Source organism: Paenibacillus sp. SEL1 (genome assembly GCF_054602535.1).
This window is the reverse complement of sequence record NZ_CM137723.1, coordinates 57,672-288,357: the sequence shown is the minus strand read 5'-3', so window position 1 is coordinate 288,357 and position 230,686 is coordinate 57,672. Positions and strand designations below refer to the sequence as shown.

Annotated in this window: 210 protein-coding genes, 1 other RNA gene, 3 pseudogenes and 1 other annotated feature (2 of these 215 only partly in view); of the genes and pseudogenes, 184 read left to right on the top strand and 30 right to left on the bottom strand. The window is 44.7% G+C overall.

Annotation, left to right across the window (positions count from 1 at the left end):
- Nucleotides 1-1,672, top strand: the 3' portion of a protein-coding gene (locus ACYCSE_RS01330; RefSeq protein ID WP_459700966.1) for a methyl-accepting chemotaxis protein. The gene continues 74 nt to the left of window position 1, outside the view; 1,672 of the gene's 1,746 nt are visible here — the last part of the coding sequence; its start codon lies off the left edge, out of view; it ends in the stop codon at nucleotides 1,670-1,672.
- Between the two features lie 114 nt (nucleotides 1,673-1,786).
- Here ACYCSE_RS01330 and ACYCSE_RS01325 read toward each other — a convergent pair whose 3' ends face one another.
- Entirely contained in the window at nucleotides 1,787-2,356 is a 570-nt protein-coding gene (locus ACYCSE_RS01325) for a DUF1697 domain-containing protein (RefSeq protein ID WP_459700964.1), read from the bottom strand.
- Between the two features lie 34 nt (nucleotides 2,357-2,390).
- On the bottom strand, nucleotides 2,391-3,041 hold the full coding sequence (locus ACYCSE_RS01320; RefSeq protein ID WP_459700962.1) for a hypothetical protein: 651 nt from the start codon (nucleotides 3,039-3,041) through the stop codon (nucleotides 2,391-2,393).
- A 212-nt stretch (nucleotides 3,042-3,253) separates the two neighbouring features.
- Between ACYCSE_RS01320 and ACYCSE_RS01315 the strand changes: the two genes are divergently transcribed.
- The 10 genes from ACYCSE_RS01315 to ACYCSE_RS01270 all read left to right on the top strand — a co-directional run bounded on the left by ACYCSE_RS01315 (nucleotide 3,254) and on the right by ACYCSE_RS01270 (nucleotide 14,404).
- Nucleotides 3,254-4,246 (top strand): hypothetical protein, encoded by a 993-nt coding sequence (locus ACYCSE_RS01315; RefSeq protein ID WP_459700960.1) that lies wholly within the window; start codon nucleotides 3,254-3,256, stop codon nucleotides 4,244-4,246.
- Complete coding sequence (locus ACYCSE_RS01310) at nucleotides 4,246-5,334, top strand: hypothetical protein (RefSeq protein WP_459700958.1); 1,089 nt, start codon at nucleotides 4,246-4,248, stop codon at nucleotides 5,332-5,334. Before ACYCSE_RS01315 ends, ACYCSE_RS01310 begins: the two co-directional genes overlap by 1 nt.
- Nucleotides 5,335-5,415: 81 nt before the next feature.
- Nucleotides 5,416-6,354: an ADP-ribosylglycohydrolase family protein gene (locus ACYCSE_RS01305; RefSeq protein ID WP_061829733.1), complete on the top strand. Its 939-nt coding sequence runs from the start codon at nucleotides 5,416-5,418 to the stop codon at nucleotides 6,352-6,354.
- A 234-nt stretch (nucleotides 6,355-6,588) separates the two neighbouring features.
- Nucleotides 6,589-8,976, top strand: a complete 2,388-nt coding sequence (locus tag ACYCSE_RS01300) for a polyprenyl synthetase family protein (RefSeq protein WP_459700955.1) — start codon at nucleotides 6,589-6,591, stop codon at nucleotides 8,974-8,976.
- 142 nt (nucleotides 8,977-9,118) lie between these two features.
- The gene (locus ACYCSE_RS01295) at nucleotides 9,119-9,658 is read left to right on the top strand and encodes a CueP family metal-binding protein (RefSeq protein WP_459700953.1); all 540 of its coding nucleotides are present in this window, start codon (nucleotides 9,119-9,121) and stop codon (nucleotides 9,656-9,658) included.
- 285 nt (nucleotides 9,659-9,943) lie between these two features.
- The gene (locus ACYCSE_RS01290) at nucleotides 9,944-12,007 is read left to right on the top strand and encodes a methyl-accepting chemotaxis protein (protein WP_459700951.1); all 2,064 of its coding nucleotides are present in this window, start codon (nucleotides 9,944-9,946) and stop codon (nucleotides 12,005-12,007) included.
- Between the two features lie 156 nt (nucleotides 12,008-12,163).
- On the top strand, nucleotides 12,164-12,544 hold the full coding sequence (locus ACYCSE_RS01285; protein ID WP_322174580.1) for an immunity 22 family protein: 381 nt from the start codon (nucleotides 12,164-12,166) through the stop codon (nucleotides 12,542-12,544).
- 191 nt (nucleotides 12,545-12,735) lie between these two features.
- A complete protein-coding gene (locus tag ACYCSE_RS01280; protein WP_322174582.1) occupies nucleotides 12,736-12,972 on the top strand; it encodes a hypothetical protein in 237 nt (78 codons plus the stop codon).
- A gap of 18 nt (nucleotides 12,973-12,990) precedes the next feature.
- A complete protein-coding gene (locus ACYCSE_RS01275; RefSeq protein WP_459700948.1) occupies nucleotides 12,991-13,791 on the top strand; it encodes a tyrosine-type recombinase/integrase in 801 nt (266 codons plus the stop codon).
- 145 nt (nucleotides 13,792-13,936) lie between these two features.
- Entirely contained in the window at nucleotides 13,937-14,404 is a 468-nt protein-coding gene (locus ACYCSE_RS01270) for a GNAT family N-acetyltransferase (protein ID WP_061829661.1), read from the top strand.
- A gap of 292 nt (nucleotides 14,405-14,696) precedes the next feature.
- On the opposite strand, the gene ACYCSE_RS01265 is transcribed toward ACYCSE_RS01270, so the two are convergent.
- Nucleotides 14,697-14,984, bottom strand: coding sequence for a hypothetical protein (locus ACYCSE_RS01265; RefSeq protein ID WP_322174586.1), 288 nt, complete (start codon nucleotides 14,982-14,984; stop codon nucleotides 14,697-14,699).
- Between the two features lie 171 nt (nucleotides 14,985-15,155).
- Here ACYCSE_RS01265 and ACYCSE_RS01260 point away from each other — a divergent pair, with 171 nt between their 5' ends.
- The 11 genes from ACYCSE_RS01260 (at nucleotide 15,156) to ACYCSE_RS01210 (ending at nucleotide 24,591) form a co-directional block, all read left to right on the top strand.
- On the top strand, nucleotides 15,156-15,359 hold the full coding sequence (locus tag ACYCSE_RS01260) for a helix-turn-helix domain-containing protein (protein WP_235309176.1): 204 nt from the start codon (nucleotides 15,156-15,158) through the stop codon (nucleotides 15,357-15,359).
- A 202-nt stretch (nucleotides 15,360-15,561) separates the two neighbouring features.
- Entirely contained in the window at nucleotides 15,562-16,059 is a 498-nt protein-coding gene (locus tag ACYCSE_RS01255) for a hypothetical protein (RefSeq protein ID WP_061829663.1), read from the top strand.
- Nucleotides 16,060-16,282: 223 nt separating this feature from the next.
- On the top strand, nucleotides 16,283-17,284 hold the full coding sequence (locus ACYCSE_RS01250; protein ID WP_061829664.1) for a hypothetical protein: 1,002 nt from the start codon (nucleotides 16,283-16,285) through the stop codon (nucleotides 17,282-17,284).
- Between the two features lie 369 nt (nucleotides 17,285-17,653).
- Nucleotides 17,654-18,589 carry a hypothetical protein gene (locus ACYCSE_RS01245; protein ID WP_061829665.1) on the top strand — a complete coding sequence of 312 codons (936 nt, stop codon included), beginning with the start codon at nucleotides 17,654-17,656 and terminating at the stop codon, nucleotides 18,587-18,589.
- 247 nt (nucleotides 18,590-18,836) lie between these two features.
- Nucleotides 18,837-19,496, top strand: coding sequence for a hypothetical protein (locus tag ACYCSE_RS01240; RefSeq protein WP_061829666.1), 660 nt, complete (start codon nucleotides 18,837-18,839; stop codon nucleotides 19,494-19,496).
- A 312-nt stretch (nucleotides 19,497-19,808) separates the two neighbouring features.
- On the top strand, nucleotides 19,809-20,285 hold the full coding sequence (locus ACYCSE_RS01235) for a GNAT family N-acetyltransferase (RefSeq protein ID WP_061829667.1): 477 nt from the start codon (nucleotides 19,809-19,811) through the stop codon (nucleotides 20,283-20,285).
- A gap of 337 nt (nucleotides 20,286-20,622) precedes the next feature.
- Nucleotides 20,623-21,054: an NUDIX domain-containing protein gene (locus tag ACYCSE_RS01230; RefSeq protein WP_061829668.1), complete on the top strand. Its 432-nt coding sequence runs from the start codon at nucleotides 20,623-20,625 to the stop codon at nucleotides 21,052-21,054.
- A 266-nt stretch (nucleotides 21,055-21,320) separates the two neighbouring features.
- Entirely contained in the window at nucleotides 21,321-21,854 is a 534-nt protein-coding gene (locus ACYCSE_RS01225; protein WP_061829669.1) for a YfiT family bacillithiol transferase, read from the top strand.
- Between the two features lie 203 nt (nucleotides 21,855-22,057).
- A complete protein-coding gene (locus ACYCSE_RS01220; RefSeq protein WP_459700942.1) occupies nucleotides 22,058-22,846 on the top strand; it encodes an aminoglycoside adenylyltransferase domain-containing protein in 789 nt (262 codons plus the stop codon).
- Nucleotides 22,847-23,044: 198 nt separating this feature from the next.
- Nucleotides 23,045-23,533, top strand: a complete 489-nt coding sequence (locus tag ACYCSE_RS01215; protein WP_322174593.1) for a hypothetical protein — start codon at nucleotides 23,045-23,047, stop codon at nucleotides 23,531-23,533.
- Between the two features lie 311 nt (nucleotides 23,534-23,844).
- Nucleotides 23,845-24,591 (top strand): class I SAM-dependent methyltransferase, encoded by a 747-nt coding sequence (locus ACYCSE_RS01210; protein WP_459700940.1) that lies wholly within the window; start codon nucleotides 23,845-23,847, stop codon nucleotides 24,589-24,591.
- A 219-nt stretch (nucleotides 24,592-24,810) separates the two neighbouring features.
- On the opposite strand, the gene ACYCSE_RS01205 is transcribed toward ACYCSE_RS01210, so the two are convergent.
- Nucleotides 24,811-25,098 carry a DUF6809 family protein gene (locus ACYCSE_RS01205; protein WP_023989605.1) on the bottom strand — a complete coding sequence of 96 codons (288 nt, stop codon included), beginning with the start codon at nucleotides 25,096-25,098 and terminating at the stop codon, nucleotides 24,811-24,813.
- A gap of 153 nt (nucleotides 25,099-25,251) precedes the next feature.
- On the opposite strand from ACYCSE_RS01205, the gene ACYCSE_RS01200 reads away from it, so the two are divergent.
- Both ACYCSE_RS01200 and ACYCSE_RS01195 read left to right on the top strand, forming a co-directional pair.
- Nucleotides 25,252-25,476: a helix-turn-helix domain-containing protein gene (locus ACYCSE_RS01200; RefSeq protein ID WP_010345196.1), complete on the top strand. Its 225-nt coding sequence runs from the start codon at nucleotides 25,252-25,254 to the stop codon at nucleotides 25,474-25,476.
- A 105-nt stretch (nucleotides 25,477-25,581) separates the two neighbouring features.
- Nucleotides 25,582-26,037 (top strand): NUDIX hydrolase, encoded by a 456-nt coding sequence (locus tag ACYCSE_RS01195; protein WP_069292004.1) that lies wholly within the window; start codon nucleotides 25,582-25,584, stop codon nucleotides 26,035-26,037.
- A gap of 241 nt (nucleotides 26,038-26,278) precedes the next feature.
- On the opposite strand, the gene ACYCSE_RS01190 is transcribed toward ACYCSE_RS01195, so the two are convergent.
- Nucleotides 26,279-27,028 (bottom strand): SDR family oxidoreductase, encoded by a 750-nt coding sequence (locus tag ACYCSE_RS01190; protein WP_459700937.1) that lies wholly within the window; start codon nucleotides 27,026-27,028, stop codon nucleotides 26,279-26,281.
- 239 nt (nucleotides 27,029-27,267) lie between these two features.
- Here ACYCSE_RS01190 and ACYCSE_RS01185 point away from each other — a divergent pair, with 239 nt between their 5' ends.
- The 18 genes and pseudogenes from ACYCSE_RS01185 (at nucleotide 27,268) to ACYCSE_RS01100 (ending at nucleotide 37,148) form a co-directional block, all read left to right on the top strand.
- Complete coding sequence (locus ACYCSE_RS01185; RefSeq protein ID WP_459700935.1) at nucleotides 27,268-27,837, top strand: TetR/AcrR family transcriptional regulator; 570 nt, start codon at nucleotides 27,268-27,270, stop codon at nucleotides 27,835-27,837.
- Between the two features lie 128 nt (nucleotides 27,838-27,965).
- Nucleotides 27,966-28,178, top strand: coding sequence for a hypothetical protein (locus ACYCSE_RS01180; protein ID WP_104497136.1), 213 nt, complete (start codon nucleotides 27,966-27,968; stop codon nucleotides 28,176-28,178).
- Nucleotides 28,179-28,351: 173 nt separating this feature from the next.
- Nucleotides 28,352-28,802, top strand: a pseudogene (locus ACYCSE_RS01175) (GNAT family N-acetyltransferase).
- Between the two features lie 89 nt (nucleotides 28,803-28,891).
- Complete coding sequence (locus tag ACYCSE_RS01170; protein WP_459700932.1) at nucleotides 28,892-29,305, top strand: GNAT family N-acetyltransferase; 414 nt, start codon at nucleotides 28,892-28,894, stop codon at nucleotides 29,303-29,305.
- A gap of 169 nt (nucleotides 29,306-29,474) precedes the next feature.
- The gene (locus ACYCSE_RS01165; RefSeq protein WP_254350358.1) at nucleotides 29,475-30,059 is read left to right on the top strand and encodes a hypothetical protein; all 585 of its coding nucleotides are present in this window, start codon (nucleotides 29,475-29,477) and stop codon (nucleotides 30,057-30,059) included.
- 261 nt (nucleotides 30,060-30,320) lie between these two features.
- Nucleotides 30,321-30,551 (top strand): hypothetical protein, encoded by a 231-nt coding sequence (locus tag ACYCSE_RS01160; RefSeq protein WP_254350357.1) that lies wholly within the window; start codon nucleotides 30,321-30,323, stop codon nucleotides 30,549-30,551.
- Nucleotides 30,552-30,573: 22 nt separating this feature from the next.
- Nucleotides 30,574-31,023, top strand: coding sequence for a hypothetical protein (locus ACYCSE_RS01155; protein ID WP_459700929.1), 450 nt, complete (start codon nucleotides 30,574-30,576; stop codon nucleotides 31,021-31,023).
- 110 nt (nucleotides 31,024-31,133) lie between these two features.
- Nucleotides 31,134-31,631, top strand: coding sequence for a GNAT family N-acetyltransferase (locus ACYCSE_RS01150; RefSeq protein ID WP_235309193.1), 498 nt, complete (start codon nucleotides 31,134-31,136; stop codon nucleotides 31,629-31,631).
- 203 nt (nucleotides 31,632-31,834) lie between these two features.
- The gene (locus ACYCSE_RS01145; RefSeq protein WP_459700927.1) at nucleotides 31,835-32,458 is read left to right on the top strand and encodes a hypothetical protein; all 624 of its coding nucleotides are present in this window, start codon (nucleotides 31,835-31,837) and stop codon (nucleotides 32,456-32,458) included.
- A 70-nt stretch (nucleotides 32,459-32,528) separates the two neighbouring features.
- Nucleotides 32,529-32,954 (top strand): protein export chaperone secb, encoded by a 426-nt coding sequence (locus ACYCSE_RS01140; RefSeq protein ID WP_336077613.1) that lies wholly within the window; start codon nucleotides 32,529-32,531, stop codon nucleotides 32,952-32,954.
- Between the two features lie 164 nt (nucleotides 32,955-33,118).
- Entirely contained in the window at nucleotides 33,119-33,268 is a 150-nt protein-coding gene (locus ACYCSE_RS01135) for a hypothetical protein (RefSeq protein WP_348620187.1), read from the top strand.
- Between the two features lie 181 nt (nucleotides 33,269-33,449).
- Complete coding sequence (locus ACYCSE_RS01130; RefSeq protein WP_459700924.1) at nucleotides 33,450-33,590, top strand: hypothetical protein; 141 nt, start codon at nucleotides 33,450-33,452, stop codon at nucleotides 33,588-33,590.
- 272 nt (nucleotides 33,591-33,862) lie between these two features.
- A complete protein-coding gene (locus tag ACYCSE_RS01125; protein WP_459700922.1) occupies nucleotides 33,863-34,345 on the top strand; it encodes a hypothetical protein in 483 nt (160 codons plus the stop codon).
- Nucleotides 34,346-34,427: 82 nt separating this feature from the next.
- A complete protein-coding gene (locus ACYCSE_RS01120) occupies nucleotides 34,428-35,144 on the top strand; it encodes a hypothetical protein (protein ID WP_459700920.1) in 717 nt (238 codons plus the stop codon).
- Nucleotides 35,145-35,353: 209 nt separating this feature from the next.
- The gene (locus ACYCSE_RS01115) at nucleotides 35,354-35,599 is read left to right on the top strand and encodes a hypothetical protein (RefSeq protein WP_459700918.1); all 246 of its coding nucleotides are present in this window, start codon (nucleotides 35,354-35,356) and stop codon (nucleotides 35,597-35,599) included.
- A gap of 134 nt (nucleotides 35,600-35,733) precedes the next feature.
- Complete coding sequence (locus ACYCSE_RS01110) at nucleotides 35,734-36,015, top strand: GNAT family N-acetyltransferase (RefSeq protein WP_459700916.1); 282 nt, start codon at nucleotides 35,734-35,736, stop codon at nucleotides 36,013-36,015.
- A 29-nt stretch (nucleotides 36,016-36,044) separates the two neighbouring features.
- Nucleotides 36,045-36,500, top strand: a complete 456-nt coding sequence (locus ACYCSE_RS01105; protein ID WP_459700914.1) for a DinB family protein — start codon at nucleotides 36,045-36,047, stop codon at nucleotides 36,498-36,500.
- Between the two features lie 21 nt (nucleotides 36,501-36,521).
- A complete protein-coding gene (locus ACYCSE_RS01100) occupies nucleotides 36,522-37,148 on the top strand; it encodes a class I SAM-dependent methyltransferase (RefSeq protein ID WP_459700912.1) in 627 nt (208 codons plus the stop codon).
- A 152-nt stretch (nucleotides 37,149-37,300) separates the two neighbouring features.
- Here the strand turns inward: ACYCSE_RS01100 and ACYCSE_RS01095 are convergent, their stop codons facing one another.
- Nucleotides 37,301-38,149, bottom strand: coding sequence for a sulfurtransferase (locus tag ACYCSE_RS01095; protein WP_459700910.1), 849 nt, complete (start codon nucleotides 38,147-38,149; stop codon nucleotides 37,301-37,303).
- A 75-nt stretch (nucleotides 38,150-38,224) separates the two neighbouring features.
- Nucleotides 38,225-39,169: a DMT family transporter gene (locus ACYCSE_RS01090; RefSeq protein ID WP_459700908.1), complete on the bottom strand. Its 945-nt coding sequence runs from the start codon at nucleotides 39,167-39,169 to the stop codon at nucleotides 38,225-38,227.
- Nucleotides 39,170-39,402: 233 nt separating this feature from the next.
- On the opposite strand from ACYCSE_RS01090, the gene ACYCSE_RS01085 reads away from it, so the two are divergent.
- From ACYCSE_RS01085 to ACYCSE_RS01055, 7 genes are all read left to right on the top strand, one after another.
- Nucleotides 39,403-40,311: a hypothetical protein gene (locus ACYCSE_RS01085; RefSeq protein ID WP_459700906.1), complete on the top strand. Its 909-nt coding sequence runs from the start codon at nucleotides 39,403-39,405 to the stop codon at nucleotides 40,309-40,311.
- 212 nt (nucleotides 40,312-40,523) lie between these two features.
- On the top strand, nucleotides 40,524-41,237 hold the full coding sequence (dapD, locus tag ACYCSE_RS01080; RefSeq protein WP_061829691.1) for a 2,3,4,5-tetrahydropyridine-2,6-dicarboxylate N-acetyltransferase: 714 nt from the start codon (nucleotides 40,524-40,526) through the stop codon (nucleotides 41,235-41,237).
- Nucleotides 41,238-41,420: 183 nt separating this feature from the next.
- Nucleotides 41,421-42,557: an N-acetyldiaminopimelate deacetylase gene (locus ACYCSE_RS01075; protein ID WP_459700902.1), complete on the top strand. Its 1,137-nt coding sequence runs from the start codon at nucleotides 41,421-41,423 to the stop codon at nucleotides 42,555-42,557.
- 76 nt (nucleotides 42,558-42,633) lie between these two features.
- Nucleotides 42,634-43,743, top strand: a complete 1,110-nt coding sequence (locus ACYCSE_RS01070; protein WP_025720927.1) for an ABC transporter ATP-binding protein — start codon at nucleotides 42,634-42,636, stop codon at nucleotides 43,741-43,743.
- Complete coding sequence (locus tag ACYCSE_RS01065) at nucleotides 43,733-44,545, top strand: ABC transporter permease (RefSeq protein ID WP_023989586.1); 813 nt, start codon at nucleotides 43,733-43,735, stop codon at nucleotides 44,543-44,545. The genes ACYCSE_RS01070 and ACYCSE_RS01065 overlap by 11 nt, the downstream gene beginning before the upstream one ends.
- Nucleotides 44,535-45,356 carry an ABC transporter permease gene (locus ACYCSE_RS01060; protein WP_250260837.1) on the top strand — a complete coding sequence of 274 codons (822 nt, stop codon included), beginning with the start codon at nucleotides 44,535-44,537 and terminating at the stop codon, nucleotides 45,354-45,356. Before ACYCSE_RS01065 ends, ACYCSE_RS01060 begins: the two co-directional genes overlap by 11 nt.
- Nucleotides 45,353-46,426, top strand: a complete 1,074-nt coding sequence (locus ACYCSE_RS01055) for an ABC transporter substrate-binding protein (RefSeq protein WP_028542540.1) — start codon at nucleotides 45,353-45,355, stop codon at nucleotides 46,424-46,426. Before ACYCSE_RS01060 ends, ACYCSE_RS01055 begins: the two co-directional genes overlap by 4 nt.
- Nucleotides 46,427-46,941: 515 nt before the next feature.
- On the opposite strand, the gene ACYCSE_RS01050 is transcribed toward ACYCSE_RS01055, so the two are convergent.
- Nucleotides 46,942-48,105 carry an aminotransferase A gene (locus ACYCSE_RS01050; protein ID WP_322160699.1) on the bottom strand — a complete coding sequence of 388 codons (1,164 nt, stop codon included), beginning with the start codon at nucleotides 48,103-48,105 and terminating at the stop codon, nucleotides 46,942-46,944.
- A gap of 183 nt (nucleotides 48,106-48,288) precedes the next feature.
- On the opposite strand from ACYCSE_RS01050, the gene ACYCSE_RS01045 reads away from it, so the two are divergent.
- The 15 genes from ACYCSE_RS01045 (at nucleotide 48,289) to ACYCSE_RS00975 (ending at nucleotide 70,765) form a co-directional block, all read left to right on the top strand.
- The gene (locus ACYCSE_RS01045; RefSeq protein WP_459702453.1) at nucleotides 48,289-51,669 is read left to right on the top strand and encodes an S-layer homology domain-containing protein; all 3,381 of its coding nucleotides are present in this window, start codon (nucleotides 48,289-48,291) and stop codon (nucleotides 51,667-51,669) included.
- A gap of 115 nt (nucleotides 51,670-51,784) precedes the next feature.
- Entirely contained in the window at nucleotides 51,785-52,186 is a 402-nt protein-coding gene (locus tag ACYCSE_RS01040) for a VOC family protein (RefSeq protein ID WP_442434908.1), read from the top strand.
- 109 nt (nucleotides 52,187-52,295) lie between these two features.
- The gene (locus ACYCSE_RS01035) at nucleotides 52,296-52,826 is read left to right on the top strand and encodes an N-acetyltransferase family protein (RefSeq protein WP_459700896.1); all 531 of its coding nucleotides are present in this window, start codon (nucleotides 52,296-52,298) and stop codon (nucleotides 52,824-52,826) included.
- 200 nt (nucleotides 52,827-53,026) lie between these two features.
- Nucleotides 53,027-54,436 (top strand): aspartate ammonia-lyase, encoded by a 1,410-nt coding sequence (gene aspA, locus ACYCSE_RS01030; RefSeq protein WP_254350347.1) that lies wholly within the window; start codon nucleotides 53,027-53,029, stop codon nucleotides 54,434-54,436.
- 174 nt (nucleotides 54,437-54,610) lie between these two features.
- Entirely contained in the window at nucleotides 54,611-55,201 is a 591-nt protein-coding gene (locus ACYCSE_RS01025) for a restriction endonuclease (protein ID WP_459700893.1), read from the top strand.
- A 537-nt stretch (nucleotides 55,202-55,738) separates the two neighbouring features.
- Nucleotides 55,739-55,915 carry an FDLD family class I lanthipeptide gene (locus tag ACYCSE_RS01020; protein WP_254350345.1) on the top strand — a complete coding sequence of 59 codons (177 nt, stop codon included), beginning with the start codon at nucleotides 55,739-55,741 and terminating at the stop codon, nucleotides 55,913-55,915.
- Nucleotides 55,916-56,078: 163 nt separating this feature from the next.
- Nucleotides 56,079-59,273 carry a lantibiotic dehydratase gene (locus ACYCSE_RS01015; protein ID WP_459700890.1) on the top strand — a complete coding sequence of 1,065 codons (3,195 nt, stop codon included), beginning with the start codon at nucleotides 56,079-56,081 and terminating at the stop codon, nucleotides 59,271-59,273.
- Entirely contained in the window at nucleotides 59,270-61,147 is a 1,878-nt protein-coding gene (locus tag ACYCSE_RS01010) for an ABC transporter ATP-binding protein (protein ID WP_254350344.1), read from the top strand. The genes ACYCSE_RS01015 and ACYCSE_RS01010 overlap by 4 nt, the downstream gene beginning before the upstream one ends.
- The gene (locus ACYCSE_RS01005) at nucleotides 61,144-62,526 is read left to right on the top strand and encodes a lanthionine synthetase C family protein (protein WP_254350343.1); all 1,383 of its coding nucleotides are present in this window, start codon (nucleotides 61,144-61,146) and stop codon (nucleotides 62,524-62,526) included. Before ACYCSE_RS01010 ends, ACYCSE_RS01005 begins: the two co-directional genes overlap by 4 nt.
- A gap of 215 nt (nucleotides 62,527-62,741) precedes the next feature.
- Nucleotides 62,742-63,746 carry a BMP family lipoprotein gene (locus ACYCSE_RS01000; protein ID WP_452567229.1) on the top strand — a complete coding sequence of 335 codons (1,005 nt, stop codon included), beginning with the start codon at nucleotides 62,742-62,744 and terminating at the stop codon, nucleotides 63,744-63,746.
- A gap of 27 nt (nucleotides 63,747-63,773) precedes the next feature.
- Nucleotides 63,774-65,429 carry a methyl-accepting chemotaxis protein gene (locus ACYCSE_RS00995; protein ID WP_061829704.1) on the top strand — a complete coding sequence of 552 codons (1,656 nt, stop codon included), beginning with the start codon at nucleotides 63,774-63,776 and terminating at the stop codon, nucleotides 65,427-65,429.
- 214 nt (nucleotides 65,430-65,643) lie between these two features.
- A complete protein-coding gene (locus tag ACYCSE_RS00990; RefSeq protein WP_459700886.1) occupies nucleotides 65,644-68,085 on the top strand; it encodes an AraC family transcriptional regulator in 2,442 nt (813 codons plus the stop codon).
- A 129-nt stretch (nucleotides 68,086-68,214) separates the two neighbouring features.
- Entirely contained in the window at nucleotides 68,215-69,222 is a 1,008-nt protein-coding gene (locus ACYCSE_RS00985; protein ID WP_459700884.1) for a tripartite tricarboxylate transporter substrate binding protein, read from the top strand.
- A 48-nt stretch (nucleotides 69,223-69,270) separates the two neighbouring features.
- Nucleotides 69,271-70,272, top strand: a complete 1,002-nt coding sequence (gene kdgT, locus ACYCSE_RS00980) for a 2-keto-3-deoxygluconate transporter (protein ID WP_250260847.1) — start codon at nucleotides 69,271-69,273, stop codon at nucleotides 70,270-70,272.
- A gap of 139 nt (nucleotides 70,273-70,411) precedes the next feature.
- The gene (locus tag ACYCSE_RS00975) at nucleotides 70,412-70,765 is read left to right on the top strand and encodes a hypothetical protein (protein WP_459700882.1); all 354 of its coding nucleotides are present in this window, start codon (nucleotides 70,412-70,414) and stop codon (nucleotides 70,763-70,765) included.
- Between the two features lie 75 nt (nucleotides 70,766-70,840).
- Here the strand turns inward: ACYCSE_RS00975 and ACYCSE_RS00970 are convergent, their stop codons facing one another.
- Together ACYCSE_RS00970 and fdhF are read right to left on the bottom strand one after the other, a co-directional pair.
- Nucleotides 70,841-71,329 carry a helical membrane plugin domain-containing protein gene (locus ACYCSE_RS00970; RefSeq protein WP_459700880.1) on the bottom strand — a complete coding sequence of 163 codons (489 nt, stop codon included), beginning with the start codon at nucleotides 71,327-71,329 and terminating at the stop codon, nucleotides 70,841-70,843.
- A 12-nt stretch (nucleotides 71,330-71,341) separates the two neighbouring features.
- Nucleotides 71,342-74,284: a formate dehydrogenase subunit alpha gene (fdhF, locus tag ACYCSE_RS00965; protein ID WP_250266343.1), complete on the bottom strand. Its 2,943-nt coding sequence runs from the start codon at nucleotides 74,282-74,284 to the stop codon at nucleotides 71,342-71,344.
- 640 nt (nucleotides 74,285-74,924) lie between these two features.
- On the opposite strand from fdhF, the gene moaA reads away from it, so the two are divergent.
- The 8 genes and pseudogenes from moaA to ACYCSE_RS00925 all read left to right on the top strand — a co-directional run bounded on the left by moaA (nucleotide 74,925) and on the right by ACYCSE_RS00925 (nucleotide 82,504).
- Complete coding sequence (gene moaA / locus ACYCSE_RS00960) at nucleotides 74,925-75,938, top strand: GTP 3',8-cyclase MoaA (protein ID WP_069290051.1); 1,014 nt, start codon at nucleotides 74,925-74,927, stop codon at nucleotides 75,936-75,938.
- Nucleotides 75,939-75,978: 40 nt separating this feature from the next.
- On the top strand, nucleotides 75,979-76,791 hold the full coding sequence (gene fdhD, locus ACYCSE_RS00955; RefSeq protein ID WP_459700877.1) for a formate dehydrogenase accessory sulfurtransferase FdhD: 813 nt from the start codon (nucleotides 75,979-75,981) through the stop codon (nucleotides 76,789-76,791).
- A gap of 133 nt (nucleotides 76,792-76,924) precedes the next feature.
- A complete protein-coding gene (locus tag ACYCSE_RS00950; protein ID WP_459700875.1) occupies nucleotides 76,925-77,173 on the top strand; it encodes a MoaD/ThiS family protein in 249 nt (82 codons plus the stop codon).
- 55 nt (nucleotides 77,174-77,228) lie between these two features.
- On the top strand, nucleotides 77,229-77,960 hold the full coding sequence (locus tag ACYCSE_RS00945) for a molybdenum cofactor biosynthesis protein (RefSeq protein WP_459700873.1): 732 nt from the start codon (nucleotides 77,229-77,231) through the stop codon (nucleotides 77,958-77,960).
- A gap of 63 nt (nucleotides 77,961-78,023) precedes the next feature.
- Nucleotides 78,024-79,103 carry a thiazole biosynthesis adenylyltransferase ThiF gene (locus tag ACYCSE_RS00940; protein WP_172828263.1) on the top strand — a complete coding sequence of 360 codons (1,080 nt, stop codon included), beginning with the start codon at nucleotides 78,024-78,026 and terminating at the stop codon, nucleotides 79,101-79,103.
- A 102-nt stretch (nucleotides 79,104-79,205) separates the two neighbouring features.
- Nucleotides 79,206-80,027 carry a molybdate ABC transporter substrate-binding protein gene (gene modA / locus ACYCSE_RS00935; RefSeq protein ID WP_459700871.1) on the top strand — a complete coding sequence of 274 codons (822 nt, stop codon included), beginning with the start codon at nucleotides 79,206-79,208 and terminating at the stop codon, nucleotides 80,025-80,027.
- 27 nt (nucleotides 80,028-80,054) lie between these two features.
- A complete protein-coding gene (gene modB / locus ACYCSE_RS00930) occupies nucleotides 80,055-80,720 on the top strand; it encodes a molybdate ABC transporter permease subunit (protein WP_250268882.1) in 666 nt (221 codons plus the stop codon).
- A 248-nt stretch (nucleotides 80,721-80,968) separates the two neighbouring features.
- Nucleotides 80,969-82,504 (top strand): annotated as a pseudogene (locus tag ACYCSE_RS00925) (choice-of-anchor Q domain-containing protein).
- A 226-nt stretch (nucleotides 82,505-82,730) separates the two neighbouring features.
- Here ACYCSE_RS00925 and ACYCSE_RS00920 read toward each other — a convergent pair.
- Nucleotides 82,731-84,041, bottom strand: a complete 1,311-nt coding sequence (locus ACYCSE_RS00920) for an amidohydrolase family protein (protein ID WP_459700868.1) — start codon at nucleotides 84,039-84,041, stop codon at nucleotides 82,731-82,733.
- A gap of 150 nt (nucleotides 84,042-84,191) precedes the next feature.
- On the opposite strand from ACYCSE_RS00920, the gene ACYCSE_RS00915 reads away from it, so the two are divergent.
- Together ACYCSE_RS00915 and ACYCSE_RS00910 are read left to right on the top strand one after the other, a co-directional pair.
- Nucleotides 84,192-84,626, top strand: a complete 435-nt coding sequence (locus ACYCSE_RS00915; protein WP_419538109.1) for a MarR family winged helix-turn-helix transcriptional regulator — start codon at nucleotides 84,192-84,194, stop codon at nucleotides 84,624-84,626.
- Between the two features lie 119 nt (nucleotides 84,627-84,745).
- Nucleotides 84,746-85,093 (top strand): Na-translocating system protein MpsC family protein, encoded by a 348-nt coding sequence (locus tag ACYCSE_RS00910; protein ID WP_134903409.1) that lies wholly within the window; start codon nucleotides 84,746-84,748, stop codon nucleotides 85,091-85,093.
- A gap of 110 nt (nucleotides 85,094-85,203) precedes the next feature.
- Here ACYCSE_RS00910 and ACYCSE_RS00905 read toward each other — a convergent pair whose 3' ends face one another.
- Complete coding sequence (locus ACYCSE_RS00905; RefSeq protein ID WP_155729733.1) at nucleotides 85,204-85,638, bottom strand: DUF4395 domain-containing protein; 435 nt, start codon at nucleotides 85,636-85,638, stop codon at nucleotides 85,204-85,206.
- 292 nt (nucleotides 85,639-85,930) lie between these two features.
- Between ACYCSE_RS00905 and ACYCSE_RS00900 the strand changes: the two genes are divergently transcribed.
- Together ACYCSE_RS00900 and ACYCSE_RS00895 are read left to right on the top strand one after the other, a co-directional pair.
- The gene (locus ACYCSE_RS00900) at nucleotides 85,931-86,383 is read left to right on the top strand and encodes an AAA family ATPase (protein WP_459700864.1); all 453 of its coding nucleotides are present in this window, start codon (nucleotides 85,931-85,933) and stop codon (nucleotides 86,381-86,383) included.
- 10 nt (nucleotides 86,384-86,393) lie between these two features.
- Nucleotides 86,394-87,224 carry a siderophore biosynthesis protein gene (locus ACYCSE_RS00895; RefSeq protein WP_459700862.1) on the top strand — a complete coding sequence of 277 codons (831 nt, stop codon included), beginning with the start codon at nucleotides 86,394-86,396 and terminating at the stop codon, nucleotides 87,222-87,224.
- 37 nt (nucleotides 87,225-87,261) lie between these two features.
- Here the strand turns inward: ACYCSE_RS00895 and ACYCSE_RS00890 are convergent, their stop codons facing one another.
- A complete protein-coding gene (locus tag ACYCSE_RS00890; RefSeq protein ID WP_061830400.1) occupies nucleotides 87,262-87,750 on the bottom strand; it encodes a hypothetical protein in 489 nt (162 codons plus the stop codon).
- Nucleotides 87,751-88,055: 305 nt separating this feature from the next.
- Here ACYCSE_RS00890 and ACYCSE_RS00885 point away from each other — a divergent pair, with 305 nt between their 5' ends.
- The 3 genes from ACYCSE_RS00885 to ACYCSE_RS00875 all read left to right on the top strand — a co-directional run bounded on the left by ACYCSE_RS00885 (nucleotide 88,056) and on the right by ACYCSE_RS00875 (nucleotide 95,390).
- Complete coding sequence (locus ACYCSE_RS00885; protein WP_459700860.1) at nucleotides 88,056-89,528, top strand: Ig-like domain-containing protein; 1,473 nt, start codon at nucleotides 88,056-88,058, stop codon at nucleotides 89,526-89,528.
- A 203-nt stretch (nucleotides 89,529-89,731) separates the two neighbouring features.
- Nucleotides 89,732-90,610, top strand: a complete 879-nt coding sequence (locus ACYCSE_RS00880) for a hypothetical protein (protein WP_459700858.1) — start codon at nucleotides 89,732-89,734, stop codon at nucleotides 90,608-90,610.
- A 193-nt stretch (nucleotides 90,611-90,803) separates the two neighbouring features.
- Complete coding sequence (locus ACYCSE_RS00875) at nucleotides 90,804-95,390, top strand: fibronectin type III domain-containing protein (RefSeq protein WP_459700856.1); 4,587 nt, start codon at nucleotides 90,804-90,806, stop codon at nucleotides 95,388-95,390.
- A gap of 48 nt (nucleotides 95,391-95,438) precedes the next feature.
- Here ACYCSE_RS00875 and ACYCSE_RS00870 read toward each other — a convergent pair whose 3' ends face one another.
- The gene (locus ACYCSE_RS00870; protein ID WP_459700854.1) at nucleotides 95,439-95,948 is read right to left on the bottom strand and encodes a discoidin domain-containing protein; all 510 of its coding nucleotides are present in this window, start codon (nucleotides 95,946-95,948) and stop codon (nucleotides 95,439-95,441) included.
- A gap of 460 nt (nucleotides 95,949-96,408) precedes the next feature.
- Between ACYCSE_RS00870 and sigK the strand changes: the two genes are divergently transcribed.
- Nucleotides 96,409-97,110 carry an RNA polymerase sporulation sigma factor SigK gene (sigK, locus tag ACYCSE_RS00865; RefSeq protein WP_013311218.1) on the top strand — a complete coding sequence of 234 codons (702 nt, stop codon included), beginning with the start codon at nucleotides 96,409-96,411 and terminating at the stop codon, nucleotides 97,108-97,110.
- A gap of 328 nt (nucleotides 97,111-97,438) precedes the next feature.
- Here sigK and ACYCSE_RS00860 read toward each other — a convergent pair whose 3' ends face one another.
- Together ACYCSE_RS00860 and ACYCSE_RS00855 are read right to left on the bottom strand one after the other, a co-directional pair.
- Nucleotides 97,439-98,413, bottom strand: coding sequence for an alpha/beta hydrolase (locus ACYCSE_RS00860; protein ID WP_446675769.1), 975 nt, complete (start codon nucleotides 98,411-98,413; stop codon nucleotides 97,439-97,441).
- Nucleotides 98,410-99,039, bottom strand: a complete 630-nt coding sequence (locus ACYCSE_RS00855) for a TetR/AcrR family transcriptional regulator (RefSeq protein ID WP_061830394.1) — start codon at nucleotides 99,037-99,039, stop codon at nucleotides 98,410-98,412. Before ACYCSE_RS00855 ends, ACYCSE_RS00860 begins: the two co-directional genes overlap by 4 nt.
- Nucleotides 99,040-99,228: 189 nt before the next feature.
- Between ACYCSE_RS00855 and ACYCSE_RS00850 the strand changes: the two are divergent.
- Both ACYCSE_RS00850 and ACYCSE_RS00845 read left to right on the top strand, forming a co-directional pair.
- Nucleotides 99,229-99,375: pseudogene (locus ACYCSE_RS00850) on the top strand (sigma factor); the annotation flags it as partial.
- A gap of 173 nt (nucleotides 99,376-99,548) precedes the next feature.
- A complete protein-coding gene (locus tag ACYCSE_RS00845; RefSeq protein ID WP_061830393.1) occupies nucleotides 99,549-100,010 on the top strand; it encodes a 2-thiouracil desulfurase family protein in 462 nt (153 codons plus the stop codon).
- A gap of 103 nt (nucleotides 100,011-100,113) precedes the next feature.
- Here the strand turns inward: ACYCSE_RS00845 and ACYCSE_RS00840 are convergent, their stop codons facing one another.
- On the bottom strand, nucleotides 100,114-100,863 hold the full coding sequence (locus tag ACYCSE_RS00840; protein ID WP_459700850.1) for a YdcF family protein: 750 nt from the start codon (nucleotides 100,861-100,863) through the stop codon (nucleotides 100,114-100,116).
- 215 nt (nucleotides 100,864-101,078) lie between these two features.
- On the opposite strand from ACYCSE_RS00840, the gene ACYCSE_RS00835 reads away from it, so the two are divergent.
- From ACYCSE_RS00835 to ACYCSE_RS00815, 5 genes are all read left to right on the top strand, one after another.
- Nucleotides 101,079-101,966, top strand: a complete 888-nt coding sequence (locus ACYCSE_RS00835; RefSeq protein ID WP_104497103.1) for a DMT family transporter — start codon at nucleotides 101,079-101,081, stop codon at nucleotides 101,964-101,966.
- Nucleotides 101,967-102,208: 242 nt separating this feature from the next.
- Complete coding sequence (locus ACYCSE_RS00830) at nucleotides 102,209-102,985, top strand: NAD-dependent epimerase/dehydratase family protein (RefSeq protein WP_322174680.1); 777 nt, start codon at nucleotides 102,209-102,211, stop codon at nucleotides 102,983-102,985.
- A gap of 234 nt (nucleotides 102,986-103,219) precedes the next feature.
- Entirely contained in the window at nucleotides 103,220-104,215 is a 996-nt protein-coding gene (locus ACYCSE_RS00825) for an ABC transporter permease (protein WP_061830390.1), read from the top strand.
- A gap of 18 nt (nucleotides 104,216-104,233) precedes the next feature.
- Nucleotides 104,234-105,127, top strand: a complete 894-nt coding sequence (locus ACYCSE_RS00820) for a carbohydrate ABC transporter permease (protein WP_322174682.1) — start codon at nucleotides 104,234-104,236, stop codon at nucleotides 105,125-105,127.
- A gap of 109 nt (nucleotides 105,128-105,236) precedes the next feature.
- Entirely contained in the window at nucleotides 105,237-106,778 is a 1,542-nt protein-coding gene (locus ACYCSE_RS00815; RefSeq protein WP_459700846.1) for an extracellular solute-binding protein, read from the top strand.
- A gap of 126 nt (nucleotides 106,779-106,904) precedes the next feature.
- Here ACYCSE_RS00815 and ACYCSE_RS00810 read toward each other — a convergent pair whose 3' ends face one another.
- A complete protein-coding gene (locus ACYCSE_RS00810; RefSeq protein WP_459700844.1) occupies nucleotides 106,905-109,166 on the bottom strand; it encodes a helix-turn-helix domain-containing protein in 2,262 nt (753 codons plus the stop codon).
- A 225-nt stretch (nucleotides 109,167-109,391) separates the two neighbouring features.
- Nucleotides 109,392-110,105 (bottom strand): expansin ExlX, encoded by a 714-nt coding sequence (exlX, locus tag ACYCSE_RS00805; RefSeq protein ID WP_061830386.1) that lies wholly within the window; start codon nucleotides 110,103-110,105, stop codon nucleotides 109,392-109,394.
- A gap of 351 nt (nucleotides 110,106-110,456) precedes the next feature.
- On the opposite strand from exlX, the gene ACYCSE_RS00800 reads away from it, so the two are divergent.
- Nucleotides 110,457-111,173 (top strand): metal-dependent hydrolase, encoded by a 717-nt coding sequence (locus tag ACYCSE_RS00800; RefSeq protein WP_061830385.1) that lies wholly within the window; start codon nucleotides 110,457-110,459, stop codon nucleotides 111,171-111,173.
- Between the two features lie 99 nt (nucleotides 111,174-111,272).
- Here the strand turns inward: ACYCSE_RS00800 and ACYCSE_RS00795 are convergent, their stop codons facing one another.
- The gene (locus ACYCSE_RS00795; RefSeq protein ID WP_459700841.1) at nucleotides 111,273-112,352 is read right to left on the bottom strand and encodes a M42 family metallopeptidase; all 1,080 of its coding nucleotides are present in this window, start codon (nucleotides 112,350-112,352) and stop codon (nucleotides 111,273-111,275) included.
- Between the two features lie 185 nt (nucleotides 112,353-112,537).
- Between ACYCSE_RS00795 and spoVAC the strand changes: the two genes are divergently transcribed.
- From spoVAC to ACYCSE_RS00720, 15 genes are all read left to right on the top strand, one after another.
- Nucleotides 112,538-113,044 (top strand): stage V sporulation protein AC, encoded by a 507-nt coding sequence (gene spoVAC, locus ACYCSE_RS00790; protein WP_103049575.1) that lies wholly within the window; start codon nucleotides 112,538-112,540, stop codon nucleotides 113,042-113,044.
- Nucleotides 113,041-114,063 (top strand): stage V sporulation protein AD, encoded by a 1,023-nt coding sequence (gene spoVAD, locus ACYCSE_RS00785; RefSeq protein ID WP_023989537.1) that lies wholly within the window; start codon nucleotides 113,041-113,043, stop codon nucleotides 114,061-114,063. Before spoVAC ends, spoVAD begins: the two co-directional genes overlap by 4 nt.
- Nucleotides 114,060-114,416: a stage V sporulation protein AE gene (gene spoVAE, locus ACYCSE_RS00780; protein WP_013311204.1), complete on the top strand. Its 357-nt coding sequence runs from the start codon at nucleotides 114,060-114,062 to the stop codon at nucleotides 114,414-114,416. Before spoVAD ends, spoVAE begins: the two co-directional genes overlap by 4 nt.
- A gap of 212 nt (nucleotides 114,417-114,628) precedes the next feature.
- A complete protein-coding gene (locus ACYCSE_RS00775; RefSeq protein WP_459700837.1) occupies nucleotides 114,629-115,588 on the top strand; it encodes an AAA family ATPase in 960 nt (319 codons plus the stop codon).
- A gap of 3 nt (nucleotides 115,589-115,591) precedes the next feature.
- Nucleotides 115,592-116,839 (top strand): DUF58 domain-containing protein, encoded by a 1,248-nt coding sequence (locus ACYCSE_RS00770; protein WP_459700835.1) that lies wholly within the window; start codon nucleotides 115,592-115,594, stop codon nucleotides 116,837-116,839.
- Nucleotides 116,836-119,082, top strand: a complete 2,247-nt coding sequence (locus ACYCSE_RS00765; RefSeq protein WP_459700833.1) for a transglutaminase TgpA family protein — start codon at nucleotides 116,836-116,838, stop codon at nucleotides 119,080-119,082. Before ACYCSE_RS00770 ends, ACYCSE_RS00765 begins: the two co-directional genes overlap by 4 nt.
- Nucleotides 119,083-119,227: 145 nt before the next feature.
- The gene (locus ACYCSE_RS00760; protein WP_013311200.1) at nucleotides 119,228-119,758 is read left to right on the top strand and encodes a YqeG family HAD IIIA-type phosphatase; all 531 of its coding nucleotides are present in this window, start codon (nucleotides 119,228-119,230) and stop codon (nucleotides 119,756-119,758) included.
- Nucleotides 119,751-120,878, top strand: a complete 1,128-nt coding sequence (gene yqeH, locus ACYCSE_RS00755; protein WP_039272319.1) for a ribosome biogenesis GTPase YqeH — start codon at nucleotides 119,751-119,753, stop codon at nucleotides 120,876-120,878. The genes ACYCSE_RS00760 and yqeH overlap by 8 nt, the downstream gene beginning before the upstream one ends.
- Before the next feature lie 105 nt (nucleotides 120,879-120,983).
- The gene (gene aroE, locus ACYCSE_RS00750) at nucleotides 120,984-121,853 is read left to right on the top strand and encodes a shikimate dehydrogenase (RefSeq protein WP_322160757.1); all 870 of its coding nucleotides are present in this window, start codon (nucleotides 120,984-120,986) and stop codon (nucleotides 121,851-121,853) included.
- A 68-nt stretch (nucleotides 121,854-121,921) separates the two neighbouring features.
- Nucleotides 121,922-122,218 (top strand): ribosome assembly RNA-binding protein YhbY, encoded by a 297-nt coding sequence (yhbY, locus tag ACYCSE_RS00745; protein ID WP_013311197.1) that lies wholly within the window; start codon nucleotides 121,922-121,924, stop codon nucleotides 122,216-122,218.
- A 17-nt stretch (nucleotides 122,219-122,235) separates the two neighbouring features.
- Nucleotides 122,236-122,826: a nicotinate-nucleotide adenylyltransferase gene (gene nadD, locus ACYCSE_RS00740; protein WP_336077634.1), complete on the top strand. Its 591-nt coding sequence runs from the start codon at nucleotides 122,236-122,238 to the stop codon at nucleotides 122,824-122,826.
- Nucleotides 122,810-123,406, top strand: a complete 597-nt coding sequence (gene yqeK / locus ACYCSE_RS00735) for a bis(5'-nucleosyl)-tetraphosphatase (symmetrical) YqeK (RefSeq protein ID WP_444955214.1) — start codon at nucleotides 122,810-122,812, stop codon at nucleotides 123,404-123,406. The genes nadD and yqeK overlap by 17 nt, the downstream gene beginning before the upstream one ends.
- Complete coding sequence (gene rsfS / locus ACYCSE_RS00730) at nucleotides 123,403-123,750, top strand: ribosome silencing factor (protein ID WP_459700828.1); 348 nt, start codon at nucleotides 123,403-123,405, stop codon at nucleotides 123,748-123,750. The genes yqeK and rsfS overlap by 4 nt, the downstream gene beginning before the upstream one ends.
- On the top strand, nucleotides 123,747-124,655 hold the full coding sequence (locus ACYCSE_RS00725) for a CvfB family protein (protein WP_459700826.1): 909 nt from the start codon (nucleotides 123,747-123,749) through the stop codon (nucleotides 124,653-124,655). The genes rsfS and ACYCSE_RS00725 overlap by 4 nt, the downstream gene beginning before the upstream one ends.
- A 3-nt stretch (nucleotides 124,656-124,658) precedes the next feature.
- A complete protein-coding gene (locus ACYCSE_RS00720; protein WP_250268861.1) occupies nucleotides 124,659-125,432 on the top strand; it encodes a class I SAM-dependent DNA methyltransferase in 774 nt (257 codons plus the stop codon).
- Between the two features lie 72 nt (nucleotides 125,433-125,504).
- Here the strand turns inward: ACYCSE_RS00720 and ACYCSE_RS00715 are convergent, their stop codons facing one another.
- A complete protein-coding gene (locus ACYCSE_RS00715; RefSeq protein WP_039272313.1) occupies nucleotides 125,505-125,894 on the bottom strand; it encodes a tautomerase family protein in 390 nt (129 codons plus the stop codon).
- A 184-nt stretch (nucleotides 125,895-126,078) separates the two neighbouring features.
- Nucleotides 126,079-126,335: a binding site (T-box leader), on the top strand.
- Nucleotides 126,336-126,396: 61 nt separating this feature from the next.
- Here ACYCSE_RS00715 and leuS point away from each other — a divergent pair.
- A complete protein-coding gene (leuS, locus tag ACYCSE_RS00710; RefSeq protein ID WP_250260885.1) occupies nucleotides 126,397-128,835 on the top strand; it encodes a leucine--tRNA ligase in 2,439 nt (812 codons plus the stop codon).
- Here leuS and comER read toward each other — a convergent pair.
- Entirely contained in the window at nucleotides 128,816-129,661 is an 846-nt protein-coding gene (comER, locus tag ACYCSE_RS00705) for a late competence protein ComER (RefSeq protein ID WP_459700822.1), read from the bottom strand. The genes leuS and comER overlap by 20 nt on opposite strands.
- 297 nt (nucleotides 129,662-129,958) lie before the next feature.
- On the opposite strand from comER, the gene ACYCSE_RS00700 reads away from it, so the two are divergent.
- The 8 genes from ACYCSE_RS00700 (at nucleotide 129,959) to holA (ending at nucleotide 138,648) form a co-directional block, all read left to right on the top strand.
- On the top strand, nucleotides 129,959-130,606 hold the full coding sequence (locus ACYCSE_RS00700; RefSeq protein WP_459700820.1) for a ComEA family DNA-binding protein: 648 nt from the start codon (nucleotides 129,959-129,961) through the stop codon (nucleotides 130,604-130,606).
- A gap of 88 nt (nucleotides 130,607-130,694) precedes the next feature.
- Nucleotides 130,695-131,213 carry a deoxycytidylate deaminase gene (locus ACYCSE_RS00695; RefSeq protein WP_025723414.1) on the top strand — a complete coding sequence of 173 codons (519 nt, stop codon included), beginning with the start codon at nucleotides 130,695-130,697 and terminating at the stop codon, nucleotides 131,211-131,213.
- A 180-nt stretch (nucleotides 131,214-131,393) separates the two neighbouring features.
- The gene (locus ACYCSE_RS00690) at nucleotides 131,394-131,546 is read left to right on the top strand and encodes a hypothetical protein (RefSeq protein WP_459702575.1); all 153 of its coding nucleotides are present in this window, start codon (nucleotides 131,394-131,396) and stop codon (nucleotides 131,544-131,546) included.
- On the top strand, nucleotides 131,476-134,049 hold the full coding sequence (locus ACYCSE_RS00685) for a ComEC/Rec2 family competence protein (protein WP_459700818.1): 2,574 nt from the start codon (nucleotides 131,476-131,478) through the stop codon (nucleotides 134,047-134,049). Before ACYCSE_RS00690 ends, ACYCSE_RS00685 begins: the two co-directional genes overlap by 71 nt.
- Nucleotides 134,050-134,175: 126 nt before the next feature.
- Entirely contained in the window at nucleotides 134,176-135,165 is a 990-nt protein-coding gene (locus ACYCSE_RS00680; protein WP_061830380.1) for an iron-hydroxamate ABC transporter substrate-binding protein, read from the top strand.
- 227 nt (nucleotides 135,166-135,392) lie between these two features.
- Entirely contained in the window at nucleotides 135,393-135,941 is a 549-nt protein-coding gene (locus ACYCSE_RS00675; RefSeq protein WP_013311184.1) for an RNA polymerase sigma factor, read from the top strand.
- Nucleotides 135,938-137,401, top strand: coding sequence for an anti-sigma factor family protein (locus ACYCSE_RS00670; protein ID WP_459700815.1), 1,464 nt, complete (start codon nucleotides 135,938-135,940; stop codon nucleotides 137,399-137,401). Before ACYCSE_RS00675 ends, ACYCSE_RS00670 begins: the two co-directional genes overlap by 4 nt.
- Before the next feature lie 215 nt (nucleotides 137,402-137,616).
- Nucleotides 137,617-138,648 (top strand): DNA polymerase III subunit delta, encoded by a 1,032-nt coding sequence (holA, locus tag ACYCSE_RS00665; protein ID WP_029515366.1) that lies wholly within the window; start codon nucleotides 137,617-137,619, stop codon nucleotides 138,646-138,648.
- Between the two features lie 142 nt (nucleotides 138,649-138,790).
- On the opposite strand, the gene rpsT is transcribed toward holA, so the two are convergent.
- Nucleotides 138,791-139,063: a 30S ribosomal protein S20 gene (gene rpsT / locus ACYCSE_RS00660; protein ID WP_013311181.1), complete on the bottom strand. Its 273-nt coding sequence runs from the start codon at nucleotides 139,061-139,063 to the stop codon at nucleotides 138,791-138,793.
- A gap of 198 nt (nucleotides 139,064-139,261) precedes the next feature.
- Here rpsT and gpr point away from each other — a divergent pair, with 198 nt between their 5' ends.
- From gpr to ACYCSE_RS00630, 6 genes are all read left to right on the top strand, one after another.
- Nucleotides 139,262-140,263, top strand: a complete 1,002-nt coding sequence (gene gpr / locus ACYCSE_RS00655) for a GPR endopeptidase (protein ID WP_039272306.1) — start codon at nucleotides 139,262-139,264, stop codon at nucleotides 140,261-140,263.
- 222 nt (nucleotides 140,264-140,485) lie between these two features.
- A complete protein-coding gene (locus ACYCSE_RS00650; RefSeq protein ID WP_459700811.1) occupies nucleotides 140,486-141,745 on the top strand; it encodes a stage II sporulation protein P in 1,260 nt (419 codons plus the stop codon).
- Between the two features lie 27 nt (nucleotides 141,746-141,772).
- Entirely contained in the window at nucleotides 141,773-142,288 is a 516-nt protein-coding gene (locus tag ACYCSE_RS00645; RefSeq protein ID WP_459700809.1) for a hypothetical protein, read from the top strand.
- A 71-nt stretch (nucleotides 142,289-142,359) separates the two neighbouring features.
- Nucleotides 142,360-144,174: a translation elongation factor 4 gene (lepA, locus tag ACYCSE_RS00640; protein WP_029515362.1), complete on the top strand. Its 1,815-nt coding sequence runs from the start codon at nucleotides 142,360-142,362 to the stop codon at nucleotides 144,172-144,174.
- A 408-nt stretch (nucleotides 144,175-144,582) separates the two neighbouring features.
- Nucleotides 144,583-145,770: a radical SAM family heme chaperone HemW gene (gene hemW, locus ACYCSE_RS00635; protein WP_039272303.1), complete on the top strand. Its 1,188-nt coding sequence runs from the start codon at nucleotides 144,583-144,585 to the stop codon at nucleotides 145,768-145,770.
- A 157-nt stretch (nucleotides 145,771-145,927) separates the two neighbouring features.
- Complete coding sequence (locus tag ACYCSE_RS00630) at nucleotides 145,928-146,404, top strand: N-acetyltransferase (protein WP_013311174.1); 477 nt, start codon at nucleotides 145,928-145,930, stop codon at nucleotides 146,402-146,404.
- A gap of 82 nt (nucleotides 146,405-146,486) precedes the next feature.
- On the opposite strand, the gene ACYCSE_RS00625 is transcribed toward ACYCSE_RS00630, so the two are convergent.
- Nucleotides 146,487-147,053, bottom strand: coding sequence for a hypothetical protein (locus ACYCSE_RS00625; protein WP_459700805.1), 567 nt, complete (start codon nucleotides 147,051-147,053; stop codon nucleotides 146,487-146,489).
- A 327-nt stretch (nucleotides 147,054-147,380) separates the two neighbouring features.
- On the opposite strand from ACYCSE_RS00625, the gene hrcA reads away from it, so the two are divergent.
- The 10 genes from hrcA (at nucleotide 147,381) to ACYCSE_RS00575 (ending at nucleotide 158,421) form a co-directional block, all read left to right on the top strand.
- On the top strand, nucleotides 147,381-148,412 hold the full coding sequence (gene hrcA / locus ACYCSE_RS00620; RefSeq protein WP_013372178.1) for a heat-inducible transcriptional repressor HrcA: 1,032 nt from the start codon (nucleotides 147,381-147,383) through the stop codon (nucleotides 148,410-148,412).
- Between the two features lie 121 nt (nucleotides 148,413-148,533).
- The gene (grpE, locus tag ACYCSE_RS00615) at nucleotides 148,534-149,106 is read left to right on the top strand and encodes a nucleotide exchange factor GrpE (RefSeq protein WP_013311172.1); all 573 of its coding nucleotides are present in this window, start codon (nucleotides 148,534-148,536) and stop codon (nucleotides 149,104-149,106) included.
- Between the two features lie 87 nt (nucleotides 149,107-149,193).
- Nucleotides 149,194-151,038, top strand: coding sequence for a molecular chaperone DnaK (gene dnaK / locus ACYCSE_RS00610; protein WP_013311171.1), 1,845 nt, complete (start codon nucleotides 149,194-149,196; stop codon nucleotides 151,036-151,038).
- A gap of 247 nt (nucleotides 151,039-151,285) precedes the next feature.
- Nucleotides 151,286-152,416, top strand: coding sequence for a molecular chaperone DnaJ (dnaJ, locus tag ACYCSE_RS00605; RefSeq protein WP_023989511.1), 1,131 nt, complete (start codon nucleotides 151,286-151,288; stop codon nucleotides 152,414-152,416).
- A 156-nt stretch (nucleotides 152,417-152,572) separates the two neighbouring features.
- Nucleotides 152,573-154,228 carry a DcuS/MalK family sensor histidine kinase gene (gene dcuS / locus ACYCSE_RS00600; RefSeq protein WP_459700801.1) on the top strand — a complete coding sequence of 552 codons (1,656 nt, stop codon included), beginning with the start codon at nucleotides 152,573-152,575 and terminating at the stop codon, nucleotides 154,226-154,228.
- Entirely contained in the window at nucleotides 154,221-154,928 is a 708-nt protein-coding gene (gene dcuR / locus ACYCSE_RS00595) for a two-component system response regulator DcuR (protein WP_069290023.1), read from the top strand. Before dcuS ends, dcuR begins: the two co-directional genes overlap by 8 nt.
- A gap of 121 nt (nucleotides 154,929-155,049) precedes the next feature.
- Entirely contained in the window at nucleotides 155,050-156,396 is a 1,347-nt protein-coding gene (locus ACYCSE_RS00590; RefSeq protein WP_459700799.1) for a 2-hydroxycarboxylate transporter family protein, read from the top strand.
- Nucleotides 156,397-156,459: 63 nt separating this feature from the next.
- Complete coding sequence (locus tag ACYCSE_RS00585) at nucleotides 156,460-157,656, top strand: NAD(P)-dependent malic enzyme (protein WP_254330594.1); 1,197 nt, start codon at nucleotides 156,460-156,462, stop codon at nucleotides 157,654-157,656.
- Between the two features lie 180 nt (nucleotides 157,657-157,836).
- Complete coding sequence (locus tag ACYCSE_RS00580; protein WP_013311164.1) at nucleotides 157,837-158,211, top strand: hypothetical protein; 375 nt, start codon at nucleotides 157,837-157,839, stop codon at nucleotides 158,209-158,211.
- Nucleotides 158,212-158,235: 24 nt separating this feature from the next.
- Entirely contained in the window at nucleotides 158,236-158,421 is a 186-nt protein-coding gene (locus ACYCSE_RS00575) for a YfhD family protein (protein WP_069290020.1), read from the top strand.
- An 84-nt stretch (nucleotides 158,422-158,505) separates the two neighbouring features.
- On the opposite strand, the gene ACYCSE_RS00570 is transcribed toward ACYCSE_RS00575, so the two are convergent.
- Entirely contained in the window at nucleotides 158,506-158,925 is a 420-nt protein-coding gene (locus ACYCSE_RS00570; protein ID WP_039272296.1) for a hypothetical protein, read from the bottom strand.
- Between the two features lie 195 nt (nucleotides 158,926-159,120).
- On the opposite strand from ACYCSE_RS00570, the gene prmA reads away from it, so the two are divergent.
- The 5 genes from prmA (at nucleotide 159,121) to ACYCSE_RS00545 (ending at nucleotide 163,618) form a co-directional block, all read left to right on the top strand.
- Nucleotides 159,121-160,086, top strand: a complete 966-nt coding sequence (prmA, locus tag ACYCSE_RS00565; RefSeq protein WP_069290019.1) for a 50S ribosomal protein L11 methyltransferase — start codon at nucleotides 159,121-159,123, stop codon at nucleotides 160,084-160,086.
- A gap of 2 nt (nucleotides 160,087-160,088) precedes the next feature.
- Nucleotides 160,089-160,781 (top strand): site-2 protease family protein, encoded by a 693-nt coding sequence (locus tag ACYCSE_RS00560; RefSeq protein ID WP_023989504.1) that lies wholly within the window; start codon nucleotides 160,089-160,091, stop codon nucleotides 160,779-160,781.
- Between the two features lie 188 nt (nucleotides 160,782-160,969).
- Complete coding sequence (locus ACYCSE_RS00555) at nucleotides 160,970-161,734, top strand: 16S rRNA (uracil(1498)-N(3))-methyltransferase (protein ID WP_254325242.1); 765 nt, start codon at nucleotides 160,970-160,972, stop codon at nucleotides 161,732-161,734.
- Nucleotide 161,735: 1 nt separating this feature from the next.
- Nucleotides 161,736-163,079 (top strand): tRNA (N(6)-L-threonylcarbamoyladenosine(37)-C(2))-methylthiotransferase MtaB, encoded by a 1,344-nt coding sequence (gene mtaB / locus ACYCSE_RS00550; RefSeq protein WP_103049601.1) that lies wholly within the window; start codon nucleotides 161,736-161,738, stop codon nucleotides 163,077-163,079.
- Nucleotides 163,080-163,183: 104 nt separating this feature from the next.
- Entirely contained in the window at nucleotides 163,184-163,618 is a 435-nt protein-coding gene (locus ACYCSE_RS00545) for an NUDIX hydrolase (RefSeq protein ID WP_023989501.1), read from the top strand.
- On the opposite strand, the gene ACYCSE_RS00540 is transcribed toward ACYCSE_RS00545, so the two are convergent.
- On the bottom strand, nucleotides 163,608-164,630 hold the full coding sequence (locus ACYCSE_RS00540; protein ID WP_459702450.1) for a Na/Pi cotransporter family protein: 1,023 nt from the start codon (nucleotides 164,628-164,630) through the stop codon (nucleotides 163,608-163,610). The genes ACYCSE_RS00545 and ACYCSE_RS00540 overlap by 11 nt on opposite strands.
- A 357-nt stretch (nucleotides 164,631-164,987) precedes the next feature.
- On the opposite strand from ACYCSE_RS00540, the gene ACYCSE_RS00535 reads away from it, so the two are divergent.
- The 32 genes from ACYCSE_RS00535 to rnpB all read left to right on the top strand — a co-directional run bounded on the left by ACYCSE_RS00535 (nucleotide 164,988) and on the right by rnpB (nucleotide 206,203).
- The gene (locus tag ACYCSE_RS00535) at nucleotides 164,988-166,367 is read left to right on the top strand and encodes a class I SAM-dependent rRNA methyltransferase (protein WP_459700793.1); all 1,380 of its coding nucleotides are present in this window, start codon (nucleotides 164,988-164,990) and stop codon (nucleotides 166,365-166,367) included.
- A 236-nt stretch (nucleotides 166,368-166,603) separates the two neighbouring features.
- The gene (addB, locus tag ACYCSE_RS00530) at nucleotides 166,604-170,170 is read left to right on the top strand and encodes a helicase-exonuclease AddAB subunit AddB (RefSeq protein ID WP_459700791.1); all 3,567 of its coding nucleotides are present in this window, start codon (nucleotides 166,604-166,606) and stop codon (nucleotides 170,168-170,170) included.
- Nucleotides 170,167-174,186, top strand: a complete 4,020-nt coding sequence (addA, locus tag ACYCSE_RS00525; protein WP_459700790.1) for a helicase-exonuclease AddAB subunit AddA — start codon at nucleotides 170,167-170,169, stop codon at nucleotides 174,184-174,186. Before addB ends, addA begins: the two co-directional genes overlap by 4 nt.
- A gap of 28 nt (nucleotides 174,187-174,214) precedes the next feature.
- Nucleotides 174,215-175,399 (top strand): exonuclease SbcCD subunit D, encoded by a 1,185-nt coding sequence (locus ACYCSE_RS00520; protein ID WP_446675792.1) that lies wholly within the window; start codon nucleotides 174,215-174,217, stop codon nucleotides 175,397-175,399.
- On the top strand, nucleotides 175,396-178,791 hold the full coding sequence (locus ACYCSE_RS00515; protein WP_459700787.1) for an AAA family ATPase: 3,396 nt from the start codon (nucleotides 175,396-175,398) through the stop codon (nucleotides 178,789-178,791). The genes ACYCSE_RS00520 and ACYCSE_RS00515 overlap by 4 nt, the downstream gene beginning before the upstream one ends.
- A 261-nt stretch (nucleotides 178,792-179,052) precedes the next feature.
- On the top strand, nucleotides 179,053-179,457 hold the full coding sequence (locus tag ACYCSE_RS00510) for a hypothetical protein (RefSeq protein ID WP_254330583.1): 405 nt from the start codon (nucleotides 179,053-179,055) through the stop codon (nucleotides 179,455-179,457).
- A 329-nt stretch (nucleotides 179,458-179,786) separates the two neighbouring features.
- Nucleotides 179,787-181,130 carry an aminotransferase-like domain-containing protein gene (locus ACYCSE_RS00505; RefSeq protein WP_459700785.1) on the top strand — a complete coding sequence of 448 codons (1,344 nt, stop codon included), beginning with the start codon at nucleotides 179,787-179,789 and terminating at the stop codon, nucleotides 181,128-181,130.
- Between the two features lie 162 nt (nucleotides 181,131-181,292).
- Nucleotides 181,293-181,652 (top strand): histidine triad nucleotide-binding protein, encoded by a 360-nt coding sequence (locus tag ACYCSE_RS00500; RefSeq protein WP_025722131.1) that lies wholly within the window; start codon nucleotides 181,293-181,295, stop codon nucleotides 181,650-181,652.
- A 171-nt stretch (nucleotides 181,653-181,823) separates the two neighbouring features.
- Nucleotides 181,824-181,997, top strand: coding sequence for a 30S ribosomal protein S21 (rpsU, locus tag ACYCSE_RS00495; RefSeq protein WP_005547957.1), 174 nt, complete (start codon nucleotides 181,824-181,826; stop codon nucleotides 181,995-181,997).
- A gap of 16 nt (nucleotides 181,998-182,013) precedes the next feature.
- Entirely contained in the window at nucleotides 182,014-182,457 is a 444-nt protein-coding gene (locus ACYCSE_RS00490) for a GatB/YqeY domain-containing protein (RefSeq protein WP_013311146.1), read from the top strand.
- Nucleotides 182,458-182,736: 279 nt separating this feature from the next.
- On the top strand, nucleotides 182,737-184,104 hold the full coding sequence (locus tag ACYCSE_RS00485) for an NfeD family protein (RefSeq protein WP_061828547.1): 1,368 nt from the start codon (nucleotides 182,737-182,739) through the stop codon (nucleotides 184,102-184,104).
- A gap of 43 nt (nucleotides 184,105-184,147) precedes the next feature.
- Entirely contained in the window at nucleotides 184,148-185,149 is a 1,002-nt protein-coding gene (floA, locus tag ACYCSE_RS00480) for a flotillin-like protein FloA (protein ID WP_039272282.1), read from the top strand.
- A 44-nt stretch (nucleotides 185,150-185,193) separates the two neighbouring features.
- The gene (locus ACYCSE_RS00475; protein WP_250268853.1) at nucleotides 185,194-185,772 is read left to right on the top strand and encodes a hypothetical protein; all 579 of its coding nucleotides are present in this window, start codon (nucleotides 185,194-185,196) and stop codon (nucleotides 185,770-185,772) included.
- Between the two features lie 421 nt (nucleotides 185,773-186,193).
- Entirely contained in the window at nucleotides 186,194-187,603 is a 1,410-nt protein-coding gene (locus tag ACYCSE_RS00470; RefSeq protein ID WP_459700777.1) for an amino acid permease, read from the top strand.
- Nucleotides 187,604-187,982: 379 nt separating this feature from the next.
- Complete coding sequence (gene yqfC / locus ACYCSE_RS00465; protein WP_029517796.1) at nucleotides 187,983-188,276, top strand: sporulation protein YqfC; 294 nt, start codon at nucleotides 187,983-187,985, stop codon at nucleotides 188,274-188,276.
- A complete protein-coding gene (gene yqfD, locus ACYCSE_RS00460; protein ID WP_459700775.1) occupies nucleotides 188,273-189,466 on the top strand; it encodes a sporulation protein YqfD in 1,194 nt (397 codons plus the stop codon). Before yqfC ends, yqfD begins: the two co-directional genes overlap by 4 nt.
- 6 nt (nucleotides 189,467-189,472) lie before the next feature.
- Nucleotides 189,473-190,444, top strand: a complete 972-nt coding sequence (locus ACYCSE_RS00455; RefSeq protein WP_029517794.1) for a PhoH family protein — start codon at nucleotides 189,473-189,475, stop codon at nucleotides 190,442-190,444.
- Nucleotides 190,445-190,540: 96 nt separating this feature from the next.
- Nucleotides 190,541-192,787 (top strand): HD family phosphohydrolase, encoded by a 2,247-nt coding sequence (locus ACYCSE_RS00450; protein WP_459700772.1) that lies wholly within the window; start codon nucleotides 190,541-190,543, stop codon nucleotides 192,785-192,787.
- 55 nt (nucleotides 192,788-192,842) lie between these two features.
- Entirely contained in the window at nucleotides 192,843-193,340 is a 498-nt protein-coding gene (gene ybeY, locus ACYCSE_RS00445) for an rRNA maturation RNase YbeY (RefSeq protein ID WP_025722123.1), read from the top strand.
- The gene (locus tag ACYCSE_RS00440; protein ID WP_039272277.1) at nucleotides 193,340-193,714 is read left to right on the top strand and encodes a diacylglycerol kinase family protein; all 375 of its coding nucleotides are present in this window, start codon (nucleotides 193,340-193,342) and stop codon (nucleotides 193,712-193,714) included. Before ybeY ends, ACYCSE_RS00440 begins: the two co-directional genes overlap by 1 nt.
- Nucleotides 193,715-193,763: 49 nt before the next feature.
- The gene (gene era, locus ACYCSE_RS00435; RefSeq protein ID WP_029517791.1) at nucleotides 193,764-194,666 is read left to right on the top strand and encodes a GTPase Era; all 903 of its coding nucleotides are present in this window, start codon (nucleotides 193,764-193,766) and stop codon (nucleotides 194,664-194,666) included.
- A 325-nt stretch (nucleotides 194,667-194,991) separates the two neighbouring features.
- Nucleotides 194,992-195,129: a YqzL family protein gene (locus ACYCSE_RS00430; RefSeq protein WP_013372137.1), complete on the top strand. Its 138-nt coding sequence runs from the start codon at nucleotides 194,992-194,994 to the stop codon at nucleotides 195,127-195,129.
- A gap of 42 nt (nucleotides 195,130-195,171) precedes the next feature.
- Nucleotides 195,172-195,924, top strand: coding sequence for a DNA repair protein RecO (gene recO / locus ACYCSE_RS00425; RefSeq protein WP_013311133.1), 753 nt, complete (start codon nucleotides 195,172-195,174; stop codon nucleotides 195,922-195,924).
- Nucleotides 195,925-196,327: 403 nt separating this feature from the next.
- Nucleotides 196,328-197,215, top strand: a complete 888-nt coding sequence (glyQ, locus tag ACYCSE_RS00420; protein ID WP_023989480.1) for a glycine--tRNA ligase subunit alpha — start codon at nucleotides 196,328-196,330, stop codon at nucleotides 197,213-197,215.
- Complete coding sequence (gene glyS, locus ACYCSE_RS00415; protein WP_459700767.1) at nucleotides 197,208-199,283, top strand: glycine--tRNA ligase subunit beta; 2,076 nt, start codon at nucleotides 197,208-197,210, stop codon at nucleotides 199,281-199,283. Before glyQ ends, glyS begins: the two co-directional genes overlap by 8 nt.
- A gap of 121 nt (nucleotides 199,284-199,404) precedes the next feature.
- Nucleotides 199,405-199,881, top strand: a complete 477-nt coding sequence (locus ACYCSE_RS00410) for a YaiI/YqxD family protein (RefSeq protein ID WP_322171351.1) — start codon at nucleotides 199,405-199,407, stop codon at nucleotides 199,879-199,881.
- On the top strand, nucleotides 199,874-201,748 hold the full coding sequence (gene dnaG / locus ACYCSE_RS00405) for a DNA primase (RefSeq protein WP_459700764.1): 1,875 nt from the start codon (nucleotides 199,874-199,876) through the stop codon (nucleotides 201,746-201,748). Before ACYCSE_RS00410 ends, dnaG begins: the two co-directional genes overlap by 8 nt.
- A 43-nt stretch (nucleotides 201,749-201,791) precedes the next feature.
- On the top strand, nucleotides 201,792-202,925 hold the full coding sequence (gene rpoD, locus ACYCSE_RS00400; RefSeq protein ID WP_007431230.1) for an RNA polymerase sigma factor RpoD: 1,134 nt from the start codon (nucleotides 201,792-201,794) through the stop codon (nucleotides 202,923-202,925).
- 87 nt (nucleotides 202,926-203,012) lie between these two features.
- The gene (locus ACYCSE_RS00395) at nucleotides 203,013-203,852 is read left to right on the top strand and encodes a hypothetical protein (RefSeq protein ID WP_250260914.1); all 840 of its coding nucleotides are present in this window, start codon (nucleotides 203,013-203,015) and stop codon (nucleotides 203,850-203,852) included.
- A complete protein-coding gene (locus ACYCSE_RS00390; RefSeq protein ID WP_459700761.1) occupies nucleotides 203,849-204,610 on the top strand; it encodes a tRNA (adenine(22)-N(1))-methyltransferase in 762 nt (253 codons plus the stop codon). The genes ACYCSE_RS00395 and ACYCSE_RS00390 overlap by 4 nt, the downstream gene beginning before the upstream one ends.
- On the top strand, nucleotides 204,586-205,701 hold the full coding sequence (locus tag ACYCSE_RS00385) for a Nif3-like dinuclear metal center hexameric protein (protein ID WP_250260917.1): 1,116 nt from the start codon (nucleotides 204,586-204,588) through the stop codon (nucleotides 205,699-205,701). Before ACYCSE_RS00390 ends, ACYCSE_RS00385 begins: the two co-directional genes overlap by 25 nt.
- A 103-nt stretch (nucleotides 205,702-205,804) precedes the next feature.
- Nucleotides 205,805-206,203, top strand: an RNA gene (gene rnpB / locus ACYCSE_RS00380) — RNase P RNA component class A.
- Between the two features lie 410 nt (nucleotides 206,204-206,613).
- Here rnpB and ACYCSE_RS00375 read toward each other — a convergent pair.
- On the bottom strand, nucleotides 206,614-207,834 hold the full coding sequence (locus ACYCSE_RS00375; RefSeq protein ID WP_459700758.1) for an aminotransferase-like domain-containing protein: 1,221 nt from the start codon (nucleotides 207,832-207,834) through the stop codon (nucleotides 206,614-206,616).
- 116 nt (nucleotides 207,835-207,950) lie between these two features.
- Between ACYCSE_RS00375 and pdxR the strand changes: the two genes are divergently transcribed.
- Together pdxR and ACYCSE_RS00365 are read left to right on the top strand one after the other, a co-directional pair.
- Complete coding sequence (gene pdxR / locus ACYCSE_RS00370) at nucleotides 207,951-209,426, top strand: MocR-like pyridoxine biosynthesis transcription factor PdxR (RefSeq protein ID WP_459700756.1); 1,476 nt, start codon at nucleotides 207,951-207,953, stop codon at nucleotides 209,424-209,426.
- An 88-nt stretch (nucleotides 209,427-209,514) separates the two neighbouring features.
- Complete coding sequence (locus ACYCSE_RS00365; protein WP_081112406.1) at nucleotides 209,515-209,745, top strand: hypothetical protein; 231 nt, start codon at nucleotides 209,515-209,517, stop codon at nucleotides 209,743-209,745.
- Nucleotides 209,746-209,802: 57 nt separating this feature from the next.
- Here the strand turns inward: ACYCSE_RS00365 and ACYCSE_RS00360 are convergent, their stop codons facing one another.
- Nucleotides 209,803-211,683 carry a S8 family peptidase gene (locus tag ACYCSE_RS00360; protein ID WP_459700754.1) on the bottom strand — a complete coding sequence of 627 codons (1,881 nt, stop codon included), beginning with the start codon at nucleotides 211,681-211,683 and terminating at the stop codon, nucleotides 209,803-209,805.
- Between the two features lie 185 nt (nucleotides 211,684-211,868).
- Here ACYCSE_RS00360 and ACYCSE_RS00355 point away from each other — a divergent pair, with 185 nt between their 5' ends.
- From ACYCSE_RS00355 to thiI, 6 genes are all read left to right on the top strand, one after another.
- A complete protein-coding gene (locus ACYCSE_RS00355; RefSeq protein ID WP_061828537.1) occupies nucleotides 211,869-212,375 on the top strand; it encodes a YpuI family protein in 507 nt (168 codons plus the stop codon).
- Between the two features lie 187 nt (nucleotides 212,376-212,562).
- Nucleotides 212,563-212,790: a DUF1540 domain-containing protein gene (locus tag ACYCSE_RS00350; RefSeq protein ID WP_061828536.1), complete on the top strand. Its 228-nt coding sequence runs from the start codon at nucleotides 212,563-212,565 to the stop codon at nucleotides 212,788-212,790.
- Nucleotides 212,791-212,834: 44 nt separating this feature from the next.
- A complete protein-coding gene (locus tag ACYCSE_RS00345) occupies nucleotides 212,835-213,227 on the top strand; it encodes a hypothetical protein (protein WP_061828535.1) in 393 nt (130 codons plus the stop codon).
- Between the two features lie 221 nt (nucleotides 213,228-213,448).
- Nucleotides 213,449-214,141: a lytic transglycosylase domain-containing protein gene (locus tag ACYCSE_RS00340; RefSeq protein ID WP_250260921.1), complete on the top strand. Its 693-nt coding sequence runs from the start codon at nucleotides 213,449-213,451 to the stop codon at nucleotides 214,139-214,141.
- 156 nt (nucleotides 214,142-214,297) lie between these two features.
- Nucleotides 214,298-215,446 (top strand): cysteine desulfurase family protein, encoded by a 1,149-nt coding sequence (locus tag ACYCSE_RS00335; protein ID WP_459700750.1) that lies wholly within the window; start codon nucleotides 214,298-214,300, stop codon nucleotides 215,444-215,446.
- Between the two features lies 1 nt (nucleotide 215,447).
- Complete coding sequence (gene thiI, locus ACYCSE_RS00330; RefSeq protein ID WP_069289993.1) at nucleotides 215,448-216,674, top strand: tRNA uracil 4-sulfurtransferase ThiI; 1,227 nt, start codon at nucleotides 215,448-215,450, stop codon at nucleotides 216,672-216,674.
- Nucleotides 216,675-216,745: 71 nt separating this feature from the next.
- On the opposite strand, the gene ACYCSE_RS00325 is transcribed toward thiI, so the two are convergent.
- On the bottom strand, nucleotides 216,746-217,441 hold the full coding sequence (locus tag ACYCSE_RS00325; RefSeq protein ID WP_459700747.1) for a TerC family protein: 696 nt from the start codon (nucleotides 217,439-217,441) through the stop codon (nucleotides 216,746-216,748).
- 217 nt (nucleotides 217,442-217,658) lie between these two features.
- Here ACYCSE_RS00325 and ACYCSE_RS00320 point away from each other — a divergent pair, with 217 nt between their 5' ends.
- From ACYCSE_RS00320 to ACYCSE_RS00300, 5 genes are all read left to right on the top strand, one after another.
- Nucleotides 217,659-218,318: a TerC family protein gene (locus ACYCSE_RS00320; RefSeq protein WP_013311114.1), complete on the top strand. Its 660-nt coding sequence runs from the start codon at nucleotides 217,659-217,661 to the stop codon at nucleotides 218,316-218,318.
- Nucleotides 218,319-218,478: 160 nt separating this feature from the next.
- Nucleotides 218,479-218,970 (top strand): LiaF transmembrane domain-containing protein, encoded by a 492-nt coding sequence (locus ACYCSE_RS00315; RefSeq protein WP_459700744.1) that lies wholly within the window; start codon nucleotides 218,479-218,481, stop codon nucleotides 218,968-218,970.
- Nucleotides 218,971-219,262: 292 nt separating this feature from the next.
- Complete coding sequence (gene typA, locus ACYCSE_RS00310; protein WP_061828529.1) at nucleotides 219,263-221,104, top strand: translational GTPase TypA; 1,842 nt, start codon at nucleotides 219,263-219,265, stop codon at nucleotides 221,102-221,104.
- Between the two features lie 126 nt (nucleotides 221,105-221,230).
- On the top strand, nucleotides 221,231-222,292 hold the full coding sequence (locus ACYCSE_RS00305; RefSeq protein ID WP_459700741.1) for an LCP family protein: 1,062 nt from the start codon (nucleotides 221,231-221,233) through the stop codon (nucleotides 222,290-222,292).
- Nucleotides 222,293-222,594: 302 nt separating this feature from the next.
- Nucleotides 222,595-223,926 carry a PhoH family protein gene (locus ACYCSE_RS00300; protein ID WP_023989462.1) on the top strand — a complete coding sequence of 444 codons (1,332 nt, stop codon included), beginning with the start codon at nucleotides 222,595-222,597 and terminating at the stop codon, nucleotides 223,924-223,926.
- Nucleotides 223,927-224,025: 99 nt separating this feature from the next.
- Here the strand turns inward: ACYCSE_RS00300 and ACYCSE_RS00295 are convergent, their stop codons facing one another.
- Nucleotides 224,026-225,111 carry a hypothetical protein gene (locus tag ACYCSE_RS00295; protein ID WP_254325271.1) on the bottom strand — a complete coding sequence of 362 codons (1,086 nt, stop codon included), beginning with the start codon at nucleotides 225,109-225,111 and terminating at the stop codon, nucleotides 224,026-224,028.
- Between the two features lie 297 nt (nucleotides 225,112-225,408).
- Here ACYCSE_RS00295 and ACYCSE_RS00290 point away from each other — a divergent pair, with 297 nt between their 5' ends.
- The 6 genes from ACYCSE_RS00290 to ACYCSE_RS00265 all read left to right on the top strand — a co-directional run.
- On the top strand, nucleotides 225,409-226,059 hold the full coding sequence (locus tag ACYCSE_RS00290; protein WP_254325272.1) for an RsfA family transcriptional regulator: 651 nt from the start codon (nucleotides 225,409-225,411) through the stop codon (nucleotides 226,057-226,059).
- A gap of 126 nt (nucleotides 226,060-226,185) precedes the next feature.
- Complete coding sequence (locus ACYCSE_RS00285) at nucleotides 226,186-227,145, top strand: ketopantoate reductase family protein (RefSeq protein ID WP_459700738.1); 960 nt, start codon at nucleotides 226,186-226,188, stop codon at nucleotides 227,143-227,145.
- Nucleotides 227,146-227,149: 4 nt separating this feature from the next.
- The gene (locus ACYCSE_RS00280) at nucleotides 227,150-227,539 is read left to right on the top strand and encodes a DUF3397 domain-containing protein (RefSeq protein ID WP_165178389.1); all 390 of its coding nucleotides are present in this window, start codon (nucleotides 227,150-227,152) and stop codon (nucleotides 227,537-227,539) included.
- 153 nt (nucleotides 227,540-227,692) lie between these two features.
- Nucleotides 227,693-229,393 (top strand): peptide ABC transporter substrate-binding protein, encoded by a 1,701-nt coding sequence (locus ACYCSE_RS00275; RefSeq protein WP_322161228.1) that lies wholly within the window; start codon nucleotides 227,693-227,695, stop codon nucleotides 229,391-229,393.
- Nucleotides 229,394-229,594: 201 nt separating this feature from the next.
- Complete coding sequence (locus tag ACYCSE_RS00270; protein WP_254350279.1) at nucleotides 229,595-230,527, top strand: ABC transporter permease; 933 nt, start codon at nucleotides 229,595-229,597, stop codon at nucleotides 230,525-230,527.
- Between the two features lie 4 nt (nucleotides 230,528-230,531).
- Nucleotides 230,532-230,686 carry the 5' end (the start) of an ABC transporter permease gene (locus ACYCSE_RS00265; protein WP_029517762.1) on the top strand. 796 nt of this gene lie beyond the right edge of the window, so only the first 155 of its 951 coding nucleotides appear in the window; it begins with the start codon at nucleotides 230,532-230,534; the stop codon falls past the right edge of the window.

The following is a 230,686-nucleotide window of genomic DNA, read 5'->3' as shown; positions in this document are numbered from 1 at the left end:
CTCCATGATTGTAATCAGCTTAGTGGGTTTACTCATTGTATCGTTGGTAGGGGTTATCGGTATGTATCAAGCTAAAGAGGGTCAAGGTATTTTGTATGTGGATCGCTTTCAACACCAAACGAATATTCTTGAAGTCAAAAGTGATTTCTATAATATGCGGGCTAATTATACAAAAATACTTGACAATAAGGAGTACACAGATAAACAGTATAAGCAAGTGCAGAAAGGAAAAGATAGCGTTACAACCGGACTAAATGAATTCTCACAAAGGAATTTGGATGCTAAGGAACAGAAATTGTACGAGGAACTACGGGGGGGTATAGACACATATTATCAGGATATTGAGCAAATCATGGCAGTCAAAAAAAATAGCGGAACGTATGACACGGAAGAGAGAGGCCGGATTAATAAATCCAGTACGGCAATTGTTACGATGTTGACTACGATTTCAGATTATAACAATGAGCAATCCGCCAACTTATATCAAAATACGCAAAATGAGATTAAAATGCGTACAATTGTTTTGATCACGGTTCTGGCACTCGTGCTGGCTATTCTTATCACCATCTCCTTTGCGGCCATTCGAAATATCCGTTTTCGGATGAGTACAATTACGAAATACTGTGAGGAGATTACCCAAGGGAATTTAACGGCAGCACTTGATCCTGCCTTGCTCAAAGGAAATAATGAGATCGCTGTCATTGCTCGTGCCATTCAACAAATGACAGATTCAACCTCAATGGTCATAACGGGGGTTATCAATGAGTCACGCCAAATTAACCAACTGAGTGACCAGACGAATCATAATATGACAGATCTCAATGAGCGGATTAGAGATGTATCTGCCACGGCCGAACAGCTGTCAGCAGCTATGGAAGAGACTTCGGCATACACCGAAAATATGAACCATTCTGCGGAAGAAATGCAGCGGGCAGCAGAGTACATTTCGGTCAAAACTCAAGAAAGAGCTCAGTCTGCCAATGATACAAGTGTAAAAGCCGAAACATTGAAGCATGCGGCTAGTGAATCCAATAAAGCGGCCAAGGAAATTTACCGGAAGGCCAATGAAAAGATGAAGGAAGCGCTAGAACGAGCCAAGGGCGTAGACCAAATTCGTTTACTTTCTCAGTCCATCTTAGAAATTACGGCACAAACCAATTTGCTGGCTCTAAATGCATCCATTGAAGCGGCTCGTGCGGGTGAGTCAGGTCGAGGGTTTGCGGTTGTGGCTAACGAGATTCGCAAGTTGGCAGACGGCTCCAAACACGCAGTAGACCAAATTCAGAGTGTTACTCAAGAAGTTGTGCAATCTGTTGAGAATTTAACTACTAATGCGGAAGAATTACTGCACTTCCTGCAAGCCCAGGTAGGCAAGGATTATCAGCTGCTTGAGGATACAGCAGGACAATATTACAATGATGCCGTGGAGCATACGAACACGGTCAATGATTTGAACGCCACCTCTAAGCAGGTGAATGAAACGATCCAAACCATGGTGAGAGCAATCCATGAGATTGCAACAGCCAGCGAACAGTCTGCTATATCCACTCAGCACATTGCAGAGAATATGGTTTCATCGACGGAGAAATCTCTTGAAGTGGCACACCAGTCTGATCAGGTGAAGGAAAGTGCTGCGCGACTGAATGAACTGGTCGAAGGCTTTAAAATTTAACGAGGCCTATCGTAAAGACTAGGGAGAACATTCCATCGAAGAAAAACAGTTGGGGAGCCGAACAATAGGCTCCCTTTTTGAGTTTACTCTTCTAAGGTTGCTTTTGGACTACAGTCAAGAGCTCGTATCTCGTAGCTCTTCCTGTTCAGCCGTTTGCATCAGCTTGTAAATCTGTCGTGTTGTGTTCACATTCCGCACCGTCATTTGCTGATACAGCTTGGTGCCGACTAATTTCGTTAACCCGCTTTTTGTGACTTGTTCTTTGCTGACAGAAAACAGAACGGCCCCGTTCGTATATATTACATGGCCTATTCCCGGTTTCAAAGGTAGCTTGTCCAGAACGGAAATATCGTTAATTTCATCCCACAGGAACAATACATCACTTTTCATCTGTGTATCATTAGACCATTCATTCGGCAGTGCCTCTATAATGGTCTGAATCTCCTTCATGTTACGAACGATGACACGAATGGGTAAGCTAAAATCCTCCAGAATCGCCTGTTCCAATATGAGCGATAATTCCTCGTTGGACTGACCTTGACTAGAAAAAATAATGTTTCCAGAATTAATGTAAGTCGTCACATGCCCCATACCTGCATGTTTAAACGTTTGCTTGAGCTTCTTCATCTCGATCTTGTTATTGCCGCCAACATTGATGCCCCGCAGTAATGCGATATAGATCATAAAAAGTCCCACCTCTCTTTAACAAAAAGGATTTTTAGGAAAGGGATAGGTATTCCAATAAAAACGTAGTTTGATTTTCGCTCAACAGCGGATGCAGCAATGGTTTTACGTGCTCGATATATTCTGTTTTGGTTTCGTATGTGTCCTCATCTTTCACTTCTCCCTTAAAGGTACAGGCACCTTCAATCAGGATGGAAAGAGCCGTAAAGAAGTTAGCTAAAGAGTCAGCCACCTGCTGCGGCGCACCGCCTTCGAATGCAGCATATACAGGGGAATCGGGTCCGCTAGTATCGACAATGACTGTATCGTCATTAAAAGTGGCAATCACGACATGATGGGGCGGCCACGAAGAAGATTCTTGGACAAGCTCACCAGATGTAATCCAGCGATAGCCTAGTTGTTGGCGATACAGATGTTCTGGTGCAGCAAAAAAGAGGACAGCAGCATCCCCAATTTCAACTGCCGCATTTTTTAATTTGTGTGTTCCCGCTGCCTTAGCATCGATCATTTCATAGTGGCTATACAGGTACTCAAGCTCAGGGGATACGGGAATCCGTCTGTCCCAGCAATCTGTTAGGTTCTCCGTCCGGGGCTGGATGTCGTGGTTTTGGAACAGCCCGTAGGCTTCATTATACAAGTTTTGTTGTTGTACAAAACGGGACAAAGCTTCACTTAGTTGTTTCAAGGATTTCCATTCCTTTCTAATTGTAGGCTATGACCTCCGACAATAACGTTTCATTTCTAGCATAAAGATATCATAATACAGACATGGAGAACATATGTTTCTGTAAATGTGCCACCTTGCCAGTCTATCCAGATTAATTTTACAATATAGGAGTTCGAACATGTTTTGTGCTTAGTTTAATATGCTCAGGCTTACTTGTAAGGAGGATAAGCATGTCATTTTCTAAAATATACGATTACAAATTAAGAGCTTATTTTAATGAGCGTATTTCTGATTTAAGTCATGAATATCTATTTTATTCTTATCCCGATCAAGAGCAAAATTTAAGAATATTAACCCTGAATATAAACGAGCAGGATTATGTTTCTCTAGTGCGATGGCATGATCTGTTTGACAGGTCGCTATTTACAAAAATGGATCATGTCATTCGAAGCGAACTGGATGCTGAACGCCTGATTCGATTGCTTTCACTCATTTTTAATGTTTTTGATATACATAAAGATGTTGCTTATAGGAGGAAAAACTTATGTTGTTTTTATTATCAATATCAAGTTTCACATCTAGCAGAGAGAGGCAATGAATTCACGTTTGCTCAGGACAGACTATTTTTCCTTCAACATCTCTTATTTGAATTGGGTTTAGGTGACGACATTTATGATCGTCTAACGATTGAAAATAATAGGATCATGTACAGAATGGAAGACGCACAACATTATGATCTGCACATTCTTATTAACATTTTGCATGAGCATATTCACAAAAGTAAGATGGATATGGATACACAAGCAGCGCTGGAAAAAATAAAATTTTTACAAGGCCAATGGGTTAACTTCATACTGGGTAGCCATGATGTATATGATTTTCCATTCGATGATTTCAACAAGCCGTTTGTAGAAGCAACGATGTTTATACAAGCCTATAACTCTAATAAAAATAGGGTATTAGAGGTGCTGATCGACTGTACCAATGAGCATCAATCTCCAACAGAGCAGTTCATCTCCAACTTGATCTTGATGAATTACTCCTATTTTGTTCTCAAAAGTAATCCTAGCGAAATTACATATCTTAAGTTATTTTGCAAGAAAAAACCGGGAGTTTTTATGAAAATATTAACTGCATTGCTTGATATCAGATTTTTTGTTGATAAATCCAGCTTCACAAATGCGGGTATAAATTATTATTTATCCAGAATAAAAGGGGTTTAATGATGCCATTCCATCACGTTTCTTTACCTGATTTACCACCGTCTATCGGACGCCTTACAGCCATTCATCCACTACAGGGCGACTCTCAGGAAAGCATAACCCTGCTGGCACTAAACACACAAGCAGAACTGTGGAGACTAGAACTTCGCTCTGGCAGCGCAGAATTGTGCACACGTATTTGTATTCCTGATTTTAATCCCATGCAACCTGTCCAAATGGTTACCAGTTCTGATGGCAGCTATGTAGCTATCTCCAATCGTTTTGGACGGCATGCGGCAGTGTATGATTTAGTCCATGCTCAAGAAAAAATGCAATTATCTCGGGACGAATATCACTACGATAAAAGTATGTTTCCACTGGCATTTGTACACCAAGATGGTGCATGCATTCTTGTTCATGGGACGGAATGGAACCGGCTTGATCTGACGGATGTAGAAACAGGCATGCTTTTGACAGCAAGACCTACCCCTATTTATAACAGCGAAAGCAAAAATGAGCACTATCTAGATTATTTTCATGGGAGGTTGCTGATTTCACCAGGGGGAAAGTGGATTGCGGATACGGGATGGGTATGGGCTCCATTAGGAGTGGTCCGAACTTGGTCGTTATCGGATTGGCTGCTGAATCCATGGGAATCGGAGAATGGTCCGTCAATTCGCCATCTTTGGCAAACCATAGATTGGGACGGGCCAGTATGCTGGACAGGACCCGATACATTGGCGGTTTGGGGACAGATGGATGCTGATTTAGTGGAGGAGGAAGATTGGGGAGAGGAAGGAGTTGAACCGGCTGTTGTCCTATTCGATATGACCCAGCCCGGGTACCGACGTGTGCTTCCAGCGATCCCCTCCCTAAATTGTAAGCCTGTTGAAGACGGGGCTTTTCCTTTCCCCCAAGCGGATATGGCCATTTGCGGTGACCGATTATTCTTATGGGGAAAAGGAGTCCCGCTTCAGGTATGGCGGCTATCAAGCGGTGTTCGGGAATATGTAGATACGGAGCGGTTTCCACTCGTTTACCATCAAGAGGCAGGAATTTTCATTGAATTGAAACCGGATAGCCGTTGTAAAGCCTTAAGCTACGAATAAATGGCAGTGTCGGGCTTCCTTCCTGGCGAGATGGGAAAATATGCGTTAGTTATTACATTTGAAAAGGGGCGTAAAACCAAAATGGCACTTATCAAGGATCGTTTTTTGGGATGTCTGGTTGGGCTGGCTGTGGGCGATGCTTTGGGAACCACTGTGGAATTCAGCAGTCCAGGTACATTTGAACCTGTAACGGATATCGTGGGCGGCGGTGTATTTGGGTTAAAGCCGGGCCAGTGGACAGACGATACGTCGATGGCGCTCTGCTTGGCCGAGAGTATGGTACGTAAAGATGGCTTTGATCCGGCAGATCAAATGCGCCGATACACCAATTGGTACCACTTGGGATATATGAGTAGTACGGGAACGTGCTTTGATATCGGTGGTGCAACGAGAGCAGCACTGCATCGCTTCGAAGCTACCGGAGATCCGTACAGTGGGTCCGTTGACCCCATGACTGCCGGCAATGGCTCTATTATGAGGCTTGCACCTGTGGCTATGGCCTATGCGAACCGTCCGGAAGAGGCGGTGAAGTACGCTGAGATGAGCTCGCGAACCACCCATGGAGCAGTCGAAAGTGTGGAGGCTTGTGCTGTGCTTGCTTCAATCCTTGTGGCAGGTCTGCGAGGAGCGGACAAAGAATCCATGTTATCGGCGGACGTCTGTTATAAGTGGCGGCAGGACGAGCCCGCTTATTCGGCAGCCATTGAAGAAATAATTCGGGGATCTTACCGGCATAAGGAGCCGCCCGAAATACAAGGAACCGGGTATGTCATTCGTTCCCTTGAGGCTGCGTTGTGGGCATTCCACCATTCAAATTCATTTGAAGAGGGGGCACTGCTGGCAGTGAATCTGGGGGATGATGCCGATACGACCGGGGCGGTGTACGGGCAAATTGCAGGAGCTTATTACGGAATAAGTGGTATCCCGAGTCGTTGGCGCGAGAAGCTGGCGATGAAGGAGACGATAAATGAACTGACTGAGGCTTTATGGCAGAAGGTTGAGAAGGAACAAACACTCTAAGGGGAACATCTATAAAGATCAAGCTGGGCTGCTTTTCTTATGGAGCAGAGCCAGCTTTTTTTTTCACTATATTTCATGACGATTCACCTCTTGAGATTACTTTTTATATCGCCTCGACCCCATTAAATTTCGTAACCTCACAGATTATTTTCCGTATAAAGATAAAAACATGATCCGAATTCGTTCCCTCAGGGAGAAATGCAACCATGTTTAACAAAATGAGAAGTAGAGGTAATGCATCATATGAATGAAAAATTACAAGCCAATACAGGATATCAGCTGGCTGAGCGGAAGGCGATTCAGTATTTTGCATTACTGTATGATCAGGTCATAGACAAATCTTATGTGACTACCCTGACAGAAGATATTCAAAAGTGGAAAAAAAATCATCTTCAACATTCCTCATGGTTATCCTTTTTTTCGCGGAGAAAAAGAAAACCTGATACTCGGGACTATAATAGATACATTCAATGGCTGAATTATACAGGCAAATTGGATGATTATCTGGACCGAAGTGTCTCCTATATTTATATGAGGGACCTAGGCAAAGCTCTGGATTCTCCTGACACACATACCCGGATTCAGCGTGTCATTGCAGACGTAAAAAAACACTTGATCCAATCCACCCGCGCAAACAGGGGAGACCAACCGGAATTTATGAATTTGGCCGGGGTGTATCGGTGGGCCCAGAGGGAAGGTATAGAGACCGCGATAATTTGGATGATCAACAAACTTAGGTCCGTATCCTCCCATATTCCCAAGGAGATGGATGCCGAGCAAGCCCAGCGCAAACTGATTAAGATCATTGTCGGGGTTATTCTGCATGTGATGGAAGAAATGGACGATACAGTGTCGCCTATGGAGCGTGCTCGCAGACTTGATGAAGCCATCAGGCTTGGGTACTCCTATGGTCTAACCTATCCTTTCATCGATGATCTTCTCGATTCCCAGGTTCTGAACGTTCAAGAGAAAGAACAATATTCCCGTATGATACGTGCCGCGCTTCTCAGTAGATCTGTGCCTGAGTTGGGCAATTGGACTGGAAATCATATGAAGTTGATTCAATACATACATTCGGAGCTCTCGGATGCATTTGAGTATATTAAGGAACATCAGCGACCGGACACACAGCAAACATTTTTCGAGCAGGCCTATGTCTTTTTTCATTCTCAAGATATTGACCGTGTTAAGGATCTAACGCGAGCTACTTATACCAATGAAGAGCTTTATATACCCGTTATTTTGAAGTCCTCTTCGTCCCGCTTGATTGTCCGTTCCGTGATTAGTGCTCCTGCGGATGAGGGCTTTGAGCAACGAACATTCTTTTATGGTATCTATAACCAGCTTGCTGATGATTTTGCGGATATGGTTGACGATATGAGAGACGGTGCGGTAACACCTTATACCTACTATTTAAAATATCATCATCAGAGACCGGATTTGATCAATCCCTTTGAATTATACTGGGCGGTTATTTCCTATTTGATCCATAACGTATATGACTCCGATGCCATGGCTCGTGAGGTGATACTGGATCGTGCAATGAATGGACTCAAACGTTATAAAGAACGTGTAGGTATAGAAAAGTATAATGAAATGATGGAGATCTTTGCATCCGGAAATCCAGAATTTAATAATCTCATTCAGAAAATGGTGCAAAAAGCGGATGATGTAGATTTCTTAGATAAGCTGCTTCGGGACCAAATGATTACCCATCTGAAAAACGATGCAAGGGAAAAAGAAGACTTTTTTAATACGGTCAAAATGGTTCGTGAGCAGATTAACAACCAATTGAAAATTACCAAGCCTCAAGGGATTCCGGCCATGAAAGAACAGCTTATTGAGGCTGCAAATTATAGTCTTGAAGGGGACGGGAAGCGGATACGGCCTATATTGACTTGGGTCATGGGCGTGAACGAATATGGATTAGATGCATCGGCAATCGTACCGCTTCTGAGATCACTGGAGTATATGCATACCGCATCCCTGATCTTTGATGATCTTCCTTCCCAGGATAATGCGTCTACCCGTAGAGGGCGTCAGACCTTGCATCAGGTGCACAATAGCGCTACCGCGGAACTAACCGGTCTGTATCTGATCCAGAAGGCGATTGGGGAACAATCGTCACTTGACCAGTTCAATGCTGAAACGGTGCTTGCCTTGATACAATACTCGGCCCAGAAAGCAGAAGATATGTGTATGGGGCAGGCGATGGATCTGGATTCCAAAGGAAAGCCACTGACCTTGGAGCAGCTGAATATGGTGTGCTTTTACAAAACCGGAGTGGCGTTTGAGGCTTGTCTGGTTATGCCAGCCATGCTTGCACAGGTCAAGGAGTCGGAAATTGCTGCTTTGAAGAAATTTGCCTATCATATGGGGATTGCTTTTCAGATTAAAGATGATTTGCTTGATGTGGAAGGAGATATGCTCTTACTCGGAAAACCTGTTGGCCAAGATTCTGATAATAACAATTCGAATTTCGTGTCCATCCTCGGTCTTGAAGGTGCCAGTAAAGAGATGTGGGAACACTATTGCCTCGCGATGGAAGCATTGGAAGAGATCCCACGTAATATTGCTTTTCTGAAGCACTTAATACATTATGTCGTGAACCGGGACCGTTAAAAAACGAGTGTGCCCCATTATAAATATGTCTGAGCACACAACACAGATATGTGAATATCTGGTGACTTCAGCACCCCATTTTGCCCATTATGGTGCATTCTCCCTTATAATAATACAAAACAGACGAGGAGATGAACTCTAGATGAAAAAAGGAATCTTAGTCGCTTCAGGGTTGGTTGTTGCCGCATTGGGGACGTACCTAATTGCAGGGAATATTCAGAGAGAAGGGACGGACAATCCGGGGAAGACAAATATCAAGCAATTGGTGCATGATATCAGTGCAGGCAAGGCAACAGCCCAGTCCGCTTCCATTAATTCCAGTCAGTTGATTGTCACAGGGGACGATACTCAGACCGTGAATTATGATTTGCCTGACAACGAGTTTTTTGTTTCGATAGCACCATATGTGGAGCAGACCCACCCTTGTGCAACTCATAGTCTAACCGGCTGCCAAGGCGAAATAAAAAATGGAAAGTTTAATGTGACCGTTCACGACTCCGAGGGGAATGTCATTATGGAGAATGCTGCCATGAAATCACAACCCAATGGTTTTATTGATTTATGGCTACCAAGGGATAAAACATACCGCATTAGCGTGAATCATGAAGGTAAAACGGCTGAAACGGAATTCTCTACATATGAAAAAGACGATACATGTATTACAACAATGCAGTTGGGTTAACGACAGAGAATAAAGGATTACGCTTACTGATCGCTGGAACGCTCTAAGTCCGCATAACCCTGCGTTCTTATATATAGCTTTTAGTAAAGAGCCTACGTCTGACGGAGGCTCTTTGTGCTGCCCTAATCTTTTGCTGGAGTTAACGAACAGGTTAGGAGGGAATCTATGAGGAATCAGATAGCAAAACTTTAAATTGTGTATACTAAAAACCTATTAAAATAGCTGCAAACTTCCGACATATTATCTAAGAGCTTTTCGCTCAATATTCCTCGGGGAGATGGCAGCATGTCACAAAATATTAAGAAGCGCGTATTCAGATCATCCAGCATCGCCAACACATTGGCCATGGTCTTGTTAGTCATTATCGTTGTCGTCTTTGCAACCTTGGGGACGTTCATGTTTGCAAGCACGCAAAGCATACTGGTCAAGCAGCAAGAGGCCATGCTCCAGACCAAGACGCAGGCCGTTGTCACTCAATTCGATGCGTTGTTTAAGGAAAAGGGATCACTTGTCAAACAAATGTCAACGAACAATCTTTTTAAACAATATTTAGAAACCACCCCATCGGCAGAAATGGTGAAAACTTCTCCTTATGCTGCGGAAACAGTAGCGACTCTGGCAGCCATAGTAAAGGCAGAGCCATCTTTTGCCGACGCCTGGATTGCAGGAATATCTGGTAAAGGCTTCTTTCTTCAGAATGATGGTGTTGCTTCTAAACCGGATTTTGATATCCATACACGCCCATACTTCAAGCCAGCTGTTGAAGCAGACGGTTTATACTACTCAGAACCCTATAAGGACGTCAATTCGGGTAATGTGCTCATGGGCATTTTCTATCCGATTAAAGATAGCAGTAACCAATTAATCGGATTTGCTGCTGTCGATATTGCTTTCAAAGACATCCCTGCCGTTATGCAAAGCTATTCGCTTGGAAGCACAGGTTATTCGATTCTTGCATCCAAAACAGGTGATATTTTGTATCACCCCGATCAAAATAAAGTGCTGAAAGAAAAGATTAACGAAAGCACAGGTGATCTTGGGGAGATCGGAAAGAAAATGATTGCCGGCGAGTCTGGAGTACAGCTAATTAATGATAATGGGGAACTTCGTTATATCGGGTATGCAACCAGTAAAGATACGGGGTGGTCTGTAGGCTTAACCATTTCTGAAGATGAGGTGCTCTCAGAATTAAAAGCGTTTACCTGGATTACCATTGGCGGTTTTGCGGCAGCCACCATTCTGCTCGTTGTGATTTGTTATATAACGCTCCGTTATCTGTTGAGATCAATCCCGAAATTGCTTGCAAAAATCAAGCTAATTGAAAATGGAGATTTGACCGTTCAGTTTGATACGCAATCCAACAATGAAATCGGGCAAATTTCTCAAGGGATTTACAATATGGTTCAAAAAATTCAAGGCATGCTCCAAATGGTGGGTGGCTCAGCTCAAGTCTTGAATCAGTCTTCAAATGATTTGCAATCCATTTCTTCCAGAACCGCGATCACGATGAACGATACGGCGACAGCGATTAATGAGATTGCCAATGCAACGAACTACCAATCCATCGAAACGGATAACATTTTACAAAAAACCGGAGCATTATCCGGCCAAATTGACGAAATTGCCAATGATGCCAAAGCCATCGAAACGATGGTGCAGATCTCTGCTGAGCAAAGTGGACAGGGGCTTGCTGTAGTAGATCAGTTATCCAGATGGGCAGAAGAAAATCACAATTCCACACAAGCGATGTCGTCGATTATTCAGGATATTGATCTGAGCCGTCATGAGATTTCCAGCATCGTGGATACGGTCAACCAAATTGCAACGCAGACCAACCTGCTGGCGCTCAATGCTTCCATTGAAGCTGCACGTGCAGGAGAACAGGGCAAAGGGTTTGCTGTGGTTGCCGGGGAGGTTCGCAAGCTGGCTGAGCAGACGGCGCTGGCGACACAGGAAATCTACAAGAAGGTACGTGTAATTGAAGAAAAAACCAGCGTATCAGTTGAGCATACGGTTCACGGTCTGAAAATTGCAGAAGAAAATGCCAGATCGGTAGAGGACACGAAGCAAGTATTCTTTAGCATTAACAAGGATTTGGAAGATTTGAAATTGCGAATGATCCAGATCAGCACCAACACCTCCAAAGTCCACAAGCACAAAGATGAGATTTTGCAGGCGTTGGAGATCATCTCTTCCACCACCGAAGAGAATTCCGCTTCAACCGAAGAGGTCAGCGCCAGCACGCAGGAACAATTGGAGAGCTTCGAACAAGTTGCTGAACTATCCAAACAATTAAATCAATTGTCCAATAAGCTTCAAGACGAATTAAAACAGTTTAAGGTTGAGTAACAAACCTAGGCATGCTTTTGACTAAATATACAGCAAAGCCCGCGATCAGCGCGGGCTTTTTAGCTTCAACAGTTGTTGAGGGGTAGAGGGCATGGTAGTTAGTGCGGGATAGAGATAGACCATACGTATAAATTGAAATATTAGCGGGAGGAAGATATGAATTGCTTTGAAAAAAATATGGTGTCCGTCTGGTACGGTCACTTTGCCTCTGAAGATGAGTTGTTTGAATATGTTGAAATCAAATACCCGGAAGATGAGAATGAGAATATTTTTAGCGGTTTTTTAAATGATCATAAAATAGATGATTTTGACGAAGATTTTGCTGAAGGAGTCTTTCTGGTTGATGGGTCAGATGATGGTATAAAAGATGTTTCCTATATTGATTCTTTTTTATCTCCACTATTACATGATTTGAGTAAAATAGATGGTAAATATAATTCGTTGTTCTTTATATATGATTGTAATACAAGCGGTTTATCTGAAAAAAATGGCGATAAAATGCGCTTTTTAACGGCTTATCCTTATACAAGAGATTAGCGTTACACTATTCCACTGTTTTCGGAGCCTTATTTTAAGTAATTATGATAATGAAAATTGAACTTAAAGGATCAATAATTTGATCCGAAAGAATCAGGGGCTTAAGGTAAATTTCCATCTTAAGTCCCTTTTTTTGTACAAAATAGATTTCCAATTTTTAGAATGGATGGTATACTAAGGAGACAAGTGAGATGAAGATACACCTACTTTATCGGGATAAAAAAACGATCAGCATACGGTTGGAGCGATACAGAGTAAAGGAGCGAGAAGGGATTCGACATACGGGGCAGGAAATGGGTTCCAGACGAAAAAATCTGGGCGATTCCGTATATATCTCGGCTGTAGAAAGCCTGTTGGATGTGTATCGGAGTTGTAAGTTCGAGTACGACGAGCTCTTGAATAAAGAACTGCCGTACATCCGGGAATAGCTAGGTCGGTGGCAAGAATTGCGCGATGCATTGGTAGCAAGGAGGTACAGCAGCAAGACGATAAAAGCATACATATCGCAAACGGAACGCTTTTTTGCCGGATTACAAGGGACCGAAGCAAGCATAAATGATGCGGTGGTGCTGCTCGAAAAAGGTCTTTCGCACGCTTATGTTAACCAAGCGATCAGCGCGCTGAAATTTTACTTTCGCCATGTGCTAAAGCAGCCTAAATCCGCCGCCTATGTTCGTCCGAAAAAGGAGAGTAAAATACCGGATGTGCTGTCCCTGAATGAGGTCATGCGTCTGTTGAAAGCAGTGAAAAATCCAAAGCATCGGGCTATTCTGTACCTGACGTATACATCCGGGCTACGGGTAAGCAAAGTGGTGAGGTTGCGTCCTGAAGACTGCGACCGTGAACGGAAAGTGCTGAAAGTTCGTCAGGGAAAGGGCAGGAAGGATCGGCAAACGCTGCTCTCCGAGGCGGCTTTTGCGGTGGTCGAGCAGTATATAGGGGTGGAGCAGCCAGCAGACTGGCTGTTTCCAGGGCAGAGGGAAGGCCGCCACCTGACGGAACGTTCAGCGCAGAAAGTGTTTGAAAAAGCGCTGGCTGAAGCGGGCATTCGCAAACAGGTGAGTATCCATTCGTTAAGGCATTCCCTTACGACCCACTTGCTGGAGAATGGGATTGATCTTCGCTATATTCAGGAACTGCTAGGGCATCAGAGTGTGCGAACGACGGAGCGGTATACACATGTGAGCAGACGGGACATTGGGCGGATTCAAAGTCTGTTGGATCGGATGAGCGGGCTGGAGGATTGAAACGCAGAAAGTGCCGGAATAAGGAGAAAAGTGCAGGATTCACGAAGTTCGTGAATATGACGAAGAGAGCATTCTTTCGGAAGTTCGTAAATAATACGTTATCCGAAACCACCCAAACATTTAATTCTAATAAGAGGTGAGATTATTGAATACTAATTTATTGATTCGGGATTTTATTGACGATGATTCCGGAATGGTATCAAGCATTATCAGAGAAAATTTAATAAACGTAAACATCAAAGATTATCCAGAAAAGATAATAAAGAATATGAGTAGAATCTTCACCTCAGAATATATATCTTCGATATCAAAAATCAGAAAAGTATATGTTGTAGTTGAAGGTAATAAGATAATCGGTACTGCAAGCCTTGATCAAGATACCATTTACACAGTCTTTATTGATATTCACCACCACAATAAGGGAATTGGTAGAGTTCTGATTGATTTTATTGAACGAATAGCTCTTGATTCTGGGACTACATCACTTAAGCTTCCTAGTAGCATTACGGCACAAGGATTTTATGAGAAGCTTGGATACCATGCATTAGAAATAATAGAGTCTGAAGATTTTGGTAGAGATATAATAATGACAAAGAATTTAATCAAGGAATAAGGTCTCAAAGAACGATTTTAAGAGATATCAAATAAGGATAGTGTTTTGATTTTAGAATTTTGAAAGTAAATTCGGTGAATTAAGTGACTTTGTATAACAACGTATTCCCGCTGTGAATGACTACGCCGAACCTTGGTCTGCCCGAGGTTTTCCAGTGAAGTGGAGTCAGGTAGACAACTCTGCGAGGCTAAGTGGCGGAGCCACCCGGTCCTGACGGACCTTAAGCCTCTCGGGTTCAGGAATACAACAACGTTATACGACAGAATCCAAATGAAAAAGAGCCAGAAGGCTCTCAATTTAAAGATATATGTAATTCGTTATGCAGGTGAAGAGCGTCCTTAAAACCTTGCAAATAAATTTCACGTTCTAAAATAGCTTGAACAGAAAGCTCAGCATCATCGTAAAGAAATAGGGTCTTCTGTATATTCTCCGGTGCTCCTTCATGTAACTGCTTGAAGTAGAGATTCCGTTCGGATGAGAACTGGTTATAGCTGGGATTGTTTTTGATAAGCTTGCCATATAAAGATTCAATTCGAGTCTGAATCAGTGAATCAAGTAAGACTTCTAAAGAATTATGCATTTTGAACACCATCCAATGTATTTGATTTTATGAATAAAAATTCAACTTATTAAATATAATTTTATCATGTCAAATAATTAATTCAATACATGTTGAAGATGTTTTTGATATAAAAAATATACTTTCATATAATTAAAGAAAAATTCACTTGATGTGTGAAAGGAATCTCAGATGATTAGTTATAAACCTTTTCAAAAATTATTGATCGACAGGGAGATTAAGAAGCAGGATTTATTGAAAATGACGGGTATTTCGTCTGCTACAATGGCGAAACTCAATACAAACGAATATGTATCGTTAGAAGTGATTGATAAATTATGTGCGGCTTTAGGTTGTCAGCCAGGAGATTTATTGGAACATATAGCAGGACAATGACGGATTAGAATCAAGAATGTATGTTGGTTAATCGTAGAAGTGATTCCATCGTATAACATAATATTCAAGCAGCGGCTCCTTTGGAGCCTTGGTCTGCGGGAAGGATTTCGGAGAGGCATTTCAGCAGACAACCCCTACGGGGTTCATGAATACAGAAACGTTATGTGAAATCAGCTTAAATAAGAGAGAAAGAGTGAGATAGATGATTCAAAGCAGATATTTATTTGTATCTCGTGCAGGCAAAGTTATAAAGATCGCCCGACCTAAAGATCATAAGCATAAATCTGTTCCTCAATTAGCAGGTGAGGAAGTACTTGAAGTGATCTTATATTACAGGAATAAAGACAGGAAGCCGCATAAACTACTTATGGTGGAATTTGATAGATTCCATTTAGATTCGGACGGAAATTATAAACAGACAGAAGAAGATAGAAAAAGAGCTATTCATAATTTTCTTTCTTTTGGGATGGCTGATTTGCATGAAGGAATAGAAGTAGAAGATAAGCCACTACCTATACCTGTTGCGCCGATAATTCCGACGACTGCTGAGAAAAAATCATTATACGATTACATAAATGAGAAACTACCCAGTTTTTCAGATGATGCTCCTTATGTAGTGGAAAGTAAAATTAAAGCTGCTAAAGAGAAATATGAAGAGTTTAAAAGCATGGCAAAGAAATCAAACAAGCTGTCTAAGTAGTTCGAAGAAGAAGCAGACATCACATAACATAATATTCACGCTGCGGACATTCGTCCTTGGCCCGGCATGCGCCGGACACCCAGCATATGCTGGGTCGTGAATACAGGAACGTTAGGCGAAACTCTTGAAAAACTATAAAAATGAGAAGATGGCTGGTATAAAAGCTGTGAGATTTGTTAGATAGATTTTAGAAGACCAAAACGTTATATAAGGAGACAGGTAAATGAAAGAAGAACTTACATATATACAAAGTGGGAAATTCAATTATTTGGATAGAACTAATATCACCAATATGGTTTATTTGTGCTCATGTTCTGCACTTTCATTTCATAAAAGTCTTATTGGTTTATCAGAATTAAGGGCACTTGAATCAGTTAAAGATGTAGAGAGTGCTGGGGGATTAAGAATTAGTAGGGCAGTTTTGACTTACTACTCGGTGTATCATTTATTTATTTCGTTAATGTTATTAGATGAGCGTTTTAACTTAAAAGTTCCCAAAAGGTTATGCTCGAACGGTATTGTAAATCTTGGAGTCAATTTTAATGATTTATCAGATCCCTCCGAATTACCAAATGTATGGAATGAGTTTAAATTACTTGAACAAGACCTTTCAACACTGATAACACATACTGACGTTAAAGAATATTGTGATTGTTTAAGAGAAGAAAGTGAAAAATTGGATGAGGTATTTAGAATACTTTATAACAACTTTATATTTGCTGATGAAAATAAACCAAATGAAAGTATTAAAGGGCTTTATGAAAAGCTTTGTTATGTAAGAGACAGAGCTATATACCGACCTTCTAATGTAATTGATGTAGAGGGTGGATATATTCAAACTTCGAAGTATGTCAGAAAAGAAATAGATGAGTTACCTGATTCGGCATATATATTCGACGCAATCAGGAAAATTTACAGAGAAATATTAATAAAATCCAATATCAAAGGGAGGAGTATGTATAAATCGTTCTATTCCCTGCTTTGGGTTAGTCATGTTTTCGAAACGGTAGAAGAAGTCAAAAAACTCGGTATTACTGATAGCGAAATAGATAAATTGAGATTTATGAAGTCCTTCAATGCAGATGAACTGAGCTTTAGTAGTTATATTTCACAATTGATTGAATTAGTAAACACAAACCGTCTATTTAGTGATTTGGAAGATTTTTGGAATGAATTAATTAGAATGTCCATGGAACATTATGGGACGTCAGAATGGCATTATTAGAACCGCACTCGCTCGAGTCCGTGTTGTTAAAGAGCGTTAGGAGAAATTGTTGAAGGTTTTTATAGAAACGATCAAAAAACAAATAAAAGGCTATTCTCCGCAAGCTAACTGAAATTATCATCGGATTTGAATCAAGGTACTTGTGAATTTTGTCAAAGAAAGAATAAAAAGACTTACGAAGAACTGGTAAATTTATTCGAAGATGCCGTTAGCATCGCCTAACATAGTATTCAAGCAGCGGCTCCTTTGGAGCCTTGGTTTGCGAGAAAGGATTTCAGGGAAGCATTTCAGCAGACAACCCTTCGGGGTTCATGAATACAGGAATGTTAGGCGAAACTCTCAAAAATATTAACTGAAAGAGTGAATTACATGGAAGTTATTGATAACTATCTACAGAATGTATTGTTCCCACGATTTGAACAATATGAAATGAATAAAGACATCATTGAAAGAGTAGGACTTGATATAAAGACCCGGCTCTTGTCTTTATTTAATAACTGGAATAATTGTGATAATAGAAGAGCGTTGTTAGTTACGAGTGTTGAGGAAGCACATTATTATCAGCCTCCTGAAGACATAGAAATTCGATGTCTTGTTGTATTGACTATTAGAAATAGTCTAATAGAGGATCTTGCGAGCACTAATGAAGCCGCAAAGTTAATGGGGCTGCAGAAGACAATTATTCCTGAACGAGATATCAGAAAGTTTACCTCTGATGCAATAAAGTATTTCTGTTGTATTGATATTAGTACAGTCTCAAAAAGTGTTATTACTGATAATGATGTTTACGGTAAGCTAATGTCTTCATATCCACTAGCATGGGGCATTATAAAAGAATTAGGAAAAATCGTTTTTCAAAATAAGAAATATTCGATTATTGATGACAAGACTAACAAAAGCATAGTTAAGAATTCGAAACAGAAATCTGATAATTTATTAAGAATTGACCAATATTTTAAGGAGAATACAGTAGTCTTGAGTGGTATGGATCCTAATATTGACCCTTATTTGTCAAATGTGCTTAAAGCAATAAGCGAAGGTTATCCAATCTTCTTTACTGATTCTTTTAAAACAATAACAAGGAATCCTGAAAAATTGTTAAAGATAATTGATTATGTTCTAGCGAATAATGCAAGTATTGTAACATGTAATTTTTATATTAGTAGAGACTATGTGAGCGCTAGAAGTGAGCTTCAAAGACCGATGCATAGTGAGAGTGAGACAATTGAAAAACTAAAGAACAAAAACGGTTTATCAAAAACACATTTGAAGGCACTGAATTATATAATTAACAATATAAATTGAAGGTATTTTGAAGAAGTCGAGAGCATCGCCTAACATCGCATTCATCGCTGCGGGCCGAGACAAGCTCGACCCATGGTCCGGAAGGGGCATTTCAGGGAGGTCAATTCACCGGACACATTCAACCAGCTAAGTGGCAGAGCCACCCGGACCTACGGTCCTTAAGCTGCTTGAACGTCGTGAATGCGGGAACGTTAATTGAAATTCCGGCAAGTTCATGATTGAAGGAAATATCAAAGGAGGAATTAATTTGCCTTGGCCTATGGTACACTTTGCAATCTCAGAAAACCTTTCTATTAATGACCCCTCACCCAATTTTTTATTAGGCAGTATTGCTCCGGATGCGATTCATATGAGAGGGAAGGTATCCAGGGAAGAAAAAGGTGTGACTCATCTCGTACATAACGATAAATTACCAGCCAAGGAATTGATCATGGAGAAGTGCAAGGAATATTTACTGAAGCAAGCGGGGCCAGAATGGAAGGACTTTGTTATAGGTTACTTTTCACATATTTATACAGATTTAAGGTGGACAGATACCGTCTATTTCGATTTTGAGAAAAACTACAAAGGCGAAAAGAATGATATTAGAAAGACATATAACCTTGAAGTTAGCCAAGTAGAATTTGATCTCTTAAGATCAATGGAAAGTACTGAAAAACTGTTTACAAAACTCTTAAAAGCCAAGGGCTATACAATAAATCCTTACATTACGCAGCTTGAAGTCAATCAGTATAGGGATAGTAAGGTGAGATGGCTGCAAGATCTAAAGAATGAACCTCATATAGCACCTATCTATTTTAAAGCAGAAATTATTAAGATCTTTATTAGTGAAACATCAAGGGAATTGAAAGAACTATTTAAAGACCAGAGTATTGATTATTTCGAAGGAGGCCGCAACATCAGTTAACATCGTATATACGCTGCGGCCTGACGGCCTTGGTCTGCAAGAGGGATTTCGAGGAAGCCTATTCACCAGACAACCCTGCACCACCTAACCGCATCGCGGCCGGACCTACGGTCCTTAAGGTGGTGAGGGTTCGTAGATACACAAACGTTATCTGAAAGATCGGCCCCAAAAACTTTGAAAGTAATTCGTTTGCAACGTCCTGTTGCCTGATGTACAAAATTATTTAGAGGATTTCCTTTTTGTACAACTCAAACATGTTTTGTAGAAAAATAGGAACAAGGAATTCAAATTTAAATGAATAGGGGTTAATAAATGATAAAGATTCGAAATATGTCAGAAAAGGAATTTGAACAATTTAAAGAGTGGTCTGTTAATGACTATGCAAAAGATTTAATCAAATCTAAAATGAGTAGCGATAAAGATGCTTATAAATGTGCTGAAAAAGAATTCAATGAACTACTTCCGATGGGTTTATCAACAAAAAATAATTTCTTATATGTAATGATAAATCATAGTTTAGAAAAAATTGGTTTTATTTGGTATGAAAAAGAGAATACATCAGGATTCATTTGTGATTTTTTGGTTATGCAAAATTACAGAAATAAGGGATATGGATTTAAAACTATGAAATTGATTGAGAAGAATGCCAAAGATAAAGGAATTAGAAAACTCAGACTTAGTGTATTTAAATTCAATGAACCAGCCTACAATCTATATAATAAACTAAAATATAAAGTAGTTGAGGACAATGATGGAAATGTGATAATGGAAAAAATACTTGAGAACTAATATATGGGAAAATTCAAACGACCCTTGTGTACTGAATCAGTAAATGATCGGTGGGTAAATCGGAAATTAGATAAATATCATGTGGGCCGAGGTCCTGTCTCTATTTGAAGAAGTGGGACCGGTCAATCAGATAACAAAGTATTCACGCTGTGGGTCGGCTGCGCCGCCCCTTGGTTGCCCGAAGTCATTGAAGCAATTTCACTATGTAGATAATTCAGTGGCAAAGAAGTGAATCTATGCGACAACCCAGCACTACCTTAAGGCAGTGCTGGGTTCGTGAATACAGAAACGTTATACGCAACCCTTGCTAGAGTAAATAAAAGGAAAGAGGTACAAAATGAAGCGATCCCATGATGCCTCAGGAATTATCATTATTGATGAGCATAATAGAGTGCTATTGGTTCATCAAACATATGGAAAGAAACAATGGTCTGTACCAGGCGGAGTAGTAGAAGAAGGGGAATCAGTATGGGATGGTGCAAGAAGAGAACTGAAGGAAGAAGTCAATATTGAAGTCAATGAAATGGATTTATCAGGTATCTATTTTATGTCTCATCGGAATGGATACATTTATACTTTTAAGTCAGATGGATATGTTGGTCGCATAGAAGTTGATAATAAAGAAATAGATGAATATGGATTTTTTGATATTGATAATTTACCAAGACCGATTTCAAATTTTACAGTAGAAAGATTGATAGATGCAGTAACGAACAATAAAACCGTATTTAAAGATCAACACATTGATAATTACCTCGTAATAGAATGAATAAAGAACAATATGATAGTCACTTAAGAGGGCAAGGGCAGCGTATAACACCATATTCAAGCTTCGGTCCATCCGGCCCTCGGTCCGGCAGAAGTACGATGTTATTCGCAGAGGCATCTCAGTAGCGGGGAAGCATATTCGGCCCGACACATCCGGACCACCTAACCGCATCGCGGCCGCCCTTCGGGGTTAAGGTGGTGGGACGTCGTGAATACAAGAACGTTACGCGTAATTACTACAATTCTAAAGAAGAAAGGAGAAATACAATGGATCAAATCAAATATCCGATTGGTCAATTTCAACCCAAAAACAATCTTTCAAATGATGAAATAATAAATCTTATTAAACAAATTCCTGAACTAATTAAGCGATTAAATACATTGCTGAGTGGTCTCGAACAATACCAATTGGAGACTCCGTATCGGCCGAATGGTTGGACAGTAAGGCAGGTCATACATCACTTAGCTGATAATGATATGAATGCGTACCTAAGATTTAAAAGAGGATTAACTGAAAATAATCCATTAGCAAATACATATAGAGAAGATCTGTGGGGAGAATTAATTGATTACAAGAAGTTGCCCGTAGAGAATTCGCTATCACTTATTGAAGTATTGCATCATCGCTTTTTGGTGTTGCTGAATGAACTTAGTATAGAAGACTATAAACGGACTATACAGACTGAAGTATTAGGAATAATTACATTAGAGACAGCTATACAAAGATTTATTTGGCACAACAAACACCATGCATCCCAAATCGAAAACCTAATAAGAAGAGAGAAATGGAAAGACATATAAGAAAGAGGGTAATTGTAAGGAGTTCAAAGATGGCAGTAACAACGCATAACATAATATTCAAGCTGCGGCTCCTTTGGAGCCTGGGTCTGTGAGAAGGGTTTCGGAGAGGAATTTCAGCAGACAACCCCTTTAGGGTTCATGAATACAGAAACGTTATAAGAAAATGGCGCAAAACGTTAAAAAACCAAAGGAGAGATGACACATTGAAGAAACACTTTAAAGATGAAAAACTTCAAGAAACTCTTCGTATTTTCATTCAGGATATACGAGCTATATTCGGGGATAAATTAACTAGTGTTTACATATATGGTTCATCGTTACATAACGATTTGAGTCCTGGTTATGGAGATTTGGATTTTTTAGTTTTGCTTTCTGAGAATATTACTATGGAAGAGATCACGAGATTGAATGAACAGAGGGCCATATATAGAAATGTATTGGTAGATCTATATACCGATATGTTGGAAGGTGCATTTTTACCATATAAGTTGATTTTCGGCGAACAGGGACGAGCATTGTGGTGGGGAACGAGAGGAGAACGGATGTGGGAGAAGAATCAACTCGATACATTCACAATGTATTCAATTAAGAAACAAGGACTTTTAATATACGGGGATTTACAGGAACATATTTTTCCTGAGATCACAAAGGAAGAAATAAAAGGATTTCTTATAGAATTTTCTCTATGTATGAAGGAACATGGCAAGGGTGGAAGTTTACATTCAATAGATTGGTTGCTATTAGCTGCAAAATTCATAGGTTGGTTACGTGAGGAAATAATATTTTCAAAAAGCCAAGCTGCTGATTGGGGACTAAGACATATTACCTCTGATTGGAAGGAACATTTATTGAAATGTAAGGAATTGAGAAAGGAACCTATGGAAGCAGACTCTCAAGAATACACCGAGTGGTTGAATAAATTAGACTCAGTAATAATTGAAGCATCAAAGGATCTAGATAGAGAAATCGAAGAAGGCGCCAACATCTTATAACATTGCATTCAACGCAGTGGGTCGAGACAAGCTCGACCCTTGGTCCGGGAGAGGGATTTCGGAGGAGCTGATTCACCGGACACATTTACCGGCTAAGTGGCAGAGCCACCCGGCACTACGTGCCTTAAGCCGCTTGAACGTCGTGAATGCGAGAACGTTATCTGCAATTTCTCAAATACATTTAGGGAGGGAGAAGTAATGAAAAATCATGATGATGAAAAATCTGCCTTAGAAGAAGCTGCCATTAGCAACTTTGTAGATTTATATAATTTAAATCGCGAAGATCACTTAGAAGTAATAGAGAGACGTGAGCGTCCAGATTATATCTTAAAGAGCATAAAAGATGGATTAGTAGGTCTAGAAGTAACTCACCTATTCTACGATGCCGCCGAAGCTAAAATGTTATTTGGAAGATCGGCTGAGGAAATGCATGGATTAGAAAATTCAGCAAGCTATATACAGGTTCTTAATGAACTACTGAAACAGAAGGAAAAAAAGATAGAGAAGTATGATGCTGCATATCCAATAGCGCTTTTAATTAGGAACGCTTCTCCTATATTCGGAATGAGTGATTTTCTTAGAAATAAAAATGCAATATACAAGCCAGAAAAATACACTCATATTTGGTTTGTTTCAAAAGACGGAAATGATAATGAATGGTCGTTAAAAGACTTGCTTACTGTTTAGTCAAAGAAGAGAGAAACAGCAGATAACATAATATTCATGCATCGGACATTCGTCCTCGGTCCGGCAGTCGCCGGACATCCAGCATGCGCTGGGTCATGAATACAAGAACGTTATCTGAAATCAGCTAAATCATAGACACTTAAGTAATGAGGTGAACACCTTTGGATGGACACCAGATAATGTTACAACTAATTTTATTCTTTCATTTATTGCTGCTTACTTTATTTCAGATAAATTAACTAAACCTAATAAATGACTAATAGGTAAACACCTGAGCAGCGAACAAAATTTATATTAGAGGAGGTCACAGGATGAACAAGCATAGTGTTTATGAAACAAACAGCTTCTATTGGGATACAAAAGGAAATGACTTTTTAGGAGCAATCGTACTTCCTTTTTATGGAGCATTTGTCTCAGAAGAAAAATGCCAACTTTTTGGCGATGTCTCAGGAAAAAAGATGTTAGAGATAGGCTGTGGAAATGGTCAATCCTTACAATATCAGGGGGATCGAAAAGCATCTGAACTATGGGGGATGGATATATCAGAAAAACAAATTGAGAAGGCAAAACAACATTTGACGACGTGTGGTCTTTCGGCAAAATTGATCTGTTCTCCCATGGAAGAAGAATGTGACATACCTGTAGATTATTTTGACTTTGTTTATTCGATTTACACCATAGGCTGGACAACCGACCTAGAAGGCACTTTTTGTCGAATTGCTTCTTATTTAAAAAAAGACTGCGTTTTTATTTTCAGTTGGTCTCATCCTATACACAAATGTGTTGTTGAAGAAAATAATAGATTTGCTTTTAACAAGTGTTATTTCGATGAATCTTGGTATTCGGTATCTCCTGATTTTTGTCAAGGCGCGCTAACCTTATCTGACCGTAAACTATCAACCTATATAAATGCGTTGGCGAAAGCAGGGTTTGTTATTGAACAAATGATTGAAGAAACCGAGAATGAAATCATACAATTGCACGATAAAAATAATGATTTCGTAAAAAGAGCGAAGATGTTTCCTGTAACCTTTGTTATCAAAGCAAGAAAACTTTAAAATTACTGAAGAAGCCCAAAATAAGTGAGTTAGTGGCTCTAAGGAGGGCTGACATCAGATAACATTATATTCACGCATCGGGCATACGCCCTCGGTCCGGCAGGAGGATTTCGGGGAAGCGGGGACAGCCGGACACACCCAGCATTCGCTGGGCGTCGTGAATACGGGAACGTTAAACGACAGAATCAAAAACAATAGGAAAGAGGATCATATGATCCTCTAAATGTTAGAATTTTTCAATTCACTAAAGAGTTGTAGAGCGTCTTTGAAACCTTGTATGTAGATGCTTCTTTCTAAGATGGATTGGAGAGATATTTGAGCATCTTCGTACAGAAAAACCGTATGTTGAAGTTGATCGGGTAGCGCTTCACGAAGTGTTCTAAAGTATCGATCTGTCTCCGAAGAAAGCTGATTGTACTCCGTATGATACTCCAGAAGCTCAGCAAAGAGTAATTCTAAACGTATTCTTATAAGTGGCTCTGTCAATGATTCTAATGTATTAATCATATGTTCTTCCTCCTTTAATTAACTTCATAGAGTTATTATATAACCTTATAGAGTTAATTACAAGGTGAATATTTGACTTTGTAGAGTTAAATCTTTGCTTTTCGTTGATGATTACTGATATGGGAGATAAGATAGAATTATGGAGGGGAAAAGATGACCGTAATCAAGTGTAATATAAGGGAACTCATGGCAGAACATCGAATAGATGATATAACAGAATTGATGGCGAAATCGGGATTGAGTCGGAATTCAATCAATAAGCTATATAGGGAAACAAATATAGAAACAACAAAGCTGGAAACTTTATTCAAGCTTTGCGATACATTTAACTGTAAATTATCTGATTTGATTGAATATCTACCTGGAGACCATCAATAGTGAGGGCAGACTCAAAAAGTGAATCCGTCGTATAACGTCAAATTCAAGCAGTGGCTCCTAACGGAGCCTTGGTCTGTTGGAGGATCTCAAAGGGGCGTGAAGATATTGAATTACATAAGAGAATTAAGAGAGTTAGTAGGTACCCGACCTATAATTATGGCAGGAGCATGTGTGATTCTCATAGATGATGAGGGACGATTATTATTGCAACAGAGAACTGACAATGGTCTATGGGGATTACCAGGAGGTTCAATGGAGCCTGGTGAGAATATGAAGGAGGTTGCAAGCCGGGAACTTTTTGAAGAGGTAGGCTTAGAAGCTGAAGAGTTAGAATTACTTGATATATTTTCAGGCCCGGAACTTTACTATCGATATCCTCATGGAGATGAAGTATATAACGTAGTTGCAGCTTATATATGTAAAGAATACAGTGGAATAATGAAAGGTGATGAAGCTGAAGTACAAGATATACGATTTTTTGATTTAAACAAGATACCTAATCAAATAAGTCCTCCCGACCTACCGATAATAACAAGATTTTTAAATGAAGTAAGATCATGAAAACATTTTTTTAGTAAATCGAGGATGTCCCTGACATCACCTAACAAAGGGCTGTTTGAACTTCGGGAATTCCCTACATTATGTGAAATCAACGTAATTATTTAAGAGGTAAACATGGTGTGACTGCTCGGCGCTTTTTCTTACTCCACGTGCAAGTTGCAATAAAATGAACATGAAGTAGACGGAGCTGAGTGTATACTTCATGTTCGCTTAAATTTTTAAAAACTGAATTACAGATGGATCAATGGATCTTTGGAGGTTCAGAATTCATCATATCGTTAAGCTGGGTCACAAAAACACCTTCGTTCGGGCCAGGGTTATTTCGAAACATTTTCGCTTCTTCCACCAGAACTTCGTCTGTATCCGTGCCAAGTATCTTTATTGTTGCATCAATGAATGAAGTAAGTGGCATCGCACGTGGTTCATCGTTGTTGCTTTGAACCCATGGGGGCACAATTTCTATTACTTTTACCGATGTGTCTTTAAGCATGTACCTTTGGGACAGCGTATAGGTATGAAGTGCTGCCTTCGTCGCGGAGTATACAGCAGTTGTCGCTAACGGTACAAATCCAAGTATTGAAGTCGTGTTGATGACAACCGCTTCCTCTTTGGATTTCAAATGCTCGATGAATGCAGAAGTCAACCGAATGGGACCTAGCAAGTTTGTAGTGACAGTCGAAATCAAAACATCCTCATCGATCATGCCCGCCGCGTCATCGGACTGTATGATGCCGGCGTTGTTAATCAAGACATTAACATCCGGGTATTCTTCGATTAACTGCTTGGCGGTCGCCTCTATGCTGGCAGGATCTTGTACATTCAATTCCACTGCGGACATGCCAGGATTCGCTTTAATCGTCTCCTCTAGACGCTCTTTACGTCGACCGGCGATAATAACTTTGTTTCCAAGATTGTGGAGAGCTTCTGCTAACGCACGTCCAATTCCCGAACCGCCGCCTGTAATAAAAATCGTGTTTCCTGTAAGTTTCAATTTTTAAACCCTCCTAATTCAATGTGATTTAAATCATTCCAAAGATTGTAAAATAATAGATTTCATGATTACAGCTCCTCTAAAATTGAACATATGTTGAATCATCAACATAAATTTTATAAAGTGAATGTATCAGAGCGGTATATGGGGTTCAATGGTTAAAACAAGCGTGGTTGTTGATTTTTCAACAGAGGACTTCGAAATGTTCATTTTTCGGATGGTGCAAAGGGGAGAAGGATATGGACAGGCGTATTCAAAAATCGAGGCAAGCCATTATTGATGCTTTTATGAGGCTGATGTCAGAAAAGGAATTCGAGAGAATTACGATCAATCAAATTGCGGAGGAAGCGAATGTCAATCGCGGAACGGTTTATTTGCATTTCGCTGACAAGTACGATCTGCGTGATCAATGCATGGAAGCTCAAATTAACGAGTTACTACGCAATTGTATGTCTGAAGATAACTTCTTTCATCTCCCTTCCAAAACCGCACTACTGCGCACGTTTGAATATTTGGAGCAGCATGCTTCATTCTACTCTAGAATGCTGACGAACAAGGGAAGTACGGTTTTTCGGAACCAAATGGAGACCATGTTTCGGCAAAGTCTGAGTGAGCATCTGGATTCGATCAACCTCGATCAGGAAATGAACAGGGACATTACGGTGCAATTTTTAATTTCAGCAGCGGTGGGGGTAGTGGAATGGTGGATTACCCGTTCGATGCCATATCCGGCATCGGTCATGGTTGAACAATTTTGGAATTTGCTGAACTGTGGTGTCGAGGGACATGAACGAACATCGTCCATATGAGCCTCTAATTTAGAGGATTTATACACAAACGTTATCAGAAATTCTTGAATTACTAAAACATAATAATAAGATCTCAAAAGTACTAAAAACTATAGTATAAAGAACGCGAAAGATCTGGAGGTCATTTTATGGATATACTCTTTGCCAAGTATGGGATTAATATAATCCGAAGAGATGGGGGAATATTCATTAGTTTTGATGCTGGTGGAATAGTGGTTCAAATGATAGAAATAGAAATAACAGAAGAAGAGTCACTAAAAGCTCAGAAAAGTGAAAGAGATGCATATGAACTAATAATCAAACTACAAAATGAAAAAAGACCATATAAGAAAATTCGCTGATAAAAAAATTTGCAGATTCATTTTGAATGCATAGTGAAGAAGTTCGGTAACTTCTGATAACATAATATTCAAGCATCGAATCCTCACGGAGCTTTGGCCTGTTGGGATGGAGTTCGAAGAGGGATTTCAGCAGACAACCCCAGAAAAAATAAAAAGACAATGGAGTATGTTGGGTGCTGACACTAGAAAAAGCTAGAGAAAATGATGCACAAAAACTTGCTGAAATACAAAAGGCCAGTTTTGAGGATGAATCATAGCATTTTAATAATAACGAAATCGTTGGGCCAATAGGTATATGACTCCATAAGTTGGCAAGAAGAGATGATGCAAAATTGCGAATATTTCAAGGTACTCTTTAATGGAAAAATAATCGGGGGAGCAATGATATTCGTAGAATGTAATCAAGTGCATAATCTAGGAAGAATCTTTATTGATCCAAATTTTAAAAATCAAGGAATCGGAACGAAGGTGATGGAGAAAATTGAAAGTAAATTTCCAGACAGCACTGAATGGTGGCTGGATACTCCTAGCTGGAGTGTGAAGAATCATCACTTCTATTCAAAGTGTGGGTTTACTAAAGTTAGAGAAGAAGGTGACTTATACATTTTTAAAAAGACTTTATAAACTTATGTAATGTACAAACGTTATGAGACATCAGTGCTAAGTGTTACCAAGAAGATATTCAATGAGAAGAGTGAAAGGGAGGATTTACAATGAAGATTGATTTTGCGATTGAATCAGATTATGAGTATATCTCGTTAAGAGACAAGCACATACATAAGACACTGATAAGACCAAAAATAAAAGAAAATGAAATTCTAATATTTAGAGAATCCAATCAAGAAATAGGTTGGATGAGATATGGATTTTTTTGGGACAACACACCATTTATGAATATGATATGGATAGATGAGGAGTATAGAGGAACAGGTATTGGTAAAAAAGTTGTCCAGTATTGGGAAGAATTAATGAAACAAAAAGGATTTGAAATGGTCATGACCTCAACACTTTCAAATGAAGGAGCCCAACATTTTTATAGAAAGCTTGGATATAGAGATGCTGGATGTTTAATGCTTGAGAATGAACCTCTGGAAATAATACTGACAAAGGAGTTGAACAAAAATTAACGTTGAGGAAATCAAGGCAGGTACTGACATCTGACAACATAATATTCAAGCTGCGTCTCCAATGGAGCCTAGGTCTGGTTGGATTTCGAAGAGGGTTTTTGCAGACAACCCCTGACGGAGCTCATGAATACAAGCGTTATAGAAAAGGGACGCAAACCATAAAAAGAAGGTGTTTAAGTTGTTTGGTTTATTTAAGAAGAAGAAAATAATATTTGAAGATCAACTAAACAAACTTTCTGAATTGGGCATCTTCATGAGTGCAGAATTAAAGAAAGAATTACTTTTGGAAGAATTTTCGAGAAATGAATATGAAGAAGATCCCTACAACTTGCTACTACTTACTTTAGGTGGAGAAGTTGAAGTGAATGGTGAATTTATAAATGTATCTGAGGAAATTTGGTATTTAGATACTGAATGTATTGAGGACCATGGAGACTATGCAAGAATAATAATACGATTAGAGAATATGACAAAACTTAATTTAAATAATATAACGGATTACGTAGATATTCAGAATGGTACTGCATGGGTCTCTTTTGAATATATGAATGAACTTATCAGATGGGAAATGAAAGTAGATGATGATTGGTTGGATATGGAGATATTCAAGAAATTTAACGAACTAATAAAGACTGAACAATCCATGAAATTGTATATTTCAATTTTAGATCAAGGGTGCCTAATGGGCTATTTTAATAAAGAACAAGTAATTGAAATAAATAAATTAACAAAATATAAATTTGAAGAATATTAGTAAGTATATCAGTAGGCGTCCCTATCCTATAACAACATATTCAACGTTGTGTGGCTATGACTTCTTGGTCCAGACCGAAGTTTAAAGTAGCGGTTTCGAAGAAGTAGATTCATTAGCAGGAGAGTATATTCAGCCGGATAACCTTTTACTGCCTAACTGCGTCGCAGCCGCTCCTTTCGGTTGGTTGAGGCAGTGAAGGCTCGTGAATACATGACGTTATATGACAGTATGATGAATAACTCTCAAGGAGATGCTTCATAGATGATAAACAATGATTATAAAATTCAAGTCGAAAAAGAACATGGGAAAATACTTAAAGAAATAATGTATTTTGAAAGTAGTCCAAAGTACCGTCATATAACATCATATTCAAACAGCGGCTCCGCTACAGCCTTGGTCTACGAGAAGGATTTTGGAGAGGTGTTTTCAGCAGACAACCCCTTTGGGGTTCATGAATGCGGAAACGTTATGAGAAATTGCGAAGGACATTAAATACGGTATGGAAGTGAATTGTATGGAGGGACCAATCATAACTTGTATAAGTATAGGCGTTTATGCTTATGCACTTACAAGGGGCAATAAATACATCGTAAAAAAAGAAGATGGGGACAAGTATAGAATTATTGGAAACCATGGAAAAGCAGTTTGGATATCAAAAGCTCATTTTATTGAAGGAAATATAGAAGTGCCTTTTTTAGAAAGATGGAAGTTTGATGATGATCCAAAGGAGTTTGATTTGGTGGAGGTGACCCTTACTTTTTCGGATGGAAGTGAACGATGGAGTTTGGTGACAACCCCTCAAAAATTAGTAAATCACTTTAAAAAAGAAATGGAACCACCAGGATTTAATATTAAACATCTTATTATAACGAAAACAATGGACCACGACGATATTGAAAAAACATTAAAATATTTAGAGGCAAATGATGAATTAACAGAAGCAAGCCAAGCTTTGGAATGTTGATTTGGAGAGGATGGAGGAATTGCATAACATAATATTCAAGCTACGGCTCTTATGGAAAATATAGAAACGTTATGTGAAACCTTTGAGAATCTAGAAATGAGGTAACTTCAATGATGCAATACAGAATCCGACCAATAATAAAAGATGATGTGTTTTTTTTATGGGAGATGTTATATGAATCATTATTTGTCCCAGAAGGTCAAGAGCCATTCGATAAAGCGATAATAAAAGACCCTTATATATCAAAGTATATTGAAGGTTGGGGAAGAGATGGGGATTTTGGATTTATAGCAATGAACCATGAGGGTGAACCCGTCGGATCAATAACAGTTCGATATTTTAACGAGGATAATAAGGGATTTGGATTTATTGATAATGATGTACCCGAACTAGGAATGGCTTTGTTAAAAGAATACAGGGGAAGAAAAATCGGAATGGCCTTAATGGATGAATTATTTAAAGAAGCTAGGAAGAGGAATATAAAAAAATTATCCCTCAGTGTTGATCCGAGCAATGCAGCGGCAATGAAACTCTACGAGAGATTCGGATTTAAAGAAGTTGGGAAAGTTGATTCATCAATCACGATGGTTGTCGATTTGAGAAGTTAAAATACAGTAGTAATAGGGATTATTTTAAGGAACTCAAAAGAGATCAAGGGTATCGTCTAACATCATATTCAAGCAGCGGCTCCTTACGGAGTATGGGTCTGCGAGGTGGATTTCGGAGAGGAATTTCAGCAGACAACCCCTTAGGGGTTCATGAATACAAGAACGTTAGGTGAAATATGAATAAAAACAAAGGAGCCAAAACAATGAGTGAATTGACTTCAGGAAGCTTATCACTATTGAAATATAAAGAAGCAATTCTTGAGCATGATCCTATGTACGCGGAAGATTTAAATGACAAATGGTTTGTTTTCGTAACCAAAGATACAGAAGAAAGTGAAGAAATTCCAGAAAGTCTATTTCAAATTTCAGAAAAAATCCCGGTGTTATATTTTTATAATTTTGAAGATCACTGTTGGGGATACCGTGTAGTTTATAATTCACAAGAGATAGCAAGTCTTCATATATCATATGTGTTATTAGATACTTCAATTATTAAGCTTGCAGAAGAAAGATATCCAGAGGAAGATCACATTGAATTTTTATATGTCGACCCTAGAGGGGACAAAATCAGAACTGAATTAATTGAAGAAGTTCTGAGATCTAATGAATACAATGAGAAAATAGCAAAACAGTTTACAAATTGCAATCTAAAAACATTTAGATTTTTTGAACTAGATAATGAGCGAATAAAACAATTAGACGATATTTTGAATAATAATTACTATACACAACTGGAATCTGAGCATCAGTTAGTAGAAGAGTTTAAAGAATTATTAAACATTGAGGAAATGAGCTGGATACGAGCAGATAGAATGAATGAAGATTAGAAGCTAATAGATAGTGAGGGCTTGTAGATATAAGAACGTTAGGTGAAATACGGAGTGTTAGGAGGTTTGCATGAATTATTATGAACTAATGAATGAAGTATTCTTTAAAGATGGAAGTCTAAGGGACATTTATATATTGGATACAGACATCCAAGTATGGGCTCTAATTTTTGATCATTTGGAAAGTAATAGAATAAATTATCGAGTGACTATAGATGGGCTAATAACTAGAATTAGGGATATTGCTGAATTGTTAAGAATAAAAAAAGAAGCAAGTATTGGGATAACTATTGAATATAGTGAAATTGATATTTGTGGGCATTTTTATGAAGGAAGCGTTATTGAATTTGATATTTCACCAATACAGATAGATTCAGAGAAAAAAATAGATGTACTTATGAACTTCCTAAAAGATTTAAGTCGGAACCTAAACAAAACGATAATTATAACTCCAGAAATGACTATGGAAGAGGTATTAGTTCGAGTAGAGCCCTAAAGGGAAAATTGAATTAATTATGTGAGTATTTCAGTGCATTCCACCTAACATCGTATTCACACTGTGGTCCCTTTCGCTTCCTTGGTTCACGAAGGCGACGGACTTCGTGGACACAGAAACATTATCTGAATTACGGCAAAATACTTTATGGAGTGATTGATCTTATGGATGCAAAAAAACTAAGAGATTGGGTAGACAAACAAAATATAAGAAATCGGGCATTAGAGGCTTTTTGGCTTAATTTAAATACCTATAGGGTTGAAGAGCCTGAGCAATTTGATGATTATTTTGGGATTACAATAAAGATGATTTAAGGATTTTAATAGAGGATGTTTCCTTACATATCAAAAGTTTGGAATATTTAGAACCGAGTAATAAAGATATTGAGTATGTTGAAGTGAAGATTAAAATCGAATATCGAACAAATCATATAGGTTATTACAGGATGATTTTCAATCTAGATGGTACGGTAGAGGATGGCTTTTTTCTTTCTGAATGGACTGGACTGAGGTATATCAGACAAGAGCCTTATTAGATGATATTAAAGAAGAAGTAGAAGCTGAAAGAATAAATGGAGGAATAACAGAAAAAGAGGCTATTAAGTTAAAGGAAATAATAGATGAAAGAAGAACATGATTAGAAAGGAGTTTAGTCATTAGGAGTAAGTTATTCGGAGAAGCGACGTAATTAAGTAACAGAATTCATGCTGCGGTCTATAGTCTTTGGATTGCTTAGAGGTATGAGCTTGGAAGAGGGACCCAGGGATCAACCTTGCAAGTCTTCAATCAGGTGCAGAAGCCCCTTAAACCTTTCGGGTTCGAGAATGTGAAAACGTTATAGGAAATCAGCAAAGCATATATGAAATTCAATAAAATTGGAATATATATTTAGTATTAGGAAGTGATTAAATGAACAAAGATATATTACTTGATTGGGATAGTCAATATAATGCAATGAAGAGAACCATGAGTGGTTTTTGGACAACCTATAGGAAATGGCGGGATGAAAACAAAGATGATTATCATAGAATGTTTATGGGGAAATTGTATGATGAATTTATTAGTTTGGAGGAACGGGCAATATACCTCAAGTACCGTTTTAACGCTGGGGAAGCAGTTGTGATTTGCTCTATTAATATATTTTATTTAGAAGAAGAAATCGGTACTTACGACATAGAATTCTTTTTAGATGGCGAAGTAGCTGATGACTATCTAGACTTTGAAGATACTCTACTCAAAAATAGGATTACTAAAGTAAAACATAATTTGAGAATTGCTATAAAAGCCTTAAAGGTAGGAATCGAAGTGTTAGATATTTCAAAAATTACTGATATTCCTCCTAAATATATTGAGACTTTGAAGAAAAAATATAGTTACATGAAGGAAAGATAAAAAGACAAAAATTTGCATTTTGCAGAGGTTCCAACATCCTATAATATTAGCTGCAAAAAAATTAATAATGGAGATGATAGTTATGCTCATCGATTTAATGACATCAACGGGAAGACTGGAGTATGAAGTACTTCCTTCTGTCACTTGCGAAACTTATTGTGAATTTAATGATTTTCCTGAATTTCACTACAATTCCGATATAGATCCAATCATCCATACAATAAAACTTGTTGTTTCTTTGGAAGTAATAAATGATGAATATGAAATAACAGGTGAGATAGAAGAACTATTGAAAAAGAAATATTGGGTTGATGAAGATAGGAATCAGTTAATAATTGCAAAAATGACAATTACGGAATTCCCAAATACTTGGAGAGAACATATGGATGTTACTTGGTCTTACTGGCTTGATGCAATTGATGGAGATCATTTGGTAATAGGCTCGAGAGCAGATGAAATATCAGAGAGAGAACTATATGACAATCCCTTTGATAATGGGAGTTTATATTACATAAAAGGTGTAGCTGTTCATGGCTCTTTTGACAATGATGATATTGAGACAGATTTAATACGTTATACTTTTAGGAATTACATTCGAAACGATGTAGGGGTGGTTTTTTATATAGCCCAAACCATTGATCATAATATAGAAAAAAATCTAGCTACGAGAAATACAAGGGTAGTAAAAGATAAAGATATGATAGATAAACTTGAGGGATGCGGATTCTCACGTATTTTTAACTCTACTGTTAAGGATATGATTATGGAGATAGAGGTATATAAACTTCAAAATTTATGATGATTCAGGGAGAGAGGTAATCCGCCTAACAAGACATTCATACTGCTGACGTGCCGCTCTTTGGTTGACAAAAGTAAATTACTTAACCTGTAAAGATCGTAGATTATGGATGCGGTTTTGGATATTTGGGACTAAAGCTTCTTCCATTGCACCAAATGGATCAACATATACTGGCATTGACAAAGGCAGGGAATTAACAAATCAAGCCAATGAAATATTTACAAAACTCTCTTTTTTATAGTTCTTTGAAAGAAGAAGGCTTAGGACAAGAACCTAATGATGCTTCAGAAGTGATCAACAATTTATTGTCTAGAGGATTAAACGAAACAGAAGTTAAAAAACAATATGAAGTAGAAGCAACATTTTCTAAAGAATTCAGTGATGAATCTTGGTTAGTATATGCACCAAATATGAAGATTTCTTTTGGTACAGTTATAGTAAATAAGTGCAAATAATTGTAGAATCAATACAATTAAAGGAGAATCAACATGCACTCTAAAGAGAATTCTACGTATAGCTTGTCTATAGAATGTAAAGACATTATCCTTCGGGAAAAAAAGATGAGCTTCCAGTACCCAATAGAGAAATTATGTATGGTATCTCAAAAGACCATAGAAGTAAGGGATATACGACTCAAGCAGTTCAGGGATTAATTCAGTATTTATTTGAAAATACGGAGATTAAAGAATTAAATGCAATTGCATTACTTGAGAATGGACCGTCGAATAGAGTTATTCAAAAAAGTAGTTTTAAGTTTGTAGGAGAGATAGAAATAGATGCTGAAAGATATAATCATTATAGTATTCATAAAACAGATTTTCAGCAGACAACCCCTTTGGGGTCCATGAGTCAGAAACGTTGTCCTAGATAAATGAAATTTGAAAAAAGGAGCGTGATACCATGAATGAGAAGTCGCGGTTACTAGAGGAGTTCAAAGAATGGATCCGTTTTGTTTCTGAGATTCGTGAAATGGATTGGCAAATAACGATTGCTGAAGGTAAATGGTCAGTTCAGGATGTCGTAAGTCATATACTGCTGTGGGATAAATACTTTTTTGATGCAGCAATAAGTCCCATATTAAACAATACACCTTTGACATTAACACGTATTGATTTTGAACAATTTAATCAGAATGCTATTGAATATGGAAAAACAAAAACGAAAGAAGAATTAATTAAAATGACTATTCAGTACCGTAACATGATATTGGAGAGTATAGAGAGTTTTGAAGACGACAAGTTTACTAAAGAATATGCTGACGGGAAGTTTACTGTAATATCATATTTAAGAGATTTTATCTGGCATGATCAACATCATATCAGACAGATTAATGAACTTAAAAGAAGAGCTATGTGAGTATATAGGCGGGTGAATCATATGGGGGATTATTGGAACAAAAGATTTACTGAAGAAGGGATGATTTGGGGCTGTGAACCAAGTCAAACTGTAACCCAAGCTATAGATTTGTTCAAAAAGAATAGTGTATATGATATTTTAGTTCCTGGTGCTGGATATGGAAGAAATACGAAGGCGTTCTCTTCTTATTTTCAGGTTGATGGAATTGAGATATCTAGTTCAGCTATAAATCTAGCAAAAGAATGGGATTTAAAAACGAATTTTATTCAAGAATCGGTATTAGAGTTTACTACAAGCCAAAGGTATGATGGAATATATTGTTATGATTTATTACATTTATTTTTGTTAGAAGACCGAAAAAGACTGATACAGAATTGCGTGAAGCATTTGAAGGAATTAGGAGTAATGTATTTCACATGTTTTTCTAATTGTGATTTTAATAATGGTGTGGGTAGGGAAATTGAAGAAGGAACATATGAATACAAGGAAGGGAAATATGCTCACTTCTTTACTGAAGAAGATTTAAAAGAACATTTTAATGATTTGAATATATTAGAAACGGGTTCCATAAGAGAAACTCTGATATATGCAGAAAAACAACAGAAAAAATATGAATTAAGATATATATTTGTTCAAAAGATTGGATAGCAATTCAAAAAAGCAAGTAGCTTCAACTATATCGTTTTATTGCTTCACTCAGCTCAAGTTGTTTTTTTAAACAAAGACAAATACACTGCCGTAAGCCTAATCGCCAGGACAGTGTATTTGTATTTAGAACCTGTATATCCGTTGAAAACTTTTTATTCCTCTCCGGTCGCCACCGGATTCTCCTCATAACTGATCCAGTCGCTCCAGCTTCCCGGATATAAACGGACCTTGCTAAATCCAGCTTCATTCAAGGCGAGTACATTGGGACAGGCGGATACGCCGGAACCGCAGTACACGATAATTTCTGCGTTTGGATCAAGGTCGGCAAAGTGCTGTTGCAATTGTTCCGCATTTTTAAAGCTGCCTTGTTCGTCCAATACTTCTTTCCAAAAGAAATTCACCGCACCTGGGATATGCCCCGCTGCTTGATCTATGGGCTCCTCCAGCCCCAGGTAGCGAGGCCGCTCTCTCGAATCAATCAATATGGAAGAGCCACCAGGAAGCGAATCTTTGGATACACGGTGCACCTCTTGCATACTTGTGAGCATTTGCGGCTGTACATTCGGTGTGAATGTACTTGGAATGCGAATCGGCTGGTCTGCCGTAACGGGGAACTTCGCTTCTTTCCAAGCGCTGTAGCCCTCTTCCAGCACATATACCTGCTCATGCCCGAGATAGCGCAGGAGCCACCAGAAGCGGGAAGCCATCATACCGCCTTGGTCATCATAAGCGACGATGCGTGAAGATGCGTTGATCCCGGCACGACTCAGACGTGCGGCAAGTGTATCCGCATCAGGTAAGGGATGGCGACCACCATGCTCACCAAGAGGAGCGGTAAGGTCTTCTTCCAAATCGAAGTGAACCGCCCCTGGAATATGGTCTTCATTAAATTGAGTCCGTCCAGCCCCGGCTTGTCCGAGCAGGGAACGGCAGTCGGCAATGATCATGTCCGGCTCATACAATCGGGCCAGCAGCCAGCGTTTGGATACGATGGATTTCATAGAGGATTCCGCCTTCCTTTATTTAACAGTAAATTTAATCCATTGAGTATGGTTTATGAAAATGGGGTAAATAAGTTAAGAGCTGGCCTTCAGGGGGTGCTCAGTGTTGGGCAACTCACTTTGGTGGATGGCTTTCTTTTTAAAATCCGCTCCGTATCGGATAAAAATCCATACCCCGAACAGGATGAAAAAGCCTGCACCAAATTGTAAAGTAGACAGCCTTTCCCCGAGCAGCACCCAAGCTAGCAGGGAAGAAATAACGGGTTCGCCGAGTACCGCCATTGACACCGCGGTGGCGTTAATGTATTTGAGCAGCCAGTTAAATAGGTAATGTCCGAACAGCGTAGGCACAATGGCAAGCAGCAGGAACAGTCCCCATTCCCGTGGAGCGTATCCGGTAAAAGGAATGGCATTGACCATATTATACAGCGCAAGTGATGTGGCTGCGATGGCGAAAACCCAAAAATTATACACAAACGCGCTCAAATGCTCGCGTAGATGCTTACCCATCAGCATATGGATGGACACGGCTACCATACCCAAGAAGGACAGTGCGTCCCCGAGCAGGGCTTGTCCCGAGACATGAAAGTCTCCAGCTCCGATGGCCAGTGAGCCGATAAAAGCCATACCCATTCCGATGAGCATAGCGCGATTCGTGCCCGTCCGGAAAAACAAAAAAGAACCGAGCATGACAAGGATCGGCTCCAATGTCATAATAACGGTAGAGCTTGCAACGGTGGTCAGTCGCAGTGAGCCCATCCAGAGCAAGAAATGCAGCCCCAGCGCTATACCGGACCAGAGGATCAGCATCCACTGCTTGCGGGTCAGGCTAAACAGCTCGGTGCGGTATTTCCAGACCAAAGGCAGCATGATCAGATTGGTTAGGTACAAACGGTACATAGCGATGACGGACACCTCGGCTTCAGACCATCTTACGAAGATCGAGGAGAACGAAATAGCGATAATACCTATGATGTACAATAATTCAAAGGAAAACGACGGTTTATGTGCTTGATTCATGTGGCAGCTCCATCCGTATGGAGGAAAATAAATACGTTTATGTTCCTTCCAAGCGGTATCTCGAAAATTGGGTTTAATACAGCCCATTATACCGTACCTGACATTCCCGTGGTATTAGGAATTTGCAAAATCCTGAGAATATAATAAACGGGAGCAGGAGGTAGGGTTTTAAGTGAGATGCTGCGTAGAACTTTTGCTGCACAAGCTCGTCTATCATAGTGGAGGTGGATTTTATGAAAAAACAAAACACATTTTCAATCATACTACTGACTGTAGTGGCAGTGCTGGCTCTGTCAGCCTGTGGAACGAAACCGCAAACCAATAACACCGCACCTCAAGGGTCAGACCAACCGCAAACGCAACAGCAGCCGCAAGTTAAACCGGAGCCAATCGCTGAGCCGGAAGTTAAAAAAGGCACGGGTGTATACAATGGAGCTGCTGACCCACATACGGTAGAGATTGAAACCAATGGCGAAGCCCAATCCTTCCAATTGGGGGAGGGACTGGACACGGTAATAGCTGGACTTAAAGAAGGCGATACAGTAGCGTTTGAATACAACGAAAAAGCAGTAGAGGGCGACGCTACGGCGAAGCAACTGACTTTAACGAAAATACAAAAAACAGAAGCTGCAACAGATGGCAATCAAAACGGAAGCTCTGGTCAAGCGGTAGGCGGAGAACGCTCGAAGACTCAAACTTTTGAGCTTACCCTTGAAGGGAAAAAGGAAAAGCAGACAGCAACATTGGCAAAAGGAGAGGGATATTCACTGTATGTGTTTGATCCGATGTCCCTGTTTCCCGATCAAAACCGTGTTGCCTTGGCTGTAGATGATAACTATTATGCTGAAATTACGAAGCTGTCCTCCGACTTTAATCTGGATGAGCTTCAAAAAGAAGGAGAAAAGGATCTAGCTTCCATCGGCAAGGTTCAAAAGCTGGACAAAGCAGCCGTACCTCAAGCGCTGTCCAGTAGCCGTCTGTTCCTACAAGCGAGCGGTTCGAAGATGACACAGCAATATATTGTTGTAGAAAATAAAACAGGTGGTTTTATCGTGAAAGTGAACATTCCACAAGGTGAACCTGCTGAAGGATTCGAATCCTTCATTTATACATCGCTGGAGAGCCTGCAAGCTAATAAATAACCCTACTTTGATGTGGGATGGTCGGCGGCTTACAATTATGAATTTAAGGCAGTCATGCCGCTGGAAATTGTTATTTTAAGGGTTAGATTAGAGCTATAAGGGTCTAATCTATAATTGCGAGACCTGCACTTTTGTGCTATAAAGGATGAGAGAATAAGATCATTCCGGCTTGCGAAGTCGTATGAAGCGATGAAGGAGTTGTTAGATTTACTATGTCCATCGAAATGAATACACAAGAAGTCATCAACGTGATTAAAAACAGCAAGAAAAAGACGCCTGTTAAAGTATATGTAAAAGGAGCTTTGGCTTCCGCATCTTTTGGCGAGAATGTTCAAGCTTTTATTTCTGGAGACAGTGGTGTTGTATTTGGGGATTGGGCTGATATCAAGCCTGTACTGGATAGCGCAAACGCGAAAGAAGAAGACTATGTGGTGGAAAATGACCGCCGTAACTCTGCTGTTCCTATGCTCGATCTGAAAGGCATCAATGCCCGCATTGAGCCAGGCGCATATATTCGTGATATGGTTGGCATCGGTAACAACGCAGTCATCATGATGGGTGCAGTGATTAACATCGGTGTCACCATTGGTGAAGGCACGATGATTGATATGAATGCTGTGCTGGGCGGTCGTGTTAAAGTAGGTAACATGTGTCACATCGGTGCAGGCGTTGTCCTGGCGGGTGTCATTGAACCACCATCTGCACAACCAGTTGTAGTAGAAGACGATGTATTGATCGGTGCAAACTCAGTCGTATTGGAAGGCGTACGAATTGGTAAAGGTGCAGTTGTTGCAGCCGGATCTGTCGTAACTGAAGATGTGCCTGAATACTCCGTAGTGGCGGGTACACCTGCACGTGTGATCAAACAGGTCGACGATAAGACCAAATCTAAAACTGAGATTTTGAAAGAACTGCGCATTCTGTAAGAAGGCAAAATTTTTTTTAATGTACCAAAGGTGAACGATTCCTTGTCAGAAGCATGATGCACTGACAGCATAACTTAGGGACGAAGCACAACGGACAAGGCTCGGCGGCTGCGCCGGGCTTTTGTCCTTTTGTTCTTTTGCCAGATAAGAGCTGATGAGCTATAAAGAGGAGGCGTAGCAGCAATGAGTACGGTCGACTATCGTTCTTTTGTCCAAATACGAAGGGATTTACACCAAATTCCCGAACCGGGTTTTGAGGAATACAAAACACAACAATATTTGCTGGATTATTTGGAAACGCTCCCTCAGGAGCGGTTGGAAATTCGTACATGGCGTACGGGCGTGTTAGTGTTCATTCATGGAACGGCTCCTGAACGCCGCTATGGATATCGTTGTGATATGGACGGTTTGCCTATTGAAGAAGAGACAGGGTACGATTTTCGTTCGACCCATCCCGGCTATATGCATGCTTGTGGACACGATTTACATATGACGATTGGATTGGGAATTGTTACTCACTTTGCAAGCCATCCGATTAAGGATGACCTGGTTGTGTTGTTTCAACCGGCTGAAGAAGGGCCGGGCGGAGCCTTGCCTATGCGGGACAGCACGGAGCTGGCAGATTGGATACCCGATGAAATTGTCGCGCTACATGTTGCACCTGAATATCCTGTTGGCACAATTGCGACTCGCCCGGGCATCCTATTTGCCAATACGTCGGAGCTTTTCATCGACCTGAAGGGTATGGGTGGGCATGCTGCGTATCCACACAAGGCGAATGATATGGTAGTGGCTGCTTGTCAGCTGGTGGGACAATTACAGACGGTTGTAGCCCGTAATGTGAATCCACTCGATGCAGCGGTCATTACCGTGGGTAAGGTTAGCGGAGGCACGAAGCAAAATATTATCGCGGAAACCGCCCGTTTGGAGGGTACGATCCGAACGTTGTCAGCCGATACGATGAAGCTGGTTAAATCACGGATTGAAGCACTAGTGCGCGGTGTGGAGGCTGGATTTGAATGTCATGCCGAGATTCATTATGGCTCCAATTATTTGCAAGTGTACAATGAAGCTCAGGTAACCCAGGAATTCATGAACTGGGTCCGTAATCGGCAAGATGTGCAGCTTATTGAATGCGGAGAAGCGATGACCGGAGAAGACTTCGGGTATTTTCTGGAGCGAATTCCCGGTCTGATGTTCTGGCTTGGTGTTGATACGCCTTATGGTTTGCATCATGCCAAGCTGGAGCCTGCGGAGGAAGCGATTGGTGTAGCCATTCGTGTGCTGACAGACTATTTTACATGGAAGTCTCAAGGGTAAATGATGCGCCCTGAATAAATAGGTTTAATGAAAAGAATGAAATGGAATGAAGTCGAATTTTTTGAAGGAGGGTGTTATGGGAGAGCAAACCATCATCCGATTTGAACGGGTGACCAAGCAATATGACAACGATCCCCCAGTGCTGGCGGACGTCAGCTTTGAGATTGAGCGTGGTAAATTTTATACACTGCTGGGGCCTTCCGGCTGTGGTAAAACGACGATTCTGCGTATGATTGCAGGTTTTGCGGAGCCGACAGAAGGCTCTATTTATTTAAATGGAAAACTCATTAATCGTGTTCCAGCCAATGAGCGGCAGGTCAATACGGTTTTTCAAGATTATGCGCTATTTCCGCATCTGAATGTGTTTGAAAATGTAGCCTTCGGTCTGCGAATTAAAAAGATGAACAAAAAGGACATTCAGGAGAAGGTGACACAGGCGTTGTCCTTTGTCAATCTGGAAGGCTACGGCGAGCGGGAAATTTCTGAGATGTCCGGGGGACAGCGTCAGCGTGTGGCCATCGCACGGGCTATCGTCAATGAACCTGATGTTCTCTTGTTGGATGAACCATTGTCTGCACTGGATTTAAAGCTGCGTACTGAAATGCAGTACATTTTGCGCGAAATGCAGCAGCGCCTTGGAATTACCTTTATTTTCGTTACGCATGATCAGGAGGAAGCACTGGCCATGTCGGACGAAATTTTTGTTATGAACAAAGGTAAGATTGAGCAGAGTGGTACGCCTAATGATATTTATGATGAGCCGATCAATCGGTTTGTTGCTGATTTCATCGGCGAATCTAATATTGTCCCAGGACGGATGATTGCAGATTATCAAGTGGAATTTAACGGTCGACAGTTTGAATGTGTCGACGGAGGATTACGTCCGAACGAACCCATTGAAATTGTGATCCGGCCAGAGGACTTGGAGATTACGAATGTTGCTGAAGGCAAGCTGCGTGTGAAGGTAGATACCCAATTGTTCCGTGGTGTTCACTATGAAATAAGCTGCTATGATGATTCGGGTCAGGAGTGGCTCGTGCATTCTACCAAAAAGGCGGAGCTGGGCAGTGAAATCGGTCTGCGATTTGACCCGGAAGCGATCCATGTGATGCGGTTTGGGGAAACAGAAGAAGAATTTGATCGGCGTCTGGAAGCCTATGAAGAGGTGGATCAGCATGTCCGGTAATACAAGAGCAGCGTATCTGCTGCCTTACTATTTATGGATTGTGCTGTTCGTGGCGGCTCCAGTTGTTCTTGTGTTTTACTATTCGTTATTTGATGTGGATGGTCATCTCACATTCAACAACTATGCTCAGTTTCTGACACCTGTTTATTTGAGCATGACGCTCAGCTCGTTTTGGTATGCATTTCTGATCACTGTATTTTCACTATTAGTTGCTTACCCGGCAGCATATTTGCTTACACGTACCAAGCATAAGCAGCTGTGGCTGTTGCTCATTATTTTGCCGACCTGGATTAACTTGCTGCTCAAAACGTATGCTTTTATCGGGATATTTGGTACCTATGGGCCGGTGAATGCGGTGTTAGGTATGGTTGGGTTGGGAGGTCAGCAATTATTGTTTACCAGCTCCAGCTTTGTGTTTGTATCGGTTTATATTTTTGTGCCTTTTATGATTTTGCCCATCTATAACGCGCTGGAAGGGTTAAACCCTTCATTGCTGGACGCTGCCCGAGATTTGGGAGCCTCCAAGTGGACCGCGTTTCGTAGGGTTATTTTCCCGTTAACGCTTGCGGGTGTGCGATCCGGTTGCATGGCTGTGTTTATTCCAGCGTTGTCGCTGTTTATGATTACCCGCCTGATTGCAGGTAACCGTGTGATTACACTGGGGACGGCGATAGAGCAGCATTTTCTGGTTACTCAGGATTGGGGGATGGGCTCTACGGTTGCCGTGTTCCTGATTTTGGCGATGGGGATCATTATGCTGCTCACCTCGGGAACGAAACGGAGGGTGCGGCATGGTAAATAAAAACCGGTTCGGAAATATTTATTTGGTGATTGTTTTTCTCGTGTTGTACGCACCTATTTTATATTTGATGTACTATTCCTTCAACAGCGGCGGGACGATGCATGAGTTTGAAGGTTTTACACTCCAATATTACAAAGAGGTGTTTGCAGACACTCGCTTGATCATTATTGTCATTAATACCTTGGTGGTTGCTTTGCTGTCGTCTGCGTTGGCTACGATTATTGGCATCATGGGTGCGCTGGCTATTCATCAGATGCAAAACCGTCGAGTCAAAAATACGCTGCTATCGCTCAATAATGTATTGATCGTGAACCCGGACGTCATTATTGGCGCTTCCTTCCTCATTTTGTTCACGATGGTCGGGATTAAGCTGGGTTTCTACTCCGTTTTATTATCCCATATTGCATTTAGTGTGCCGATTGCGGTCATTATGATTTTGCCGCGGTTGCAGGAAATGAGTCCATCTCTGGTCGATGCCGCGCGTGATTTGGGTGCCAGTCGAATGGATGTGCTGACCAAGGTGATTCTACCCTTTATCAAGCCAGGGATTTATGCGGGCTTCTTTATGGCGTTAACGTACTCGCTGGATGATTTTGCGGTGACCTTTTTTGTGACAGGCAGTGGCTATTCGACCTTATCGGTTGAAATATACTCACGTGCCCGTCAAGGGGTTTCCTTGTCCATCAATGCGCTATCCACGCTCATTTTCCTGTTTACAGTGCTGCTGGTGGTGGGTTACTACTTTATTATGCGCAAGGCGAATCGTAATGGTAAAAAAGAGCCTGCGGCAGAAATGGGGGTGCCTAGATGAAGTCACTTGTGCGCGTGTTTCTGTCGATTTTCATCATCTCGTTTGGGCTGATGGGGGTGGCCGCATGGTTGAATTCCAGTCAAGGCTACTCTGGTGGTAACACACTGACGGTGTACAACTGGGGAGACTACATTGATCCTGAGCTGCTGGAACGGTTTCAAAAGGAGACGGGGATTACCGTCATTTATCAGACCTTTGACTCCAATGAGGCGATGCTGACGAAAATCGAGCAGGGAGGAACTTCGTTTGATGTAGCGGTTCCCTCGGAATATGCTTTGGCTAAAATGAAGCAGGAGCACTTGTTGCTCCCGTTGGACCACAGCAAGCTACCGAATTTGAAGCATGTGGATTCTCATTTTCTAAACCTTTCGTTCGACCCGAATAATGAATACTCAGTGCCGTATTTTTGGGGTACAGTCGGGATTGTGTTTAACCCAGAGCTGACGAAAGGCATTGATTTTCATAGCTGGAACGGTCTGTGGAATCCAAAGCTGCGTAATAACCTACTGTTGGTTGATGGTGCGAGGGAAGTCGTAGGGATGTCACTGAACAGCCTTCACTATTCCTTGAACGATACGAATGAGGCACATTTGCAGCAGGCTTTGACGAAGTTGGAGAAATTAGCGCCCAATGTCAAAGCGGTTGTTGGTGACGAGATTAAAATGCTGCTGGCAAACGAGGAAGCTGCTGCCGGGGTTGTATGGTCCGGTGATGCGTCTGAAATCATGGATGAGAACGAGAAGCTCGATTACATCGTGCCAGATGAAGGCTCCAACTTGTGGTTTGATAATATGGTTATTCCAAAAACCGCTACCCATGTGGATGCGGCCCATAAGTTCATCAATTTCATGATGCAGCCCGATGTAGCCGCTCAAAATGCCGAATTTGTAGGATACTCCACACCCAACGAGGATGGAAAGAAGTTGTTGCCTGAAGATATCTCTGGTGACGAGCGTTTTTACCCTCCGTCCGAAATTACAGACAAGCTGGAAGTATACAACAATCTAGGCAAGCGCATGCTCGCTCATTACAATGAATTGTTCCTGCAATTCAAAATGCATTTAAAGTAGGGGAGTGGCGTGAGGATTAGGGGGTGGTGCTTTAAAGGTCGCTGCGGTGGCGGATGGTGCTTACCATCGCTGTTAAATTCCGATTTTTATGATTGAATATTTAAAGGTTAAAATCGGAATTTAAAGGCGACCGCTTCGCTTGTCCAGCACCATTCCGCCCCCTCCGCTGCACCGTGCTTAAAGCTAGTCACCCATGAATCCCACACCCAGGTGAGGGAGTAGAAGAAGAACGAACAGGCCCTTGAACCACCCGTGTAGGTGGTTCAAGGGCCTGTTTTGTTTATTCACCGTGTAAAGCAGTGAGTATTGTACTTCTTTTCCCCATACTTCACACACGTTAGAGAATTGTGGGACTTTGAGGCGTGCAGTGAGCGAAGCGGGCCATTTGAATCTGGAGAAGCGGTAGCGTTCGCCTTTGCTGTGGGATTCTTACCTATAAATGTTTTATCCAATCCAAGAATCCCCCAGCAACAGCGATCGGAAGATCAAATGGACTGTGTAGCGCCTCTCCCACCTTAACTCCTCACAATTCCCCTAACAAACCTCTCTATTTTATCCAACCCTTGCTCCAGCACATCCTGTCCGTAAGCATAGGACAAGCGAATGTATCCTTCGCCATAGGAAGAAAAAGCATCTCCAGGTACGACAGCCACTCCATGCTCTTCCAGCAGCTTCAAGGTAAAATCCATCGAGCTTAATCCAAAATGGGCGATAGAAGGGAAAAGGTAAAAGGCTCCTTCGGGTTTCTCCAGCGGGATACCCATGTCTGTCAGCCTACCATGTACATAATCACGACGCTTGCGGTATTCCTCACGCATCGGGAGTGCATCATCGACACCAACAGTCAAGGCTTCCAGGGCAGCATATTGGCTAATCGAGCTGGCACAGGTTACGTTGTATTGATGGACTTTGACCAAGTGCTGTGTAATTTCAGCGGGTGCAAGTGTAAAACCAATGCGCCATCCCGTCATAGAATGTGATTTGGACAGACCGTTAATGACGATGGTGCGCTCCCGCATACCTGGTAGAGCTGCAATGGAAACGTGGGGTGTATCGTAAATCAGTTCACTGTATATTTCATCCGAAATGATAAACAAATCGCGCTCCTTCAGTAAATCCGCGACCGCTTCCAGTTCTTCACGGCTCATCACTCGTCCGGTTGGATTTGAAGGATATCCGAGAATGACTGCTTTTGTCCGTTCGGTCAGATAAGGCTCCAGCACCTCGGCCGTGAGTTTGAAGCCGCTACTGCGGGTATCGGCAAACACAGGAATACCGCCTGACAAACGGATCAATGGCTCGTACCCTGGGTAGATCGGGACAGGTAGAACAACTTCATCGCCGGGGGACAAAATCGTGCGTAAGGTAATATCCAGCGCTTCACTGGCTCCGTTCGTTACGATCACCTCATCCTGTCCACGGTAATTCAGGCCGTATTTACGAGCTACAAACGCCGCTGCGGCTTCTCGTAATTCCGGCAGTCCCGGATTAGGTGTATAGGAGGTGCATCCTTCGTTAATCGCCCGATGGGCAGCTTCCATAATATGCGCAGGGGTAGGGAAATCCGGTTGTCCGATCGTTAATGACAGGGTTCCGGGTAATGCGGCAACTTTGTTGGCGATTTTGCGGATGCCGCTGATTTGAATGTTTTTAACCTGATCGTTAAGCAAATGCTCCATAGCGTATGTGCCACCTTTTTCTGTATTAGAACAAGTTTACAATAATTTGATCTGAATATGCTACGGCAAGAAGAATTCATTTTACATAATTCAGGTACTAAATTGACTAATTTATGGTATCTTAAAAGAAGAATATATTTGTAAGCGTAATCATAGTAAAAATGGGGAGGGGAGTATCTTTTGATGAAACAAGAATACATAGAAAAAATATTACCTACGAAATTAAAAAGGTTCGGGATCACATGGCTCAGTGCTATACTGCTGCTTTCAGCTGGAGGGCCGGCAGGGTTGTCCAGTGGAAAAGCTTCGGCAGAGCCTGCATCTTTTGCAGGAAAAGAGGTGCAACCTTCACCCGTAACTGTAGGGGCAAGTGTATATGCAGATGTCTATTTTCCTAAAAAGCTTCGCATCCACGATGTACAGGGGGCAGCACACCGTTCTCCATATGAAGGACAAAAAGTAGCGGATATTGAAGGCGTTGTCACGATGGTGAAGGGGAGCAGTTTCTATATCCAAGAGTTGGATGCTCAAGTGGATCAGGATGAAAAAACATCCGAGGCCATTTTAGTGTACAAGCCTAGTCACGGTGCACAGGTAGGGGATGAGGTAAGGGTTAGCGGTTCGGTAAAGGAATACACGGAAAGAACATATGCAAGCAAGCCAATCGACTTGACGACCACAGAAATTGTGGCTTCTTCGGTTAAGGTAATTGCCAATGACCGTCCATTGCCAGCTCCAATTTTGCTAGGTGAACAGGGACGTGTGATGCCCACATCTGTTGTGGATCATGACGGAATGACGGTGTTTGATCCACAGGAGGATGGCTTGGACTTTTTCGAAAGCCTGGAAGGCATGCGTGTAGAGTTGAAGGATGCCACTGTGATTGGTCCCTATGGCTATGAAATTCCAGTCCGAATTGTTAACGGTCCAAACACAGGTGAGGTTGTAACGGAGGCAGGCGGACTCATGCTGACAGAAAGAAGTCTGAACCCGCAACGGATTCTGATTGATGCGAAGCCTTCGACACCGTTGAAAACAGGCGATCGTTTTGCGGGTTCTATCACAGGTGTGGTGAGCTATAGCTTTAGCAATTATAAGCTGCTGCCAGAGCGTCTGCCGGATATTGTACCTGGCGGCCTCCAGCCAGCCAATACGCGTTTGATAGGGGATGATCGTAAGCTGACAGTAGCTTCTTTTAATGTGGAAAACTTCGATCCCGGTGATGGAAAACGGATAGATCAGCTGGGGCAGGCTATCGCTGTAAATTTGAATCATCCGGATATCATAGGATTGCTGGAAGTGCAGGATAATAACGGTGAGAAGGATGATGGCACCACAGACGCTTCCGAAAGCTTCCGCGTGCTCATAGAGGCGATTCGTGCTCATGGAGGCCCGGAATACAATTTTACAGATATTGGCCCTGAAAATAATAAGGATGGCGGTGCCCCCGGTGGCAACATCCGTGTTGGCTTCTTGTACAATCCGCAACGTGTTACGCTGACCGACAAGCCCAAGGGGGATTCAGTTACGTCTGTCACTTATGGAGTGCAGGGACTTTCCCTCAACCCGGGTCGGATTGATCCCCTGAATGCGTCATTTGAAGACTCGCGCAAGCCGTTGGCCGCTGAATTTGAGTTTGAAGGCCAGCAGGTGATTGTGGTCGCTAACCATTTTAATTCCAAAGGGGGCGATCAAGCGCCATTTGGAGGAATTCAACCACCTGTGAGAAGCAGCGAAATACAGCGTGCGAAGATTGCAACGATTGTGAATGGCTTTGTAAAGTCGGTACTGCAAGTAAACCCTAAGGCCAATATAGTGGTGCTCGGTGACCTGAATGATTTTCAATTTTCGGAAACGCTGGCTTTACTACGGGGGCAGGAATTGACCAATCTGATTGACCATTTGGATGAAAAGGAACGGTACTCTTATATTTATGAAGGTAATTCGCAAACATTGGATCATATGCTGGTCAGCCCGTCACTGAGCAAAACATCCGTGCTGGATATCGTTCATATGAATGCAGACTTTAGTGCGGCGGACGGGCGGGTCAGTGATCATGATCCGTTGGTTGCGCAAATAGATGTGCCACGCAAAACGGAAGAACCACCGACAGATGATGGGAGTGGCCGAAATGACGATGATGATGAGGATCAGCAGGATAACGAGGGAAATGGTAACACTGGAAATGGCAGTAGCGGTAACGTGAATGGAACGGTAAATGGACAGGGTCAGACTGCCAGTAGTGAGCCCAATGGAAGCAGCCTGTCTGGTACAAATGTGGTGCAAGTTAAGTCTGTAATGACCGGAGTGGAGAAAAACGGACTGAAAAAGGCAGTTGCTCAAGTAACAGCTGCTGAAATACAAAAGGCCATTCAAAATGGTGCGAAGGGTACGCTTGTGATCCGTGCAGGGGAGCAAGTAGAAGCGGGGACGTACGAGGTTCATTTAAACGGGGAAGCTTTGGGAGCCGTCTTGAACGACCGTATTCGTACCCTTCGAGTGGAAACGCCACAGGGTGGATATGAAGTAACAACAAGTCGCTTGTCTCTTCAGAAACTGGCTGATACCTGGCAGGTGCCTGTAAAACAAATTTCTTTGAATTTTTCCATCGCTTCGAACGAAGAGCTGGCTAAACGCTTGGATGTTCCAACAGGGCGTACACTGTTACAGGCTTTGGATATCGCCGCTGAGCTGAGAAGCGAGGATGGACGGAAACAGCTTTTGGTAGGTAACGGAGACTCTGGTAGAGGGTATGAACGTTATCTGTTACGTGTTCCTGCAATGGTCGATACAGACCAGCTTGCTGTAGTGAAGGTATCATCGACCAACCAAGTCGGACAGCTGTCCTATCAACCCGTTCCTTTTCACACTTCGAGTGAGGAAATAACCGTGTATGGACGTTCGGGAGGGACTTACGCTGTGCTTGATGGCGGGTCTTCTGGTGAAGTCAGATCGTTCATGGATATATCCGGCCATTGGGCGCAGCAGGACATTACACGGCTGGCAACTCGCCTGCTTGTGACGGGGACCCATTCAACAGCGTCTACAGCTAGTGCGACTCGTGAAAGGGACTTAGCGAACGTGCATTTTGAGCCTGAAGGCCAGGTACGACGCTCTGAACTGGCAGCGATGCTGGTTCGTGTGCTTGGACTGGAGCGTACTGATCGCACGCTGACGAGCTTTGACGACGTTCAACCCGAATCGTGGTATGCGGATTCCGTACGTACCGCAGCAGCAGCTGGGCTGATCAACGGCTATACTGACGGAAGCTTCCGTCCTGATACCCCGGTATCGAGGGAGGAACTGGCTGTGATCATAGAGAGAGCCTTGCGCTTCGCTGGGAACACAGAAGAAAATACAAGAGAGGTGAGTGAAAGTATATCCGTATCATTGTCGGATGCGCAGGAGATTTCTACATGGGCAGCTCCGGCTGTGAAGACTTTGTCTGGACTAGGTATTCTGAGGGGAGACGAGAAAGGCCGTTTTGGCCCGGCTACATCCGTGACGAGGGCAGAAACTGCGGCTGTATTATCTCGCACGCTGGCTAAGCTTCATTGGGAATAGGAGATTTCCCTATACAAATGTCAGATTGATTGACTTTATACGATAGTTAAGTTATCTTTTGTGGAGAGGTAGTATGATAAAGTAGAATGAATGACGAATGAAGAGGTGAAATGTCGTGGGAGTAAAAGCTAAACAAATTTTCGTGAATTTGCCAGTTAAAAATCTGCAACAGTCCATTGATTTTTTCACTACCATCGGATTTGAATTCAGTGCTCAGTTCACTGATGAACATGCAACCTGTATGGTTGTTAGTGAGCATATTTTTGTCATGTTATTGGTTGAAGAACGTTTTAAAACGTTCACGACAAAGGAAATTTCAGATGCCACAAAAAGCACAGAAGCAATTGTTGCCTTATCGGTGGAGAGTCGAGAAAAGGTAGACGAGATCGTCCACAAGGCTTTGGAAGCGGGCGGCAAGCCCTCAAACGAACCTCAAGATCATGGTTTTATGTATGGATGGAGCTTTCAGGATTTGGATGGTCATCTGTGGGAGTTCTTTTATATGGCAGAGCAGTAATGGAAATGAGAATGATGAAGTAAGCGAAGTATTATGGAAAGTAAACTATCCTAAAAAGATAGTTTGCTTTCTTTATTGTATATTATCGAACTCATCGGGAGGAATCACAATGTCTAACGAAATGAGAGTCTACCCTGTTCAGGCTTTGGATGAAGCCCTGGTAGATTCGCTAAGTCGAATGTTAATCGACGTGGTTGCAGACGGTGCATCTATAGGTTTCTTACCCCCATTAGGTTATCAGGAAGCAGCAGCTTATTGGAACAATGTACTTGAGGACGGCGTAGTTCTGTGGATTGCCGAGAAGGACGGAGTACCTGTAGGGACGGTCCAGCTTCATTTGGCTCAAAAAGCTAACGCTATTCATCGTGCGGAAATTGCAAAGCTTATGGTACATCCGTCCGGTCGCAGGCTGGGGATCGCACGACAGTTAATGAAGGCAGCGGAAGAAGAGGCACTAAGTCAGGATAGAACGTTACTGGTGCTAGATACGCGGGTGGGTGATCCCTCCAATGGACTATACGAGTCGATCGGGTTTGTAGAAGCTGGTGTTATTCCGGGTTATGCTCAATCAGCCGATGGTCAGCTTTATGCCACTCGATATTATTATAAGTCATTAAATCCGTATTCAAGTCATAGCTGAGCATTTACCGAATAAGTGTGGTATATACGGGTAATCATAACTTGTCATAGGATTACATAGCTTTTTCCGCGTTTATTCAACTGGAAAAGCACGGGAATAGAAACGTATAATGAAGAGGGGATCAGAGAAGGTCTTTTTATGTCAATTTGACTGTACTGAATTGAAGAAACGTAGCAAACACAGCGGAGGAATCAGAGAATATGAGGTTGGAGCATGATTTTTTAGGTACCAAGGAAGTGCCATCAGATGCCTATTATGGTGTACAAACGCTGAGAGCAAAAGAAAATTTTCCAATTACAGGCCAAAGACTGCACCCTGAGTTGATTAAAGCCATGGCGATCGTGAAAAAGGGAGCAGCGACGGTAAATATGGAACTAACCCGTTTACACCGCCCCAAAGCAGAGGCCATTATTCAGGCTGCTGATGAGATTATACAAGGACAGTTGCATGATCATTTCATCGTCGATCCGATTCAGGGCGGCGCAGGCACGTCCATTAATATGAATACAAATGAAGTGATTGCGAACCGCGCGCTGGAGCTGATTGGCAAGCAACGCGGAGATTATCAGGAGATCAGTCCTAATAATCATGTTAATATGGCGCAATCGACGAACGATGCTTTTCCTACAGCCGTACACTTGGCTGTATTAAGTATGATTGATAAGCTGTTAGCTACCATGAGTGAGCTTCAGGAAGCATTCTCCCGCAAGGCAAATGAGTTTGATAGTGTGATTAAAATGGGGCGAACTCACTTGCAGGATGCAGTGCCGATTCGATTAGGGCAGGAGTTTCAGGCTTATGCGCGTGTGCTGGGTCGTGATATCGGACGCGTCCGTGCGACCAAGCAGCACCTGCTAACGATTAATATGGGTGCAACTGCGGTGGGTACTGGTCTGAACGCAGACCGTCGTTATATTCAGCGTGTCGCAGAGGTACTGGCAGACGTCAGTGGCTTCCCTGTGGAAGCTGACGAAAATCTTGTAGATGCTACACAAAATACGGATGCTTATACTGAAGTGTCTGCCGCCTTGAAAATTTGTATGATGAATATGTCTAAGGTGGCAAATGACATCCGTTTGATGGCTTCCGGACCACGTGCGGGTCTGGGGGAACTGAGTCTGCCTGCCCGCCAGCCAGGGTCATCCATTATGCCGGGCAAGGTAAATCCGGTGATGTGTGAGGTCATTAACCAAATTGCTTTTCAGGTCATTGGTAATGATCATACAATCTGCTTGGCTTCAGAGGCTGGTCAGCTCGAGCTGAATGTAATGGAGCCCGTACTGGTGTACAACCTACTGCAATCGCTAGAAATTATGAAGCAGGGCTTCCACGTCTTCCGCATTCATTGTGTGGAAGGAATTGAAGCGAATGTGGAGCGTTGTCGTGAATATGTAGAGAACAGTGTAGGCATTATTACAGCGCTTAATCCGCACCTTGGATATGAGGTGGTATCACGCATTGCTCGCGAAGCAATTACGACTGGGAAATCGGTGCGCGAGCTGTGCTTGCTGTACAATGTACTGACCGAGGAGGAGCTGGACATTATATTGGACCCGTACCAAATGACTCAGCCTGGTATTGCCGGAGAATCTTTGCTGAATCGCGAATAATGATGCGGAGTATGGAGTTTAGACAGCTTTGAGGCAAGACGAAGATAGCCCCGTCGAATCTGGCGGGGCTATTGTTATGTGATAAAGAGAGATGTATTACGGGAGCCAGCCTGCATAGGGGAGTTCCCTGTTAAAGATGTACGGCTATGCTTACGGTAGAAGAGGGAGAGTTGGATGTTGCTAGAAAAATTATTGGCATACAAGGAATTAGGAATAGGACTCATTGTACTTTTAGTGTTGTTTACGCTCATCATCAGAGGACTGATACGTGGTCGCAGAAATCGGATTTTACGGGATCTGGACCCACGCAAAATTGGAATTCAGGATATAGATCGTATGGAGGACGGCTCGGAATTTGAGCTTTATTTGCAGCGATTATTATCCGCGCTTGGCTATAAGGACATCTATAAAACAACCAGTAGCCGGGATTTTGGAGCGGATCTGGTTTTTACAGACCGTGAAGGCGTCAGAGTTGTCATACAGGCCAAACGTTATGGGGTACAACATCCGGTAGGTTTGGGCGCGGTGCAGGAAATTTATACCTCCATGCGTTATTATGCGGCCGACAAGTCTGTCGTCATCACCTCCGGCCGTTATACGGAATCCTGTAAAACACTTGCTGCTGTCAACGGGGTTAAATTATTAGACCGCAACGACTTGATCGACATGATTAATTTATTCAAGACGAAACGCCGCGAGGAAGTCATGGATCTCATAGAAAGTAAAACCGAAGTGATTGCTTCCAAATGGAGTGAAAGTAAATAGGAATAAAAGGGGAATGAGCGTCGAGGGATTGGGGACAGACATTCCTATCCCTTATTTAAAATATTCTTAGTATCTTTATGGCTAGATGCTTATAAACTAAATGAACTTGGACGGTGCGTTAATAAAGAGAAGATAATCAAGTGATGTGTTCGGGACCAGACACTTTTAAAACTGTATTAATATTAATAAAAGTTTATATAAATTGATATAAATGTATTTTATTCTTTATATACTCATAAAATATAATAATGTGCAAAATATACGTTTTATGCTTTTCGCATATGGTTATATATTTTTGTTTGTATATAAATTATATACAAAGTTAACAGAAGTTTAGGTTATGGATTTTACATAAATAGCTAGCACTTGAGAGCCTAAACAAGCATAAAAGTAAAGTGTATATGAGAATATTCCAACAGATGACGATCAGTTGGGATATTGTTCATATAAATTAACTTCTAAGAGATAGCAGAAAGAAATCATTAGTGATAATCATCACATCTATGAAAACAAGTTGAACGAGAGGAGGAAAATGACATGGCAAACGATGCTTTTGATTTGGATGTACAAGTGAATAAGTCTAAGGGATCTGTTGAACCACAAGTTCTTACAAGCATAGCGGCGTGTTCTGCTGTTGCATGCGGGGGGCAGCGCACGGAGAATTGTGGTAAAACCTACGGGAATTGTGTATCAAACATTGGAGATTGGTGCTGAGATATTATATCTTTGGGATGCATTCATCATTCAGAGTATTTGGTTGACTGCGGAACAGAAAAATGGAAGGAAAAGGGGCTTTTAAGTCCCTTTTTTCTTCTATTGTAAGGTGAATTATCCTTTGAAAGTGCATATATACAAGATAGTCCGGGGGCGAGGAATAATGAAGCGTCAGCGATATGCATACAAAGCACTCGATTTTTTTTTACTGCGAACTCCTGTAATTTCTTTTGATAGGTATAAGTCTTTTTTTCCTGAAAAATGTGAAAACAAGGAATATCTCAAATCATACACTGTGCAACGTATGATTGAGTTATCCAACGATCCCGCAATCAAGGAAGCAATTGCCGTTTCCAGTCCGAGCTTACACGAATCCTTATTTCGTCTGCAAGATGTAGATGATCCGCGCAAGCAAGAGCAGGTACTTAAAGGGTTCATGCGGTATTTACTAAGAATGATGACCCGTCCGACGCCATTTGGTTTATTCTCAGGCGTTTCCGTGGGACACTTCGGTGAGTCTTCTCAATTGTATCTCAAGAATACGCATGCTCATCGCAAACGCGCGAGACCCGATATGGAATGGACTTTAAAAATTATTGAAAAGATAGAAAGCATTCCAGAAGTGTTATGCCAGCTTCGTCTCCAGAGCAATCCTTTAATCTATCGGCAAGGAAACCGGGCAAAAATTCCTTACACTACCAGATACGGAAAATTAGTAAACGGGGAGAACGATAGCGTATCTGTGAAGGCATCCGCTGTATTTGATTATATTATGGAGGTCTGCGCACAACCGGTATTATTTTCAACATTGGTTAAGCTTGTTATGCAGCGTTTTTCGGAAGCGGGTGAAGAAAGAGTTGATCCCTATATTCGGCAGCTTTTTGAGCAAGAGTTTCTTATTTCAGAGCTACGACCCTCGACTATAAAATCAGATCCTTTTGTCCAAATTTTGGCGATTATCAATCCGTTATACGGTATGGAGGATCTAAAGTTGCAGTTGCAAAGTATTCACCAGGATATCCGTCTGTACAATGAGCTTCCTATTGGGGAAGGTGAGGAGCGCCTAAAGCTGCTGCGACAAGTGATGAGTGAAGTTTCGGACATTGAAATGTCCACTTTACAGGTCGATTTATCGGTGGAGGACCATTCTATCGTTCTGAATGAATATATCCGTAAGGATGTTGAACGGGTGGCCGAATTATTTTCCCAGCTCACTTCCCAAACGGATGCTCATCTCAAGGAATATACTGACGAGTTTTTAGAAAAGTATGGATATGGCCGGGAGGTACCGTTGCTTGAACTGTTAGATGAAGAAATGGGTTTAGGTGCGCCTGCGACCTACCGTCATCCGCAGAGCCGACGCAGATCCTTAAAAACAGGGAAAATTGCCAAAACGCAAGCCAATCGGGAACAGCTTCTTTTTCAATGGTTTGTATCCTCCATACATAAAGGCAATTATGAAATGAATCTTACGGATGAAATGATTGGGCAGCTTACACATACTGAGGACTCCATAACCCGTCCGACATTGCCTTCTATGGAATTATACTTCTTATTGAATACCCGCGACCAGCAGGCGCTTGATCGAGGAGAATACACATTGCTCCTCGGACCAAACCCTGGTTCGAATGGTGCGGGAAAAACGTTTGGACGTTTTATGGATTTGCTCGGTACACCGTTTAAAAAGGAATTCCAAGCTATTCATCTGGAGGAGCAAAGTCTGTACCCTGAGAAAATTTGGGCTGAAGTATCCTATTTACCCAGCTCTGGAAGAACAATGAATGTTATTCTTGTTGAAAATTTTCGAGACTATGAGATTGCGATCGGGACCAATCAGGCTCTGCCGGATGATCGGCAAATTCAAGTATCGGATTTAGTTGTGGGGCTACGTGGCGATCATTTCTACTTAAAATCACGCAAGCACAATCGAGAAGTCATACCGACAACCGGACATATGCTCAACTACCACCAAGCTCCTAATGTATACCGGTTCTTGATTGAGGTCGGTCTAGCTGGATTCGGACAATGGAACACAGTAAACTGGGGAATCATGACGCAGGCTCCGTTTACCCCTCGTTTGCGGTACAATAATATCATTTTTGCTCCGGCGACATGGAGAATGTGGTTTCGTCAGGACAAAGACAAACCACTAGGTACGGAAGCCCTGAAAAAAGCGGTTACCCAATTCTGTTTAGAATGGAAGGTACCTCGGCACGTCTACCTGATTCAATCTGATCATCGTATTTTGTTAGATTTGGAGCACCCCTTACACATCGAAGAGCTATGTAAAGAATTAAAATCTGGCAACTCAATTGTACTTATTGAACTTACTGGTGGATTTGAACAATTACCTATTTATTGTAGTGAAGGTAGACTGACAGCGGAATTCGTATTTCCTCTGGTTCGACGGCCAGTTACTTCTTCGGGTACTCTGCAGGAGGTTGCGGCAGCTTCAGAAGATGTAGGATCAGCTACTTCTATGCAGACAGTAAGTTTGGCTCAACGTGTACATTTTCCAGGTGGTGTATGGTTCTATGCAAAGCTGTACGGAATGGAAAGCAGACAAAATGAGTTTATTGGTTTGTATTGGGATGAGTGTATTCGGCAAGCAAAGGAGACGGGTATAGTTGAATATGGTTATTATATTCGTTATGCGGATCCGGAATCCCATATTCGTGTAAGATTCAAAATGTCTAGTGAGAAATTGGTTTCTGATTTTTTTACCATGTTTCATGATTGGGCAAAAGTATGGATACGAGAAGGATTGATGACTAAATTTGTTATTGATACCTATGAACCGGAAATTGAGCGCTATGGAGGGCCAGAATTAATGGGGTTAGCGGAGTCCATGTTCGCTGATGATAGCGAGATTGCCGCTAGACTTATTCGTTTGAACCGTTTTAAACAAAATAAATTAGATTTAGATATTGTAGCTGTTTTGAGTGTAATCCATTTGTTGCGTCAATTAGGTTTTAACGAAGCCGAAAGTTACGACGTTCTCAATCAAAAATATAACGTAAAGGAGTTTCTAAGTGAATTTCGCAAAGAACGAAGGCTTTATTTGCAGTTTTTGGATAAAACATTTACACAAGAGGAAGGTCAATCTCAGAATCAAATCAATGATATTCTAGATTTATTTAAAATCAGGGAATCAACAGCTTTTTGTTATCAACAAAAAATTTTAGAACAAGAGAAGCAGAGTTCTTTAATGAATACTAAAGATGATATTTTATTTAGTATCATTCACATGCATTTGAATCGCTTACTTGGAATTGATCGATATAGAGAACGGAAAATCATGATCATGGCTCGTCATGCAATGAATAGCCTCGTTCACTATCACAGGAAAGTAAAATGAAAGATATGGTTAATAAAAATAATGGATTGCACTCTGCTTGGAAATCAGTGAAGAGTGGTCTTAAGCTGCTTCGGCTAATTTCTAGTGCTAATAAACGTTATCTCGTTCTTAGTATTATGTTCTATTTTATTCAAGGGATTACGCCGATTTTCACCCTGGCTGTTATGCAGAATGTACTAAACAAAGTTTCAGTTGCTTTGCAACAAGGAGCTGGTTTAGTAATCGTACCGTTTGGATGGTTTGTGCTGGTTTATGTTGTGAAAAATATAGTAAATGCCGCACAGGGTTATGTGGAAGGAACTTTGGAAGCTGTACTTTCCAAATCATTAAATATTATGATTTGTGAAAAATCAACTCGCTTGGGATTAGCTGATTATGAAAATGCGACTATTAATGACCAGTTGAAACGTGCCTCTCAAGAGGCTTCTTATCGTCCGTATCAACTTTACACTCAAATGGCGGGAATTGTATCAAGCCTCATTACTATGATATCCTCTGCAATTTGGTTGATTTTATGGAAATGGTGGATTGTTCTTATTCTATTAATTGTATCAGTGGTATCTTTATATTCCTTATTCAAAATTAATCGTGAACAGTTCCAAATATACATGGAGCGGACTCCACAGTATCGACAATCTTGGTATATGACTTATTTATTAACGAATGATCGTGCGGTAAAAGAAGTGAAAATTTTTCAATTAGGCCCATATCTATTGGAACGTTACTCCAACTTACTGGAAAGTTTTTTTAAGGTCGACCGTCGAATGTTAGGTAGGCTTACCCGGTTTACTTTGATGTATAACTTGCTTGAGCTTGGAGTAATGTTATGGTTTGTATGGCTGGCAATGAAGGAAACCCTGCTTACTAACATAATGATTGGTAGCTTATACGGGTATATTCAAGCCATAATGTTAACGCAGAGCCAAATTCAGATGATGATGCGTGGTATTTTACAATTTTCGCAGAATAATCTTTATATTGAACAACTGTTTTTATTTTTGAAATTACCCACCTCAGATCCTGTATATCACCAAAAAAAACTAAATTACATGCAACCTTCAGGAGCAGGACATGATTTCCGTATTGAACAGATTTCATTTGAAGGGGTTTCTTTCAAGTATCCAGGACAGTCCAGATATGCATTACACAATGTTAGATTGTCATTGTCCAAAGGTGAGACAGTTGCAATTGTAGGCAAAAACGGATCTGGTAAGACGACTTTAATGAAAATCTTGATGCAATTGTATGCAGATTACAGCGGAACGATTAGTGTAAATGGTTGTAATATTAAGGACTATGAACTAGCGGACATTCAACGAAAAATAGGAGCAGTATTTCAGGATTTTATGCAGTATGAAATGTCTGCTCGCCATAATATAGGTTTTGGAGATTTGGAACAACTTGAGGATGATAGGACATTAATGGATGCCGCGAGGTATGTTGCTATGGATGATGTGATCCAAAAGCTATCGCATGGTCTAAATACTCAACTAGGTAAATGGTTTGAAGAAGGACATCAGCTTTCAGGGGGGCAATGGCAGCGGCTGGCAATAGCGCGTGCTTTTGTTAGGAAGGCGGATGTGTATATCTTGGACGAGCCGAGCTCTTTTTTGGATCCTGTAGCCGAACGTGATTTGCTTGAACTCTTTTTGGATTTAATGAAGGAGAGAATTGGAATTTTTATTACACATCGTATTTCGTCTGCAAGACTTGCTCATCACATTGTTGTTATGGAGGATGGCCAAATCATAGAGCAGGGAACCCATGAGTACCTTGTTAGATTAGGTGGTGTCTATTCAGAAATGTATCAGGTACAAGCCAGTTCATTTGCTGCTGGTACTGTGACGAACAAAGGAGGTGTCTTTCAGTCATGACATCTGCTCAATTGCCATTTAGTTCATGGCGTCCCTTGTCAGGTGAAATAAGAGAACGAGTGGTCAAGGTACTAGATTCCATCGGAGAGCGGTACAAAAATCCGGAAGAGGTTTGTTTACGTTCTAAAAGCATGCCTATACTAGAAGTGGATGGATTTGAAATAGAAAGATGGAATGATGGGACTTTAAGTAATGGTTATCCAGGAATTTGTTTATTATTGGCGCAGTTGGATCTGTTATATCCGGAGAATGGATGGGATCGGATAGGGCATATGTATTTAGAAAAGCTTCAAAAACAGATGGAAGAAATGGGGATGTATGATCTATCCCTATATAGTGGATTAGCAGGTGTGCTAATAGGTATTCGGGCGTTATCACGGGATGGAACACGATACCAGTCTATGTTGAATCAAGTGGCCTCATGGTTTGAAGAATTAGCAGCTGAAAGAATACCATTATATATGAAACAATGGCATTCGGGGTACCTGAAAATGAGTGATTATGATACAATTTTAGGCTTTACAGGTATCGGTCGTATTGTTCTTCTTTTTTACGAACGGCCAAAAATGAAAGAGCTATGGGAGCAAATTGTTGTATGGTTTCAGCTTTTTTGCGGAGATAAAAATTGGGAGGGACAATGTATTCCCGCTTGGCATATTCGTGCAGAGAATCAGTTTTTACAGGATGAGAAGAGGCAATATCCTAAAGGTAATTTTAATCTAAGCTTATCCCATGGTATAGCAGGACCACTAGCATTAATGAGTATATCCGTCTTACAGGGGATTACAACTGAACAAGTAAAAAAGGAAATAGCCACGTTGGCGGAATGGCTCGCTAAATGGCAGTTTGAAAGTCAGGTAGGAACGATATGGCCTGGAAAGGTATCCTTTGAAGAATGGGAACAATCTGAATTATCCGTTGAAAACACTGAATATCAAAGGGATTCTTGGTGCTATGGTGCTCCGGGAATTGCGCGCTCAATTTGGTTAGCTGGACAGGCTTTACAGAATGATGAATGGATATCCTTGGGATTGAAGGCTTATCTGGACATCGAAAATCGAATAGAGCGAAATGGTGGGATGGTTTCTGCTACGGTATGCCACGGTATTGGAGGCTTGCTCCATCTTCTTCAACGAATGTACTCCGATACAGGCAACGAACGGCTAGGAGCACTGCGTGATTTGCTTGTGGAGCGAGTATTGGATTTATTTGAGCCATCTTCCCTATTTGGTTATTACGATATAAATTTTCTGAATGGAGATTATAGAAACATAGATGAAGCGGGTTTTTTAACTGGGACTGCAGGTGTTGCTCTTGTCCTCGCCTCATTAATTAGCGATAGAAGTCCAGAATGGGATGCTGTATTAATGATTCGTTAACTATTATTATTTAGGTAAACTGACACGAAAAACGTGTCAGTTTTTTTGATTTCTGCATAGTGAAAGAGAGACAAAAGAATGATGGGCACACTGTTTCTTTCCCGCGTCTTCTCTTCCTTTTACAATGAATTTACAGAAACTCTTATGAAAAAATATGCTTCTATAACCGATATAAAGATGTTGGGGATTTCCAAATTATGCTGAGGTGATATGTCATGAAGAAGCGAGCTGTATTATTAAATTTTAGGTGGATTCCCATTGTTACAATCCTTGCATTATTGCTAAGTGCATGTGGGCAATCGGCAGCACAAACCAAGGCTCAGCCCATTAAGGTGGGAATCGTACTGTCAGATATTGGTCTGGGTGACCAATCTTACAGCGACGCTGCTTTCCGAGGTTTGGTCCAAGCACGGGATGAGGGGAAAATTGTTTTTGAATACCGAGAAATAACGGAGACCAAGACGTATGATGCGGCTTTTGAACAGCTTGCTCAGGAAAAGGCTGATTTAATCATTGGGCTGGGTTACATGGTGAAGGACAGTTTGGAATCCATTGCTAAAAAATATCCAGACCGTAAATTTTTAATCGTGGATGAGAAATCAGATTTACCGAATGTGGCCTCTATTAGCTTCAAAGCAGAAGAGGGCAGTTTTATGGCTGGAGTCGTTGCGGGTTTGACGAGTCGCACCGAACAGGTGGGTTTTCTCGGAGGTGCGGAATCTCCTCTGTTGAAAAAATTTGAAATTGGGTATCGCGCAGGGGTGCAATCAGTCAAGCCTAATGCCAAAGTTACTGCAACGTATGCAGGAGATTTTGGAAAGCCGGAACTGGGTACGGAAATTGCAGATGACATGATTAATCAGGATCAGATTGATGTCATCTTTGCAGCCGCAGGTCTTACGGGTGTGGGTGCGCTGCAAGAAGCGCAAAAGCAGCATAAATTCGCCATCGGGGTCGATAGCGACCAGTTTTTTATTGCGGAAAAAGCGGTAGTGACCTCGATGTTTAAAAATGTAGACATTGCAATTTATACAGCAGTCAAAGGATTTGCAGATCATCAAAGAAAATTTACGGAGAAGGATATGGTGTTTGGTCTTGCGGAAGATGGTGTAGGTTTGGCGCCTATTCGTGTCGTGACACTGAGTCCGGATCAGCAAAAGTTGTTGGATGATTTAAAGGAAAAAATCAAATCCGGCACACTGACTGTTCCCACCCAATAAATTTTCGCAAACGGAGGATGAAAGCTGATGAAACTGCAAGGTAAACTGGTGCTGAACGCGATGATTTCCTTGATTGCTTGCCTAGCTTTAGTGGCTTATATCATTTTTGAATTAATTCGTATTAACTCGCAAAGTAGTAATCTGGTTCCGGCTATGTTGAATGTACAGCAGCTCAATGCCTATTTGATTCAGTCAGGGCAGGCACTGCAAAATTATTCAGCTTCCATGACGGAGAGCAACAAAGCCGATGTGCAAAATCAACTGACTCAGTCTGAAAAGACGATTGCATTGCTTTCACAGGGCATGATGCAAACCGAAGCGCAGCAAAAGCGACTGAATACGATTAAAACAAAATTCAGCCAATTGAAAGTAGCAACGGAGAAAGCCATGAGTACCCAAAACAGCCCGGAGTCCAAGCGGGAGGCCATGCGTGCCCAAGGGATTCAGAACGATGTATTTATGCTGGATCTGCTGACCAAGGCACGTTATGACCAATACACAGAAGATTTGACCAAGAGCATTCGTTTTACATGGCAATTGGCCTTGGCAGGTGCAGTTATACTTCTGGTGGCAGTTGGGCTATATAATACATACACATCCAGGCAGCTTGCCCTTAGAACACGCAAATTAACGGATGCCGCAAAGCAAATTGCTGAGGGGAATCTGACAGTGCAGCTTGCCCAAACCAAGGGACGCGATGAGCTAGACGAGCTCAATGAATCTTTCCGGGTGATGATCGGGAACTTGCGCAGCATTGTACTCTCCATTGATCAGGCGGGTAATCGTGTCGATCTGATGGCTCGGGATATTGATCAGCATAATGAGGCCATGAAGGAAATTGTGACACAAGTCAGCACGTCAACAGAGGAACTGGCAATAGGCAGTCAGAAAATTGCTGAGGATCTGTCGTCGACAGTTGGCGTTGTGGACGAGATGCAGCAGAAGTTTGAATCGAATCTACTGGAGACCACACAATCGACCGCGTATAGTGAGGATGCTTTGCGTGTCATTGAGCAGGGTACGCGGGTCATGAGCGATCAACTGCGTATTGTTGCAGAAAATCGTTCAGCCATGTCCGAAGTGGAGCAGACGGTCAAGGAGCTGGAGGCTAATGCAGCCGAGATTACAACCATGACTGGATACGTATCCGAAATTGCCAGCCAAACATCGCTGTTGTCCTTGAATGCTTCTATTGAGGCTGCACGTGCAGGTGAAGCAGGAAAAGGTTTTGCTGTTGTTGCCAATGAAGTGAAAAAGCTGGCGAATCAATCAGAGTCTGCTGTAAAGAAAATTTATACTGCTGTTGACAGTATCACGCAGGCTATGGATAAGGTGAAGACTTCTGTGGCGCAAAGTCAGGAGCTGTTCCGTGAGCAGGAGAAGGCAACCTCCTCGACTGGAGAATCGTTTACAGAGATTAGTGGCAAAGTGCAGCAAATTGCCAGCCAAGTCAGCAAGTTATCAACGGACATGAATGTATCGCGAGAACTGAGCGTACAGGTGCAGCAAGCTATTGAAAATATCAGCGCAATCACTCAGCAGTCCGCCGCAGGCAGTGAAGAGATTACGGCTTCCACGGTGGAGCAGAAGCGTTCATTTGAGGAATCGGCTGAGAAGGTAAAAGAGCTTCGTCAGATTCGCGAAGAGATGCAGCGGGAGCTAGATCGTTTCCAGGTGGAATAGACTAGCTAAAACCTGTGCAGCGAGTATCTGTTTTTGCTGAATAATGATACAAGCAGTGCCAAAGAAGGAGTTCTACCTTGTACAGTACAGGGAGGCTTCTTCTTTTTTATATGAATCCTTATATTAAGTTTGATATACATAGGCAGGGAATTCCAACTCTTACGTCAAATAGATTTAGGGAGAATATGTCACCACGTATATTGGCAAGAGGAAGATGGACAACGAAGTCCGGAAGGATGAAGTTACGGGAATGTTGCGACTTAAGCTTCGATTGATACTGAAAAATAAACAGACAAGATTGATTCTACTGCTCACTCTGTGCGTGTCGCTTGTAATTAGCGTGATCGGCTTGCTATCGTATTCACGATACCGTGAAGGTTTGGATACCGAGCTGAACACACCCAATATAGAATTGTTGCAAATCAATCTGGATGTGACCAATCGGGCTTTTCGTGAGTCTGATAACAAGGCGCTGGACGCAGCATATCATCCAGACGTAGAGGCCTTTGTACGTGTCCAAGCAGATAGGGAATCGCTGGAAGACAAGGCCTCCGTCATAGATCGGCTTCACAAATACTTGAAAACCCTTTCTTCGCACGAAGAAATTTACTCGGTTGAAGTTATTTCTTTGGACAATCATGCTCTCGTATCCAGCAATTATGGTTACAGGCCTGATTGGAAGCAGGCACCGGATACCACATGGGTTCCCTGGATTCAGGATATTGAAAAAAAGCCGTTGTTGATTAAGCGGAGATGGTACGGCACCGATCGTGAGCAGGGGGCGGTAGAGCTGCTTTCGCTGGCCAGGCCCATAGTAGAGAATGGTCAGGTCATGGGTGCGGTGCTAATCAATCTGGATTATGACCGTTTTTTCTCCAAACTCTATATTCATTTATCCAACTCGCAATACGTGTATGATCTGGAGGGCGAGTTGATCTATCCCAAGCTGAGATCGTCCTTACCCTTAAATGATATGGGTAGGATTTTAAAAGAACTGGATGTGAGTCCCTATGCTTATGTGGAGATAGAGGACATGGAATATATGGCGAACCAAACCTTTTCTGATGTAACGGGCTGGCGTCTAGTATCGCTCGTTCCGATGGACAAGCTGCTGAAAAATGTAAAGCTGGCGCGCAATATGATGCTGTGGCTGGCCTTTATCTCTATACTGGCTGGGTGCTCAGCAGTTTACTATTATAATTATGCAGCTTTTCGCCCCATGAAAAAAATTAATAGCCTATTGAATTCGGGCAATAAGGGAACGCGCCAAGGAGGATTGTATGACCTGGAACCTGTGATTAGCAAACTGGTTGGAGAGTTTCACCGCAAATCATTGGTGGTAGAGCGAAGCCTGCCGGAGCTGCGTTCCAAATATATGGAAGATGTCATCCAGCGTAGAATGGGCATACAGGAAATGCGTATGAAATGGGAACAGTATTTTTCCGATTGGGACGGCCATTCTTTGTTTGTCATGATCGTGTCCATTGACCGGTATTCTGCGTGGGCCGCAAGCTTTCCAGAAGAAGATAAAATGCTGCTCAAGTATGCGCTGAACAATATTTTGCTAGAGATGCTCGAACCTCATTGGAAAGCAGTATGCTCGCCGGAGGAGGAAAGTGGTTTTATTGTGCTGTTACAGTTCAGCGAGAGTTCGAATGAAGTTGGTACAGAGACTGACCTCCAAGAGAGCATTTTGCTTCAAAAAAGCGTGGATAGGCTGATTCAGGTTGTCGGTGAGTATCTTCCTTTGACTATTTCTATAGGAATTGGTCATATGGTCACGGATATTCGAGAGGCACGGGCGTCTTTTATGAAAGGAAAAGAGGCCCTTAATTTGCGTTTGTATGAGGGATATGGACGTTCATATACGAATATAGACAGCAGTATAAGTGTGAAAAAGGATAATACGGTGGATGAACAGTCAAAGGAGCAGATTCAGGATTCAACATTGCTGGACAATCGGCGTGTGGAAATGATTCGTGCCCTGGAGTCACAGGAACCTGGTGCAAGTGTAAAGCTAATCAGCCACTGGGTAGAAGAACTTCGACTCCACAGAACATCCCCAGCTCAGGTCTACTTGTTTGTTCATGAATTGCTGGAAGATTTGCTAAAATGGTGTGCCACTCAGAGTGTGACGCCGCCGGATCAGCTTGCTGATTACCACTGGAATCAGATTCTGACGCTAGACCTTCAAGACATGGAGGTATTGCTGGTCATTATGTTGACTGATATTGAAGAAAAATGGAATGGACGCATCCAGTCCAAAGATTTTGTGCGTGTACAAGAGATGATCGAGTATATGGAGCATCATTTACATTTGAACATCGGGCTTCAGGAAATTGCGGATCATGTTCACATGAGCGTGTCCTCGGTGAGCAGCATGTTCAAGGAAGAAACGGGGACCACCGTTTACGATTATTTGACTGGACTACGCGTAAAAAAGGCATGCACATTACTATGTGAAACCCATTTGAAGATCGGTGAAATTGCAGAACAGGTCGGATACCGAAATGAGAACAGCTTTATCCGGGTATTCCGCAAGCACAAACAAGTGACCCCAGGGAAATTCAGACAAATCAGCAAATCTTCCAATGAATATGCAGATCGGTCAAAAGGTCGATACTTTGGCGAAATAGAAGATAAATACGAAGATTAAGCGATAGCTGTAGCCCTCCACGTTGCGGTACATTGACTTCATGTAAACGCAAACAACAAGACCGAAAACGTTGGAGGTGAAAACGGGCGCATGACGGGCCCAGTTCATTTTTGGAGAAGAGGAAACGTAATGAAGAAAAAGCCATGGCAAAAATATGTGCTGGTTGCGGCGGGAGTAGCTATGCTTTCTGCCTTGAGTATCAGTGAATATGTGGATCACCACACCTTGCAGGATCACAGCCGTATATTTCCTACGAAGCCAATAACACTCGTCGTTCCTTACGCAGCCGGAGGCGGTACGGATATTACCGCGAGAGCGTTGGCGAAAGCCGCCGAAAAGCATCTCGGTCAGCCGATCATCGTCGTTAATCGAACGGGAGGAGGCGGTTCTGTCGGGCTGATGGAAGGGGCTGAGGCGCAGGCGGACGGTTATACCGTAACGTATCTGGTCGCTGAGCTGACTACGTTGTCTCATTTGGGACTGCTACCGCTCACCTATGAGCGATTTAAGCCGCTGCTTCAAACCAATATGGACCCTTCCGCCATTACGGTCCGGGCGGATGCACCATGGAAGACAGCGGAGGCATTTCTGGAGGATGCTGGGGCCCATCCCGGCAAGCTCAAAATGGGGAATGCAGGCACAGGGAGCATATGGCACCTTGCTGCCGCGATGCTGGAGCAGAAAAGCGGAGTTCGCTTTACCCATATCCCTTATGAGGGAGCAGGCCCAGCCGTCTCCGCTTTAATGAGCGGATTTGTGGATGCTGTACCCGTCAGTCCCGCAGAAGTGAAGAAATACGTGGACGAAGGGAAACTTCGCATACTGGCGATCCAGGCAGACACTATTTCGGAAGCGTTTCCAAAAGTGCCGACACTACAGCAAGCCACTGGGCTACGTGTACATTTTATCGGCACTTGGAGAGGGCTGGCTGTACCCAAGGATACACCGGAGGAAGTTGCTCAAACGCTGACGGATGCACTGATCAAGGGGACGAAAGACGAGGAATTCAGGGAGGAAATGCGTAAGCATGGGTTGGGATTGCGTGTCCAGGATGCAGAGGCATTCGCGCGGCAACTGAAGGAGAGTCACGATACCTTCGCGAGACTGATTCCCGAGCTCGGCTTGAGCCGCAAGTAACACGGCCTTGTTTTTGCATTGGCAAAAACGAAAGGGTTGAACGAAGTTATGAAAATCAAACAAAACATTGATAAAATTCCAGGGGGCATTATGCTGGTGCCGCTGTTTATTGGCGCGCTTTTTCATACATTTACTCCATGGGCAGGCGACTATTTTGGATCTTTTACCAAGGGGCTGATGACAGGTACGGTACCCATCTTAGCAGTATGGTTTTTTTGTATGGGTGCTTCTATAGATGTGCGAGCGACGGGTACTGTATTGCGTAAATCAGGAACGCTCGTATTGACTAAAATCGCGGTCGCGTGGGTAGTGGCGATCATTGCATCCAGATTGCTGCCTGTTGGTGGTATAGAAAGTGGGCTATTTGCAGGTTTGTCGGTGCTGGCGTTGATCTCGGCTATGGATATGACGAACGGCGGGTTATACGCCTCTATTATGCAGCAGTATGGCTCCAAGGAAGAGGCAGGAGCATTTGTACTGATGTCACTGGAATCGGGTCCGTTGGTGACCATGATTATTTTGGGTAGCACCGGGCTGGCCGTTTTTGAACCGCAAACATTTGTGGGAGCGGTATTACCATTTTTGGTTGGATTTATGTTGGGCAATTTGGATCATGATTTCCGAAAATATTTTGGGAACGCAACGCAAGCTTTGATTCCATTTTTCGGTTTTGCACTTGGTTGTTCCATTGACCTGAGTGTCATTGTCCAGACAGGTATGCTTGGTATTTTATTAGGTATTTTTGTCATTATCGTTACAGGTATTCCACTGATTTTGGCTGACAAATATATCGGTGGTGGCAACGGTACAGCAGGGATTGCAGCCTCCAGTACAGCAGGTGCAGCAGTAGCCAATCCAGTCATTGTCGCCAACATCAAGCCTGAGTTTCTGCCTGTAGCGCAATCTGCAACGGCCTTAGTTGCTGCTTCGGTCATTGTGACCTCGATTTTAGTACCTATTCTGACGGCATACTGGGCCAATTATATGAAGCGTAAGGGGAAATCCCAAGGAGCAGGACCTGTAAATCCAGGGGCGAATGTGCCTAAATAAAGTTTGAATGATGATGGCTCGACTTATGGACCTTTCCATTACCCGGGAAATGCTTTTACAGTTATACCTTTAATCCTAACATTACAAAACTTGTCCTAAAACGCTTCTGCAAACATACATATGTAAGCAGAGGAGCGTGATGGGATTGGAAAACAAGGTGCGTCGCTACTACCAGTTAAAGCAAAAGCAAAAAGAAATTGAAGGTGAACTGACTGATTTGCGTAATGACATTACCGCACATTGTGCACAGCAGGAAGTATCAGTTTGGGAAATTGGCAACTACCGAGTCAAGATTATACAGCAGCACCGCAAGGAATACGATCATACAAAGTTGTATGATTCACTGCCTGATCCGCAGCTATGGCGCTTGTTTTCCAAGCCGGATACGTCGAAGATTGCCAGTTTGCTTAAGCTCAAGGTCATCGCAGAGGAGCAAATAAAAGATGCCGTTTCTCTTAAAACGGTGACGCTATTACAGGTGGATAAAAAATAAATAAAAAGAGCTGTCCCCGTTTTCGGAGCCAGCTCTTTTTATTGTCTGTTGTTACTAGTCTTCCACCTTCACGCTCTATGAGTATTTATCAGACAAACTTTTTCCTACTCCTTTGAGAAAATGAATGCCAAATCCCATTGCCCGGTTTACATCTGGATCATTCATCGCCTTCATAAGATCGCGCAGACGAGTCTTTTTATTCTGCTTTAGATGTTTATCGGCTTCGTTCAGGCCATTAGTAACGCTGTTTGCCAGCTTTTTCATCAGCTCGGGGTCTACCTCAGACAGCATTCCTGCTGCTCCCATGAGATTATTGATGATGTTCGTCACAGGCTTACGCGTCGCTTGTCCTACAGCGATTTTGGCGATGCTTTCTTTAGCCTTTAGCATAGACTGAGCTGCTTCGAGAAGACCACTATCGTGCAGTTCACGTACGATTTCAAGTGTCTTCTGCAATGCCGCCCCATTGTCCGCCAGATCAGCAGTAAGCTGATCTAGCGATTGTTTTTGCCGTTCTTCTTCTGTCAAAATGCGTTTTCTCACAATTGAAATAGGCTTAGCCACGGCTTGACCTCCTTATTTTTGATCCACTAAATCGACGTAACCGGGACGATTCCACTTACGGTCCACTTCAACCCCATTTTGCGGATGACGCTTTTTGTAACGCGGATTGATACGTGGTAGTGGATTTTGACCGTCTACCTCCAAAATTTGCATCCGTACTTTGGCTTGTTTATAGGCCGGTGTACGGGTGACCACATCGAACGCTCCACCAGTTAACAGATTGACCGCACCATCATGGCTGGTAGAGTGCATCGGCACATAAATTTCAGTTCCCTGCACCCGGTCTGTAACCAGAACGCGTAGCTTGACCGCACCATAAGGGGATTCCAATCGAACCAGCGATCCATTATGGATTCCGCGCTCTTCAGCCAATTCAGGGGACACTTCCACAAATACTTTTGGAAGTTTGAGCTGAATGCCTGCCGATTTGGTCGTCATATTTCCTTCATGAAACTGTTCGAGCAGTCGACCATTATTTAAGGTCAGATCGAATTCAACGGGGTACTCTTTCGGTGGCACATATTCGAAAAGTCCCAAACGCGCTTTTTTATCCGGAAAGTTAAAGCCGTTGGTGTGCAGTAGCGGTGTATTGCTACCATCCGGCGATCCCCAGTGGAAGCTGTTCCAGCCTTCCAATACGTCATAATTACATTGGGAGAAAAATGGAGTGAGCGACGCCATTTCCTCAAAAATTTCACTTGGATGGCTGTAATCCCAATCAAATCCCATGTGCTTGGCAAATTGGCTGAAAATCCACCAATCCGGTTTACTGTCTCCCATAGGGCGGAGTGCTTCATATAAACGCTGGACACGACGTTCGGTGTTCGTAAAGGTTCCGTCTTTTTCGAGTGAAGGTACGGCTGGCAAAATGACATCGGCGAATTCAGCTGTTTTGCTCAGAAATACATCCTGAACGACAAGGAAATCCAAATTCGCCAGCATTTCTTGGGTATGGTTGGAGTCGGCATCCACCCATGCCATCTCTTCTCCAGCGATATACATCGCTTTGAGCTTACCTGTTTCAATGGCTTCCAGCATCTGAATGTTGTCCAGTCCGCGTTGACCTGGAATTTGTACGCCGTAGGCCGCTTCGAACTTGGCACGAACGACATCGTTCGTCACGGGCTGATAGCCCGGGAAAATATCCGGCATTGTACCCATATCGGCAGCACCCTGAACATTGTTATGTCCGCGAAGCGGATATGCGCCTGCACCCGGACGCATAAAGTTTCCAGTCACCAGCAGTAGGTTGGCAATTGCAATCGAAGTGTAAGAGCCTGCGATGTTTTGCGTCACACCCATGCCCCAGCAAATGGCAGTGCCGTCGGCTTCGTGAATCATAGTCGCTACCTGAATCAGTGTCTTTTTGGAAATACCAGTTTCCTGTTCGGCAAATTCCAGGGTGAAACGATCTAGCAACTTCAAATATTCAGGATAGAAGTTTACATGCTCTTCAATGAATTTTGCATCATGCCAGTTTTGCTCAATGATGTATTTGGCTACAGCGGATAACCATACATAATCAGTACCTTGCTTCGGACGAATGAACAGATCTGCGCGTTCTGCCATTTCATGCTTGCGCAGGTCGACCGAGATCAACTTTTGACCGTGCAGCTTATGCGCACGTTTGATACGAGTAGCCAGCACTGGATGTCCTTCTCCCGGCGCGCAACCGACCAGCATGACCAAACCTGCTTTGGCAATGTCTTTAATCGTACCGCTGTCCCCACCGATGCCTCCGGTGTATTGCAGCCCCCATGACGCAGGAGATTGGCAATACCGTGAGCAATTATCGACGTTATTCGTTTGGAAGACCTGACGAGCCAACTTTTGCATCAAATAGTTTTCTTCATTGGTAAATTTGGACGAAGAAATAAAGCCGAGTGCCTCACCGCCGTAAGTTTCTTGAATAGCTCCCATTTTGCTGGCCATCAGGCTCAAGGCTTCTTCCCAGGTAGCTTCCACAAATTCGTCACCTTGACGAATTAAAGGGGAGGTCAAACGCTGATCGCTGTTCACAAAATCCCAGCCAAATTTCCCTTTTACGCATGTTGAGATACCGTTAACAGGTCCCTCAGAGGTAGGTTGTACCTTCAAAATTTTGCGGCCTTTGGTCCAAACCTCAAAGCTGCAACCTACACCGCAAAACGTACAGACGGTTTTCGTTTTTTTCGTACGGGTTTCACGCATTGCTGCTTCGACTTCGGAAATAGCAAAAATCCCACTATAGCCCGGCTCCACTTCCTTTATTAAATCCACCATCGGATTTAATAAATCCTTGTTCATGCCACTCATGAAGCCTGCTTCTCCCAGCATAGATTTCTCCATCAAGGCATTGCATGGGCAGACGGTTACACACTGACCGCAGCTGACGCAGGAGGAATCGTTAATCGCAACCCTGTCATCCCATATGACGCGAGGGCGTTCCGCTTCCCAGTCGAGGGACAGCGTTTCATTGACCTGAAGGTTTTGGCATACCTCTACGCATTGGCCGCATGCAATACATTGATTGGGGTCATATCGATAGAAGGGATGAGACATATCTACTTCTGTCGGGTCAACTTTCGGTTGATACGGATATTTTTGATGTTCAATCTCCATAAGCTCTGCTGTATTATGCAAAGTACAATTACCGTTGTTGTTATCGCACACTGTGCAGTAGAGGAGATGATTTTCTAGCAATCGGTCCATAGCCTCGGTTTGAGCTGCTTTCGCGCGATCCGAGTGTAAATGAATATTCATTCCATCCGAAGCCAGTGTTGAGCAGGAACGCATAAGTTTTCCGTCCACTTCCACGATACATGTGTCACAGGTGCGGATCGGATCGACTTCGGGAACGTAACACAGCTGGGGATGGGCGATGTTGTTTTCGTTAATCACTTCAAGAATCGTTGCGCTGTTCTTCGTTTTCAGTTCCTGTCCGTTTAATGTAATTTTGATCGTACTATCAGTCACGGTTCAGGCTCCTTTCAGATTTTAAATTTAAAAATTAGGAATAAAAAAACTCCACCATAAACACAAGTGCTCGTGTTTCAGCACTTGTGTTTATGGTGGAGTAGTGACCAAGCTCTAGGTCCTGGAGGCCAATCCGCCATTTGAATATGTATTAATAACAAACGGTACGCACCGTCTGTATATCAATAACTTCTGAATAACTTAGATATGTCATTTTCTGCATGTCATCTCGTGTAACTATAACGTAAAATTTAAGATAGTTCAACGGTACATTATTAATTTTTTAATTGATAATGATTATCGTTTGAGAAATCGAAAAATCATTGACAAACGTTCCAGGATTGCTAACAATAGGAATGTAATCTATTTCAGAGCAATCGTAAATGGAGTGTGCGTGGGAACCGCGTATATTTTATTTGTCGCAGCGCTTGTTAGTTTGATTTTTCTATATCACATGAAGTGGGATTCGTAAAATCCTGATGTAGATAAATTAACCGGCATTTAGCAGATTCTTCGATATTCATAAGCGAAGAAGTTGTTGTGATGCCGGTTTTTTGGTTCAGTATAAAATGAATGGAAATACCGTTCCAATTTAGAGTGTAAAGAGTTTTATTAATGAAGACGGATTGAGGTGAACAGGATGGCGAACCGGAGCGACGATCAATGGAATCGTCCGTTACGGGACTTAAGAATATCCGTCATAGACCGATGTAATTTTCGGTGCCGATATTGTATGCCGGAAGAAATATTTGGCCATGACTATCCGTTTTTGCCAAAAGAAAAAATATTGACCTTCGAGGAAATTACGCGCCTTTCCCGTATTTTTGTCTCGCTGGGCGTTACGAAGTTGCGTATTACTGGTGGTGAGCCGTTGCTGAGGAAAAATTTGTCTTTGCTTATTCATTCGTTAACTCAACTCGATGGCGTTGAAGATATTGCAATGACGACAAACGGCGTATTTTTGCCTAAATATGCTGTAGCACTGCGAGAGGCGGGACTGAAAAGAGTGACGGTTAGTCTGGATTCGCTCGATGATGATCGGTTCCGCCAAATGAACGGGGGCAGAAGCAGTGTAAAGGCGGTGCTGGATGGTATTGAGGCTGCCGCTCAAGCAGGGATGCAGGTGAAAATAAATATGGTCGTGCAAAAGGGCTTTAACGATCAGGATATTGTTCCCATGGCCGATTATTTCCAAAAGAAAAAGCATATTTTACGTTTTGTTGAGTTTATGGATGTAGGCAACACCAATGGCTGGAAATTAGATCAGGTCGTTTCCAAGCAGCAGATCATCGAAGCCATTCATGAGCATATGCCGTTAGAGCCTGTTCCACCCCAGTACAAAGGTGAGGTGGCGACGCGCTACAGGTATCAGGACAGAGACGGGGAAATCGGCATTATTTCGTCTGTTACGGACGCCTTCTGCTCCACATGTACACGAGCGAGAATTTCTGCTGAAGGCTCCTTGTACACGTGCCTGTTTGCCTCTCAAGGGTACAAGCTTCGCGCGATGCTGCGTTCCGAACAGTCTGATGACGAGATTAGAGCTTACATTGAGCGTGTTTGGAGAGAACGTACCGACCGCTATTCAGAGGAACGACTGAATCATACACAGCAAGCAACGTCTAAAATTGAAATGTCACACATCGGCGGGTGAGCCGAAGAGTCCGCCTGTCAGAAACAAGGGAGTGGAGCACATGGAAAAGCCAGCTGAGGTAAAACGTGAGATTCTACGTTATCGTGACGGTCAGATCAAGCGTTTTGAAGACACTGTGGTGACGGAGCATCCGGTGACCATCAAAATCAATCAGCAGGAATTTGCTACCATGGTTTGTACACCAGAGTATGTGGAGGATATGGCAGTAGGTTTTTTGGCCTCTGAAGGCGTCATCCAACGGTACGATGATATTGAAGATATTTGGGTTCAGGAAAAAGAAGGTTTTGTTCATATTAAAACCCGTCGAATGAATGAGTTTTATCAAAACTTTCATTCCAAACGGTACATTACCTCCTGCTGCGGAAAAAGCAGACAGGGCTTTTATTTTATGAATGATGCCAAAGTGGCAAAAAGAATGAATGACACCCATGTTACGCTGTCTTTTGACGATTGTTTCCGCTTGATGAATTTAATGCAAAGCTCGGCACTTACGTTCCAAGAGACCGGTGGTGTTCATAATGCAGCGTTGTGCGATAAAGACGGGATAATCCTGTCCAGAATAGATATCGGCCGACACAATGCGCTGGATAAAATCTATGGGCATTGCCTAAAACATGATATTGTATTACAAGACAAAATCATAGTATTCAGCGGACGCATTTCGTCTGAAATTTTGTTGAAGGTTGCAAAGATTGGCTGTGAAGTTGTGTTGTCCAAGTCAGCTCCCACAGAGCTTGCACTTGAGTTGGCTGAGGATCTGGGAATTACAACCGTCGGCTTTATACGCAGTCATTCTCTGAATGTATATACGCATACCGAGCGGATTGATGAACTGGTTGAATCTAAAATATAATATACAAATCCTCATTGTACACCGTCATAGTTAACCAGCATGGAATAAAACCTTTCGGGGTATTCATTCATGTTGGTTTTTCTTGGTACATATGTGGTGGACAGTCACTGTACTGAAAAGGAGGGGATGTTAAATGAACTATCATATTCAAGTATTTGCCGGACTTGCGGAACAGATGGGAGGGCCTATAATCACGGTGCCTACTGATCAAGAAACGATGAGCGTTGCCGCGTTAAAAGACTTGCTATCCAAGTGTTTCCCTGAAGCAGCAGCCCAGTTGCAGGGTTCTTTTGTTGCCAGAAATCAAGCCTACGCCGCTCCTGAGGACCTCGTAAGTATCCATGATGAGATTGCGATTATTCCTCCGGTTTCAGGAGGGTAAATTCTATTAATAGAATAAATGAATTCGATAGAATAGGTGCAAGGGGGCAGATCATATGCAATACCGTATTCAGCTATTCGCAGGTATGGCGGAGCAACTTGGTGATGTGATCACGGTAGAACTTTCACAGGAAGCGGTGACCATTGCAGACATTCGAAAAAGGCTGAATGAGCTGTACCCGGAAGTGACTTCACAACTGCCAGGTTCTTTTTTTACCCATCATAAAAAGTTGGCTTCTCCAGATGAACTTGTGCTTCCATCAGATGCAATTGCTCTTCATCAGTCAGCACCCGGGATGGAGACGGTCGTTTCAAAATGTGGCTTATTTGCCATTACCTACGACCTGATTGATGCCGATGAAGTAACCTCAAAGGTGCTCGACCCTTCTCATGGCGCCTCGCTGACCTTCAATGGTACGACTCGGGAATTTACGCAAGGTCAACGAACGGTGCTGCTTGAATATGAGGCGTATGTCCCGATGGCCATGAACACAATGAAGCAGATTGGTGACGAAATTGCAGAGCGTTGGCCTTCTACACGTACTGCAATTACACATCGGCTTGGTACGGTAAGAATTGGAGAGACGAGTGTGGTGATTGCTGTCTCTGCTGCACACCGCGATACTTGCTACGAAGCCAGCCGCCATGCCATTGAACGGTTAAAGCAAATCGTACCGATTTGGAAAAAGGAAGTGTGGGAGGACGGCTCAGAATGGAAGGGGCATCAGCTGGGTGGCTGGAACCCTCAAAATACTCCAAAGCTTTCGAATAAGGGCGAGGACATTTGAACTTTTAGCTTGTCTGATCAACTTGTAGCTATCAATGGATAAGTATGGAGGCGTAAATCAACGATGTCAGAAATGGACAAAAATCAGAAAATAGAAGTTGATGCACAAGCACATGCGCATAAGTCTCATGCCCGTTATTCTAGACAGGAATTATTCTCGAAAATTGGACCGACAGGCCAGCAAAATATCCGTAGTAAGCACGTGCTGATGGTGGGGGCCGGCGCACTGGGCACTGCCAATGCTGACATGCTGGTGCGAGCGGGCATCGGACGGCTGACGTTGGTAGACCGTGATTATGTAGATTGGAGCAATTTGCAGCGCCAACAGCTCTATGACGAAGCGGATGCCCGTGATCAGATCCCCAAGGCAGTGGCCGCGCAGAAGCGATTGCAGCAAATCAATTCGGACGTGGACATTCGTGCGCTAGTCCGGGACGTCTCGCTGGAGGAAATCGACGATATCGCAGCAGGAGTGGATCTTATCGTAGATGCCACCGATAATTTCGATACACGTCTGCTTATGAACGATTATGCGGTCAAGCACCGAATTCCTTGGATTTACGGGGCGTGTGTGGGCAGCTATGGGACAACCTTTACCATCGTGCCAGGGCAGACACCGTGCCTGCATTGCCTGCTCGGGACCGTACCGCTTGGCGGTGCGACCTGTGATACGGTCGGTGTGATTAGCCCGGCTGTACAGATGGTGGCCGCTTATCAAAGCGCCGAAGCATTGAAGCTGCTCACCGGGGACGATTCGGCTTTGCAAAATAAGCTGATATCTTTCGACTTGTGGAACAATCAGCATCAGGCGATTCAAATCAGCGCCATGAAGAAAGCCGATTGCCCAACGTGTGGTGAGCACCCAGTGTTTCCTTTTTTACAATCGGAGCATCAGGCTAAAACGGCTGTCTTGTGCGGACGAGATACGGTTCAAATCCGCCCTGCCCCGGGTACTGTACGTGATCTGAATGAAGCGGCACGTTTGTTATCCCGTCAGGGGGGCAAGGTGGAGCATAATCCATACCTGGTATCCGTTGTTATCGGAACGCATCGAATCGTTCTTTTTCAGGATGGACGCGTCTTAATTCATGGCACGAAGGACATTGCCGAGGCGAGATCGATTTATCACAAATATTTGGGTTGACCCAATAGATTCGACCCGTTATGAGATGTACAATGTTTCCTTATTTTCGCTATCACATTTCGTCATCTCATTTTGGAATTTATAGGATAGGGGAAAAACAAGTTGAAAAAGAAATTTGGGTACATATTCACGTTCGTTGGATTGTTGGCATGGGTTCTGGCGGGCTGCTCGTCTACGGCTGCTGTACAATCGGCACAGTCCGCACCCAAGACAGAACTAGTCGTATCTGCCGCTGCAAGTCTTCAAGATAGTCTGAATACGCTCAAAGGCCAGTATGAGAAACAGCACCCAGATATCAAACTTACCTTTAACTACGCTTCATCTGGTACATTACAAAAACAGATTGAGCAAGGCGCACCCGCTGACGTATTTATTTCGGCAGGCATGAAGCAAATGAAGGCATTAACCGATGCTTCATTGGTGGAAAAGGATAACGTGCTGCTTCAAAATAAACTGGTTGTGGTTATTCCGCAAGATAAGGCGAAAAGCACAGATAACAAAAGCATTACGCTCAATGACTTGATGGGTCCTTCTTTCCTGAAAGTGGCTGTTGGGGAGCCTACTACCGTTCCCGCTGGACAGTATTCCAAAGAATCGTTAACGAAGGCTGGACTATGGGACAAGCTGGAACCTAAGATGGTATTCGCCAAGGACGTAAGACAGGTATTAAATTATGTTGAAACAGGCAACGCCGATGCAGGACTCGTCTATCTAACGGATGCCAAATCATCCGATAAAACGGTCATAGCACTGGAAGTGCCCGAGGAATTGCATGCACCCATCCTGTATCCTGAAGGCATTGTAAAAGCAACCAAACATAGCCAGGAAGCAGGCGAGTTTCTTGATTTTCTACGGACAGATGAAGCTATGAGTGTGTTCAGTAAAGATGGATTTTCAGCCCCCACAGAAATGACGGAAAAATAGAATTCACAGATAAAGGAGGGGGTCCCGTTGGATTGGTCAGCTTTTCTTCCTCCGGTTATCGTATCTGTTAAAGTCGCTGTCGTCGCCAGCATCATCGTCTTTTTATTAGCTACTGTGGTAGCGCGAATGATGGCGAACTGCACGCCGCGGAGGGGAACCAGCGTGATCGAGACCGTCCTACTTCTTCCGCTCGTTTTGCCTCCCACTGTTGTCGGTTTTATTTTGCTCATCTTGCTGGGAAGGAAAAGCTGGATTGGCACTGCCTTCGAAAGCCTATTCGAGCAGACGATTGTATTTACGTGGGGAGCTGCAGTGGTGGCGGCCGTAGTTGTTGCTTTTCCACTGGCTTACCGTACGATTAAAGCAGGGTTTGAAGCTGTAGACCCGGAGCTAGAGCAGGCTGCACGTGCGCAAGGTGCCAACGAATGGCAAGTGTTTCGCCACATTACGATGCCCCTTGCCTATCGACCGCTCATTTCAGGATACATTCTCGGATTTGCCCGAGGGTTAGGGGAATTTGGCGCTACGCTGATGCTTGCAGGTAATATTCCTGAACAGACCCAAACTCTGCCTACAGCAATTTACACTGCGTCCGAGGTCGGAAATATGACACTCTCCTGGAGCTGGGTAGCCGTCATCATTTTATTCTCTTTTATCATGTTGATGCTTTCTAATCGACTGGTAAAGGATTAGTCCGTCTGGAGTAAGAACATGCGCAGTCTGCCGATAGGGCAGCTGCGGCAACGTTATAGAGCAGCTTAGATCACCAAGAAACCCTGCGATTACTAAAACGCAGGGTTTCTTGTTCCTTTCGACAGCGATTACGGTGACCTCCCGGTCCTTGGTATCGCGCATTAGGTTGCACTAATGGCCGATGCCATAGAACAGATTTAGTGGAATTACGGTACAATTTACAAGAAAAACAAAGGGGGATGAGGAACATGAAGAAATTCGGGGAAATGTTTCTGGTAGGTTTAGCCATGGCTTTCGGGCTTGGTCTGGTGGCCGGAAATGTGCAACCTCCCGCCGCTTCCGCGGCCGGTACAGAATATTATGTGGCCACGAGCGGCAGCGACTCTAATGCCGGAACGAACGATGCGCCGTGGAAGACGTTGCAGCACGCGGCCGACGTGGCTCCTGCGGGCAGCACGGTTTACGTCCGAGGCGGCGTGTACAAGCAGAAATTAAAGATTACCCGCTCTGGCTCCGCTTCGCAGGGTCCCATTGTGTTCACCAACTATGGGACAGAGACCGCCATTATTGATGGCAGCGGACTTTAGGTTAGCGGGAACGAAGGGCTGATCGAACTGGCCGATGTCAATTACGTTACTGTTCAGGGGTTTGAAATCCGCAATTTTACCACTGCTTCCAAGAACGTGGTGCCTGTAGGTATTTATGTCCACGGTTCGGGCGGCTTCATTAATCTGTCCAACAACAAAATCCATGACATCAAAAACACGGTCACCCCGACCGGCAAAGATCGGCTGGGTCGGGATGCTCACGGTATCGCTGTTTACGGCACGAAAGCTCCGGCTTCGATTCACGACCTTACGATCAGCGGCAATGAGCTGTACAATCTCGTGCTGGGCTCCAGCGAATCGCTCGTTTTAAACGGCAACGTGGATGGCTTTGTGGCGACCAACAACCTCATTCACGATAATGACAACATCGGGATTGATTTGATCGGCTTTGAGGGAACTGCGCCGAATACCGTTTACGATCAGGCGCGGAACGGGTTGGTGAAGGGCAATCGGGTGTATAATAATTCAGTTCAAAATAACCCATCTTACAAGAGCGATGACAACTCGGCCGGCGGCATTTATGTAGATGGAGGCAAGGACAGCATTATTGAGCAGAACTACAGCTACAACAACGATATCGGCGTCGAAATTGCCTCTGAGCACGCCGGTAAAGCAACCAGTAATATTACGGTCCGCAGCAACGTGATATATAACAACCGACTGACCGGCATTGCCATGGGCGGTTACAATGAGGAGCGTGGCTCCACGGTAAACTGCAAGATCGTGAACAATACACTATACAAGAACGATGCGTTTGACGACGGAAGCGGTCAGCTTTTGGTTCAATATGATACGCGAAACAACGTGATCAAAAACAATATTTTCGTGGCCAGCTCCACGGATATGCTGATCTCCAATGGATACACCAAAAATTCCGGCAATGTTGTGGATTATAATTTATATTTTGCTCCGAGCGGCAGCTCGGAAGCCAACTGGATCTGGAAAAATAAAGAATATACAGGTTTCTCTGCGTACAAATCGGGGACCGGCAACGATACGCATTCTCTATTTGCCGATCCTAAATTCGTGAATGCCGCGAACAGCGACTTCCATTTGCAGTCTTCGTCACCTGCGATCGATGCCGGGAACACGGAACGTGCCATCATTGGAACACTGGATATCGACGGGAAGCCAAGAGTACAGGGAGCCGCTGTGAACATCGGTGCTTACGAGTAATTCCTATATTTTATGACAAACAGTGCATGGCGAAACTATGCGGTGCCATTGCTTGTACGTTTTTAAAATTTTAAAACACCTTCAAAGTGAAACCCCATGTCGTAAGATATGGAGATAACCTTGAAGGTGTTTTTGCGTTGGCAACAAGATTAAGCTGTCCTCGGAAAGTAAAAATGGAAGTCATACAAATGAGATTAGAAAGTTGTTCCTGTTCGATAGGTTCCGATTAACGTAGTTGTTGCACTCCTTTTAACCATACGGATTTGATCGACAAAGTATCCGAGATGTTGGTTGTCGGATCACCGTTTACTAGTATAAGGTCAGCGAGCGAACCTTCGGCAATACAGCCGCGATCGTTAAGCCCAAAGCAACGGGCCGGTTTCGCGGTAGCCGACTGAAGCGCTTCTATGGGAGTAAATCCGGCCTCAACCAGCAATTGCATTTCATGGTGAACGCTGGCTCCATGAGCAAGGCCGCCAAGATTGGGAACAGGAACGGGGGCGACATCCGTCCCGACCAGAATATCCACACCGGCACGGTGAAGATCCATCACATTTTTAAAGCTATTCTCCAAATTGCCTTGCGGGAAAGTATGGAAGCTTGAGTTCAAAATATCGATCCATTCCGGACTTAATTTGGAATAAACACGTGAATCATTCGCCAATTCTGATGCCGGATTCCCCAGAATGGATGAGTTCAATACCAAGCACGGTATAACAAATGCGTCTGAATCCGCTATGGATTTCACCAACTCAGATGTGAATTCGGGCCTGTCGAGAAATAAGTGACCCAATCCGTCGACTCCCATATCGATGGCGGTTTGCGAAGAATGAGCCGTCAAGACGTGAGCTATGACTATTTTATCGAATTTATGGGCTTCTGCCACGGCTGCTTTTAAAATCTCGTCGCTTAAAATAGGCAGTCCAGGGGCACCCAAGACCGTCCCTTCTTCAATCATGATTTTAATATAGTCGGCGCCACTCTCCACCTGGGTATGCACATGTTTGATCGCTTCTTCCACTGTCGTCACTTGGGGCACTTTTTCGTGATCGTGAGCGTAGGCGGCTAGCATAGCTTCCCGGTCTTCGTTGGGTAACTTCTCCAATTCCTTTAATACGAACTCAGGAATTTCATCCTCATCCTGCAATAATTCATCCGGATGACCACCTGGAGCAGTGATCGCTGTGCCGGCGGAACGGACTTCAGCGGCGTCATTCACGTTTTTCAACTGGATCTTGCGCCCTCTTTCTGTAAAACTGCCGTTCATTTCGAGTTCTGTCGTGACGCCGAATTTTAAAGCATCTCGTAACCCACCGATTGAAGTGTGGACATGCGCATCAATCAGGCCAGGCAATAATGTCGCATTTTCCCCATCGATGATCGTTGCATGTGTCGGAAGGTCTCCGCCTACCGAAATAATGGTTTCCCCCTGGATGACAACATTTCTGGGCTCAATAACTTTTTCTCCATCGAAAATACGTACATTCGTAATCGCTGTAACTTTTTCTACCGTAGAGCTTTGAGTTACATTCTTCATGTCGTTCCTCCTTAGTGTTCAGTTTTAAACACTTAGAATTCTAACTATTAGTTTTATAACTGTCAATAAACTGATTTTCATTTGACAAACAGTTTAGAGATTTATATAGTTTATTTACTGACAATTAGACTTCTAATAATTTGAGGAGGTATGATTATGGAAACCCAAAAGGATACGGTTTTTCTGGATTTGTTTCAGGTTATCGGTCTTAAGTTAAAGAAAAGAGCGGACGAGAGCATAAAAGAGTTGGGATTAAATGCTCAACAAGGAAAAATGATTAGATATATCTACGAGAATCAAGAAAATAATTTAATTCAGAAGGATCTGGCCGATCGGTTTCATCTGCGCGGAGCCAGCATTACAAGCATACTTCAAGGTCTTGAGCAAAAAGGATTCATCGAGCGCAAAATCCCGGCCAATAATGAGCGGCAAAAAAATATTTATGTTTTACCAAAAGCCATTGAATTGATTGAAGCTTTTAGTGACTCTTTTCAAAAGGTGGAGGACGAAATTGTTCAAGCCCTGACCGAAGAGGAGAAGCAAATCTTAGAGGAAATGTTAAACAAAATTAATGAACGTTTATAATTTTAGATAAAATCATGTTCCAAAAATCACTTTCGCTAGTCTCTGTTTTATAGGAGAGGAATCGGTTATGATGGATATAGTAATAGGGATTTTAGTAGATTTTAGGAGAGCGGTGCGATATGAGAAGGGAAACGGGTTTTAACGAAATTATTCGAAAAGTACGTAAAGAGCTGTTTGGGAAAGGCCCGGAGCGCATACATACAACCTTTGTAGATAATATGGCCATCACGATGCTGTATGGAAATTTAACCCCATCCGAAAAGTTTCTGGCACAAGAAGAATCTGGGAAAGAGATGGTGCATGCAGCTCGAACCAAAATGGTTCAAAAAATATATCCCACACACTTCAATAAAGAACTGGAGGATTACATGGGTTCGCGGCTGCTGCACCTCTTTTCAGATATTAAAGTGGAGGAAGATATAGCCATCTCCGTTTTTGTATTTGAAGATAATATTACCGCAAAATAAAAAGAAGGCGGAACCGATATAGCATCCATATTGTTGGAGAGTTCGGCTACACCCTCGATTTAATTAACGATGTCCTAATTGAAATGGAATGAATAGAGAGTTTTTTCTGTTTACACGTTTTTTCTTCTTCGATATTGATATTGGGACCATTGGTAGAGAACAAAACATCCTATGCAAAAACCAAGGATAGCCACCAAGGCCGCCACTAGGACCATGGCCGAAAATACATAAGCGACAATACTCCACTGGAGCATAAATCCTACCCAAGCGACCAGCAGAAAAAAGACGGCAAGAAGCTGATTAAACCTTTGCTGTTCTCGGTCCTCCTGCACATATGAGGAGGGGCTTTTCTTCAAGAAAAGCTTGGCTATCCGCATTACTGGATTGAAGTTAAAAAGGACGCCGAGCAACCCCGCGATAAGAGGAATAACTAGCACCCCATATCCCCCTGTAATCCAAGTAAAAACTACAGATAAAACAATTACCCATTGATTAGCCCTGACTAACGGGCGCGGAATGGATGGATTTTGGCTCAAATATATCATCCTTTTCATATGGGAATAAATTCAAAGATGGAAATATTATAGCCTAACATTTGGGGAATAGATACCAAAAAACTAAAGACTCTGCAAGCCCATCTGCTAAGGTTTTTTGTCTTGCTTAATTCCTAGCAATGCATAATCCAATTTGTTACAATTCTTATATACGCCTATTGGGGCAGTACAACAAAGGCGAAGCCGTCAGAAGCAAGTGGGATGTTGATCATGAGACACCGCTTTTTTCACAGAATAGAGATTATATTAACCAATATGTATACTTGGACAAGGATGTGTAGATTTGGAGTGTGTCATTTTTATAGGAATTCAGGCTTCGGGCAAGTCGACATTTTATAAAGAACATTTCTTCAAAACACATATGCGAATAAACCTTGATATGCTTAAAACACGGAATAGGGAAAATATTTATCTACAAGCCTCCATCGAAACGATGCAGCGCTTTGTTGTAGACAATACAAATGCCACTGTTATAGAACGGAAGAAATATATAGATGCTTGTGAAAATAAGGGATTTAAAATTATTGGCTACTATTTTGAACCCGATTTTGCAGAATCTATTAAGCGTAATGAGCAGCGTACAGGCAAAGAGTATGTTCCTGAAATCGGTATTAAAAGTGTAATGAGTAAACTAGAGGTCCCGAGCTACGAGGAAGGATTCGATGAACTCTATAGCGTGTTTTCCATTGAAGGAACATTTCAGATCAGAAGACTGCCGGAAAACCATACAATATAGGGGGGATACCATGAACATACCTGAGAGATTCATCAAACGTTTTCCAGCATACGAAGATGTATTTGCCAGCGATCTTGAACATCATCGCAAGCACTTTCTGCCGATTTGCTCGATTAATCTTCAGTTTTTATTCCCGGAGCAGGACGAGTGGCTGCATTTTGTTTCCGTAAAAGAAATCTACGAAGGCTGTGTGGGTGAAAATACTCAGCAATTTCATACCTCATATACCAAGGAAGATATGCTGGGGTTCGATGTCATTGACGGTAAATACAAATTCGAAGCAGACTGGAATTATTTTAGTCTCCATCAGAAAGAGCAATTGGAAGCTACCTATGAAGCGCTGAAATCTACCGGGGATAAAGCGTACCTACGTATGAAGAGAGAAGTCATGGCGTTGGACGGACTGGAACAGGTGTACATGGCTAATGAACAAGACTACCAAGCTCGCAAAGCATTTTTCCTGGAGAACAATAAAATTTATCCATATTCCTCCTTTGGAGAGGCCAAAAAGTCTGTGGAAGAACTCATCCGTGATTTTGAGGAAAAGCAATCCAGCGGTTGGGGGCTGAGTTTCCCTGAAGTTAACGGTATTTTAGAGGATATCGCATTTCAGTCTGACAAGGCTCAAAGTTTTATCAAGGAATATGACGAATCTCTGGAAGAGATGCTCCATTTCGAGCAAACCAATCTGCTTCATGTGCCTAAGCGTCCCAATGGTGAGATTTTTACCTATATCGGTTCCATTACCGGATATTATTTTCAAGCATGTGGGGCGGATACCGTCTATTTATTTTACGACCAAGAATTAAGTAAAGCGGTAATTTGCTTCGAATATTCATAAGTATATAAAAAAACTCCCATCAAGGGAGTTTTAATATTTATTTCTTATTCATCTCCACATCATGCTCTTTGGCAAGTGTGTTGACCTGTTCACCAAAATCTCTGAATAGTTTTCTACCTTCGCTGAGCTTAGTATTACTTTCATTGATTAAGTTCAGATCCTGTTTATCCAATGCATCGAGCATCTTAATGAAGGCTTCCTTTTGAGTACTAGCGGCCTTGATGTAGGTTTCGTGGACGGCTCTTACCTCAGGAGTTTCCGTCTTTACAGCTTCTAACTTATCAACAAATTTGGTGTATTCCGGGATGATATCGTCTTTTAAAGCATTATATAGTGTAACATCATCTGTAAAGTTATCTCCGGTCACAGCTTCATACTTATCAGTAACTGCTTTTTCATCTTGTGCCAAAGGAAGCATTCCATCATTGACATACGTAATTAAATCTTTTTTAACCGGATCGGTAGAGCAAGCTGCCAAAATAGAGAAGCAACATAATACTAACATAAACACGCTAAGTTTTTTCATCTGTATTCCCCTTTTTTATGTATGTTATGGGTAATTCGATTCATTTAATAGTCAGAAAGAACTATCCATATTGTTTGATTATATCGTATAAATAAGAGAATGGTAGGATTTTTATGGCAAAATAGTGTCAAAATTATGTTGATTAACCTAAACCTATTCATTCGTATTACAAATAAGAATATTTTAAGAAGTATATTCCATTTGAACCAATAATGTATTACGATAGAGCCATACAGCCTAGAAATTGCCCTGGTTTATCCGGGGATAGCGGGAATTCCTTAAACCATTTGAGAGGGGATTTCAGTATGAAGAGGTTCAAAAAGGCTATTGCAGTGATGTTAAGCATGATGCTCCTGTTTGCTTTCGGAATGACTGCGAATGCGAGTGAAAACACGGAGGCTGCATCGGATCAAGCGATTAAAGCAGAATCCGAGATTCAGCTAACAACTGTAAATGAAGACGTAATTAAGCGTTTAACACGGGCAGACAAGCCAGACAGCGTTACGTCTTCGGTTTATGTCATGCAAGAAAATCTCAACTTCAAGACACCAGAGACAACCTCATTGAAAAGGGAATCCATTTCTTCGCTGAAAGCAAGCCCAATGGCTGCTTTAGCCACAGCTTCTTCTGCTACGTATTCCGGTACGATTACGCAGGAGGGAGGCACACAATTTTTATATCCGATTTATTTGCAGCCTGGTGAATTGTTGCAGTCCCAGTTGGATGGTCCATTTTCAGCCCAGCTTGACTATGACTTATACTTATATGAGTTTGATATGACGACAGGTGACATTAATTCTAATGCCATTGACGCATCCACCTATGGTACTTATTTTAACAATTATGAACAGGGTGCTGCCTCACTTCCTGAAAACGTAGGAACCCGTAACACTGCCGGATATGAAAAGGCATATGCGATTGCTGTCCATGCCAAAAAGGGTTCCAGCATCAATGATCCTTTCTATCTAACGGTCGATACAAGTTCCAGCTACGATGCATATGAACCAGATGAGAGTGCTTTCCATGCCTATAACTTTACCTTTAGTACGGGTGGTTCGTCGCTTAATTCACGCTCCATTCATTCAGGTATTGATAACGACTGGTACCAAGTTACGATCCCTGCCAGCCGCAATTATGACGCTTTGAACGTAAAGCTTGACAATGTTTCGGACGGCTATGGCTACAAAGCGGAAGTCTACGGAGCTCTTACCGGAAACCAAATGATGCTTTTGCCGCAAACGAATCATAATGTTAGCTTAAATACAGGAACCTACTATGTGCGAGTGTACACAACAAATCAGTTTTCAGCTGACCATTCATATGCACTCACACTTAAACCGGTGCTTCGGGCTGGGAAAGTTGTAATTACCGGTTATGATTCTTCTAAAAATGGGCCTAATGACTACCCAACCTATTCTTATGGGCGCCATTATCGAGTTAATGGAAGTAGTAGTTTTACTGTGAAGGGCGTGGTTACTACAACTGACAATTATCCAGTTGCAAATGCTCCTGTTGACGTAACATGGTTGAATCAAAACTGGAGCGAAAGCAGCGGAAATCGCACTCGCACAGGTACTGCATATACGGATCAGAACGGAGTTTTTAGTGTTACTGTTTCCCTGCCACATTCAACTGGAAGTATTGCAGAATATCTGTCTGGAGCTATCAGTTTCACACACTATTTTGATCTTTCAGGGGTAGCTGCTCAGGTGAGAGGTACTTCGAATATAGCCACAGATGTTGTATATCACTTTGCTTACAGTATTTATGGAGGGTGATAAATGGGGTTATAAAGCAATCACTTAAGGTGAATTGTTGCTTGAATGAAATAAAAGTAGTTTGTTTCAATATTTGTTCATTATTGGGACAAAGCGTATATTCATTCCATATATGCTTTGTCCGATATATATAGAAACAGGGTCACATTACACTATACATACGCCTTAGATTGCCTGTTACAAACATGACAGGAGGAAATAGAATGAATTTTGGACCTCTTAGAGCACAGCAAGCGATTCTTAATGCAAGTAGTTTACGGATCAATCCGACAAGCAAGCAAGCTCCACCACCCCAGCTTCATGAAGAACAGGTCTCCAGAATGGTAGTTCAAGACTCCGTGGAGATCAGTGAAGCTGGTAGACAGTTGGCCGAAGGGGCTATTGTATCACAGGCTGCCAAGTATTTCGGTACAACACAGATTAATGATTCATTAAACCGGGTTTTGGAAGGTCAGCCAGAAGAAGTGTCTAATGCAGTGTACAGTATGATTCAATCTAATTTTATCGTCGACGGAACAGTAACGGATGAGAGTCAGCGAGCTGTGCTGCTGGAGATGGGAATTACTCAATCCAAGTATATTGCTGATCATTACATGGATGGCGACAAGGCGAAAGAATTTCTCGAAACCATGAACCAGATCGCTGGTATTGCTTTAACACGATCCACTGATCCAGAGACCGGAGATATTAGCTACACGACTCCAATAGATCGTCCGTCAGGTGCTCCTGAGGATTATGTTAAGCTATCGGAAGTGATGAAGCAGGTCGATCCTCAAAAATATACGGCGTACATGAATGATATTAAAGGTGGAGGAAATGGGCTGAGCCAACTGTTAAATTTTGCGCAAAAGGTTCCTCAACATCCCGATTGGATTGAGAAATACAAGGAACGCACGGGACAGAACGCAGAGTTGCTAAATAACACACCGTTAAACAATCGGTTTGACAAAGCTGATACGACATCAGCTTCTGCTTTTATGAATAGTATGCAAAATCTTCTTAAGGAAGCTTCCGCTACTCAGGATTCTTACATGCAGAATATGCGAGGATTTTTTCGGAACTTAGGTGTTCAGGTTCATTAACACCTTCAAATAATTTGTCAGTTCTGTTTACAACCTGCTTGGAACGAAGTATAATAGCTTCAAAACATACTCGTGATATAGAGGAAGCACCTCAAACCTAGGCATTAATGCCTTCGTTTGAGGTGCTTTTTCTATTTTACCCGAAGCGAGTTTGTAAAACTCTTTGAAAATAAAATAAAGTAAGGAGAAGTGTATGTATCGAAAAAATAAGCGAAAGGTAAGGAAGTATAGGAAGTGGGTGTATGGATTTTTGGCTGTATTCCTACTATTAACGATGATTCCCATATTTCCGGAAAGGGTATCAGCTGCTGCTCAGGAGATCATGGGAGGCCCTTTTTGCCAAAACAATTTGCCGGGTGGAGGCGATAGTTGGGGTTCTTGGTCAGGAAATGGGATAGGGGCAACGGAAGTATATACTGGCATGGGTTCGGCCAGGTATAAATGTGATGGTACTACGCAGCCGACAAATCGTTTTATTGATATTGGAAGATCCATTAAGACTTCGGATTACAGGATTTTTGTTTACATTGAAGGGTCTTATCATACTGATATATATGCATCTAATAACGCAGCAGGCGACAGTTGGAGGCCTAATGGAACGAACTTATATACATGGACTAATGTAACGAAATTCTATGCGGATAGATATTATCAGGGAAAATGGTTAGATATCACCGACTCTATTACATTAAGAGATGTTCGATATTTCAGAGCGGTGGGAGATAGCCAACAGACAAGTGCTGAAATATCCAAGTTTGGAATCCGTGTTATTCCCAAATCAGACCTAATGCCTAAACCACCTCAGATCCATGCAGGTACAGAGGGACAAGCGATCACAGGATGGACCAAAGAACCTGTAACCGTGTGGATAAATGGGGACGTGGCTCCTGAAGGACTAAAATACTATGAATATAGCCTGAATGGAGGAGCATTTCAGCAATACACCGGGCCTTTCACTGTCTATGACCATGGTGTAAATACAATTTATGCCCGGACAGTGGACGTAAATAATCAGTATAGTGGTCTTTCTTCTGGGAATGTCCGAATAGACAAGATGCCTCCAACTCCACCCACCCTAAGCGCAACGGGAAATAGTAATGACTACGCCATTTCATTACAGCCGGGAACAGACGATTATTCTGGACTAGCCCATACTCAATTTCGTTTGACAGGCGTTGTGAATCAAGATTGGCAGGACTATGTTGGAGTGTTTCATGTGAATAAAGATGGCAAAAGCACGGTTTATGCACGCTCCATTGACAGCGTCGGTAATGTGAGCCAAGAGGTTAGCAAAGAAATCACGATTGATAAAAAGGGACCGACTGCTCCTGTCATCCGGGCTAGTGAAACAGGTCCAACGAACCGTGATGTAAATGTTACCATTGATTCAGGAAGTGATTCTACAAATGGAATTAAGATGACACAGTATCGCTTGGGTCCATTAGGGGAGTGGCGGACATACAATGGCACTTTTACATTAAACGCAGAAGGGACTTACGAATTAGCAGCACGGACGATCAATAATCTCGACGTGTCTAGTCCAATCGTGACTCAATCGGTTATGATTGATCGAACCAAGCCAACGCCTCCAAAAGTTACGTTTTCCGAGGTGACGACACCTACTCGATATACCAATAAGCCAGTGGAGTTTGCTCTATCGGGTGCGACGGATACTACAGCAGTACATTATGAATATCAATTGGATTCTGGCGCTTTTGTGTCTGATTCATCAGGAATATTAAAGGGTTCAGGGATCATACAAGTGACTGCACAAGCTGTGGATGCAGCTGGAAATCGAAGCGATCCGGTGTCCGCAATGTCTTATATTGATTTGGAACCACCGACGATCCAACTGACGCCGGATTCGCGTGAATGGAAAGATACCCCTATTCATGTGAGGATACGATATGCCGATCAGCATTCGGGGTTTGAGTTATCCACAATGCAGTATAAAATCACGAACAGCCCTGATTCACCCGAAAACTGGGATGCTGCAGCCGATACAACAATCCAGATGGATCTTTCAGATGAAGGTGAATGGTATGTTCATGCCAAGGTCAAAGACAGGGTGGGTAACATTTATGAAACGGTCAGCAGTGCACTTCGTATTCAAAAGCAGCCCCAGTCGGTTGTGCTCTCTGCGACATCCATACGAAATACAGAAGCTGATTTGCAGTGGACTCTCCCGTCTGGTCTTGATGATGGGTACGTTTATACAGTCCGAAATCTAACAACTAATGAGGTTTGGGATGTTACGCATCCAACAAATTCTTTTACAGTTAGGGGGCTACAAGGAGGACGGCAATACGAATATGAAGTGCGTTCCAGTAACCATGTAGGAGGCAATGCATATTCCAATCGAGTCCATGTATTAACGTTACCTGATGCTCCTGATCATATCCAGTTACAACCTGTCTCTCGTCATTCTACAGAAATCATGGCTGATTTTACGCCAGTTTTCTCAGCTAACAAATATAACATTACAGCAGCGGACGTAAGTACGGGAGAAATCATATTTAGGAATACCGTTACACAGGATGTGTATAATCCAATTACGGGAATGAAGCCTGGTCAATATTACGATGTTTCTGTATCAGCTATTAATGACACTGGAGAGGGTACAGCAAAGCATGTATCTTTTCTAAGCCTACCAGACAGCCCGAACGGATTCCGGAATGTAACTGTAAGAGAAGATGGAATCGATTTGAAGTGGAATTCTGTAATCACTGCCACCTATTACGCCCTAGAACGTGACGAAGTCTCGGTTTATAACGATGTGTATACAGAATTTACCGATACTGATCTTCAGGCAGGAACAGAGTATGGTTATAACGTTTCCGCTGAAAATGCAACAGGATTCGGAGACTATGCCCATCTAGGAGTCATCACTTTACCTGATCGAGTAACTACAATATTGAGTGTGACGAAGGATGTGTATGCTATCGGTGTTGCGTGGCAGGATGTGCAGGGGGCTGAAGGATACATCTTGAATGTTAACGATGAACCGAAGGTGCGGGTTGCGCGTGGTATCCATTCTTATACTTTTGAGGGCTTGCCTGCGGGTAGATCTGCCAATATTAAAATACGAGCCTACAATCGAAGTGGTACAGGTAAAGATACATCTATCAACGCATTAACAATACCTGTTTCGGCTGAGCAACTTGCAACTGAAGGTGTTCACGAGCACGATGCCACATTGATATGGGCCCCGGTTGATGGGGCAACTCAATATAAGGTAACGATCAACGGTCAAGATTATTATAGTACGGAACCACGTGTGGTTGTATCTGGTTTAACAGGTGGGAGAAACTATGATTTTCAAGTGAGCAGTGGGAACAGTAGTGGTTTCAGCCAGCCAGCGTTGGGTAAGCTGCTGACACTTCCTCCTCAAGCACAAAATGTTAATGTTACAGAACTTGAGGATGGCCAGATTTTGCTGAGCTGGGATGAAATCAAGAGCGCTTATCAATATACTGTAACCCGTAAAGATACGGGGGAAGTTTTTAACACCAGAGATACTCATTTTAAGCTTTCAGATATCCAGCCTGGTATGATTTACTCGTTTGGTATACAGGCCGTGAATACAACGGGGGTAGGTAATATAACTCCCTTTACGCATCGCGCTTTGCCAGGTCAAATACCAGACAATAGATTGACTGTGAAAGAAGTAACAGATACCGATTTGGTTGTTACGTGGAAAGAAGCTCCGGGTGCAGATGCCTACAATGTCTACCAAAACGAGGTGCTTATCGGTCATACGACCACCCATGAATTTAAAGTAGATGGATTGGACAGTTCTACAGTGTATCGTATTACCATCAAGCCAGTGAACACAAGTGGTGAAGGTAAGCAGACAGAAGGTCAGGTCGAGACGCTGCCGTCTCCAGCATTTGCGTTTTCGAAGACAGAAACAACGAATAGTGAATTTATCATCCATTGGGAGTCAGACCATGAGAATGATATTTTCGTCCTCACCAGTGAAGGAGGAACCGAGCTATATCGTGGTAAGGATCGAAGCTATATCTGGAGACAACTTAAAGAGAAGCAGTTGTATACAGTTCAACTTTGGGCAGAAAATAGTCAAGGAAAACGCACAGAGGCAAAACAAGCGTATGGAAAAACAACGGCTAATACTGTGGACGTAGGTGGCGGAGCAGGAGGGGCGGAGAGTGTAAAACCGATTCAGCCTGTTATAAAGGAACCGATAGAAACAGAGCACATTCAAGATTCAACCGTTGAGAAGAAGCCAAATCATTTTAGCGACATTGAACGGGTATTTAATAAAGAAAAAATAAATGTGCTTGCCGATTTGGGTGTAGTAAAGGGAACAACTCACATGCTATTTGAGCCGAACAGACCTGTGACGCGTATGGAGTTCACTTCTATGCTGGTCCGTTCCTTGAAATTACCGCTCGAAACGGATGTGACTTTAGGCTTCGAGGATATCAGTCCATCGGCGTGGTACGTTGATCTGCTCAAAACGGCGATTAAAGATCAGGTCGCTCGCGGGTTTAGTAGTAGAGAATTTGGCCCAGATCGGGTCATTAACCGTGAGCAAGCGGCTAAAATGGTGAATAACATTATCAAAGCTACTCCACAGCAAGAAAGCAGTGCATACTCGGATTCCTCTCAAATTGTAGAGTGGGCCAGAAAGGATGTACTTGGACTAACCGAGATTAATTTAGTACAAGGATATCCAGATGGTAGCTTCCGTGCCAAACAAGAGGTCACACGGGCGGAAGCGGCTGAGATGATTTATAACATGCTACAAATGAAATAGAATGAAAAAGGGGCGGCGTTGGCCAGCCCCTTTTGTGTGTGTAGTAACTTATTCTGCAATAGCGGGGTTTATGTTGGATGCTCTGTAGGCAGGAACGCCATTAATGAGTGCGGTTCTTAGCTGAATATATCGTATACCATAATAGGAGGTTGTACTACTCAAGCCGGATGAAAGTACAGTTATTTTATAATATGAAAAAGGAATCTCATTACTAAATTGATAAGTTGTTTTTGCAGTGGTTGGCAAAGTTTCGACTTCACCTAACCTAAACCAATTTTCTCCGTCATTAGAGCCGTGAAAAGAAAATGAAAGTATAAAAGCTCGAGAAGATGGCTGAGCTAAAAGAATATCATTGATCGTCTTACCTGTATCTAATTTGAAGATGATTTCTCCACCTTTACCGCTTAAACTGCTCTCCCAATAGAGATTATTATCGACTAAAACATTTTTCGGAAAATTATTTTTGGAATCTCCGTTGGTTGAAACATTTTCCTCTGCTATAACAACAGGATCTACGGAAAAAGTATAGTTATCTGGATTTTGACTGAATTTTGCCATGTTGAAATTCCTCCTTAAGTTTAATTTTTGAATGTGGTGAAAAGGTTGATTTATATCATTTATATGGAACTCTCTATGAATATATTCCTTGATGATAGAATGCATACTAGTGTTTAAGCGGTCCAACATCATAATAGCAAGCTCATTTGCGGGCGGGGAGTTGCATGTTTAGAATATAAATAACTAATTGAGGTGCGAGAATAGAAATGGATAGAATATGGAAATATACACTTATTATTTGGGAGATGTCTATATGGAGTGCGTTGATTTGTGTCGAAGAGATCTCTACGTTTCGAATTAAGTATCGGAGGTTGCTCCAGAAGGTATCTGGCAAATTGTTACGGAGCAGTTTTCGGAGTACAGGCACGGATGGGCACCTGCCTACATACAATAAACAGACCGCAAGCCCGGTAAGTAACAAAGGCCGGTAAGTTCGCAACTACCTCAGGAGGTGTCATCCGTGCCCGGACTATTTAGCGCTATCGCTCTGTTCATCAAGGAATTGACGCTGCTCGTTTCCTACGTGAAAAACAACGCCTTTCCGCAGCCATTGACTGAGAAAGAGGAAGCTCGACACCTAAAGCTGTTTGCCGAAGGCAACGCACACTCCCGTAACACACTCATTGAACATAACCTACGGCTGGTGGCCCATATTGTGAAAAAATTCGATAACACCGGCGAAGATTTGGAGGATCTTATATCCATCGGTACCATCGGACTGATCAAGGCCATTGAAAGCTTTCAGACTGGGAAAGGCACCAAGCTGGCAACATTTGCAGCCCGTTGTATAGAAAATGAAATTCTTATGCATTTACGATCCCTAAAAAAAACACGCAAAGACGTATCTCTCCACGATCCTATAGGGACTGATAAGGAAGGCAACGAGATTACTTTGATTGATATCCTCGGCACCGAGGCGGATGATATTGTAGATAAAGTACAGCTCAAAATTGAGAAAAGTAAAATCTATCGCAACCTGGATATTTTAGATGAGCGTGAAAAAGAAGTGGTGATCGGCCGCTTCGGCCTGGAAGCCGGAGGAGAAGAACGAACACAGCGGGAAATTGCACGAGAACTGGGAATTTCGCGCTCGTACGTGTCACGAATCGAAAAGCGCGCGCTGATGAAGTTGTACCATGAGTTTTACAAGCAGAAGGGGTAATGGATAAGGAGATATATGAAGCCGCTTGAGGCCCTTAACAGGGCCTTTTTAGGTCTTTTTCATAATTCGATTACTTGCTTCTTTTCAGAGGCGTGTTTAAATTGCATCCCCCTCTACCCATCCAATATTCTTATCTAAGGCTATTTTATAAAAACAACTGCTCCTTTTCGCTTAAATAATAACTATTTTGCTATGTGTTTTTATTTAAAACGCAAATAAAAGCCTGTAGTGGTTTTCTACACTACAGGCTAAAAAATGCTTGATATTATTGGGTGTTTATACTTTGTCAGGACAAGCTCCTTCGCTAGTTGGCTCTCTTGGATTGAATTTATTTTCCTACATACTCATCCAAAAAGCGATCTACTCTTTTGAAATACTCAGTGGGGTAATGGTTGATGGCATCGATGTGCTCCGTATTTTGCGGGTACCATACTTCTGCTTTTGGGTTATCTTTTAAGGACTCGTAAATAATTTCTGTATTTTTATAACTAATTTGCTGATCTCCAGTACCATGAATGAGCATAACTGGCTTGTCTTGCATCTTTTTTACCGCATCCATAGGAGATATGGAATCAAGATCAACCTTAAAGGCCCAATTTGTCATCCATGTCGATGTATAACTGAATGGAAACGCAGGTAAACCTGAAAAGAAGGGCAAACCCTCTCTCAGAAATAGACCGGCATTACGAAAAGGACTATCCGCAATTACGGCTTTGATGTCATCACTTTCACTTGCGGCTAGCAAAGAAGTAGCAGCACCCATTGAAAAGCCGATAACTCCAATCTTATCACCCGTATGGTCTCTGGATTTTAAATAGCTTACAGCTCCTAGCAAATCGTATTTTTCATTGAAGCCTAGTGTAATCAAATCACCATCGGATTTACCTTGTGAGCTGAGGTCAAATGCCAATACATTGTAGCCTTTCGGAACGAAATGCTCTACTAACTTTTGGGTCCGCCCTTTGACTAAACGATTGCTCGTATATCCATGGACGACAATAATTGTCTTATTACTTGCTTTACCAGAAAGACGACTTGCAGGAAAGAAGGAACCTCTGATCGTATTATGATTTTTCAAACTCTTGAACTCGACCTCTTCGTAGGGAGTTTTAACGATATTCAATCCGTAGCTGACATTAGTATCTCTAGGATGGTGCAACAAGGTGTCTACTACTTTATAAGATATAAAAAATACAAGAGCCATCACAAGCAAAAGCACGATCCCTAGGCTCCATAAAATTTTCTTTCGTTTTTTCACACGAACGTTAAATGTCAGCTCGGGTTGTAATGATGCCTGACTCATTCAGACTCCTCCAGTTTTTCTTTAGGTTGTATGGGGGCGAACAAATAAAAGGCATGCCCCTTCAGATTTTCCCACTCGGGATGATGAATAATACTTTCTCCAAGAGTTAAGCCCACTCCATTTAAGAAAGAGATATAGGCACGAGAGATCATTGCTGGAGAAAAGCTTTTGTTGAATTCTCCCATTAACTGTCCCTTGGCATAGACGCATTCGATCGCATCTGTCATTACCTTTATACTTTCAAGGACCTTCTGTGTAAGTTCAGGGAATCTTATTCGTTGTCCTAAGACAGATTGAACAAGCCGCAATTCATTTATATAGAAGTAGATATGGTTGAATTGTTCTGCCACCATGTTCTTAATCAATACGCCCGGCGTCCCCTCTTGTTGTAGACAAGCAAGCGATTTCACCTGAATATCAGCAAGCGGCTCAAGGACAGCGGCGTAGTATAAAGCTTCTTTGCTGGGGAAATATTGAAAAATGGTTCCAGGAGTCACTCCCACACTCTGCGCAATGATAGCCGTTGTGGTATTAGAATATCCACTTTCTGCGAACAGGACAACAGCTTCTTCTAGGATACGTTTACGCCGCTCCAGTCTTTTTTCTTCATTGATGGGTCTTGCCAAATGTATTCCCCTCTCTTTAAACTAAACTATTATTAATTAAATGATTGATTATTTAATTAATAATATATCTTAAATTATGACTTATAGCAAGAGTGAATTTATCTTACTTACGAGCAGGATGAACCTTAACAAATAAAAAACCAATATACGCCTCCGGCTTGTTTTTATCAGGTTATTTTGGATGAATACATTGAAAGCTTTCGGACCGGGAAAGGCACCAAGCTGGCAACATTTGCAGCCCGTTGTATAGAAAATGAGATCCTGATGCATTTACGTTCCCTGAAAAAAACACGCAAAGACGTATCTCTCCGCGATCCTATAGGGACTGATAAGGAAGTCACGAATTGAAAAGCGCGATCATGATTACGATTATGTCATCAGCTGGAAGAATATCCTTACGGAATGCGGACGTAGTGGTGAGTCAAAATTTTCGTACGATGACTCTGCTAGAAAATTTGTTTATACTTTAACTACTTAATAGTGAACGCAATGGATATGAGGTGGAACTAATGATTCTGGTAAGTTCGTGTTTAGCGGGCATGAAGGTACGATATAACGGGACGGATAGCCTGGATGTACATATTCAGAAGTTGGTAGAGGAAAAGAAAGCTGTGACGATCTGTCCTGAGCTTTTGGGGGGCTTTGTGACTCCGAGAGAGCCTGCTGAGATTGTTGGAGGGACAGGCGAGGATGTGCTGAACGGCACAGCCAAGGTGGTCGAGTTCTCAGGCAACGATGTTAGCGATATGTACATTAGAGGTGCATATGAAGCCTTGAATATAGCCAGAGAGGTTAACGCAACACTTGTTGTTTTAAAAGAAAACAGCCCGTCCTGCGGATCAGCAGCAATATATAATGGGTCATTCGAAAATCGTAAAATAGCAGGTAACGGGGTAACCTCGGCTTTGTTAAAAAAGGAAGGCTTTAAGGTCATATCGGAAGAACAAATATCAGATATTTTCTTGGATTAGAATATGTAAGGGTAGATCAAGCGCCTTGCTAGCTTACAGGCTTATACCTGCGAGCGCAAGACGCTTGTTTGTGCTATGTGCCGCTATACGATTAGACATCACATTATTTAAGCTTTAATGCAAGAATTCCTAGGTATTCCTTGAGGGCTGTTCCGGTTGTAGACATGGCCCCAGCAGACGGCGAGAGCTTGCCAGCATACAGTGACAGCTTTTCACTTGCTAGATAGTCGGTAGGATAAGCTATGACCTGCATGCCTGCACGCTGAAATTCCAGTGCAGCACGTGGCATATGGAAAGCGGAGGTCACCAGAACAGGTCTAGTGAGTTGATGTTTTCCCAAAATTTGCGATGTATATACGGCATTTTGCTGTGTGTTCAAAGAACGGTTTTCGATCAGGATATCCTTTGCCGGAATACCGAGTCCTAGCAGCTGCCTTTGCGCAATATTCGCTTCATTTCCACTGTCTCCAAACACTTGCCCGCCGGAGAAAAGAATGGGTAAGCCTGTTGCTTCGTGCAATCTGGCCGCAGTGAGCAGTCGATTGGCCGCAGATCCTAGCAGATTGCCTTGTCCATTGATGTCGGGGGTTCCCTGTGTGGCTCCGCCCCCAAGTACGACAATGACATCGCCTTGAACGGTACGGGGTTGTGGGTACTGTTTTTCCAGGCTACTGATTAACAAATCTCCAGCCAGATTGGTCGAGGAAACATACAGCAGCAATGTGACAAGAAGCAGTACGACCGCAGGTATACGTACCCTTTTCCATAGCCAGATCACGAGCCCTGCCATCACGAGGATGAACAAACCGGGAGGGAGCACAAAGCTGTACAAAAATTTGATGATATAAATCAAGTGCAGATAACCTCCTATCCTTATAATTTATAAGTCTTTTTGGTATATTGTAACATAGGCAAATGACTGGATTCCTCTGTCCGAAGACATACCTCGATGAACAAGCGGGCATGAAAGGTGGAGCTTTCCAATACATATTTTTTGTTTGATAAAGTTGTTCTGCAGGCGTAGTATATAAAGTCTAGTGATTTTTTTCATAGAGGAGCGATAGCGTCATGGGAGAGTTAACGACAGCCAAGCGGATGATGATGATCGCGCTACTGGTTGTATTGTGGGGCATTTCTTGGCCCATTTATAAAGTGGCATTGGAATTCACACCTCCATTGTTGTTTGCAGGGCTACGTACACTGCTGGGCGGTCTGTTATTAGGAGCAATTTTAGTACCGAGATGGAATCGCATTCGTTGGAAAGAAAATTGGCGGGTGTATGCTATTTCAGGTATTTTTAACGTGGTACTGTTTTATGGTCTGCAAACAGTGGGACTGATGTACGTCCCCTCCGGCTTGTTTTCTGTGCTGGTATATCTCCAGCCTGTGCTGGTCGGTATTTTTGCATGGATGTGGCTGGGAGAAGCGATGTCCAGACTCAAGGTGATTGGATTGATCATCGGATTTTTGGGCGTTGCAGCTGTCAGTGTGGGCGGATTTTCAGGGCATGTGGCTGTGGCAGGTGTAATCATCGCCATTATTACTGCCGTGAGCTGGGCATTGGGAACGGTATATGTGAAAAAGGTAAACCAGCGTGTGGATTCGCTGTGGCTGGTTGCATTTCAATGTACACTGGGAGGCATCGTGCTGACGGGAGCTGGAACGGTGACGGAAAGCTGGTCGGATATCGTATGGAACGTCCCGTATGTGTCAGGGCTGATATTCGGCACGGTGCTGGGAATTTCACTATCTTGGCTGCTGTATTTCACGCTGGTCAATTCGGGGGATGCCAGTAAGGTCGCTTCCTATACGTTTTTGGTGCCTGTGATTTCAGTATTTGTCAGCTCGTTGGTGCTGGGCGAAGCGATTACGGCTTTCCTGCTTATCGGGTTGATCTTAATCGGGCTTAGCATTTATTTGGTTAATCGCAGAGCGAGAGTAGTACGACAAGCTTGAGCCTAGTAGTTGAAACAAAGAAATTGAAAGATAGAACTTGAAACATAGAATTTGAAACAAAGTAACAACAAGGGGCTCCTGCACAATAGCAGAGTCCCTTTTTATATGTCGACAAGTGATACAGTTAAGTGGGTTATGACATACCGAATTCGAGAGTTTAAGGGGTTTCCTCCCTGGGGAGTTGGTTAAAATTATGATATGGATGACAGCATACAACCAAGCAAAGAAGGGAGATGCGGACGATGGCACGAAAATTATTGATTACAGGTGCGGCAGGTACAATTGGGAAAGTATTGTATGAAGGGCTACAAGCGGAAGGTAAATATGAAATAACCGCTGCTGATGTGAAGAGGGATGAAGAGGCAGGGATTGTGGAAATGGATATACATGATGCTGCACGACTGGATGAGCTGACGCATGGAGTGGATACGGTACTGCATTTTGCATGGATCAAGGATGAAGGGGATTTTCTCGGCAAAGTGCTGTCTGGCAATGTAAGCGGAGCCTATAAGCTGTATGAAGCTGCGGTCAAAAATGGGGTAAAACGCATTGTTTTTGCCAGTTCCAATCATGCCACAGGGTTTTATAAAGTAGGCGAAAGTATAGATGTAGAAGATCCCTACCGACCAGACAGTTTTTATGGATTGAGTAAGTGCTACATTGAACTGTTGGGACGGCTGTATGCCGATCAGGGCAAATTATCTTCAATGAATATCCGTATCGGAAATTTTCCTGGGGATGATCGGCCCCATTCGGAGCGCGCCGCTCATATTTGGATTTCCGAGCGCGATATGATCCGTCTGACCGTCTGCTGTATCGAAGCTCGTCCGGAGATGAGTTATCTTAATTTGTACGGTACGTCAGCCAATACGGATAATTATTATGACATTGGCTACTTGGAAGAACTAATCGGATATAAGCCGCAGGATAATGCCGCTGAGCTGCTGGAGCAGGCCAAGAAAATCGGATTTCGGGTGAAACAGGATGAAACCACTTTTCAGGGTGGACAAAAGGAATAGAGTAGATCGTTCAAATATGCTTTGTGATTGGGCTCAAGGCGTCGATCAGGCGCCTCATATTACATAAAACTTCACAAATATCCGAATTGTTCACTCCTCCGGACACTCCTTTGTTCATGAAGCATAAGAGGCTTCACTTTTCATTTTGAATGCGCTTACATAAAATATAGTTATACGGCGGCGGTGCTACAAACCTTGCTGTCGGCAACGTATACAGAGGGGGAGTGACTCACATTGAATCAGCCTATGCCCAAAAATTCTGCAATGCTTGCAACGGATTCCCGCCTGAACGGTAAGAGGCTGGGAACGGGTAGAAAACACGGTTTTTTCTATGAACTGTTCCGCAATCGGGTATTATTTTTGATGTTGTTGCCCACTTTAATTTTTTTCTTCATTAATTCCTACATTCCTATGGTGGGTATTTATTATGCATTTACCCAGTTCGACTTCAATACCAGCCTGTTTGATGCCAAGTTCGTCGGACTCCAAAATTTTCGCTTTCTATGGCAATCCGGCACGCTGACAAAACTGACATTGAATACGGTCGGATACAACGCAGCGTTTATTTTACTCGGCAACGTGTTAGCGATTGTTCTCGCTATTTTGCTGAATGAGCTGCGAGGCCGCTACTTTAAAAAGATCGCTCAATCCGTGATGTTCCTGCCTTATTTTGTTTCTTTCGTTATTCTAAGTGTCATCGTGTATAACATATTTAATTATGATAATGGTTTTCTGAATACGCTGTTGCTGCAATTTGGTGGTGAACGCGTGGATGTATACAACAAACCGTGGGTATGGATTTTCCTGATTATCCTGTTCTATTTATGGAAAAATCTCGGCTACAGTATGGTGATCTATCTGGCAGCAATTACAGGGATCAGTGACGAATATTATGAGGCAGCTAAAATGGATGGAGCCAACATTTTTCAACGAATCTGGTACATTACCGTTCCGATGCTTAAATCGACATTCGTTGTGCTGCTGTTGTTTGCGCTTGGTAGTATTATGAAAGGACAATTTGATCTTTTCTATCAATTAATCGGCAACAATGGGGTGCTGTACAATACGACGGATATTTTGGACACTTATGTGTACCGTTCCTTGAAAGTGACTTTTGATGTGGGTATGGCTTCGGCAGCAGGCGTGTACCAATCCTTGTTCGGTTTTGTACTGATCATGACCGTGAACTACATCATCCGCAAGTTGAACGACGAATATGCCTTATTCTAGAAAGGAGGACCCAAACGGATGGCGATCAAAGAGGATGTATACACTCGAATTTTTAAAAGCATCTCTTATGTGATTATCATTATTGCTTCCATTGCTTGTTTACTCCCGTTCCTACTTATTATTTCGGCTTCACTGACCAGTAATGAATCGATTATCAGGGATGGATATCATTTTATACCACAGCAATTCTCACTGGAAGGTTACCGGACGGTGTTCACCTTTCCTGAAGAGGTGTTAAGGGCGTACGGAGTGACAATTTTTACCACGGTTGTAGGCACGACGTTGGGCCTGTTCCTGATGACGATGGCAGGATATGTGCTGGCACGCAAAGATTTTAAATACCGCAATGCGTTTTCATTCTATATTTACTTTACGACGCTGTTCGGAGGCGGGTTGGTACCTTGGTACATTATGCTGACGAAGTATTTAGGATTGCTTGATACGTATACAGTGCTTATTTTCCCGGGATTGATGACTCCGTTTCTGATCATTTTGATGAAAAACTTCATTCGTTCTTCCATGCCGGAAGAACTGTTCGAGTCCGCTAAAATTGACGGTGCGGGTGATTTTAAAATTTACTATCGAATTGTGCTGCCTTTATCTACACCGGGGATTGCCACTGTGGGGCTGTTTCTGGCCTTGGCTTACTGGAATGACTGGTTCTCATCCTCACTCTTTATTAACGATCCGCATAAATACCAGTTGCAATATTATCTGTATAATGTAATTAACTCCATGCAATTTATCGCTCAAATGGGTGCAGGTACTGGTGTGTCTCTTTCCAATGATATGCCGACAGAATCGACCAAAATGGCAATGGCGATCGTGGTTACTGGACCCATTTTGCTGCTGTACCCGTTCATTCAGCGTTACTTTGTTAAGGGGCTGACCATAGGCGCGGTAAAAGGCTAAGCGGCACTAAAGGGCTTTGATGGCATAACGTGCTGACGGTATGCCATCAAAGCAGCACTTTTTGTAAGCGTTTTAATAAACAGACTACCATTTCAAAGGGAGGATTCACATGACATTCACAAAGAAAAGAAAACAACGCATGTCCATCCTGATTGCAGTAATGGTCATCATGGCGCTATTAGCCGGATGTGGAGGCGGTAGCGGAAACAGCGCACAAAAAGCAAATGGAGAGGATGATAAATCCCAAAAAGTTCAGCTGCAATTTTATATGCTGGGGGATGCTCCTAAGGATCTGTCTACCATTGAGGCGGAGATTAATAAATTGGCGGAAAAGGATCTGAATGCCACCGTCAAATTTAACTATACGACGTGGACAGACTGGGATCAAAAATATAAGCTGTTATTGTCTTCGGGTCAGCCTATCGACCTGATATTCACTGCAGATTGGACGCAGTATCAGGCCTATGCCAAGAAGGGCGCATTCCTGCCGCTAGACGATCTGCTGCCTAAGGCTGCACCTGCCTTGCAAAAATTTGTACCTCAGGACATGTGGGATGGAGTTAAAATCGGAGGCAAAATTTATACCGTGCCTGGCACGTATAAAGAGTATGTCACTAACGGTTTTGTATGGCGTGAGGATTTACGAGAGAAGTACAATTTGCCTAAACCGACAGATATCAAAAGTTACGAGGTTTATATGGATGGGATACGTCAGCATGAGCCAAATATGAAAACCGTATCTCTGAACAGCGATATCAAGGGAAATCTGCATGACCGATATACCGAATTAGTAACGAAGAGTGTAGGTGCCTTGCCTTATGGTATTGGTATTAAATATGAAAAACCAACAGAGGTTTATAAATATTGGGGCTCGGATGAACAAAAGGAAGAGCTGAACACTTACAAACGCTGGGCCGATAAAGGATTCATTCCCAAAAATGTATTAAACGTAAAAGATACGCTTCAGGATCAAGTGACTTCTGGTAAAGCGGCGAGTATTTTCGGTGACAATCCAACCCGGTTTAATGATATGGTCATTAAGCTCAAAGCATCTCACCCGGACTGGAAGCTCGAGTATTACCCATTCCCTTTGACGACAGGTTATGCAACTCCAGTGCATCCGATTCACAACGGCTTTGCAATTCCAAAAAGCAGCCCAAATCCGGCGCGCGCATTAGCTTTTTATGAAAAGCTTGTGACGGACAAACGCTATAACTTGCTCACGCAATATGGTATTGAAGGCAAAAATTACGAAGTCAAAGATGGTTACTATCATATGATTGGTAGCGGCAGTTCTAATGGATTTTCACGCGAAGGTATGAACAGTTGGGCTTGGCGTAACCCGGAATATATGCTGTTTGATTCAGGCTTTGACCGTGTGAAAAAGATTTTTGCTGAGCTGGATAAAATCCAGAAGCCTGACCTGTTTACCGGCTTTGCAGAGGACTACACGACCTACCAAGCAGAAAAAGCAGCTCTAGAACAGGTTGAGAAGCAATATCTGTATCCGCTCCAAGCTGGACTGATCGACAATGTAGATCAAGGCTTGCAGACCTTCTTGCAAAAGGCAAATCAAGCTGGTTTGGAGAAAATCCAAACCGAATATACAAAACAATGGGAAGCCTACGTAAAGGAGAAGGGGATTAAATAAAACATAAAGAATTATGATAAAGAATAAAGCAAGTCTCCAGAAAGTTGGAGGCTTGCTTTTTTAATATCAGTTTATGTTTTTGGGAGCAATGTTCCGTTATCAGAGCGGTCGTGTAGAGCAGTCTACTTATTGCGCATTTGCTTTAGAACGACGAAAATCTGTCGGTGTTACGCCCAAGCTACGCTTGAACATGCGATGGAAATAAGAGCTACTCGCAAATCCGGTTTGTTCTGCTACGTCAGCCACAGACCAGTCGGTCTGTTCCAGCAGTTCACAGGCCTTGCGAATACGGAGTTGTTGGATGACGTCCACGATGGTAGACATGGTCTGCTGCTTATATAGCCTGCTGACATAGATCGGCGACATATCCAGCTCTTCCGCAAGCTGATTGAGACAAAAATTGGGATCCGTATAGGTTTGCTCTATTCGTTCATTAATTTGCCGCACCAATCGTTCCTGCTTCGTGTTTCGTTTTTCCGATAGACTGGAGCGAATATGATCAAAGACCAATTGATAATGATCAATAAGATTCTCAGCGGTCTCTAACCGATCTGCGGATGGTAATTCAGGTTTAGTTTCTATAGCAAATCCATTGAGCTCACTGATATGCCGAACAGCATTATTCACACTCATGATGAGTCGAGATATTGCCACTTGAACGGAGGAAAATGGATATTTTTCCATATGCATCAACAATTCTTTGAACATACTGTGTGCATCCTCCGTATGACCAGACAGTAGTGTATCCAGCATTTTTTTCTCTTTATCGGCTGGATATACGTAAGTATTTTGGATATCCTTGTCTGTAGTGTTTTGCGCATTAATAATGCAGCCATGCCCCTGAAAAAATCGGTGCATAGATGCGTCTTGTACCTGGCGGTACAGCAAATGCAGCCGTTCTGGTTGACTCGTGATGGCACTGTAAGTCAGTGAAACGCTCAGCTTCAAATATTCAAAGCAAGCTTCACGTATTTGGCGTAATAAGGTTTCTAGCAGTACAGTGTCTGTATGCTCTGCGGGATCGAGAATGTTAAGCATCAGCAGTACACTGTCCTCATCCATATCAACGGTCTCCACCCGGTACGTTTGTCCGCATATTTCAGAAGCAATGTTCATGATTGCAAACTTATAGGGTAGCAGATCAGGTCCACGTTCGCTTTGCCATCGGGTATATTCATCTATGCGCAGCAGCACAAGGCGGTAGTCTTTGTCGAACTGGAACGTAATCCCAAGCTCGCGTAATCGTTCCGATTCTTCACCGGCAGGAAGATTTTGGATTCCTCGGATCACATTCCGTAAAATGTTTTGCCGGATTGTGTACATGCTGTTTCGTTTTTCCGATTCCAGTGAATTCATATGCACAACAATTTGGCCAATAGGCGTATACAGCATTTTGGATAGCAGCCACGAAGCCACGAATCCTGCCAATGCAATGATGGCGGCTATCAGTAACATCGCATTACGAATAACACTCGCCATTTTGATAACGCTTTCATATGGTGTGACACTAATATACTGCCAACCTAGTCCGTCCGGGGAGGTGTAGGAAATGAGTGATCTTTTACCATGAAAGTCTTCTACAAAATAGCCTGTTTCTTGTTTTTTGACTCTCGTGTGCAACCATAGCTGCTCTTTTTCGTTCAAAGTTTCGTCTGTCAATGTTGTACCAGACAACAGTCTGCCCTGATCGTCTAAAATATAAGCGGTCCCGCCTGAGATTGGATTCGCCGACATTTCCTTGTTCATCCAGGCCGCCGACACATTCACAATCACAGCCGAATTTATCGCTTCGTTCGAGTTAATTGCGTCATAACATAAATACGTATAGGCTGCGATATCTGGGCTTGCTTGCTCTACTCCAGTTCCGGAGTCTGAGGCCGACAGCAGCGGATACGTGCGTGGAATAGGCGTAAAGGGTTTATAGTCCTGATAATGATCCAGCACGCGAATGATATCTGTATCAGCCAGTTCATGTTTGCTGAATAACCCGTTTTGACCTTGTGATGACGCAATGTAGAAGGTGCCGCTTTTAGGGTTAAACACGTAGATGGATTCGATATACGGCATGGAGTTAAGATAATTGTTCAATTCGGTCATGGCAGCGGTTACATCATATACATTAGGTTTTGGATAATACAACAACTTGGACAGGGTACTGCTGCGATACATTTGAAATGCCAAAGATTGAGCAATAGATGTCATGTTAATAACTTCTTTGCTTCTCAACGTCAAGCTGTTGTGATTGGCCTCGAATGCCTGCTCCTTTTCCACGCGAATATAGTAAAAATAATACACAGTGGTGGATACCAGCAACGTTAGCGTAATACATAACGTAATGCTGACCAGCAATTTGCTGTGAAGCTTGTGATGCTTTTTGAAATTGCTCATATGAACAGGCCTCCTGTCTGTGTGCACGTAGCTGTAAAGTACACCCTATTTATGTATTCATTATACGTGTGATCTTGTGAACAGGACAGTGAACAAACCGATTCTTTGTGAAAAATAATGATTTTTTCGTAAAAAGGCCAGGAACACTTATACGCATTGGATTGCGTCGGTTCCCGGCCGGGTTTGTGTATTCAAATAAAAGAAGGAAAGATGACGGTACTGCAACTAGTCAGGAAATTGAACGTTACCATTAACGATATAGGCTCCGCCTGTACCATTTTCCGCTAGAGCTGGGATTGTATCGTTTAGCACGACACCACGAATGTCCGTAATCCGTATTTTCAGAGGTTGTTTTCCTAAGTTAGTACCTAGAAAGTGGTTGTAATCCTGTTTTTCGAGATTGAGCCATTGTCCGTTTTGTTGGACTTCCATCTTCAAGACCGGATATTTATGATTGCGTACTTGAATGGCTGCCCACCATTGGCTGCTGCCTTCTTTAATGCGGTAGGAGACATTGCCGTTAACCGGAGCTTTGACGACTTTCCACGAAATATTAATTTTTCCGTCTATCTGATTGCCAATCAGGTTGAACGCGTTTGGGGACAGATCGAGCGCGCCACTTGGACCTTCAGGGTAAAGATCAGTTACATATACGGTTGTTTTCCCTTTGGGACCTTGAACTTCCAAATAGGCTCCAGCTAATGCAGCTTTGATTCCGTTATAATTCAGTTGTGTGCGGTTAAGCGCTGTAATTTTGGCATCCGAAGGGATGGGATCAAGCAGTAATGCCCCTCCAGAGTAACCTGATCCTGTATATGTGGCGTACCCCGTGTATGTATCATTCCAAGCAGCTGAAGCGGGAAGGGCGAATAATACAAGACTTAGCAACGATGTTAGACCGATGGTTTTGAACTTTCGGAACGTCGATATTTTTTGCATAACATTTCCTCCTTATTCATTTAATAGATTCATATAGTAAATATAAACACTATATTACCTAATATTTCAAATTGTACAATAGGACTTTGAGGCAAAAAGAAAATATTGAAGATGTTTGTCAACATACTCATAGGCCATATGGCGTGTTTTTTAAGAAATGGTTGTACAGATAAAGAATAAGGGGAGGATTAAGTAATGAGGACGAAACTAGGACTTTTGGATGAAGTCTTTTAAATAGAATAAGCGAACTATTGTTCTCCTTTTGTTTGTCGTATACAATCGAATCATGCTGATTCAAATGGAGTGATGTTGAACTCTGTTGTATGCTGCAACGAAAGGATGTTTTGCACCATGATGGGAAGAGCCCATTTGATTATTGGAACCGGGGTCTCCCTGTCGGTATTAGCTTTAAGTGGATACGAAGTGACCCCGGCTGCCGTGGCAGCTGCTGTGGTCGGTTCACTGTTGCCGGATATTGACGAGCCTAACTCCATGCTCGTGAGCCGTGCGCTGCCAACCAAAATGCTTAGGCTTATACAGCTTCTAATGATTGGGGCTGCTGGTTGGGTATTTTTCACCCGTTTGGCTCCACCGCCATGGAATCTTGTTTTGGCTTTGCTGATGATCAGTGCTTCTTTTATGCCTTCACGATCCATGCGCAAGGTTATTATCTTTCTAATTGGTATCGGCCTAGCCTGGTATGGAGAATCATATGCACCGTGGAATTATATCGCCGGGTGTCTGCTGATCATTTGTACGTTAGTCCCACACCGGGGGTTGACACATACGGTATACGGGACAGTCGCATGGACTGCGTTGCTTTATGGTACGACACGTTTGCACGGTGACAGCATATGGCTGGCTGGAGGTCTAGCGTACTTGCTGCATTTACTGGCAGATTCCTTGACGAATAATGGAATCAAACCTTTGCCGCCGTTCAAATGGAAGCTGCGATTTAAATTGATGAGTACCGGAACCCGGAAGGGAGCTAAGATAGAAAACGTCTGTATTGCTTTAACTACTGTACTTGTAGTGATTGCTTTGCTTCGTTATAAGCATTTGATTTGATATATTCTATCTTTTGTTTCTATTAAATTAAAAAAACAGTCAAAGCACGTTGTACGTGTCTTGACTGTTTTTTTATAGATTGCGATTCTCTGTTACAACTTAGGCTCGTTCAATAATGGTATTCAGCGCTGTACGATCCAGGTTTTGAACTAGCTTGATGATCAGCTCTTTGGCTGCATCATAATCATCAGTGTGAATAATGGACGAGGAAGTATGGATGTATCGTCCACAGATGCCTATGACAGTGGATGGCACGCCAATTCCGCTCAAGTGCACTTGACCTGCATCGGTTCCCCCTGTGGAGATGAAATATTGATATTTGATTTTGTGAGTTTCCGCCATGTCTTGCACGTATTCCACAATTCCGCGATGTGTAATCATACCTGGATCAAATACCCGCAGCAGTGCGCCTTTACCGAGGTGCCCGTAAGCATTCGGGTCGCCGCCCATATCGTTGGCTGCACTGCAATCCAGTGCAAAGAATATATCCGGCTGAATCAGATTGGCCGCTGTGCGTGCACCACGCAGTCCCACTTCTTCTTGAACAGTGGCCCCTGCATACAATGTATTGGGAAGCTTGTCTTTTTCTTTATGTAATGCTTCGAGCAGTTCAATAGCCAAGCCTACACCGTAGCGGTTATCCCATGCTTTAGCCATGATTTTTTTAGGATTTGCCAGTGGAGTGAAATCACAGATCGGCGCAATGGCCGTTCCTGGTACGATCCCCAGATCTTGCGCTTCTTGTCTGCTGTCTACGCCGATATCCAGATACATATGCTTGATGTCCATAGGTTTGCTGCGTTGCGATTCATCCAGCAAATGAGGCGAGACAGAGCCAACTACACCAATAACTGGGCCTTTTGGAGTCAATACTTGAAGACGTTGTGACATAATGGCTTGGCTCCACCAGCCTCCAACCGGCTGAAAACGAATCATTCCAGTTTCCGTAATACCATTCACGATAAAACCGACTTCATCCAGATGGCCTGCCACCATCACACGTGGTCCACTCTCTTGACCGCGTAGCACCCCAAAAAGACTGCCCAGTCGATCTTGCACGATTTCATCGGTATAGCCGGATATCCGTTCCTTAACCCATGCCCGCAACTCACGCTCATGTCCAGGAATGGAAGGAAACTCCGTTAAGGTTTTAAACAATTCCAATGTTTTTGATTCCATGATGTATACCTCACTCCTTATTAATTAACCAGTGGTCGTCATGTATTCAGTATGAATGGATTTGTATCGAATGTCCACGATATCATTTTCCTGACATAACATTTCTCCAAAAAGCTCATAATGAAAAAGAGCCAAGCAATTCGAACCGCCAAGCGCGAAAACTTACAGATAAGGGGTGGTGAATGATGCCAGCTAAATCCGGGCAGCGCGGTTTTCGTACCAATACGTCGCCGCTGTCCATAAATGAGAAGGACTATCAGAATATTTCACAAAAGCATGAACCCTCGAGAAAAGTATTTGCCAATTGTGTGCGCGCTTTTCTGGTTGGAGGCGGGATATGTGTGATTGGACAGGCGATTCAAGAGGCCTTTATGGCAGGAATGCACATATCAGCCAAGGAGGCCGCCCCGCCGACCTCATCGATGATGATCTTGCTGGCGGTCATATTAACCAGTATCGGGGTTTACGATAAGGTTGCTCAATGGGCAGGAGCAGGAACCGCTGTGCCCATTACAGGCTTTGCTAACTCGATGTGTTCGGCTGCATTGGAATATCGTTCTGAGGGACTGGTGCTCGGAGTAGGCGCCAATATGTTCAAACTTGCAGGCTCGGTTGTCGTATTCGGGGTGGTGGCTGCATTTATCGTAGGCGTTATATATGCCATCCTTGGTGTGGGAGGCAATCACTTATGAGAAGACAGGGCGGACAAACCTGGAAGTTTGAATCGAGACCGCGCATTATTGGAAGTGCCACTGTTGTGGGCCCGGATGAAGGAGAAGGGCCGTTGTCCACAGATTTTGATTATATTTATGACAATATAGAAATCAACGAGAAAACGTGGGAAAAAGCAGAACGTAGATTGATTGAGCATTCTACAGAGCTGGCGCTAATTAATGCCAATTTGAACAAAGAAGAAGTGCAGTTTTTTATTAGTGGTGATCTGATGAATCAGATTATCAGTAGCTCCTTTTCGGCTAGCAAGCTGGCTATTCCCTATTTGGGTGTTTTTGGAGCCTGTTCAACATCAATGGAAAGCTTAGCCTTAGCCGCACTTATTGTGGACTCAGAGGCCGGTGACTACGTCATGGCGGGTACGACCAGTCATAACTGTACTGTAGAAAAACAATTCCGCTATCCTAATGAATACGGATCACAGAAGCCCCCTACGGCTCAGTATACTGTTACCGGTTCCGGCGCCGCAATTGTAGGACATGCCAAGTCAGGAACGGTGGTGGATTGTGCTACCATTGGACGTGTAATGGACATGGGCATTAAAGACCCTTTTAATATGGGTGGAGCCATGGCTCCCGCGGCTGCGGATACGCTGTTGTCTCATTTTCGAGACACTGGCCGTGACCCTGGTTACTATGATCTCATTGTAACGGGCGATTTAGCCTCAGTGGGGCTACCGATTGCCAAGGAGTTGCTCAAAAAAGATGGGTTCGATATGAATCAGACGGAATTTAATGATTGCGGTTTGCTGATTTACGACATCAATAAGCAAAAGAAAGTCATTGCAGGAGGCAGTGGTTGTGGCTGCTCGGCTGTTGTAACCTACGGGCATTTGTTGAAGAGGATTGAAAAAGGAGAGCTGCAAAAGGTACTGGTCGTGGCGACCGGAGCGTTATTATCTCCTTTGACTACACAGCAGGGTGAAAGCATTCCTTGTGTTGCACATGCTGTAGCTTTTGAAGCGGGAGGAACAGTATGATATTTCTATGGGCTTTTTTAGTGGGTGGTGCCATTTGTGTCGTGGGCCAGTTGATGATGGATGTGTTCAAAATGACGCCGGCACATACGATGAGTACGTTGGTGGTTGCAGGTGCAATTGCTGATGCTGTTGGGATATACGATCCGCTTATTAAATTTGCAGGAGCGGGTGCGACCATTCCAATTACCAGTTTTGGTAACTCACTTGTACACGGCGCATTAACCGAATTGGAGAAGGACGGATGGCTGGGTGTCATTACAGGGATCTTTAGTCTGACAAGTGCAGGAATTTCCTCTGCGATTATTTTCTCTTTTCTGGCATGCTTGTTTGTTCGTCCAAAAGGAAGCATATAAAAGACGCGTACTATAGAGTTGACATAAAAATAAATGATTATATACATGTGCCCTTCGGATCTAATGACCGAAGGGTTTTTAATTGTTCTGCACATGAAGATCGAAAGAAGGGTGGAGTTTGAATAATACGGGCAGGGGGTTAAGTGTACTCTGTGCCCACCTTCATGTACAATAATAGGAAACATGTTGCTATCTAGGAGGTTTACAGAGCTATGCCCGTACGTCAAGAATCTGTGCAGATTGTATCTGCAATCCGTTCTAATCTGGAATCATGTATATTAGGTAAATCCTTTGAAATAAAATTACTGCTTACGGCTATGCTGGCGGGTGGACACATTCTGATCGAGGACGTTCCGGGTACGGGAAAAACGCAAATGATCAAGGCTCTTGCCAAATCCATGCGCGGTGATTACCGCCGTGTTCAATGTAATCCTGATATTCTCCCGAGTGATATTACAGGGGTATCCATATTTCATCCACGGGACGAGCGTTTTTATTTCCGTCCGGGTCCTGTGATGACTAATATTTTGCTGGCGGACGAAATTAACCGAGCGACGACAAAAACCCAGTCGGCTCTGCTGGAAGTTATGGAGGAACGCAGTGTGACAGTGGATGGGGACACTCATATGTTGCCTCATCCTTTTATGCTGTGTGCGACACAAAATCCGATTGATTTTGAAGGCACTTATATGCTGCCGGAAGCACAGTTAGATCGTTTTATGCTCAAAATCAGCTTGGGTTATCCTGACATGGAGACGGAGCGAAACATGCTGCTTCGTCATCAGGCAGGCCAGCCAGCAGACCGCCTGGAGGCTGTAGCTCATATGGAGCAGATTGCTGACATCCAGCAGGAAATTAGAGGAATTTATATGGACGAAGCAGTGACGTCCTATTTACTTGATATCGTGCGTGCGACAAGAGAACATCCATCCGTGCTGCTGGGAGCTAGCCCTCGGGCGGCGCTTGCTTTTGTAATGGGTGCGAAGGCATACGCTTTTCTGGACAACCGTGACTATGTGCTGCCTGATGATGTGAAGGCGCTGGCACCTTATGTGCTAACGCATCGTTTGTTGCTGCGTCCCGAGGCGCGTCTGGACAGTTCCAGTGCCCAGTCCGTGCTCCAGGCTGTCCTTCGGCAGGTTCATGTACCCGTACGAATGGAGCGTCCTTAGGGAATGAATATGGTCAAAAGGAAGCGCAGGCTTCCACGGCTGTCAGGCCGCATCTGGCTTCTGGTGGTCATATGGGTGGTGTGCCTGCTATATTTGTTGTTTCAGGGCGGCAAGACGTCGGTCATGCTGTTGTCTATGGTTACGCTGTTAATCGTTTATTTATGGATCGTTGGTCTGAGCGGAGTTCGCCGTGTGCAAGGCTCCCGGCAGCTTTCGCAAGGCTCGCAGTTTGGAGAAATGCTGCATGCGGGAGATCAGGTGCATGTAAAGCTGAGCCTCAGTATACCTGGTTTTCTTCCGTTACCCTATGTCATTGTCCGTGAGGTCCTCAAGCGACATACAGGTGAATCCTGGTCGTTTGAGGACAGTGTCATTCCCAGTCTAAAAGGGGGCGGTCAGCTTACATTTCAGACTCCTACTTTAGAGCGAGGAAGCTATCACTTTGAGGAAACGGAATGTGTGAGTGAGGACATCTTCGGTCTGTTGGAGCACAAAGGCAGCTTGAACGCACGCGGTGAATTTCGGGTGCTGCCCCGAACGGTATTCATTCCGTATTGGCAGATGAATGACCGTCGCTCAAGGATGTCTGGACCGCAGACCGTTCAAACTCGAACGCGGCGTGAAACGACACAAATTAACGGTGTACGGGATTATGTATATGGAGATCGGTTTTCGCGCATCCACTGGAATGCGACGGCGCGTACAGGTAGCTGGAAATCCAAGGAATTTGAGCATGAGACCGTTCCTAAAACGATGCTTGTGCTGGACGTACACATGAAGCATTATGTAAACGCCGAACAGTTTGAGCTAGCTGTATCCTCTACCGCTTCATTGCTGGAATATGGTGGACGGGAGCGAATGGGGGTTGGATTGTGCACAGCTGGAGAGAAAGGTACCGTCTTTCAGCCAAGTGAGCAGACAATGGAACGACAACGAATGATGCATCACTTGGTAGACATACACACAACTTCACAAGGTAGCTTGAAATCCGCTGTAGAAAGCAGTGTACGCCAGTTTCCGCAAGGCTGTTATTTTATATTGATTAGTCCGCTGAAGGATTATCAGGCGATGGAGCTTCTTCGCTGGGCCGATACCCGGGGGATGACTCCGTGCCACGTCTATATCGGAGAAGGTTCTGCTGAGGGAGAAGCTGAAGAATGGATGAGCATGCTTCGTGCAAGAGGAATCAAGGGCTACGATGTTGAGAGCCTTGAGGAGCTCCCGGCTGTAATGGGGGGAGGAACACTATGAAGAGCTGGTTACAATCGTTAAAGGGTTCCTGGGCCCCCGCTTTTACATTTTTATGGATTATTATTATTGCCATGCAATGGGTTTCTTTTGCTTCCGAATTATGGCTGGAAGAGACAAGAGCACTTGTACTGATGACCATTACGATGCTGGCTCTGGTGAAGATTGTACTACCATTTCGTCCTTGGATTGAATTTATTGTTAAGGCGGCGGCGCTGTTTTTTATTTTGTATCGGACATTGGTGTCTTACTCCATCATTATCCCCTTCGGAGGGGTAGCCAATCGCCTGGACCAATTTATATCCAATATGTCTCCTTATATTTGGTTTTCCCTTATCGCTTGGCTAGTTATTGAAATGGTGCCGCTCATCGTTACAACGAAGCAACGGATTCTTGTTTTTGTGGGTATTAATATTGCCGCGCTGGCAGTGCTTGATTCCTTCACGCCAACTGTGCTGTGGGAGGAGGTTGCTTGGATCGTCTTTGCTGGTATGGGTTGGCTGGTGACACAGCATCTGCAGTATTTTCGGCAGCATTATCCTCAAGGATGGAAGCATATTCGGCGCTATCCATATAAAATAGCAGCCAATATTGCGGTCATTTTTGCGCTCATTATTATGGCTGGTGTTAATATGCCTGAGGTACAGCCAGCTTTGACTGATCCCTATACAGCGTGGACCCAGAGAGATAGCTCAACCACCGCTGGGATCAGCAATGGATCTGGGGCACTGAATCAGCGGATGAACACCGCATCGGGTTATAGTCGCCAGGATAATCGGTTGGGTGGAGGTTTTAATTTTGATTATTCTCCTGTCATGACCATCACGACCACTCAGCGAAGCTATTGGCGGGGGGAAACGAAACGAACCTATTCCGGTACAGGCTGGAGTGACGGGGGCAACGATGATCAAACGCTGAATGATGTGCCGATGACCGCAGAGCTTGAAAACACACAAGAAACGCGGCATTCGACTGAGCAGGTCGTTCAGACCATTACGATGCAAAACGACCAGAGCTATCCTGTTTTGTTTGGCGCCTATTCGGTGCAGCGTGTTCAATCGGTGGACAGAGATTCACGGGCAGATGGGTTACGTTGGAACCCGGAACAGGCGGAACTGCTTTGGAATCCATCCTCCCGAAGAACTGCTTATCCTAAAACGTATACTCTGGTATCGCATGTCCCTGTGATCCCTGAGAAAGAGCTACGCACAAAAACTTTTAATGAGTTGTACGGAAAAAATAAACAGGAAGCCTATCTACAAATTCCAGATGAGTTGCCACAGCGGGTTCGTGATTTGGCTCAGAACGTAACGTCAACGGCGAAAACGCCGTATGAAAAAGTCGGATTACTACAGCAGTATTTGCAGCAAAATTATGCATATACGAACAATCCGGACCTCTCACGGAAAAGAAGCAGAGATTTTGTGGATGCCTTTCTGTTTGAGATTCGGGAGGGCTATTGCGATTATTATTCCACCTCATTAGTCATGATGGCTCGCTCTGTTGGGGTTCCAGCCCGCTGGGTTAAAGGATATGCACCTGGTCAGCAGACGTTTTCAGATGATGCAACAACGGGCGAAAGTGACGAAAATATGTCCTCTTACTCCGTGACAAATGCGGATGCTCATTCCTGGGCGGAAGTATATTTAGGTGAATACGGTTGGGTCCCTGTAGAAGCTACGCCTGGCTTTGATATGCCGCTGCTTACGGAACAGGAGGATTCAAAGACTCCAGAAGCCCCTGAGGTTAAAGATCAGCCTGAACCAGAACAGCCTGAGCAGACCCCGCAGACTAATCCGGAGGAAGGTTCAAAGATTCATCCTGTAATCATAGGTTCTGCTGCTGCAATTCTGCTGCTGTGGGCTGCTTATATCGTCTGGCGTAATCGCGCAGACATTCACTTTTACCTGCTGCGTTTACGCAGAGGTAAGCCGCTGACTCCGGATGAAAAGGTGGTCGTCGAAACTGAGCACTGGTTAAGGTACATGCGAAGAAGGGGATTTGTCCGCGCCAGTCACGAGACGCTGAGGGAATCAGTTGATAGATGGTCGCTAGAAGTACCGGAACACGCTTCAATTTTACATCAGCTGCTTGGACGATTTGAACAAGCGCGTTATAGCCCCTCATCCGTAACCGCAGAAGATTGGCATATGGTTCGCCAGCAGGCATCTCTGTTACACAAAGAAGGATGGATAAAACGATGGGCTGGACGAAAAGCTGCGTCGGATCATAAGGATCAAGACTAGTCTATTTTTGATTAGGTTCAAACGCTGTCTATTTTAATCTTTAGCTATATATTTAGTGAAAAAGCTGTCCGTTTGTTGCGGATAGCTTTTTACTAAGCCATAGTAATATGGTATAGTTTGTCGTATGAAACTGAGGTGACCGACGTTGTTTGAAATGCTGATGCCCAAATTACGGGTGAATACCGTCTTTGATATTGATCTTGAAGGCTTGTATGCTCAAGGATATCGCGGCATTATTACGGATCTAGATAACACGCTGGTCGGTGCAAAAGCGCCGAATGCGACTCCCGAGCTGGTGGCCTGGTTTGAGAAGGTCAAACAGGCGGGTTTTAAGCTTGTCATCGTGTCTAACAACAATATGGACCGTGTATCCGTGTTTGCTACGCCTTTGGACATTGAATTTATACATGCCGCACGGAAGCCCTCCAACTCGTCTTTTCGTAGAGCCATCCGTATGATGGGGCTGACTCCGGAAGAGACTATTATGGTCGGGGACCAAATGTTGACGGACGTATTGGGAGGCAACCGACTGGGATTGCATACGGTGTTGGTGCTACCGATATCCATTCATGATGAAGGAGTCATGACCCGATTTAATCGGCGGTTGGAGCGAATCGCGCTCACAAGGTTACGTAAGAAAGGCTTATGGCTTGAGGAGGAAAAGAAGAATGACTGAAAGACCTGACGGCGGCACTGCCGTCAAATGTAGTGGTTGCGGTATCACCGTGCAGACCACTAGCCCGGAGCTTCCGGGATATATTCCTGAAAAATTGCTTACTCGCGAACCTGTCATCTGTCAGCGTTGCTTCCGGATCAAAAACTATAATGAGACGTCTTCAGTTACGGTGGATCAAGATGAGTTCTTGAAGCTGCTCAGCCAGATTGGCGACAAAGATGCGCTCGTCATCCACATTGTAGATATTTTTGATTTTGAAGGTAGCTTGATTTCTGGTTTGCAACGCTTTGTAGGCTCCAATCCAGTTATACTGGCTGTGAACAAGACCGATTTGCTGCCTAAGGTAACGAATTGGAACAAGGTACGTAACTGGGTACAAAAGCAAGCGAAGGAGCAAGGACTTCGCACAGAAGAAATCGTACTGTGCTCAGCTAAAAAAAATCAGGGCTTTGACCGTCTGTTGGATGTGGTATCTGAGCTCCGTGGTAACCGCGATGTATATGTAGTGGGAGCGACAAATGTGGGTAAATCCACACTTATTAATCGCTTGATTCGTGATTATAGCGATATGGAGCAGGAACTCACAACGTCCCGTTACCCGGGAACTACACTCGATATGGTGAATATTCCGCTCGACGACGGCAAGCATATCATTGATACTCCGGGTATTGTATACCCTTGGCGATTCAGTGAAATCGTCTCCCGTCAGGACTTGAGCGCTATTATGCCGGACAAGCCGCTGAAGCCTGCTGCATATCAGCTTGATGCCGGACAAACATTGTTTTTCGGCGGTATGGCCCGATTTGATTTTGTGGAGGGTCAGCACCAATCATTTACCTGCTACATTAACGGTGGTCTTAAGATACATCGCACGAAGCTGGAGCGAGCTGATCAGTTGTTCGCTGATCATGCCGGGGAATTGTTATCTCCGCCAACACGCGATCAATTGGCAGAGATGCCGGAATGGACAAGACATGAGTTCCGCGTTCCACGCAAATCTCCATCGGACATCTACATTTCCGGTTTGGGATGGATCAGGGTAAATAGCGAGAACGGAGCTCTGATTGCGGTTCATGCTCCTCGGGGAGTCCGTGTGCTTTTGCGGCCTGCGTTGATATAACGTTGCTGTAACCATGTTATAGGGCGGCAAGGAACAGGTACTGGTTCCTGCCGCCATTCATGTATTTGTGCGGCTTAATACTTTGCAATATGGGGGAGAGCAACGATGAACAGCGGGGAGTCTGAAGCGACCGAACAAGGTCTTGTACTATTGGGCGTATTGGGTGATCCGATCAAGCACTCCAAATCGCCTCTTATGCATAAAATAGCTTTACAGGCAGCGGGGATTGAAGGAGATTTTGTACCTCTTCATGTCAAACCGGATCAGCTGGAAGATGCCATGAAGGGGATTCGTGCTTTGCATTTCCGCGGAGTCAATGTGACGATTCCCCATAAAGTTGAGGTTATGAAATATCTGGATGAGATTGATGAAGGGGCCAGACTCATTGGCGCTGTCAATACGATAGTGAATGACAATGGACGTCTTAAGGGCTATAACACGGATGGAATTGGCTACGTACGTTCCCTCAAAGAAGAGACTTCTGTCGAGTTGAAGGGCGCAAGAATTGCTGTTCTTGGAGCCGGAGGGGCTGCTCGTGGCGTGATTCATGCTCTGTTGGAGGAGCAACCGGAATCGGTTATTATTTTGAACCGAACACGTGACAAAGCTGAGCAACTGGCATTAGAGTGGACGACGGAAGCAATCCCAGTGAGGGGTTATTCCAACGAAGATGCCAAGAGCGTGCTCGCCACAGTGAATGTGTTGATTAACACAACCTCGGTGGGAATGTCTCCTTTAGCGGATGAGCTTCCACTGGAAACGAGCTTGATTCCGGAGGGAATCATTGTGAGTGATTTGATCTACAACCCGCTGGAAACGAGACTTTTACAGGAAAGCCGTGAACAGCGCGGCTGCACTGTACATGGGGGTTTGGGCATGTTCGTGTACCAGGGGGCTGTGGCTTTTGAGTATTTTACAGGGGTTGTCCCTGCTGTAGAGCAAATGAGAGCGGCTGTGCTGAGTAGCCTGTCGTAAGTAAGATTGTACATTAAAATTATGGAAATGCTGCATTGTATATGTGGCGACGAAGGGGTTAAATATACATGTTAACAGGTAAACAAAAAAGATATTTGCGTTCAATGGCGCATCATTTGGACCCGGTTTTTCAAGTAGGTAAAAACGGTACGAATGAGCATCTTATGCGTCACATCAACGATGCGATTGAAAAGCGTGAGCTGATGAAAGTGCAAATTTTGAACAACTGTTTGGACGACAAGCATGAAATTGCGGAAGAACTGGCCGCGGAGACAGGTTCTGAGCTTGTTCAGATCATCGGGAGCACTATTATTTTGTACAAAGAATCCCGTGATCATAAGGAAATTGAGTTGCCTAGAGGATAACACGCGGGGAGAAAATTATGAAAATCGGTATTATGGGTGGTACATTTGACCCGATTCATATTGGACATCTGCTGGCTGGAGAAGCGGCAAGAGATGCCTATGGGCTGGATCAAGTATGGTTTATGCCTTCTCATATTCCTCCGCACAAGCATCAGGCGGGGGCGAGCGGTAAGGAGCGTCTGGAGATGACGAGTGAAGCGGTAGCGGGTCATCCTGCTTTTGAAGTGCTGGATATTGAAGTGCTTCGCGGGGGAGTATCCTATACCATTGACACGATCAAGGAGCTTCAAGAGTTGCACTCTGCTGTGGATTTTTATTTTATTATTGGTGCGGATATGGTGAACTACTTGCCTCATTGGCAGGGAATTGAGGAGCTGGCGCAGCGAATTTGTTTTATTGGTGTTCGGCGCCCAGGGTTTCAGCTTGCGTTGGATGAGTTGCCGCATTATTTGCAGGACAAGGTACTGCTGGCGGATATGCCGGTGGTGGATATTTCGTCGACGGATATTCGAGAGCGTGCTGCGGAAGGGCGCACTATCCGTTATCTTGTGCCAGATCGTGTGCATGACTATATTACAAGGGGCTGTTTGTATGAAGTACAGCCGTGAGCAATTAATGGAAGCCGTATCTGGTCAAATGCCTGAAAAGCGCTGGAAGCACACACTAGGTGTTATGCATACCTCAGTGGAGCTTGCGAAGCGCTATGGAGCAGATCCGGATAAGGCAGAACTGGCGGCTATTTTGCATGATGTAGCAAAATATTGGCCTGTTCAGCAGATGGAAGAGGTGATTCGCAGTCATCCCGAATGTGATCAGGAGCTTTTGGAACATGACAAGCAGCTCTGGCATTCAGAGGTAGGATACTGCGTTGCAGCAAGAGATTACGGAGTGGATGATCCGGAAATAAGGAATGCGATTCGCTGGCATACGTCAGGACGCGTAGGTATGAGCCTGCTGGATAAAGTCGTGTGTCTCGCTGATTACATCGAACCGGGACGGGATTTTCCGGGGGTTGAGCATATCCGTAAACAGGCAAAGAAAAGCTTGGAGCAGGGCCTTATCGCTGGATTTGACTCTACGATTTCATTGTTGCTGGAAAAGCAAAAGGTTATTTTTCCACTAACAGTCTTGTCGCGTAATGACTTGATTCAACAACTAAAACAGAGAAAAACGGAGGTTCATGAATGACCCTAACTAATGAGCAATTAATGCAAATAGCGGTTGATGCTGCAAATGATAAAAAGGCAATGAATGTTGTCGCACTGGATTTGCGGGGAATATCACTAGTAGCTGATTATTTTGTCATCTGCCATGGTAATTCGGATACACAGGTACAGGCGATTGCAACAGAAATTCGCAAACGCGCTCATGATGAAGGTGTAACCATCAAAGGAATCGAAGGAATGGATTCCGCCCGTTGGGTTCTAATGGATTTGGGGGATGTCGTAGTGCATGTCTTCCATCGCGACGAGCGCGAATACTATAACATTGAACGACTCTGGTCGGATGCTAAGGTTGTGGAAAAGGTATGAGTTTGATCGCCGGTACTTATGTCACCATTATGGTGGATCGTGAGGTATCTCCTTTCGGCTACTTTCTCACTGTTGGTGAGCAGGATGTGCTGCTGCATTATACGGAGCTGACACGTGAAATTGAAGTTGGTGAACGGTTGGAGGTATTTATTTTTCACGATACAGAGGACCGCTTGGCTGCAACCATGAAAAAGCCGTTCTTGTCGTTGGGCGAAATGGCAAAGCTTGAGGTGGCCGATGTGCATCCGCGTTTGGGTTGTTTTCTAGAGATGGGATTGGGTCGTCAGCTTTTGCTGCCGATTCGTGAGTTGCCAGAAAACCGAGATTTACATCCTCAGGTGGGCGACTACGTATATGCCATTATGGAGCATGACAAGCAAGGCAGACTGCGGGCTAAGCTGGCAGGGGAGCAGGAGCTTGCTCCGTTGTGCTTCCACGCCCCTGATTCGTGGCTGAATACGTGGGTGCAGGCGACGGTGTACAAGCCGCTTCAAATGGGTACATTCGTTCTGGTGGACGGAGGTCTGCTTGGTTTTGGCGCGATTGGGATGATTCACTCCTCGGAACGCAACCGGATGCTTCGCTTGGGCGAAGAGGTTAAGGTACGGGTCACACTTGTTCGCGAAGACGGTCGGGTCAATCTGGCGATGTCGCCACGCAAGGAAGTAGGCCGTGATGAGGATGCAGATCGATTGATTGCTTTTCTGAAGGAGCGTCCGGGTGGCGGCATGCCTTACTCCGACGCAACGCCGCCGGATATTATCAAGCAACGGTTTGGTATTAGTAAATCCGCCTTCAAGCGTGCGATGGGCAAGCTGATGAAGGAAGGAATGGTTACACAAAAGGAAAACTGGACCTACTTGGTGGAGAAAATGCCGAAACCGAAGGACGGGAATGGGGAATAAAAAATGGCTTCTTACCGGAAGTTTGCCTATGTGTATGATGAGCTGATGCAGGACATGCCGTACCCGGACTGGTTGCGATTTGCACGGCAGGCTTGGGATCAGTACGGTATGCCGCATACGGTGGCTGAGCTGGGCTGTGGAACGGGTTCGATTACGATTCCCCTAGTTAACTCGGGCTTCGAAGTGTCTGGAATCGACTTATCCTCTGACATGCTGGCAGTAGCCCGTCGCAAAATGGAAACCACTCCCCAGGGACAGCGATTGTTTCGTGAGGGAAGCGTTCGCTGGATACAGCAGGATATGAGAGAATGGGTTTTACCCGAGCCTGTGGATTCTGTAATTTCTTTTTGCGATTGTCTGAATTACTTGTTGGAGGAAGAAGATATAATTTCTACTTTTCGTAGAACTCATGCTGGTCTGAAGCCTGGCGGAACCTTCTTGTTCGATGTACATCATCCCCAGACGTTTTTACGTTATGATGAAGAGCAGCCATTCGTACTGGATGATCGCTCTATCTCATATATCTGGACATGTGCGTTGGACACTCCCCGTTGTGAAATTGAGCATCATCTTAGTATCTTTGCGAAAGCAGAACATGAAGGACGCGATCTATACCAGCGTTTCGAGGAAATACATGTACAGCGTGCCTATGACCCAGACTGGATGAAGGCAGAATTGTCCAAAGCAGGTTTTCGTGATGTGAAGGTATATGCGGATTTTGAATGGGTAGAAGCAGAAGGTGACGCGGCGAGACTGTTTTATGTTGCTGTAAAATAGTGAAGACTCATTGAGCAAATTTAGGAAAAGAAAGACGCTTTTCATGATGACATGAAGGGCGTCTTTTTGCACTCATATATTCACTTTATAGTTCAACTGAAGCTCATCACCCGGTACACCCCGAATACCCCAGTTCTGTTTGGGCGTTTCAAATATAGTAATCTCAAGATCCTGTGGAGCAATGCCAAAATGGTCCGTAATTCGTTGGAATAACAGCTGGATGAGCTGCTTCTTAGCTTCTGTCGTTCTGCCTTCAAAGATACTGATTTCAATAATGGTGTACGCCTCAGAGCGACCATCGGCATATATAAAGTCTTCCTGATCCATAGGGAAAAAACGATGAAACCTCTTGTCTGGAGGATATTTGAACGCATCCACCACAGCAGAATGAATCACCTCTGATAGTTGCTTTTTGATTGGATTTAGAGTTTCTTTTATTCCAAAAATTTTAATCTGTGCCATGTCTCAGCTCACCTTTCTTATCTCAACTCAACTCAATTTGCATCAATTTAATTCGAAGTTATTATAAAACATTCGTATGCATGTGTCATGAACAATTAGTATGAAGAGGGTCTTTAACACCAAAGCTAGTCCTTATTTGACTTTTTTCGCGGTTTTCAATATAATAGTGCCATTATTAACGGTTAAACAATCGCTGATGAGGAATAGTAGCTTTGTCTGGACATATAGAGAGCCGGCGGGTGGTGCAAGCCGGTTGACAGCGCAAAGTGAACTCGCCTCGGAGATATGCGTCCAACGCAGGAACGCCTTTACAGGTGCTTGTATCCTGTTATTAACCCGCATCGGATCACCTCCGTTATCAGGTGCAAAGGGAGTAGAACGCGAAGAACGCTTTCTGCTAACTAGGGTGGTACCACGGGAATATAACCTCTCGTCCCTAGCGCTGACACGCTACGGGATGCAGAGGTTTTTTTGTTGCATACCGTTTGAGGAGGAAAAGACAATGACAGACACACAGCCGAAGCACGGCTATCAACCGCAAAGTATTGAACCAAAATGGCAGAAATATTGGGATGAGAACAAGACGTTCCGCACCGGGGAAGAGCCGGGCAAACCGAAGTTTTATGCTTTGGATATGTTTCCGTACCCATCTGGAGCCGGCCTGCATGTAGGCCACCCAGAGGGCTACACAGCTACGGATATTGTTTCACGTTATAAAAGAATGCGCGGCTACAACGTACTGCATCCGATGGGTTGGGACGCCTTCGGTCTGCCTGCCGAGCAGCATGCGCTGGATACAGGGGAACACCCACGCGAAATTACGGTGAAAAACGTAAATAACTTCCGCCGTCAAATCAAATCGCTCGGCTTCTCCTACGACTGGGATCGTGAAATCAGCACGACGGACCCTGATTACTACAAATGGACACAGTGGATCTTCATCCAGCTGTACAAGCGCGGCCTTGCATATGTAGCTGAAGTACCCGTGAACTGGTGCCCAGCGCTGGGAACAGTGCTGGCGAATGAAGAAGTTATTGACGGCAAGAGTGAGCGTGGCGGTCATCCGGTCGTCCGTAAACCAATGCGTCAATGGATGCTGAAAATTACGGAATACGCGGATCGTCTGCTGGATGATCTGGAGGAACTGGATTGGTCTGAGAGTATTAAGGATATGCAGCGGAACTGGATCGGTAAGTCTACCGGGGCAGAGGTTCGTTTTCCAATTGAAGGCTATGACGAGCAACTCACAGTATTTACAACCCGCCCAGATACACTGTTCGGCGCAAGCTACTGTGTGCTGGCACCAGAGCAGGAATTAGTGGATATTATCACTACGCCTGAGCAAAAGGATGCTGTACAACAGTACCGTGAACAAGCTGCTCGTAAAAGCGATCTGGAGCGTACAGATCTGGCCAAGGATAAAACAGGCGTATTCACAGGAGCTTATGCAGTGAACCCGGTGAACGGCGAAAAGCTGCCGATCTGGATTGCTGACTATGTACTGGCAGGCTACGGAACTGGAGCGATTATGGCTGTACCTGCTCACGATACGCGTGACTGGGAATTTGCCAAGCAATTCGGATTGAATATCATTGAGGTTGTCCAAGGTGGAGATGTGGCTAATGAGCCATATACTGAGGATGGACCGCACGTCAATTCAGGCCCGCTGAATGGACTTACCAACGAGGAAGCGATTCCGAAGATGATTGAATGGCTGGAAGCCGAGGGCAAAGGACACGGCAAAGTCACCTACCGCCTGCGTGACTGGCTGTTCAGCCGTCAACGCTATTGGGGCGAGCCGATTCCGGTAATTCATCTGGAGGATGGAACGATCAAAACGGTTCCTGAGGACCAACTTCCGCTCGTACTGCCGGAGATGGACAATATCAAGCCTTCAGGTACAGGTGAATCCCCGCTGGCGAACGCAACAGATTGGGTGGAAACCATTGATCCTGAGACAGGTATGAAAGCACGTCGCGAGACGAATACAATGCCGCAATGGGCAGGAAGTTGCTGGTATTACCTGCGCTTTATTGATCCGAAAAATGACAAAGAGCTTGTATCCAAAGAGAAACAACGTGAATGGATGCCTGTTGATTTGTATATTGGCGGAGCGGAACATGCGGTTCTTCACTTGCTGTATGCCCGTTTCTGGCATAAGGTACTGTATGATATCGGCGTAGTGGAAACGAAAGAGCCTTTTTATAAGCTGGTCAACCAGGGTATGATTTTGGGCAACAACAATGAAAAAATGAGTAAATCACGCGGTAATGTCATTAATCCTGATGATATTGTCAATACATTTGGCGCCGATACGCTGCGTATTTATGAGATGTTTATGGGGCCGCTGGAAGCGACCAAGCCATGGAATGAGAATGGGGTAGAGGGAGCACATCGTTTTCTGTCCCGCGTATGGCGCCTGTTTGTTTCGGAGGATGGTAGCCTGAATGATAAAATTACAAATGACGGCGGTAGCGATGAGTTCAATCGTACTTGGCATAAAACGCTGAAAAAAGTAACCGAAGATCTGGATGCGCTGCGCTTCAATACAGCGATCAGCCAGCTGATGATCTTCACCAACGATGCATACAAAGCAGACCTTCTGCCGCGTGCAGCAATGGAAAACTTCGTGCAAATGCTGTCGCCGCTTGCACCCCATCTGGCTGAGGAATTGTGGCAGCTGCTGGGGCACAATGATAGCATTACCTACGCGGCTTGGCCTGCTTATGATGAAGCATGGACGGTGGACGCCGAAGTGGAAATTGTTGTGCAAGTAAATGGTAAAATCGTACAGCGTGCAACGATTGCCAAGGATCTTGATGCTAAAGCGATGGAGGCATTCGCTGTGTCGTTGGACAATGTTCAGCAGGCACTGGCCGGCAAAACGATCCGCAAGGTAATTGCTGTTCCAGGTAAGCTGGTTAATATTGTTGCCGGTTAATCGGCTTTAAGCCGAAGGAGACATCTACCTTTTGCATGTCCTCTTCATACTTGTTGTGCGTGGCCTGTATTAGCTCGGGAAAGACGCTATGCAGGCTGATGTCCAACAATGCGAGAGCTTCGGCGGTAATACCTCCGGGAACCGCCACTCTGGCCTGTAACTCGGCTGGTGTCATCCCGCCTTCCGTGAGCAGCTTTCCAGTGCCGATGATCATTTCACCGGCCAGGGCGCATAGCTCCGTACGGTCTATACCTGTAGCTTGAACTGCGGCTTGAATCCACTGGTCCATAAAAAAGGCCAAGAAAGCAGGACCACAACTCGAAAAATCCGACGTGATCCGAGTATAAGATTCTTTAACCCGAATCGGCCTGCTGATGTGGGACATAAGCTCTTCCAGAAGGGTGCGATCCTCCTCTGTAATCCGGCTTCCATGGATGCACAGCGAGGCTCCGCTGCCCACTTGGTGGGTGATACTTGGAATAATTTTGGACACTTTGGCTTTCAGTGCATGTTCCAAAATACGAATCTGCACCGGGCTTGTGATAGATACGACGATTTGCTCTTCTGTAATGACGTTGCGTATTTCATCCGTTATGGCTTTTGATTCCAGCGGCTTCACACAGATAAACAAAACATCGCTTTCCGCTGCCGTTTCACGGTTGCTTTGGGCTGCATGCAAACCTGGATAGCGACGGGCTAGCTCGGTTACCTTGGAATGCGTTCGATTGCTTGCTGATATTTGCTGCGGCTTGAGTGCGTTAGAATTAATAAAAGACTCAATTAGCAGACTTCCCATGCTGCCAGTCCCGATAAATCCAACTTTCATTGTTCAACGTCCTCCTTTCATACTTTGCGGTATAGACGCTGTGCTGTCAGCTGTCATTCTTCTTAGTGTATGCGCCAGGTCTTGGCCGACATGACGAATTTTATGTCTAAGCATGTTAGATCGTCCCCGGGGTCGTACCACTTTTTTTTGTGAAAATGCTCACAGCGAGACCGTATGGAGGTTGTTTGCACCCTCCGGTTTAACGGGAATTGGACAGACTTGCTCTGTTTGATTGAGACGGTGTTTTCAGTCGGCTCAATTTTCCGAAATCCATGTGGAGTAGGGGACGATACGGAAATGAAACGTGTATGGACAGGAACAGCGATAACGCTTGCTGTAATCGGGAGTGGACTTATTTTATTTGCCGGAGGACAGCGCTCTGAGCCGCAAGAAGAGTGGACTTTACTTAACCATAAGGTGGAGCAGGCTGTGGCGATGGAGACAGAGCCAAATAAGTCGCAGCGCAGCAGTGACTACGCCCGGAAAAAGCCTGGTGTAAAAGAACCTTCAGACAAAGCTGAGCGCAGTAGGAATGCCGAAGCCGCTGACAATGTGAAACGTGATACTGTGCAGATTTCTACTGGTGTATCTGCTGCTGTGAGCGAAAACTCTATTGCGGGAAATTCAAGTACCGTAAAGCAGTCAGGTGTTGCGAATCCGAGCTCAGACACAGGTATTGTTAGTTCGAGTGGTGCAACGACGAGTAGGACCAATAGGGTAAGTGATTCGGTTACTACACCCGATTCCGGCGAAAAAAAGGTAAACATCAACACGGCGACTGCTGCTGAGTTAATGGAATTACCAGGGGTTGGGGCTAAAAAAGCCGAGGCTATACTGAACTACCGTAATCAGCACGGGGCGTTCAAACGTGTGAACGATTTGGATCATGTAAAGGGAATCGGAGCTAAAATGTTGGCTAAAATGAAGCCGTATGTCAGTTTGTAACTTATATAAGATTATAATGTACAGGTCCTGAGAACGGCGGTAGCGGATATGGTTTACGTTTTAACTTGTTTATACGGGAGAGATGGAAATGAGTGCAGATGTACGCAAGGACTGGGACACCTATTTCATGGATATCGCTTATATGGTATCCACCCGTTCGCGCTGTGCGCGGCGTCATGTTGGAGCCGTACTTGTACAAGGTAAAAAGCTTTTGGGGACGGCCTATAATGGAGCACCATCCGGGGTACCTGACTGTTCTGAGGCAGGCTGCATGATCTCAGAGGAGTATGAGGTCGTTCACCGTGATGGGCGTGAGGAAATGGTTAAGAAGCAGCGTTGTATTCGCACTATTCATGCGGAGCAGAACCTGCTGCTGTTTACTGACCGAATTGATCGTGAAGGCTCTTCAGTATACGTCACCGACCAGCCATGCTGGACGTGTGCCAATATGTTGGCGAACAGCGGTATTGTGGAGATTGTATACCACCGACCTTATCCCAAAGATGCCGACAAGGTTCGTGCTATGATGGAGGAGAAGGGAATCGCCTTTCGTATGCTGAAAACCTATCATCCACCAAAAGAAACGCTGATGGATGTAATGAATTAAAAAAGTAAACGAGGAAGAACCTCTGACGAATGCTATTTTGTCAGAGGTTCTTTTTGTTTTGTGTTTTTTGGACAGAAAGCAATGTTTGCTACCGGAAGGTGATTGTATTCAAGCTAAGATTGTGTTAACTAGACCTATATCGACCCTTACTGTTTGTTGGATTACAGGAAGTGCGGGAGCATGTCTGTATTCTGGACATATGCTTTTGTTCCTCTGGGCGGGGGTTACCCTGATCTTTCCGCTTATAGCTTTATGGATGAAAATGCCCATCCGGCATATGGTATTACTTTGGCTTGCATTCAGCGGTGGTGGATTTCATTGGTTTTGGCATGATACGCATAATGTTAGCAGTATTCCCGATGCTCTTCATGTATCGTCTTCTATGGTGGAAGACATGCCTGTTCAAGTAGCAGGGCTTATCGCTTCTAAAGTACAGGTAGATGGTGATCGAACACAGTTTGAGATGAGAGTCACCTCAATCAATCACTACGGAAGTCATTCGAAAAAGGACGAGAATCGTGCACTAATTTCTGAACAGGTCATTGTTCATATCAAGTTGGCTGCCAAGCAGGAACAGCAACTTGCGGCAGCGTGGCAACGTGGAGATGCAGTCGTACTGCGTGGCACCTTAAAGGCTCCTACAAAAGCGGGGAACTTTGGTAGCTTTGATTACAGTGAATACCTGCACACACAGGAAATCCACTGGCTTTTCAAAGGCGATGGGGCAGCTTCGTTACAGAAGCAGGAGGCTTCACTATGGAACCGCTACACTTTGTTCAGATGGAATGATCAGCTAAGGGAGCAACTAGGGCAGAGAATGGAATCGGCATTTACATCACTTCATCACGCAGGATATATGAAAGGACTGGTGCTTGGGGTAACAGATGAGTTGGACCCAGCAACGTATAACGAGTTTACGAAGCTTGGTTTAACGCATATTTTAGCAATATCGGGCATGCATGTGGCGGTATATGCAGCTACACTATTATATTTACTCAAGCTACTAAGAGTTAGCCGCGAGACATCTCTTACAGTCGTTTTGATACTCATTCCGGCTTATGTCCTGCTGACAGGTGCTTCTCCCTCTGTTGTGAGGGCGGGAATTATGGCGATGATCGGCTTGTTTGCAGCCCGACGAGGTGTGCTCAAAGACGGACTTAATATTTTAAGTATATCCGCGTTGCTCATGCTGATTTGGAATCCATATTATCTACTTAGCGTCAGCTTTCAGCTTTCCTTTTTGGTGACAGGTGGGTTGCTCATTTATATGCCGCTTATGAAGCCGTTTTTCGCCAAATGGCCTTTCCTAATCGGAGGTGAGGTTGCGATTACAATTACGGCACAGCTTGTTTCGTTTCCAATGACGGTATTCTACTTTAATCAATTTTCGCTGTTATCATTTGCGGCCAATTTTGTGCTTGTACCCCTTATTACATATATCGTGCTTCCAATAGGTACGGTGGCGATGGGGCTTTCCTTTTTGTGGGGGGATGGGGCTCGTATTCTTGCGTGGCCGGCAGAGCAATTGAACGAATTGACCTTTTTACTAGTGAAATGGCTGAATGTGGATGATGCTTATGTGAGTATTTGGCCGTCTTCCTCCATCCTGTGGGTCATGGCGTATTACGCAGCTCTGTATAGTGTTCTGTACTGGCTTAAAACGTGGCTGACATCTCGCAGGCAAACAGACGATAATTCTGTTTTGAATTCCACTCCCATATCATCACCCGTGTATACGGGATTAGCGGCTTCTGCCGAATGGGCTGCTATTTTGAATACAGCTCATGAACCTGAGGGAGCAGGGGAATTTGCGCGTCGACAGTGGAATGGTTATCGTCATTTGGCACTGGCTCTAAGTGTTATCGCCTGGCTTGGGATATTGTATACAGGTTACCAATCTCCTAGTGGAGGAAATACGGGAACTGTTCAATATCTGGATGTGGGCCAAGGTGACAGCATTTTAATTACCACGCCGGGCGGGAAACATATTTTGGTAGATGGCGGGGGTACAATGGACTTTGCTACAGGGAAAAATGCTTGGCGCAAACGCGCAGATCCCTACGAGGTAGGTGAAGATACGATTGTGCCCTTGCTAAAACAACGAGGTGTACATCGGCTGGACGCTGTCATTTTAACACACGGAGATCATGATCATGCCGGAGGACTACAGGCTGTGCTTGACCAGATTCCCGTATCTACCTTGTTTTTTAATGGTACCCTGACAGATAAAGCCCCATTCCGTAAGCTGTTGAACACGGCTTTAGACAAGCAGATTAAGCTGTACGGTGCACATCATAGTATGGAATGGGAGCCAGACCAGGCTACGAAAATCCGCTTTCTCTATCCGTTTACGCTACCGGAGGACGAATCTGAGCAGTTGCCTGTTATGAAGGAGCAAAATCATTACTCTGTTGCCATGATATTGGAGATGGAGGGAGCCTCTTTTTTGTTCACAGGAGATATGGATGATGCAGCAGAGTCGTCGTTGCTCTCTGAATTAACTCGTTTTTCATCAAGTGTGAAAGATAAGGGCGCAACGGGGGCTGTCGGGAAAGCTGTAGATGTCATGAAAATAGCACATCACGGTAGCAAGTATTCCACCTCGGAAGAGTGGTTATCCTACTGGCGACCGAAAGTATCCGTTATTTCGGTCGGTGCGACCAATACTTACGGACATCCGAATGAAGCGGTATTGGAACGTTTATCGGCAGTTGATTCTGCTATATATCGAACAGATACGATGGGAGAGATACAGATTCGAGCACAGCAAGGAAAACTGAGTGTGCGCTACCAACGCAAACAGTACAAAACAGATACTAATACAACAACATACTAAAACGGGTGCTCACTCTCAGGAGTGGGCTGTTTGCTTTGAATCCAATCTGCATGGACAGTAGCTGTAAGCTTTGATAGAATCATATGAGTAATGAAAATGAGAATCATTATTAACGGGAGGAATATTGTGAGTTATTTTAAATTTAGAGCATCAGCTTGTTTGTTCATCATTTCGTTAATGCTGGTATTGAGTGCATGCGCTACAAGTGGGGGTGGGACTGTAACAGAAAGCGGTCAATCGACTGCTTCCAAGACCACATCAATTGGAGATGAGGCTGCCACACGTACATATGAAAGTGATAAAGGTACAATTACTCTTCCTGAGCATCCCCAGCGTGTCGTAGTGGCAGTCGGTGATTATGTAGGTGATGTGCTAGCACTTGGTATTACACCTGTAGGGGCTCCAGATACCGTATTTAATGCTCCATATTATAAAAAATACTTGAATGGTGTTGAAAATATCGGTGACAGCTCCGCATTGTCCCTTGAAAAGGTAATCACCCTAAAGCCGGATCTGATCATTACCTATGATGAGAAAGCATATGAAAATCTGAAAAAAATAGCGCCTACAGTGTTTATCCCATATGGTAAATATCAATATAAGGACCGTCTGATGGAGCTGGGCAAAGTGTTAAACAAGGAGCAGGAAGCGAAGAATTGCCTGGCTGATTTTGCAACCAAGATTGCTGAGAAGAAACAGGCTTTGTCTGACGTCATTGATTCGGGTAAAAAAATCGCTATTTTTGAGATTACAGGAAAAGAATTATATCTATATGGAAAATCTTATGGACGTGGAGGAGCCATACTTTATGATGAGCTGGGACTTCATGCTCCTGAGAAGGTAGAAAAGGCAGCGTTCGAGAAGGGGTGGGCCAGCATTTCAATAGAGGCTTTACCGGAGATGCTGGGCGATGCCGATTTTTTAATGTTGGGTATTCGAGGCGACGGAGCAGACCAAGGAAAAGATATTTTATCTAAAAGTGTGTGGAAGAACCTTTCTGCCGTTAAATCAGGTAAAGTATATCAATACTCAATCGACGATTTTTATTTTCAAGATCCGATTGCTCTGACTTATCAATTAGAACTCATATCTGATTTTTTGGTTTCCAAGAAGTAACAATATGATCTTGCAGCTCGAAGGCTAGCATTTAGATGTATGTAGGAGCTAGGGGAAGGTGACTACCTTCCCTTTTTCTGTTATTCTAAGGGAGGATATGCTGGGGATTCTGGGCTTTTTGGTATAATTTTTTTTGTTAAAAAAATAAAATTAGTGTCAGACGTCTATCCTGCAACAATTTGCAAAATGGATACGTCTGTAATATTGCAGGGAGAGGGGGATCCTTTGTGGTAGAGCAGGGACTCATTCGAGCCGCTCAATCGGGCGATCGCGACGCTCTCATTACCCTATTAAGAGAGATAGAACAGCATGTGTACCGTACGGCATATTACATTCTAAACAATGAGCAGGACGCCATGGATGCTTCGCAAGAAGCCCTCATACGGATCTATTCCAAAATTAACTCTTATGAGGAAAAAGCGCAGTTTAAAACCTGGGTCCAACGTATTGTAACGAATATATGCATCGACAAATTCAGAAGAACGAAACCCTCGGTTTCCATTGACGAGCACGACATGATATTCAACGATCCCCAAAATGTGGAGGTCGAGGTGTTGACCTCTTACATGGCACAGGATGTTCGTGAGGCTATACAACAGCTTCCGGAGCACCACCGGACGGTAATTGTCTTAAGATATCTGCAGGATTTTTCCTATAACGAGATTGCAGATTCTCTGGATTTGCCGCTAAATACGGTCAAGTCATACTTATATCGTGCAAGACAGCAATTGCAAGGGCTACTTCAGGAATATCAGAAAGGTGGTGTATCAGGATGAAGTGTGGGGAAGAGGTGATGGATTGGATGCAGCGTTATGTGGATCATGAGCTGGGCGAAGAAGAAACGTCCCAATTAATGAACCATATTGCGACTTGCCCGGACTGTGCGGAAAAATTTCTTATTCTTCAGACACTCTCTCGCGAGCTGGAGGAATTGCCTGCGGTTTCCCCGGCGTTCAGCCTGGTGGATTCCATCATGCCTCAGCTTGATGCCATTGACCGCGCACGTGAAGAGCAGGGAAGTGCGCTTCAGGAAATGCAGCCTGTGACTGTAGAGCCTGGACCAGTGCCTAGACAGCGTACCCAGCCTACACCTTGGTGGAATCGAATGGCTGGGCGCGCTGCGATGGGCGTGGCTGCCGCTGCTGTTGTGCTGGGGATTGTAGTATTTAACTTCGAGCCTAAAACAGTGCAGGATGCGGAAGGCATACTTACAACCCAGTCGCCCGAAGTGACGAATCCGCAAAATCAGACGGAAACTCTTCCAGATACAGCCAATGGCAGTGAAGGCCGTGATGCAGCCATTGGTTCGGATTCTACACAGCAGCCGTCAGAGCAGGGGCAAGGAACGGATGCATCTCAGCCACCTGCGGATAAAGAACCTGACCTGAGCAAACAAGGTGCAACCAATGCAGACGATGAAAAGAACTCTTCCAAACGGGATGCTGGGAAACGTGACGATCAGCGAGTTGGGGAGGAAGATTCGACGAAATCTGCACCAGCTGAACGTTCTTCTCGTCAGAAGGAAGGGCAGGGACAGCTACGTACGGATCGTCAGATGACAAAGGAAAGTCCGTCTGCTGCAGATGCTTCTAAATCTGAGGACAAACAGTTAAGTCAGGAAAAATCTGATCAACCCACGATTGCTCCTGATGAACAGTTAGAACCGAAAATGGAAAAAGCGCCCCTAGCGGGTACGGGTACGGCTCAGGACGGTAATAACGATAGCACGAGTACGAATGATTCATCTTCGTCGCTTAGTCAGGAATTGAAGGTGCAGGAGCGGATTGCGTCAAACGAAACGTCGAAAGACACGACTTCCAAAAGCATCACTAAGGATTCGGGGAATGCCTTGGGAACGGATAGCAGCAATGCAGCTTCTAATGATCAGCAATCATCCGTGTCACAAGACCCGGTTCGTAAAGAAGGCTTTGTATCTAATTCACTGGTCTCTCCAGACAACGATAATGCTTCCAGCTATAGTGCCCAATCCGCATCTACAGATCAGCTCAACTCGCCTGATGGTAGCTATGCGGTGGCTATTGAGGGCAAAAAGCTGAAAGTGTATAAGCTTTCCGATAACGGTGTAGACCGAACAACCCTGGAAGTCCGTACTTTAAAAGGTGCCTGGGTCAAAGGAAGCTGGTCAGAAGACAGCCAGACCTTTATGTATGAGACGGAGCAGGATGGGACAGCAAGTAAATATACGTACACCGTCCCGCGCAGCACTGGAAAATAGTTTCCGTAAGTTGACACACTTTTAAAAACAGAGAATAAACTATATGAACCGACGTCGTATCCCGACGGCCGAAAGTTTCTAGAGCTTTCTGCTGCCGTGTTGATATAGATGGTGGTGAAGGGATCCTGCCTATAGGCAGGGTCCCTTCGTTTGTATCATGACTTGCCTTCCGGTCGGATGTCGGGTACCATCATTGGGTGGGGGGAGAACGGAAAATGGATGTAAAAACAGCCTCTAAGGCTATTCGCAAAGGCGACATTTCGCCAGTGTATTTGCTATACGGCAGTGAAAAATATCAAATGAAGCAGTTTGTTGAGATGCTTAAAGAGAAAGTGGTGGAAGAGGAGCACCGTGACTTCGCCATCATTCCTTATGATTTAACCGAAACGCCCATTGAGGTGGTCGTGGAGGAGGCGGAAACAGCGCCTTTTCTGGTACCAAAGAAGCTGATTATTGTACGGGATACCAGTGTATTTGCAGCAGGCAAAGATAGCGGTAAGATAGAGCACCGGCTTGAGACGCTGTTGACTTATATGGATAACCCGACTGACTATAGCGTCATCGTTTTTACGGTTCAGGCTGAAAAGTTGGATGAACGGAAGAAGATTGTCAAAAAACTGAAAAGTGATGCTTCGGTTATTGCTTTTGCTCCAATGGGTGGAGATGATCTTGTGGCTTGGATTCATAAGCGTGCAGGAGAAAGAGAAGTGCAATTGGCAGCAGGAGCTGCTGAAAGCCTCATTCAATTCACAGGTACCGGGCTGCAATCCTTGGCTGCCGAGATAGACAAGCTCTGCTTGTACGCAGGAGCACAGGGAACCATCTCATCTGCTGATATAGAATCCCTGGTGCCTCGCAACACAGAGCAAAACGTATTTGCGATGGTTGAGGATCTGGCTAATTTGCGGCTGGATAAGGCACTCAGTATTTTCTATGAGTTGCTTAAGCAAAAAGAGGAACCGATCAAGATTGCCGCTTTGATCACGCGCCAGTTCCGTATTATGTTGCAGGTCAAAGAGCTGGCAGGTCAAAGCTATTCCCAGCAACAAATTGCGAGTCAGCTTAGTTTGCATCCTTATGGAGTGAAAGTTGCAGGAGACCAAGCGCGGAGGTTTCGCCCTGAGCAGCTGCGTCAGCTTCTCTACGAATTGGGCGAGCTGGATTATCATATGAAAACAGGTGTCGTTGATAAGGTACTGGGACTGGAATTATTTTTAATGAAAATGGGTGCGGGGGCTTCAATCTAATTCCCTCCATGTGCTGTTATAGAGTCAGCTAATGTATCGTGAAAAGCTGACTCTATAAATTAATAAAAGTTATAAACTAAAAAAACCTGATCAGCCAAGGCTGGTCAGGTTTTTTTCATTAACGTATGAAAGTAGCTCTTGCTTACGCTTGAGCTGTAAGAGCGTTAAGTTTTTTCGCCAAGCGGGATTTCTTGCGAGCAGCTGCATTTTTGTGGATCAGACCTTTAGTTACAGCCTTGTCCAGCTTTTGGGAAGCTACTTTGAAAGCAGCAGCAGCAGTTTCAGCTTCGTTACCTACCAACGCTGTATCGGCAGCTTTTACTGCTGTACGAAGCGCAGATTTTTGGGAAGCGTTCAACGCACGGCGTTTGTCGCTAGTTTTAACGCGTTTGATAGCGGATTTGATGTTTGGCATTACATTCACCTCCTGTAAAGGCATTACTTATGAACACAAACGTTTCACAACTTAAAATATTTTAGCATGCCACACCTCAAATTGCAATAAGAAAACATTCTGAGGCGATGCGAATTACAGGATGAAAATGGATGTGCATAAACCTGTTGGGTGTCTCGCACACTATAGTCAAAGATGGTATCCAAGGAGGCTTAAAAGATGGATCTGGATTTGCAGAAGTATGCGGTACGCACGGATTTGGCATTAGAGGCAAGAGAACTGGCCGAACGGGATCAGCCTGTACCTCTGGCGGGCATAAGTGAGAATGTGGAGGAAGATAACGGAATCAAAATCACACGGCTGGATGTACTGAATGAAGAAGGAGCCAACCGTATTGGGCGGGTGCAAGGACATTACGTCACACTAGAAGTACCCGGCCTGCGTGAAGGCGACACGGGGCTCCAGCAACGTGTCGCTATTGCATTTGCAAAAGAAATGGAGCATTTTATACAAAAAATAGGAATCTCTAATACGGCAAAGGTACTGGTGGTAGGTCTGGGCAACTGGAACGTCACTCCCGATTCGCTGGGTCCGCTTGTCGTTGAAAATTTAATGGTGACTCGTCAATTTTTTGAACTGACACCTGATCAAATCAACCCGGGCTATCGAGATGTGAGCGCAATTGCACCGGGCGTTCTGGGTATTACGGGGATCGAGTCCAGTGAAATTGTTCAAGGCATCGTGGATCGCACAAAGCCAGAACTGATTATTGCCATTGACGCTCTGGCGTCACGTTCACTGGAGCGCGTCAACACGACCATTCAGGTGGCCGATATCGGGATACATCCAGGTTCAGGTATTGGCAACAAGCGGCGCGGTATCACCAAGGATATTATGGGCGTTCCGTGTATCGCTATCGGCGTACCAACGGTATGCTACGCTTCGACCATTGTCAATAACGTAATTGAACTGATGAAAACACATTTTACCAAAGAAAAGGCTTCTACAAAAGCAATCCTGGGGATGTTGGACGATATTTCAGAACCTGAGAGACTTGGGCTTGTGAGAGAGGTCCTACAACCGCTGGGGCATGATCTGATTGTGACTCCTAAAGAGATCGATGAATTTATTGAAGATATCGCGAACATTATTGCTACTGGATTGAACGCTGCTCTGCACGAAGCTGTTGATCCTGGCAATGTCGCCGCCTATACGCATTAATCAAGGGTTGGTAAAATCGTATTTCATACACAAAAGTCTCTATTTAACAGGAATCTAATCTCTTTCAAAAGGGAGGTGATATACCTGTAGTAGAGATTTTTTGTGTTCTAGCAATTGTTCTCCGTTCATAGAGTTGAAGTATAAGAGATTTCTGCAGCAGATAGGAACCCTATGTTCCTAAATAAAGCGGGTTTCGACGGGACGAAGGAGGACAAGGCTCACATGAAAAAAATTCAGACCTGGAACGTCGGAAGATGGAGAAGAAAAGGTATCGAAATTTTGGCGATGGGACACACGCTTGTGCTGCTGATCATGGGCTCGGCGCTTTTATTTGTCGTTTTGGGGCTAGGGGAATTGGCAGAAAATCGTCTACAAACCTCTCCCGTTTCTTCCATGAAAGGATTGGCAGGATCGGTGTCCAGCGGTTTTTTCGCGGATATGCTAGGTATGGAAGTACCTCATTTGGCACAAAAGAAGCAGCAATCTTCGTTGTCGGGTGAACAATGGTCGCCTTTTGTTTTTCAAATGCTTACAGGTATTAATCCACAGGACCCTAAAAGTCTCATTTCTCGTGAGATTCCTGGTATGTCTGCAGGAGCACCTGTCTTGCTGCGCAAGGGTTCGGGGAACACCAAGGTAGAGGGTCCTACGGATTATCAGCCCGATCAGGGGACGACGGATGCCCCTGGTGGCTCAGATACATCTGAGAATCCACCGACTACTACGCCGGATATTCCGACAACACCGGAAACAGACCCGGTACGTGAGGATCATCCAGGTGATACAGCCAAAGGGGACAAGCGTATATTAATCTACCATTCTCATCCCAGAGAAGCATATAACCCACTACTCAGCAAAACCAGTTCCAATCCTAATTCAGGTTCTAAATCAGCTAATGTGTCAAGGGTAGGGGACTTTGTAAAGAAGAGGCTGGAAAAGCAAGGGATATCCACATTGCATGTAAACAAGGATTATGCCACTACAGTTCAAAATTACAATTGGAACTACTCCTATAAATATTCACGCGAAACAGTCAAGGAAGCTTTAGCTGGAAATAAAGGTTTAACTTATCTGCTTGATATCCATCGAGATTCACAACGTCACGGAAAAACAACAGCAACCATTAATGGGCTTTCATATGCCAAGGTATATTTTATTATCGGGCATGATAACAAAAATTGGCGCGAGAATGAAGCTTTTGCTGCTCGTATTCATGAAAAGTTGGAAAAATCGTATCACGGCGTATCACGTGGTGTATGGGGGAAAGATGGTGGCAAAGGCAATAACGGTGAGTACAATCAAAGCTTGTCTTCCCACAGTATTTTGATCGAAATCGGAGGTATTGACAACACCGAGGAGGAGTTAAAACGTACCTCGGACGTTTTGGCGGACATGATCGGTGAAGTGTATTGGGAAGATCAGAAAGCTCAGAAAGCGGGCACTAACGTATCGGATACAAAAAAGAGCAACAGCGGCAATTAAATGAGGTAGCGGTAAGGGGGAAAGGTAATGTCTGGACATTTTCGTAAGAAAGCACTTGGATTTGTACTGCTCATGGGGGCAGGCATTCTACTCGGTATGCAACTGGCAGGATCTGGCCTGCGTTCAGTGTATGGACCGGAATGGAACGGGGATACGTTTCAATCGGTAAATCAACAGAAAGTCGGATATGAACAGACGGTTATTGAGGATACACCCGCAGCTAACACTCGTGCATATAGCGGTACTACGTATAGCACAAGTGGAAATGTTAAGGTTGAGCCGACAACGGGAGCGGGTATAAACGAAGCTAGTGGAAGGGAAGAAAATGAGGAACAGACGGAGCACGGGGCATCCAGGTGGTATTCGACGACTGCGCAGCATGTCAATACTCAGGGCCTGGAGACACCGCGTGAACTGCTGGCCGTCAAGGAACAGCAAGCCTCGGTGGATACCATGGCAGACAAAACAGCTGGGTTGCTTCAAAACCTGTCGAGACAGGGCATTCGATGGGTCGTATCTGTATTTGATGGAGTAACAGAATAGAAATATTGCTGACCCCCCTTACAACTGCTATAATAAGCTGATTGACACTAGGCATTGTGTGGGGGTAAGGCATGACTGACATTTTGGCAAGACAACGTAAAATTCGGAACTTTAGTATCATTGCACATATAGACCACGGTAAATCCACGCTGGCTGACCGGATTTTAGAATATACCGGTGCACTCACTTCTCGTGAAATGCAGGAGCAAGTGCTTGATCAGATGGAGTTGGAACGGGAGCGCGGAATTACGATCAAGCTCCAGGCAGTGCGACTCACTTATAAGGCCGATGACGGTGAAGAGTACATTTTGAATTTGATTGATACACCGGGACACGTCGATTTTACGTATGAGGTATCCCGTAGTTTGGCAGCCTGTGAAGGTGCTTTGCTGGTTGTAGACGCAGCGCAGGGAATCGAGGCACAGACGTTGGCTAACGTATATTTGGCGTTGGATAACAATCTGGAGATTTTGCCGGTGCTTAACAAGATTGATTTGCCAAGTGCTGATCCTGAACGGGTAAAACAGGAAATCGAGGATGTTATCGGCTTGGATACAAGCGAGACCGTACATGCTTCAGCCAAAGCTGGAATCGGTATCAAGGAAATTTTGGAGCAGGTAGTCAGAAGTGTGCCTGCTCCACAAGGTAATCCGGATAATCCGCTCAAGGCACTCATTTTCGATTCGCACTATGATCCTTATAAAGGCGTTATCGTATATGTTCGCGTCGTGGATGGTAGTATCCGAGCCGGTTCGAAAATTAAAATGATGGCGACTGACAAAACGTTTGAGGTTATTGAAGTTGGTGCTTTTATGCCGCGTATGAACATCGTGGACGAGCTGAATATCGGTGATGTTGGCTTTATCGTTGCCGGAATTAAGCATGTGGGCGATACGCGTGTCGGGGATACCGTGACAGATGCAAAAAATCCAACATTAGAACCGATGCCAGGTTATCGCAAAATAAATCCGATGGTTTATTGTGGTCTGTATCCAATCGAAACATCGGAGTATAACGATCTGCGTGAGGCGCTTGAAAAGCTACAGTTGAACGATGCTTCGCTCAGTTTTGAGCCGGAAACATCAAGCGCGTTGGGCTTTGGCTTCCGTTGCGGATTCCTTGGTCTGCTTCATATGGACGTTATTCAGGAACGGATTGAACGTGAATTTAACATTCCGCTGATTACAACAGCACCAAGCGTTATTTACCGCATAAAGTTGACGAATGGGGAAACGATCCAGATCGACAACCCATCGAATTATCCGGAAATCGGACGGATTGAACATGTGGAAGAGCCCTATGTAAAAGCAGGTATTATCGTCCCTAATGATTACGTAGGTACGGTGATGGAGCTTTGTCAAACCAAGCGTGGAGAATACGTAAATATGGAATACCTGGATACGACACGGGTAACCATTACGTATCAAATTCCGCTGTCTGAAATCGTATATGATTTCTTCGATCAGCTTAAATCAAGTACCAAAGGCTATGCTTCCTTTGATTATGAGATTTCAGGCTATCGCCAGTCCAACCTGGTGAAAATGGATATTTTGTTGAATGGCGAGCAGGTCGATGCGCTGTCGTTCATCGTGCATAGAGATCGGGCTTATCATCGCGGACGTATTATCTGTGAGAAGCTGCGCGAGCTAATCCCGCGTCAAATGTTCGAGGTGCCGATCCAGGCATCTGTGGGAACAAAGGTTGTGGCGCGTGAAACCGTTAAGGCGATGCGTAAAAACGTCTTGGCCAAATGCTACGGCGGCGATATTTCTCGTAAACGGAAGCTGCTTGAAAAGCAAAAAGAGGGCAAGAAGCGTATGAAGCAGGTCGGTAACGTAGAAGTACCACAGGAAGCATTTATGGCGGTACTGAAAATAGATGAGTAAAGCTGCTTGAAGTATTCGTCCATTCTTTCATGGGGCATTTGCCGTGCATGGAGAATGGACGTTATTTATTTGAGCAAGCTATCCAGAGATGGAGTGTTTGTTATCTCAGTTGCAAAAATAGTATAACAACAGCATCTTTAGCGTATTTCTAAAGATGCTTTACTCTTACTGCAACACCTACACCACAAAAAAATGACCGATGGTGGTAGGCAGCAGCGGAGTGGATGGAATCGTTCTGAAGAAGCGTTAGCGTTCGCCTTTATCCCCGGATTTTACCCTATTAAGTTTATTTAGAAAGAAAAAATCCGGGGGTAACAGCGATCGGAAGAATGATCCATCCACGGAGCGTTCTCCCCCTCTTCGCCATTTTTTCAATCACCACACTCTGAATTGACAAGGAGGATCGGTATGACCGCATCCATACAAAAACATGAACATTCATCCGCCCCTCAAGCGGTTTACCTGCATATACCTTTTTGCACGAATAAATGCTTTTACTGTGATTTCAACTCTTATGTGCTCAAGGATCAACCTGTTATGGAATATCTGTATGCACTGGAACGAGAAATGGAACATACAGTCAAGCTTCACCCGCCAGGAGAGATTAAAACCATTTTTGTCGGGGGTGGAACACCAACAACCCTAAACCCGAAGGAAATGGAATATTTTCTGAAGAGTGTCCGAACCTATTTCCCACATTGGGCGGAAGATATTGAGTTTTCCATGGAAGCCAATCCAGGCACCACTGATTTTGAAAAACTCTCTGTGATGAAAGAAGGCGGCGTCAATCGACTGAGCTTTGGTGTACAGGCTTTTCAGAATGAGCTACTCACAGGCATAGGTCGTATTCACAGTACAGATGACGTATATCGTAGTTTGGAAAACGCCCGTAAGGTCGGCTTGGACAACCTGTCGATTGACCTGATGTTTGGTTTGCCGAATCAAACGGTGGACATGCTGCATGAAAGCGTGAGTAGAGCACTAGAGCTGGAGCTTCCTCATTACTCTATCTACAGCTTGAAGGTTGAAGAAAACACGCTCTTCCACACGCTGTATCAGAAAAATCAGCTACCGCTTCCACACGAGGATGATGAATTGGAAATGTATTTACTTCTCATGCGTCGCATGAAAGAAGCGGGTTATGAGCAGTATGAGATTAGCAATTTCGCAAAACCAGGCTTGGGGAGCAAGCACAACATGACCTATTGGCGAAATGAAGACTATTACGGTCTCGGCGCAGGGGCACATGGATATGTTGGCAGAGAACGTCATATGAACATTAAGGGTATTAACCCTTATGTGGAGGCTAGTCGTAATGGTTTGCCACGTCTGGATAGCTTTGAGGTGCCAGCGGCGGAAGCTATGGAGGATTTTCTTATGGTCGGTTTGAGAATGCTAGAGGGCGTTTCTAAGTCCCGCTTTGAAGCTCAATTCGGTCAGGCGTTGGAGGATACATTTACTGCTCCTCTCGGAAAAATGCTCAATGCCGGGTTAATCGAATCCATTGAGGACGGTTATCGTTTGAGTGAACGCGGCATTTTATTCGGAAATGATGTATTTGCAGAGTTCATCGGTTCTATCACGGTAAATTCATAAGTCGTAGGCTTCAGTACAGTACGTTTCAACTTTATAAGCTGGGACGATCATTTTATAACACCATTCTGTCACAGCAGGGTAAATGGAGTATTGCGATTCTATGCGTTATGTTGTATATTTATTCATTATATGCGGCAAGCGGCAGGAGGAGAGCAAGATGGCTTCAGTGTGTAAAGATGTATTGTGCAGAAGTGCGGTTCCTGAGGATGTGGAGCCTTTATATCAAATGATTAGCGGCTATGCAGAGCGGGGGATTATGCTGCCACGTTCGAGGGAAGTGCTTACGCGCCAACTGGAGCTGTTTATTGTTGCAGAGGTGGACGGCGAAGTTGTTGGTTGTGGTTCTTTATGCAAATTGGGCGCTGATCTGGTAGAGATTCGCTCCCTTGGCATCTCTGAGGGACACAAAGGTATGGGGATTGGCTCTAAGCTCGTGGAGGGCCTTATTATAGAAGCACGGCGGCAACGTATTCCTAAAATTATGGCATTGACCTACGAGGTCTCCTTTTTTATAAAAAACGGTTTTGATGTAGTAAGCAAAGAGATTTTCCCTGAAAAGGTATGGACCGACTGCATTCACTGTAGTAAACAAAACAATTGTGATGAAATCGCAGTGTTGAAAGTACTGAACTGACCTGTCAATAATGAGGTCAGTTCTTTTTTCATCAGGACCTAATCATGCGTATATTATACAGCCTACATTGTTTAATCCTGATTTATTTCTCATATGTTTTGAGCAACCACCAAATGAATTGATGATGAGGCTCCAGTTCGGAAGGTATTCCATTCAGGCTTCTTATGGGATGTTCCTTATGATAATCAGTATCATTATAAAAGTATGCAGTGCCGTCTAATGGAACTCGGTGTTTATATTTATACAAGGCGACAGCATATCTTTCAGACGCTCCACTTCTGCTTGGACTATATGTATATCCTTCCCAATCGGCTAGTGTTAAATCATCGTAATGTTGTATTGCCGATATACTGTATTTTATTTGCTTGGGAATACTTGGACTGAATTCTTGAGGGTAAAACAAAATGGTATTCCATATGCTTAAAAGTATTGTAGGAACCAAGATTAAGGCACAACACAGGGGGCTTAATTTACGAATTAAATGGATGACTGAAATAATAAGGGCTGCATTCAGGATGAATACCAATGGCAAAGCAACTACTCTTCCTAGTCCTGTATACGGAAACAACTCGATTAAAATTTGAAACATACAAATTGTAGGTAAAAGTGCGATCGATGCGTATAAGAGATTGCGGCGATTAGTTCTCAAATTTAATTCCTCCTCAAGGACAAAGAAGCTATAATGGTATGGCGACATAGTCTCGAATTTTTCTATTTTCTGTGTCACTATACATAATTACGGTTTTTATACGCTGTATATTGAGATTTTTCGTGAAAAATCGTAAACGTTCTGGATTCATTCCAGTAAACTAAACTGTTGTGATAAATCTTGTTTATTGAAAATACTGATCTGACTTGACAATGATCAGGTCGGTTTGGTATTTTTGTATTATCGGTTAGCACTCATCGCGAACGAGTGCTAATGATTCCATTTAACAATCATGCTATTATGGATAAACAACAAGGGGGGATTCGCTTGTTAACCGAACGTCAGAGACTCATTCTGAATGCGATTATTGATGACTACATTCGTTCGGCTGAGCCAGTGGGTTCCCGCAGCATATCCAAAAGGCAGGATGTCGGATTCAGCCCGGCCACGATCCGTAATGAAATGTCGGATTTGGAGGAACAGGGCTATCTGGAGCAACCCCATACTTCTGCGGGACGCATCCCGTCTCATAAAGGCTACCGTTATTATGTGGACCATCTGGTGCCACTGAATACACTGAAGCCTATGGAAATGCGGGAACTGAAAGCCTTTTACGCCGAAAAGCTGAATGTAATGGAACAAGTGATCCAGCATGCGTCAGGCATTTTGTCCCATATGACCAATTATACTTCCATCCTGCTTGGGCCGGAGGTTTTTCATACTTCATTGCGTCATTTTCAGCTGCTGCCGCTCAACGAAACGACGGCTGTGGCGATAATCGTGACCAATACCGGTCAGGTGGAGAATAAAACGGTAGATATTCCACCGGGAATTTCGATTTCCGAGATGGAGAAGGTTGTGAATTTACTGAACAGCAAGCTGGTCGGTGTGCCGATTTATCAGCTTAAATCCCGCCTTTACACCGCACTTGGTCAGGAGATGGAGAAGCATGTGTCTCATTTTGAGGACGCTATGAAGGTGCTGGATAAAGCACTGGATAATGAATCGGATCAGCGCTTGTATTTGAGCGGTGCGACGAACATGCTCAATCAACCTGAATTTAAAGATGTAGAAAAGGTTAAACATATTCTCGATCTGCTGGAGGAAACACCAACGCTACTTAAACTAATGACACCTGTTGCCGGGGCACCTGAAATTCAAGTCCGCATCGGCACTGAAAATGATCATGAGGCGTTTGCTAATTGCAGCCTAATTACTGCTACGTATGCAGTAGACGGAGAAGCGTTGGGTACTATAGGCATACTGGGTCCGACACGGATGGAATATGCGAGAGTTATTAATATTTTGGGTATCCTGTCTAAGGATTTGACCGCAATGCTAACGCAGCGGTTTAAATAGAACAAGACCGCATAGGTTGCGGTACTACATGTTCCGCGCCGGGATACGGTTTGTATCCTGCGCGGGTGCATTGTCGCGTGTTTTTGTAAAGGTAGTTATGACTTGAAGGAGGTGAAACATTTTGAAGGAAGAACAAGCGTTCCAAGAAGAAAAACAACAAAATGTAAGCACAGAGGAAGCCGCCGAAACGAGCCAGCAGGAAGAGCCGGTTAATGAAGCGGCGGCACTGGAAGACCAAGAAAGCGAAACAGAGCTGACTAAGCTTCGCGCTCAGGCGGAAGAGCATCAGCAACGGTTTTTACGCGCTCAGGCGGATTTTGATAATTTTCGCCGTCGTACGCTGAAAGAAAAAGAAGACCTTGCCAAATATGCATCTATGAAGCTGGTTACCGAGTTGGTGCCTGTTTTGGATAACTTCGAGCGTGCGCTGGCAACAGCACCGCAAGGAGCGGAGTCTGAGTCATTCAGCAAAGGCGTGGAAATGATTTTCCGCCAGTTTGAGAGTGTGCTTCAGGCAGAGGGAGTAACGGCCATGAATTCAGTGGGACAACCGTTTAATCCTGATTTCCATCAGGCTATTATGCAGGTAGAGAGCGAAGAGCATGAGGAAGGCATCGTCGTTGAAGAGGTACAAAAAGGATACATGCTGAAGGACAAGGTGCTTCGTCCAGCGATGGTAAAAGTGAGCATGTAGCTTTTTCAATATACATTAGAAATACATCATTTTGATTCAACCATTCTGGCCTGCGGGCCTCGTATATACAGAAGGAGGAATTGTCCGATGAGCAAAGTAATCGGTATTGACTTAGGTACAACCAACTCTTGTGTGGCTGTTATGGAGGGCGGCGAAGCGGTCGTTATTCCAAATCCGGAAGGCGCACGCACAACCCCTTCCGTTGTTGGTTTCAAAAAAGATGGAGAACGTACTGTAGGGGAAACGGCAAAACGCCAAGCAATTACGAACCCAGATCGTACAATCATGTCCATCAAGCGTCACATGGGTACAAATCATAAAGAAAGCATTGACGGCAAGGAATATTCCGCACAGGAAATTTCCGCTATGATTTTGCAAAAGCTGAAATCCGATGCTGAAGCTTACCTGGGACAAACGGTTTCTCAAGCTGTTATCACTGTTCCAGCTTACTTCAATGACGGTCAACGTCAAGCAACCAAGGATGCAGGTAAAATTGCCGGTCTGGAAGTTCTGCGGATTGTCAATGAGCCAACAGCAGCTGCATTGGCATACGGTATGGAAAAATCCGAAGACCAAACGATCCTCGTGTATGACCTGGGTGGTGGTACATTCGACGTATCCATTCTGGAACTGGGCGACGGTTTCTTCGAAGTTAAAGCAACAAGCGGCGATAACAAGCTGGGTGGCGATGACTTTGACCAAGTGATTATTGATTACCTCGTAAATGAGTTCAAAAAAGATCAAGGCATTGACCTGAGCAAAGATAAAGCTGCTGTACAACGTCTGAAAGATGCAGCGGAAAAAGCGAAAAAAGAACTGTCTGGCGTACTGACAACAACGATTTCTTTGCCGTTTATCACAGTAGCTGATGGCGTTCCACAGCATTTGGAGTTGAACCTGACTCGTGCGAAATTTGAAGAATTGTCTGAAGGTCTGGTAGAACGTACTTTGGGACCTACTCGTCAAGCGATGAAAGATGCAGGCATGAGTGCCAGCGACATCGACAAAATCGTTCTGGTCGGCGGTTCCACACGTATTCCGGCTGTACAAGAAGCAATCAAAAAGCTGACAGGTAAAGAGCCTCACAAAGGCGTAAACCCTGATGAAGTAGTAGCTTTGGGTGCGGCAGTTCAAGCGGGTGTACTGACTGGTGATGTGAAAGACGTCGTTCTCCTTGACGTAACTCCACTGTCCCTCGGTATTGAAACCGCAGGTGGCGTATTTACTAAAATGATTGATCGTAACACGACGATCCCTACGAGCAAATCGCAGGTGTTCTCGACGTATGCCGACAATCAGCCTAGTGTAGAAATTCACGTGTTGCAAGGTGAACGTGAAATGGCAGCAGGCAACAAAACGTTGGGTCGTTTCCAATTGGGAGATATCCCTCCAGCACCACGTGGTGTACCACAAATCGAAGTTACCTTTGATCTGGATGCGAACGGTATCGTGAACGTATCTGCTACAGATAAAGGCACAGGTAAAAGCCAAAAAATTACGATCACATCTTCGAGTGGCTTGAGCGACGAAGAAGTAGAACGTATGATGAAGGATGCCGAGTTGCATGCGGAAGAAGATAAAAAACGCAAAGATTTGGTAGAAGCGAAAAACGCTGCGGATCAACTGATCTACTCCGTAGACAAAACGATTAAAGATCTGGGCGAAAAAGCGGATGCAGGCGAAGTCGAAAAAGCAAATGCAGCTAAAGAAAATCTGCAAAAAACGCTGGAAACCGACAACCTGGAAGACATCAAAAAAGCTACTGAAGAACTGACTGAAATCGTTCAGCAATTGTCTGTGAAGCTGTATGAGCAAGCTGCTCAAGAAGCACAGGCTCAACAAGCTCAAGATGGCGCAGCAGACAGCAAAGGCCGCGACAACGTGGTTGACGCGGACTATGAAGTTGTTGACGAAGACCAGAAGAAAGACTAAGCTACGGATCGGGTAGTGGTAGCTTTACGGTACACCGATGCATTATGATATACTGAATAGTAATTGCAGCGTAGCTGCCTTGATAAATAACAATTAGCCGAAGGGTAACAGTTATTTCCAAGATAAATAAGCATATTACGGGTTGTACTGCCTTGAAATGATGGGAAGGTCAAAGCCGGGTCATCCCGTGCCTTTGGCTTTCCTTTTATATGTAGTGCAGACACGTTGTAGGCATGGGGGTGGAACATTGGCTGATAAGCGTGATTATTATGAGGTGCTGGGCGTCGCGAAGGGCGCTTCGGATGAAGAAGTCAAAAAGGCTTACCGTAAGCTTGCGCGTCAGTATCATCCGGACGTGAACAAGGCTGCGGACGCGGAAACTAAATTTAAAGAAGTGAAAGAAGCTTACGATGTTCTCAGCGATGGTCAGAAGCGGGCAAGATACGACCAGTATGGTCATGTAGACCCGAACCAGGGCATGGGAGGCGGCTTTGGTGGTGGTGCCGACTTCGGTGGCGGGTTTGGCGATATTTTTGATATGTTCTTTGGTGGCGGCGGCAACGGTCGACGCGATCCGAATGCACCGCAGCGTGGGAACGATCTTCAATATACGATGACGATTGAATTCAAGGAAGCGGTGTTCGGTAAAGAAACCGACATTCATATTGAACGTACGGAAACATGTGATACGTGTCACGGTACGGGAGCCAAAGCGGGTACTCAACCACAAACCTGCTCCGTCTGCCACGGTAGCGGACAGGAAGAAGTGGTGCAGAATACACCGTTTGGTCGTATGGTTAATCGACGTGCCTGCTCCAATTGCGGCGGTTCCGGTAAAATCATTAAAGAAAAATGTACGACTTGTAGCGGTTCGGGTCGGGTACGCAAGCAACGTAAAATTCATATCCGTATTCCAGCGGGTGTGGATGACGGCGCACAAATGCGTATTAACGGTGAAGGCGAAGGCGGTGTCAACGGAGGACCGGCAGGTGACTTGTACGTCGTGTTCCGTGTGAAATCGCACGACTTCTTTGAGCGTGAGGGAGACGATATCTACTGTGAAATTCCGCTGACGTTCTCACAGGCAGCATTGGGAGATGAAGTCGAGATCCCAACGTTGACCGAGAAAGTGAAGCTGAAAGTTCCAGCAGGTACACAAACAGGTACTTACTTCCGTCTTAAAGGAAAAGGTGTGCCAAAACTGCGCGGCGTAGGTCAGGGTGACCAGCATATTAAGGTAGTTGTGGTAACGCCTAGTAAACTGAGTGAGGAACAAAAGGATTTGCTGCGTCAGTTCTCTTCGCTTAGCGGAGAGCAGACACATGAGAATGAGCAGTCTTTTTTTGACCGTGTGAAGCGCGCCTTTCGAGGCGACTAAGCCCAATTAGGAATCGCGGAGCTTCAACCATGAATCAAAGGAAACTATTCCGCAATTGCGGGATAGTTCCTTTTTTTATATTCACGTAAACACATACATAACCATTTTTGTATAGACATGTTGAACTGTTGAAGACTTAATATCAAGTAGAAAGGGGTGAGTTCCATCGGAAATGTACAGCTCAAGCTGCGTCGGGGTAAACCGCTATTAAAGCTCAGAGGCTTAATTACACTGCTAGTATGTCTAGTTATGGCACTTGTGCTTCTGCCTGTAACCCTCTTATTTGCTGAGAGAGTGGAGCATGAAACTGAGAAGGGACTGGAAGAAAAGGCAATGTCCATCGCGCGTACACTCGCCCATACGCCGCTTATTGTCGAGCAATTGCAAGGGACGGGTTCGTCTCCTTCCATGCAGGAGTATGTGAAGAGGGTTTCAGCAGCAAATCACATCCAGTTTATCGTGGCAATGGATATGAAGGGAATTCGTAAAACGCACCCGGATGCTAGGATGATCGGCAAAGCCTTTGTCGGCGGAGACGAATATACCGCACTTCATGGCCATGAGAGCGTGTCCGTTGCGAAGGGAACATTGGGCTTGTCCATGCGAGCCTTTTCCCCCGTGTTCAGTTTAACGGGGAAGCAGGTAGGGGCGATTGTTGTTGGTATATCCATGCAAGATGTACAGATGGCTCAGGAAGGCAACAACCGTCTTATTGCAATAGCCATTGGCACTGGAATGTTGATTGGCACTGGAGGTGCGGTTGTGCTGGCTCGTAAAATCAAAAATATGCTAGTCGGTCTCGAGCCGCCGGAAATCGCACGCTTGCTGGAGGAACGCAGCGCTATGTTGCAATCCATCAAGGAAGGAGTTATTGCGGTAGATGAATTCGGTTGCGTCATGCTGATGAATGCAGAAGCGATACGTCTGCTTAGACAAGCGGGGATTGAAGATTTCTCATTCTCCGGACAGGAGATTACCGTTTATCTATCCGCTTTTCGATTGCAAGAGGTCTTGGAAGCGAGTACTCCACAAATGGATGAGGAAATGGAGCTGGGTGGAATAACCTTGCTGACCACCAGTGTTCCGATACGGGTCAAGGGGGAAATTGTGGGGGCAATTGTAACCTTTCGGGATAAAACGGAGATGAACCAGCTTGCGGAACGTTTGACAGGAGTGTCCCTGTACACAGAAGCACTACGTGCGCAGGCTCATGAATTTATGAACAAGCTGCATGTCATTATGGGGATGGTACACTTACGAATGTATGATAAACTGGAGCATTACATTATGGATGCCGTCGAGCATCATCAAGTGGAGATTGGCTCCATCACCCGGCAGATCAGGGACCCAGTTATGGCAGGGTTTGTGTTGGGGAAATTAAGCCGGGCCAGAGAAGTAGGGGCGAATTTTGAACTGACTCCAGGTAGTTACTTGCCCGAATCCAGTCAAACTCAAACGACGCATGAACTGATTACTATTCTTGGCAATCTCTTTGATAATGCGGTGGAGGCGATGGAATCTTTGGAGCACAAGCGGATTACCCTTTCACTTTATTATGAGGAAAGTCAGAAGAACGGTTATCTGACCTGTATCATGTGCGATAATGGTCCGGGTATACCGGAAGGGCTTGTAAAGGCTATATTTGAAAAAGGTTTTTCGACCAAGGGAGAGTCACGAGGAATGGGCCTTTATCTGGTGACGCAAAGCGTGAAAAGATTACAGGGAAGTATAAAGTTGATCCCAGCCGAGCAAGGGTGCTGTTTTCAGATTACGATTCCATACATGATAGCGGGGAATGATGAACATGATTAATGTCCTGATTGTAGAAGATGATCCGATGGTTGCGGAATTTAACCGCAAATATATGGAGCAGGTGGAAGGTTTTCGATGTGGGGGCTGGGCTTCTTCTGTGGAAGAGGCGAAGAAATATATAGCTGAACAGGCCATTGATCTGATACTGCTAGATGTGTATATGCAGGAAAGTAATGGCCTCGATTTACTGTCATTCATACGGGAGACAGGTGTAAATATAGATGTCATTGTCATCTCGGCTGCAAGTGACATGAACAGTGTCAAAAAAGCGATGAACTTCGGCGCGGTGGATTACTTGATTAAGCCGTTCCACTTTAACCGTTTTTTGGAGGCCCTCACGGGGTACCGAGAGCACATTAGCATCGTGCGTGAGCACAGTCTACTTTCTCAGGAGGAACTGGACCGACTGATTTATCATAAAAGCTTGACTAAAGACTTGGCACGGTTGCCTAAAGGCATAACTAAATCCACGCTGGCTATGATATGGAATTGTATCCAGCGGCATAATAAGGTGCTATTTTCCACCGAGGATATTGCGGAGAGCGCAGGGATATCCAGGGTGTCTATGCGCAAGTACCTGGCTTTTATGACAGAGATTGAGGCTCTTTCCATGGAAACCATATACGGTACCATAGGACGCCCTGTTTACCAATACCGAATATTGCCACAGGCAGAAGGCATCATGAACAGTTTTATTTAAATCTTCTTTCTGATTACTTTAATTACAAAAGTGAATGATTAGTTATAAAACCAAATAAAGCGTTTTCCAAGGTGTAGAATGGAAACATGATCATCATTCTTCACTTTATGGAGGGAGATTTATGGAAAATGCTACGAATCAGCCTGTCATTCAAAAGGGGCAAAGATGGAGTAAAAATTTTGTAGATGGCATCAGAATGCTGGGTAGGGTAAAGTTGGGGGTTATTCCTCTTCCACTCTATGCCGTGATCGCGCTGATTGTTTATGCAGCTGCAGTTACTGAAAGACTTCCAAACGATCTGTTGGGCGGGTTTGCCGTCATCATGATTTTAGGTATACTGCTCAGTGATCTAGGGGCCAAACTTCCATTGCTTAAGCATATTGGCGGGCCGGCCATTTTATCACTTATGGTTCCATCGTTAATGGTATTTTGGAATATGTTTAGTCCATCTGCGATGGGTGCGGTACACACGCTTATGAAAACCTCGAATTTTCTTTACTTCTACATCGCATGTCTAGTAACGGGAAGTATTCTTGGCATGGATCGCAAAATGCTGATGAACGGAATTGTTAAAATTTTTGCCCCCATTATTATAGGATCTATTGCAGCTGTTGGCGTGGGAATGGTGGTGGGTATGGCTTTTGGCTATAGCGCCTATCATATATTTTTTTTCATCATCATTCCGATTATCTCCGGTGGGATTGGGGAAGGCATTTTACCGTTGTCCATTTCTTATGGATTAGTGCTGGGCAAGGATTCGGCAATATTCGTATCCCAGTTTATCCCGGCTGCAATTATCGGGAACATTGTTGCAATCATAGGTGCGGGTGTTCTGAAGAGATTAGCAGAGAAGAATCCAAAAACTTCAGGTAACGGAAGGTTACTAAAACTAGATAAAGATGCAGACAAGTTAGCCCCGGCAAGTCTGGAACAATCGATTTCTTTTCCATTGATGGGAGGAGGTCTGCTGTTGGCCTGTACTTTCTTTATTGTGGGTAAGCTGCTGGAGCCGTATCTCCATATTCCAGGTCCGATCCTCATGATTCTGGCGGCGGCATTAATTAAGTGTATTCAGATCATGCCGAACACATTGGAGCAGGGAGCTTTTCACTTGTACAAATGTATAACGGCAAGTCTGACGTGGCCCTTGATGGTGGGATTGGGTATTTTGTATGTACCTTTGGATAGTGTAGTTGGGATTTTAACGGTTCCTTATGCCATTACCTGCGCATCTGTTGTAGTTGCATTGATTGTTACCGGATACTTCACAGGAAAATGGATTCATATGTATCCCGTAGAAGCTGCTTTGGTGACTAGCTGTCGCGGTGGATTAGGGGGCACGGGAGATGTAGCCATTCTGTCTGCGTCCAATCGGATGGAACTGATGCCTTTTGCACAAATTGCAACACGTATTGGCGGGGCAGGCACGGTCATTTTAGCAACTTTGTTACTCCAATTTTGGAGCTGATGAGTTTTATACACAGGACTGAGTTTCATATCCAAATAGAGACATGAAAGGACGGAGAAAAATATGAGCAGTTTAATAGACGAAATTAGAGAATTACATGCAGGTGGCAAAATGGAGACCTTACCAAAGAAGCGAATTGAAACGATGGAGGGGTTGTCCAAAGTGTATACGCCGGGTGTAGCTGAAATTTGTATGGAAATCGCCAATGACCCAGCCAAAGCATATCAATTAACGATCAAAAAGAATACAGTAGCAGTCGTTTCAGACGGAACAGCAGTACTTGGATTAGGAGATATCGGACCGGAGGCCGCTATGCCTGTAATGGAGGGTAAAGCAGTGTTGTTCAAACAATTTGCAGGTGTCGACGCCTTCCCAATCTGTCTCAACACGAAGGACGCTGATGAAATTGTTCAAATTGTCAAAATGATTGCTCCTGCCTTTGGCGGCATTAATTTGGAAGATATATCTTCGCCACGCTGTTTTGAAATCGAGAGACGGTTGAAGCAGGAACTAGACATTCCAGTATTTCATGATGATCAGCATGGTACGGCAGTTGTTGTATTAGCGGGTCTGGTCAATGCATTAAAGGTATGTGGCAAAAAAATGGAGGATGTCAAAGTTGTATTTGCAGGGATTGGTGCGGCGGGTATGGCCTGCTCCCGTATGCTGCTTAAGGCAGGTGTGCGCAATCTGATTGGCGTTGATCGACAGGGAGCTATTCATCGTGACGTGGAGTACAGTAACCCGCATTGGACAGAGTATGCGAACATGACTAATCCGCACAATTTAAGTGGAAGTTTATCCGATGTGATTGTGGGAGCTGATGTATTCATTGGTGTGTCAGGCCCGAATATACTGACTGTAGAGGATATACAGAGCATGGCAACTGATCCTATTGTGTTCGCCATGGCGAATCCGAATCCGGAAATTGATCCAGCTGTAGCCGCACCTCATGTACGTGTACTTGCTACCGGTCGCTCCGATTTTCCAAATCAGATTAACAATGTGCTGTGCTTCCCGGGAATTTTTCGGGGTGCTCTAGATTGCCATGCTACGACGATTAATGAGGAAATGAAGCTAGCTGCCGGACTTGCCATCGCTGATGCGATCTGTCCTGAAGAGCTAAGTGAAACTTATATCATACCGAATGTTTTTAATCCGAAGGTGGTTCAAAAGGTACGGGATGCTGTTATTCGTGCTGCATGGGAGACAGGAGTAGCCAAGTCAGGTGAAGCTCCGGCAGCTACTTTACACCCGTAAAAGTTATAGTCTTCACAAACTATAGTTCACTGTCTAGGCCCACTGTTTCCATTATCGTCTGCATCCGTCTAGTCTTCGTAGGGAATATAAAATCGTGCCAATGAGCAGGATATAACAAAGCGTAACTCTCTATGCTTTTGAAGAGCAGTTACGCTCAATACTACACAGGGAGATTTTGAGATGGGCGAAAAAAATATTTTGGCGTATTTCAAAAGTCCTGAGGAAGCACAGGGAGCCGCTAGAAAACTGGAAGCACTCCGGGTAGCCGATGTGTCGATAGACCGATTTAGCCGGTATCCGCGGCAGTCTACTGGCAACGCCGGATTGCCTGTATTTTCAGGACAGATTAGCAGCTTATCCTCACTGACACAGGGCGTGGACTTTACAGATGCAACTCCAGCAATACTGGCTGCGGCTGATCCGTCCGCCAGTGGCATGAGTGATGGAGGACAAGGCGGACCGACAGGCCGCGATATTTTGTTGACCGCTGTGGTGGATGAATCCATACATCATCAGGCGATGTCCATCGTGGAACAGGCGGGTGGAATGCTGTGAAAAGTTTGGAAGGAGCAGTGACCGATGTCCAAAAACAAACGGTTTGATAAAGTGCTGACCAAAACCGAAAAAATCAAACGCATGCAATCTGCTAAAAATGAAGATGTTGAGTTCTCGGCAGATCAGGCAGATGCTGAGGATCTAGAAGCGATCCGGCGTAGCGAAGTAGCTGACCGTCGTCAGCAGCGTATCATAAACGACAATGAGTAGAATTTAATAAAACGGGTTATCCCCATCAACAATGATGATTTTGGGATAACCCGTCTTATTTGTGTTCTTTCCTCTTCCTATTCATTATCCGCTATATGCTGTTGCACTAAAAACAAGAGGACCGGAGACAAATGCAGTAGTCGCAGGCGTCTGATTTTCAATAATCAGTTGGTAGTTTTGCACGCCCAGAGGTGCAACGTCTACCGTTTCGACATTAAGAATAATATTGTTATCGAAGACATTGGATTCCAGTCCGTAATAAATTTCTTTGCCAGCTCTCCAAATCCGTACAAGTACTCTAATGTTACCGGCACCGACAAAACGTAGTCCAATCGAGGCTTTTAATTCTACTCGGTTGTTGACAGCTCCAGGAATAGCAGGATCAATAAATACAGACGTCGTAGCAATTCCAAGTCCGGCTGGAGAAATCGGAACAGGAAGATTTATACCATTCGTGATAGGTGTAATAACACTGGCATTATAATCTAACACCGTCTTTGCCATACTAAATCACTCCTTTTCTAGTATATTGTATTGTATGTACTAGAGTTAAGGGTGCTTGGACTAAAAGAGAGGACAACAAATACAAGCTCTACAAAAAATATTTTGAGCACCGATAATATTAGCTTTTTTGAACTCCTGTGCATGTATATAGTACAATGTAATGTATGCATGTGAAATGAGGAGGAAATGAAAACCATGTTGTGGAATGAAATTACAATACATACAACCGAAGAAGCCATCGAAATGATTTCGAATTTTCTGCACGAAGCAGGTGCAGGAGGGGTTTCCATTGAAGAATCTGGTTCGCTCAACAAGCCACGGGATACATCCTATGGGCAGTGGTATGATCGGCCTTTGAACGACATACCTGAAGGACAAGCGATCATCAAAGGCTATTTTGCCGAAGAAGTGGACATGGATAGTATTCGTTCGCAGATTGAGCCGCGCGTCGAAGAATTGAGAACTTTCGATATTGATCCTGGTGAGGTTCAGTATGAGCTGAAAACAGTTGATGAGGATGACTGGGCAAATGCTTGGAAGCAATATTTCAAGCCTTTGCGTGTATCGGACCGTCTGACGATTAAACCCACTTGGGAGGAATATGAGCCTGCGAGTGAAGAGGAAAAAATCATTGAACTGGACCCTGGTATGGCCTTTGGGACCGGAACGCATCCTACGACATCCCTTTGTCTGAGAACGCTGGAGTCTGTGATTAAGGGTGGAGAAGAAGTTATTGATGTCGGCACGGGTTCCGGTATTTTGGCCATTGGAGCTGTAAAGCTGGGAGCGAAGCATGTACTTGCCTTGGATTTGGACCCGGTGGCAGTATCCAGTGCGCGGGAAAATACGCGTTTGAACGGACTGGAGGAACGCATCACCATTAAAGAAAGTGATTTGCTATCTGTGCTTAATGCAAGCGATCCAACGCTGGGTATCCAGTTACCGGTCAAGCTGGTGGTAGCTAATATATTGGCAGAGATTATTCTGCTGTTCATTGATGATGTATATAAAGCCCTGGAACCAGGTGGTATTTATATTGCTTCAGGGATTTGGAAGAACAAAGAAGAGGTTGTCGAAACTGCTTTGAAAGCAGCTGGCTTTGAGATTGCCGAAATAAGCCGGGATGAAGATTGGCTGGCGTTTGTGGCGAGAAAGAGGTAAGTATGGATTTTCTACAAAATATTTTTCGTGTAAATTTAAATGTTCTTCCCTTTTATTTACTGGCTGTGATCATATCGTTCACGGTTCATGAGTTTGCACATGCGTATTATGCCAATAAATTTGGTGACCCTACGGCCAAGCTACTTGGGCGTGTGACTTTAAATCCGGCAGTGCATATTGACCTGCTGGGTACGCTGCTGCTGTTGATCGGAGGCTTTGGCTGGGCCAAGCCAGTTCCGGTTAATCGTGACAATTTTAGCCGTCCGCGCCTCATGGGCATTATCGTATCGGCTGCGGGTCCGCTGAGCAATCTGCTGCTTGCATTTGTTACTACTTTGATCTATGCCGTGCTCCTTCATTTTCAAGTATTGCCGGGGATGGAGAACCAACGGGTAGCTCAAGCAATCTATTTGTTTATCAATGCTCTGATCAATTTAAATCTATTTTTGTTTATCTTTAATTTGATCCCACTGCCTCCACTGGATGGATACCGGATTGTGGAAGATGTGGCCCCCACTCCTGTACGCCGTAAACTTCAGCAATTTGAACAGTGGTCGATCTTTATTTTTCTGCTTATCCTGGTCATTCCGCAGGTTCGAGCTGTAACAATTGAACCTCTTTACACGCTGGCCCAGATGATTTATATACAGTTTTTGCAGTTCTCTTTTTATATCACTGGATTGTTTGGAGCCTAAGGGCTCCTTTTTTTACGAGAATAGGTAGGTATAACCTGAATAGAAGAGGGAACAGACTGGTCATACAGGCGCAAAAGATGATATGATGTTGCTTGGTGATTTATTCGGATTTTGTACGGAACGTTAGTGGACAACAGTTATTTTTAGAATGAGGATTTTGCAAAATCCAGGAATAGGTGTGAGAGAGAATGCAGCGTTATTTTATTCCGGCAGAGCAATTTCTAGAAGATCACGTGATTGTCGCGGGTGAGGACGCGCGGCATATCGCTAAAGTCATGCGGGGCCGTAGTGGTGACAAAATTATAGTTAGTGACGGGGTATCTAAAGAAGCGCTGGTTGCTTTGGATACGATTGAGCAGGATCATGTTACGGCGACGATTATTGAGCCGCTGAAGATGACCTCTGAACCACATGTGCAGGTCACCATCGCTCAGAGTCTTCCTAAAGGAGACAAGATGGAGACGGTGATGCAAAAATGTACAGAAATCGGAGCAACCGGGTTTGTACCGTTTTTGTCCGAGCGTACGGTCGTGCAGTATGATGCCAAAAAAGAAGGCAAGCGACTGGAGCGTTGGCGCAAGATTGTGAAGGAAGCGGCTGAACAAAGCCACCGTAACCGGATTCCAGAAATTAGCGCGCCCATGACGTGGAAAGAACTTCTGGCTTCTTTTGCTGGGTATGATTTGATATGTTATTGTTATGAAAAAGAGCAGGGTAAACAGCTACGGGATGTAATCCAGCCTTTGGCAGGACAATGGGCGTCGACGGACATGCCGCGTGTTCTGCTGGTGGTAGGCCCGGAAGGCGGCTTTACTGAAGCGGAAAGCCTGGAGGCCGAGCAGGCCGGGGCACAGTCTACAGGACTGGGAAGACGTATTTTGCGTGCTGAGACCGCAGGAATGGCTGCATTGGCATGCATTTTATATGAGACAGGAGAAATGGGAGGGGTTTAATATGCCGTCAGTGGCATTTTACACATTGGGCTGTAAGGTAAACTTTTATGATACAGAAGCGATCTGGCAGCTGTTTAAAAATGAAGGTTATGAACAGGTGGACTTTGATGAACAGACTGCTGATGTCTATCTTATTAATACATGTACCGTTACGAATACCGGTGATAAAAAGAGTCGTCAGATCATTCGCCGCGCGATTCGCCGGAATCCAGATGCCATAGTGGCAGTAACGGGCTGTTACGCCCAGACTTCTCCTGCCGAAATTATGGATATTCCTGGCGTTGATCTCGTTATCGGGACTCAGGATCGGGACAAAATCATTCCGTTCGTGCAGGAAATTCAAGGGACGCGTCAACCGGTGAACGCCGTGCGCAATATTATGAAAACGCGTGTATTTGAGGAAATGGATGTGCCTGATTTTGCTAATCATACTCGGGCCTTTTTGAAAATTCAGGATGGTTGCAATAACTTCTGTACCTTCTGCATCATTCCGTGGTCGCGGGGTCTATCCCGCAGTCGTGACGCCGCCAGCATTATTGCACAGGCGCGTCAATTGGTACACGCGGGCTACAAGGAAATTGTGCTCACAGGTATCCACACTGGCGGTTATGGTGATGACATGGATAATTATGACCTGTCTGATCTGCTGTGGGATCTGGAGAAGGTGGAAGGGCTGGAGCGTATCCGTATCAGTTCGATTGAAGCCAGCCAGATTGATGAAAAAATGCTTGATGTGCTGAACCGTTCCACCAAGCTGGTTCGTCATTTTCACATACCGCTTCAGGCGGGGGATGACACTGTATTGAAACGGATGCGTCGCAAGTACACGACAGAAGAGTTTTATAACAAAATGCTTATGATTCGCAAAGCAATGCCAGATGTAGCGATTACAACGGACGTGATTGTCGGCTTCCCTGGGGAGACGGATGAAATGTTCCGCAATGGCTATGAGCTGATGAAAAAAATCGGTTTTTCGGAAATGCACGTGTTCCCGTACTCCAAGCGCAGTGGAACTCCTGCGGCGCGTATGGAGGATCAGGTGGACGAAGACGTGAAAAATGCACGAGTGCATGAGCTGATACAGCTGTCAGAGCAAATGCAACTGGCGTATGCTGAGAAGTTTGTAGGTCAGGTGCTGGAGGTCATTCCGGAAGTTGCGCCGAAAGGGACCGAAGATAGCGGCATACTCCATGGATATAGTGACAATTATATTCAACTGGCGTTTGAAGGTACTGAGGATCTGGTTGGCAAGGTATGCCGCGTGAAGCTGACGAAGGCAGGCATTAATGAAAGTGAAGGCCAATTGGTCCGCGTACTAGAGAATGGGCTGCAAACAGCTCTGTAAGAACAAAAAAAGCCTGAACAGGCAATAGAGATGGCAAACAAGGATTTCGCCTTTCCTTACAGAGAGGACGGAATCCTTGTTGCGCAAGGAAGGGAGATTACAGGATGGCAGCAAAAAAGGAAATTTCCGCAGGCGGCGTTGTGTTTCGCAAGCAGGGGGAGCAGCTTGAAATTCAGCTCATTACTGACCGATATGGCAAAGTATCCTTGGCAAAAGGGAAAATGGAGTTGGGAGAAACAATCGAACAGACGGCTTTACGTGAAATTCGCGAGGAAACAGGGTTGAACGGGCGCATTATCCAGCATGTAGATATGATTGCTTATACGTATCACCATCCAGAATTTGGGGAAGTAGATAAAGAAGTACACTATTATCTCGTAGAGGCACTGGATGGGGATTTACAGGCACAGATCGAAGAAATTAAAGGAGTTGCGTGGCATACGCCTGAGGAAGCATGGCGTCTCCAGCGCCAGGGTGGATATGACAATAATGATGTCATTTTAAGTAAGGCGCTGTCCATGCTAGGAATTAACGTTTGACTCTGTGGGGAGATATACGATCCTCTAAACGCGTCCACACAGGTAGATAGCAGAGAGGCAAGACCAGCAGAGAGCTAATAACGTTAAACAGAGTTTGGGCATGGGCTACCTTTGCTCCGGGCTCCGTAGATATCCAGGCAGCAGCCATCTCCAGACCAGGGATCAACGGCATAAAGAGCAAGGCTCCGCCTACGTTCAGCAGCACGTGGGACCAGGCTACAAATTTGCCGGACACGCTGCCGCCAACAGCGGCAATCAGGGCTGTTACGCAGGTGCCTACATTGGAGCCGATGACGATGGCGATCCCCACATCAGCTGGCAAGGCTCCCGCAGCGGCAAGGCTAATCGCCATGCCAATGACGGCTGCGCTACTGTGAACCAGCGCGGTCAGGCAGGCTCCAGCAGCGAAGGCCCACCACATGTTGGCTGCAGCGTGATCAAGAAACCAACGGAATAGTCCGGCCTGCTCAATCCAGGGTCCGACCGACTGCATCACGCGAATACCCGCCAGAATCAGCGAAAATCCAGCAAAGACGAGGCTGATATATTGTACAGCCTGCGGACGGCTGAGCCCATTGGAGCCGGATGAAGCTCCGGCAGACACATACTGGCGGCTGGGGACAGCTTCACTCCACAGCACGGCAGTGCTCCAGCAGAGCAGTGAGCCGCAGAGCAGCGGAACAGCCAGCTTGCCGAGCTGGAGCCCCATCAGCTCGGTGGTCAGGCAGGTGCCGATATTGGTGCCGAGAATGATGCCGAGCGTGCGGCCGTAGGTCAATAGCCCGGCGTTGACCAGTCCGATCGTCAGCACCGTTACGGCGGTGCTGCTTTGCAGCAGGGTGGTAATGCCTGAGCTGAACAGCATGCCCCGCCAAGGGGAAACTGTGGCGCGGTTCAACCAGCGGGTGAGGAAGGGGCCGGCCAAATGCCGGAGGGCTGCTTCCATCAGCTTCATCCCGCCCAAAAAAATAAACAGCCCACCGCACAGCGGGAGTATAACATGTATAAACACGGGCATAGCCCCCTTTTCTAGGTGAAAATACTTATGTAACAGCCTATGATCTGTCGGGGACAGCCATGACAAGCATGGCCGAGCTGTTTTTTTATAGAACGATAATTTTTGTAGTATCTTCACAAGCTTTAAAAGCGTGACGTCGATATACAGGCGGGCAGTAGCGGAGCGGTTCATTTGAATCTGGAGAAGCGCCAGCGTTCGCCTTTGCAACGGGATTCTTACCTTTAAATGTGTTACCTAATTCCAAGAATCCCGTTGCAACAGCGATCGTAAGATCAAATGAACCGCGGAACCGCGCCCCTATCGAACAACGTTTTAACACTTTGAGTAATCCAAGAATGGGAGTGAAGGATTTTGCCTTCAGTAATATTAGAACGCAGCCGTAAAAAAAGGCTGGAGCACGCACACCCTTGGGTGTTTAAAAACGAAATAGCCAAGATTGAGGGTGACCCAGAGGCAGGCGATTTGGTCAGCATCGTTAACCATCAGGGGCGTTATTTGGCGACAGGTTACTATAATCCGGCTTCACAAATTACAGTACGTGTGATGTCCTACGAGCCGCTGGAAGCAATGGATCAAAACTTTTTTGCCCAACGCTTTCGCAAATGTCTGGAGCACCGCGAACGTTTTGTGACCGGGGGAAACGCTTATCGGTTGGTGTACGGTGAGGCTGATTTTTTGCCTGGACTGATTGTAGATCGATTTGGTGATGTGTTGGTCGTGCAGTTGTTAACGCTTGGCATGGATCGGCGCAGGGAAGAAATCAGGGATGCGCTCGTTGAAGTAGTGGGTCCTGTTGGTATATATGAGCGCAGTGATGTATCCATCCGTGAGCTGGAAGGATTGGAACAAACGAAGGGTCCTTTATACGGTGATTGCCCGCGTCATGTGGTGGTGACGGAAAATGGCCTGCAAATCAAGGTTGATATCGTAGAGGGCCAGAAGACGGGTTATTTCTTTGACCAGCGTGAAAATCGTGCGGCCATAGCACCATTGATGACAGGTTGGGGAGTACGTAGTGGAATTACGCTACAAGAAGTAGCTGCAGACTCAGGAGATGCGGACACAACGGTCTTGAAGCCAGTGAATAAAAGTGGTAAGGTTGTTGAATTCCCATTCTGGGATGGCGCAACCGTATTGGAATGTTTTTCACATACGGGAAGCTTTACGCTTAATGCATGTAAACATGGTGCTAAAAAAGTAACATGTCTTGATATTTCTGAGCATGCGATTGAAAGTGCGCGGGATAATGTCAAGCTGAACGGTTTTGAGGAACGCGTCGAGTTTGTCGTCGACGATGCTTTTCAATATTTGCGCAATCAAGTGAAAGGTGTAGAGGAACGCAATGCACGAGCCGGGGGCAAAGGAGATACATCCAAGCCGCTGACAGCAGGTGGCGGACGCACCTTTGATGTGGTCATTCTCGATCCGCCAGCCTTTGCCAAAACGAAGAACGCTGTCAAAGGAGCTACACGTGGGTATAAAGATATCAACCTGCATGGGATGAAGCTTGTCAATGAGGGTGGCTATCTGGTGACAGCGAGCTGTTCGTTCCATATGCGGCCAGAGCTGTTCTTGGACACTATTAAGGAAGCGGCGGCAGATGCCGGCAAAATCCTTCGTCTGGTAGACTGGAGAGCGGCTGGTAAGGATCATCCTCAAATTTTGGGTGTGGAGGAAGGCCATTACTTGAAATTCGCCATCTTTGAGGTGCGCAGCCGGACACAGCTTTAGGTTTCATACAAAGTCAAAGTCAATCGCCTTTTTGGTGATTAAATAGGTAAAATAGACTCATTTTAGGTATAAATCAGTCCTGTAGAGAAGGCATGCACCAAGCCAACCTGCGGGACTGATTTATTTTTAGGGGGAGGATGAATTGCTACAACATGGCAAACGTACGTTCTTTTCTCCCTTGCCTGATATGCTATACTGTTTAATAGAATGTTGTTCGTTGGAAAGGAGGCCGCATCATGTCGGTCCGCTTGTTGATTGGCCGCTCTGGCAGTGGTAAAAGTACGTTAATCCGCAATGAAATGACGTCTATGTTACGCGAGGAGCCGCTAGGTAAGCCTATGCTGTTACTTGTACCGGAGCAATCGTCATTTGCTTCCGAGCATGCGTTACTTACAGAAGCCGGAAACGGTATTCAGGGGTCGGTGCGCGCCCAAGTGATGGGATTGCATCGTCTTGCCTATTTAGTTATGCAGGAAACCGGGGGTTCAGCACTGGTGCCTGTAACGGAAGAAGGCAAGAAGATGCTTTTATATAAAATTATTCGTCGTCGAAAGGATGAACTGAGCTTGTTTAAGGATTCGGGAGACCAGCTCGGCTTTGTGGATCGGTTGAATACATTGTTTACGGAGCTAAAGCAGTATAGAAATGATACTCGGTCCGTACCCGAGCAACTGGAGCGAATGAACGCTGTGGGAGAGTCAACTCCGATTTTGCGCGGCAAGCTCAAAGATATCAGTCTAATCTATGAGGATTTTGAACGAGAGCTGACGCTTAAATATATAGACGGTGAAGATACGCTGCGCATGCTGGCAGAACAGATTGCGGAGTCTTCCCTTGTACGTGGAGCAGATATTTGGATGGATGGATACCGCAGGTTTACACCACATGAATACAAGGTGGTGGAGCAACTTATGTTGCATGCCTCTTCGTTGACGGTGGCGCTGACTTGCAACCGCAGCTACGAGAGCGGACAGCTTCCGCATGAGTTGGATTTGTTTCATCCCTCAGCGGCTACGTATGTAAAGCTCAAAGGAATGGCGGACGAGCTGATGATAGAGACGCAGACACAATTACTGCGCCCTGATCCGCTGCCGAGATTTAAGGAGCGTCCAGCGTTGGCATATTTGGAGGCTAACTTTGAACATCGTACAGGGTTGCGGAATCAGGAACAACGGATGCGGTTGCAGCAGCTACGAGAGCAGTGGACAGAAGAACAGCCGGAGGGCATAAAACTGTACACTGCGGCTAATCGCCGTGCAGAGCTGGAAGGGGCTGTACGCGAAATGCGCCGTCTGGCCCGAGATGAAGGCGCGCGTTACCGGGAGATGGCTCTGTTTGTACGTCATATTGAAGATTATGAGCCATGGGTGGAACCGATATTCAAACAGTATGAGGTTCCAGTATTTCTGGATCAGCGAAGAAGTGTATTACATCATCCTTTGGTGGAATTGATTCGGGCTTCGCTGGATATCGTGCAGCGGCGCTGGCGGTATGAGGATGTATTCCGTGCGGTCAAAACAGACCTTCTACTGCCGCTGGACGGTCGGGTGAGCCGCGAGGAGATGGACCGTTTGGAAAACTATGTTCTAGCCTGCGGAATACAAGGCAGCCGTTGGACAGATGGTCGGCCGTGGCAGGCTGTGCCCAGCTTGTCACTGGAGCTGGAGGAGCAGGAACGGAACCGTAGGCGGGATGAAACGTTGGATTTGATGGAGCTATGCCGGGATGTGATCGTTACGCCTTTACGTGCGTTTGAGAAACGTGTGGGCAAGGCACGAACTGCACTTGAGAAGTGTGAAGCGGTATATCTGTTACTGGAGGATGCAGAAATCGGCCACAAGCTGGACGGCTTCATTCATCAGGCAGAGGAAGCAGGAAAACCTGAGCAGGCGAAGGAGCATCGTCAGGTATGGGATGCAGTGCTTGAACTACTGGATCAAATCGTCGAAATGATGGGTGATGAGAGGCTGGATACCTCTTTGTTTGCGGGTGTGCTGGAAACGGGATTGGCCGAGTTCCGTATGGGACTTGTTCCGCCGGCTCTGGATCAGGTTCTGGTCGGAAACACGGACCGTACGCGTGTATCCGGTATTCAACATGCCTTTGTGCTAGGTATGAACGAAGGTGTGATGCCGGCTGTGTTCCATGAGGACGGTGTGCTGAATGAGCAGGAGCGTACGGCATTAAACGAACGAGGCGTAGAGCTGGCGCCGGATATGACAAGACGTCTGTTGGACGAACGTTTTCTCGCTTATACGGCCCTTACCTCAGCCGGTAAAAGCCTGTGGATGAGCTATGCAGTTACTGATGAAGAAGGCAAGTCATTGTTGCCGTCTGAGTTAGTACGACATGTGCGGCACCTGTTTCCTAGTCTGGACGAACGTCCGTTGGCTGGATACCCTTTGCCTGGGGATGCTTGGACGACGCAATGGGAGTATGCTTCTCATCCGTCCGAGGCTTTGCCGCAGCTCATTGCGCAATTACGGCATTGGCGACGTGGCGGTGACATTTTATCTCCTTGGTGGGAGGTATATAACTGGTATGCAAGCCAGCAAGGGCGTGAGAAGGACAAGCTGCGTCAGCTGTTGACCTCACTTTTTTATGAGAACCATGCCGAAATGCAGAAGGAAACAAGCCGCCGTCTGTACGGTAGCAAGCTGCGTACCAGCGTATCTCGTATGGAACGTTTTGTGGCATGTCCATTTTCGCACTTTGCCTCTCACGGTCTTCGTTTGAAGGAACGTCAAATGTATCGCCTGAAGGCCCCGGATATCGGACAATTATTCCATGCAGCGCTTGGAGAGATGGCGATCAATCTGCGTAAACGCAATGTCAGCTGGGGCAGTCTCAGCACCGAGGAATGCCGACAAGAGGCGGAAAGTACAGTGGAGCGTTTGGCTCCTCGTCTGCAAGGCGAGATTTTAATGAGCTCTAAGCGGTATGGCTACATTTTGCGCAAATTGAAAGACATCGTGAGCCGTGCTTCGTTGATTTTAGGTGAACATGCGCGAAGAGGTAGTTTTGAGCCGATTGGGCTGGAGTTGGACTTTGGACCGGGTCAGCAGCTTCCTCCGTTAAGCTTCCGGTTAGATAACGGCGTTGTGATGGAAATTGTCGGACGGATTGACCGTGTAGATGTGGCAGAGGGAGAAAAGGGGTTACTTTTGCGTGTCATCGATTACAAATCTAGCCAAAAGGATCTCAAGCTGCATGAAGTGTACTATGGCCTGTCCTTGCAAATGCTCACCTACCTGGATGTGCTGCTGAATGCGGCGGAGGAATGGTTGGGCGAGACAGCTTATCCAGCGGGTACCCTGTATTTTCACGTCCACAATCCGATGTTGCAGTCGCCTAACGGTCTTAGCGCAGAACAGGCTCGTCAGGAGCTTTTGAAACGTTTTAAGATGAAGGGATTATTGCTTGCGGATCGGGATGTAGTTGGACAAATGGATACAGCATTGGACAAAGGATATTCCTCTATTTTACCTGTTGCGGTGAAAGCAGACGGCAGTTTTTATAGCAGTGCTTCGGTTGCTTCGCCGGAACAGTGGGACAGCCTGCTAGCTTCGGTGCGTAATAATATTCGGACGATTGGCACACGGATGACAGAGGGCGATGTGGCCATTGAACCTTATCGAATCCAGCAAGAGACGGCTTGTACCTTCTGTTCTTTTAAGCCTGTATGTCAATTTGACGACAGTCTGGAGGGCAGTGGCTACAATCAATGGGGTAAACCCGGTAAGGATCAAATCTGGAATCTGTTGGGTCATACACAGGAAGGGAAAGGAGGAATGGACCAATGATAGGCACGTCAAACACTAAAGACATGCCGAAGCCGGAAGGCAGTATGTGGAGCGATGACCAGTGGCGTGCCATTTCGGAATCGGGTAACAACATGCTGGTCGCGGCAGCGGCAGGGTCTGGTAAAACAGCGGTGCTCGTAGAGCGTATTATTCGTAAAATTGTCGATCCTCAGCTTGGCTTCAGCGTGGATCGGTTGCTGGTAGCAACCTTTACGAAGGCTGCAGCCGCCGAAATGCGTCAACGGATACGCGAAGCGTTGGAACGTGTGTTGGAACAGGAACCGGAAAGTGAGCATGTACGCCGTCAGCTGTCGTTGCTGAATCGGGCCTCGATTACGACGCTTCACTCATTTTGTATGGAGGTCATCCGCAGGCATTATCAGGCCATTCCTCTTGACCCTGGTTTTCGGATTATGAATGAGCATGAGACAGAATTGCTGCGTCAGGAGCTTCTAGAAGAACTGTTTGAGGAGAAATATGAGGCTCATGATGAAGGCAGTACATTCCGCAGACTGGTCGACTGGTTTAGTGGAGAACGCACCGATGATGCAATGTACGTGCTTGTTCAGCGGTTGTATGATTTTTCTCAAAGTCATCCTTGGCCAGAACATTGGCTGCGGGAGACAGCGGCAGCATTTCGTGTACAGGATGTAGCCGCTTTGGGAGAGACTCCCTGGGTTCGCAGCATTTTGGCGGATGCCGTACTTTCTTTGCGCGGAGCAGCGAGCTTGCTTGAACAGGCGCATGAAACAGCTATGCAGCCCGGCGGTCCTGCACCTTATGCCGTAACGCTGCAAGAGGATGCGACGATGATGAAGGGATTGCTGCAAGAGCTGGAGACACAGCCGTGGGCATCTCTATATGATCATTTTCAGGCAGCTGCCTTCGGTAAGCTCAAGCCGGTCAAAAAAGATCAGACTGAGCCTGCATTGCAGGAACGGGTTAAGACGCTACGCGAAGCAGCCAAAAAAATGATTACAGATATGAAGGCTTCCCTGTTTGGCAGGAGAGCAGAAGCCTATTGGGAGGAGCTACACGCCGCGGCTCCGCTGATGGACGAATTGGTAGAAACCGTGATTGTATTTGGGGAACGATTTCAACAGCACAAGCAGTCAAAAGGGTTGGTGGATTTCGGGGATTTGGAACATTATTGTCTGAAAATATTACGACATCCTGATTCTACTCCGTACAAGCTACTACCTTCCGACGCTGCACTCGAATACAAGGCGCAATTTGACGAGGTGCTGTTGGATGAGTATCAGGATACGAATACCGTACAGGAAGATATCGTTAGGCTGGTATCACGGGAGGAACCGGGTAACCGTTTTATGGTGGGCGACGTGAAACAGAGTATTTATCGGTTTCGGCTGGCGGAGCCGGGTCTGTTTTTGAATAAGTATCAACGGTACGGCATGCAGGAGCAGGAAGATGGCTTTTTAGTTGATCTGGCGCGTAATTTCCGCAGTCGGCAGGAAGTTGTCGATGCGGTCAATTTGGTGTTCCGCCAGATTATGAGTGTGGATGTGGCGGAAATTGAGTACGATGAACGAGCCTGGCTGGTACACGGCGCATCCTATCCCGACCCGTCGGATCAAGACACCGCATCTGTATATGCACCTGAGCTGCTCTTAGTTGATAAGGGTGGACAGGGTCTTTCCGAGGCTTCGGAGCTGTCCGAAACGGGGGACGAATCTGCTCTACAGGAAAGTGAGCTGGCTGAGCTTGCGGAGCTAGAAACGGCACAGTTAGAGGCTCGTGCGATCGCGCAACGGATTAAAGAACTGACCGGAGACACTGGACAACCACTGTTGATTTACGACAGAGGATTAAAAGCGATGCGCCCGGCAGCCTACGGCGATATCGTCATTTTGCTTCGTTCCGCAAGCGTGTGGGCCCCCCTAATTGTAGAGGAACTGCGGCTTGAGGGCATTCCGGCTTCAGGGGAGCAGACGACAGGCTTTTTTAAAGCAACGGAAGTTGAGGTGATGTTATCTCTGCTGCACATTATTGATAATCCGCAGCAGGACATCCCGCTTGCATCCGTGCTTCGTTCGCCGATTGTTGGCTTGACCGAAGATGAACTTGCACAAATTCGGTTGGAGAAGCCGGATGGATTATTTTATGACGCATTGCTGGCGGCGGCAGAAGCTGACCCACTGGAAGAAAGTGAAAAAGGGATCTCAGCTGACATCATGGAGTTGGATCTTTTCCCTGAGGACTCTTTATCTTCATCTGACTTTGGTAATAGAAATGACGGGAATACGTTATCTGCCCGACTACGTTCATTTTTGCGTAATTTGAAAGCCTGGCGGCAGGAAGCCCGACAAGGAAGCTTAAGTGCATTGATTTGGAATGTGCTGGAGGAAACAGGATATCTGGATTGGGTCGGTGGACTGCCTGGCGGCTCACAGCGTCAAAGCAATTTGCGGGCGCTATATGACCGAGCGAGACAGTATGAGACTTCTACGTCCAACCGAGGATTGTTCCGATTTCTGACTTTCATTTCCCGTCTACGGGAGCGAGGCGGTGATTTAGGATCCATTAGCGGGGGGACTGAACCCGATCAGGCTGTCCGTATTATGACCATTCATAAAAGTAAAGGACTTGAATTCCCTATCGTGTTTATTGCTGGGACAGCAAAAATGTTCAATCAGCAGGACCTCAATGCGCCGTTTCTTATGCACAAGGAGTTGGGGTTTGGTCCTAAATATGTGGAGGAACAAAATCGTGTCAGCTACCCTACGCTGCCTAATTTAGCGATCCGCCGACGCTCACAGCTGGAGCTATTGGCTGAGGAAATGCGGGTGTTATACGTGGCGCTTACGCGTCCGCGTGAAAAGCTGATTATGACCGGAACCGTGAAGGATCTCGCTTCGCGCGCAGCGGGTTGGGCACGTGCCAAAGAACATACGGAAACGGTCTTACCAGACTATATGCTGGCGGCAGGCCGCAGCTATCTGGACTGGGTAGGTCCTGCTTTGATTCGGCATCCTTCTGCTACTTTGTTGAGGGAAGCGGCAGGCGATCAGGATGGGTACTATCACAGGCTGGAACATATGCCGGGAACAGACTGGTTATTTAAAATCGTCGCCTCGGAAACACTTTCCGGCTCTCGTGTGAACTCAGATCATGAGGAAGAGGTGTCGGGCGAAGAGCGCCAAAAGAAGACAGAAGCACTGAGAAATGCGGAGCTAATCGACTTGAACGAAGAGAGTGAAACGGATATTGAAGCTGCTCTTTCCTGGATCTATCCGTATGAACGGGCTGGCAAGACGGCAGCCAATACATCGGTTACTGAGATGAAAAGATGGCTGGAAATGCAGGAAATGGGTTCGGACGATTGGCTGAATCTATCTAACTCTCTACTAGCAGAGTCACCGGAGGATCGGGAGGATTCTCACACTGGGGGAAGTCAATTACACTTGCGCAGACCTAAGTTTATGGGGAATCAGCGACTGACTCCAACGGAACGAGGAACAGTCTATCATACGTTGATGCTGCATTTGCCATTAGATGAGGGGATGAGCGCCGAAGTTATTGAGGAAACCAAGGCTCGTTTGCTCAATCAGCGTATGTTACTGGATGTTCATGCAAAGGCGCTAGATACGGATAAAATATTACGCTTTTTCACTAGTGAGCTGGGTAGCAGAATGCTGGGGGCATCCCATGTTCAAAGAGAGCTTCCGTTTACTTATACCATGCGGGCAATCGATTACTGGAACCACAGCTTACCATCGATGTCACCAGGACAAGAAACAAGTTCGGAAGGTGGACAGGACGGCGATAAAGTGCTGATGAACGGGATTATTGACTGTCTATTTGAAACTCCCGAAGGACTCGTGCTGGTGGATTATAAAACAGATCGGATATCTGAATATCGTACACTGTCCCATTTAACAGACCAATATCGTTTTCAATTGGAGCTGTATGCCCGTGTGATCGAAGAGATTACAAGCAAAAAGGTCGCTGAGAAGTGGCTGTATTTTTTAGAAGCTGGAGAGAGTGTACAGCTGTAGTTATATAGATAGGGAGAGGAGGAATAGCATGCGGATTTTGCATACAGGTGATTGGCATTTGGGCCGCACGTTGGAAGGACGCAGCCGTTTGAAGGAGCAGGAGGCGTTTTTGGAAGAGTTGGCGAAAATGGCTGACGATCAGCAGGCCGATTTGATTATGATGGCTGGAGACGTATATGACTCAGTCAATCCTTCGGCCGCAGCCGAGCAATTGTTTTATGAAACGTCTGCCCGTCTTACGGCTGGAGGAAGACCACTAGTCGTCATTGCGGGCAATCATGATCAGCCGGAAAGGGTATCCTCGGTCACACCTCTGGTGAGCGGGCGTGGAATTACATTGTTGGGACTGCCCCATGGGGAAGCGGTACGCATTCGTACACCGCGAACGGGTGAAATGGCATGCATTGCAGCCTTGCCATATCCATCCGAGTCTCGTCTGAACGAGCTATTGTCTGAAGACGGGGATGAAACAGTCTTGCGCGAGGCATACAGCCGCCGTGTGGGCTTGCTGATGTCACAACTGGGTACAGCATTTCGGCCTGACACCGTTAATTTGTCGATGAGCCATATTTATGTGCTCGGCGGGCTGGAGTCGGATTCGGAACGTCCGATTCAGGTCGGGGGGGCGTATACCGTAGATCCGTCTGCTTTGAGCATTGGGGCACAGTATACGGCTCTAGGACATTTGCATCGTCCCCAATATGTGAAGGGAGACGGGCTGATGCGTTACAGTGGCTCGCCGCTGGCTTATAGCTTTTCCGAAGCCGGACAAGCCAAATCGGTTACGTTAATTGACGTGGTTGCTGGCAAGCCTGCTCAGGTCGAGGAACTGTATATCACCAGTGGACGCCCATTAGTGAGGTGGCGCGCACGGGGAGGTCTGGAGGAAGTATATCGCTGGCTGGACGAAGGATTGGATGCCGATGCCTTTATTGATCTGGAAATTACGCTGGATGAAGCGATGTCGATGGGAGATATTCAGCGGCTGCGCAAAAGCCGTGAAGGCATCATTCATATTCGCCCCATGTATCCAGAAATGGCTGCCGCACAGCTGGAGCACCAACGATCAGAACTGCCAGTGCATGAGTTGTTCCGGGCATTCTATCAGCGGCAGACAGGTGGAGCACAGCCAGATGACGGATTAGTACAGTTGTTTCTGGAACTGGTGGAACAGGATGATGCAAGAGACCACGCTGAGGAGGATGACGCATGAAACCAATCCTTCTAAAACTGGCGGGGTTGCAAAGCTACCGGGAGTCGCAGGAAATTCGCTTTGACGATTTGACCGAAACTGGGCTGTTCGGAATTTTTGGCCCAACAGGTAGTGGAAAATCAACGCTGCTGGATGCCATTACGTTGGCTATGTACGGTAAAGTGGAGCGGGCAGTGAATGGTACACAAGGCATTATGAATCATGCTGAGGATACGTTGTCTGTTGCATTTATGTTTGAATTAATGTCAGCTCAAGGACCTCGTCGTTACCGTGTAGAACGACGTTTCAAACGTGCTGGAGGCGTATCGGTTAATAATACGCTTAGCCGTTTTATTGCGTTAACAGAGGATGGCGAGGAAGTGCTTGCCGATAAGGTGCAGGATGTGACGCGCTGTGTGGAGGAGTATATCGGTCTGAAAATGGACGATTTTACACGAGCTGTCGTATTACCGCAGGGAAAGTTTGCGGAATTCTTGTCCTTAAAAGGCAGTGAACGCAGACAGATGCTACAGCGTTTGTTCCATCTGGAGAAGTACGGAGATCAACTTGCACAGAAGCTGAGCCGTCGTGTGAAAGATAACGATATCGCACTGAAAGCGTTAGAAGCAGAGCAGCAAGGGCTGGGAGATGCCAGTGCTGAAGCGCTTGAACATGTAGAGTTGCGTCTCAAAGAGGCGATTGCCAATGCAGAAGCTTCGCGTCGTGAGCTAGAGCGTGTCTCACGTGAATGGGAGGCGCTAAACAAAACCCGTGAGCTGGTCGTCGAGCTTAGCCAAAGATCGAACGAGCTGGAGCAGTTGGCAGCACAGGAGCCGGGCATTGCTTTGCTGGAGCGCAAGCTTCGACAAGCATCTGCAGCCGAGGCATTGCTGCCTGCGCTGACGGATTGGAAGGAAGCCATTGCTGAAGCGGAAAAACGGCAAAAGACTGCCGAAGAAATGGCAGTCTTGGCCACTACCGCGCAGGAGGCTGCGCTTGTGTCTGCGCAAGCAGATGAGCAGGCCCGGCAAGCACTCAGTGCCGAAGAACCGAAGCTATTGCTTCGGATCGACCAACTAGAGCAGGCACTTCATCTGGAGCGTGATACGGAAGCATTGCGGACCGAACGGGAACGTCTGGCGGCCGAGCTTGTGCAAAGCGAACAAACCCTTGCTGAACATGCAGAAGGACTCGCAAAGGAACAAGAGCTACAGACGCGAGGCTTGAAGCGACAGCAAGAGCTTCAACAAGAGCTAAAGCAAAATGAAGTGCGGGCAGATGAGCGGCGTATTCTGCAAGAGGCTGTGCAACGGTTGCAACAGCTGGAAATCGCGAATGAGCAATTGCGTGAAGCTGAACTGGAGTACACCGCTCAGGAGAAACGGCTTGCGCAAGCTGACGAACGTTTAAAGCTGACGGACCAGGAGACACAGGAGACAGAGGCACGGCGTTCTGCCTTTGCTGCACAGGCAGCTGATGGCATTGAGGCATTGCTGACGTTGGAGGCAGAGATCACCGCCGATATGTCGTCACTGGTCTCCGAGGAAGAACAACTGCGCCACGAGCTCCGTGCGGAGGAGCTGGGGCGTCTCGCACAGCATCTCGCTGCCGAGTTGCGCGAAGGCGAGCCGTGCGCAGTGTGCGGCTCGCTGCATCACCCCACGCCTGCCGTCGTTGCGGCGCATAGCGCGGATGCCGCTGCGCCAGATGAGCTGCACCGCCTGCGGCTTGGTTTGCAGGAGCTGCGCCTCACACTGCGCCAGCAGTTGCACGAGCAGCGCAGCTTGCTGGCGCAGCCCGCCACCGCAGACAGCGGCGCTGCCGCCACGGGCGAGCCTTTCACGCCTGCGGCAGCGCCAGCAGAGCCGCGCGGTATTGCCGCTTGGGTGGAGCGCTGCACGGCGCTGGAGCGTGCTGCGGCAGAGCTAGCTGCACGTGCGCATGCACTGCCTGCCGAGGCACAGGCGCTACGCGAGGCAGACGCCGCCGGACAGCAGCGGCGTATCCGTGCTGCCGCCGAGCAGGAGGCAGCAGCTGCAGCGCTGACGCAGGCACGCAGCAAGCGCGAGGCATGCACCACGCGCAGCGAGGGGCTGCGCGGCGAATGGGCGGCGCAGCTGCCGGATGTCGCTCCGAGCGAAGCTGCGGAGCGTTACCGTGCCATGCAGGAGCGCGACGGGCGTGCGGAAGAGCTGCGGTCCCGGCTGGAGACGAGTGTGACCTTCCTCGAAGGAAAGGCGGCGCGTGTTCAACAGATACAGCAGAGTATCATCGAGGAGGACAAAATCATTATTGCCCGTCGTACAGGGCTCCAAAGCAAAGATGATTCGCTTCGTGAAAAGCTAGCACAGCTCCTAAAGTGGGTTGGAGATGGCCAAGCGGCTTCATTGCTGGAAGAAGCGACCTCGCGACTGTTGGGGCTGAAAAACGGAGCCGAAGCCGCGGCACGCCGCCGTACCGAAGCGGAAGAACGCAAGCAGCAAGCCGTTCATGCTTCACTGATTGCCCGGCAGGCCTCCGACTCGGCAGAAGAAAGACGTCAGATGGCAGAGTCCCGTTGGGGCAGCCGTTTGGAAGCCTCCTCCTTCGTTACGGAAGCAGAAGTCATGGAATGTTGCCTGGGACCGGAAGAAGCCGCACGCTATGAGCGTGAAGCGAGTTTGCATCGAGAACGGGAAAAAGAGCTGTCTTCCCGCTTAAAACATGTCGAAGAGCAGCTGAATGGAGCAACGGTAACAGAGGAACAGTGGGAAACGGCCACTGCACAGCTACGTGATTGCCGTGCACGCGACGAAGAGGCGCTTCAGAATCGCGCCAAGGCTGAGCGTGATTTAGAGGACTTGCAGCATCGACACGTCCGCTGGATGAAGCTGGAGTCCAATCGTATACATTTGCGTAGCGAAGCGGAAAAAATGTCCAAGCTCCAGTCTGTTTTTCGTGGCAATGCCTTTGTTGAATATATTGCCGAGGAGCAGCTCATGCAGGTCAGCCAGTCAGCTTCACGCCGCCTGCGTTTTCTGACCAAGCAACGTTACGCGCTAGAGGTAGATTCCAGCGGTGGTTTTGTCATTAGTGACGATGCCAACGGTGGGGTCAAACGTCCAGTATCGACCTTGTCCGGTGGCGAAACATTCCTGACCTCCTTGTCGCTTGCGCTTGCGCTGTCGGCTCAAATTCAATTGCGGGGCCAATACCCTCTGCAATTTTTCTTTCTGGATGAAGGCTTTGGAACGTTGGACCCTGAGCTGCTTGACACAGTGATCACTTCACTGGAAAAGCTGCACCACGATCAATTGTCTGTTGGTGTGATTAGTCATGTGCCTGAACTACGGGCCCGTCTTCCGCGCAAGCTAGTTGTTCTTCCAGCAGAGCAGGCTGGAGGCGGCTCACGTGTGGTTATGGAAACTTTTTGAAGTAATGTGATACAGGTCACAGATACAGTTTCAAACTATTGTTATAATACAGCCAAGCCGACAAGTTAATCATACAGCACCCCGGCGGACGTATGCTGCGGAAGAAATCTTCCCGTCATACGTCCGTTCAGAGGGGCTCTGCCAAGAGCTCCCGGGGTGCTTCTTTTTTTTGCAAGCCGGAATTCGCCCAATTTGATGTAGCAAATAGCCCGTTTTTGAATAACATACGGTATACATGCAAGAGCCTAGGAGGAAACAACCATGGAAAAAAGCATGACAACCGAAAAAGTTACAGCACCGGAACAGACGGATGCTAAAACACTATGTCAAAAGCATATGCATCGTTATGTATGCGTATGGGTGAAGGACGGGACAATGTATGATGGCATTGTAGAGCATGTGGATGATGAAAAGATATACTTAGCCGTTCCTATGGGTGGAGACGAGATGGAGAAAGTCAATGTTAATCTCCCATATCCACCTAACAATTGTGGCTGCGGCTCCCGTGCTTATGGTGGCTATGCGTCTTATCCTCCGTACCCGTATCCGTACCCGTATCCAGTACCCGCTTATGCATATGGGTTCCCATACGGACGTCGTCGCTTTAATCGTTTGATTCTGCCACTTGCAGCGTTGACAGCGATTAGCTTGCTGCCTTATTACTAATCCTAATTCCTTAGTCGCCAGATATAGTGAATTCTCTGCTCTCTCCCGCCTACAGTTCTTGTACAGTACAAGTGACTTTAAGGCGCATCCATACATCATCACCATGCAAGGCTGTTTCTTCCATTATGAAGAAACAGCCTCTTTTTCACGTAAACCATCCCAAATATGATCCAATAATTGAAACTGTATCAGTACAGTTCAATGAAATGAGGTATCCTGTTTATCCATAAACCATGGTAACATCTAGCGTGTAAAGAAACATAAGACGGAATAAGCATGTAATGAAATGAGCATGTAATGAGTATGTAAAGAGCAGGTGGGAGGATATTGTGAAAAAATACGTTTCAATTTTATTGGATATAGAACTTAAAATTCGCGAGGGACAATATAAATCAGGTTACAAGCTGCCGTCGGTCCGTGAGGCTTCTGAATTATACAGGTGCAGCAAAAGCACGATTTTGCGGGCATACGCTGAACTTGAAAAGAAACACGCCATCTATTCCATACCGCAAAGTGGATACTATGTAGTGGAAAATTCGGGCGATTTACACCATAGCCATATGCAAGACTTCGTTGATTTTGCCTCAGCCTCCCCGGATTTAAATGTATTCCCTTATCTGGATTTCCAACATTGTTTGAATCAGGCTATTGACACCTACAAATATCATCTGTTCACCTATGGTGATTCGCAAGGACTGGAAACACTGCGTCATACATTGGTTTCCCATTTAGCCGATACTCAGGTGTTTGCAAAAATGGATCGGATTATCGTTACTTCGGGTGTTCAGCAGGCATTGGAGATACTCGCTAAAATGCCGTTTCCCAATGGCAAAGAAAAGGTTTTGGTCGAGCAGCCAAGTTACGATATATATTTGCGTTTTCTGGAGGAAGAGAACATACCCGTCAGTACCATCGTCCGGACAGCGGAAGGTATGGATTTTCACGAATTGGAGAACCAATTTAAGAACGAGAGCATCAAGTTTTTTTATACCATGTCAAGATATCATAATCCATTAGGAGTCTCTTACAACACAGAGGAGCGAAAAGCGATAGCTGCCTTAGCCGCCAAATATGATGTGTACATTGTAGAAGATGACTATATGGCAGATTTGGGGACCGATCATCTTTTTGATCCCATTTATGCATACGACCAGACGAACCATGTTATTTATTTGAAAAGCTTCTCGAAAATCATTTTCCCCGGCTTACGATTAGGAGTTGCGGTATTGCCAGAATCCCTATTGAAGACGTTTAATACCTATAAAAGATATGTCGACACATCTATTTTGTCTCAGGCGGCGCTTGATATTTATATTAAAAATGGAATGTATGAACGCCACAAGCACACGATATGTAAACTGTATTCGGAGCGCGTTCGTGCTCTTAACAAGGCTGTGGAACGATACAATCAGGGCGGATACGTTCAGACTTCAGCTGTAACCTCAGGAGTTTATATGCAGTTTAAACTGCCTCGGACGGTGAATTTGGGACGTTTGGTACAGTGTCTTTCCGCGAGGAACATCCAGGTTGTAGCTGGCAATGGCTTTTATTTATCAGGCTATAGGGAACAAGAGAAGTTTTTGCGCATAAGTATTTCGCGCGCGCATTTGGATCAAATTGATGCAGGGGTGAAAGCTATTATAGAGGAAGTTAGTAAGGGAAACTGGTATTAAGACCCTTTTTCCGTTATGATACATATAGAAACATAAGTATAACCAAACATGGCTGTATATGTTTCTATTCAGTGTGGGAAATACATAACTTTGAATGCCGAGAGCAAGGGCTGTTTATGCCTATTTACTTATGATCGGCTCACTGCCAAAGGAGGGTTTTGAATGGACGATCTGTTTTTGAAAATTGTGGATGGAACCATCCCCAGCAAAAAGGTGTTGGAAACCGACAATGTGCTCGCATTTCATGACATCCAGCCTGCGGCGCCAGTACACGTGCTCATTATTCCCAAAAAATATATTCCTTCGATGAACGCTGTGACGGAGGAGGATCTTCCTCTTATCGCGGAGATTCATCGTGTTGCGGTTGAGGTTGCGAAAAAGTTAGGAATCGCTGAGTCTGGCTATCGGTTGATTAACAACTGTGGCCCGGATAGTGGACAAGCGGTGGGGCATCTGCATTATCACTTACTGGGCGGCGCCAAATTGGGTGCCTTGACAGGTATTTCGGACTCACATTCTTAAAAAATGACAGAGCTTGCCTTTTCAGTAATACGGAAGTGAATGGAGAAAAATGGCCCTTTATGTATTCATTTTTTCTTATAGGTTGACACCTGGTTTCCGTTTCACCTATAATAAAATTTGATGAACCGTGTTATTGCTCTTGGACGGTCTGGTCGGAGGGAGGGAAAACTGGTGTCTGAAACTAAAGTTCGCAAAAACGAGACAATTGATGCTGCACTTCGTCGCTTTAAACGTTCCATTGCTAAGGATGGCGTATTGGCTGAGGTGAAGAAACGCAAGCATTATGAAAAGCCAAGCGTAAAGCGCAAGAAAAAGTCCGAGGCTGCTCGTAAGAGAAAGTTCTAGGAGGATCTAAGCAATCATGAATTTGAGCGAACGATTGAACGAAGATATGAAGCAAGCAATGAAGAGTAAGGACAAGTTCAAACTCTCCACCATTCGAATGGTTCGTTCTACGATTAAAAATCTTGAAATAGATTTGAAACGGGATTTGGACGACAACGAAGTGCTTGATATTCTGAGTCGTGAGATCAAACAGCGAAAAGATGCCCTCCATGAATTTGAAAAAGCCGGTCGTGATGAACTTGCGACAAGCACTAAAGCAGAAATAGAGATCATCGCTCAGTACCTTCCCGAACAACTTTCTGAGGAAGAAATTAAAGTTATTGTACAGCAGACCATCCAGGAAACCGGTGCTTCTTCGAAAGCCGAGATGGGGAAAGTAATGACGGCCTTGATGCCTAAGGTAAAAGGCCGCGCTGACGGTAAGCTCGTGAACCAAGCGGTTCAGCAATTTCTGCAATAAACCTGCGACAAACAGGAAAACACAACACCCTCTGTTTACAGAGGGTGTTATTTCTATATAAGCGATGCCTACCATAGAATGTAATGATGAAAGATTCTTATATGTAAGCGTTATCGTTAATTGTGTGAAACGTGATGTCCATTGGGTGCGTAAAGTATCTGACAGCCGTCAGGATTAGCAATATACCCAATAATTTCACATTAAATCCTGAAAACTGTATAGTTTGTCTAACAAAGTTTGGTATGCTGTAACATAGAAAGATCGAAAGGGGGGAGAGAAATGCATAGAGAACATCACCACTCCAGTCGCAAATTGATCTTTTTAACGTTGTGGATTATGGTATCCGTTTTGCTGTTACCCTTAGTTCATTCCGAATCAGCGGCGGCCCAAACTAAAGGTGGAGCTGTGTTTGTTATACCCGTTGATCAGGAAATTGAGCGAGGTCTGGGCAAATTTATGGAACGTGGATTTGCAGAAGCAGCAGATTTCAAAGCAGGTCTGATTTTACTGGATATTAACACTCCCGGTGGACGGGTAGATACAGCGGAGAAGCTGGGCAAACTGATTAAAGACAGTCCAATTCCGACCGTAGCCTATATAAGGGGCGAAGCGGCCTCAGCGGGTAGCTATATTGCGTTGAGCGCAAACAAGATTGTTATGAAACCGGGGAGTATTATCGGAGCAGCAGCGTTAGTAGACGGCAGGGGGCAGGCTATCACAGATCCAAAAACGATAGCTTGGTGGAAGAGTAGCATGGCATCTGCCGCAGAAGCTGGAGGACGTAATCCGGATATTGCCAGAGGTATGGTTGACTCTAAAACGACCATATCTATTCCAGAGATGAACTTTAATAAGGAAAATGGTCAGATCATTTCTTTAACCAGTGAGGAAGCGCTGAAGTTGGGTTATGCGGATCACATCGCGTCTTCCGAACAAGAAGTTATCCAGTGGATGGGTTACAGCACGGATGATGTAATTCATGTGGAGCGAACATGGGCTGAAAAAGCAGCCGAGATATTGACCAACCCAATTGTGCAGACGTTGCTTTTATTTATCGGTATCGCGGGTGTCGTTATTGAGCTGCTCGTACCCGGTTTTGGTGTACCTGGAATTTTGGGCATACTCGGATTTGGGTTGTATTTTTTCGGCAATTATATCGCTGGTTTTGCAGGTTCGGAGACGTGGTTGTTGTTTATTATCGGTCTGGCTCTGCTTATCCTTGAAATGTTCATCCCAAGCTTTGGTATTTTGGGCATTTTGGGTTCCGTCAGCCTTGTCGCCGGAGTTGTTCGCGCAGCATACAACATGCAGCACGCGTTTATATCTTTGGGCATTGCCTTTGCAGCTGCGGTTGCCGTGGTGGCGATCATCGCGGTTGTATTCAAGGACCGAGGGATATGGAACCGTTTTATACTTAAAGAAAGTTTAACGGCTGACCAAGGTTTTTCTTCAGTTGTGAACCGGGAAATGCTATTAGGTCAAAGGGGTGTCAGTCTGACACCACTTCGTCCAGCCGGAACGGTGCTGATCGCTGATGAGCGAGTCGATGTTGTAACGAACGGCGAGTTTATTGCTACAGATATGCCGATTATAGTATCCAAAGTAGAAGGTGGGCGAATTGTGGTCAAGGCAGACACTAGCGTCTAAACAAGTAAACAACAAAGAATTAGATTAATGGAGGATGATGCGAGTGTTCGAATCGGGTATTGTCAGCGTTTTGCTGATTGCCGTTGTAGTGATTATTGTATTGAGCGTATTTTTCAGTTTCTTCCCGGTGATGCTGTGGATTTCAGCATTGGCTTCGGGTGTGCGCATTGGTATCATTACGCTGGTAGCTATGCGGTTACGGCGCGTCACGCCAAGCCGAATTGTCAATCCGCTCATTAAGGCAACCAAGGCGGGTCTGGGCTTGAACATCAACCAGCTGGAAAGCCATTTTCTCGCAGGAGGGAATGTAGACCGAGTGATCAATGCGTTGATTGCTGCGCAGCGAGCTAACATTCCGCTTGAGTTTGAACGTGCGGCAGCGATTGACCTTGCGGGACGGGATGTTCTGCAAGCGGTCCAAATGAGCGTTAATCCGCGTGTTATTGAGACACCTATTGTGGCTGCGGTCGCCAAGGATGGTATCGAAGTAAAGGTTAAAGCTCGTGTTACGGTGCGTGCCAACATTGATCGACTTGTTGGGGGTGCCGGAGAAGAAACGATTATTGCACGGGTCGGTGAAGGTATTGTTACAACCGTAGGTTCCAGTAACTCGCATAAGGACGTATTGGAGAATCCAGATTCAATTTCAAGAACTGTATTGTCCAAAGGTTTGGATGCCGGGACAGCATTTGAAATCCTGTCCATTGATATTGCGGACGTTGATGTAGGTAAAAATATCGGTGCTTTTCTACAAACAGAGCAGGCGGAAGCGGACAAACGTATTGCGCAGGCAAAAGCGGAAGAGCGGCGTGCGATGGCTGTAGCGCAGGAGCAGGAAATGAAGGCACGTGTTGTAGAAATGAGAGCACGCGTGGTGGAATCCGAGTCCGAAGTGCCGCTGGCAATGGCTGAAGCACTGCGTGGCGGGAAGCTTGGCGTCATGGACTATATGAATTTGAAAAATATTGAGGCAGATACGCAAATGCGTAGCTCCTTAGGCAAACCGAATGAGAACTCGGGGAATGACAACAAGAACCGGGATTAATAACGGGACATAGCCGATGAATTACGGCAGCTAGGTGGTGAGTAATGAACTTTATCAGCTGGATCTTTGAACATTTGTATATCCTGATCGTGATTGGCTTTGCTTTGGTGTCCTTCTTGGGGAAAAGCATCCAAGGTACAGGGCGGAAATCACCGCCGCGAAAAGGTATGCCTACCTTTGGGGGTGATCATGGTTCTCGCGGGCTCTCGACGTCATCCAGACCCTTCACAACGGAACATGGGCAAGAGCAGCGCCAGCAGGATGTTGCTGGTGAGTTGCAACGTCAATTTCCTAATGAACGACGGGCGGTTATGGAGGCTCGTCGTATAGAAGAAGTGGGCGATCGGTCGGAAACGGAAGAACGGATGGACCGGGATTCATTAGATAACGGTTCGACTCTAGAGGATCGGATCCGTGCTATGGAAGAAGAACGCAGATTGGTTTTAGCCCGTCTCGATCGTATATCCAACGCGAGGGAGTCAGGGGAAATTACAGATGCGCCAGAGATAGCTTCGCAAGACCGTAATACGGTGGATACGGCTGATCTGCGCAGAGGTGTGATTTGGGCAGAAATATTAGGTCCTCCGCGTTCCAAGCGCTACATGGGTGGAGGAAGACGTTAAAATGATAGTGGATCCGTCACGGCTTTGGCTGTGGCGGGTCTTTTTTTTGTGATGCTTTAGGAATACATAAGCATGCTCAGAATAAAAAGTGAATTAACGACAGATGCTCTAATTACCTGACAACGAATGTGATAATCTCTTGTGTGCCCTAGGTTTCTAACATTTGCTGTCATCTAAAATGGCGGCATTTTGTCTAATTTAGGGCCTCATTTATGAAAATATATTCGTGAAAAATGATCAAATGTAACAATATGAATGAAGCTTTCCGAAAGTAGTTTTCATTTTTTCTTTTTTATATATAATGTTCTCAATGATAGATATTTATGAAATTAACTCCATATTTAGCTAAAATTTGATTTAAATTGAGGTGATAAAACGAGGTTATAAAAATGAAAAATTAATTTTTAGGAGGATGGAATGGATGGGGAATAGCTTGTTCAGAAAGAAGAGCATTGATCAGTTGATTGCTGCTACGCGGGGGGAAAAAGCACTCAAAAGGGAACTGGGTGCGTTTGATTTAACGATGCTTGGAATTGGAGCCATTATTGGAACGGGGATTTTTGTGTTGACAGGTACGGGAGCAGTTACAGCTGGTCCAGGCTTGGTTCTTTCTTTTGTGATTGCGGGACTCGCCTGTTTATTCGCAGCATTGGCTTATGCGGAGTTTGCATCCACCGTTCCAGTATCTGGTTCTGTTTACACTTTTACATATGCAACGATGGGGGAACTATTGGCCTTTATTATTGGATGGGATTTGATTTTGGAATACATGCTGGCAGCCAGCGCCGTTTCCGCAGGTTGGTCGGGTTACTTTGTATCATTTTTGAATGGAATTGGCCTTCACATTCCGCTTGAATTCACTGCTGCACCTGGGGCTTTAAAAGACCAAACGACTTATTTTAATCTCCCAGCTTTTTTAATTTTGATGGGTATCACGTTCTTACTTTATTTTGGGATAAAAGAATCAAAACGGATAAACAACATCATGGTAATCGTAAAAATTGTTGTTATTTTATTGTTTATCATCGTTGCTTTTAAATATGTGAAGCCAGATAACTGGACACCGTTTATACCGTTTGGGTTCAATGGGGTGTTTGGAGCCGCAGCTCTTGTGTTTTTTGCTTTTATTGGTTTTGATGCTGTTTCATCAGCAGCTGAAGAAACCAAAAATCCCGCTCGTGATTTACCGCGAGGCATTATTTTCTCACTTGTTGTTTGTACATTTTTGTATGTCGTTGTTAGCGCGATTATGACTGGTATAGTACCGTTTATGCAATTTGAAGGTATCTCTCACCCTGTGTCATTGGTATTGCAGGTTGCGGGTCAGAACTGGGTTGCAGGTATTATAGATATAGGAGCTATCTTAGGAATGACAACGGTCATGCTGGTTATGCTCTATGGTCAAACTCGCATTATGTTTGCTATGTCACGTGACGGCTTAGTCCCCAAAGTATTATCCAAGGTTCATTCCAAATATAAAACGCCCTACATTAACACGTTGTTTTTCGGTACTTTATCTGCATTAATGGGTGGGCTGATCCCGCTAGATGAGTTAGCTAGTTTGGTGAACATTGGAACCCTGTCAGCATTTATTCTGATTTCGATCGCCGTCATCGTTATGAGAAAAACACAACCTGATTTGCCAAGGGCCTTCCGATGTCCTGGAGTTCCGTATATTCCAATCCTGGCTATCGTTTCATGTGGGGTGCTCATTCTTAATTTGAATGGTCAGACATTTATTCGCTTTATGATTTGGCTTGTCATTGGTATGGCTGTTTACTTCTTATACTCTAGAAAAAACTCTCTTTTGAATCGAGATACCGAGAAATAACCGTGTCATATAATGAAAATCAAAAAAGCCAACCTTGTTTTCGATATGAAAACGAGGTTGGCTTTTTTGGTTGTGAATTTTGAAAGAACCCATCTTTTGCCTCTGCAATATAGTAGCAGCTACGAATTGTAAGTTTAGCCTCATAAATGCGGGGACTGGATCATAAAATGTACAGAACAGATATCTGTGGCGCTGGTGTAATGGTGTTCACTGATAATAAGAATATACGATGAAAAGCCAGCAGCGTAGCTGCCATGAAACATCTATGGGTCCGAATGGCAATAACAGAAGATGGAAAAATAGCAGCGTGCTGTCATCAAAACAACTATGAGCCGTTGGATAACAGATGTTTTGATGACGGGAAAGGAGATTTCGCCGTATGAGCAGGATGAGCCGCAAACTGCGAAAGTGGGCCAGCGAGACGCTGGAGCTTCCGCAGGACATTCTATTTGACTTGCCGCGGTTAACCCTCATCGGCAGCCGCCAGCTTTATGTGGAGAATCACCGGGGCGTGGTGGATTTCACGCCGGATCAGCTCGTACTTGCACTTGCGCAAGGCAGGCTGAGGGTGTCCGGCCATGATCTAGTCATTACGTCTATTCTGCCAGAGCAGGTAAGTGTGGAGGGACATATAACGGATATCCAAATGGAAGGAACGGAGGAAGGCTCGTGAAACATCCTGCTTTAGCAAAGCTGCATGGCACGGTTACCCTTTCTGTCAAGGGCGAAAGTGTGGAAGCTTTCATTAATTTACTCACCGATCAACATATACCTGTTTGGAACGTGCGGCCGATGGGTACTAGACATGCAGAAATGAACCTTCTGCTGCCGCACGTCTTCCTCCTACGCCCGCTTTTGAGAAGGACAGGCTGTAAAATGCATGTTCTGAAGCGGCAAGGGCTTCCCTTTACTGTTATACGACTTGCCAAACGTAAATTTTTTCTGGCTGGATTGGCTTTGTTCTGGATAGGTCTCCTGCTGATGTCTTCGCTTATCTGGGACATTGAAGTGAAGGGGAATGATAAGCTCTCGACGGAATCCGTTCTCAAAGCCGCCCGACAGGAGGGGCTGTATCCGTTTCAATGGAGCTTTCGTCTTTCCAGTCAAGACAAGCTTTCCCGTGCGCTCATGCAGAAGCTTCCAGAGGCATCCTGGATCGGTGTGGAAAAACAGGGTACTTTGGTGACGATTCAGGTTGTTGAAGCTTCACAGCCTACCCCTGCGCCGCTCTACAGCCCACGTCATATCATCAGTAAGGCAGACGCGGTAGTCACTGAAATTTTTGCCGAGCAGGGTCGTCCTGTCGTGCATAAAAATACGCGTGTCAAAAAAGGAGCCATTCTCATCTCGGGAACGCTTGGAGATGAGGAGAATCAGCAGCAGGTCGTAGCCAAAGGAGAGGTTAAGGGGCTTGTATGGCATGAATACGAAATTAGCAGTCCCACGGTGCAACGCAGCAGCACGTATACAGGTACCAGTCACGACCGCTTGTATCTGGTGTTAGGCAACCGTGCAATACAATTGTGGGGATATGGGAAAATACCTTATTCTACACATAAAACAACAGTTGAACATGATCCGCTAACATGGCGTTCCTACAAACTTCCGATGGGTTGGATGACCGAAAGTGTGAGGGAGACAAAGATACAAGAGCAGAAGCTTACGGAAGCAGAAGCGAAAATGTCAGGAATAGAAGGCGCGCGAGCTGATATTTTAGCTAAATACGGCAAAGGAACGAAAATAATGAGCCAAAAAATTTTGCATGAGAAGAGAGAGAATGGTAAAGTTTATATGAAAGTGCTTTTTGAAGTGGAGCAGGATATTGCGGAAGAACTTCCGTTAGTTCATAACCAAGGAGAATGAGGCTATTTGGCAGAACAACAACGCAGCATACAAATTGCATTGAACAATGCGGGAGAAGGACAGGCGTTATTTGGCCCGCAGGATTCCTTTTTAAAATTAATCGAAGCCGCTATTCCAGCAAAAATAGCATCTCGTGAGGCAGAAGTTAATGTTTTTGGTAATGCACACGAGGTGGAAGTGCTCGAACAATTGTTCGATGTATTACTCCAGTTAATTCGCAATGGGTATATACTGACCGAAAGGGATGTCCATTATGCGATTGAATTGGCCAAAGATTTGCGCGCTGATCAGCTGCTCGATTTGTTCAAGGGTGAAATTACGACGACGTTTCGGGGTAAACCGATTCGCGTCAAAACGATTGGACAAAAGCACTATGTAACCACGATTAAGAAACGCGATATTGTATTTGGAATTGGCCCGGCGGGTACTGGTAAAACCTATCTGGCTGTAGTGCTGGCCGTAGCTGCCCTGAAGGAAGGTTCAGTCAAGCGCATTGTACTGACTCGCCCTGCGGTGGAAGCAGGTGAAAATTTAGGTTTTTTACCAGGGGATTTACAGGAAAAGGTTGATCCGTATTTACGCCCATTGTATGATGCCCTATACGATGTGATGGGCCCAGAGCAGACTGCAAAGGCACTGGAGCGCGGGTTAATAGAAATTGCTCCTTTGGCTTATATGCGGGGACGTACGCTGGATGATTCATTTATTATTTTGGACGAAGCGCAAAACACCACACCCGAGCAAATGAAAATGTTTTTGACTCGACTTGGCTTCGGCTCCAAAATGGTAATTACCGGCGATGTCACGCAAATTGATTTGCCTCGCGGCAAAAAATCCGGTCTGATTGAAGCGAATGCGATTTTACAAGGGATTGAGGAAATAGGCTTTGTCCAGTTTGCAGAAGAGGATGTTGTCCGTCATTCCCTCGTTCAAAAAATCATTGTTGCTTATGACCGTGTTGCCGAGAATCAAGGATAGCCATTCAAGTACGAGTATGGTGTGTACGATCAGAAAAAGTAATAAAATAAGCAGTGTAGCTGCCTTGAAAAAGATGATGGAGAGGGATTGTTTTAGATGACCTCGAAGGAATTATCTAAAGGGAAAACGTTCCAGCATAGAATGAATGGATGGAAGTATAGCGTGGCGACACGCTATCTTCTGTTTTTATTTTTGGTGGTTCTTTTTTATGTAGGCTTTGCGTCCAAGCTCCTTCCCGAGCGTTATGATATTCGGGTAAATCAACCGAGTGAAAAGGAAATTGTCGCCCCGATGCAGCTTCCTAACAGTAAGGCGACTTTGAAGGCTCAAGAGGAATCAGCTGAACGTGTGCAGCCCATGTATACCATTGTGCCCGTTCGCAACGATAACCTGATTACTGGTATTTTGGATCGAATTGAACGGCTCAATCAGGATGATCAGGTTTCCAGAGCAGATAAGATTTCGATTTATAAGGATGAGATTCCGCAACGTGCACGGGAATTTGTGCAAAATTTTGTGAATAATAGCCGTAATGCGGATGCCTACCCAGATAAGCTGCTGGATGAAGTGCTGGAAAAAACGAAAGAGCAAACGTACCGAATTCCAGAGGAGACATTCATTAAAATTCCGCGCCTTACATCTGAGGATATTGCTGAAATGCGGCCTGTTGCCCGTGAGATTGTGACAGGGTTGATGAATGATCAAATTACGGATGCTCAGACAGCCCGAGCGAAAGTGGCTGAGCGGGTTAGTACAAGCTCGCTTACTAAGCGTACTTCACGGGAGGTTGTTCAGGAACTTGCAAGGCTTGTGATTACCGCTAACAAGTTTTATGATGATACAGCTACGAAGGACGCCAAGGTACAGGCTCGTGAAGATACACCGACAGTTTACATTAAACAGGGTGAAGTACTCGTCAAGAAGGGTGAGATTATTACCCAGGAAATCTATACACTGCTTGATGAAAATGAGTTGCTCAAGGATAAAATCAATTATTGGCCACAATTTGGGCTGCTTATGTTGTCTATGATGCTGGCATTGGGCCTGTTTATGTATATTCGTCAATTTCAATCACGAACACGAAACTTCAAGTATAATAATGCGCAGTTGCTCATGCTAGTATTAATCTTTGTGATTACAGTGGGAGCAATGATGTTAATTTCCATACTGCAGAACAGTGAACGTTCCTATCTCGGCTATCTGGCGCCTATCGCGCTTGGAGCTATGCTCGTAACGCTGTTGCTTGATATGTCGTTGGCTTTCGTATGTGCCGTTATATTCAGTATATTGGCAAGTGTTATTTTGAATGTCCGTCAGGGACAAATTTTTGACTTTAATTTTGGATTTTTTGCTATTGTGGTCTGTCTGGCAGCGATTTTCTCTACCCATCGAGCCAGCCAGCGTTCAACACTGTTCAAAGGGGCGATTATGGTATGCCTGTTCGGTGCCCTGTCTGTTTTTTCTTTGGCACTGATTGACCAAGGAAATTGGACTCAAACGACGACGCTCTATGGGGTAGCTTTTGCTTTTGCAGGCGGTCTGATAACAGCAATACTTGTTATTGGGCTAATGCCATTTTTTGAGTCTACTTTTGGTATCTTGTCGGCACTGAAGCTTGTTGAGCTGTCGAATCCCAACCATCCATTGCTCCGTAAGCTGCTTACGGAAACACCTGGAACGTATCATCATAGTGTAATGGTGGGTAATCTGTCAGAGGCCGCAGCGGAGGCTATAGGAGCAAACGGCTTGTTGTGCCGGGTTGGTTCGTATTATCATGATATTGGTAAAACCAAGAGGCCTTCGTACTTCATTGAAAATCAAAATGGGTTGGAAAATCCACATGATTCAATAGAGCCCAAGCTTAGCAAATCCATCATTATCGCCCATGCTCGTGACGGCGTGGAAATGCAATTGGATTACAAGCTACCCAAGCCAATTCGCGATATTGCCGAGCAGCACCACGGAACGACATTCTTACACTATTTTTATCACAAGGCGTTGCGTGAGGCTGAAGAGCGGGGGGTGGAGCCTGACTTCACGGAGGATGATTTCCGTTATCCGGGACCGAAGGCTCAGTCTAAAGAGTCTGCTGTGGTGGGAATTGCTGATAGTGTGGAGGCAGCAGTTCGTTCCTTACGGAAGCCGACGGTGGAACAGGTTGAATCCATGATTGAGAAAATTATTAAGAGCCGTCTTGATGATCACCAATTTAACGACTGCGAGCTGACCATGCGGGAGCTTGATATCGTGGCTCAAACCCTCAAGGAAACAGTAATGGGGATTTTCCATTCCCGTATTGAGTATCCAGAGGAAAGGCCCAAGGCTGAAAACGGAAAAGCTTAATATAACTTGTGCATGAAGCACGGGTAGAGCACTAGAATTAAAAGGAGCGGTTGGCATGGGCCTTCAATTAGCTTGGAATAATGAACAAAACGATATGGTAATTAACGAATCTTTAATTACGCTGCTGAACACCTTATTAGAGGAGGCAGGCAGAGTGGAAGGAGTCACGGACGGTGAGGTAGCCCTTACCTTCGTTAATGATGAGCAAATTCATGAGTTGAACAGGGACTATCGGGGAATTGATCGTCCCACCGATGTGTTGTCTTTTGCTATGAAGGAGACACTGGATGAAGAGCTTGAAATTATTTACGAACCGAATGAAGAAAATTCATTGAATGATGTACCGGATGTTCTGGGGGATATTATAATCTCTGTACAGACAGCGCAAGCTCAGAGCGAAGAATACGGACATTCCATTGAGCGTGAAATCGGTTTTTTGTTTGTTCACGGCTTTCTGCATCTGTTAGGCTATGATCATCAGGATGATGTGAGTGAAGCTGAAATGATGGGCAAACAGGAAGCTGTACTGGCTCAAGCGGGGTTGACAAGGTAATGAGACGTCAGCCTTGGAGAATGACCTTTCGCTATGCTGCAGAAGGCGTGATGTATGCTCTGCGTACGCAAGTCAATATGCGGATACATGTGGCCGTGGCGTTCCTTGTCATTGTAGCAGGCTTAACTCTGCACATCTCCCGGCTCGACTGGTTATTCGTCTGCGTGGCTATCGCTATAGTCATTGTAGCCGAACTGTTCAACACCGCTGTTGAAGCGGCGGTGGATCTCATCTCACCTGATATTCATCCGCTGGCCAAAGCGGCTAAAGACACCGCCGCCGGAGCCGTGCTCCTGGCAGCGGTTTTTGCTGTAATTATTGGTATATTTGTGTTTTATAGGCCTATGTTGACGTTAATTAGTTCGCTGTTTTAATGGAAAAACCAAAATAAAATAGGTGCTTAATCGCGCTGGAGGAAATGAAATGGCTAAGAAACACTTTAAATCAGGCTTTGTCGCAATTGTTGGCAGACCCAATGTCGGAAAATCAACACTGATGAACCACGTCATTGGGCAGAAGATCGCCATTATGTCAGACAAGCCACAAACTACACGCAACAAAATTCACGGCGTATTTACTACAGAGGACACGCAAATTGTATTTTTGGATACACCCGGGATTCATAAGCGCCAGTCAAAATTAGGCGATTACATGAATCAGACTGCTTTTAATACGTTGGGTGAAGTAGAAGCGGTACTTTTTCTTATTGACGCTGCTGAAGGTCTAGGCGGTGGCGACCGTTTTATTGCGGAACAGCTTAAACAAGTAAAAACGCCAGTTATCTTGGTGCTGAATAAAATTGATCGCATTGAGCCGGAAGCGTTGCTACCCCTGATTGAGCAGTATCGCAAGTTGTACGACTTTGCTGAAATCGTACCGATCTCGGCCAAAATGGGCAACAATGTAAACACCCTGCTGGAGCAGGTGCAAAAATACTTGCCAGAAGGTCCGCAATATTATCCGGATGATCAAATTACCGATCATCCAGAACAGTTTGTTATTGCCGAGCTGGTTCGGGAAAAAATTCTGCATATGACACGTGAGGAAGTACCCCATTCTATTGCCGTTATGATTGAAGACATGAAAGTGCAGGATAATGGGGTAGTGCATATTATGGCTGTTATTTTTGTAGAGCGTGACTCCCAGAAGGGGATCATTATTGGCAAACAGGGAGCCATGCTCAAAGAAGTGGGCAAACAGGCCCGCCAGGATATCCAAAACCTGCTAGGCTCCAAGATTTTCCTGGAACTTTGGGTTAAGGTAAAAAAAGACTGGCGCAACCAGGAACGCGTTCTTCGTGACCTTGGCTTCCATCGCGATGCTTAAAAACAGAATTCGATTCTACGTTACTTTAGTTCAAGGGTTTATTGAGGCTAAAAAAATTGATATTAAATAAATATGTATAGTTGTTGTAAGCATCATAAAAAAGCCGTCCGATCTCTATGACTGAGATAAGTAACAGTCTTCTGGTCATTCAAAGCGCCGCACATATGCGGCGCTTAACTCTTGCTCTTTTTTACCCTTTTCGTCCAGTGATGAAATAAGGAGCATTTTTAACGCAATCCATTTATTTCATCGCATACTTCTCCTCTCTTCGCATCATCCTATTTTTGAGATGCAAACGTCATTTCCGAAGAAAGGATGAATACAATTGCGAGATTTTTCGTGGAAGTATTTTGCGATGACTGGAGATGTCGGTGCGTATCTGTTATATCGGGAGAGCGCCGTGACAAGGGAGCAAGACACGGATGAGGGAGAGTCGGACGAGCATGAAGAAGCCCGTGAATAGTACAAGCCACTGGCTTCTTCGCGAATGTTTGGGGGAAGAGGCATGCTTTACAGGGTGGAAGGAATCGTCATCCGCAGCATGGATTACGGTGAGGGGAACAAAATTATTACGCTTTGCACCGAAAGCGGAGGCAAAGCAGGCGTGCTGGTCAGAGGTGCAAAAAAGTCCAAAAGCCGTCACGCTGCTTTAACGCAGCCGTTTACGTACGGTGAATTCGTTTTTTTTCGAAACACGGGCTTAGGCACGTTGAATGCCGGTGAAATCATCCAATCCCACCATACATTACGCGAGGATATTACTAAGGCTGCTTACGCTTCTTATGCTTGTGAATTACTCGATCGGGTGTTACAGGATGAGGAAACAGGTGCGTTCTGGTTTAAGCAGCTAAAAGCATGTTTGGAGGCGCTGGAGAGTGGCAAAGATCCGCTGATCGTCATGAGTATTTATGAATTTAAAATATTGCAGGCGGCCGGATATGCTCCTCAGCTGGATGCATGTATTTCAAGTGGTCAACAATGTGCTGATGAAGATATGTTTGTCAGTCCGAGGCTAGGCGGAGTTTTGTGCCGAAGCTACAAGCATTTTGATCCAGCTGCATTGAGCGTGACTCCACGTACATTGAAGTTGCTGCGCTTGTTCGCCAGAATGGATTTGAATCGGCTCGGCAACATTGACGTGAAGGACTCCACTAAGCTGGAGATCAAACATGTCATGCGTCAGTTCATGGATATGCAGTTGGAGGTCAAGCTGAAATCCCGCAATTTCTTGGATCAGCTCGACAAGTACGATATGTGAAACGCCCTATTCTCTTGACTGTATTGCTGAAAACGTGTAATATCCTACTATATATCTCCTTCGGGAGCAGATGCATTGAACGAGAAAGTAGCGGGATGTATTCTCTGTAATTAGCGAGTTGGGGACGGTGTAAGCCCAGCGGGAATTCTTCGTGAACAAGGCACTCGGGAGCATCTGAATGGACACGGAAAAGAGGATTACGATCTGATTGGTGATGTAGGATCGCAATCAAGTAGGGTGGAACCGCGGGAGTCAGCTCTCGTCCCTACGTCTGTACAGGCGTAGAGGCGGGGGCTTTTTGCTGTCTCTAGCAAGGCTTTTGGGATAAAATAGCCCTGTACATACGAGCTTAATGAGAAGAAATCACCAACATTTGAGGGAAGTAGAAAGGGAGCGTGTACCAATGAATTTTCAGCAGATGATTTTAACGCTGCAACAATTTTGGGCTGAACACAACTGTATTATTGTACAGCCGTATGACACGGAAAAAGGGGCAGGCACGATGAACCCAATGACGTATTTACGTTCGATCGGACCTGAGCCGTGGAATGTAGCTTATGTTGAGCCTTCTCGTCGTCCGTCAGACGGACGTTATGGTGAGAACCCGAATCGCCTGTATCAGCATCATCAGTTCCAAGTAGTTTTGAAGCCTTCACCGGATAACATTCAGGAATTGTATTTGGAGAGTTTGAGCCGTTTGGGCATTAACCCTCTGGAGCATGATATTCGTTTCGTTGAAGATAACTGGGAAGCACCGACGTTGGGAGCGTGGGGCTTAGGTTGGGAAGTATGGCTGGACGGTATGGAAATTACCCAATTCACCTATTTCCAGCAAGTGGGCGGTATTGATGCCAGTCCGGTTGCCGTAGAAATCACGTATGGTATGGAACGTCTTGCTTCCTACATCCAGGACAAGGAGAATGTGTTCGATTTGGAGTGGGTCAATGGAATCACGTACGGTGATGTTTTCCACCAGCCTGAATTTGAGCATTCCAAGTATACGTTCGAAGTATCTGACGTCAAAATGCTCTTTACTCTTTTTAATATGTACGAAGAAGAGGCAAATAAAGCGATGGCGCAGCATCTTGTATTTCCAGCCTATGATTATGTGCTGAAATGTTCTCATGCGTTCAACTTGCTGGACGCTCGCGGAGCGATCAGTGTGACGGAACGGACCGGGTTTATTATACGAGTACGTAATTTGGCGCGTCAGGTGGCTGCGACCTATCTGGAGGAGCGCGAGAAGCTGGGCTTCCCGCTGTTGAAGAAAGGAGGTGCGGCAAATGTCTAAGGATTTATTGTTTGAGATCGGGTTGGAAGAAGTCCCTGCACGTTTTATCCCGAATGCGATTCAGCAGTTGAAGCAGCGTATGACGGCGTGGCTTGACAGCTCGCGTATTGCTTATGGTGCTGTAGAGGCTTATGCTACACCTCGCCGTTTGGCGGTACTTGTCAAGGAAGTAGCGGAGAAGCAAGAAGATATTAACGAAGAAGTTAAAGGTCCTTCCCGCAAAATCGCACTCGACGAATCTGGTAACTGGAGCAAGGCTGCACTAGGCTTTGCTCGCAGCCAAGGTGTTGATCCTGAACAGTTCACATTCAAGGAGCTTGGAGGCGTGGAATATATTTACGCCACTAAGAGCAGCATAGGTGTACCAACAGCGGATGTACTGTCCGAAGGTTTATTGCACATTTTACATGCCATGACATTCCCTAAATTCATGCGATGGGCAAGTTATGACTTTAAATTTGTTCGTCCGATCCGCTGGTTGATTGCCTTGTTTGGTAACGATATTGTTAATTTGGAGATTGCCGGCGTGCAGTCAGGAAATGTGACAAGAGGGCATCGTTTCCTGGGACAGGATGCCGTTGTAGCAAGTCCAGCTGACTATGTTGAAGTACTTCGCAAGCAGCATGTCATTGTGGACATTGAGGAACGTCAAACGCTTATTGTAAAGCAAATTGAAGCGCTGGCTGCCGAAAAAGATTGGACGATTGCGGTCAAGGATGATCTGCTGGAAGAAGTGCTGTATTTGGTGGAAACCCCAACAGTACTGTTCGGAGGTTTTGATCCTGCGTTCCTGAACATTCCGAAGGATGTACTCATTACTTCCATGCGTGAACATCAACGCTATTTCCCAGTGCTGGATCGCACAGGAGAGCTACTGCCATACTTTGTTACGGTACGTAACGGAGGAAGTCAATCGCTGGAAGTCATTGCTAAAGGGAATGAAAAAGTATTGCGTGCGCGGCTGTCTGATGCCAAATTCTTTTATGAAGAAGATCAGAAGCTGGAAATTAAAGATGCACTCTCCAAACTGGAAAGTATCGTTTTCCACGAAGAGCTGGGAACGGTTGGAGACAAAGTGCGCCGGATTCGCCGTATTGCTGATGCTCTGGCAGAGAAACTTCACGTTTCCTCAGATACACAGGAATCGGTTAGTCGAGCAGCGGATATTTGTAAATTTGACCTGGTAACACAAATGGTATATGAGTTCCCTGAACTGCAAGGTGTGATGGGTGAGGATTATGCTCGTAAGGCTGGAGAGAAGGAAGAAGTGGCGAGAGCGGTGTTTGAGCATTACCAACCGCGTTATGCAGGAGAAACGGTTCCTTCAACGAATGCTGGAGCGATTGTAAGTATCGCAGACAAGATAGATACCATTACAGGATGCTTCTCCATCGGTATTATTCCAACAGGTTCACAGGACCCTTACGCGCTTCGTCGTCAGGCAGCAGGTATTGTGCAAATCTTGTTGGATCGTAAGCTTTCGGCTACGTTGTCTGATGTGTTCAATATCGCGCTCGATGTGCACGGCAACCTTGGAAATATGAAACGTTCCGCGGATGAAATACGTAAAGAATTACATGAGTTTTTCGGATTACGGGTGAAGAAACTATTGTCTGAGACACTTCGCTATGACGTTGTGGATGCTGTGCTTGCAGCTGGATATGACGATGTTGCTTCCGTTGTTAACCGCGGAACTGCATTAATGACTGCCGTACAAACAGGTGAGGTATTCAAAGCAACAGTTGAATCCTTTAATCGTGTAGGCAATCTGGCTGCTAAAGCAGTGCATAAGTTAGTTAATACGAGTGAGTTTACGGAGCAAGGCGAAAAAACGCTTTACGAAGCATGGTCTAGCGCTTATGAATCTTATAGCGTAGCTTTACAGGAAGGTGATGCGACACGAGCGTTAGCGCTTGCTTCATCCATTACCCCTGCGGTGACGGCATTCTTTGATTCCGTTATGGTTATGGCTGAGGATGATGCTGTTCGTAATAATCGTTTGGCATTGCTGGCTGCTATTGACTCAGAACTGAAGCGTTTTGCCGATTTTTCCAAGCTTGTAGTTTAAACGTTAGTTGTGGTAGTATGAACAACTTGAAAAAATGGGTATAAATATACGGAACGGTGTAAGAGTAATCTTGCAGCCGTTCCGTATTTTACTCGAATGCGGATGGAGATGGGGGATGCTCATGGAGGGAACCGGAACTTTACTGGATGTGCGGATCGTTGTTGACGGGGACGCTTGTCCTGTTAAAAGTGAAATTGCGGATATAGCTTCCCGTTTTCATATTGAGGTTATTATGGTATCTTCATATGATCATCTCATTCAGGGCAGCGAAGGCGTAAGCGTCGTTAAAGTAGACCGAAGCGACCAAAGTGCCGATCTCTATATTGCCAATCATATCCGCCGCGGAGATATTGTGACCACCAATGATTATGGTCTTGCTGCACTTGCCTTGGCAAAAGGTTGCGAAGTGATGTCTTTTCGCGGAGCTATGTATCGAAACGATTCGATAGATTTCATGCTTGACCGACGCCATACTTCTGCCAAAGAACGGAAAAAAGGACGTTATGGAAAAGGTCCTAAACCGTTTACATTAGAGGATCGTGAAGTTTTTCAACATAAACTGACAAAACTTTTACTTCGCTTGCAGGAGAATGAATAACGGTATCGAATTATATTTACGTGCTAAAGAGATGAAGGTGGTTAATATGAGTGCCGGACAAGGTAACATACCGGACGATATCATTGAGTCTGTTTTACAACATCATGATATTGTAGATACGGTAAGCAAGTACGTGCATTTGACCAAGCAGGGGAAATATATGAAAGGCCTCTGTCCTTTTCATTCCGAAAAAACCCCTTCATTCACCGTGACACCGGATCGTCAGATTTTTTACTGCTACGGCTGCGGCGCGGGAGGCAATGCCATCAAATTTATGATGGAAATCGAAGGACTATCCTTTCCCGAAGCTGTCAGGACAATGGCAGAAGAAAGTCATATCCCGCTCGGCGAATGGCAGGGACGTGATTCATCGCATCAGCATCCTGAGTTGGACAGGCTGTTGCAAGCGTATGAGTTAACTTCTAAGATGTACCATTTTTTGCTTAAAAATACGGAGCACGGCAAACCAGCCATGGAATACTTGCGCTCACGGGGATTCAGTGACAAGATCATTGATCAATTTCAAATTGGCTATGCACCCAACCGATGGGATACGATCGTTCAGTTTCTGGAGAAGCGTTCTTTTGATCCCGTGGAGATGGAAAAGGGAGGGCTTATTTCTCCCCGGCATGAGGGTGATGGATATGTGGATCGATTCAGAGATCGTATCATGTTTCCCATTTGGAATCGCAACGGAAAAGTTATTGCCTTTGCAGGCCGTATACTTGGTGAGGGACAGCCGAAGTATTTGAATTCACCGGAGACCAAGCTATTCAACAAGAGCCGAACGCTGTACAATCTCCATCATGCTAAAACCTCAATTCGCAAGCTACGCCAAAGTGTTCTTTTTGAAGGCTATGGTGATGTTATCTCGGCGTGGGAAGCTGGCGTACAAAATGGGGTGGCCGCCATGGGCACTGCTCTAACGGAGCACCATGCTACGATGTTAAAAGGACTGTGCGACGAGGTTATTATTTGTTATGATGGTGACCGGGCAGGACAAGCTGCTGCGCTTAAAAATTTTCCGCTGTTGGAAAATGCGGGGCTTCACGTGAAAGTAGCGCTGGTCAGTGACGGTATGGACCCGGATGATTTTATCCGGCAATACGGCGGCGAACGATTCCAGCGCCAAATTATCGAAAGTGCTGTTTCAACGGTGAAATTTAAGCTTATATATCTGAAAAAAAACCATATACTGCAAGAGGAAGAAGGAAGAATCGCGTATTCCCGCGAAGCATTAAATGTCATTGCACCTCTGTCATCCCCGACCGAGCGGGAAGTGTATCTGCGCGAAGTATCATCCGAAGTCAAGGTGGATTTTGAAACCTTGAAGCAAGAATGCAATTTACTCCGTCAATCCCTGCAAAAAAAACAGAACTTTGGGGATAATAACGAAAATGGGTGGAATAATGGTAGGCATAAAAAAGGGCAGGTCTCCACACCTAATCTGTTGCCAGCTTACCATGTGGCTGAACGCAGGCTGCTTCACTGGATGATGCAGGATTTAGAAGCTGCAGAGTATGTAGAAAAGCATCTGGGCGACGCCTTTAATATTGAGGATCATGCAGCAATTGCTGCTTATCTATATGCCTATTACGCGCAAGGGAAGTTACCGGATACAAGCCGTTTTATTTCATCTTTGCAAGACGACCGACTGGAGAAGAACGTAAGTTCGATCATGATGATGGATGCTCCAGGCGTATGGGCACCGCACATTTTGGATGATTATATTCATCAAGTGCGAAAATTTCCATTGCAGGAGCAACTGGATTTGAAAAGGGAAGAAATGAGAGCCGCTGAGCGCTTAGGTGACTTTTTGCGCGCAGCACAAATTGCAAGTGAGATTATAGCCCTAGAGAGACAATGAACACACAGAGGTCGGATGTTTCTAGGGAGGAGGGAGTCGAAAGATGGCGAATGATCAGCATACTGAACTGGAGACGGAACTAACACTGGATCAGGTTAAAGATCAACTGATTGAGTTGGGTAAAAAAAGTTCCTCTCTGAACTACAAAGATATCATGGAAAAACTGTCGCCGTTTGATCAGGACCCCGAGCAAATGGATGAGTTTTATGAGCAGCTGGGTGACTTGGGGATTGAGGTTGTGAATGACAACGACGAAGAAGTTACCAGATTGCGTCAAAATGACGACCCGGAAAACAATGATGGGGATGATTTTAATTTCGATGACGATCTGAGCCTGCCTCCCGGTATTAAAATTAATGACCCGGTCCGGATGTACTTGAAGGAAATCGGTCGTGTACCGTTGCTTTCTGCTGATGATGAGGTGGAGCTTGCCAAACGGATCAATAACGGCGATGAAGAAGCTAAGCGTCGGTTGGCAGAAGCGAACTTGCGTCTGGTTGTAAGTATTGCTAAACGTTATGTTGGTCGCGGAATGCTTTTCCTGGATCTGATTCAGGAAGGTAATATGGGTTTGATTAAGGCAGTAGAAAAATTTGATTACGAAAAAGGCTTTAAATTCAGTACGTATGCAACCTGGTGGATTCGTCAGGCCATTACGCGCGCAATAGCCGATCAGGCGAGAACGATCCGTATTCCAGTGCATATGGTGGAAACGATCAACAAGCTGATTCGCGTATCGCGTCAACTGTTGCAAGAGCTGGGGCGCGAACCTACGCCGGAAGAAGTGGCTGCCGAGATGGAGCTGAGCGTGGAAAAAGTACGGGAGATTATGAAAATTGCCCAAGAACCAGTTTCATTGGAAACACCAATTGGTGAAGAGGATGACTCACATCTGGGGGATTTCATTGAGGATCAGGAAGCATTGGCGCCTGCAGATGCGGCTGCCTATGAACTTCTGAAGGAACAGCTTGAGGATGTACTGGATACGTTGACCGAACGGGAAGAGAATGTTTTGCGTCTCCGCTTTGGTTTGGACGACGGAAGAACCAGAACTCTTGAAGAAGTGGGTAAAGTGTTCGGTGTTACACGTGAACGTATTCGTCAGATTGAGGCCAAAGCGCTGCGTAAGTTGCGCCATCCAAGCCGCAGTAAGCGACTGAAGGATTTCCTCGAATAGAAGCGTAACATTGCGGACCTTCTGCGGCTTGAAGCGCGCAGGGGGTCTTTTTTTATCTCATGGCAGCCTTGGTGGAGGGGAAGAAGCTTGGACCAGGAGAAAAAACGGGCAATACTGTTACATGAAATTGAGCATTGGCGGCGAAGTCGGCTGCTCCCTGAGCAATATTGCGATTTTTTGTCTAACCTGTATCGGGAGGACGAAGAGCCGTCGCAGAGCCAGAACCGTAACAACACCGGGCTGCTTACATATCTTAGACACGGGCATGGGATCGCCTGGCTTCTTGGTTTTGTCATTATTTCCTGCATTTGTTTGATCGGTTTTTATTTTACCGCTTTTCCGTTGGCAATGCAAATATTCTCGGCAAGTGCAGTTACTACGATTTGCTATGGAGTGGCCGCATTTTGGCGGTCTTCCGAAAAGAGTATGAGTGCGATGTTGAGCACTTTAGGCAGTGCGATTATGCTGGGTTCGGGTGTGTGGATCATTCAGCTCCATCAAGGTGAAGCTAAGGTTTTGTTTCTTTTTCTCGTAGGCCTATGCGGTGTAGTATGGTGTCTTGTGGGATTAACTTTGCGGATCAGCTTACTTCATTACTGTGGTCTTGCTGGGCTGCTTTTAGTGTACGCGGTCCTTATAGGCCGCTACTGGCCTACAGCAACTTTAGTGATGCTTGAGGCATTTTGGATTTTGCACGCAGTATTGTTGATCTGGTTAAGCTGGTGGGTACATCGCCGCTTTCCGCGTCTCGCTTTGGTTTATTTCGCTATAGGCATGACACTAGCATTCATGGCTGAAGCAGACATGATTATCCTGCGCCATCAAGCAGCGGGTGATGTGGTGTTTTACAGCATACTGAAGTTGGCATTTGTTGTAGGGATTTTATTTTGGACTCGAAAAAAATGGATTACGTGGGTGACGACATGAAACTTTCTCAACGATTACAATATATTATGGAACAAATTCCTGCCGGGAGCAGACTTGCGGATATTGGCTCGGATCATGGACTGCTCCCTGTGGCTGCAGTGCGTGGTGGCAGAGTACCGCAAGCCGTGGCGGGTGAAGTCAACGATGGGCCGTTGCGTGCGGCTCAAAAGCAAGTGGCCGAAGCAGGTCTTACTGATCGCATTGCGGTTAGAAAGGGAGATGGCTTGGCTGTAATTAAGGTCAATGAGGTTGATGTTATTACAATAGCCGGCATGGGTGGTGCCTTGATCGCTTCCATTCTAGAGCAAGGGAAAGACAAGCTTGTTTCAATAAAACAACTTGTTCTACAGCCTAACGTAGGCGAGGATATTTTACGCCGATGGCTCATTGAACATCAATGGGTACTAACAAGTGAACATATTATGGAAGAAGATGGAAAAATATATGAGATTATGACGGCAGTACCTGATTCGGTAAGCCCACTGAAACAGGATGAGCTGTATCAACCATGGAAACTTCCCGATAGTTCGCTGGTACTGACACAGGATTTGTTAATGCAACTCGGGCCGCTATTGGTTAAAGCACCGAATGAAATCTTTTTTTATAAATGGAAATTGGAGATTCGCAAGCTTGAGGATGTGCTGGCACAAGTGGCACGGTCAGATCAGGAATCCGCACAGCATAAGCGGGAACAATTGCGCAAGCAAATTGAACAGCTAGAGGAGGTACTTGCATGTTTGCCAAAGGACAGACAGTAATTAGCTACATGGAGCAGCTGGCTCCAAAATACTTGGCAGTTCCAGACGATAGAATCGGGCTTCAGCTGGGTAGTCTGCAAAAGGAAATCAAAAGCATATTAGTAGCCCTGGATGTTAATGATGAGGTTGTCGAAGAGGCAATCCGCATAAAAGCAGACCTCATTATTGCGCATCATGCGATTATATTCCGCCCACTTAAAGCTTTGAACACGGATCAGCCTGCGGGCAGATTGTATGAAAAGCTGATCAAGAATGATATTGCTGTCTACATCAGTCATACGAATCTGGATACGGCTGAGGACGGCATGAATGACTGGATGGCGGAAGCACTGGGTATTCAAAGTGAAGGTACGCTGGAGGATGTTCACACCGAGCAATTATTCAAGCTTGTCGTTTTCGTACCCAAAACACATCATCAACGGGTACTGGATGCCGTACTGGGGGCGGGAGCTGGACATATTGGCAACTACAGCCATTGCAGCTTTAACATTGATGGCTACGGAACTTTTGTGCCGGGTGAAGGCACACAGCCGTTTTTGGGTGAGCCGGGTAAAATGGAACGTAGTGAAGAGGTTCGTATTGAGACCATTGTACCGCAGGGTGTACGCAATAAAGTTGTTCAAGCGATGCTGAAGGCTCATCCTTATGAAGAGGTGGCTTATGACCTGTACCATATGGATTTGCAAGGCCGTAGCTTTGGTTTGGGGCGGGTGGGCAAGCTCAAGGAAGCCCGCACGTTACGGGAGTTTGTCGATGTTGTGAAAAACGGTCTCAACGTCGAGCATGTACGTGTGGTGGGCGACTTAGATCGTACGATCAAAAAGGCAGCCGTGCTTGGGGGCTCTGGCAGCCGTTATGTGAACAAGTCGCTTTTTAAGGGGGCTGATGTATTAGTCACGGGGGATATTGACTATCACACGGCTCAGGATGCCCTTATGGCAGGGATTGCTATTATTGACCCTGGACATAACGCTGAAAAGATTATGAAGCCTAAAACTGCAGAGTGGATGCGTAAACGCTTGGCAGAAGGTCGATACTCAACGGAAGTACATGTATCTCAGGTGGAAACCGAACCTTTTCAATTTTTGTAAAACCTCAACGTCTATGAGAAAATAAAGGTACTTTCTACTTTTTACAATATTTTCAGGGTTGTAACGTGCGCGCGTTCCCTGTATACTATGTAATGTTGTTCGGAAAGTTTGACAGACAATCGCTGGCGGCGTAAGCCGCGAGAGGAAAGTCCGGGCTCCATAGGGCAGGATGCTGGATAACGTCCAGTCAGCGCGAGTTGAAGGATAGTGCCACAGAAATGGACCGCCGATGGCCGCTTGCGGCACAGGCAAGGATGGAACCGAGGTGTAAGAGACCCCGAGGAACGCTGGTGACTTCGTTCCTGGTAAACCCCATCTGGAGCAAGACCTAATGGGACACAGCTTCTTCGCGAAGCAGCCTTAGCCCGAGGCGTGTCTAGGTTGGTCGCTGGAGCTGGATAGCAATGTTCGGCCTAGATAGATGATTGTCGCTTGTAGTGGGAGGGTAGTTCCCGTCTGTACCACGAATAGCACAGAACCCGGCTTACGGAAAACTTTCCCCACTGCAACACCTTAAAATGTATGAATTTAACTTTTGTAAATGACCTGTTTGCATGAAAGCCTTTAATCCAAATGTATTTATTGAATTAAAAAGGGTGTGTCATATTCCTGTGGGAATCATGACACACCCTTTTTAACATACCGTATTTGCGCAGAAATAGTGCATTTTTAGAATGAAGCCCCCAAGCATAATTACTGGAGGCTTTCATTTTAATTTTTACTCCCTCTATCGTAAAAACGTGCGAGGAAGAGGCACATAGTCAGCGTAGCAACGCATTTGAATCTATAGAAGCGAGGCGTGCGGCTTTTGTCCCAGATTCCACCACTATTCAAAATCCAAACGAATCAGGGATAACAGCGATCGTAAAAACAACGTGAAGCGGGCCTCACGTACGTGTTCTGCCAACTCCATCAGCGTACGCTTTTTACCACACTTTCCTCTGTGTACATCTTCAGTGCTCGATCCAATCGATCAACTGCTTTTGGAAGCAGGGAAGGATCGGTATGCGTGAAGTTGATTCGCATATGGTTGCTGCCGCTCAGGTCAGCATAGAAGACTTGTCCAGGCACAAATGCGACTCCTTCCTGAATTGCGAATTGCAGCAACCGGTCAGAACGGAAGCCCTCAGGTAGGGTAACCCACATAAACATACCGCCAAGTGCATCATCCCATGTGATTCCTTCCCATTGGCGTTCTTTCATCAGCGATGTGAGACGTAGCATACGAGTGTGGTACTCGGCGGACACGGTACGAATATGTCCGTCCAAGTCAAAAAAGTCCAATAACTCATTCAAAGCACGTTGATCAATACTGCTGGAGTGCAGATCGGCAGATTGTTTGGCATTCGCGACTTTAACGACGATAGCTTGATCGGCTACCAACCATCCAGAGCGAACACCTGGAGCGACAGTTTTAGAGAATGTAGAAGTGTACATTACATGACTGTCTCCACCTAACTGTTGATCAATTGAGAAAAGGGATGGAAAGTTAAGGTTTTCGTCAAATTTAAGACGTCCGTAAGGATCATCTTCAAAAATCAAAGTGCCGTATTTACGGCATAGTTCAACAACGCCTGTTCTGCGTTCCATACTCCAAACACTTCCTGCCGGGTTGGAGAAGGTGGGGATGACATACACGAATTTAGGCTGATGTTTTTTGATCTTGGCTTCAAGATCATCTAATTGCATACCGTTAGAGTCTGTATCTACACTTACAATGTTGGCACCATAGGAATTGAATACCTGAAGAGCGGCCAAATAAGTAGGGGACTCCACCAATACAGTATCCTGCGGATCGAGCAACACACGCGAAACCAGATCAATGGTCTGCTGTGAGCCTGTCGTCATAATGATATTATCTCTGGTGACGGAGATGCCTTGGGATGACATGATTGCTGCAAGACGTTCCCGTAGAGGAATGTAGCCCTCGGTTAGGCCGTATTGAAGAGCGGTAGTACCGCTGAGGCGAAATACCCGCTCATAGGCTTTAGCAACAGCTTCGATGGGGAAAAAGGCATCGGCAGGAAGGCCGCCTGCCAGAGATAACACATCTGTTCCCTGTGTCAGCTTTAAAATGTCCCTTACCATGGACGAGCCCTGAGTACGAGCCATACCCGAAAATTTGTGTTCCAATCCAATCATCTCCTGTGTTCTATACTGTACTATGAAATTTGTTGTATTATATCGATAATGAAGTATAACAGTAAACGTCTAAATGTAACAGTTGATTTTTGGAGGGGACAGTTCCGATGCATATTGATCTCAGCCGCAATAGCAGTGTCAAATTATATTTACAGATTGCCAAAACATTAGCAGATCGCATCCAGTCTGGATTGCTGCCTCAGGGCACAAAGCTTCCGTCTGTCCGTCATCTGTCCAGCCTACTTGCGGTAAGTCCCGTAACTGTAAGCAAGGCGTATGCTGAGCTGGAGTCTATTCATTTGGTTACCTGTACACAGGGAAAAGGTTGCTATGTAGCAGAGCCTTCGGTAGCTGTTCAACGAGAGGGAGCGCAGGATTTGTCATGGCAAATGTCGCTGATCGATTATTTGCCGCGCGCACAGCTATGGAGAAACTTTAACCATAGCAGACAGGTTCCCTATTCTTTTCATATAGCAGCAATTCAACCGGAGCTTCTTCCTACACGCGAAATCATTGCTGATACTCAACGTCTATCCTCTGGAAATCCCGATGAAATGGCAGCATATGGGACTTTTGAAGGTGATTTAGCGCTGAGGGAAGTGTTTGTAGATCACTTGAACGAACGCGGTATATGCACAGTGGCAGAGCAGCTACTCGTAACCAGTGGTGCCCAACAAGGGATTGACTTGGTGGCACGTACTTTTGTTGGTTCTGGAGATGTTGTCTACATGGAGGCTCCTACATATACGGGGGCCATTGATGTGTTTACCAGTCGTGGTGCCAAAGTAATTATGATTCCGATGGATGAGCAGGGCATGCGGATCGATATCCTCACACGTCTTTGCGACACTCATCCCCCAAAACTGATCTACACGATACCCACTTTTCATAATCCTACCGGAGTAACTTTAACGATGGCCAGACGCACACAATTACTGGATCTAGCTCAAAGTTATCATTGTCTCATTGTTGAAGATGATCCATTTTCCGACCTTTATTATAAAACAAAGCCGCCACTCTCTATCAAGGCGCATGATCAGTCCGGACATGTGATATATATCAAAAGCTTTAGCAAAACCGTTGCTCCCGGCTGCCGTATAGCTTGTGTAGCGGCCACGGGCAGTGTAATGGATCGTTTGGTGGCTGCCAAGTCTACTACGGATTTGGGGAGCCCTCTATTAACGCAAAAAGCGCTACTGCCCTTTATCAAGAACCGACTTGATCAGCATCTTGTTTGGTTGCGGGAACAAATGCGGGATCGGTTGACAGTCGCATTGCACACGCTCCAGCGCTATGCTCCGCCAGAGGTCAGCTGGTATGCTCCCGAAGGCGGCCTAAATGTGTGGATTAAGCTTCCTCCTAATGTTGATATTCCAGAATTGGAGCGGCTGGCTGACCGAGAAGGCGTTTCCTTTTTACCTGGGGCAGTATGCTATGCAGGTGGTATGGACAGTAATCATATCCGTATTTCTTTTTCGTATGCGGACAAGGAAACACTTAAAACAGGTCTTCACAAACTGTGCCGTTTGTTGGGTGAACTGCTTGATCGTTCGGTCATTGTTGAGCGGAAGCCTATTTTATAAGGGATATTTGTATTAGGGGGTAAACATCCAAGCACAGCACCTGCCTTCTTAATATGCTGTACTAATTCACCGAAAGGAGTTGCACATTATGAGTCATTGCCCTTACGACCCGATCGTGTGCCCGCCGATCCAATTTGTAAATCATCAATTTTTCCCACAAGTCGTGCCTGTGGTTCATCCGATTGAAATTGTAAATCAGACGCACATTGTACCTGTGCCTCATCACGTATTTCCGGTGAGTATAAAGGATCCTGGAGAACCTTGCTGTCATACTCGCAGCCATGGCAAGCGTTCTGTTCGCAGCAGTTCCAAGCGTTAATAAAGCCCAAAAAAGCAGCCATGGAGCAACATGGCTGCTTTTTTCCAATAAGGAATCTTACGTTTCCAGTTTCTTTAAAATTGATTTTAACTTGTCACTTAAATGCTGTGGATAGAATTGCAAAGGAACATATGGACGTTGTGCTGCTTTCAACGCTTTATACACGTCAATTTGACCATACCCGAAATATTTGTCATGCCCTGGTGTGCCCAAGTCAATTACGCTGCTTCTCATTAATTCCATTACCTCTTTGTTGGTCAGATCGGGGTTAATGGATCGAATCAGTGCAGCAAGCGCTGATACATGGGGACTGGCCATGGAAGTGCCTGACAGTGCAGCATATTGATTCCCTGGGTACGTACTGGCGATACTTGCACCTGGAGCCATGACGTCTACATAATCTCCATAGTTAGAAAAGGATGCACGGTGCATAGAAGAATCTGTAGCGGAAACGGCAAATACTTCTGGATACGCTGCTGGATAGCCAGGTCGTTCCGTATTGTCATTACCTGTGGCTGCAACTAATACGACATCTTTATCATAGGCGTATTTGATCGCATCATGCAAAAATTCAGCTTGTGCGTAATTGCCCAGACTCAAATTGATGACCTTGGCCCCATGATCAGCTGCCCATATAATACCTTCTGCAACCGAGTAAGTCGTACCGGAGCCAGATTGGTCAAGTACCTTAATCGGCATGACTTTGTTGTACCATGTCATGCCAGCGACTCCCTCAGCATTATTCACGAGGGCAGAAATGATGCCGGCGACGTGCGTTCCGTGACCGACGTCATCATAAGGTTTTTCAGACGGGTTTACCACGTTATGCCCTGAAAGGATTTGACCTTTTAGGTCGGGGTGATCCAAATCTACTCCCGTATCTACGACAGCGACAATTACATCCTTGCTGCCTTTGCTTAATTTCCAACCCCGGTTGGTTTCCGTAGCCGGCAGATTCCATTGATAGCGGGAAAAGAGCAAATCATTGGGGATAGAGCTGTCCGCTTGGATAGGTGTTTTCTCATTGGTTAGATACATATAGTGAGGCTCAATATAAAGCGGGTTCCACTTTCTTGAAAAATATTGCTTTAGCTCCTTGAAGTTCATCTTATCTGAATGAAATACATAGGTATAACCAAGCTTGCGGCCTGGCGCACAGTGTAAATCTGCTGCAATTTCCTGCAGTTGTCGTGAATCAGGATTGTGACGGAAGCGAACGACAATTTCGTTTTCAAAATAATGACTTGCATTTTCGTTGTCGTGGCCCGTCTTGACAGTAATATCGTGCAATGTGTCGGGATTTACGGATTCGATTTTGTAGCTGCCTTCTTTTGGATAGGGAATCAAACGCAAATTCTTACGCTGATGCTTCTCCACGTCTCGCAATACTTGCTGACTGACCAGGGCAGCAACGCCACATGTTCCGTCAGCAGATGGTTCTGCCATGACAAAATATTTACCGCCTTCAGCCTGAAATGCAGCAGATTCGTAGGATTTATTTTGCATGACGGAACGGCGAGCCGCGGCCAAACTGCTTTTAATTTGAGGATGACTCAGCAGACGAGTTTGTGATTTACCGCCCGTATAGGTGCTCGTGTTCCCGTCGCGTGTGTGAATCCACAGTAACGTATGAAGATGACTGTGCGATTGCTGGAGCGTGCGGGTAAACTGCCTTTTCTGATCAGCAGTTTTACCATCAAGCTCCCGCATCACGTATTGAATATCCTGCCTTGCATCCATGCGTGTGAGGGTATCCGTAGCGGACAGGTCCAAAGCCAACATTCCTTTTTTGAGCTGCTTCTCTTGCTGTGGCACCATCTTGGCCGTATATTCGGGCTGCGGTGTATGGCGGTGATCACGGGAAGGCAGCATCAGTGTGATGAGAAGCACCCCGGCAGCTGCTCCGAGCAGGGGTTTTAACCATTTTCGCCGAGACATGGGACCGTCCTCCTTGAGTATTCATAAATTTATGGTTTAGCGTGAGGAGGTTGGCATGTTTTTATACCTTTCAATGCTCATTTGTGGTAGGATAAATACTGAAAATTACAGCTCTTTCGGTTAGAAGGGACTATTTTCGGGTAACCAATTGATGAACAAGCAACAAATAAGGGGGAGCTGCCTTGATGTCAGCAGTCAACGTACAAAAATTATGTGAGTCGGCGCAGGAGAGACTGAAAACTGCCGTGAAACGGGTGGAAACATTCCTCAATGAGCATGCTCTGCCGCAACTTGCTGCAGATGGCAATGAGGAGTCCGTACTTTTTTACAAAGGCCTTTTGTCGGATCTCCGTCATGTCCTTGTTTTTTCCGAAGTATCTTATGAAAAGCTGGGTGTGGCTTTACGCCGTGCCAATTTTGACGTCGATTTTGCGGAGAAGGCATTGTATAACGTTTACCATGACTGCGTGAACAGCTTTTTTTATCCCAAAAATGAATCTTACGCAGAGGATGGACGCTATGCGTATACGGGACAAGATGCTATTCGCTTCCGTAAAACGCCAGTGCCAGCCGCTCGCGAAGTGATCATGGACATTACGAAAAATTTTGAAGAATTGCGTGATGATCTGACTTATTATGAAAGTGACTATTTGACTCAGCGCCGGATGCAGACTCGACGTACTCATGCCTAAAGCATTCAACGGGGAAGATCATTTCTAATCAAAAACTAAAACAAGACAAGCAAGCCGTTTTCTACTTGCTTCCTGCCATTTTGGAGGAGGTGAAGGAAGCGGCTTTTTTCGTATGTCACCAACTGCCATATACCATGAACGCATAGGTGCAGGGTAGCGGGGGGACAATGAATCCGAGGTGATAATCATGAGCCAAGAGGCCAAGCCAATCGTGAAGTGTAGCGTAGCCAATTGCCATTATTGGGGAGAAAACAACTTTTGCAAGGCAGATTTGATCATGATTGAAGTTGATGGTCATGCCGGTAAGAAATTTAAAGAAGAATATGCGGGAGAAAGCTTCAGTTCAGAAGAACGTGATAAGGCTGCCACGTCAGCCGCAACCTGTTGCCACACTTTTAAGCCGAAGTCCGTGTAAATTTTATTGCGCGATTCATTTCGCATTTGGAGGTGCAGTTTATTATGGAAGATCATGAAAATGACAAGCATCAGAGTAAAGAGCATGTTAGCCGCGAACGTGTAGATTACCCCCGTCACATTCATGAACGATCTGCCAAGCGCCGTAATGATCGTGAGGAATATGCAGCTGAGGTTGCTCCCGGCTCAGCTGTGACTCGACATGAGGTTAAGGGTGAAGAGCAGGTTATAAACAATAGTGGCCGTATTTCTGGCTATATTGGTCTGGCTGCAGGAATTGCCTCATTGTTTATGTGGTCAATTGTGCTGGGACCTATTGCTGCAGTTTTAGGTTTTTTTGCTTATGTGAATGGCAGCAAAACGACCGGTATTTGGTCGATTGGTCTGGGGGCGCTAGCGACATTGAGTTATTTTGCTTTTATCCCGTTCGTTCGTTGACCCTACTGGAGAACAAGCTCAGTTTTCTTTTGTATATCCGAGAAAAATCATCTTAGTGATATAATTACATTAAAGCTGATCTATAAAGCTCCGCTGTCTTTTCGACAGAAACGGAGCTTTTTTTCATTAAAAGGTATGGAAGTACATAGTAAAAAGTTGTATCATAGCAGTAATGACAAGCTATTTGGGATATAACAACTATAGAAAGTTGGGAACACCACATGCAAATTGATCCGCGCGTGTCCAAGTCCATGTTAGACATGCAGCTGTTAAATAATATGAGTGCTACAACCCAGATGGGTACAACGGACGCTTTTTCCGGATTACTGGAACAAGTAGGTCAGTTGGAAACAGATGGTGCTGTGACACGAGAAAATTCAAGTGATGTTACCAGAGACGAAAACGGTTTGCTATGGCTTCAATTGGGACCTTCGAGGGGGACGGCTTCGTCATTGTACCCCGCTCCTTCCAGCACAGCAACAGACGGACCCACAACACCTACAGCATATGATGATTTGATTAACGAGGCTAGCCAGAAATACGGCGTTCCAGTAGCGTTGATTAAAGCGGTTATTGATACGGAATCTTCGTTTAATCCGTCGGTCACTTCTTCGGCCGGAGCCAAAGGGCTTATGCAGCTTATGGATGCTACGGCTCAAGGCCTGGGAGTCAGCGACCCATATGATCCTGTTCAAAATATTGATGCCGGTGTTCGTTATTTGTCCTACCAGATTAAACGATTTAACGGACAAGAAAATATGGCGCTGGCTGCATATAATGCAGGTCCCGGACGGGTGCAGCGGCTTGGTGTAAATAGTGATGAACAGTTAATGGCTGTACTGGACAAGCTTCCGGTGGAAACGCAAAGATATATTACCAAAATTCAAAATGCACGTGAAAAATATACGATCTAAGCCCTATAGCTTACAACGAAAAAAGTGCGTAATTTCAATTAGATTAGGTCCGCAGACAGGATCAATATGGGGAAAGGGTGTCGCTATAATGTGCGGCCTTTCCCTGTTTTGGTCTTTTTTTGTTGCAGCAGTTATAGAGCGGAAAAGGGGAGTGCAATGAAATATTTTGATTATGCCGCGACAACTCCGCCTTTTGAAGAGGTGATTACAACAGTTGCCGAGATCATGAGACGCCACTACGGGAATCCATCCTCGATGCATCGATATGGAGAGGATGCGGATAAGTTACTTAAGCGTTCGCGCGAAGTATGTGCTGCGGCTTTGGAAGTGTATCCATCAGAGATTGTCTTCACATCTGGGGCAACGGAAAGCAACAATCTTGCTATCAAGGGAGCAGCTTTGCAGTATCAGACCAGAGGCAAGCATATTGTTACTGTATCGACAGAGCACCCGTCGGTGTATGAAGCTTGCAGACAACTGACAAATCTGGGCTTTGAGGTTACATTTTTACCTGTCGATGCAGAAGGGCATGTGAGCGGCGAACAGGTTTGTGCCGCTGTCCGTAAAGATACGATTTTAGTCAGTATTATGCATGTCAATAATGAGACGGGAAGGGTGCAACCGTTGCATGATATCGGAGTTGCGCTGAAGAAACGGTTCCCTCGCGTACTATTTCATATTGACGGTGTACAGGGGTTTGGAAAGCTACCGGTTGATATCCGGGGATGGCAGGCTGATCTGTATAGCCTCTCTGCGCATAAGTTGCGTGGACCCAAAGGTGCTGGACTACTATTCGTTCGGGAAGGTGTAGAGCTTTTCCCACTGCATAGTGGCGGCTCTCAGGAGCAGGGTTTTCGTGCAGGTACGGAAAATGTACCGCTGCTTGTTGGTATGTCTAAGGCGATACGGTTGGCGGGCGAACGGCAAGTAGAGACAGCACGCCGTATGACCGAGTGGAAAGAACGGGTGGTCGCAGAAGTGAAGACAATCCGTCAACTTCGGCTGAACAGCGGGGAAGAAGCGCCGCATATTGTCCACTTTTCGTATCCAGGCATGAAAGCCGAGGTAATGCTGCATACGCTGGAGCAACTGGGTGTGGTAGTATCCACCAAATCGGCTTGCTCTTCGAAATTGGCTGAACCCAGTCGGGTGCTGCTGGCGATGGGATGCAATGAGGCAGAAGCGTCTGGCGGCATTCGTATAAGCTTCGGTGATGAACATACGGAACAGGATATCGATGAGCTTATACTTGCACTGCGAAAGGCTGTAGCCAAGCTGGAATCCCTTGAAAGGTGGAAACGTTAAAATGCACTATGATATGCTGTTACTTCGCTTTGGTGAATTTACATTAAAAGGAAAGAATCGGACTCGTTTTGAAAAGGCAGTACTGAATCACGTGAAGCTGCTGCTCAAACCCTTTCCCGGTGCTTCTTTGCGGAAGGAATTTGGACGGATTTATGTGGTTCTTGGAGGAGAGCCTTATGAACAGATCATTCAGGTGTTACAAAAAGTGTTTGGCATCACGACAATAAGTCCTGTCAAAATGGCTCCTGTCGAGCTGGGTGCTATCATTGAGACCGCTGTAGCTTTGATGCGTGAGCTGAATGTGACCGAGGGAACGACGTTCAAGGTAAATGCCCGCAGAGTATGGAAGGAGTTTGCTCATTCCTCACAAGAGATGAATCATTTAATTGGTTCTCCTATATTGCGAGAGTTTCAAGCGTTGAGGGTCGATGTACATCAGCCAGATATTGAGTTACGTGTGGAGGTTAGAGAGCAGGCGGCCTATATATTCAGCGATGTTATTATGGCTGTAGGGGGCTTTCCGTTAGGAACGAACGGTAAAGCTATGCTGCTGCTGTCTGGTGGAATTGACAGCCCGGTAGCAGGATGGTCTTCCATGCGTAGAGGATTGGAAATCGAATGTGTACATTTTTATAGCTATCCATTTACAAGTGAACGTGCGAAAGAAAAGGTTATTGATTTGGCAAGGGTATTAGCAGGCTATGCGGGTCGGATCAAAATCCACCTTGTACCGTTTACAGAGGTGCAGACGGCCTTTACGCGCACTGGACAGGATAATCTGATTATTACGCTAATGAGACGGTCTATGCTGCGAATTGCAACGATGCTGGCTGAGCGTGAAGGAGCACTGGCACTCGTGACAGGCGACAGTCTGGGGCAAGTCGCTAGTCAAACGTTATCCAGCATGAATGTGATTGGCCGCTCGACAGAATTACCATTGCTGCGACCTCTCGTAATGATGGATAAACAGGAGATCACGGAAATCGCAAAGCAGATTGGCACCTACGATCTATCGATACTCCCCTATGAGGATTGCTGCACATTGTTTGTTCCTAAATCCCCAACGACCAATCCAAATTTGTGGGTTGTTCAAAAGATTGAAGCCTCTATTCGGGATTTAAATGTGTTGATTGAACAGGCTGTGGCTACAACAGAGACGCTTGTCCTGGAGGCAGGCGGAGCTATAGAGGGGCGCAAAGAGGAAGTTATACAGGAAGATTGGTTTTAAACAAAAAGGCAGACCCGCCAGCTATTTTGGGTCTGCCTTTTTATTTTAATTAAAACAGTTTTTGAATCATTTTAGACGGCTTTTTCTCGACTGGACACTGCTCTGCGATTTTGAAGATATCCTGTGAGCAAAATACCTGCCATGACTGCGGTAATAAACAAGATACGCAGCGCAGGGTGCTCAGTAAAGTAGGGTTCCAGCTTACGTTCTTCAGTAATCATATTAGAGGCTGTATAACCAAGCACAGCCGATCCTAAATAGATAATCCAAGGGAATTTATTGATCAACTTGATAAAAAGAGTGCTACCCCATACAACGATCGGTACACTGATTAATAGTCCCAGCACTACAAGTAGCAAATGCTGCTGGGCCGCGCCAGCAACAGCAATCACGTTGTCCATACCCATAGCCGCATCGGCTACAACAATCGTACGGATAGCACCCCATAACGTTGTTCCCGCTTTGACTTCGGTATGGTCCTCCTGGTCTACGAGCAACTTATACGCGATCCAGACTAACATGACACCCCCGATGAGTAACAACCATGGTACTTGAAGCAGCCAGAGTACCACAATGGTGGCTGCTATGCGAATGAGCAGGGCACCACCGGTACCGTACAGGATCGCTTTTTTTTGCGTTGCAGAAGGCAGCTTTCTGGCGGCAAGTCCAATTACAATCGCATTATCCCCTGCGAGCAGAAGGTCAATAAATATCACATTAAGCAGTAGCCAAAAGAACTGAAGTCCAGACATATCAATCGTTCTCATCTCCCTGATTAAACATCCTAAAATCATTGTATGTTGTTTATTTTAATACCCGTTTTTCGGAAATACGATTCATTATATTGCTGTTTGTTATTGATTTCAAGGTCTTTGCTCAACAAATTTGACATCAATTTTTAATAAATGATGACTTATTTGACAAGGCTTATAAGCATAGCCTCGTCCTATTTCGCATACAAGTAGGATGGGGGTGTTTGTACACATGGAGCATATCATTTTGCTGTTGAAAATATTAATGATTAATTTGGTGTTAAGCGGTGATAATGCGGTTGTTATAGCCATGGCGAGCAAAAACTTGCCTGCAAGGCAGCGGAGTCAAGCTATATGGTGGGGGGCAGTCGGTGCAGTCCTCCTGCGCTGTGTTTTGACTTTTGTAGCTGTCATTTTGCTGGGCATACCCTTTATTCAGGCGGCAGGCGGTCTACTTCTGTTATGGATTGCGTTTAAGCTGCTTTATGAGAATGAGGATCATGTGGGAGTAAGAGCAGAAACAACCATATGGAAGGCTATACAGGTGATTCTGGTAGCGGACTTTGTGATGAGTCTAGATAACGTATTAGCTATTGCAGCTCTAGCAGATGGGGATATCGCCATTATTGTCATTGGGATTGCGATTAGCATTCCAATTGTCGTCTGGGGCAGCAACGTGATTGCGATCTGGCTTCATCGGTTCCCTGTACTTGTTTTGCTCGGATCTGCAATCCTGGCTTTTACGGCAGGAGAAATGCTACTGCGTGATCCCCGATTGGGTGTATGGTTAGCAGGTACGGGAGAGCTTATACATGCATGGTTACCGGGACTCTTGGCAACAGCAGTTGTCGTTGCAGGCATATATCGTCAGTTACGAGCTCGCCATATTTGAACGTAGTTTTTTTGGAAAACATCGGCTAAAATAGACATAGAGTTTTTGCGAATGCCAGATTTACTCGGTTTTTGTAAAGACTCTATATTCACAAAAATATACTTAAAAACAATCACATTAAGAGACCTAAAAACAAATTCAGCAAACAAAGGAGACCACGATGAATTCCGGAAAAGAGCGTATGATCGGAGTGGGCATTGTTGCCGTAGGACTGATTATTTTGTTGGGGAAACTGGGGGCGTTCTCCTTTTTGGGACGAAACTTTTGGCCTTTGCTGTTTTTAATACCTGGAATCGTACTGCATGCAATGTACATGAAGCGTAAAGTTTCACCCTTTATGTTGCTGCCGGCAGGGATTTTGTCGGTTTATGGCTTCTTATTTTTGCTCTGCAATATTTGGGGCTGGCATTTAATGGCCTATTTATGGCCTTTGTTACTTCTAGGTGTGGCGATTGGATTATGGGAGTACGCCATTAATGATATTTCGCTTTCTCGCAATGTATATACAGGGGGCGTAATATTGGGCTTGGTATCGGTGCTTTTATTGGTTATTACCTCCCTAAGAACGGGTATCATATATGTTATTGCAGTTTTACTGATTGGCGCTGGAATCTGGTTGGTCCTAAACAAGCGTGGCAAACGTAAAAGGTAAACCGACAAGCTGTGAGATTTTATGGCGGTAAATTACGGAACAGGCAATAATGTCTTGCTTTATGACATATTTCAACTATAATATAATGGATATGATAAGAGCGTCGGAATGATTTCTGACGCTTATTTTAAGGTTTTCACGCGAATCGGAGAGGGAAGCTGTCTGTACAAAGCCTGAAACATATAGAAGGCTGGCAGGGAGTGGGCCTAAAGAACGATTGTTAGCCTTGAATCAGCACTGCTTCAGGATAGAGACACTATTTTGATATACGGAAAGGATATGGATACAAACCATGCATGCTAGAGAAAACATTCGCAATATTGCGATTATTGCCCACGTCGACCACGGAAAAACGACGCTTGTCGACAAGCTGCTTCAACAGTCCGGAACATTTAGAGAACACGAGGCTGTTCAGGAGCGCGCCATGGACTCCAACGATCTGGAGCGTGAACGCGGTATTACGATTTTGGCAAAAAATACAGCTATCACTTACAAAGACTATCTGATTAACATTGTAGATACACCGGGACACGCCGACTTTGGTGGCGAAGTGGAACGGATTATGAAAATGGTTGACGGTGTTTTGCTCGTCGTTGATGCTTACGAAGGTTGCATGCCGCAAACGAAATTCGTACTGCGTAAAGCGCTGGAGCAAAATCTGACGCCAATCGTTGTAGTAAACAAAATTGACCGTCCGGCAGCTCGTCCGGCAGAAGTTATTGACGAAGTACTGGATCTGTTCATCGAGCTGGGTGCGAATGACGAGCAATTGGAATTCCCTGTTGTGTACGCTTCGGCGCTGAACGGAACATCCAGCATGGATGCTGAAAAGCAAGACGATAACATGCAAGCATTGTACGAAACAGTTGTAGAGCACATTCCGGCTCCAACTGAGAAAGTAGATGAGCCTCTTCAATTCCTCGTAACACTGATGGACTATAACGAATACCTTGGCCGAATTGCAGTAGGTCGTGTAAACCGCGGTATCATCAAGCAGGGGCAAGCAGTCACAGTTATGCAGCGTGATGGTAGCAGTAAATCAGCGCGTATTGAGAAGCTGTTCGGCTTCCAAGGTCTGAAACGTATTGAAACTGACCAAGCGGGCGCTGGTGACATTGTGGCGATTGCGGGAATTAAAGATATCAACATCGGTGAAACCATTGCTGATCCAAATCATCCTGAAGCATTGCCTGTACTGAAGATTGATGAACCGACACTGCAAATGACCTTCCTGGTTAACAACAGCCCATTCGCAGGTCGCGATGGTAAGTGGGTAACATCCCGTAAATTGCGTGAGCGTCTTCTGAAAGAACTCGAAACGGATGTCAGCTTACGTGTTGATGAAACAGATAGCCCGGACGCCTTTATTGTATCTGGACGTGGTGAGTTGCATCTGGGTATCCTGATTGAAAACATGCGTCGTGAAGGTTATGAACTGCAAGTGTCCAAACCGGAAGTTATCGTCAAGGAAATTGATGGTAAGAAAATGGAGCCAATCGAACGTCTCCTTATTGATATTCCGGAAGAAAGCATGGGTGCGGTTATGGAAAGTTTGGGCTCCCGTAAAGCCGAAATGGTTAACATGATTAATAACGGCACCGGACAGGTTCGCTTGGAATTCTTGATCCCTGCTCGTGGTCTGATCGGCTACACTACAAACTTCCTGACTTTGACTCGTGGTTATGGCGTAATGAACCATGCGTTTGACAGCTATGGACCATTTGTTGGCGGTCAAGTAGGTGGACGTCATCAGGGTGTACTCGTGTCAACCGAAAACGGCAGCTCTACTTTTTATGGTATGCTGGGCGTGGAAGATCGCGGTATTTTGTTCCTGGAGCCAGGTACTGAAATCTATGAGGGTATGATCGTTGGGGAGCACACACGTGATAACGACATTGTCGTTAACATTTGTAAAGAAAAACAACTGACAAACGTTCGTTCAGCAACAAAAGACGATACAGTTAAACTGAAAACACCTGTTATCTTCTCTTTGGAGCAGGCGCTCGAATATCTGAATGATGATGAGTATTGCGAAATTACACCTAACGCTATCCGTTTGCGTAAAAAGATCTTGAACAAAGGTGAACGCGAGCGTGCGGAGAAACAACGTAAAACAGCACAAGCAAATATGTAATTGATTGGATTGGTCTTTGGCCACAGCGGCGACGCCCGGGAACGGGATGCGCCGCTGTGTGTGTTTTAGGATTGTAAAACTTGGAGAAAGCTATATTTCTCAAAACGCAGGAAAAGGTGTTGAAGCATGAGTAATCTTTCGAACGGATTGCCTCCCCGGACACAAAGCGGGAAAAAATCCGCCAAACCGAAAAAAACGAAAAAGAAAAAAAGCTTTTTCAGATCGTTTATGAAGTTTGTCTTGTTTCTGCTTATTATAGGTATTTTGGCAGCAGGTGGTTATACCTACTATCTTTACAATCAGGTAGAGGAAGTTTTGGATACGGGGATCAACAAGGAAGTACCCAAAACACAATTGGCAGAAGCTAAGCCTTTGACTATCTTATTGCTAGGAACCGATTACCGCCCTGATCATCCGACTTATTTGTCCGACGTTATTATGGTAGCTACATTGAACCCTAATACCAAATCGTCTACCATCGTGTCCTTACCGCGCGATACGCGTCTAGAAATGGATGGATATAAACCTCGCAAGTTGAATGAGTATTATCCGGTGTTTAAGGCTAGAGAGAAAGAATCTGGCGAAGTTGCTGAAGAACAAATGAAGAAGATGATTGGCAAATATTTAAACATTGATATTGATTATGTGACGGTTATTAACTTCCAGGGCTTTAGAGATGTAGTAGATAATTTGGGTGGCGTAGATGTGACGGTTGATAAAAACATGTGTTATCGTGACCGTGCAGATGGTACCGATATTAACCTGACAGTTGGAGACAAGCATTTGAACGGTGATCAGGCTCTTGATTTTGTTCGCTACCGCAAATCGAATTGTCGTCCGAGAACAGCTGAATCTGACGATTTTGATCGTAATCGTCGACAAAATCAGGTGCTTCATTCCCTAATTGACCAAATGCAATCCTTTAACGCTTTGACCAAGTTTAGTGCAATTATTAAATCGGTTGATAAGAATATGATGACAGATATCGAGTCACAGCAAATGAAAAATATCGTACAAACCTATTGGAATATTTCCAAGCAAAATGTGAAATACAATCCGGTAGCAGGAACGTGGCGTAGCCCGTATGTGTACATTGATGAGCAACAGCTCGATTTGGCCAAGCAAGCGCTACAAGAGGAATTAGCTAAAAAAGCAAGCGACAATACCGCAGCTTCTTCCAATTCCTGAGTATGTATCTTTCTTCCCACTTATGTTATACTCGCAGCGAGTAAAGCTCTTATATAACATAAGGGGGTTGAGGTATGTCTAAAGTTATAGTGAACCAAGTCTAGGTCCAGTGAGCAATCACTGGGCCTTTTGTGTCTAATTTCAAAAATGGACAGGCTCAGAGGCTATCTTCACTTACAACTTTTCGTTGTTTTATGCTGCTTTGGGGTTCTTTTTTCAGGGAATCAGCAAGTATTAGGTACCCGGTGAATAGGTATAGGTATGAAACACGAGATTGTCCACGCCGCTTTGGAGGGGATTTAATGAAGAAAATTTTTGTGCTGGATACGAATGTGCTGCTGCATGATCCGAAAGCCATATTTACCTTCAAAGAACATGAAGTTGTTATTCCAGCTGTAGTTCTGGAAGAAATCGACTCCAAAAAACGCAACGCGGATGAGATTGGACGGAATGCCCGCAATGTATCGCGATTGTTGGACGGGTTGAGAGAAGTGGGTCATCTGCATAGTGGCGTTCCACTTCCCCAAGGTGGAAGGCTTAAGGTTGAGTTAAACCACCGAAGTTTTTTAAAAGTTCAGGAGATGTTCGGGGAGGTTTCGAACGATAACCGGATTTTGGCGGTTGCCTTGAATTATCATCTGGAAGAGCAAGAGCAGCCTGAACCACGTTCGGTCGTTTTGGTCAGTAAAGATGTGCTGGTCAGGATCAAGGCAGATGTATTGGGACTGCTGACCGAAGACTACCTATCCGATAGAACAGGCGATCTAAGTGAGCTATATCCCGGATACTCGGCAATACAGGTGCACCCGTCCATCATAGATGAATTTTACTCTAACCGTTTTTTACCAATCAAGCCACTGGAACTACCTTATACGCTGTATCCACATGAATTTGTCATTCTGAAAGATGAAATGGGAACTGGAAAATCAGCTTTGCTGAAAGTAAATCAGGAGGCAGAGCGATTAGAGCCGCTGTACTTAAGTAACGAATCGGTGTGGGGAATCAGCGCGCGTAATGCTCAACAGCGGATGGCATTGGAGCTTTTGCTTAATGACGATATCCCCCTCGTGACCATTACAGGAAAAGCGGGTACGGGCAAAACGCTGCTGGCGCTGGCGGCAGGCTTGCTTAAGGTAGAGGATGAACATCGCTTCAAGAAACTGCTGATTGCTCGGCCTGTTGTCCCTATGGGTAAGGATATTGGTTATTTACCGGGAGAAAAGGATGAAAAACTTCGCCCGTGGATGCAACCAATCTACGATAATCTAGAGTATCTGTTTGATGCCAAAAAATCAGGTGATATCGACAAAATTTTGATGGGCTTGGGCAGTATTCAGGTGGAGGCACTTACTTATATTCGTGGGCGTTCGATACCTGGGCAATTTATTATAGTCGATGAGGCGCAAAACTTATCCCGACATGAGATCAAAACGATTGTGTCCCGGGTGGGTGAGGGGAGCAAGATCATTTTGATGGGAGATCCGGAGCAGATTGATCACCCTTATCTGGATGCAGCCAGTAACGGTCTAACCTATGTGGTGGAGCGGTTTAAGCAAGAAGGGATTAGCGGGCATATTATGTTGGAAAAAGGAGAACGCTCCAAGCTTGCGCAGTTGGCAGCCGATCTGCTATAAAATTCCTATCGTTATGATAATAATAAAGACCTCGGGAGTATCCCGGGGTCTCTTGTTTTGTATACGTAAAAATTCAGAACAATGAAAGTGAGCAAAAGCTTATTTAAAGTTTAATTCGAGCTTAACTTCAAGCATTCCTGCTAAAGTGCGTACTTCTGTGGCTTTGACATAGGAAATAAGCTGTTGTGGGTAGAAACCTAGATCAAAATCCTTTTCCAGCTTGTTGCGGGTCGTATCAGGTAGTTCCAGACCATTAAATACCAATCGATCTACATGAAATAAAATTGCATTTTTCGGTTCATTTTCTACCGTGTAGTGACCTTCTACTCTTAATTTCATCGTTCCCTGCTGACCTTCTACCATAATTCGATCCTGTGCAAATGTAAAGTTGAAGTGATTAAACAATTCATTTTCTGACTTTAAAAAACGGTTAAAGTCCTCTTCGCGAATGCTTATCGTAATCACTTTTCCATTTGTAACCATAGCACCTTGTTGTTGTTGAATGAATTGCGGTAAATCCTGCATAGCTTGAGCTAATGCTTTAAAGTGCTTATTTACCTCGTAGACACCTACATTCTCCCAATAAGCTGTCATTTCGCCAATAAGCTTGCGTAGGGTATCCGGGTCATTACTGGCGTTAACGCCGTCATTTACACGCGACTGAAGCAGGATAATGCGTTTGCGTTGTGCCAGTAAGTTTGTTTTGACTGTCTCCAATTCCATTGAGGCTTGGGTGACTTGTTGTTCTGTTTTTCGCATAGATTGATAATTGGATTCGTATTCTTGAAGCACATCCTGATCGTGACTAATCAATAATAAGTAGTAATCGTACAGAGAGAGAAGTTGCCTTATACTTTTCGCCCCTAGCACTACACTCAACAGCTTGTCCCTTTCTCCCATATAATACGATCGCAGCACAGAACCTGCACGCTTCCGTTGTATGGTCATTTGCTCTTGCTGAACGGTGAGATTACTTCGCAATTCCCGCTGACGCTGCAAAAGAGTCTGCTGCTCTTGACTGATTCGCTCAATTTCATGGTCTATCTCTACAATCGACAGGCTATCTTGTAAAATCTGACTTTCTTCATGGGAGGGAGCGGCCAGAGTAGGACGTACATATATGAAAGTTAGCAACATAATGGTGGCCAGCAGAGTGCTGATTGTGATTTTTACTCGTTTATTCATTTGGTTTCCCCTTTTATGTATTCCCGAAAAAAACTAATAGTAATGTATATGATCCTTTCTGTTTCTTTAACCATTCATTTTATTGTACAGCAGTCTGAGCATGCTTGAAACCCGAAACTGTTTACGTTCACGTATGAGTTCTTGCAGAAATGGAAATACAATTTAGTATCAAATAGATTCTATGAACTCTACGAGAGGCATAGGAATGAATAAACAGCTTTTATACCCTATTCAAATACCGGCAAGATCGGTTCATGAAGACGGTTATTTCAGGATGTTGTTAGGAGGGCTAGAGGCATGACTGCAATAAGACAAGATGCATGGAGTGTGGAAGATGACTTGATATTGGCGGAGGTGACATTGCGGCATATCCGTGAAGGTGGGACGCAGCTCGCTGCGTTTGAGGAGGTTGGTCAAAAAATCGGAAGAACCTCTGCAGCATGCGGCTTTCGTTGGAACAGCTGCGTGCGCAAACGTTATGATGAAGCGATTAGCATTGCCAAAGCACAGCGCCAGAAGCGTAGTTATATCCGTAAGCAGAACCCGGTAGGTGTATCACAGGTTGCGGCTTTTGCCTCGCTTGATACAGTCGAAGGTGGGTACAGAACGGATGGTACGAGTGAGGATACGTTATCTATTGATGCAGTAATTCGCTTCTTGCGTCAATGGAAGGGATCCGTCCAGGAAACGAATCGGCAGATTAAGATGCTGGAGAAAGATTTACGGGAAAAGGAAGAAGAATTGAATCAGCTTCGCTCCATTAATGACCGGCTGTCCAAAGAAGTGAATGAGGTGCAAACCGACTATCGTGTTGTGAATGATGATTATAAAGCTCTGATTCAGATTATGGACCGGGCTCGGCGCTTGGCTTTAATCACTGATGATGAGGAAGAGCTTAAATCCAGATTCAAAATGGACGCCAATGGGAATCTGGAGCGCATTGAGTAACAAGATTACTTCTGCAATATTGAAATAAAACGTCAACTAGCGCTTTGCTGTAGTTGGCGTTTTTTGTATTTCTCTAGAGTGCATATGATATAGTAGAAAAAAAGATGGAAGCGAGACGATACAAAGGTGATTGATATTATTGGAGCGGGTTCGCTGGGATTGTTGTTTGCCGGGAGGTTGTCTGCCTCAGGTACAAAAGTAAGGCTGTGGACGCGTACACTTGAGCAGGCACGCATCATTGCTCGTGAAGGGATTACTGTGTTTGATAAGGAGGGACAGACGGCAGTACATGTGTCCGGGAATAAATTGAAGGTAGCGCCATTGGCAGATTGGCAACGGTTAAATGCACAGGCTCCGGCACGATGGATAATGCTTATGACCAAACAGGGGGCGATTGAGGAAGTATTAGAACAGATCCAGCCTGCAGCTCAAATGGATAGAGATACAGGAATTGTTTGCTTGCAGAATGGAATCGGCCATATAGAACGCATTAGAAAGGCTTGGCCTAAAGCTGTAATATACCCTGCTGTGACGACTGAAGGAGCCAAGAGGCAGGGAGTAGCATCTATTGTACATGCAGGATCGGGTGTTACTGAAATAGGATGTTCGGAGGAAGAGGAGGAGTCGAAGAACAATAATTTTAATCAATGTGTGCTAAATCGGCTGGTTGCAGCAGGATTTGACGCTTGCTTGTCGAAAGAAATCGAGAACGGTATGTATCGCAAGTTGTTGATCAATGCTGTGATCAATCCGCTGACGGCGTTATGGCGAGTTCGTAATGGCGAGCTGCTTTCGGACCCTATTCGAATACATATGATGCGCAGGCTGTACGATGAAGGCATTCAAGTGTATGAAGCTCATGGTATCCACTGGGAAAACGCATGGTGGGAGCAAATTATGAATGTATGCCGGGCAACGGCAGAGAATCACTCGTCCATGCTAGCTGATGTACTTGCACAGTCCATGACGGAAGTTGCTTCGATTAACGGACAACTGGTGCAGATGGCAGATCGGGCTGGAGTTACTGCACCAACTCATGAGTTATTGTGGCAATTAATTGAAGGCATGCGGCTAAAAGAGGGGTGATCAGTTGAGTCTTATACAAGGTACTATTATCACTTTCAGTATTCTTCCCTTTTTTCCGTTTTTGATCGTGTTTGCGGTTTGTCGCTACATTCTTAAAATGGAAAAAAAGAAATCGTTACTTACTTCTATGGATATTACCACGTTTTTTCTGATATTTTCCGTCGCAGCACTCTTTAACGTCATTTTTACATCTCGATTCGGTTTTTATTTGATTCTACTTCTCCTATTACTGGCCTTGGGTTTAATTGGAGGAGCTCAAAATCGAATAAAAGGGAAGGTTGATGGTAAAAGATTATGTAGAGCGGTCTGGAGATTAACTTTTATGGCGATGACATTGGCGTATATTTTGTTGACTGTAGTTGGTATATTTAAGAATATATTCAACGCCATGTGATATAAGGTGACATGAAAAGGTGAAAAAATATGAATTAATCATGTTTTTTTGAAAAAAAAGCTCAATTTGAAGAAATGTAATGTAGATTTTTTTGACCGCTGGTTGTATAATCTATAAACATATACCACTTTAGAACTAGGGGGAAAACGCTAGATGAAAAGGAAAAGCTTTTTAGTCCTTTTGACACTCATTCTTGCAGTTGGCGCACTGCTCGCAGGTTGCGGCGGCAAGAACGATACCAATGGTAAGGGCGCACAAGAAAACACCTCGACTACGCCGGCTGCGGCCGACAAGCAAATTTTGCGCATTAACCTTGCATCCGAGCCGCCAACGTTCGATCCGGCACAGGCTCAAGATACTCAAGCAAACACTGTTTTAAAAACAATGTATGAAGGTCTTGTTCGCATGGGCCCTGATGGTAAAGAAATTCCTGGCGTAGCTGAATCTTGGAAAATTTCCGATGACGGCAAAACCTATACGTTCAAGCTTCGCGATACTGCAAAATGGAGTAATGGCGACCCAGTCAAAGCAAGCGACTTCGTATTTGCTTGGCAACGGGTATTGGATCCTTCCACGGCTCCTGCACCTCCATATGCTTACCAATTGTACTATATCAAAAATGCTGAGGGTTACAACCTGAGCACTTCCAAATCTTTTAAAGGTACTAAAGTTACGGACTTCAAAGATGTAGGTGTCAAAGCAGTTGACGACCATACATTGCAGGTAGAACTGGAACATGCAACACCTTACTTCCTGGGATTGACTTCTTTCTACACCTATTACCCGGTGCATCCGTCTGTTCAAGGAAATGATAAATGGGCGACTAAAAAAGAAAGCATGATCACTAACGGGCCTTTCACATTGTCGACTTGGGAGACAGGTCAAAAGATCGAGGTTTCCAAAAGCGAGAATTATTGGGGTAAGGACGAAATTAAACTGAAGAAAATTACAATGTCCCTTGTAAACAGCGGTGCAACAGAACTCGCTTCTTACAGAAGTGGACAACTTGATTATGCAGGTAAACCTAATGGCGAAATTCCTGCAGACCAAATGATGGCTGTGAAAAATGAAATGCCTAACGAATTCCAGGCTAAAGGTATAGCAAGCACCTATTACTATTTGTTTAACGTCACCGAAAAACCGTTCAATAATCTTAAAATTCGTAAAGCATTTGCAATGTCGATTCAACGTCAGCCGATTGTTGATAGAGTAACGATGGGTGGAGAAATCCCTGCTTACGGCTTTGTACCTCCGGGTATTAAAGGTTTATCTCAGGAATACCGTAATGAACATAAAGATGATTATTTCAAAGAAGATGTAGCTGAAGCGAAGAAATTGCTTCAAGAAGGTATGAAGGAAGAAGGAGTAACTTCACTCCCTCCAATCACTCTACTCTACAATTCTACTGAAGGACACCAAAAAATTGCTTTGGCAGTTGCAGATATGTGGAAGAAAAGCCTGGGAATCGACGTGAAAACGCAAAACCAGGAGTGGGGCGTATTTATCCAAACACGTAACAAGTTGAATTTCCAAATTGCACGTGGTGGATGGTCTGCTGACTTTAATGATCCGATGACTTTCCTGGATATCTGGACAACTGGTAATGGCAACAATAATTCTGGATATTCTAATCCTGAATATGATGGTTTGATTAAAGCGGCTAAAACAGAAACTGATCCAGGAAAACGCATGGAAATATTTGCGAAAGCAGAGAAGCTTCTTGTTCAGGATGATATGGTTTTACTGCCGATTTATTACTACTCTAATACTTCTTTGACGAAACCAAATGTAAAAGGCGTTGCCTTGGATTTTAGTGGTGCAATTGATTTTACAAGAGCTTATATAACACAGTAAGTAGCTGATACTTGATTCTGAAGTTGAGGAGTTACTTCGGGATATATATGTGGGTACTGCCATATATATCCCGTTTTTTTTGTGTGTGAGGGTTCTTCTTAAAATGATTAAATTAACCATGCATATAAGTAGATTGGACAACCCAACTCTATTTCTATAGAATCGAATGGTGTCGAAAAATATGGGAGGTGTAAACGGGCGATGGCGCGTTATTTGATCAGTAAATTTATATTTATGCTTATTTCTTTGCTCATTCTGATCTCTGCGACGTTCTTTCTGATGAAGGCAATTCCAGGTAACCCTTTCATGAGCGAAAGAGCGACGTCTCCTGAGATTCAAGCCCGATTAATGGAACAGTATGGGTTGGATAAGCCTGTATATGTACAATATTTTAAATACTTAGGTGATATTGTTACGGGTGATTTTGGTATTTCTATGAAAAAATTGAATCAAAGTGTGAGCGACATTATTGGACAGACCTTCATGGTATCACTAAAATTAGGTCTGGTCGCAATTATTGTTTCCATTATTGTCGGTATTTTACTAGGTATGCTGGCGGCTTTATACCATCGTAGACTCATTGATACCGTAGCGATGATATTGGCAATTCTGGGTATTGCGGTTCCCAGCTTCGTTCTGGCATCATTAATTCAGTTCTTTTTTGCCCAAAAGTTGGAATTGTTTAATGTTATGGGCTTCGAGGGCCCAATGGACTACGTTCTGCCTGTGGCGGCTTTGTCCGCTCAACCAATTGCATTTATTGCACGATTGACGCGTTCCAGTATGATAGAAGTACTGCATGCAGATTATATCAAAACGGCCAAAGCTAAAGGCTTGAAATCCATTACGATCATGTTCAAACACGTTGTGCGGAATGCTATTTTGCCAGTTGTTACCTACGTAGGTCCAATGACAGCGAATATTATTACCGGATCTGTGGTTATTGAACGGATTTTCGGGATTGGCGGTATTGGTAAAGTGTTTGTGGAAAGTATCACAAGCCGTGATTACACCATGATTATGGGCATAACGATTTTTTACGGTGTTTTGCTTATGTTAGCGCGTTTTATTACAGATGTCGCGTATGGGTTTATTGATCCTCGGATTAAGCTGTCCGGCGGGAAGGAGGGGTAACTTTATGTCTGTGAAAGACAATGCTGTGAATTTGGATAAACTTCAGGTAAAACCGGAAGATTTCCAAAAAATAGGGGTCGATGAAAAGCAGTCTGAAGTTATTCAGCGAGAAAGCTTATCTGCTTGGCGCGATGCCTGGGAACGACTTCGTAAAAACAA

Coding starts and splice junctions, on each gene's coding strand:
- ACYCSE_RS00580 (WP_013311164.1), top strand. CDS start 157,837: ATGGGCGAAAAAAATATTTTGGCGTATTTCAAAAGTCCTGAGGAAGCA.
- ACYCSE_RS01170 (WP_459700932.1), top strand. CDS start 28,892: ATGAAGATTGATTTTGCGATTGAATCAGATTATGAGTATATCTCGTTA.
- holA (WP_029515366.1), top strand. CDS start 137,617: ATGGATGTAAAAACAGCCTCTAAGGCTATTCGCAAAGGCGACATTTCG.
- ACYCSE_RS01230 (WP_061829668.1), top strand. CDS start 20,623: ATGAAGCGATCCCATGATGCCTCAGGAATTATCATTATTGATGAGCAT.
- ACYCSE_RS00810 (WP_459700844.1), bottom strand. CDS start 109,166: ATGAGCAATTTCAAAAAGCATCACAAGCTTCACAGCAAATTGCTGGTC.
- ACYCSE_RS01245 (WP_061829665.1), top strand. CDS start 17,654: ATGGAAGTTATTGATAACTATCTACAGAATGTATTGTTCCCACGATTT.
- ACYCSE_RS01025 (WP_459700893.1), top strand. CDS start 54,611: ATGTTGCTAGAAAAATTATTGGCATACAAGGAATTAGGAATAGGACTC.
- ACYCSE_RS00870 (WP_459700854.1), bottom strand. CDS start 95,948: ATGGCAAAATTCAGTCAAAATCCAGATAACTATACTTTTTCCGTAGAT.
- ACYCSE_RS01005 (WP_254350343.1), top strand. CDS start 61,144: ATGACATCTGCTCAATTGCCATTTAGTTCATGGCGTCCCTTGTCAGGT.
- ACYCSE_RS01050 (WP_322160699.1), bottom strand. CDS start 48,105: ATGGAGCATTTGCTTAACGATCAGGTTAAAAACATTCAAATCAGCGGC.
- rpoD (WP_007431230.1), top strand. CDS start 201,792: ATGGCGAATGATCAGCATACTGAACTGGAGACGGAACTAACACTGGAT.
- ACYCSE_RS00835 (WP_104497103.1), top strand. CDS start 101,079: ATGGGAGAGTTAACGACAGCCAAGCGGATGATGATGATCGCGCTACTG.
- ACYCSE_RS01250 (WP_061829664.1), top strand. CDS start 16,283: ATGAAAGAAGAACTTACATATATACAAAGTGGGAAATTCAATTATTTG.
- ACYCSE_RS00820 (WP_322174682.1), top strand. CDS start 104,234: ATGGCGATCAAAGAGGATGTATACACTCGAATTTTTAAAAGCATCTCT.
- ACYCSE_RS00575 (WP_069290020.1), top strand. CDS start 158,236: ATGTCCAAAAACAAACGGTTTGATAAAGTGCTGACCAAAACCGAAAAA.
- yqeK (WP_444955214.1), top strand. CDS start 122,810: ATGAAGTACAGCCGTGAGCAATTAATGGAAGCCGTATCTGGTCAAATG.
- ACYCSE_RS00305 (WP_459700741.1), top strand. CDS start 221,231: ATGAGTAATCTTTCGAACGGATTGCCTCCCCGGACACAAAGCGGGAAA.
- ACYCSE_RS01185 (WP_459700935.1), top strand. CDS start 27,268: ATGGACAGGCGTATTCAAAAATCGAGGCAAGCCATTATTGATGCTTTT.
- comER (WP_459700822.1), bottom strand. CDS start 129,661: ATGAAAGTTGGATTTATCGGGACTGGCAGCATGGGAAGTCTGCTAATT.
- ACYCSE_RS00385 (WP_250260917.1), top strand. CDS start 204,586: ATGTTTGCCAAAGGACAGACAGTAATTAGCTACATGGAGCAGCTGGCT.
- glyQ (WP_023989480.1), top strand. CDS start 196,328: ATGAATTTTCAGCAGATGATTTTAACGCTGCAACAATTTTGGGCTGAA.
- spoVAE (WP_013311204.1), top strand. CDS start 114,060: ATGATATTTCTATGGGCTTTTTTAGTGGGTGGTGCCATTTGTGTCGTG.
- ACYCSE_RS00295 (WP_254325271.1), bottom strand. CDS start 225,111: ATGAATAAACGAGTAAAAATCACAATCAGCACTCTGCTGGCCACCATT.
- ACYCSE_RS01200 (WP_010345196.1), top strand. CDS start 25,252: ATGACCGTAATCAAGTGTAATATAAGGGAACTCATGGCAGAACATCGA.
- ACYCSE_RS00545 (WP_023989501.1), top strand. CDS start 163,184: ATGGCAGCAAAAAAGGAAATTTCCGCAGGCGGCGTTGTGTTTCGCAAG.
- ACYCSE_RS01150 (WP_235309193.1), top strand. CDS start 31,134: ATGATGCAATACAGAATCCGACCAATAATAAAAGATGATGTGTTTTTT.
- ACYCSE_RS01015 (WP_459700890.1), top strand. CDS start 56,079: ATGAAGCGTCAGCGATATGCATACAAAGCACTCGATTTTTTTTTACTG.
- ACYCSE_RS00515 (WP_459700787.1), top strand. CDS start 175,396: ATGAAACCAATCCTTCTAAAACTGGCGGGGTTGCAAAGCTACCGGGAG.
- ACYCSE_RS00995 (WP_061829704.1), top strand. CDS start 63,774: ATGAAACTGCAAGGTAAACTGGTGCTGAACGCGATGATTTCCTTGATT.
- ACYCSE_RS01180 (WP_104497136.1), top strand. CDS start 27,966: ATGGATATACTCTTTGCCAAGTATGGGATTAATATAATCCGAAGAGAT.
- ACYCSE_RS01305 (WP_061829733.1), top strand. CDS start 5,416: ATGGCACTTATCAAGGATCGTTTTTTGGGATGTCTGGTTGGGCTGGCT.
- ACYCSE_RS01045 (WP_459702453.1), top strand. CDS start 48,289: ATGAAACAAGAATACATAGAAAAAATATTACCTACGAAATTAAAAAGG.
- ACYCSE_RS00630 (WP_013311174.1), top strand. CDS start 145,928: ATGGCTTCAGTGTGTAAAGATGTATTGTGCAGAAGTGCGGTTCCTGAG.
- ACYCSE_RS01130 (WP_459700924.1), top strand. CDS start 33,450: ATGGACTGGACTGAGGTATATCAGACAAGAGCCTTATTAGATGATATT.
- ACYCSE_RS01255 (WP_061829663.1), top strand. CDS start 15,562: ATGATTCAAAGCAGATATTTATTTGTATCTCGTGCAGGCAAAGTTATA.
- moaA (WP_069290051.1), top strand. CDS start 74,925: ATGGCGAACCGGAGCGACGATCAATGGAATCGTCCGTTACGGGACTTA.
- ACYCSE_RS01125 (WP_459700922.1), top strand. CDS start 33,863: ATGAACAAAGATATATTACTTGATTGGGATAGTCAATATAATGCAATG.
- pdxR (WP_459700756.1), top strand. CDS start 207,951: ATGCATATTGATCTCAGCCGCAATAGCAGTGTCAAATTATATTTACAG.
- ACYCSE_RS00335 (WP_459700750.1), top strand. CDS start 214,298: ATGAAATATTTTGATTATGCCGCGACAACTCCGCCTTTTGAAGAGGTG.
- leuS (WP_250260885.1), top strand. CDS start 126,397: ATGACAGACACACAGCCGAAGCACGGCTATCAACCGCAAAGTATTGAA.
- ACYCSE_RS00320 (WP_013311114.1), top strand. CDS start 217,659: ATGGAGCATATCATTTTGCTGTTGAAAATATTAATGATTAATTTGGTG.
- ACYCSE_RS00700 (WP_459700820.1), top strand. CDS start 129,959: ATGAAACGTGTATGGACAGGAACAGCGATAACGCTTGCTGTAATCGGG.
- addB (WP_459700791.1), top strand. CDS start 166,604: ATGTCGGTCCGCTTGTTGATTGGCCGCTCTGGCAGTGGTAAAAGTACG.
- ACYCSE_RS01265 (WP_322174586.1), bottom strand. CDS start 14,984: ATGCATAATTCTTTAGAAGTCTTACTTGATTCACTGATTCAGACTCGA.
- ACYCSE_RS00860 (WP_446675769.1), bottom strand. CDS start 98,413: ATGAGTCAGGCATCATTACAACCCGAGCTGACATTTAACGTTCGTGTG.
- ACYCSE_RS01055 (WP_028542540.1), top strand. CDS start 45,353: ATGAAGTCACTTGTGCGCGTGTTTCTGTCGATTTTCATCATCTCGTTT.
- ACYCSE_RS00290 (WP_254325272.1), top strand. CDS start 225,409: ATGACTGCAATAAGACAAGATGCATGGAGTGTGGAAGATGACTTGATA.
- ACYCSE_RS00915 (WP_419538109.1), top strand. CDS start 84,192: ATGATTATGGAAACCCAAAAGGATACGGTTTTTCTGGATTTGTTTCAG.
- recO (WP_013311133.1), top strand. CDS start 195,172: ATGCTTTACAGGGTGGAAGGAATCGTCATCCGCAGCATGGATTACGGT.
- glyS (WP_459700767.1), top strand. CDS start 197,208: ATGTCTAAGGATTTATTGTTTGAGATCGGGTTGGAAGAAGTCCCTGCA.
- ACYCSE_RS01160 (WP_254350357.1), top strand. CDS start 30,321: ATGATAAACAATGATTATAAAATTCAAGTCGAAAAAGAACATGGGAAA.
- dcuR (WP_069290023.1), top strand. CDS start 154,221: ATGATTAATGTCCTGATTGTAGAAGATGATCCGATGGTTGCGGAATTT.
- ACYCSE_RS00725 (WP_459700826.1), top strand. CDS start 123,747: ATGAGTTTGATCGCCGGTACTTATGTCACCATTATGGTGGATCGTGAG.
- ACYCSE_RS01325 (WP_459700964.1), bottom strand. CDS start 2,356: ATGATCTATATCGCATTACTGCGGGGCATCAATGTTGGCGGCAATAAC.
- ACYCSE_RS00590 (WP_459700799.1), top strand. CDS start 155,050: ATGGAAAATGCTACGAATCAGCCTGTCATTCAAAAGGGGCAAAGATGG.
- dapD (WP_061829691.1), top strand. CDS start 40,524: ATGTCCATCGAAATGAATACACAAGAAGTCATCAACGTGATTAAAAAC.
- addA (WP_459700790.1), top strand. CDS start 170,167: ATGATAGGCACGTCAAACACTAAAGACATGCCGAAGCCGGAAGGCAGT.
- ACYCSE_RS01310 (WP_459700958.1), top strand. CDS start 4,246: ATGATGCCATTCCATCACGTTTCTTTACCTGATTTACCACCGTCTATC.
- ACYCSE_RS01225 (WP_061829669.1), top strand. CDS start 21,321: ATGGATCAAATCAAATATCCGATTGGTCAATTTCAACCCAAAAACAAT.
- spoVAD (WP_023989537.1), top strand. CDS start 113,041: ATGAGAAGACAGGGCGGACAAACCTGGAAGTTTGAATCGAGACCGCGC.
- ACYCSE_RS00440 (WP_039272277.1), top strand. CDS start 193,340: ATGAGACGTCAGCCTTGGAGAATGACCTTTCGCTATGCTGCAGAAGGC.
- ACYCSE_RS01035 (WP_459700896.1), top strand. CDS start 52,296: ATGTCTAACGAAATGAGAGTCTACCCTGTTCAGGCTTTGGATGAAGCC.
- hemW (WP_039272303.1), top strand. CDS start 144,583: ATGACCGCATCCATACAAAAACATGAACATTCATCCGCCCCTCAAGCG.
- kdgT (WP_250260847.1), top strand. CDS start 69,271: ATGAAAATCAAACAAAACATTGATAAAATTCCAGGGGGCATTATGCTG.
- ACYCSE_RS00670 (WP_459700815.1), top strand. CDS start 135,938: ATGAAGTGTGGGGAAGAGGTGATGGATTGGATGCAGCGTTATGTGGAT.
- ACYCSE_RS00940 (WP_172828263.1), top strand. CDS start 78,024: ATGTCAGAAATGGACAAAAATCAGAAAATAGAAGTTGATGCACAAGCA.
- ACYCSE_RS01010 (WP_254350344.1), top strand. CDS start 59,270: ATGAAAGATATGGTTAATAAAAATAATGGATTGCACTCTGCTTGGAAA.
- ACYCSE_RS00765 (WP_459700833.1), top strand. CDS start 116,836: ATGAAGAGCTGGTTACAATCGTTAAAGGGTTCCTGGGCCCCCGCTTTT.
- ACYCSE_RS00470 (WP_459700777.1), top strand. CDS start 186,194: ATGGGGAATAGCTTGTTCAGAAAGAAGAGCATTGATCAGTTGATTGCT.
- ACYCSE_RS00975 (WP_459700882.1), top strand. CDS start 70,412: ATGGGATTGGAAAACAAGGTGCGTCGCTACTACCAGTTAAAGCAAAAG.
- yqfC (WP_029517796.1), top strand. CDS start 187,983: ATGAGCAGGATGAGCCGCAAACTGCGAAAGTGGGCCAGCGAGACGCTG.
- ACYCSE_RS00685 (WP_459700818.1), top strand. CDS start 131,476: ATGCCCATCCGGCATATGGTATTACTTTGGCTTGCATTCAGCGGTGGT.
- ACYCSE_RS01300 (WP_459700955.1), top strand. CDS start 6,589: ATGCATCATATGAATGAAAAATTACAAGCCAATACAGGATATCAGCTG.
- ACYCSE_RS00520 (WP_446675792.1), top strand. CDS start 174,215: ATGCGGATTTTGCATACAGGTGATTGGCATTTGGGCCGCACGTTGGAA.
- ACYCSE_RS00795 (WP_459700841.1), bottom strand. CDS start 112,352: ATGGAATCAAAAACATTGGAATTGTTTAAAACCTTAACGGAGTTTCCT.
- ACYCSE_RS00885 (WP_459700860.1), top strand. CDS start 88,056: ATGAAGAGGTTCAAAAAGGCTATTGCAGTGATGTTAAGCATGATGCTC.
- ACYCSE_RS00510 (WP_254330583.1), top strand. CDS start 179,053: ATGGAAAAAAGCATGACAACCGAAAAAGTTACAGCACCGGAACAGACG.
- ACYCSE_RS00365 (WP_081112406.1), top strand. CDS start 209,515: ATGAGTCATTGCCCTTACGACCCGATCGTGTGCCCGCCGATCCAATTT.
- ACYCSE_RS00715 (WP_039272313.1), bottom strand. CDS start 125,894: ATGGCACAGATTAAAATTTTTGGAATAAAAGAAACTCTAAATCCAATC.
- ACYCSE_RS00985 (WP_459700884.1), top strand. CDS start 68,215: ATGAAGAAAAAGCCATGGCAAAAATATGTGCTGGTTGCGGCGGGAGTA.
- ACYCSE_RS01315 (WP_459700960.1), top strand. CDS start 3,254: ATGTCATTTTCTAAAATATACGATTACAAATTAAGAGCTTATTTTAAT.
- ACYCSE_RS00775 (WP_459700837.1), top strand. CDS start 114,629: ATGCCCGTACGTCAAGAATCTGTGCAGATTGTATCTGCAATCCGTTCT.
- ACYCSE_RS01070 (WP_025720927.1), top strand. CDS start 42,634: ATGGGAGAGCAAACCATCATCCGATTTGAACGGGTGACCAAGCAATAT.
- ACYCSE_RS01020 (WP_254350345.1), top strand. CDS start 55,739: ATGGCAAACGATGCTTTTGATTTGGATGTACAAGTGAATAAGTCTAAG.
- ACYCSE_RS00410 (WP_322171351.1), top strand. CDS start 199,405: ATGGAGGGAACCGGAACTTTACTGGATGTGCGGATCGTTGTTGACGGG.
- typA (WP_061828529.1), top strand. CDS start 219,263: ATGCATGCTAGAGAAAACATTCGCAATATTGCGATTATTGCCCACGTC.
- nadD (WP_336077634.1), top strand. CDS start 122,236: ATGAAAATCGGTATTATGGGTGGTACATTTGACCCGATTCATATTGGA.
- thiI (WP_069289993.1), top strand. CDS start 215,448: ATGCACTATGATATGCTGTTACTTCGCTTTGGTGAATTTACATTAAAA.
- gpr (WP_039272306.1), top strand. CDS start 139,262: ATGGATCTGGATTTGCAGAAGTATGCGGTACGCACGGATTTGGCATTA.
- rpsT (WP_013311181.1), bottom strand. CDS start 139,063: ATGCCAAACATCAAATCCGCTATCAAACGCGTTAAAACTAGCGACAAA.
- ACYCSE_RS00325 (WP_459700747.1), bottom strand. CDS start 217,441: ATGAGAACGATTGATATGTCTGGACTTCAGTTCTTTTGGCTACTGCTT.
- spoVAC (WP_103049575.1), top strand. CDS start 112,538: ATGCCAGCTAAATCCGGGCAGCGCGGTTTTCGTACCAATACGTCGCCG.
- ACYCSE_RS00650 (WP_459700811.1), top strand. CDS start 140,486: ATGAAAAAAATTCAGACCTGGAACGTCGGAAGATGGAGAAGAAAAGGT.
- ybeY (WP_025722123.1), top strand. CDS start 192,843: ATGGGCCTTCAATTAGCTTGGAATAATGAACAAAACGATATGGTAATT.
- ACYCSE_RS00360 (WP_459700754.1), bottom strand. CDS start 211,683: ATGTCTCGGCGAAAATGGTTAAAACCCCTGCTCGGAGCAGCTGCCGGG.
- ACYCSE_RS01280 (WP_322174582.1), top strand. CDS start 12,736: ATGAAGATACACCTACTTTATCGGGATAAAAAAACGATCAGCATACGG.
- ACYCSE_RS01145 (WP_459700927.1), top strand. CDS start 31,835: ATGAGTGAATTGACTTCAGGAAGCTTATCACTATTGAAATATAAAGAA.
- ACYCSE_RS00890 (WP_061830400.1), bottom strand. CDS start 87,750: ATGAAAAAACTTAGCGTGTTTATGTTAGTATTATGTTGCTTCTCTATT.
- ACYCSE_RS00300 (WP_023989462.1), top strand. CDS start 222,595: ATGAAGAAAATTTTTGTGCTGGATACGAATGTGCTGCTGCATGATCCG.
- ACYCSE_RS01260 (WP_235309176.1), top strand. CDS start 15,156: ATGATTAGTTATAAACCTTTTCAAAAATTATTGATCGACAGGGAGATT.
- yqeH (WP_039272319.1), top strand. CDS start 119,751: ATGACTGAAAGACCTGACGGCGGCACTGCCGTCAAATGTAGTGGTTGC.
- ACYCSE_RS00390 (WP_459700761.1), top strand. CDS start 203,849: ATGAAACTTTCTCAACGATTACAATATATTATGGAACAAATTCCTGCC.
- fdhD (WP_459700877.1), top strand. CDS start 75,979: ATGGAAAAGCCAGCTGAGGTAAAACGTGAGATTCTACGTTATCGTGAC.
- ACYCSE_RS00910 (WP_134903409.1), top strand. CDS start 84,746: ATGAGAAGGGAAACGGGTTTTAACGAAATTATTCGAAAAGTACGTAAA.
- ACYCSE_RS00350 (WP_061828536.1), top strand. CDS start 212,563: ATGAGCCAAGAGGCCAAGCCAATCGTGAAGTGTAGCGTAGCCAATTGC.
- ACYCSE_RS00345 (WP_061828535.1), top strand. CDS start 212,835: ATGGAAGATCATGAAAATGACAAGCATCAGAGTAAAGAGCATGTTAGC.
- ACYCSE_RS01120 (WP_459700920.1), top strand. CDS start 34,428: ATGCTCATCGATTTAATGACATCAACGGGAAGACTGGAGTATGAAGTA.
- ACYCSE_RS01290 (WP_459700951.1), top strand. CDS start 9,944: ATGTCACAAAATATTAAGAAGCGCGTATTCAGATCATCCAGCATCGCC.
- ACYCSE_RS00990 (WP_459700886.1), top strand. CDS start 65,644: ATGGACAACGAAGTCCGGAAGGATGAAGTTACGGGAATGTTGCGACTT.
- ACYCSE_RS01000 (WP_452567229.1), top strand. CDS start 62,742: ATGAAGAAGCGAGCTGTATTATTAAATTTTAGGTGGATTCCCATTGTT.
- ACYCSE_RS00770 (WP_459700835.1), top strand. CDS start 115,592: ATGAATATGGTCAAAAGGAAGCGCAGGCTTCCACGGCTGTCAGGCCGC.
- ACYCSE_RS00585 (WP_254330594.1), top strand. CDS start 156,460: ATGAGCAGTTTAATAGACGAAATTAGAGAATTACATGCAGGTGGCAAA.
- ACYCSE_RS00355 (WP_061828537.1), top strand. CDS start 211,869: ATGTCAGCAGTCAACGTACAAAAATTATGTGAGTCGGCGCAGGAGAGA.
- ACYCSE_RS01115 (WP_459700918.1), top strand. CDS start 35,354: ATGAAATATTTACAAAACTCTCTTTTTTATAGTTCTTTGAAAGAAGAA.
- ACYCSE_RS00570 (WP_039272296.1), bottom strand. CDS start 158,925: ATGGCAAAGACGGTGTTAGATTATAATGCCAGTGTTATTACACCTATC.
- aspA (WP_254350347.1), top strand. CDS start 53,027: ATGAGGTTGGAGCATGATTTTTTAGGTACCAAGGAAGTGCCATCAGAT.
- ACYCSE_RS00645 (WP_459700809.1), top strand. CDS start 141,773: ATGTCTGGACATTTTCGTAAGAAAGCACTTGGATTTGTACTGCTCATG.
- ACYCSE_RS01140 (WP_336077613.1), top strand. CDS start 32,529: ATGAATTATTATGAACTAATGAATGAAGTATTCTTTAAAGATGGAAGT.
- ACYCSE_RS01110 (WP_459700916.1), top strand. CDS start 35,734: ATGTATGGTATCTCAAAAGACCATAGAAGTAAGGGATATACGACTCAA.
- aroE (WP_322160757.1), top strand. CDS start 120,984: ATGAACAGCGGGGAGTCTGAAGCGACCGAACAAGGTCTTGTACTATTG.
- ACYCSE_RS00555 (WP_254325242.1), top strand. CDS start 160,970: ATGCAGCGTTATTTTATTCCGGCAGAGCAATTTCTAGAAGATCACGTG.
- ACYCSE_RS00475 (WP_250268853.1), top strand. CDS start 185,194: ATGAACTTTATCAGCTGGATCTTTGAACATTTGTATATCCTGATCGTG.
- ACYCSE_RS01155 (WP_459700929.1), top strand. CDS start 30,574: ATGGAGGGACCAATCATAACTTGTATAAGTATAGGCGTTTATGCTTAT.
- ACYCSE_RS01100 (WP_459700912.1), top strand. CDS start 36,522: ATGGGGGATTATTGGAACAAAAGATTTACTGAAGAAGGGATGATTTGG.
- ACYCSE_RS00905 (WP_155729733.1), bottom strand. CDS start 85,638: ATGATATATTTGAGCCAAAATCCATCCATTCCGCGCCCGTTAGTCAGG.
- ACYCSE_RS00830 (WP_322174680.1), top strand. CDS start 102,209: ATGGCACGAAAATTATTGATTACAGGTGCGGCAGGTACAATTGGGAAA.
- ACYCSE_RS01285 (WP_322174580.1), top strand. CDS start 12,164: ATGAATTGCTTTGAAAAAAATATGGTGTCCGTCTGGTACGGTCACTTT.
- ACYCSE_RS01135 (WP_348620187.1), top strand. CDS start 33,119: ATGGATGCAAAAAAACTAAGAGATTGGGTAGACAAACAAAATATAAGA.
- ACYCSE_RS00895 (WP_459700862.1), top strand. CDS start 86,394: ATGAACATACCTGAGAGATTCATCAAACGTTTTCCAGCATACGAAGAT.
- ACYCSE_RS00800 (WP_061830385.1), top strand. CDS start 110,457: ATGATGGGAAGAGCCCATTTGATTATTGGAACCGGGGTCTCCCTGTCG.
- yhbY (WP_013311197.1), top strand. CDS start 121,922: ATGTTAACAGGTAAACAAAAAAGATATTTGCGTTCAATGGCGCATCAT.
- ACYCSE_RS00560 (WP_023989504.1), top strand. CDS start 160,089: ATGGATTTTCTACAAAATATTTTTCGTGTAAATTTAAATGTTCTTCCC.
- mtaB (WP_103049601.1), top strand. CDS start 161,736: ATGCCGTCAGTGGCATTTTACACATTGGGCTGTAAGGTAAACTTTTAT.
- ACYCSE_RS00920 (WP_459700868.1), bottom strand. CDS start 84,041: ATGAAGAATGTAACTCAAAGCTCTACGGTAGAAAAAGTTACAGCGATT.
- ACYCSE_RS00845 (WP_061830393.1), top strand. CDS start 99,549: ATGATTCTGGTAAGTTCGTGTTTAGCGGGCATGAAGGTACGATATAAC.
- ACYCSE_RS00270 (WP_254350279.1), top strand. CDS start 229,595: ATGGCGCGTTATTTGATCAGTAAATTTATATTTATGCTTATTTCTTTG.
- ACYCSE_RS00485 (WP_061828547.1), top strand. CDS start 182,737: ATGCATAGAGAACATCACCACTCCAGTCGCAAATTGATCTTTTTAACG.
- ACYCSE_RS01085 (WP_459700906.1), top strand. CDS start 39,403: ATGAAAAAACAAAACACATTTTCAATCATACTACTGACTGTAGTGGCA.
- ACYCSE_RS00880 (WP_459700858.1), top strand. CDS start 89,732: ATGAATTTTGGACCTCTTAGAGCACAGCAAGCGATTCTTAATGCAAGT.
- ACYCSE_RS01215 (WP_322174593.1), top strand. CDS start 23,045: ATGAAAAATCATGATGATGAAAAATCTGCCTTAGAAGAAGCTGCCATT.
- ACYCSE_RS01235 (WP_061829667.1), top strand. CDS start 19,809: ATGATAAAGATTCGAAATATGTCAGAAAAGGAATTTGAACAATTTAAA.
- ACYCSE_RS00815 (WP_459700846.1), top strand. CDS start 105,237: ATGACATTCACAAAGAAAAGAAAACAACGCATGTCCATCCTGATTGCA.
- ACYCSE_RS01105 (WP_459700914.1), top strand. CDS start 36,045: ATGAATGAGAAGTCGCGGTTACTAGAGGAGTTCAAAGAATGGATCCGT.
- ACYCSE_RS01060 (WP_250260837.1), top strand. CDS start 44,535: ATGGTAAATAAAAACCGGTTCGGAAATATTTATTTGGTGATTGTTTTT.
- dnaG (WP_459700764.1), top strand. CDS start 199,874: ATGAATAACGGTATCGAATTATATTTACGTGCTAAAGAGATGAAGGTG.
- ACYCSE_RS00315 (WP_459700744.1), top strand. CDS start 218,479: ATGAATTCCGGAAAAGAGCGTATGATCGGAGTGGGCATTGTTGCCGTA.
- ACYCSE_RS01090 (WP_459700908.1), bottom strand. CDS start 39,169: ATGAATCAAGCACATAAACCGTCGTTTTCCTTTGAATTATTGTACATC.
- exlX (WP_061830386.1), bottom strand. CDS start 110,105: ATGCAAAAAATATCGACGTTCCGAAAGTTCAAAACCATCGGTCTAACA.
- era (WP_029517791.1), top strand. CDS start 193,764: ATGGCTAAGAAACACTTTAAATCAGGCTTTGTCGCAATTGTTGGCAGA.
- ACYCSE_RS00500 (WP_025722131.1), top strand. CDS start 181,293: ATGGACGATCTGTTTTTGAAAATTGTGGATGGAACCATCCCCAGCAAA.
- ACYCSE_RS01075 (WP_459700902.1), top strand. CDS start 41,421: ATGAGTACGGTCGACTATCGTTCTTTTGTCCAAATACGAAGGGATTTA.
- dnaK (WP_013311171.1), top strand. CDS start 149,194: ATGAGCAAAGTAATCGGTATTGACTTAGGTACAACCAACTCTTGTGTG.
- ACYCSE_RS01205 (WP_023989605.1), bottom strand. CDS start 25,098: ATGATTAATACATTAGAATCATTGACAGAGCCACTTATAAGAATACGT.
- ACYCSE_RS00875 (WP_459700856.1), top strand. CDS start 90,804: ATGTATCGAAAAAATAAGCGAAAGGTAAGGAAGTATAGGAAGTGGGTG.
- ACYCSE_RS00690 (WP_459702575.1), top strand. CDS start 131,394: ATGTCTGTATTCTGGACATATGCTTTTGTTCCTCTGGGCGGGGGTTAC.
- ACYCSE_RS00450 (WP_459700772.1), top strand. CDS start 190,541: ATGACCTCGAAGGAATTATCTAAAGGGAAAACGTTCCAGCATAGAATG.
- ACYCSE_RS01295 (WP_459700953.1), top strand. CDS start 9,119: ATGAAAAAAGGAATCTTAGTCGCTTCAGGGTTGGTTGTTGCCGCATTG.
- ACYCSE_RS00695 (WP_025723414.1), top strand. CDS start 130,695: ATGAGTGCAGATGTACGCAAGGACTGGGACACCTATTTCATGGATATC.
- lepA (WP_029515362.1), top strand. CDS start 142,360: ATGACTGACATTTTGGCAAGACAACGTAAAATTCGGAACTTTAGTATC.
- ACYCSE_RS00950 (WP_459700875.1), top strand. CDS start 76,925: ATGAACTATCATATTCAAGTATTTGCCGGACTTGCGGAACAGATGGGA.
- ACYCSE_RS01065 (WP_023989586.1), top strand. CDS start 43,733: ATGTCCGGTAATACAAGAGCAGCGTATCTGCTGCCTTACTATTTATGG.
- ACYCSE_RS01210 (WP_459700940.1), top strand. CDS start 23,845: ATGAACAAGCATAGTGTTTATGAAACAAACAGCTTCTATTGGGATACA.
- rsfS (WP_459700828.1), top strand. CDS start 123,403: ATGACCCTAACTAATGAGCAATTAATGCAAATAGCGGTTGATGCTGCA.
- ACYCSE_RS00275 (WP_322161228.1), top strand. CDS start 227,693: ATGAAAAGGAAAAGCTTTTTAGTCCTTTTGACACTCATTCTTGCAGTT.
- ACYCSE_RS01095 (WP_459700910.1), bottom strand. CDS start 38,149: ATGAAATCCATCGTATCCAAACGCTGGCTGCTGGCCCGATTGTATGAG.
- prmA (WP_069290019.1), top strand. CDS start 159,121: ATGTTGTGGAATGAAATTACAATACATACAACCGAAGAAGCCATCGAA.
- ACYCSE_RS00945 (WP_459700873.1), top strand. CDS start 77,229: ATGCAATACCGTATTCAGCTATTCGCAGGTATGGCGGAGCAACTTGGT.
- ACYCSE_RS00340 (WP_250260921.1), top strand. CDS start 213,449: ATGCAAATTGATCCGCGCGTGTCCAAGTCCATGTTAGACATGCAGCTG.
- ACYCSE_RS00490 (WP_013311146.1), top strand. CDS start 182,014: ATGAATTTGAGCGAACGATTGAACGAAGATATGAAGCAAGCAATGAAG.
- ACYCSE_RS00720 (WP_250268861.1), top strand. CDS start 124,659: ATGGCTTCTTACCGGAAGTTTGCCTATGTGTATGATGAGCTGATGCAG.